Genomic DNA, 230,686 nt, shown 5'->3' on the forward strand with positions numbered 1-230,686 from the left:
CAAATCAAGCAATACTTCTATGTAGAAGAAGCATCTATTTCTCCGTATAAACCAAATGAGCCAAAAACATTTGGCATGTATGTAAACGAGAAGTGGTATAAGCTCACAGTGAAAGAGGAAACGTTTGATGCGAATGATCTTGTGAAAGGTTTAGATGTATCTATTCTGCAAGATCATTTATTAAGCCAAGTACTTGAAATACATGATCCGCGATCTGATTCACGCATTGATTTTGTTGGAGGAATCCGCGGATTAGAAGAACTAGAACGTCTTGTAAATAGCGGTGCATATAAAGCAGCGTTCTCACTATATCCGACATCAATGGAATCTTTATTAGCAATCGCAGACGCTGGAGAAGTTATGCCACCAAAATCAACGTGGTTTGAACCGAAACTGCGCAGTGGGTTGTTTGTACATTCTTTAAAATAAATATAGACTTCATTAGTTTGAAAAACCGAAATGATTTTAGTTTCGGTTTTTCTTATTTTAAAAGAGTTTTTGAGGAGGGGGGGGGACTAATGAAATTGCAAGTAGGCGAAAAAATTACCTTTGAACGAACTTTAAGGACATTCCTAGTATTACAAGAAATGTCCTTTCCACTAAAGTATAGGGTATTTCGCTAAAATTCAAACTCTAAAATTAGTTTACTAGTTTGACCTGCAAACTGATAATGATAGGAACCTCTCAGACTTTCTAAGTTACCGGTAGCTTTAATAATTGTTCCTGGGGAATCTAAATTTCCTTTATCAAATATTCCTTGCTCTATAGCTGTAAATGTCCCATGCTGGCCCTTATAAACTCCTTCAAAGTGTAAAAATCCAGAAATTTTAGCAGTAGCTAAGTGACCATCATTTATACTTGAGTCTAAATAATATAATAAGTATTCAACAAAAGCCTTTCCTTTTAATTCACCATCAATATCATATTCAACATGGGCAATATTAATAGGGAAATCTTTTTTAGTATCATCGATTGGTTTTTCATCCCATTTACTTACTGTAAATGTTACTTCCATACACGTAAATCCCCCTTTATCATTAGATAAGTAATCTCCATATCATTTAAAAGTACCAATTCACAGTTATATCTCGTAGGAGTGTTTTTATTCATTCCACTCCATTTTCCAAAATAGAAAAAGATCCATTTTCACAATCAATTTCTGCCATCGCGCCGTAAGGTAAAATAAACTTCGGTTCAGTATGACCAAAATTCAAATTATAAAGAATTGGCAAATCTTCTAAGTTATGTTCTTTCATAACTTGCAGTATTTCATGTTTATATTCTTCATAATACATTTCGTCTTTCGGTTTACCAAAAATGATGCCCTTGGCTTTTTGGAGAATACCTTGCGCTGCATAATTTCGTAACCAATACTTTATATAACTTGGTTCTGGATGGTCTTCAGAAGTTTCAAAGAAGAGAATGCTATCTTCCCAATGTTTTTTCTCAGGTCAAAGCTCCGTTCCTTTTGCAAATTCCAATACTTCTATACAACCACCAATTAAACGTCCTTGTACAGTGGTAGAGCCTTGGAGTAGCTCATATCCATTGTTTTGCTGCATCGTACGTCTTGTATCTTTATTTATCTCTATCCATTCTAAACGCTCACTCGTCCATTCAGGAGCTGGTTGAATTTCGCCAATCACTTCATTGGAAAAGAGAGTTCGATTTACCATTTCAACCGTATATGGATCCATCTCTACATTTTCAGCAAAGTCGGTCAAAATTGCCGGACCGTATAAAGAGGAAAGACCTGCTTTATGACAAAATAAATGTGAAATAGTAACGTCAGAGTATCCCATAAAAATTTTCGGGTTTTCACGTATTACATTAAAATCTATATAGGGAAGTAGGCGAATGCTATCTTGACCGCCAATATTAGCAATAATTGCTTTCACGCGCGTATCTTGAAATGATGTCATTAAATCTTCCGCACGAGCCTGTGGGTTGTTATAAATGAATTCGCTACCTTTTAAACTATTCGGCATGGGAACAACCGTAAGACCGAAAACTTCTTCTAATCTCTTTACTCCTTGCTCATATCGCCATCTTATTTCAGAATCACCCGCGCCTCCCCATGAAGGACTTACTGTTGCTACAATATCACCTGGCTGTAATCTCTTTGGTTTTATTAACATATGAATTCCGCCTCTACATAATGTAATGAAATACGATTATACAAACCGTAGCATTGAAAAATATGATGCATGTCATTAGTTTCTTCATCATCAATCCGTTTACCTGCTGGGATTCAAGAATTCAATCTTAGTGTTGAATTGCATTTAAAAATTACAGTATGCAACATTGTATGAGAAAGAAAGTTGCTATTTTCTGCAATCTGTAACTGTAATGATTATAAGTTGGTCGTATTCAATCCGAAAAATAAAATCATCATGAATGGAGAGGTTACAGCTTTTTCTGAACAAGAAAGCTATCGCCTTTAGGCAGGGGAGGAAAGGGAGGTTGGATACGGAGTGTCACTAAAAATTGCAACGTTCATGGTACTTTAAGTGACCGAAGTATAGGTAGTTTCTTCGTTTTTTGTTGGGATTTTTTTTGGGTCATTCTTTAATTATTAAATAGAGAGGTAAAATAAAAATACACCTAATTAATAGGTGTATTTTTTAGACTTGAAAACCACATATGTATTGGAGATTTCTCTGGGGTACAGCGTATCATTACAGAAATCATGCGTATACATAATAGGTGCTATATTGAATGGTTTCCGAATAGATATGGAAATTGAAAACTAAATAAATTTCAATTTTGGTAACTTAAATACCTGTACCATGCTCAGAATTAGCAGGGGCGCCACCAGTATTGCCATGAGATTTAACTTTCGGAGCAGGGAAATGTGTATGCCCTTCTTGTTTAGGAGCTCCACCAGTGTCGCCGATGTTTAATGCAGGAGCGCCGCCAGTATGTCCCTCAGAAAAAGAAGGAGCAGGTGGAGAAGGGAAGTGAGCATGTCCAGCTTGATTTGTGAAACCTGCGTTTAAGCCAAATGCAGCAATACCCGTAAAAGCAATACCTATAGCGATTTTACCAATTGTTTTTTTCATTTCTTTAACCCTCTTTCATTTGATTTTTTTGCTACTGTACTATTAAAGAAGTATAAACTTGCTTTCTCATGTTGTTGTTTGTTATAAAACGCAAGAGCTAGTTTTTCAAGATATTCAGAAACGTAACTATATAAGGATTCTCTATTGAAGTATTCAATTCCTTTTAAAACAATCGATTCAATTTGATCTAATTCATTTTGATTTGTGAAAACTTCTAATATAGCAAAGTGATGTTTATACTCTTCATTATCGAGTTCAGAAATAAGTTGTTTCCCTATTTTAATGTAGTGGTTTGCTTTGTCTACAAGTCCTAATTTTTCATGTTCTTGTGCAAGTAAGAATATAGCTTTGTAGTGAGAAGGGAGTTTTTCAATGACTTGTGTCAGATGACGAATTGCTTCTTCAGATAGATTCTGGCTTGCATATAGTAGTCCTAAATTACCACGAACAAAAAGCTGTAAGGATTCTTCATTTAATTTTTGAAGAATATCTAACGCTTTGTTATAACTTTCCTCAGCTTGTTCAAAATGTCCAACATCTGCATAAGAAGCACCAAGTACACTTAAACAGGAAGAAATATTTCTTTCACATCCGTGTTGCATTTCAAAAATTTCTAATGCTTTAGAAGCATTTACAATGGCAAAACTTGGTTGTTGTTGATGGTAATGATAAGTTGCAAATCGGTAATAGAAATCAGCTTGTTCAATTTGGCTGTGTCCAGATAAAAGCGCCTGTGCTTTTAAGAAATATTCGTCTGCTTCCTGATATTTATTGATAGCTGTTAAGTGAATCGCTTTATAATAATGATATAGATAAGATAGGTGTTTATCTTCTGGTTTTTCTTGGTCTTCTATGATTTGAAAACTATCTTTCGAGATTGATAGTCCATCTGTCAGAGCTGTATGTCGGAACTGCAGTAATGCATAATATAACTGATAAAGTGGAATCGTTTCTGTTTCTTTCAAAAGTATTTCTTCATGTTCTTTTTTAGCTTCTTGAAACTGAATTTGTGCTTCCTTAACGTTTTGCGTTAAGATTGCATGGTACCAAGCTTCTAAATGTTTTGTTGTATATGTATGTCCCTTCAATGAAATGTTCATATTAGCCCCCTTGTATATTTTTTTATATAATTGTAACTATAATGGTAACACAATTAAAAGTAATTATATGGAATTTATTGTTGATAAAAAATATTCAGAATTATATAAGTCGGTAAAACCTGTCAGTCCATGTGTTTTTATGAAGAAAAGGACACAATTGACTATAGAATCTTAATAAGATGATGCCACATGTACAATGCTAAAATAAAAGTTGAGAAAGTATGCATGAGGTGTGAATAGGGTAAGAAGGTAAAAATCCTAGCTACAATAGCTAGGATTTTTGTGTTAAATAGTCTCACCGTGAGCTTCTTGTTTAGGCGCAGGAAAATGTTCGTGCCCTTCAAGTTTCGGAGCAGGAAAATCGCCATGCCCTTCAAGCTTCGGAGCAGGAGTATCGCCATGTCCTTCAAGTTTCGGAGCAGGAGTATCGCCATGAGCATCTAATTTAGGAGCAGGAAAATCGCCATGCCCTTCAAGCTTCGGAGCAGGAGTATCGCCATGTCCTTCAAGCTTCGGAGCAGGAGTATCAGCATGGCTCTCAAGTTTCGGAGTCGGCGTATCACCAACATTTAAAGCAGGAGCGCCAGTATTACCATGCGCTTCTAACGTAGGAGCAAAGAAGTCAGCGTGACTCTCTTTTTTAGGAGCCATTCCTTCCCCATGAGTATTTGTATAAGAAGGAGCCCAAATGTCGCCATGTGAATCTAATTTCGAGCTTAAATCAGCATGTGTCTCTAGTTTAGGAGCAGCGAAATCAGCATGGCTTTCTAATTTCGGAGAAAAAGTTTCACCGTGCTCAGCTTTTACAACGCCGCCATCCCCAATATTTACACCAAAAAGACCAAAGCTAAACACTGATAACCCTACAACAGCTGTACTAATTTTTCTTTTCAATCTATCTCTCTCCTTTTTATTGTTTTATTTCATTTTGTCTAAACGTGGTAGATAAAATGAAACGAATCGTAAAAAAATTCCAAATGTATTACGATATACGAATAATTCTGTGTAATATTTTGTAAAACCTCCTTGAAATTTGAATTTTATGAAAATAAAATTCGACATGGTTCATTATTCAACTAGTTGAATAAATTTTGATTGAGTTTTTATAAAGCTATTCGTTAACCTTAGGACCGAAAGTGGTTCTTAATTTCTTTATACCGTGGTCATAAGGTTATTTTAGCTTTGAATTAAATTAAAGCCCTCTTGCTGTATATTTAAAAATTACAGTATGCATCATTGCATAAGAAAGAGAGTTGCTATTTTCTATAACCTGTAACTATAATAGTTACAGGTTGGTCGTATCCAATCAAAAATAAAATCATCATGAATGGAGATGTTTCATAATGGGTATGAAAAAAATAATTTTAGCAGGTGCTTTAGGAATCGCAGCATTATCAGGAACGAATGTACCAGGATTAGAAGTAACAAAAGCGAGTGCAGCTTCTATTGAATCGAATCTCTCGACGTTAGAAGGACGAGTAGTAGAAGTAGATAATGGTGTAATTGTTGTAAAATCTAAGCAATACGAAGAACCCGTTAGTGTATATATAGATTCATTTTCAAATGTGAAAGTAGGAGATGAAGTAAAAGCTACTGGATCTATGATGCGTAATTTTACAGAATATATGGTTGCAACTGCAATTGAAAATACAACAAACAAGTTAGGTATGCACATGAAAGAAGATGGCTCACCTGATTATGTAATTGGGGAAGTATCAAAAGTAGGAACAGACGGTGCTACTAAATATGTTGTAGTTGAGTATCCATCGCTAAACGGGAAGAAAGTTATTATTGATGTTTTCTTAACAAAGGGACAAGTATTTCATACGAGTGAGAAAGTGAAAATTGATATGAATTATGTAGGCTGGGGTGGAAGTTCTATTAATTGGAACACAGTTGATCATATCGAAAAAGTTCATGAGGTAAAGAGCAACGTTGAAAATAATGATGATGTTTGGATTTGGTCTTAATTAGACGCCTGTAAATAATAAATGGATTATGCAGTACCTAGCAAATGGTCATACACATGACTATTTGCTAGGTGCTTTTTTGTTTTGTATTTTTTGAGAATAAGGGATTCCTAACTAGAATATGATGTTTAAATCGGAGCGAATTTAAAAAATACAATAATGAAAGAGGTGTTTACATATGGAGCGAGATGAGAATTATTTACGAGCTAAAAAAAGAGTGGAGAATTTAAAAGCGTTTTACATTCATTTAACGGTCTATATACTAGTGAACTTAATGCTTTTTTTCATAAATATAAGTTCTGATTCAAGTAAATTATGGTTTTTATATCCACTTGCAGGTTGGGGAATCGGAATTGTTATACACGCTTTGACAACTTTTCCAGTTGGCATATTCGGAAAAGAGTGGGAAGAACGAAAGATTAAAGAATATATGGAGAAAGATAAGTAAATTTATGAATATAAACCTCTGTGAGCACACGCTTGATGCGAAGCCTATCCTATAGCTTCGCCTATTTGTTTTGTATTCGAAGTTTGTGCGATTGAGAGTGTTCCTATTCACTTTTCGGCGTAAATAGCATACGAAATCAAAAATTTACTTGTAGTACATAATAAATACAGTTGTTACCCTTTTTAAATTTCATGTAGATATAGAATAAAGTTGATGTATCATCCTATATGAAAATAAAAATAAACTACTGTTCGATTTGAATATTCCACGATATAATGGTGAGAGTTTATATCTGAAGAAATATTTGCATAAGAAGTGAGGTACTATATGAAAAAAAGAACGACAGACATTATTTTTATTATTATTGGTGCATTCCTTTTTGCTTTAGGTGTCAATTTGTTTGTTATCCCGAATGAATTCGGTGAAGGCGGGGTAACAGGGATCACGATTATTACGTACTACTTATTTGAGTGGTCACCAGGTTTAGTCAATTTAATTTTAAATGCGATTTTGTTAATAGTTGGTTATAAATTTTTAAATAAGATTACAACAATTTATACGATTATTGCTGTAGTTACGAACTCGCTATTCCTTCATTTAACAGAAGGATGGACGATTGCTTCTGATGAAATGCTCGTAAATGCCATTTTCGGTGGAATATTTATCGGGTGCGGGATTGGTCTTATCATTCGCGTTGGTGGAACGACAGCAGGTACTACCATCTTAGCGAGGATGACACATAAGTACTTAGGTTGGAGCATTAGCTATGGTCTACTGTTCTTCGATTTAATCGTTGCGTTTTCATCTTATTTCATCATTGGTGCAGAAAAACTGATGCTGACAATTATTATGTTATATGTAGGAACGAAAGTAATGGAATTTGTAATTGAAGGGTTAAATCCAAAAAAGGCCATTACGATTATTTCAGATAAACCGGATGAAATTGCCGGGAAGGTAACTTCTTTAATGGGCAGAGGGGTTACCGTGTATTCAGGTCATGGCTATTACACGAAAACGCCGAAGGACATTCTTTATGTTGTTATTAATAAGCAAGAAGTAGTGAAGCTAAAGCGAATTGTTCAAACTACAGATCCGGCTGCGTTCATTGCTATACATGATGTTCGTGACGTATTTGGAGAAGGATTCGTTGATATTTCGAAGGCTTAAAAATTACTTTTCATTAAAATAATCTTAATACTAAAACGTGAGAATCTATTTTGAATCGTCTGTTTTCAAAATAGATTCTTTTTTATTAAACACCATTCACTTTCAGTTCGAACTTTTACATTTTAAAGAAAACTGCCGATAGAACGTTCCAGTCTGTTCTTTAATTTTGAAATGTGAGAGTTGAATAACAATGGATTATATGTGATTTTTTAATCTACTCCCCATGAGTTCCGCCATTTGTTTTGCATCTGGATTTTCTTCATCGTACAATTTCTCAATAATGTTAATATAATCCGTCTCATTTCGATTTTGGCTTAATTTATATGCAGCCTGAATGTCTTCCACCTTAATTTTAAATCCAATTATACCTTTCAGTTCATTTTCTAAGAGAGTGGGGGAAAGTTTATCCCATAATACTGGATTTTCACGATGCTCTTCATATTTTTTCAGCATTGTTGTTAATTCATCTATTAATTCCTCTTTATCTAAAATACTTGCTTTACCATATATATGGACAGCTTGATAATTCCATGTTGGAACTTCTTCATTTTCATACCAAGAAGAAGAGATATAAGAGTGCGGTCCCTGAAACATTACAAGAACATCCTCACAAGTTTCAAATGTTCTCCACTGGGGGTTCCCATAAGCCATATGTCCAGTAATAAAATAATCATCACCTTGTTTAGTTAACCCAAAAGGTAAATGAGTTGCGATTGGTTTCTCTTTTTTGGTTGTGACGATTGTTCCAAAAGAGTTTTTTTGAACAAACTCCCAAATTTCATCAACATTTGTGACTTTAAAATATTTTGGAATATACATAATAGCCCACCTCTCAAAAAAGTTATATGAGTGTTTTAATCATTATAAGGTCAACTTGTTCGTCATCTCCCATATAAAAGGAGTGAGAGCCAGCTTGTACAAAACCTAACTTCTTATAAAAAGCAATAGCATTTTCATTTTTCTCCCATACGCCTAGCCAAATATTCTTTTTATTATTTGCTATTGCAATTTCCATAGCGTTATTTAGTAGATATTTGCCAAGACCATGTTTTTGAAAGGAGCTCTTTATATAAATTCTCTCGATTTCAAGTGATTCATCGCCCATTTCTTCAGACTGAGCATCATCAGTATTGATCTTCAGATACCCAGCAATTGCATCGTTGAAGTAGACAAAAAAGAATTGAGAAGAGATATTGGATAATTCTTTTTCTAATTGCTTTAAGTTAAATGCCTTTTCCAAATAATGATGCATATTTTCGGGTGAATTCTGATGTTTAAAAGTCTCATTAAATGTTTCATAACTAATTTCTTGAAGTCTGTGTATATCTTTAAGGGTGCACTTTTCTATATGTGTAGTCATTTGAATAGTTAGCTCCTTTATATAATCAATAATTTCTCTTATGTCCCTTTTTTACAAATTCCCAATCTTTTTCTATATTTTTTCTTACTCTTTGAAGAAGATTAGAAATAGTTTCCGCTTCTGTTTCCGAAAATCCTTCTAATGCAACAGTATTGGAATAATCATTTTCTCTTTTAATAAAAGGATAGACGTTTTTTCCTTTTTCTGTTGGAAAAAGTTTTTTGATTTTTTTGTTAGATTCATCTTCTTTCTTTTCGATAAATCCATTGATTTCAAGCTTTTTGATGGCACGGGCTGCGGTTGTACGATCTACTTTTATCATCTCAGATAGCTTTTCTTGAATGATTCCTGGGTTTTCACATATTCGCACAAGGTACAAATACTGACCTTTTGTAAGCTCATATTCTTTAAATTCTATATTACTAATAGAATCTAATGCCCTTGCAATCATGCCAATTTCACGAAGAATTTCTTTCATAATGAACTCCTCATCTTTCTTTTTTATTGCAAATGCAACAATTTGAAGTTACATTTAATATAAAATATTTTTATTGTAAATGCAACAAAAATGACGATGAAGAGGCTGATTAAAATGAAGTATGTTTTTTATGTATTAGGAATTTTAATATTAACCCTTGGTATTTCTTTCACAATACAATCAGATCTTGGTACTTCACCTTTTGATGCACTTTTAGTAGGACTTTCTTTAAATGTGGGGCTTACTGTGGGAAGCTGGGAAATAATAATAGCTTTATTATTAATATGTTGTAATTCGATATTAAAAAGACAAAGACCAGAAGTACTAGGGTTGTTAACAGCATTCATAACGGGCATTGGTATTGATGTGTGGCTATTTTTATTATGCAATCTAATTACACCTGAAATATGGTACAGTAAAATGATTTATTTTGGAATCGGATTAGTTATTACAGGATTAGGAACTGCAATATATTTACAGACAAATTTTGCTCCCATTCCAATTGACCGATTAACTTTAATCATACAAGAATTAACGAGAACGAATATCTTTATATCAAGAACATTTATTTATCTTATATTCTTAATAATGGCAACGATTTTACATGGACCAATTGGTGTTGGAACTATATTAACTGTTTGTTTAGGTGGGCTATTACTGAATTTATTTATGCCACTTACTAAAAAAGTAATAGATCACTTATTCGTACACCAGAGTACTTCATCAAATTATAAGAAAAATAAAGCAGCTGACCACAATGATAAGAAATGTATCTTCTAAGGAATCCTTTTCTTTTTCTTGCAAAAAAACCAATTGTTTCTTAATGTAGTGATGTAGAAGGATGAACGAGAGAGGGTTTAATGAAGATGATACATATTTTATTAGCTGATGATGATAAGCATATTAGAGAATTATTGCATTACCATTTACAAAAAGAGGGGTTTAAAGTTTTTGAAGCGGAAGACGGAAAGGTAGCGCAAGAAGTATTAGAGAAGGAAAATATTCATCTTGCGATCGTGGACATTATGATGCCGTTCGTTGATGGCTATACGTTATGTGAAGAAATTCGGAAGTATCATGATATTCCTGTTATTTTATTAACAGCAAAGGGTCAGTTAGTTGATAAGGAAAAAGGATTCATTTCTGGTACGGACGATTATATCGTAAAACCATTTGAACCAGCTGAAGTCATTTTCCGTATGAAAGCTTTATTACGACGTTATCAAATGCTAAGTGCTGACATAATTACACTCCATGGAACGACAATTGATCGTAAAGGTGTTGAAGTAAAGTGTAACGGGCAGACGATTTTACTTCCATTAAAGGAATTTGAATTATTATCACAACTAGCTAGTTATCCTGGGAGAACATTTTCAAGAGAAGAGTTAATTGAACTAGTATGGGGAATGGATTTTGAAGGGGATGAACGGACAGTTGATGTTCATGTGAAGCGACTAAGAGATCGTTTCTCAAAACGAACGGATGATTTTCAAATTACGACAGTGCGCGGACTCGGTTATAAGTTGGAGCTGAAATAAGATGAAATCACTATATTCTAGATTTGTATTTATGACAGTCGGTATTATGCTACTTAGTAGTATAATCGGCTTTTTATTAACAAACGTATATTATCAAGTGAAGTTAAAGCCATATAATAGCGAAAAGATTTTAAAGTATGCGGAAGAAGTTAAGTCATTATATGAAAAGCAAAGCGAAGAAAATCAAGAGGCGTACTTACAATCTATTGCGAAGTTAGGGTATGAAATTTATATTGTCGATGATCAAAAGAATGGAAAGCGTATCGGCAATGCGTTTCGTAAGACGTCTATTAGTGATGATACCGTTCATAAAGTATTGCAAGGTGAAACGTTTAATGGTGTTTCTACATATCCGACTCGCCTATTTATTACTGGTTTTTTCGATAATGAATTAATAAATAGTGTTGGTGTCCCGGTAAAACACGGTGATAAACAGTACGCTTTATTTATTCGTCCTGACATTCAGAACCAATTTGGCGAAATGCGAATTTTCTTAGCGGTATTACTTGGGTTTATCGTACTATTAAGTATTATCTTTATAGCGATTGCAGCAGGTTACATCGTTCGTCCGATTCGTAAATTTACGAAGGCTACGCAAAAAATTGCGAGTGGTGAATATGAAATCGAATTAGATGTAAAACGAAAAGATGAAATAGGAACGTTATCTACAAGCTTCCAAAAGATGACGAAAAGTATAAAAGAATTAGATGAAATGAGACAAGAATTTGTTTCGAACGTTTCACATGAATTCCAGTCGCCGCTTTCTTCTATACAAGGTTTTTCGAAAACGTTGCAAACAGAAAAGATGAGCGTGGAAGAAAGAAATCATTACTTACAAATTATTGAAGGTGAAAGTAAGCGAATGTCTAGTTTATGTAAACAGTTACTTACGCTCGCTTCATTAGATAAAGAAGAGAAAGTGTTACAAATAAAAGAATTCAATTTGCAGAAGCAAATTAAAGACGTCATTTTTATGCTCGAATGGAAATGGCGTGAAAAAGATATCGCCGTTGAATTTGATGTGCCGGATATCGTCATAAAAGGTGACGAAAACCTTCTTCATCAAGTATGGAGTAACATTTTCACGAATAGTATTAAGTTTTCAAACGATGGTGGGACCGTTGAGTTTTTTGTCGAAGAGTTAGAGTCTAGCGTTATAATCTCTATATCCGATAACGGAATCGGTATGGAACAAGAAGAAATGGATCGTATTTTTGATCGTTTTTACAAGGTGGATACAGCAAGGGCAAGAAATGTAGAAGGTAGCGGTTTAGGATTATCGATCGTGCAAAAGATTGTGGAACTGCATAACGGAAACGTTTCAGTTTATAGCACGAAAGGGGAAGGGACGACCGTTCGGATGGAACTTCCTAAATAGATGGAAGAGGCTGTTTGGAAACGGCCTCTTCTTTTTGTCGTTTTTTGTCGGTAAGTCGATATAATCGAAAAATCGCTGATATAATTCGAGTTGCGCTGATATATTGTGAAAATCGCCGATATAATTCGAGTTGCGCTGATATATTTGAAAAATCGCCGATATAAATTTCACGTACGCCCATTCCTGTTATAAAGCCGCACCTTTCCCGCGCTCTTCCTTAAACTGCACCCCAAAAGTATCCGCTGTAATTTCATCAGCTTTCGGCAAAGCCCGTAATTTCGGATGAAGTAACCATACGAGAGAAATGAAGAAAATCCCGATGCTAGCGAGCGCGAAAATGAGTTGGCTACTCAATACATTTGCGGTGTATCCGCCAATTAAAGAACCGAACGGCATCGCAATTGTGCCCATACTTCGCATGACAGAGTTGATGCGTCCAATATATTGATTTGGAATTACAATTTGACTAATTGTCGCAAATAATATGTTCGTGGCTCCAATCGGAATCCAAGCTAGGCCGAATAAGAAAATAGACAGCCATTGAAACGGTACAATTGTAGAGAGAAACCAAAAGATAGCGCCAGTTGCAAAGCTAATAATGGAGACGCGGCCAACGTTACGTTTGCCAACCCATGAACTGAATAGTGCTCCAATTAAACTGCCGGCGGATATAGCTGCTAAGAAGAAACCATATGATTTCACGCCGCCTAAAGAATCAGCGAAAGAAGGGAGTATTGCCATCGTCATACCGATTGAAAAATTGGCAACAACGGAACCAATTAAGAAAACGCCCATTAATGAACGGAAGACGATTGAAAACCCTTCTTTTAAATCAGAGAAATATTGTTTCGTTGAAAGTGAGGTGCCCGTTTCGGTTTGCTTTGGCATTTTTAATGAAAAGAACAAAAGGGCAGTAATCGCGAATGTGAAAGAGTCGATTACATATAAAGTGATTGCTCCAAATAGTGCTACTAATATGCCAGAAAGCGTCGTGCAAATTAAATCAATGCCTTGATATGCAAATGAAAAGAGTGAATTTCCTTTTAATAATTGTTTTTTATGCAGTAGAAGTGGTAAAGCTTTCGATTGTGCGGGATAGGTGAATTGTTCGATAAAGGCTACGATGGGCATGATGATGAGTAGTAGTTGGACTGTCAATAGATCGAAGTAGTGTGTAATAGGAATGATTAAAATCAGAATGCATTGCAGTACTTGTGTGATGACGAGGGTGTTTTTTATTGGCCATCTATCAACGAATGGACCGGTAAGAAATTGAAGTGCAGAAGGTAATAACGTAAGAAAACCAGCTAATCCAGAATAAAAAGGATTACCACTTAGCTTATATACGAGCCACATCGCGGCTACATAGTATAAGCTATCTCCTATGTTGGTGAAAATTCTTCCTAAAAATAATAAGAGGAAATTCCGGTTTTTCAATATGTCCATTTAATCTACTCCTTTATAAGAAATTTATTCGGTAAAATAAATTTGACCGTTTATCCGACTTTAATGGGCAGTAAGACCCCCACCTCAAAATGCAGCGAAAGCAAAGAAGTTAGGTGGGGGTCGGGCTGCCCATAAAAGTCCGATTGGTTCAACTAATAATCAGTGGGGGATAAAGAAAACCCCCACTGATTAAAGTTTCACTTTATGTAAAAAAATCGTATTACGATTTTTCTTCTTTTTTAATAAATTGCTGCATTGTTCTCTCAGCGATTTGAAGTGCAGTAGTAGAAATATAATAAGATTTACTATTTGGATCTTTATCCGCGTCTTTGGCGATTTCATTTAATTCAGCCATCAATTCATGAAATTTTTTCACCCATACTTGAAATTGTTCTGGCGTAGCATCAAATTCCCAGCAAGATGAAACATAATTCCAATCAGCAGGGTCTTCGCTTTCTTTTCGTAATGTAAAAGCTTCTTCTGGTGCAGCGAGAATATGGCTTTTCGTTCTTTCTGACATTTGTAAAAAGATTTGGCGGCCAGATTCGCTTACCATTTCTAAATGAGGTAATAGGTCTACGGCAGGGGTGAAGCCTCTAGCGACAGATTGATAAAACTTTTGAACGATGCCATTCTTTTCTTCTGTATATACAATTTCTATAAAACCATTCTTTTCTAATTCCTTTAAATGATAATGAATTTTAGCCCTTGGAATGCCGAATTTCTCAGATAGTAGTTGCCCTGTATAAGGACGTTCGCATAGACGCATCATCATTTCGACACGTAGTGGATCGCTCATTGCTTTTAGTTGGCTATAAGTAGTAAGTGTGAACATGGGCTTCAAAATGATCAACTCCTTAAATGAAATTACTCGGTCAAGATTATTTGACTGAATTGTATCAAGGATTTCGATTATTTTCAATACTTTCTGAAAATTAAATCTTACTTTCTGTAATCTTCTGTTCATATTCCGTTCATATTTCTTTTTTATGATAAGTGCATAGAAAGAAAGAGGAAGGAGCGAGCGAAATGTTTTTAGCTCTGCGTGAATTAAAACAATCAAAATTAAGATACGGATTAATCGGATTGATTATGGTGTTATTATCATTTTTAGTTCTTGTTATTTCAGGATTAGCAAATGGATTATCATATGATAATGCTTCATCGATTCAAAATATGGAGGCAAATAAGTTCGTTTTAGCAGATGATGCGGAAAATAAATTACTTCGTTCACAAATTAAGAAAGACGATGTAGATAACGTAGTAAATCAAGTAGGCGAGAAAGAGGCTGTTCCGTTTCGTGTGAAAGTTTCAACGTATGAAAAGAAAGGTAGTTCGAAAAAAGTGGATGTTGCGATTTTCTCAAGTGAACGTGATTCATTTTTAGAACCGAACATTGTAAAAGGTGAGAAATTAGGCACAGCAAACAACGAGATGGTTGCTGATGAATCCATTAAAGAAAAAGGAATCGATATTGGAGATACAATTATTGATCCTGTTTCAAAGAAGGAATTTACAATCGTTGGATTTACGAAAGATCAAATGTTTAGCCATACACCAGTCGTTTATGTAAATGAAGACGTATGGGGCGCTATTTCACAACCAAACCAAAAAGATTATAGTGCAATTGCACTTAATGCAGATAAAGAGATTAAAAATGCACACGTAATTGACAAAAAAGAAGTGCTGCAAAGTATTCCAGGGTTTAAAGAAGAGCAAGGAACATTAACGATGATCATTGCATTCTTACTTGTTATCGCTGCGCTATTAATCGGAGTATTCTTCTACGTTATTACACTGCAAAAAACACAGCAATTAGGCGTATTAAAAGCAATTGGTACGAAGAACTCGTATTTAGCAAATAGTTTAGTCGTACAGGCGTTATTCTTATCAATCGTTGCGATGGTAATTAGTATTGTTCTTGTACAAGGATTAGAAACAATTTTACCAGCAGGTATGCCGTTCTTATTAACAACACCGATGATTGCACAATATGCAGCAATCTTTATCGTCATTAGTATTTTAGGAACACTTATTTCGTTATATCAAGTATTAAAAGTTGATGCGCTAGAAGCAATTGGAGGCGGGATGTAATGACTTCATTATTAAAACTAGACAAAGTAAGTAAAGTGTACGGAGAAGGGGATACGGAAGTAACAGCCCTTCATCCGATATCGCTTGATGTAAAAGCCGGAGAATTTATCGGAATCGTCGGTCCTTCTGGATCAGGGAAAAGTACGTTATTATCAATCGCGGGTGCATTATTATCACCGTCAAAAGGGGATATTTACATTCGTGAGCAAAATATTACACAGTTATCCGAAAAGGAAATGACAGACATTCGTTTGAAAAAAATCGGTTTCATTTTCCAGTTCGCAAATCTTGTTCCATATTTAAATGTAAAAGAACAATTACTTTACATTGCGAAGTTAAAAAAAGAAAGTAAACAAGAATCAGAAAAGCGTGCGGATCATTTATTAGCGGCATTTGGATTAGGAGAAAGAAAAAATCATTATCCAAATCAACTATCTGGTGGGGAAAAACAAAGGGTAGCAATCGCTCGTGCATTCATGAACAACCCAGATTTAATATTAGCAGATGAGCCAACGGCAAGCTTAGACTCAAAACGCGCACGTGAAGTTGTTGAAATGATGAAACGTGAAGTGAAAGAGAGCCAAAAAGCAGCCATTATGATTACACATGATGAAAGAATGCTTGATGTATGTGATCGTATATTGACGCTAAGAGATGGAAAGTTAATATAAAGAAAAGGGCCAACCGTACATGCGGTTGGCCTTTGTATAATTGTTTCTAATAAGTATAATGGCTTTATTTTGAGAATAACGTTTTAATTTTATTGCGAGTTACTAATAAAACGCCGCCTAATACAGATAACATACCTAAAGCCATATTATTTGATTGCTCACTACCAGCGTTAGGAAGTTCTCTAGCGTTATTGTTTGTGTTCGTAGTACCAGTCTTTGTTTCTGTTTGTTTTGATTGAGATACTTCATTAATTTTGTTATCTACATTTTGCTTCGTAGTATGTACCTCAGCTAATTTGTCCTCAATTTTTTTCTCAGTATGTTTAAAGTCGTTGATTTTAATATCTAAGTCTTGTTTTTTCTTTGTTAAATCGTCTGAAACAGTTTGTTTCGTTTGTTTAATTTCGTTAATTTTATTTAGTAAATCTTCTCTAGCTTTTTGTAATTCAGCTAGTTTATTTTTCACATCTTGTTTAGCTAGTTCTAAGTTAGCGGAAAGGCTATCTAAATTGCCTTTAATTTTCTTAAGTTCCTCTAACGTGTTACCAGTATTCGGTTTGTTTTCTTTTAGCTCAGCAAGTTTGTCCTCAGCAGTTTGTTTCGCTTTCTTTAACTCAGCTAATTTGTCATCTACTTGTTTTTTTACTTCTTTAAGTTCATTAACCTTTTGATCGATGTTCTCTTTATGTTGCTTCATTTCATTCACTTTTTCATCGACAGTTTGTTTATGTTCTTTAATCTCATTAACCTTATTATCGATATTTTGCTTATGCTCTTTCACTTCAGCAACTTTATCTTCTACTTGTTTTTTATGCTCTTTTATTTCAGCGATTTTATCTTCGGCGATTTGCTTGTCTTGCTGAAGTTTTGTATCTAATTCTTGTTTATGTTGTTTAATCTCGTTAATTTTTTCATCGGCAACTTGTTTGCGTTCATGTAGTTCATTAACCTTCGTATCAACATTTTCCTTAACTTTGTTAAGTTCATTTAATGTTTGATCCACGTTTTCTTTGTGTTGCTGCAATTTCGCATCTAACTCTTGTTTATGTTGCTTAATTTCAGCTAATCGATCTCCCGTACTTTGCTGAGGAGTAGCATCAGTTACTTCCGCATGAGCAGAGTTTGCGCCAGCAATCATTGCTAAAGCTAGTGTAGACGCAGCGATTGTTTGTTTTGTTTTCATATTTTTGTACCTCTTTTCTTTCATATGCATGAACTGTTTTGTGTAAAAATGAGCATATAGAAGTAGATTATCTTATCATTATATACTATGTTAGGCGCTTAGAGGAAGGATTTGCATAATAATCTATGATTATGTAATTTTTATAATCTTTTATTTTTGGGTAGGGGACAAATCTTTAGCTAGATGAACAATTTCTTCAATAGTAAAGTTTACATCTTTATTATTGCGGATAACAAACAAATAATCAGCCTCGTTTTCTATAGGATCTACAACATCTTCGTGAAGTGACTCAGCCTGTTGGCGATTCAGAACTTCTTTGAAACTAGAATAACTACCTCTAAAAATATTCGTACTTCGTGTGCTTCGAGCCACTCTTTCGTAAAGTACATCATCTGGAATTTCAAAGTGAACGAGTATGCGTACATATTCATTTTGTGGAAATAATTCGTTTAGTAAATATAACCTTCCATTTTTACTGCGATTGGAGTTACTAATAATAAGGTGTAAATTTGTATGTTCTTTCGCATAATCAACAATGAATTTAGAAAGACCGTGCTTAAATGTATTAGCGCCTTCAGCTGGTTGTAATTTTTCATAATGCGTGTTAATAAATTCAGCTTGGTTATCTTGATCCATAACGAAAGAGTGGGGTAACTCTTTTTCTAAAGCTTTTGCAAATGTAGTTTTACCGCTGTGCGTTTTTCCTACTGTAATAATGACGAATCGTTTCATATTGACCTCCATGTGTATTGTTATAATTTGGGGATTCGGTGTAAATTGACAATTTTCCTGCTAGAGAATATACAAAGCGCCGAAGTGATAGTAGGCTGGAAACTTGACAAAAAAACTTATTTATGCTATAATTTACCAATATAAAAATAAAGTGTATAATAGGGTTCTCCTGGCCAGGGGAACCCTATTTTTATTGTGAAAATGAAGGAGTGTATGTGCGTGAAAAAAGGTGAATCAAGTGTAACGTCGTTAGTATCAGCTTTCGGAAGGGCATATCATAGTGAATTTGATAATCCTAAAATCTTTGATGATTATGTAGCTAAAGAGTTCATTTCTCAAAAAGAACGTAACGACATTGAAATGAACATGGTTCAAGGAATACATTTTTTCAATACAGACATTGCAAAGCAGTTTCAAGATAATCCACAAGAAATATTAAAATGGATTACACAAGTTCAATTATCACCAACACCTTTAGCACGTGCGGCATATTGTGAAAGAGTATTACTACACGAGATTACGCTGGGAACGAAACAATACGTTATACTCGGTGCGGGATTAGATACATTTAGTTTTAGACACCGAGAATTAGAAAATAAAATAGAAGTATTTGAAGTGGATCATCCTTCTACGCAAAAGTTTAAGAAGGAAAGAATAAAAGAAGCGGAACTTGAAGTTCCAAATCACCTTCATTTTGTTTCAATGGATTTTACGAAAGGATTTTCCTATGAACAGTTAAGGAATGAAGGATTTGAAAATAAAAAGACTTTCTTTAGCCTTTTAGGTGTTACGTACTATTTAACGAAAGAGGAACTTTCTAGTTTAATAGAATGTCTATTTGAAATGGTTCCAGAAGGGAGCTCTATCGTTTTCGATTATCCCGATGAAAACCTCTTTACGGAAAAAGGACTGTCCAATCGAGTGGAAAATATGGTGAAAATGGCTGCGGTAGGCGGGGAACCGATGAAATCATGTTTTTCTTACACTGAAATGGAAGCACTGTTAGAAAAGGCGGGCTTACTCATTTATGAACATTTATCGCCAGAAGACATAAATAAATTATATTTTGAAGGACGAAACGATTATTTAAAAGCTTTCGAGACGGTGCATTATGTGCATGCGGTGAAGAAGTAGGGGATTAGTAGGCATGGTGAGCGATCTCTGTGTCTTTTTTTGTGGAAAACAAAAGGATGGGATTTATTGAAAAAGATAATGATAGGTATATTGCTACATAAGTTGCTACATCTAAATAAATATCAGGAAGAATGTGGGGTGTATTTATGTAAATGAACAGAATATTCAATAAAAATAACAATTATGTTATATAATGATTTTAATAACGCATATTTTAGAAATTAACCTCGATTGTGGACATGCAATTAAGCATATCCCTTTTTAATGTGATATTGAAAGAAATAAAGAAGCTGCAATTGGATATGTTTTACTTGTAACAATTTGGATAAGGATGTTATAACATTGGAGGAATTTAAAATGGGAAAGAGTGAAATGTTTCAGGATTTTAACTTTAAATTAGTGGTAATTGAAGCTTTATTAGATAAAGAGCCACTATTTCAAAAGGAATTGAAAGACTTAATAGATAAGTATACGAATAATTTCGAATGGTATGCAGGAGCTGGACCAATTGTTGAAATCAGAGATTTTTTAGAAGAGTTAACTTTGGAAATAAGTGATTTGGAAAAGATTGAATCCCTTTGCTTTGATGGTGGGAATGAAATTTATCATATTTTAAAGCCTGATTGGGACGGTGAAGACAGTTTATTTGATGTTATATCTGTTGAAGGATTTCAAAATCTAAAAAATTTAAAAACAGTGGAATATATTTCAATGTGTTACCCAAAAGTATTAGAACCATTTAAACAAGCTGGAATAGAAATTGAGGATTAATGAAGAGAATTTAAAATGGTAAAGTACTTTATTGAAATTGTGTAAAGGAAATTAAAACACAACATATTAAACGAAGTGATTTATCGTATAAATTTACATTCAGTTAATATTAGTAGGTTAATAGAAAAATTAGTGTTAATTGTTGAATGGGGCGTGTGAAAACGACAAAATCTCTTAAAAAACACTTAACTTTTAACTCCATCTATCTTTACAATGCCTCCCTATAATGTGAATTGGACAAGCACCTAAGAGAAAGCAGAACATGTCAGTTTGTACATTCTATTATTAGGGGGAGAATTTGTATGAAAAAGACAGTTGCTTCGTTAGTGGTTATGACGGCATTATTACCGACGTTTTCAGCACATGCGGAAGGGAAAGAGCAAGTTCGAAAGTCAGCTACAACTTTTAACGTTATTAGTGACATTCAAGGTGATTTAGGAGATTTTGATCACGTATTAAAAGATATGAACAAAGTGACGCCACTTTCTAGAGCGCTTATTATGAATGGGGATATAACGCCAACTGGACAACAGTCTCAATATGATGATGTGAAGCGTGTGTTAAATAAAAATAAGCATCCCGAGAATGTATGGTCAACTGTTGGGAATCATGAGTTTTATGCTGGTAAATGGACGGCTGATGGGAAACTTTCTCAAAATACATGGCCAAATGGTGTAACTGAGGAAACTGTATTTAACCGCTATCTGAAATTTAGTGGACAAGAAAAGGTATATCATAAAAAAGAATTAGACGGTTATCCGCTTCTATTTTTAGGAACTGAAAAATATATGAAATACCACGATTCAAAAATGTGGGACGAAGTATATATGAGTGATGAGCAACTAGGTTGGTTAAAACAAAATTTAGAAGAGTACAGTCAAAAAGATAAAAATAAGCCAATCTTCATTTTCTCTCATCACGTTTTACCTGATACAGTATCTGGATCAAGGCAATCGCCGTATTTACAAGATTATTTAAACGTCGATAAGTTGTACGATATATTAAAAGACTATCCACAGGTCGTTTTCTTCACGAGTCATACACATTGGGATTTAAACTTGCCAGACTGGGCTGGTAAAAAGAAAATTGCAGGCGGAGATAAAAAAGGATTTACTGTGGTAAATACGGGTGGGATTGAAACGGGCTGGATGTCGGCTGGACCAAATGGAGGAGAGAAGACTGCTCCTGATGGCTATTCATTTAAACAAGGATTGCAAGTGAAAGCATATGGTAATGATGTGATCGTAACAGCTTACGATTATAAACGTGATAAGGATATAAAGAAGCTATTAATTAGTGATGCGAAAGTCGCACAAATGGCACCAAATGTAACCGCTGATGATAGTAAAAACGTAATCGTCGGTGCAACGGAGTATATGGAGTACTCTGTAGAAGGAACGAACGAGTGGCTGACGTATAATCTAGGGAATCCTCCGAAATTTGATGGGAACAAGGGTGTATATGTACGCCATAAAGGCGAAATGAATTTAGAACCAGGATTAACACAGCTACTTCGATTTTCTGCAAATAAGTGATTGGAAGAGGGCCTACTTTTTAAAGAGTGGGCTCTTTTTTTGTCATTTTTTGTCGATAAGTCGATATCTCATGTCGAATCGTCGATATATTGAAAAAATCGTTGATATATTTCAAGTTATGAACGATATATTTGAAAAATCGTCGATATAAATTTCATGTACCGTATTGAAGATAAAACCTTTAATGCAATTCCATTCGCCAAAACCGAATTCCAACATATTTTTACCCCAGAAAGATGACTTCATCATTTTTACATGTAATAATAGTATCGTTACATACATTGTGAAAGAAGTACAAAAGGAGCGTTATTCATGAATTTAGCTAAATTCCCGAGAAAAAAATATACAGAGTCATATACACCAATTGAAAAATTAAACAATTTTTCTGAGGCACTTGGTGGGCCGACTATTTATTTTAAACGAGATGATTTACTTGGTTTAACAGCTGGTGGTAATAAGACGAGAAAGTTAGAGTTTCTAGTTGCGGATGCGCAGGCAAAGGGTGCAGATACGTTAATTACAGCTGGCGGCATTCAATCAAATCATTGCCGCCTAACACTTGCAGCTGCGGTAAAAGAAAAAATGAAATGTATTCTTGTATTGGAAGAAGGGCTTGAGCCAGAAGAGAAGCCAGACTTTAACGGAAACTATTTCTTATATCATTTATTAGGTGCTGAAAATGTCATTGTTGTACGAAACGGAGCAGATCTTATGGAAGAGATGCATAAAGTCGCGAAAGAAGTTAGTGAAAAAGGTAGTACACCATATGTAATACCAGTTGGTGGATCAAATCCTACTGGCGCAATGGGATACGTTGCTTGTGCGCAAGAAATTATGGCGCAATCATTTGACCAAGGAATTGATTTCAGTTCAGTCGTTTGCGTAAGCGGTAGCGGCGGCATGCACGCTGGTTTAATTACAGGTTTTGCTGGAACACAAAGTAACATCCCAGTAATCGGAATTAACGTAAGTAGAGGAAAAGCAGAGCAAGAAGAGAAAGTAGCAAAACTTGTAGATGAAACTTCAGCTCACGTTGGTATTCCAAACTTTATCCCGCGCGAAGCTGTTACATGCTTTGATGAATATGTAGGACCAGGTTACGCGTTACCAACGCCAGAAATGGTGGAAGCAGTGCAGCTGTTAGCAAAAACTGAAGGTATTTTACTTGATCCAGTGTACACAGGTAAAGCAGTAGCGGGATTAATCGACTTAATTAGAAAAGGTACATTTAAAAAAGAAGACAACATTTTATTCGTACATTCAGGTGGTTCACCAGCTTTATATGCGAATACGTCTTTATTTGCGTAAGTATGAAAAAGCATTGGGTATCCAATGCTTTTTGTTATATACTGGAATTATTACAGTGTGGGAGGGGGAGTATATGAGTTCAAATTTAAAATGGATCATATATACAGTACTCAGCATTTCGATTCTATTCATTTTATTTGTGGCTTATGGAGTTTATTTATACTTCACTTAAGTGAAGTGGTAACCGAACCAAAGGAAAAATACAATAATTGCTGTATTAAATAGAGTAAAGCATAAACCGATAATCGCTAAAATTTTCTTTTCGTTTCGACTGCAAAAAGATATAACCGCTAATAGGATTGCTATTACAGTGGAAGCTAATATGAAGTAGGCAAAAGGCACGACATATTCTACTCCAACTCTGTCTAAAATAGGTGTGAAGAGAAAGAGATTAATAGTAACGAATATACTTACAATAAGAAACATATAACTTTTCCAAGTGTATGTTTTTAACTGCATGGATCATACTCCTTTCCTTATATTCTTTATATTTTTAACTATAAATTAATTACCTTTATTTTACAATCATCTAAATTTTTATGAAATGAGGTAGATGAATATGAAGGATAGAAATGTATCTGTAGTTTTTATTACTATAGTTATATTCATAGTAACGGGCTGTTCGAATATAATAGGAAATGAAGATCAAACAATCAAAGTGCAAAAACGTGTTAATGATACATATGAAGATTTGAAGGTAGTTACAGATAATAAGCAAGTTCGGCAAGTAAAGAAAATATTAAATGATGCTCATTTTGAAAATAAAAAATTGGAAATGTCTCGTCCAGCTGATTATCACTTTATTTTTCAATTTAAAAATCCGAAAATAGAGGCAAAAGCTGTGTTATATCAAATTTGGATAAGTCCTAATAAGGATAAAATAGAAATCATAGCGGGGAATAGTCAGTATGTTCAATTAGAAGGGGAAAATGCAGCCACGTTGTTTCAGATTGTTACAGGGGAGAAGTTAGTTGAATAAATGTATATGGAGTCTACAGTTTTTTGTTTTGGAAGATACTTAGTTTTCAAGAAAAATAGCCATCTTTTATTTTGGAATAAACTCTGAGAGCGAATTAAACAGAAATTGAACCTTGACTTGATGAACGTGAAGTTTTACCCTTATAAATGCAAAAAAAGACCTTAAAGCGTCCATTAATCCGCTAATGAAAATAAAACTAGTAAATATATTGTTTTTACAAAGATTCGATGGTATGTTTAATTTTCTCAATATAATATTTTGCTTATATAGGAGTGGCTATTTGAATAAATTTATATTATTGGTTTTATTGGTTACATGCTGCCTTACTATTGCAGGATGTTCTAATAATAGGGTTATAACAAAGAATGAGTCAAAAACTTCAACACCTGTAAAGGTTGAACGTATCAATAAAGCGTGGTACAAACGTATATAATAGTTTAAAGAATTTTAAAATTGTTGATGATAAAAGGTCATAAGGTGAAATGAGTTAGCCTAATAGTAGATGTTGTGAACTTTGGTGAAAAGCGAAAAGCATAGGGAATTCTATGTTTATAAAAATACGATATTAAAATGTTCACAAAAAAGAGTCTACATGTAGACCCTTTTTTGTGGATATTTTTTATAAATAGAAGACATGCTAAGGTGCTGTTCTCTAACTTGAACCTACTAACATTTATTTCACTAAGTTAAAGTTCATGGAGAGTACCACTCTTCAAAATTCAGGGAATGCTAGGGGCCTGTAATAGCTTGATTGATGTGGTTCCTTTTCCACTTTATCTACCACATTTATATATCTTTCTATAAAAAATCTAACTTTTAACGATTAAATGAGATAAATCCTAGTTAAAAACAATGAAATTTCAGGGAAAATAAGGTACACTATTCAATGGTTTTGGTTTAAAATCAATTGACGTTAATGTATACGGGGGAAAGATTGATGAACAACAATACAGTAAATGAATCTGTTGAAGAAGTTGAGAAAAAACGGGTAAGATCCAAAAAACGTTTTCCAAATTGGAAGCTTATCGCAGCAGGTGGCGGTGTACTTGCACTTCTCCTTGGGGGAATGAGCTATTATCAGGCAACTCACTTCAATTCTAATGTTACGATTAATGATACAAAAGTCGGTGGTTTGAGCGCTGATCAGGCAATACAGAAATTAAAAACATCTGGATTAGCAAACAAAGTCTATATTGATAAAGAACAAATTTTAGATGAAAAAGAGACAAAGACGGAACTGACGGAAAAAGATTTGCCGCAAGTTAAGAAACTATTAAAAAGCCAGTGGACATTTTTCCCTTCTTCAAAGGAAAAAGATTATTCATTGTTACCGAAAGAAGCGGATCAGTATCGTAGTGAAACGATGAAAAAACTTGTAGAAGAAAAGCTTGTTTCCATGAATGAAAAATTAAAAGCACCTCAAGATGCTATGGCGAAGCTTGAACAAGGAAAAGTTGTAATTTCGAAGAGTGTTGATGGAAAACAGTATGACGTTGCGAGTTTACTAAAAGATTACGATAAGCAGAAACATAAAAGCGAAATCCATCTAAAGTCTGCATACATACAGCCTATTAAAGAAGACGATCCGATTATTAAAAAAGAAGAGAAAGCATTACAAAATCTTCTTACGCAGTCTGTTGATTATAAAGTGCAGGATGAAGTGTATTCGTTAAAAGCGAAAGATTTAATTCAAAACGCGTCTATGTCAAAAGATATGAAGGTGACAATCGATGCGAGCGAAATTAAGAATAAGATTGCTGAAATTAATAACGCTAAATCTACATTACATAAAGACTTCGCTTTTAAAACACATTCTGGTTCGGTTATATCAGTAAAAGGTCAAGGATACGGCTGGGCACTAGATGTGGAAAAAGAGACAAAACAAGTTCAACAAGCCTTTGAGAAAGGTGAAAAATCACTTTCTGCTTCTAATATTCACGGAAATGGTTGGGAGAAGGAAGGGATCGGTTATAAAACAACATCGAATAATGGTATTGGAGACACATATGCAGAAGTTTCCATTGCAGATCAACAAATTTGGATTTACAAAGATGGGAAATTAGTCGTCACAACAAATGTAGTAACGGGTAAACATAGCACAGGTGAAGATACATCACCAGGTGTGTGGTACGTTCTATACAAACGAACACCATATACGCTAAGAGGCAGCGCAGTAGGGAAAGCTGATTATGCAGTGAAAGTAGATTACTGGGTTCCATTCACAAATAGCGGTCAAGGATTCCACGATGCCGGCTGGCGAAAAGACTGGGGAAGTAATGCTTATTTAACAGGAGGATCAGGCGGGTGTGTAAATCTTCTTCCTAACGTTGCAAAAACTGTGTATGATAGTTTGAACACGTATGATCCAGTTATCGTGTACTAGAATATAATTGCGCATTAAAAACTTAAACGAGTAAACAAAGCAGGAAATTTTACCTAATGGTCCATGAAAAAACACCTCTTGCATTCGCATACTAAGTGTGCAAATGCAATGGAGGTGTTTTTGTTTGAAGACAAGAGTTCATTGCTTATAAGAAGCAAAGTGGAGAGAGATTCAGATGAAGAAACAGGTTTTCAAATAGTCAATAAAATTGACACTGAATATCATTTTCATTTATGATGGAATCGTCGTATATAAATAGATATGATTTTCGTGAAAAAGTTTACTAATATAATAGATTTTTATTAAGGTGTCACATTCAAAAACTATCACTAATTTTTTCAAGAATTTAAAAGTAGGAAAGGGTAATATAAAATGAACTGGAAAAAAGGCGGATTATGGATTATTATTTTTTTCATTGTAAAAGGAACGATTTCTACACTTTTAATCGTTACAGGTGCTAAATATTTTGATTTATCATGGATGCAACTTGTCGTATTGATACTGACTTTATTAGTGATTTCTCTAATAAGCCGAAAATTGCTGTATAGATATAAACAAAACAAAAAGCAAAAAGAGCTAAATATATAAGGAAGCCCCAGAGATCTTTGGATTTCTGGGGCTTTACTTATTCAATAGTGAGTTTTGGCTCCGTGATACGAATGGTATACCACATCAGTTTTATCGGTTGTAAATCAAAAGAAAGATATATTTACAAGGACTCTTAACAAGTCTTACGAACCCAAAAGTCTCTTTATTCTTTATTGCATTTCTGCCGCAGTTTATAGATACAAGGGCTTCAGGTCCTATACCTTTTATCATTTTAGGAATTACTTTTACAGTAACTGGACTATTGTGGTGTTTATTTGTTGCTTATTTCTCTTCCTATGTCACCAAAAAATTAAGAGGAAATCAAAAGGTAGGAATGATTCTAAATAAAGTAACAGGACTGATTTTTATTAGCATGGGGTTAAAGTTGCTTCAAACGAAGGCTCCTCAATAAACATGAATAATAAAAAAATGCCCCCCTTTTAAGAGATGTTATTTTTAATTTAAGTTAATTTCTATATATTAAAAAGCCCCTTCAAATGAAGTGACCCCCGAAAACGGGACACCAATCAAAACACCTAAACCACTTGTTCCCTAAATTTTTTAGGGGATAGGTGGTTTAATTTTTCTTGAATTCGCACACAATTGTAGTAATGAATGTATTCTAGCACAATCTTTCGCACAGTTGCGTTGGATACTTTTGTTATCTTTTGTGAATAGAAAGCTTCACTTTTTAAATGACCAAAGAAGCTTTCCATGACGGCATTATCATGGCAATTTCCTCTCCGGGACATGCTGGTGATAATGCCGTTTTCTTTGGCATACGCTTGAAATTCTTTTGCTGTATAAATACTTCCTTGATCTGAGTGAAGAAGGACATCTTTTACTTTTCGCCCTCTCATTGCTTGTTTTAATGTCTTCATCGCTAATGTCAGTGTTTGTGATTCGCTGATGACACAACTAATAATTTCACGATTAAAGGCATCCATAATCGTTGATAAATACAAAGTACGCTCTCCAAATAAGAGATACGTCACATCCGTAAACCATTTTTCATTTGGTCTGGATGCATCGAATTGGCGCTCCAATCGATGAGGGGCTACCATTGGCTCCGCACCATTGATATATTTCTTTTTCTTTCGACGTACTTTTGAAAGAATGTGATTTTGTCTCATGATTCGTAATACTTTTTTATGATTGACACACAGTCCCATTTTACGAAGAGTAGCGGTCACTCTTCGATATCCATACCGGAATTTATGCCTAAGACAAACGTCCTTTATTTTCTCTTCTATACCATCTTTCAAATCTTCCGTTCGTTGTAACCAACGATAAAATGTGGAACGGGGTAATTCTAATACGTTACACAATTCTTTTACCGTTATTTTTGTTTTTACATTTTCCCATAAAGTAACTACAGTTTCTGGTTTCAGCCCCTTTCGATTTCCAGATACTTTCCCCATACAAGTAATTTTGTTTTTAGATGTTTATTTTCTAAACGTAGCTGTTCTAATTCACTGAGCTCTTTTGGTCCTTTTCCATAAGAATATTGTTTTCCTACAGGTTGTTGAAAACGATACGTTTGATCTGTACGATACCATTTCATCCATGTCTTAATTTGGGAAACATTTTTAATTCCGAGTTTCTCCATAATTATACGATTTGAATAGCCGTCTTTCTTCATTTCAATCACTTTCCACTTTGTTTCTTCTGGGTAATGAACTCTTGTCTTCAAACGAAAAACACCTCCATTGAATTTGCATACTTAGTATGCGAATTCAGGAGGTGTTTTTTTCATGTACCACTATTCGGGTTCACTTCAAAATTTGAAGGGGCTTTTTGCTTGTTATTTTGGTTTATCTAAAAATTTATCTCATAGGGCTTGATGTATTTTAATCAATTGTCATGTATATATGTGTCCTCCAATAACAAGGTTAAATCCATTCAGTTCGTCATCGTAGCTTCGTTATCTTGCTATTACATTCCAAAATGCGTACAACAGCGTGCCTTCAAGGTTATACTGATGCTGGAGGTGATGCAAAGTGACATACAATCGGAAAATGAATTCGAAACAAACTAATTAATAAACTGATTCTTACAAGCAAATTCAATCCGTATATCAATTGATTTATAAATGAATGCGGAAGTATCTTTCGGAAGGTGAGCTTTTCATTAGCCAGGTAATTTTTAAACATCAAGTTTTCATTTTGAAACTAAACTCGCTTGTATAGCAGGTTTCGAATTTTTATGTGGTACAGATATTAGTTGAAAGATAGGTGTTGCCCGCTCTGACTTATATCGTAAACTTGATAATTTATAAAGATGGATTTAACGGGGGGATATTATGAAAGGTAGCAAACATTTTAATTTTCACAAGCTTTGGCTAGGACAGTCTATAAGTTTGTTAGGTACTCAGTTTACAATAGTAGCTTTGCCACTTTTTGCATTAGAGGTGTTACAAACAAGTGAAGCAAATGCTGCTATGCTTCGTGGGGTTATATTCGTCCCTTACCTAATTTTTGGGTTAGTAGCCGGTGCTTTAATAGACATTTTTCATAGGAAAAATGTTTTGCTAATTTGTAGTATATGTCAAGGCATATTGTTTTTATCAGTATTCATACTTACTGTAACAAATATAATAACGTTCCCTTTATTGGTGTTTATCATGTTTTTAAATGGAATATTCACCACGTTTTACAACATTGCCATTCCTTCTTTCTTACCGGAAATCGTAACAGATAAAGAAAACTTAAAAAAAGGAAATGCTCAACTAGCACTTTCGGAGTCTCTTTCTATAGTAATTGGTCCTATGCTAGCTGGAATCGTCATTACTCTAGTCGGATTAACAGGATCGTTTACTGTTGACGCAGTAACGTATTTTGTTTGTTTTATGTTTGTATTATTTATTTCAAAGTTTAAACCGCATACAGAGGGTTCTTTAAAAGATGTAAATTTAAAATCCATATACGAAAACATATATGAGGGTTTGATATATTTCAAAAAACACCCTGTATTAGAGCCAATTGTGACATGTGGTGCTGTTTACGGTTTTTTTAAATACATACTAAATAGCATTTTAGTAATATTCCTTTATAAGGTAATGGGGCTATCTGAAATTGAAATAGGATTTGTTGTAGGTTCAGCAGCGGTAGGGTTTTTAATAGGTAATACGGTTCTCATGAAAAAGAGTCAACGAATTAATAATACAAAAATGCTTATTTATAGCGCTACTGTATCAGTTACCGGTTTGGCTTTTATACCGATAATGGGATATATGGGAACAGTTTACGGTATAGTAGCCGCAAGTATCATACATGGTATGGGAGAAGGTGTATTTGGCCCTTACGCCGCAACTATACGACAACTTGCCTCACCAAATCACATGCTTGGCCGAGTAAATGCTGTACAGCGCACGCTTAATTGGGGAGCTTGGGCATTGGGAAGTTTTGCTAGTGCATTTTTAATTTCTATATTCGGGCTTCAAACTACGTTATTTATAGGAGGTTTCGGAACAACATTGTGTTTAGTGGCGTTGTTAAGACGAGGTGTATCAAAAGGAACTGACATTGAATATACGAGTTCATTTTAGAGGGGATGATTATGATGCATAAGGTATTAAAAGGAACTGACATAGAAAATAAACCACACATTTTATTTATAGGGGGATGGACAAAACCTATACAAGATGCATTAGACAGTGGGTACACTGTTTCCTATATAGGGTCTTACGCTAGACACATATATTTTGATGGAGTTATCTTAGAAAAATGTTTCTATAAAAAAGAAATAGACACAACAAACATACCCTTGTCTATATACTATGCTGAAGAATTATTTAAAGAGAAACCTTTTGATGTGGTTGTATCTTTCAACGAAACAGCATTAGATACGGCTTGTATAATTGCAAAGATTTTTAATGTTAAAGGACCTTCTTACAATGCTAATATGATAACTCGTAATAAAGACATGATGCGTGAAATTCTAGCAGGTAAAGACTTTTCGATAGATTCGACAGTTTGTAATAATACTGAAGACATTAATGAATTTTTGAATAAAAAAGATAGTGTTATAATAAAGCCGCCGATTGGGGCAGGGGGTAAAGGAGTATGTAAGCTAAACTCGGGAGATGACGTAGGGGTATTTATTGAAGAAAATGGTATTCAACTACCTGTTTTAGTGGAAGAGTATATTGCAGGTGATATAGTTTATACGGTTGAAACCGTTTCTTATAACAAAAAACATTCTATACTTGCTATATCAGCTGAAGTATTTAAAGAAGATACATTTATAATAAACTATACGATTATGCCGGCACCTATAGATGAATCTCAAAAACAATTCATTATGGAGAAAGTAATGTTATTTTTGGACGATATGCAAATGGAAAATGGCATTACTCATACAGAAATAAAGATAGACAAACACAATAAACCAATAATTATAGAGTCTCAAGTTAGAATAGGTGGTGGCAACATCTGGAAGATGGTGGAACTAACAACTGGCATATCTCAATTTGGATACTATTATGATACGCTAGCTACTGAGACTATAGATGAATTTAGATGTCTACCTTCAAAATGTCAAGCTATGTCTTTAAGCTTGATTCCAAAACCAGGTTGCTTAAAAGAAATCAAGTATAAAGGATTAACTAACATATCCGAGGTAGTATTAATTGATCTAGTAGTAAAAGAGGGCGACACCATACCAACTATTGTAGATAGCACGCAACGCAAAGGGTCTATATTATTTACGGCTAATGATATAAAACATATGTACGAAGTTGCAGAGGAAATATGTAACAACATAACGTTTGTTTATAAGGATTTATCAGAATGGAAACCTTCTTTTAAAAAATATATGTAAAAAGAAATGTGGAAAATGACTGGTTTATATAAAAAGGACAATTTAAACGACATGTGTATGTTAATTAACAATTAGGTAAGAGTGAGGCCGATGCATTAGCTAAAGTTATATTTTTCTATGAAAATGGCGAGTTTATATAACGAGTCCTTCAATGGAAATTACAATTAGCCGAATTTTATCCTTAGTGGGATAAAACTCGGCTTTTTTGTATTGAAATGTGCTTAGCGTGTTTTTTTAGAAATACTGGCGGTACCCATACCTATCAAGCTAATATTTTGATATCCCCCAAACAAAAAATTTATCTCTTCACAGTTAGTTGTTTATGAGAAGAGAGTTCATTTTTTGTGTTTGGATATTCGCTTTTTTTAGCTTGATGGCAATATGGCTCTACCCCTTATAAAACGTACAACAATCTTTCAAATAGTTCTAACTTGCACAATGTTTCCCGTTAATATAATACGCTGATTCTGTGAAAACCGTAAATACAACCTCTACTTCTGGAAGTCCAAAATCCATTACATATGTAGTAATGGCCTTGGCAAATCGATCACGAATTTCCTGTCCGCGCTCGAACCATTTCACTTCAATAAGAGGAAACGCTTCTATTTCTTCTCCATTGAATACAAATGTAGAACTTGGTAGTTCCAACGTAAAATTATCCGTACCACACTCACAAATCTCTGCGAGCTCTTCTACTAATGGCTTGCTTATGCGTTTTAATTGTTCAGTAGTAATTCCACGAAATACAACATGCGGCATATGAATCCCTCCGTTAGATAGCTTTATATTTGCTCACATCATAACATAATTTATTTTACTGCACTAACATCTATTGGTATATTTCAATGACATTCTTAAAAATGATTATATGTTATTGAAGCAATACATGTATTGTAACTAGCTAAAACATTTGAGAGCTCGGTAATTGGGTAAATAAAAAAAGCTTTATCATTCTCCCTGTAAGGAGGCATGAGGGAAGGGAGAGTTGCGCTTCGCTTATATATTTTAAAAAGAAAAGACACCTTAAGGTGCCTTCCTCCGACTTGATAACCACTTTAATTTTAATAACATTGGATTTCCATCCGAATACTATTTTACTATGTTAAGTAATGTTGGTCATTGAGAAAGTTCAAATAAGTACTGTTCATATATAGTTACACCTAGGAGGATGCAAGATAGTTTTTTATTTATCTAACAACAAAAAGAATCCTAAAACCGTGCCGGGATAGGAATGTATAAAAAAATACATAGATCGATAGAACAAAGAAAGGAGGTTCCGTTGTAAAGGGAAGAGGCCTTCTTGTCCTTGCTACCGATAATAATGTGTTATGTAGACAATACTTGTATAGATAGGGTATATAACCCATACTCATCAAGTTAAAAGCTCATACTACCCCCAGAACGTTTTGTACAGCACCGAGGATCATTCTGTTTTGCTGATCCAGATGAAAAGCTAAGTTATGCTTATGCAATGAACAAACATAGATTTGGCATGGCCAATGAACGAAGAGAACTTGCACTAAGAAAAGCCCATATACAGTTGCCTCTGGAAAAATGAAAATACGTAAAAATAGTTAGAAATATTTTTGTGTTGTAAGGTTTTTGGCTATGAATAGTGGAATAAATAGTAAGTATTCAACAGTTCAAATAAAACGAGACATCTTTTTATTTTAAGAAAAAAGATGTCTCGTTTTATGATAAAATTCATTTAGTGTATATTTTCGTTAAAATGTGGGTGGGACCCCTTTTAGCAAAACCGGAGTGGAAATGATGAGTATAAACAGTTTTGTGGGATTGATAAAGAACGAATTATTAAAAGAGGTAAGCATTAGAAGTGAGGATGAATTCGAGCCTGTAGTAGTTAAAGATATTCCTAGACTTTGGAAGTGTTTAGGGATAGGTAATTATGCCGCAGTATTCATGCATAAAGAATACAAAGATTGGGTAGTGAAAGTTTACGCACGAGAAGGAGAAGGAATTGAAAAAGAGTCGGAAGTATACCGAAGAATTGGAAACCATCCTTCTTATTCGAAGCTTATATATAAAGGAGAAAATTTCATAGTATTGAAACGTTTAAAAGAAATTACTTTATACGATGCTATTCATAAGGGGATTAAAATTCCTAAGCAGGTAATCCTTGATATTAATGAAGCATTAGAGTATGCAAGAGAACAAGGATTAACTCCTTGTGACGTTCACGGGAAAAATGTGATGATGGAAAACGGAAGAGGGTATGTAGTGGATGTATCTGATTTCTTAAAAACAAAAGAAGATAGTAAGTGGAGAGACCTAGAAAAGGCATATTTTATATTTTATTTGCCTTTCATTTATAAATTGCCTTTCCCTATTAAAATACCGTATTTTATGTTAAACATCGTTAGACATTCGTATAGAAAATATAAGAAGTTTAAAAAGAAATTCAAATGGCAAAAGGACCATACATTTTAGATATGTCTAATATGTATGGTCCTTTTTTTATGAGTTTATGAAGTAATCAGTAAGCTGTACCTTTCTTTTTTCACACAATTACTTATTTTCTTCCTCAAAGCCTTTATTTTTTTCTTGTTTATTTCGCAAGAATTGATGCGTTCTTTGAGTTCTGTTTGGTTATACAGTGTGGTTTTACTAATCAGGATTCTTTTTGTCATACTCGTGAAGTTAATTATATTTTTCGACGTACGAAATAAAAAGCTAAGGATCCCATAATTACAGGTGCAACGAAGTCAAAGAAATGCGAAAAATTAAAAGGAAAAAGAAAAAGGAATGGTATAAGTGTATAGAGAACGGCTTGTCCTATAAATATAGGAATTCCAAATTGAAATTCTCTACATCGCTTGATTTTCCTGTATAGCACTTCTCCAATTAGACAAGCTACAAGAGCCGGTATACTACCATAAGTAATGATCGTTTTAATGAATCCTAATACAACGTTCGGGTGAATAAAGCTAGGATGAGAAATATATGAAATCAAGAACCATCCAAAAATGAAAGCAAACAGACTTGCAGCGTAACAAATTACAAATTTTATCAACGTAATCATCCTCACAGTTTTCTAATAGTAACTCCATTGTATGACATGAACTCCTATTATTGGTAGCGAGAAAAAAGCGAATCCCTACTCTAAAAAGTATCCACTCATCCTTCTATACTTGTTTTATTTTCTTTGCTCTAGCAAACTTCCAAAAAGCTGCAAGTAGTATGAGCAGCGGTATTCCCTGAATAAAGAGAAATCCTCCAAAAAAATAAATTGCATGACTAACTAGAGGAGGGGCTGTTGCCGACTCACCCGCAAAATAAGCTCCATAATTAGCCACCACACCTGCATAGTCAGCTATCCCACCTATAAGAAAAGCCGCTGGACTTATGATTAGATTTATACCTAAACAGATCATTATTGAAGATAGGTTTTTAGCCTTAATTTTTGGTGAAACAGACAAGAAAAATAAGAATATTGCAGTGCCGTTTATAAGAAGTAGTGTTATTACAAAAAAATCCCCATAATATCCCTCCATGATTTTAATTGTACCATCAGCAAGGATAACTTTGTGTAAATTTGGATGGATAGGGTTTTCATGTGGGGTTAACGTAACGTCTCGTTAACAGTAGTCAATGATGCATATAATTTTCGTTTTTGCTTTCTTATCTGAGTTGGATAGCGGTGGGGCTAGTCATAAATTGTGAAACACACTCTTAAGTTATTTAATATGAAAAAATGAAATTCTCCTTCTGTAATTTATTCAAATGACTCAATCTCCGCATCTTTTGACTGCCCTGAAAGTGCTAAACATAAGCAAAATAATTAACTATCCCATGCAAGAAAGTTAGGCTAGTTAATCGCATATGTTTTATGGAAGGGGTGTGATTGAACTATGGAACGGCCGAATTGGGGAATTGGAGGATTAGTATTTGTTGGCTGCATGTTTCTTGGCGGAGGAGTAGGGTCTATGTTAGGGAATGGCCAAACAGGATGGCTAATAGGTATGGGTGTTGGATTTCTTGGGATGGCTTTAACGAGACTGATTAGAAAGTGATATAACTGGATTCAGCTTCCAGTAAATAAGGTAATATGTATGTAATACATGGCATAATAACTTTATAAATTATAATTAGAAACTTCTCTTTTCTAAATTTCTCCATACATAGCTATGATTCTCGAGTTGGAGTATGGCACCTTAGGGTGTTTTTTTATGCTCTTTAAAAATGTCTTAACATATAATAGACTTCGTTAGATTCCGATAACCTTTTATATATAAGATGAAGGTGTTTTCTTGTATTTTATTAATTAAGCTCACTCGGCTAGTAAACGAACGTAATTTCTGTGCACAAATTGATATAATAATTTTCGCTTTTATCCCGCATTAACGGGCAGTAAGACTCCTATCTTAAAATTCGGCTGGAGCAAAGAAGTTAGGTGGGAGATTAATTGCCCGTAAATGCCCGATTGGTTCAACTAATAATCAGTGGGGGATGAACAAAATCCCCATTGATTAAAGTTTCACTTTATTATAGAGACAGTCTTTTAGTAGAAATTACATATATACGACAAATTACGACAAAGAAATACATATACTTTTGTTATGCTATGAAAGTTATTAATTTGTAATGTATATATAGGAGGATTTTTAAATGTCAAAGAAATTATTATTATTTGCACTTATGAGTTTATGTGTAATTGCTTTAAGTGCTTGTAAAGGTAATGAAGAAAAATTAAAGGGCGCACCAGATGAGCAAAAAGTGGATGAAGACAAAAAAGTAGTAGAGGAAGAAAAAGGTAAGCAAGAAGAGCAACAAAGAGCAGAAGAAGAGAAACGTAAACAAGAAGAGCAACAAAGAGCAGAAGAAGAAAAACGTAAACAAGAAGAGCAACAAAGAGTAGAAGAAGAAAAACGTAAGCAAGAAGAGAAGAAAGCTCAGCAACAGCAGTCTACACAACAGGAGAGAACACAAAAACAAGAAAAACCAACACAAGCAACAGGTGGGAAACCAACAAGGTCACAAATTTCAGTTGGTTCACATGTAGTTATTCAATTGGATAATGATTATAGTAAAACTGTAAGTGGCGTTGTGAAAGACATTTTGACACATAGCGAAACACATACATATGGCATTAAAGTTCGACTACAAGATGGACAAATTGGCCGTGTTCAAAGTGTTAAATAATGAAAAAAAGATTTGACTACTTTTCCAACAAAATGCAAAAACCGGTTCTTTCGTAAAGGAACCGGTTTTTGCATTTTGTTAATGCCACCATACCTATATCAAGTTATCACATACAAGGCAATAGATGTTTTTATAATTTGACATAAGAGGAACCGAACTTGGAGGGAGTACTGGAACCATATAATCAATACACTGATGGGCATGTTTGATCTATGGACGTATCCACTCGTTCTAATTCACTAAAAGAAGAACTTCCCCATACCCATTAGACTACTAAGCATTCCAATTCCATTCATAGTGCCTTTGCCTACTGTAAGTAAGTTTCCAAGCATTCCTGTCTGACCGTAACCGCCGTTATTCCCCCATCCCATGGGACTTATCTGTCCTCCCCATCCTGGAGAGTTTCCGAAAATACCCCAGTTATTGCTATTAAATTTAAAAGCCTTAGCTGGCGGTGAGAGTAAAGCGGCAAGATGACCTTGTGCAAACATCCCTGTATGGTTGAATGGTTGAGCCCAGGGTAAGGGAGGTTTTTGAAAATTACCTGCATGGCCTGGGAATGGAGGCCAATTAGCGGGATGACCTTGGGGCATCATCCCTGCATAATGGATTGGCTGATCCAAAGAGAAGGGAGGGGACTGAGGATAGAAAGCTGTATAATTGGCTGGTGAATCCGAACCAATTGGATAGAAGCGACAATTCCAATTCTCAGGAATCTTCAAATCATTCATTCCCTCAGCTTTAGTGATTTGGGGCTGTACATATAATGATGACATTGAAATTTGGTAATTATAATGCTCCTCATTTCCTTTTGAATTCAAATACCGATATTGGTGCATAAGCTTATTCCCCTTACTTTAAAAATGTAATGTTAGACTTAGCCTATGTAATATTCCTTTTGATGGATGGTTACATAACTAGATTTACAAGCCTGTATTTAAAGGAATGGGTGTGGTCTTGTCTTGTTGATTTATCCTGCTATTTGTGGGCGATAAGACAACTTCACCTCAAAATGTAGCCTAATTTAATTTCGGTTAACAAATGCGTTTATAAAGGTTTAAGCAATAAAAAAAATTTAAAAATGTTATGTAGAGCAAGTAGAATTGCGAAAAAGAGAATATCCATTCGAAGAGTATGGCAAAATACTGCAAGGGTAATGTATTTTTGTGCAGATATGTGAATGATTGAAATTAATCAATGGAATTTATAATGAAGGGGCAAATAAATATATGAGTGAAACATTACATAAAAGAAAACCACCATATGTAATGCTTGTAATCCTTTTTATTGGGGCATTTGTTTCATTTCTAAATAACTCGCTTTTAAATGTAGCCTTGCCATCAATAATGAAGGATTTAGACATTAAAGATTATTCAACGATCCAGTGGCTTTCTACAGGATATATGCTTGTAAGTGGTATATTAATTCCGGCATCAGCATTTTTAATAACCCGCTTCTCCAATAGGAGTTTATTTATTACATCCATGTTGATTTTTATCCTTGGTACGGCTTTAGCGGCTGTAGCACCGAACTTCGGTTTATTACTTACTGGCCGGATGGTTCAAGCAGCAGGTTCTTCAGTCATGGGACCTTTGTTAATGAATATTATGCTAGTAAGCTTTCCGAGAGAAAAAAGGGGAACAGCAATGGGGATTTTTGGATTAGTTATGATTACAGCCCCAGCAATTGGACCGACATTATCGGGTTATATTGTAGAGTATTATGACTGGCGCTTGCTTTTTGAAATGATTTTACCGTTAGCAATCATAAGCTTACTGTTAGGGATTTGGAAATCTGAGAATGTCATGAGACAAAACAAAAATGCAAAACTTGATTATCTCTCATTACTATTATCTTCTGTCGGTTTTGGCGGTCTGTTATATGGGTTCAGTTCTGCAAGCTCCGATGGTTGGACGAATAAAGTTGTCTTAACAACCTTAATCGTAGGCGCTATTGCCCTAATTGCTTTCATTATCCGTCAACTAAAAATGAATGAACCGTTATTGGATTTACGTGTTTACAAGTACCCAATGTTTGCACTTGCCTCTGTAATTGCAATTGTCAACGCAGTAGCCATGTTTTCGGGTATGATTTTAACACCAGCTTATGTACAAAATGTCCGCGGTATTTCACCGCTGAGCTCTGGGCTGATGATGCTTCCAGGTGCGGTAATAATGGGAGTTATGTCACCAATTACAGGTAAACTATTCGATAAATATGGCCCTCGGATTCTTGGTATAGTAGGACTTTCCATTACAGCTGTTTCAACTTATATGCTGGCAAACCTGCAAATCGACTCTAGTCACACACATATTATTCTTATTTACACGCTGCGGATGTTTGGGATGGCGATGGTGATGATGCCACTTATGACAAATGGTCTTAATCAATTGCCAACTCGCTTAAATCCGCACGGTACAGCTGTTAATAATACAGCTCAACAAGTGTCCGGTTCAATTGGTACTGCTATTCTTGTTACGATTATGAATTCTGTAACAAAAACAAAAGCTGAAAGTCTAATGTCTGAATTAGATCCAACAACCTTCACAGAAGCTACGAAGGTAATGGTAACGCAGAAGGCTTTATTATCCGGAATCCAATATTCGTTCTATGTAGCGCTTGGCATGAATATTGTTGCACTACTATTAGTTTTTTTCGTTAAACGTGTAGATACAAGCCCGGAAGCAGTCGAGAGGTTAAATCGGTAGAGCAAAATAAAACTCGAGATAATGATGTCTAAAAGTTGTTTTGCTACTAAGAAGCTGATAGTTAAAACGGGAAAAGAACTGAAAGAAACAGTGAAAAAAGGATCTGATCTTCATATCAGATCCTTTTTCATTAGAAACTATTGGCTTTCCAAATACTACAATCTTTAGTTTTCAATTTCTGATAAACATTATACTAATACGTTTCATTTTAATTTCGTCTTTTTTCTGCAAGTTATAAATCTAATATCAACCTTATAAGCAATATCATAATCGTGAATAATTAGGGAAAAGATAAAATAAGGTAATCAATTACATATTTTTATCCCAGGCGCTTCATTGCTATCTTCTTTCTATTGAATGGGATATTTTAGTATTTTTTGAAAGGGTGTTTTTAATGGATAAAAAAGTATCTGCCATTCCTCAGCCGAAAACATATGGACCGCTAGGGAATCTCCCATTAATCGATAAAGATAAACCGACCTTATCCTTTATCAAGATAGCGGAAGAGTATGGTCCCATTTTTCGAATGCAAACTTTAAGTGATACGATCATTGTCGTTTCTGGACATGAACTGGTAGCAGAAGTCTGTGATGAAACAAGATTTGATAAAAGTATAGAGGGTGCTTTAGCGAAGGTTCGTGCCTTTGCTGGAGACGGATTATTTACAAGTGAGACTCAAGAGCCTAACTGGAAAAAAGCTCATAATATTTTGATGCCTACATTCAGCCAACGGGCAATGAAAGATTACCATGCCATGATGGTCGATATTGCTGTACAACTCGTTCAAAAATGGGCAAGACTGAATCCGAATGAAAACGTAGATGTTCCAGAGGATATGACTCGCCTTACATTAGATACAATTGGTCTATGTGGTTTTAATTACCGATTTAATAGCTTTTATCGCGAGACCCCTCATCCTTTTATTACTAGCATGACCCGTGCTCTAGATGAGGCGATGCACCAATTGCAGCGGCTGGATATAGAAGATAAACTCATGTGGAGAACGAAACGTCAATTTCAACATGATATTCAATCCATGTTTTCTTTAGTAGATAATATTATTGCTGAACGTAAAAATAGTGGGAATCAGGAAGAAAATGATTTACTTTCCCGTATGTTACATGTGCAGGATCCGGAAACTGGTGAAAAATTAGATGATGAAAATATTCGTTTTCAAATTATCACCTTTTTAATAGCTGGGCATGAAACAACAAGTGGATTGTTATCTTTTGCAATCTATTTTTTATTAAAGAATCCAGATAAATTGAAAAAAGCTTATGAAGAAGTAGACCGTGTTTTGACAGATCCCACTCCAACATATCAACAAGTTATGAAACTAAAGTATATCCGGATGATTTTAAATGAATCACTACGTCTATGGCCTACTGCTCCAGCATTCAGTCTCTATGCAAAAGAAGATACAGTGATTGGTGGGAAATATCCAATTAAAAAAGGAGAAGATCGTATTTCTGTCCTTATTCCACAGTTACATAGGGATAAAGACGCGTGGGGAGACAACGTGGAAGAGTTCCAACCTGAACGATTTGAAAATCTGGATAAGGTTCCTCATCACGCTTATAAGCCATTTGGAAATGGGCAACGAGCATGTATCGGTATGCAGTTTGCACTTCATGAAGCGACACTCGTAATGGGAATGCTTCTTCAACATTTTGAATTCATTGATTATGAAGACTATCAGCTGGACGTAAAACAAACATTAACGCTTAAGCCTGGTGATTTTAAAATTAGGATTGTACCTCGAAATCAAACTATTAGCCATACTACTGTTCTTGCGCCTACAGAGGAGAAAACGAAAAAACATGAAATTAAGCAGCAAGTTCAGAAGACTCCTTCTATTATTGGAGCCGATAATCTTTCACTTCTTGTTCTATATGGCTCGGATACAGGGGTAGCAGAAGGTATTGCAAGAGAACTAGCAGATACAGCTAGTTTAGAAGGTGTTCAAACAGAAGTGGCAGCTCTTAACGATCGAATTGGAAGTTTGCCAAAAGAAGGAGCGGTTCTTATTGTAACTTCTTCTTATAATGGAAAGCCGCCAAGTAATGCAGGACAGTTTGTGCAGTGGTTGGAAGAATTAAAACCGGATGAGCTAAAAGGTGTTCAATACGCAGTTTTTGGTTGTGGAGACCATAATTGGGCTAGTACCTATCAGCGAATACCAAGATACATTGATGAGCAAATGGCTCAAAAAGGAGCAACAAGATTTTCTAAACGCGGAGAAGCAGATGCAAGTGGCGATTTCGAGGAACAGCTCGAGCAATGGAAAGAAAGTATGTGGTCTGATGCGATGAAGGCATTTGGATTGGAACTTAACAAAAACATGGAGAAAGAACGCAGTACTTTGAGTCTGCAATTTGTCAGCCGTCTTGGAGGATCTCCTCTTGCGCGAACATATGAAGCAGTTTATGCATCTATATTAGAAAATCGTGAACTTCAATCATCTAGCAGTGAAAGAAGCACGCGACATATTGAGATATCCTTGCCAGAAGGCGCTACGTATAAAGAAGGAGACCACCTTGGGGTGCTGCCAATTAATAGTGAGAAAAATGTCAACCGAATTTTAAAACGCTTTGGATTAAACGGGAAGGATCAAGTCATATTAAGCGCAAGTGGGCGCAGTGTAAATCACATACCTTTAGACAGTCCTGTTCGTTTATATGACCTTCTTAGTTATAGTGTAGAAGTGCAAGAAGCAGCCACTCGAGCACAAATACGAGAAATGGTGACATTCACAGCATGTCCTCCTCATAAAAAGGAATTGGAATCATTATTGGAAGACGGAGTTTATCATGAACAAATATTAAAGAAACGTATTTCAATGTTAGATCTTCTTGAAAAGTATGAGGCTTGTGAAATCCGATTTGAACGTTTTTTAGAACTTCTTCCGGCGCTCAAACCGCGTTACTATTCAATTTCAAGCTCTCCACTCATTGCACAGGATCGTCTGAGTATTACGGTTGGTGTTGTGAATGCGCCTGCATGGAGCGGGGAAGGGACATATGAAGGAGTCGCTTCTAACTATTTAGCTCAGCGTCATAATAAAGATGAGATTATCTGTTTCATTCGAACGCCACAATCAAACTTTCAATTACCTGAAAATCCAGAAACACCAATTATTATGGTTGGACCAGGTACTGGAATTGCACCATTCCGTGGATTCTTACAAGCGCGTCGCGTTCAAAAGCAAAAAGGTATGAACTTAGGAGAAGCACATCTATACTTTGGTTGTCGTCATCCTGAAAAGGATTATCTCTATCGTACAGAATTAGAAAATGATGAAAGAGATGGATTAATCTCTTTACACACAGCTTTTTCTCGCTTAGAAGGACATCCTAAAACATATGTACAGCATGTAATAAAAGAAGATAGAATGAATTTAATTTCGTTATTAGATAATGGGGCCCATCTTTATATATGTGGTGATGGAAGTAAAATGGCTCCTGACGTAGAAGACACCCTTTGTCAAGCCTATCAAGAAATTCATGAAGTTAGTGAACAAGAAGCAAGGAATTGGTTAGATCGTTTGCAAGATGAAGGGCGATATGGAAAAGATGTTTGGGCTGGTATATGAATGTTTCTTAATTAAATAAGTAATATGTAACGAATGAACTTCTTTTGAATAAGTGAATAACTCATTTGTAAAAATCCCGTATTTTCATTGAATGCGGGATTTTGTTTTTTTAGTAAGTTGGACTGATACTGTAGAGAAATAGGTAATTCATTTGACAATTAAAATGACCTACTATAATATATATGCTATAGCATATAATAAATAAAATGAATACATTCACTGTGAATAATTGACTGGTATGCTATACTCTTTTATATATTAATTTATAGAGGTGATATATGAACTTACATGATTTAATAGGCTATCTTGTTCATCGTACCGATGTGAAAATGACGAATTATTTTACGAAGAAATTAAAGCCTTTCGGAGTTACGCCAGAGCAGTGGGGGATTATTAGTGTTCTTTGTAGCCAAAGAGCCACTACTCAAAAAGAGTTAGCAGAAGCGATTGATAAAGATCAAACTACTGTCGTAAGAATGATACAGTCAATGGAGAGAAAAGGAATTGTAAAGAAGGCTTTGAATGACCAAGATCGGCGTTCACACAACCTGTTTTTAACTGAAAAAGGCGACGAGTTAAAGAAAACAATTTTGCCTGTCGTGACAGACGCTCACCATTTCGTTACGAGTAATTTGAGCGAAGAAGAGATTAAAGTATTACAATCATTATTAAACAAATTGTATGATACACGCTATTAATACTTGTTCCTTATTGATGCTATGCTATTCATAAGGAACAAACTTTGTTTTACGTATTATATATGCTATAGCATATAGTTTTGTTTTGGAGGAATAGGAAGATAGCTTTATTTTGTATGATATCTGATTCAGGTCACTTTTTTATCTAGTACCAGTCAAATTTTTGTATTATATATGCTATAGCATGTAAATGTATCAAATAAATAAGAAAGATGTGATTGCTATTTTAATATTAATCAATGTAGTAAAAGTTGTATTATTTCTGTTCTTTTTAATGACAGGTACGAAAATTATTTCTGGGAAAATGGCAGACGAGTTCAAGCGATTTGGTTTACCTTCGTTTTTTAATTTCTTAACTGGAGCTTTTGAGATTGTAGGAGCGATTGGAATGTTGATAGGAATTTGGATTCCAACAGTAGCTTTATTAGCAGGATTGTTGTTAGGTGGTACGATGCTTGCAGCTGCATTAACTCTTATTGTATTAGCAAGAGATCCCTTTAAGAAAGCAATACCTGCGCTTGTTTTGTTGGTTCTTAGTTTAGGGATAAGTTTGTATCATATTTTTAAAACATAACCTAAAGCAATTAAACTGTATGCGTTTAAGTTGCTATCATTTTGTAATTATTTTATAAAAGGGGTTTTGAAAATGTAGGTGAAATTTCAAATGAGTGCAGGAATAATAGCAGCACTCATTTAAGATATTATCTGCATTCGAATTGAAAAATATTGAAAATAGGAGTGAGCAAAGATGGCATATTTATTACAAGTTGATTTTCCGTTTGAAGGTCCTTTTGGTGAAGAAATGGAAAAAGGTTTTTGGGATTTAGCAAACAGTATTAACGAAGAAGAAGGATTCCACTGGAAAATATGGACAGAGAATCAAGAAACAAAAGAAGCTGGAGGCATCTATGTATTTGAAGAAAAACAAGATGCTGAAAAATACGCGGAAATGCACAAGAACAGACTTGAAGCAGCTGGTGTAAAAGATATTAGAGTGAAAATTTTTAACATCAATGAAAAGTTAACGGAACTGAATCGTGGGTATACGAAATAATTTTGAAAGTCGGAGCAAGCGTAAAAGGAGGGGGATAATTTTTACTGAAAGGCAAAAATGTTGAAGTTTAAGGCTAAATCTAGCTATGAAGACATGTTGTTAAACAATCATATGATAATAGAAGAGGAGTGGGGGATCCACTCCTTTTATCACGACAATTAGGGGTACCACTAGCATTTCGGAAACAGACAACGCTAAGCAAAAAATAAAATGAGTTTTTTGCTACAAGTTAGCACCAAATTTCGCTCTGGGGCATTTACCTTTCTTAACTTGATAGCAATGTGGTGCTACCCCCAATAGAAAAGACTACATGAAAATAAAAAATAAGTAAAAATGTGGAGAATTATTTGTCTAAAAATATAGAATTTTTAACAAGAATTCATAATTATGTTATATAATGATGTTAACAAACCATATTTTAGGCATTACCCCCGATTGTGTAGAATAAATAATTTTTCGAGGAGCTAAAGTATTTGGCTAAAAGAACTTGTAGCGGGGCCTGCTACAAGTTCTTTTATGTTTTTAGTAAAGCAAAATAAGAAAAAAGGAGGGAATACAAGAATGACAAGAAATTTTAAGAAAGCAGCACTTAACTCGTTAGATGGGAAATGGGGAGTAGGTATAGGAGTATCAGCTTTATTCTATTTTGTACCGACCTTAAGTGCATCAGCAATAGCCACTTTCATGTATTTAATATTTGCACTGTTTATCGGGATAATTGGCCCGGATGCATTATTTATTTATTCAATTGGTGGCGAACCACAAGTAGATCCAACAGCACTTGCTGTACTTATTTTAAGTTATATTGGTTTAGGTGGGGTTTGTTTTCTAATTTATAGTCTCATACAAGGTATCTTCAATTATGGATATTCTGTTTTTACTTTACACTTAGGGAAAAAAGAAGATGCTAAGGTAGACGATGTATTTTCGGGATTTAAAAAGAAGAATGTGTTTAAATCAATGAAATTGGGGCTGCTGCAAGCTATTTTTCTATTTTTATGGAGTCTCTTATTAATTGTTCCAGGTATTATTAAATATTTTTCTTATTCCATGTCGTATTACATATTAGTAGAGAATCCTGATTATACAGCAAGTGAAGCATTGAGAGAAAGTAAAAGAATAATGAAAGGACAAAAGCTAAAGTTATTTGTTCTTTGGTTATCATTTATAGGATGGTTTTTATTAGCCGCATTTATCGGAATGTTTACATTTAATCTATCATTTATTTTTATTTATCCTTATTACAACACAACTGTCTCACATTTTTACTTAGATTTAATTAAAAAGCAGGATATTGGAGAAGCGAAGGTAAGTATATAAATAGGGAAAAAGTATGTTTAAGGTGACAAATATACGTAGTTGAAAGTGGATATGTGTTTAAGAATATCCACTTTTTAATATTATATTAAAAGTCTTAAGCTACTGGTTATTGTGATTTGGGGAAGGATACCGCAAACGTGATTCCCCATGTCTTGATTGCCTGTATACCCTACACTCCGATTACAGTCCACCCATTACTTCGTAACATATTATTCTACCATTTTCACTTCCTTGTAACTTTGATATTTTCTATTTCCTTTTTTATTGTAACGAAAAAGGACTGCATACAACCCACAGTCCTTATCAAATCCCATTTTCTCTTATACAAATAGCAATGAGTTGCAGTGAAGAGGAATATTCCTAGAGAATATAAAAAAGAAAATCAATCTAGAAAGGCTATCTAGTTCGATTTTCTTTTATTGGATTTTTAATTAATGCATTTTTACTCTTAAAATAAAATTCTCAACGATTGGATTATTCTTTACTACCTCAAAATCGGGTCTAATCTTAAAGTCAAATCTTTTATTTTGTAAGAGAAAAAGCATTGCAACTTTTTTATAACAGTTAACCGTTATTTTAAATCCACAAAAAAGAGGTATTACCCCAACGCTATCAACCTAAGAAATCACGATAAATAAAGATGGCTCCTTACTGGAAATTTTTTGATTTAATCAGACTATATTTCAATAGGATATTTGGTATAATTTAGATAATATCTTATTTTATCAAAGGAGATTAATAATGAGTGGTTTAAAGAAAATTTTTTCTTTAATTTTTAATAGTAAAAAGAAAGAAATTAAAAATAGTGATTATAAGGAAGTATCCTCAAAAGTAATGAATTATTTCATTGAACTAGAACATTTTAACTTTATGAATTGTGATAAAGAATCATTAAGCCTTTTTAATTTAAAAAATTATTTTCATAGAGAACCTACTATTGATTACTTTGACTTTATAAGGCCTAATGGTTCACCTCAAAATTATATGCAAATATTTCTACAAAAAAAAAGAGAAAGTGCAAAAGGTAAGTATTTAATGGATGCAAAAGCATCTTTATTCTATTTACCTGTTGCAAAAGAAGAAGTGCTAAGATACTTTTCTAACGAATTTAATAAGAAAATTAGTTTTACTGATTTTCAAGGGTTTCCTAATAGTTTTCTTATTCATATTCAGTTAGATCATATGCTAAAACCAATAAAGGATAAAACGTTAGAATCTAGTGTGGTAGTTAGTCCTATAATTAAATATTTTCTTCGCCCTGGAAAAAGTTTAAAAGATTTAGAGTTGGATTTAATAAGTACAATAACGTCGGTAATTGAAAGTGAAAATTACAGTAAAATTAGTAATGACTTAGAGTTTAATGAGTCAGAAGGACACGTGGAACTGGCTAAGAGTATAAAGTTTATACATGTTAGATATAAAAATTGGTTAGAACTTTCTCGGAACATTCAAAGTATATTAAAATCATACATAAAACATAGCCACTTCGATAAAGAAGGAGTATTTCGATTTTCTAGTGATAAGGATTATGAGAAAAATATTCGACTTACATACAAAGAATATGTAGGAGTAAACAGTTTTTATATTGAAGATTTGGAGGAAGTAAAATATAACATTAAATATGAAAAGATAGGTAAAGCATTAAAAACATATCTTGCCTTAGATAACTGGGAAACATTAAAAAACTCAGGTGAAAGAGTAGACTTTTTTAATAATGAGAGTATTAACGAAATAAAAAGGATTTTACGAGATATTCCAATTACGAGATGGCCTTCAGGTTTTCCGCTAGGTTTAATGCAGCAGGTAGCTTTAAATCTTATTATTGCAAATTCAAAGGAAAAAGAGGGTTTTATTTTTTCTGTAAACGGTCCTCCTGGTACTGGTAAAACTACATTATTAAAAGATGTATTTGCAAATATTATTTTTGAAAAGGTAAAGTTTTTAAAGGAAACACAGGATTTATTTACAAAAATACAATTTTCTGAGGGGCAAGAGGATTATTATTATTATTTTCATTCAAAACTTAAAGAATATCGTATTTTAGTTACATCAAATAATAATGCTGCTGTTGAAAATATAAGTATGGATTTGCCTAAAGATGAGGAATTAATAAAAAACAATTACACTTATTTAGGATATAACAAGAATGAAAGTTGCTGGGGGAAAATATCAGCTGCAATGGGGAAATCAGCAAATATAAAAGAATATTTTCAAAATATTTCAGATGAACTTAATGATCTGTGTAATATACATGCTAGTGCTGAGTATTCCTTTGATAGTTTAGAAAAACAGATATCAAGTATGATTAAAACCGCGCAAGTAAACGATGACTTTGATGATATAGATGACGAAAAATGGCAATCATCACAAAAACAATTTGTTAATATTGATGGTGATAATAAAGAAGATCGAATTAATTGTGTTCGGAGTAAGCTATTCAAAACAATGATGGATGAATATTGTACTTTCCTAATTGAAAACCAGGAAAAAATAGAAAAAAATTTAACTTTAGCAAGGGCTTATTTTTTAGGTGGGAAAGAAAAAGCGAATCTTGATTCCCAAATTAATGAAAAGCAAAGGGATGACTTCATCCAAGCGATGTTTGATACTATATTCCTACTTACACCTATAATTTCTTCAACATTTGCTTCTGTTTCAAGGTTTTTAAGGGATTTGAAAACGGAAGATATTGGTTGGCTGTTTATTGATGAGGCAGGTCAAGCTACACCACAATCTGCAATTGGAGCCATTTGGCGTTCTAGAAATGTTGTAGTGGTAGGTGATCCATTACAAATACCTCCGGTTGTAACGTTGAGTGATGATCAGCTCAAATTAATAGCAAATGAAAGTGCTGGAATTACGAGTGAAAGCTCATTTTTCTATCATTTAACTAGAAGTGAAGTAAGTGTACAAGAATTTGCTGATCTTAATAACAAATTTGGCGGAACAATGAGTGACTCCAAAAATAACACAAAGTGGTTGGGCTCACCGCTTCGTGTACATAGACGTTGTGACAGCCCTATGTTTGAGATATGTAATAAAACAACATATCAAGACAAGATGTTACATGCGACTAAGAACAAAGATATGGTAGAGGATCCAATGTACATGAGTCAATGGTTTAATATTGGAGGGAAAACTACTGGTTCAGGAAATCACTATATTCCTGAGCAAGGAAAAAAAGCAATTGAGATTGCAAATAAATTTACACAAAACAACCCAGGGAAAGATTGCTACATTATTTCACCCTTTGTAAGTGTAGTTCAAAAGTTATTACAGTTAAACAAAAATTCAATAGCAAACAAAAAAATAGAAATTGGAACAGTTCATACTTTCCAAGGAAAAGAAGCCCCATTAGTTATTTTAGTTTTAGGCGTAGACGATCAGAGAACAGGACCTTTAGATTGGGCATCCAGCACTCCAAACTTATTAAACGTCGCTGCAAGTAGAGCAAAAAAATACTTTGTAGTAATTGGGAATTCAGATACTTGGGGGAAAAAGGAATATTTTGATACAGCTTTTAAATATTTATCGAAAGAAACTGTAAAGGTAGAATAAGAGTTGTATCTATTTTTCACATAGCAGGGTTACCGCCAGTATTTTGGAAAAAAACGCTAAGAGCATGCAAGATTTTATACAGTCATTCGGTTCATTCAGTAACAAATGCGAAACCTAAAACCGCGCCATAATAGGAATGCATAAAAAGATGAATAGCTTTATGGAAAATAAAAAAGGGATTACTTTTGTGAGTAAGGAATCCCCTTTTTGATTACTACTGATAATGTTGCGTTATGTTAACTTTACATGTATAGAATATACAGTTATAACTCAAGTCACTACTAGCCTTCTTCCAATGGTATAATAAGGAAAAGTAGACAGGGCGGTGTATCGATTGAGAATATTTCTATTTATAGTAGGACTTCTCTTAATTACATTCGGTTTTTTAACTCTTAGTTCTTTCAGCTTCCAAGGTAATGGTGGATCAGTAGCTGTGGCTGTGATGGCTGACCCTCCTGTATCCTATGGACTTTTGGGAGTTGGGATACTCCTGATAATAGGAGCTGTATTACTGAAGAGAAAGAAGAGACCTCACGTAAAATCATAAGTTACTTCCGACTTCGATAATTATGGTGCGACAAGAAGTCGCATTCCCACAGGGTAGCTTCTGCTACTAGATTAGATGCAAAGTCTATCTCCATCCGAAACTGCGGACTTGGTAACGGGCTCGTGGGTTGCATGAGGAAATGTGGAAACAGAGAGTCTGTACATGACTCGGAATACCGCTAGGAGAAGACAGGTACGGTGAACGAGAGTGAAGGCTCGTAAGCTTCGTAATCGTTAGCTTGGGATAATGTACAGCTCTACCCAGGTCTTGATAAGAGGAAAGGCATTCTCATAATACTGCCGCGTTGCATCCCGCAACTTATCCGGAGTAAAGAGTCCACCTAACCCTGTCGTATCTGTGGAATGTGAAACTTGGTAAGCCCTATGTCATCTGCGCAAGCAGTAGGATGACTGTAAAGTCAAACGATGTGGCAGAGGGTAAAGGATATAAGAGAAAGCAAAAGCCGCTAGCCGAAAGGAAACAGGAAAGCATAGAAATATGTATAACTGAGCGGATATTGTCGTCCTTACGGACAAACCCATGACAAGCCTGAAAGGGAGCCCACTTCTTATAGGTCTTCAACATGGAAATACATTTGTAAGTTATCTTCTGACGAATAGGAGCGTGCAGTTATGAACACCTCAGAACGAGCGTCGGCGCACGTCTCGTATACAAACTGGAAAGCAGTTCAGATGTATGTGACGAAGTTACGACAAAGAATTTACCGTGCCGAACAGTTACAGCAACAAAGAAAGGTAAGAAAACTTCAACGCTTACTCATGAGAAGCGAAGCAAACTTACTGTTATCAATTAGACGAGTAACACAGCAGAATAAAGGAAAGCGAACAGCAGGTGTTGATGAACATACAGCCTTGAGTCGCAGAGAAAGAAATCTTCTCTATGAGCAACTCAAAAAGTTAAATACGCTACAACACCGACCAAAACCAGCAAAACGTATATACATTGTGAAGAAAAACGGAAAATTGCGACCGTTGGGCATCCCAACTATAAAGGATAGGGTATATCAAAATATAGTGCGAAATGCCCTTGAACCACAGTGGGAAGCCAGATTTGAAGCTATTTCTTACGGGTTTCGTCCTAAGCGAAGTACCCATGATGCCATACGAAGCATTTTCAATAGAATCAACGGGGGCACAAAGAAGAAATGGATATTTGAAGGAGATTTTCAGGGCTGTTTTGATCATCTCAACCATGAGTGGATACTCAAACAAACTTCTTACTTCCCAGGAAGAAAACTATTGAAGCGATGGCTCAAGATGGGATACATGGAGCAAAGCTTTTTCGCGGAAACGCAAGAAGGTACTCCGCAAGGAGGAATTATCTCGCCACTTCTCGCTAACATTGCCCTTCATGGAATGGAAGAAACCTTGGGAATTACTTACAAGAAAAACTATAAAGCTAATGATAGTTATATTATGAATCCTGCTTGCAAATTTACCCTTATCCGTTACGCAGATGATTTTGTGGTCTTAACGGAGACAAAAGAACAAGCACTCTCTGTATATATGAGACTTCGTCCCTACTTAAAGGACAGGGGATTGGAATTAAGCCCTGAAAAGACGAAGGTTACACATATTGAGGAAGGATTTGAGTTCCTAGGATTCTTGATTCGGCAGTACCAAACTGAACAGGGGAATAAACTGTTCATCAAACCAAGTAAGGGCAGTAGACAGAAAGCGAAGAAGAAAATTGGAGATACTTTACGTGTCATGAGGGGTCAACCCATCGGAGAAATCATCCGAGTGCTTAATCCTATTATCAGAGGATACGGGCAATACTGGAAACATGTCGTTTCTAAGAAAATCTTTGGTACAATGGATAGCTATATCTATTGGAGAATCGGCAAACATCTTCGACAGCTCCATCCAAAGAAGTCGTGGAAATGGATATATGCAAGATATTACAGGCATCCACATCATGGTGGAAATGCTTGGACACCAACCTGCCCGAAAACAAATATCCAACTCTTACATATGTCATGGATTAAGATTGAGAGACACAACATGGTGAAATTCAAAAATAGTCCTGATGACCCAACATTGAAAGAATACTGGGAAAAAAGAGACCGTAAGGTATTTGATACGGAAAACACGATGGATAGAATGAAGCTGGCTAGAAAACAAGGTTACCGCTGCGCTATCTGCAAAACTCCACTACAAAACGGGGAAAAGGTAGTCGTAAAAGACATGCCTGTTCCGCAACACCTCATATTGTCTAATTTAAACTTAAAATTAGTTCACTTACCTTGCCTATACTAAAGGGACTGAAATCGGATAAAAAGAAGGCTTGAGCCGTATGATGGGAAACTGTCACGTACGGTTCTGAGGGGAGTTGGGGGCAGCGATGCCCCCCGCTTACCCGACTAAATGAGCACAGTCTAAATGGATAGTTTATTTTATTTTTTGCTTAGTGTTTTTTTCTAAATTGCTGGTGGTACCTTGGCTTATAAAAATGTTAGGAGTGAAATTCATGTATTGTAAAAAAGATAGAGATTTTCCACCAATGAAGTTCCAATTAGGCGAAAAAGTTTCATTTAAATTCGGAAATAAGATGCTCATTGGAACAATTGACATTAGAGATTTTGGCGGCTCGATTGAACACGACTATCATTCTTATGATATTCTTGTCAAAGAAGAAAACATGCTATACAAACACATTCCAGAGCGTGATGTTTTCAAATTTACACATTCGGAAAATATCCACTAGGACAATGGATACTATAAATGGAGTTACAGAAATAAAAGGTGTTTTCACATATAGAAAACACCTTTTCAGTCTACAACTATTTTTTAATAGATTAATACTTTTTTCTATAGTCTAAAACATTTTTTAAATCAAACATTAGAATTATAACTTAACTCTGTATTTTTATTAGGAACAGCAAAATGTTGCTTTTCTAAGAGAGCTTATTGGAATATAAACTTTATCGTTTTCAATTTTGTATTCAATATCATTCTCTTTTAGTATTTCAGTGTTAACAGTATGTATACTATCGCCCCATCTAACGAATTCTTCATTTTGATTTTTTTGATAAAAATAATATGCTATTAACATGCTGAAAATTAATAAGCATAAAAGAACAGTAGATTTCTTTTTCAAATTTATCCCCCCTAATTGATTTAAATTATAACATTGTTTGTTAAATTAAACTGCCAGTTAGTGGAAGGAGGGAAACTGACATAATAACATTTTGATTCAACTTTTTTATAAATGGTACGGCTATATTTCAATTTTACATTAAGGAATACCAACGTAAAAACGCGGTTTTTATACGCTAAGATATTTTTATAAGTAAAAACCCTAACATAAAAAAATTATTTTCTACGCCTTCTCTTTGCATTTTTTTGCCGATTTGTTTGACTATATCTTTTTATAGGAGTGCTTTTATTTTTCTTATAATCGGGTAACTTGAGTATAAGAACAGAAATCGCAGTAAAAATGCAAAATATAAGTATTGCAATGATCCAAAGGTTAATGTCATATTCATATAACTTACTAAAATACTTTTTGTGATTAGTAATATAGCTTACATTACTGTCAATTGCTTCAAGGGTGTAGGGAATAACCCAAACGTAACCAATTATCATAACAAATGTTCCAAGTAGGAAACTGAGTATATGTTTTATCATGTTCTGTTCTCCTTTAAGTATGATTAGTATATAGAGTTTTTCTGCAAAGATTGACATTAACATTCCTATTCCGTTGATAGTGCATATGGTGATTTCGTGGAAATGAGTATGGAATTTGAATACTAGAAAAAGCGTAGAAAGATTCAATTTCTACGCTTTTTCTCCTTAATAAATAATTATCGTTGTTCTAAATCTCTTATATAAGATTTTACAGCTTGTAATAAGAATTCTACCTGTCCCATAATTTCAATTGTATTTTTGATAAGTGTTATTGAGAGTCTCTAAGACTAATAATATCAAGGAAAGGGATTACTTCTCAATAGGGTACACTCTATCGAGAATATAAATATGCAATTATGCATATTTATATTTTTTTATTTTAATACAAACGAAATCTAATATATAATTAAAAGGTTTTTTATGAATTAAAAAGGTGACGCGAGTATGAAGAAAATCATAGGACTTATATTATCATTATTTTAATTATTTTCTATCTATGCCCTAATGCTTACAGAGGAAGTCGAAGTTTTAAATCAAATAGGCCGCGTCAAAGAGAAAGGGGATTGGCATCATAATGCGGATTTTACACTAAGGGATTTTTAAATTAAAAAAATTGGTTTTACTATATATTAAGAAGGTTCCATAAACGGGCTACTACATTTAAAAAATGAAACATCTTATGAATTAATTATTGTTTAGACAGAATCACTTATTTTACAATTATATTTTTAACAATTGAATAGGAGCTATTATGAATACAATTAAGAAAATATTTTTAAGTTTTATGGTATGTATTTTGTTATTCAGTACAGTAGGAACAGCGTATGCAGAACAAAATGGTCAAGTGAATTCATTATCTTTTATTGACGTTCCTAAAACCCATTGGGCGTATAAAGAAATGATGTATATGGCGGAAAATAAGATTATAACGGGATACGGAAATGGGTATTTCGGTGCAGCCGATCCTATTACCCGCGAACATCTCGCTGCTTTCTTGTATCGATATTTAAAACCGCAAGATAGTACAAATAATCCATTTGTTGATATTGGCGACAGCAATTTCAAAAAAGAAATTTTATCTCTTACAGCACGTGGTATTTTCAGTGTAAATGCTGAAAAAAAATTCAATCCGAAAAATAATATGACACGTGCCGAAATGGCAACTGTGCTTGTCAAAACATTTGATTTAAAACCGCAAGGAAATGTTGAATTTACTGATATGAAAGGTCACTGGGCCAACGAATATGTCAAAATATTAGCCGGTAACAACATAACAAGTGGTACAGGTGACGGTAATTTTAATCCCAATGGCATTGTTACTAGAGAGCAATTTTCTATGTTCTTATATAGGACGATTATGAAAGTAACAGATATGCAAAATGATGAATCAGTTGGCTGGGTGAAGGAGAAAGAGAATTGGTACTATTACAACAAAGATGGTAGTAAGCAAACAGATAACATTACGTTAGATGGAATAGAGTACTCCTTTTTTAAAGATGGAAGGCTATTCCAAGGGAGTAAGCAGGTAGGGAAAGATACTTTATATTATAGTGAACCTGGTAAACTAAAGACTGGATGGAGTTTCTCTGCAACTTCATGGAGCTATTTAAAAGATGGGAAGTATGTGACAGGAATATTTACCTATCAAGGAAAACCATTTGAAATTAATAAGTACGGAGATATGGAAAAGGGATGGATTACTCTACGTTCTGCTGTTAAAAGAATCTATCCAAAGCCAGAAACCAAATTTCTATTGAAATCTAAACCTGTAAAGGATGGAGATGTTTTAGAAGTCATCTCAAAACAAGGCTTATGGTACCAGGTCAAATATCAAGGGGAAATCGGATATGTCCGGATACTAGAGTCAGTTATAATTGGTGAATCACCAGTTCGTTCATGGGATGTAACAAAAGAAGCAATGAATCTGTCTCATTTTATGATAACTGAGTATCATAAAGATCCAGAAAAATACTTCCCAAAAAATATTGAAAAGAAATTTGATAAACAATTAGATAGTGATTTAACGCTTCTTGCGAATGGATTACAATGGATTGATCAATTAAAAGAAGCACTCTATTTAGACAATAAACAAGGATGGGTACAAGAAGAAGGAAAATGGACGTATTATAAAAAAGATGGGCAAAGAATAACAGGTTTTCAATCGATTGATGGAAAACGTTATTATTTTGGTACTGATGGTTTTATGCAAACTGGATGGGTACATACAAATGGATACGATTATTATTTGGGAACCGATGGAGTAGTACAAACTGGAATCCAACATATTGACGGGAAAATCTATTACTTTGGCCCGTTAGGTCATGTGCAATCAGGATTTACACATGTTGATGGGAAACCGTATTATTTTGATGCTTCTCATGAATCAAGAAATGGTTGGATGAAGCAAGAATTTAATTGGTATTTACTACAGCCCTCAGGTGCATTACAAACAGGAGATTTTACATATAAAGACAAGAAATTCTCTTTTAATCAAGACGGAGAATTGATTAAAGGGTGGGTTACATTAGAATCCCTTGTTAAAAAAGTATATCCGGAGCCAGACTTAAAAAAAGCATTACGTGCAAAAAGTGTGAATAAGGGTGAAGTGATAGAAGTAGTGGGGAAAGTCGGTTCTTGGTATGAGGTTAATTACCAAGGTGAAAAAGGATATGTGCGTATTCATGATGCTATTATCTTTGATCAGGAGGCTAAAAGTCCACTTACTCTGCTTGATGGAAAAGTAAAGATATTTGAAGGTGTATTAAATTACTTAAAAAACGATGAAACATACATAAATAATACGATAAAAATTTTAGAAGAAGAACAACAACATTGGGTAGATCAGGCAGAAAACTTAGAGAATCTTTCCAGAGACATTAATGATGCAAAGCAAGATGTACAGTATAAAATACAAGTGATGAAAGAATCACATGATAAATTGCAAGAACTAGTGAATGCAATGAAGGGTGATATAAAAAATCTAACAGTTACACAAAGAAAAGAACTAGTAAAATTACTTGGGGCTGACGGAAAAGAGTTATTGGATTTTGGTGTAGAAACATACAGTTTTATACTTCAGTACTATGAATCACTTATTGAAGCATATGTTGGATATTATCAAGCATTAGATGTGGTTGCGGCCAAAGCCATTGAATGTCAAAATGAGATTAATAAAGACATTCATCAAATCACATTGAATATGCAAGAGTTATCAAAGGGATTATCTGGTGCTATTACAGACTTAGGACCAGTCGTAAATAGCTCTATTCGCTTGAAACATTCAATAGAAGAGGCGAAGCCTGGAATGGAGGAACTTGTACAGGTAACAAGAAAAAACGTTCCAGTCATTGCGCAAGATTTACAAGTGTTAGATGAGAAAATCCCAGGATTCTTCACAGATTTTAATATGGGAATAGATCTTGCAAATATCTTTATGGACTCGGCTAATAAAATAGCAAGTCATAAAGTTGATGTATCTGCTGCAGCTAGAAATATTGGTAATATTGATTTAAGTAGTGCACTGTATGATTTGGGTGGAGATCCATCTCGCATTTATAATCGTGCAAATGATGGAGATTTATCATTCGTATTGGGTATTACACCAATAATTGGTACAGGAAAAGAAATTGGACAACTTATCAAAGGTGAAGACTTAGTAACAGGTCAAAAATACAGTCCTGACGATTATGCATGGGGCACCTTGGCCGTCGTATCTGGTGGTACAACACGAGTTGTTGGTAAAGTTGTAGGGAAGATTGGCGATCTTGAAAAGAAAGGAAAGGCACTAGAAGCAGCTGCTAAAGGTGGTCGTTCAGGAGAGATTGTTCTTGATAAGGTTCAAACATATGAACAAGCAAGAAATAAAGCAATGAGCTTATTGGGGGATTTTGGGGCAGATTCACAACCATTTATAGGAACAATGGAAAAAAGCGCTGGTTATGGTAAAATTGTTGGCAGAGAGACAGCTGATCATAAAGCAAGATGGCGATTAGATTATGACCCTAGTAAAGGGATGCATATCAATGTAGAAGATTTTAGAAATGGAAAAAAAGATAAAGCAATTAAATATGCAATTCCTTTTGAAGGAGACGAAGAAACCTTTAAATCATTATTAAAATATCTAAATAAATGAGGTAATAAAATGGCAACATTGTTGGAAGAGTGTATTGAAGCATTAGGTGAAGACATTGAAATTTTAGAGAATACTCAAGGAAAAATGGTAGTAAAAAGTTTTGAAAATGCATTCCCTATTACACAATGGGGGAGAGTAGATTGGTCCAACATTGAAAACTATGGTGATTTATATAATGAGGATGAAATAAAATTATATCTACAGAACTGTTTTGGAACATACTCTCAGACCGTATATATTATTTGGGATAATGCCAGAGTACCAGTAATTAAAACAAATTTACATCAAGTTTTAAAAGTAATATATGATGTTACAGCTGTTAGTTTTGACACGTGGATATATTCACCAGATATGGGGTTTGTTATTGAGTATCATCATGATGGTGATATACGTATTGGAGACGTGAAAAATATTATTAAATGAATAGATAAACGATAGAAGAAAATATTTTACTTACGTATAAATATCATAATTAAGCACAGGTTATATACAAATATAGTGGAGGTGCAATTATGAATATTCAAAGACACGAAAGTAATACAAATCAAATTCTTATTTCAGCTGCAGCAAGTGCTATTGAGCAAATGAAGTATGAAATTGTCCGTGAATTAGGAGTCACACTAGGGCCTGATACATCGTCACGTGCAAATGGATCTGTCGGTGGAGAAATTACAAAACGTTTAGTTCGAATGGCTGAAGAGCAGTTAACAGGACAATATAGATTACACTAAGTTAAAATAACAAAAGGAAAAAGGGTCCATAAAATGGATCTTATTTCCTTTTGTTTACACAAAATCTGAAAACTAGTTTTTATAACTTAAGAACGACCTTTCAGATTAATTTATTAGAAGTTTTATTCAATAAGGTAATACGATAAGGGCTAAATTTAAAATAATTCATTACAAGTAGATTAAGAGCTGTTTAACATATTATTATTATATTTTGTTATTTTTTACTAGTTTATTAAAAACTTATAATTAGTGAAGTCATCTTTTTAATTAACCATTGATATTGATCGATAAATAGGGGGTCTCCATTTCCTACACGGTTGCCTTTAGAAAAAAGAAACAACCTCTACTATGATTGATGTTGTATGAGCTTAGCTTGATAGCGATGTGGCGCTACCCCATTAAGAAAAGAAATAGGAGAGAAGAGAGAACAACCTATTATCTCTCCGTCTCAAAAAACTCAATCCATTCTCCATCAGGACCAGCGAAGAATATGTAACGTGTTCCATCTGGTAATGTTTCAATTTCCTCTCCTAGTAGGAAGGTTACGCCGTGTTTTTGTATTCTTTCAATTTCGTCCTCTAATGAATCCACTTTAAAGCAAATGTGATGTACTTTTCCTTCTGCCGGAAGGGAAGAGTTATAGCCCTCAATTAATTCGAGTATCGTCTCTTTTGATTCTTCCACACCTAAAAAAGCGAGTTTTAAGTCTGGATTCGGGTGTCCCATGCGTTTAATGAGTTGTAAGCCAACTACTTCTTCATAAAATACGATAGATGTTTCTAGGTTTGCAACCATAAGTCCAACGTGTTCGATTCTTCTAACTGGCATGTAGATTCCTTCTTTCTGAAAATTATATACAATATATTATTGAAAATTAAGAAAATAAGCAAGATAAAAACCTTACAAATTTTAGCGTGTTATATGGTATAGTGAGAAAGTATGTTTGGGGAGAAGGAAGGAGATTATACGATGAATACAACTACTCAAACTCCTTCATTATCGGAAACGATGAAAGAGTGGCATTATGCATTAGCATATGAAATTAAACATTGGAAAACGATAGGTGGTAGTAAAATTTCTATCATGAATGGTCGTTTTTTATATACAGATTATGAAAGTACAGTATACGTATTTCAGCTTATTTCGGAAGTAAGCTTACCTGAAGGTTCACCAATTCGAATTGAGTTCGATGGTGAAGAAGCGACAGGGGAAGTATTATCTGTACATGGATTAGAAATAGAACTGAAGTTAAATGATTATATACAAGGTGAAATACGGGAAGCTGTTTTATATAGTGAACCGTGGCAGCTTTTAGAGCAACTACAAGAGCGGTTGAAAGAAGCACGTAAAGATAAGCTAAAACGTAATCGTATAAAGCGTATTGTTGATGGGACGAGCAGTCCGAAACATATGGAGAAGATGAAAAATCCGAAAAATGAATTGGCGTATCGCGCTTTTTATAATCCGACAACGTACGTATGGGGACCGCCTGGAACAGGGAAGTCTTACAATTTATCACGTATTATTTCGGCTCATTATCAAAAAGGAAAGTCGGTACTTGTGTTAGCTCATAGTAATGCAGCAGTGGACGTATTAATGAGTGAAGTAACAAAGCAAATTGAAAAGAAAAAGAAATGGACGCCTGGTGAAATTGTTCGTTACGGTTATAGTCAACACGAACATATACGAAATCATGAAACGTTACTTGCGTCGAAGTTAGTTGAAACGACGAACGGGTCTTGGGGTGAGGAGAGACTCTATTTAGAAGAGACACGACAAGAGCTTCGTGAAAAGATTTTATCATATAAAGCGACATCTGCTGATAAGAAGCGTATACAAGAGATTGAAAGTGATCTTCGAAAGCAAAAAGCGAAAATTAAAGAGGTAGAAAAAGAATACATTGAAAATGCGAAAGTAATCGGCGCAACTTTATCGAAATGTGCCATTGATTCACTTATTTATGAGCGTACATTTGATTTAGTTGTTGTAGATGAAGTAAGTATGGCATATGTTCCACAAATCGCATTAGCTGCATCACTTGGAAAACGTATCGTCGTTTGTGGTGACTTTTTACAGTTACCTCCAATTGCGATGGCGAACCATGAACTCGTTCGAAAATGGCTTGGAGAAGATATGTTTTACCATGCCGGGATTGTTGAGTCTGTTAATAAATCAGAAGCACACCCGAACCTATTTATGCTGCAGGAACAAAGACGTATGCATGCGGATATATCTAAGTTTACAAACTCATTCATTTATAAAAATAGAGTATACGATCATCCGTCTGTTTCAGAGCGTAAAGAACTTGCGCAATTGCAGCCGTTCGCAAATGAGGCGAGTGTTTTATTTGATACGAGCTTAATGGGAGCATTTTCGTTAAAAGACGCTGCTTCAGGGTCTCGTTTTAATATTATGTCTGGTTTAGTAGCGATGCAAATGATGTTAATCGGACTGTTAGACGGTGTTCAATCGATCGGTGTTGTTACACCTTACAGGGCGCAATCCCGCTTTTTATCAACGTGTATGAGAGAAATGTTGCAAAAAACGAAGTATCGTCACATACCTGTTTTAGCGGCAACGGTTCATAAGTTCCAAGGTTCTGAAAGAGATATGATGATATTTGATACAGTGGATAGCTATCCGCAAGAACGACCTGGCGTATTATTCTTTGATCACAAAAACCATCGCCTCGTCAATGTAGCAGTGACAAGAGCGAGAGGGAAGTTCATTCAATTATCAGATTGCCATTATATGCGTAAAAATCTTTCTAGAAAACAAGCGTTATCACAATTAACAGCTCATATAGAACGCCACGGAGATGTGTATGATCGCACGACATCAAGACAATTGTGGGAGCGAAAAATATCGAAACGATTACGTTGGTTTATGGAAATGAATCTGGAAGAGCCGAAAGAGCTATTAAAAGATATTTTAGCTGCAAAACGAAAAATCGTGATTTCACTTCCAAGTACAAAACAAGTGGATAAACGAGTATGGCAAGCGTTAATGCGTACAAATGCGCAAATAACGGTGTATAGTGATGGACCAGTTCCATTGAAAAATGTAAAGTTACAAAGACAAAATAAAGCATTCCCGTTTATCGTAATCGATGATGAAATCTTTTGGGCAGGGGCGCCCCTCACATCTCAAATGATGTTTGAAGGCAGTACGGAATTTCCATACGTATGTGCAAGACTGCAAGCACCTGAGACAATTGGTGTATTAAAAGGGTTTTTAGATATCCGGTAAATTCGGATAGGAATTCCTTGACTTTTATTTGAAATGAACTTAGAATGAATGTAATTTAATATAATTTTATGAAAATTCTTATCACGAGAGGTGGAGGGACTGGCCCTATGAAACCTCGGCAGCGGATTCGTTATGAATACTGTGCCAATTCCAGCAAGGTAACTTGAAAGATAAGAAAGAAGCTCATTTTGACTGTATATACAGAAGCCTCTTTCTATCTTTTAGAAAGAGGCTTTTTTACGTGAAAATAAAAGGAGGAAGAAAAATGGGAGCGACAGGAGTAGCGTCACAAAGAAAAACAATTGAAGAGAGTATCGAAAGAAATAAGGAAAAGTACATAGAAACAAGTCATGATATTCATGCGAATCCGGAGATTGGTAATCAAGAATTTTACGCATCTAGAACGTTAAGTTTATTACTAGGTAGTGCAGGATTTCAGTTGCAGCACAATATAGCTGGACACGAAACGGGATTTATCGCGCGAAAAAGCTCTGGAAAACAAGGGCCAGCAATCGCATTTTTAGCGGAGTACGACGCTTTACCAGGACTTGGCCATGCATGTGGTCACAATTTAATCGGCACAATTAGTGTTGCAGCAGCAATTGCATTATCAGAAACGCTTGAAGAAATTGGGGGAGAAGTTGTCGTGTTTGGAACACCAGCTGAAGAAGGAGGACCGAACGGTAGCGCAAAATCGAGTTATGTAAAGGCGGGTTTATTTAAAAACATTGATGCGGCGCTTATGATTCATCCGAGCGGAAAAACAGCAACAACGAGTCCTTCACTAGCAGTCGATCCACTTGATTTTCATTTTTACGGAAAAACAGCTCATGCTGCAGCTTCACCTGAAGAAGGAATTAACGCATTAGATGCGGTGATTCAGCTGTACAACAGTATTAACGCACTTCGCCAACAACTTCCGTCAGATGTGAAGATTCATGGTGTTATTACAGAAGGCGGAAAAGCACCTAACATTATTCCTGACTACGCCGCAGCAAGATTCTTCATCCGTGCAGCGACGCGAAAAAGATGTGCGGAAGTAACAGAAAAAGTAAAAAATATTGCTCAGGGAGCAGCGTTAGCAACAGGCGCAAAAGTGAAAATCCATCAATTCCAAAATGAAATCGATGAACTACTCGTAACAAAAACATTTAATGAAGTCGTAGCCGAAGAACTAGAATTACAAGGTGAAGACGTAAATCGGAAAGAAAGATTTGGCATCGGCTCAACAGATGCAGGAAATGTAAGCCAAGTCGTACCGACCATTCATCCGTACATTAAAATCGGCCCAGATGATTTAATTGCACATACGAATGAATTTAGAGAAGCAGCGCGTTCAGAATTAGGAGACAAAGCATTAATTACATCGGCAAAAGCGTTAGCAAATACGGCGTATCGATTAATTACGGAAGAAGGGCTGTTAGAGAAGGTGAAGGAAGAGTTTAGAGGGGCGCAGAGGAATCAGGGATAAGTGGTTAAAGGGAGTGGATGATCCACTCCCTTTTCTTTTTTGAGAAAATTTGATGCCAATTCGCTTATTCCTTTATCAGAACGACAATTTCTCCTCGAACTCACTCTTTAATACAATTAAAGGAGACGATAATCCAAATTGCATTAAAGAGTCTAAAAATGTAGCGAGAGAATCCATCGAATCGCTCATGACCTTCATCATATAATTAAACTCCCCGCTAATTCGATATAAATCTGTTACTTCAGAAGCGGTATTACAATATTGGATAAAATCAGAGCATTGGCTCGTTTTAAACATAACGAATGCTTGAATGTTTTTATTAATTTTAGAAGGCTCAAATTTCGTTCGGTAAGCCGCTATAACTCCTTGATCTTCAAGTTTATTAATACGCTCTTTTACAGCAGGCTGCGTCATGGATATGATCCGTCCTATTTCTGAAACGGAAATTCTCGCATTTTCATATAACAAGTTCATAATTTTATGATCGATTTCATCCAGTTTTACTGCGTTTTGCATTGTGTAGCCTCCTTGTTGTGTTTTCTAAAGTGAATTACAAATTATAACTATAATATCATAAGTAAACAAACTAAATTACCTATAAATCTGTATTTATAATTATTGGTGTTTACATGAAAATATAAGTATAGGTTTTTATCAAACGGAAATTTAGGAAGGATGGAAAAAAATGAAGAATCTTGATGGGAAAGTAGCGTTAGTAACAGGGGCGAGTCGAGGAATTGGTCGCGCGATTGCGATGAGATTGGCAAACGACGGTGCATTAGTTGCGATTCACTACGGCCGAAATAAGGCAGCTGCAGATGAAACGATTAGTGAGATTGAATCTAATGGAGGAAAGGCATTCTTAATTGAAGCTCAGCTCAATTCAATTGATGGTGTCAAAAAGCTAGTAGAACAATTAAAGAATGAATTACAAATAAGAGTTGGTACAGCAGAGATTGATATTTTAGTAAACAATGCAGGGATAGGTACACAAGGAACAATTGAAAATACGACCGAAGGGATTTTTGATGAAATTATGGCTGTAAATATTAAGGCGCCGTTCTTCTTGATTCAGCAAACATTACCATTACTGCGAGCAGAAGGACGCATTATCAACATTTCATCAGCTGAAGTACGACTTGGTTTTACAGGCTCAATTGCATACGGTTTAAGTAAAGGGGCATTAAATACGATGACACTTCCTCTTGCTAAACATCTCGGAGAAATAGGTATAACAGTGAATACAATTATGCCTGGATATACGAAGACAGATATGAATGCGAAATTGCTAGATGATCCAGAAATACGAAATTTTGCTACGAATTCATCTGTGTTCGGACGAATAGGGCAAGTTGAAGATATTGCAGATGCAGTAGCATTCCTTGCTTCCTCTGATAGTCGCTGGGTAACGGGGCAAATTTTAGATGTTTCTGGAGGGTTTTGCTTATAGGGGCACTACTCCATACCCATCAAGCTAATCAAGTAAATTACTAGTTATGAAACGATCCTTGTTTCATAACTAGTAATTTATAGAAAGGTAGGGATGATAAAGAAGTCTATTAAAACGTGATTTTTTCGCTAGGAAATTTGAATAAGGGGCTATTTTTCATTATTCGTAATCTAACATAATCAAATTTTATTTTACAGTAACAATAAAATAAAATTATTGACCGCATGGTACAAAAAGGGGTATTCTATTCATGTTATCTTTAAAATGAGAGGAGGATACGATTGAATAAACGCGGCAGACCTCGAGAGTTTGATTATTCCTCAATTGTAGATGTTGCAATGAAAACATTTTGGTTAAGAGGATATGAAGGGTGTTCTACACAAGATTTATGCAGTGATACAGGACTTGGAAAAGGAAGTTTATACAATACTTTCGGTAGTAAACATGAACTGTATAAACAAGTATTAGAACGCTACCATGAAATTGGGATTAGGGAACAAAGGAAATTGTTACATACTTCAATTCCAGTTAAAGAACGATTAAGTAATTTTTTTGAATGGGCATTGAAAGAAGACTTTGAGAATATGGATCAAAAAGGATGTTTATTGATTAATGCCAGTATAGAACGTGCTAAAAACGATTTAATGGTACAAGAAATTTTCTCGAAGCATGTTGAACTTCTTAAACAAGCTATTGAAACAGTGATGGAGGAAGGATTGCAAACAGGTGAAATTTCAAAGAAGCAATCAGCTGAGGAATTAGCTAGTCTGCTTTTAAGCAGTTATTACGGATTCCGTGTTCTTAATGTATCGATGCAAAATCGGATGTTGTCTGAACAAGTTATCAAAGGAACAATAGAGTCTATTTGTGGCGCTTAGTGCGCTCTTTTTTCGCACTATTTTTGTACCAATCATTACAATAATGAATAAGGAGTGTTTTTATGCCATCGATTATATATTTATTAGCTTTAGCAATCTTTTGTATGACTACATCAGAATTTATGGTTGCAGGTATGATGAATGAACTTGCTCTTGCATTCCAGGTTCCTGTATCATCTATTGGGTATTTAATTTCAGCTTATGCAGGAGCAATGGTAATAGGAGGCCCCATTTTAACTGCAATCCTCTTACGAATGCGCAGCAAACAAGCATTATTGTTTTTAATGTTCGTATTTTTAATTGGTCAATCGCTTGGAGCTATTGCTTGGAACTATGATATTATGATGATTTCACGTATTATAACTGGTATTGCTTCAGCTTCAGCTTTTGGAGTTGCGATTTCTTTTTCTGCAACATTGGTCCACTCTGATTCAAGGGGAAAGGCTGCATCAATTGTACTTGCAGGTTTAATGTTCGCAACTGTATTAGGCTTACCTATAACGACCGTTATTTCGCAATATTTTGGCTGGCGTATTAGTTTTGGGGGCGTTTCTGTTCTTGTGCTAGTATCAGGGATTATGATTCAACGGTTATTACCATCATCTTCAAATAAAGAGCAATTAAATTGGAAGGATGAACTTCTGCGATTTAAGAATATTCATCTTTGGGCAGCGTACGTAACAAGTATGTTCATTATTGGTGGTACGTTTGCAGCATTTAGTTATTTCACTCCGATCTTTACAAATGTTACAGGATTTTCAAGCACAAGCATTCCATATTTACTTGCTCTCTATGGTAGTGCGACGGTAATTGGGAATATAATAATTGGCAAATTTGCTGATAAATTTACAATGAAAATACTTATGGGTGGATTAATTATATTAATCATAGCGTTGTCTGTATTTGCTTTAAGTGCAGAGAATAAATACATTGCAGTTATTTCTACGATTTTTATTGGTTTAACTGGTGTAGCATTGAATCCAGCTATGGTTGCGAGGGTGATGAAAACAGCTAGTAATGGAATAATGATAAATACCGTTCATAGTTCTTTTATTACGCTAGGTATTGTTATTGGTTCGTCACTAGGTGGTCTTGGGATCAGTAAAGGATATGGTTTTGTATCTCCGCTATGGATTGGAGCTTGTTTAGCTATCCTTGGGGTAATTTCGTTATTCCCATATTTACATAAAGGAAAGGCAGATTAAGATGTTTAAAATTTCTTTTTCTTAAGTTGATGGGTATGTATGGTGATCTCTATTATAGACAATAGTGAATGAACAATTTCTGGGTTCAGTTCAACTTTATTCAAAATAAGATTTTTTTACGGTAAAATCAATGTTAGTGGAACTTTTTTAATCAAACTTTTTTAAAAATTAACATAAATACTTGCAATATTTAAATTAGTACTATATAGTTCTGGTTATGACAAAGGTAAAATTAATGAATCAAAAACGTGTGATTGAAGTAGCTGCAACATTATTTTTAGAAAAAGGATTTGCTTATACAAGTATGGATGAATTAGTACGTGTAAGCAAAGTTTCAAAGTCTAATGTGTATTATCACTTTTCTAATAAGGAAGTATTATTAGAAGCGGTCGTTGATTATTGGATTGAAATGTATCAATCTGCAATTGATGACGTACTTTCTCAGAATCAATTTTTAGTTGAAGATCGTATCCAACTGTTTTTAAAGCAATTATCACAAGGAGTTCAGTCGAGAGAGTATAAGGGGAGCTGTCCATTTATTACTCTTTATATTCAAAGTCCTAAACAGGCCACGCAAATAAAAGAAAAAATAGGTCTTTTTTTTACAGGATTACAAAAGAAAGTTTCTCTATTACTTAAACAAGGGGTAGAGAATGGAGAATTCAGAAATACGATTCATATTGATGAGGTTGCATCACTTTTTATTACAAATCTTGAAGGAGCGTTATTTATTTCAGAAACATTGAAGGATGCAACTGTAATTACGAAAACAGCAGATCATTTTTTAAAATTGCTTCGATAAAAGAAGCATTTTTTTTACATTAAATTAGTACTGATTAGTACTAAAAGGGGGATTTTATATGAGAACAGTATTTTTAACTGGTGGAACAGGCTTTATTGGAAAGCAAGTAGTGAAAGAATTAGCCAAAGAGGATGTTAAAATTCTTCTTTTAGTAAGGTCGAAAAGTAAAGCAATACGCCTTTTTCAAGAAAGAGGCATCTTAAAAAAGACAGTTATGCACTTTATTGAAGGTGATTTGACGAAAATAGATTTAGGTCTAAGTGCTGAAGATAAGGAGAGGGTATTGAAAACGGATGTGATTATTCACGCAGGAGGCCCCATGGATATTCAAGCGACAAGTAAAGAGGCAGCGTCCGTATTTTTAAATGGCGCCAAACACATTAGTGAATTAGCTAAAAGTATTCATCAATTGAAGGGCTTGCAACAATTTATTCATGTTGTAGGTTATATGAGTCCCTTTGATGATAAAAATAGCAAGATTGCAATTGATGTGTTTCAAGAAGGAAACAATTATTTGAAAATAAAAAATCCATATGAGAGAACAAAATTTTTAGCAGATCTTTATATCCGTCAGCACGCATCAGCAGTAGGTTATCCGCTTTCTGTAATTAATCCGCCAACTGTAGTCGGTAGTAGTAAAACAGGGAGTACAGAGCAGATAGCAGGATTAGGTTTGCTTGTGATGAGTATGCGAAGAGGGCTCATGCCATTGATTCCTGGAGGTAAGGGATATAGGTTACCACTTATTTCAAACGATGAGCTTGCGAAGTTTATTGTGCAGGTTTTCAGATTGGAGCAACCGACTATTCAAACATATACACTTGTTGAAGACAAACAGCACGATCAGAACATTGCTGAATTATTAAGTATTATGTCGGAAAGTATGAATATGAGGGCACCAAAAATCTCTGTTCCAATGCCACTTATGAAAGCAATTATGAATAGTGGAGTAAGTAAAATAACAAAAATTCCTTCTGATGGACTGAATTTTATTACAAACCGAAAATTTTCAGATGTTTCAGCGAAAAAAATTATGGGAGGAGATTGGTTTAAGAAGACGAGTGTAATGAAATTTTTCCCTGCCGTAGTAGCTGATCTGGATTATCGAATGATGTATCAAAATGGCCAGCATAATCATGTATTTAAACGAACATTATGCGATAACAATACCCTTTACCAATTACAAGGAGAGGGTCAACCGTTTATATTATTACATGGTTTATTGAGTGATGGAGAGGATTTATTTCCTTTAGCACAAGAGCTTCATGAAAAAACTGGTCAACCTGTATGGATTTTGGATCTTCCAGGTTTGGGACGTTCTCCTTTTAAACGAGAGAAAAATCTTCTAGATATCTATTTGAATGTAGTGAAAAAGTTATTGGAGAAAGCTACGAATGGTGCACATCTAATTGGCCATTCATTCGGTGCGTTTATTCTTCTAGAAGCATTGGTACAAGAGTACATAGATAAGAAGTATGCAATCACTTTACTTCAGCCACCTGTTGCTAAAAAAAATGCTAAATCGCTAAATGTTCCTCAATTTATGAACAAATGGACATTAAAATTGGCAACTACTAATTTGATAGGGCGTTATTTATTAAGTAATGGTTTGTTTGAAAGTATGGAGAGTATCCCTGAACATTATATTGAAAAAATAAGTAACAGTTTTACTTCCCCTAGAATTTTAAATACTACGGTTCAGCTTAACAGTTTACTACTGAAAAACGATCAAGGTGATTTCAATGAAGTAACAAAGTATAATCTTCACATTATTTGGGGGGAGTATGACAGAGGCTATTCTGCTCCATCGCATCTTGGTAAGGTTGATTTTGTTCCATATGGCCATCATTTTCCTCTTAGCCATCCGAGTGAAACGGCAACATTAGTAATAAAAAATAGTAATACTAGCAGATGAGAGTGTGGGATAAATAAAAAGTGTGTAGTAAGATCGTTGTGTCTTTGAAATAAAATCGTACTGTTTGGGGTCCCGCCCCATGCCAATCAATCTAAGAAAAGCAAATACCCCAAAACGAGAAAATGGGCATCTCCAGGTGAAAATGCGTAATTTTTTTGTTTTAGGGGCATTATAAAGCCTTCAAGTTGATGGATGTGGGGTACCGCCACAATACTATCAATATAAGCAGTATACCCCGTTGTATCTGTACTGGATTTATCAAAAGAGGATGCTGAAATGATACCATTGCTTCTGGCTTGTATAGCAGAGGCATTTATTCATTTCAATCCAGATTCTTTTTTAGCTAAGGATGAATTTGATCTCTTATATTGGTGTAGAAAGAACTTCAAAGGATTTCATAGTATCTCTGATGATGGATTCTTACAGGATTTTAAGCAGGTATACGAATGTTATCAAGCATTGCAGAACGTTGGGAAACAAGAGAACAATATAAAAATAAATATGTAATAGCAAGGAGAAGAGCAACGCATGTATAATATACTTAAACGTCAATATAATTACTTTATCCGAGGAGTGATTCGGATTAACGAAGAAGTACAAAGGGAATTGGACCTATTGGTTCAAAAGATTTGTGAAACTGTGTCTTCTGTCCAAAAAATCATCCTTTTTGGCTCTCATGCATATGGCACACCAAATGAAGACAGTGAATTTGATCTCTGTATTGTTGTAGAAGGTGTAGGAGCAAGAAAAAGGGGAGTCATTAATCGTATCAATTGGGGTATTTACGATGTTATGGAAACACCAGTTGATTTTTTAGTGTATGGGCCAGAAGAGTTTCTAGAACGTGCTAGTCGTACCGTAACTATGGAACATAAGATTGCACTAAACGGTAGAACAGTCCCAAAAACTCATAACCTTTTAATGCTGCACAAATCGTGTCGGAAATTAGATGAGGAATCCTCATTGATTTTAGAACAGTGCGTGCAGCTAAATGGTTATGCTACAGATATTCGTTTATCCGTATTTTGAATCACTTACTGTTTAAGATAGATTAATGACTATACAACATGCTCAAAAAGTACTGAGTTTTTATAAAGAAAAGTTAAACATGCTAAATATGCATGAAATCGTAATCGATTAAACATAGAGGATATACATAAAAGAGAGTGCCTATAAAGGGACTCTCTTTTTCTATTAAAAAAAGAGGAGGAATGCTTCATAGTAGAATGAAATGATACTTTGCTATGGGGATAACAATATAATGATGGATAATTATCACACAATTGTTGTTTTGTAGGTACAGTGGCGGTACTTTTAATTAAAGCACAAGGAATCAATCACGATGCATTTCTTTTAGTACCTGTTCGTGAAGCAGAGGAATGCCTTCTTCTCGAAAACAAGCACCTACACGTGAAAAAGTAGAAATATGAGGCACAAATGATAAACCACAAAACTCATGAAAAAAAGGTTATCATACAATCCGTCCCTTCTGTAGATAGTTCAGGTTACTCTTATTCTTTCAGGAGAACGAATTTCTTTATGTATGTATTTTTGAATGTTTGTGAGCTTTATAACACCATTTCTATACTTTAATATCTGAAAAATCTGTCACGAAATATTCCGAATTTTGAAGTTGCTAATTACATATGATTCCATTTATTATAATTATTGATCCGTCTCCAAATAATGGAAGTTTTCTGGTATAGCAAAGTAATTTTCAATGTTTATCAACTTATTTTCATAAAGCTATTTTATATCAGAATCCACTTTCATTTTATTTTATATGAAAACAAAGCAACTATAATAGAGGGGGATTTAAAAATGGAAAAAAAATCTTTTAAAATCCGTTCAGTTAATGACAATGAACAGCTTTGGACAAAGTTAGCTGATCAAATGGAAACACTTGAAAACAGGGATGAAATGAAATGCTTCAACTGCTCAATTTGTTGTGATAATTGCTGCTTTAATTGTTGCTTCCAAATCTAATTTATACTTACAGTAAATAAACACTCGAAATACTTATACCTTTTAATAAACTTAGTTACTAAATTCATTATTTTCTGTTCTTGCCTAGCAAGAACAGAAAATAATTATACAAGGGTGATTTGATGATTATTAACAAGTATCATTTACGATATCCTTTAAACGAGGAAGTTCTAATGATTAATACCTTAACTGGTGCTGTAGATTTTTTTTCTCATGACTTAATTAATTTTATCGATACATTGTCATATAGAGATTATAAAAATTTAACTAACGAAGAGAAAAATGCTACTAAAATTTTAATTGATAGAGGTTACGTATTTAAGAACACAGAGGATCGGGACCATAGACTATGGCAGGCTAAAAATATTGTAGACGCTGGAAATGAAATGCAGTATGTTATTTGCCCTACATATACATGTAACTTTCGTTGCCCATATTGTTTTGAAAGCCATAGCCTTCATGAGAAAATAACAGCTTTAACCGAAGAACAACTCCAAGCAGTTATGCAAGCCATAGACATCTTTCATAAAGAAAGTGGTTATAAAATCGGTATGATTAACCTTTTTGGAGGCGAACCACTCCTTCCTTTTACTAAAAAAATAGTCAAACAAATCTGTGAAGAAGCTGTTAAGCGTAACTTCAAAATTGGTTGCAATACAAATGGCTATCACCTTTCTTCTTTTGTAGAGATTTTCCAAAACTACCGTGATCGACTGAGTATTATGGTTACAGTTGATGGACCGAAGAATATTCATGATCAACGACGTATTATGACGGGAGGTCAAGGTACATTTGATCAAATTCAAAAAGGTATTTGTGATTCACTTAATCATGGCATTCGTACCATTGTAAGAGTCAATATAGACCAAACAAATATTGATTATGTTTCACTTCTTGTAGACTATTACAAAAAAAACAAGTTATTTGAAAATGAAAATTTCTCAATTTCTTTTTCGCCTGTCACAGATCATACATGTAAAGGCTTAGGAGAAGATTTAATGAAGGGTTATGAAATTGCAAAAAAATTACAAAAAAATATTCCTGATTTTGAAAAATTAGAAAAACAAAAATCTCTTAACTTCGGAGCTGATATGTACCGTTTCTTTAAACCAATTATGCAGTTAGATTCAGAATTAAAAAATAAAATTGAAATGGTTGTTCCCAATATAGTCTATTGTGAATCTGCTGAAGGGAAACGAGTTGTATTTGGACCTGATAACCATATATATGCTTGTCCTGATTTAGTTGGAAGATCAGAGTTCAAAATCGGCGATTATTTCCCTAAATTCTCTCGCCAAGATTGGAAGTGGGAAAAGTGGAAACAATTCAATTCCTTTACCATTCCACAATGTAAATCTTGTGCCTCATCACCTATATGTGGAGGAGGGTGTGCTGCTGAAGCTCTTATAGTTCATGGGAACTTGAATCAACCAAACTGTCCACAAACAGATAAACAGGTTTTCGAATATTTAAAAACTATTAAAGAAGAGATTTCAATATAAGGAGAGGAACTAAGCTATGATAGCAAGTACCTATAATTCAACATATAAATTATCTGATGGAAATTACGTTCTAATCAATTCACTAAGTGGCGCACTCGATGTAATTAATACAGACATAAAAAAAGTATTAGATGATATTAAGCGTAATAAAAAATTAACTCTTTATCCTGAATTAGAAGAACTTCTCTCATTTTTAACAAAACGTGGCTATCTTTTTAATGACCGTGATGAAGAATTAAATAAACTTACTATTATTCGTGATCGGATGACTGAATCTTTAGCAAATAGTAATTCCGGAGTTACATTCAACGTATGCACAACATATATGTGTAACCTTAGATGTCCTTATTGTTCCCAAGGTCATGAAATACATAAAATTTCACATGCTTTAACCCCTGCTGAAGTAGACAAAATGTTCCAAGCAGTTGATAACATTTTGTCTATGGAGAATGAACGTGGTCGATTTGAGAATGCAACCCACCGCATGATGTTATATGGTGGTGAACCATTGCTTCCAACAACTCGAAAGACAGTTGAACAAGTTGTTAAACGTGGAATAGAAGAATACGGTTTTCGTATGTACGCCATTACAAATGGTACATTCTTGCATGAATTCTTAGATTTTCTAGAGCCTTACAAAGAGAACTGGGATTATTTTCAAATCTCTATTGATGGACCGAAACATATTCATGATCAACGACGTATTACAGCTGGTGGCACAGGAACATTCGATCGAATTGCTGCTAATATTTCACTGGCATTAGAGCGTGGTTTCGCAGTAGGCTTACGTACTAATGTGAATAAAGATAATCTTGCATATGTAAAAGAATTAGCAACCTTTATCGAAGATCAACATTGGAATACTTATCCTAATTTTGGTTGGCAGGTATCTCCTGTTACTGATCATTACGGAGATAATCTACCAAATCACCTTCCAGAGCATGAATTACTCGCCGAAATTTATAATATTTTCGGAGATTTAGAAGAATTTATGGATAAATTTAACGCAAAACTGGGTACAGACCTTAACATTCGTACTTCTAGAATCCGTCAAGCCATACGAACTTTTGACTGGGAGAAGGTAAGTGAACTTGATTCCTGCTCTTCTGTCATGCATAGTTTACCTTATTTTAAAGAATGTAGTGCGAGAGAACAGCGTTTCTATGCATTTGGTGCAGAAGGTTTAATATACGCTTGTCCTGAGGCCGTAGGTAAGCCAGAAACTGCAGTGGGTTCCTTTTTTCCTGAATACAATTTAGATGCTGATAAGCATGCTATTTGGGATCAAGATATTACTGACTCCGAACAGTGTAGTAGTTGTAGTATCTCACTATTTTGTGGTGGAGGATGTGCTTATGCTAATTTAATGCGAAATGGTGCCATTAATAAACCTTACTGTAATGATTCACATCAAACCATTTCGACTTATATTAAGAAAAATGAAACTGCCTTTTTAGAACTAATTAAATAAAAAGATATAACTCCACAAATACCTTCACCATTGTGGGGTTACTTTCTCTTAAAGGATGTGATCAATTTGACAGCATCGCAAAATATCTTTCCAAAGTTAATTCCATACGAAGTTTATAATATGGATGTTTGGGAGGAGGGGCCTCGTTATTTAATAAAATTTGATAACGGATTACAATTAAAAGTCACTGAATCACTGAGAAATTTATTCAATTATATGGATGGAACCACATCCATAGGAGATATATGTACAATGGTACAAACGAATCACGATGGCAATATTACTATAAATGAGTTAACAGAACTGATAAATGAACATCTATTACCAAAAGGGGTTTTAGTTGGTTCTGAAAAAAAAGCATCTCATCACTCTGCAATTACATTTAGAATAGCAATATTCCACGCTTCTTACTTAAAAAAGGCATCCAAATATTTCGAATTCTTATTCTTTCGGGGCGTATTTGTTTTATTTAGTATTTTCTTCAGTATAAGTCTAATACATTATTTTTTTCAGGCTAATACTGAAAATATATCAAACACATTTGGATCCGTTTATAAATTTACTATTGCAATTTTGCTGCTATTATTTTCCATGATTATCCATGAACTTGGTCATATAGTTGCTGCTTATCGATATAAAATACAACCTAAAGACGTCGGAATGGGTCTTTATATGATGCGGCCTGTTTTATTTGTTGATTTAAGTGATACCTGGCGATTGCCTAGACGACAAAGAGTAGTTATTGACCTGGGCGGAATTTACTTTGAATTATGGATATTTATATTATTTGAGTTGTGTTATTTTATTTCAGGATTCCAGGAATTTTTTGTAGCAAATCAATTCATACTCATTACAGTTCTATATAACTTATATCCATTTTTACAATATGACGGTTTTTGGGTTCTTACTGACATTCTAGGAATTGCAAACTTGCATACTAGAACCTTCCAATTGGTGAAAAGTGGTCTCCTGGGATACTTTTTTTTCAAGCCTGATTATCGAAAGCAATTTAATGATACAATTAAGAGGATGAACAGGCACTATAAAATAGCATTTCTTACATATGCTAGTATATATTTTTGTTCAGTTATCACTGCTATCTGGTTCATTCTTCGATATACCATCTATTTATTCACATCGCTAGATTCGTTCACATGGGGAAATGCAAAAGGTGCCATTATTGTAATAATTATAGTTTTAATTAGAACAATAGTTGTCTTTACATTAAAATTTAAAAGGGCCGGGAGGGAAAAGGATGATAAACAAACAAACCATCCTTCAAGTAGAAAAAATCAAGAAAGCTTATGAAACCGAAGCAGGAACAATTCAAATTTTAAAAGGGCTTAGCACTAAATTTTATTCTGGAGAGATTGTTAGTATTATTGGTCCTAGTGGAAGCGGAAAATCCACACTACTTGGAATACTGGGATCATTGGATACCCCTACCGAAGGACGTATTATTATTGAACAACAAGATATTACCTCCATGTCAGAAGAAAAGCTAGCTGATTTCCGTGCAAAAAAGATTGGTTTTGTTTTTCAATCGTATAATTTAATCACAACAATGACCGCTCAAGAAAATGTTATGATGGCACTTATGTGCGCTGGAGTAAGAAGCCAAAAAGAAATGATAACAAAGTCTAGGGAAATGTTGGACCTTGTTGGGATGAAAGAACGATATCATCATTTACCAAGCCAGCTATCTGGAGGTCAACAACAGCGTGTAGCAATTGCTCGTGCATTAGTAAATAATCCAGCCATTGTTATTGCTGATGAACCAACTGGGAACTTAGATTCCAAAACAGGAAAAAATATTTTGGACTTAATTTTTCAACTACGTGACCAACTCCAGATGACGTTTATTATTGCTACACATGATACGCATGTGGCAAAACTTTCAGATCGTGTTTTAAAAATGGAAGATGGCCTCCTCGTTCAAGAAACCTTTAACGACCATACAAAATCTAGTGAGCAAGAAGGTGGCATAACACCATGCTACTAAAATCTGCACTACGTAGTTTAGCACGTAATCGTTTAAGAACTTTTTTTACTGTGTTCAGTATTTTAATAGGAGTAGCTAGTTTCTTTTCTATGTCTATGTTGGTAGAGCTGGTTCCGCGATCTATTCACGAATCCTCTAAAATTCTTTTAGGAGGGGATGTGTCAGTTCAATCCTATTTAAAACCGATGGATCGCGAAACTCTTATTTCTTCCATTCCTAAAGAAGAACAGAAAGCGCTCACAACTTCTTTATTAGGTCAAAGTATGGTCAAATCTGATCGGAAAACAACAAGTTTAATTGTAAAGGGAATTGAAACGAACCACTATCCTTTCTTTGGTGATAATCTGTTTCCTAATATTCGTACTTTACATAAAGATGAACTACTACTTTCCAAAAATACAGCTGACCGTTTGCAAGTCAAAGTAGGAGATAGAGTTGAGATTCCTAACCGTTCTACTGGGGCAATGACCTCTTATAAAATTAGTGGTTTAGTAGAAGGTGTCCAAGAATCCTATGGCGATGCTTCGATTTTTGGAACTGCCTATTTACATTTAGATCAAGCACAGCAGCTTTTAAATGTACCTGCAGGCACAATTAATGAAGCATTAATCTTATTAAATGAAAATGTTAATATCTCTTCTTTTAAAAAGAATATTCAAAAACAATTACCACAAAGTAGTGTAATAGATGTTCAGGATAAGGAGCTAGAGAAACAGAAAGATTTACGGATGTTGTTACCATTTCTTCAGCTTTTCAGTATATTAGCTCTTGGAATTGCCGCTATTACTACTTCTAATACAATGAAAGTCATTATTGCTTCACGTACGCATGATATCGCTGTTATGAAGTCCGTAGGAATGAAAACTAAATATATTATTCGATATTTTCTATTAGAAGCATTATGGCTAGCGATTCTCGGAACAGTTGGTGGGATTGTACTCGGCTTATTAGCTAGTGTTTGGCTGACGTCCTATCTAGCAGACGTGCTTTCACTACCGCTACATTGGGGAATTTCATGGTCCGTAATTTTTACAACAATTATTGTGGGATTAATTGTAACCTTCTTAGCTTCTTGGATACCAGTAAAAAGTGGAATGTGTGTATCACCACTTCAAATGTTACGTGATACTGAGAACACAAGTGTGAATTATGCTTTACCATTTAAAAAGAAATTTCAACTTTTTATATTTACTTGTGGCATTCTTTCTATTTATGTTTACAATATAGCTTTCACAACAAATACAAATGGCAACGCAGTCTTTAAGTGGTTTCTTGCTCTTTTACTTACAACTGCAGTTCTGTTATTTATTTTTACTTTTGTCCGATTTATAGGGTTTATATATTCTTTATTATTCAGATTAATTGGCGCCATGAAAAGCATAATGCCACAAAGCCTCTTTCTTGCTTTACACAACATGGCTACTACAAGTAAACGAAATGGTTTATTGGCAGTTACCTTAACTATTGGTGTTGTTTCTGTTGTCTCTAGTCATGTATTTGCAGACAATTTAATTGAGTCAGTTCAAGGTCAATTGGAAAGAGAGGCAATGGGAAATATCCTTATTACAAGTTCCATTCATGACGAAGGGAACGTTGAAAAGCAGCTACAATCTATTAAGGACATAAAAGGATCGAAAAAAGGTTATCAATTAGATGGAAGACTCCAAAATATTAACGGAGTGGACGCAGCATCTATATTCATGAAAAATATAAAAGATGATAAATTTTTTAGCTCAACTAAAATTTCAATAGAAGGGGTAGATACCTCTCTTAACTCTAGATCCTATATGATATCTGAAGGGCGTGATTTAGCTCTATCGGATGCAAAGGGGAAAAAAGCAATTCTTTTGGACAGCTATAAGAAATTAGGTGTAAAAGTCGGTGATACAGTTGACATTCAAATTGGAAATGAATTAGTAAACTGCGAAATTATAGGTTTCTTTAAATCTGGTGTAGTTAAAACCGTTGGCATCCGTATTCCAACTGAAACATTAGCTACATATGGGAAACCAAGCCGAATTACTTATTCCTTAGATAGTGATCCTAAAAAAACAAATACTATATTAACAGAATTAAATGAAAAACTTCCTGGTTCAGCAATGGCATATTCAATTGCTGCTACAGCAATCGATAGTCTTCAGTATATTATTCAAATGCAAAGTGCTTTCTTCTCAATTGTAGCGTTGTTCGCATTTTTAACAGCTGTTCTTACAATTGGAAATCAAGTTGTCATTCGCTTAATGCAACAGACACGAGATGTTGCTATTATGAAAACAGTTGGTATGTCTTCTAGTAATTTGATGAAGTCTATCTTATTAGAAAACACGATTATCTCCCTATCGGCTGGATTAGTTGGCGCTGGAATTGCCCTAGCCTTTTCAGGTATCACTTTACGCTTCTTATTCCAAATGCCGATGAAAATAGATATGACTTGGTCCATTTTAGGCATACTTTTATCTGTTATAACAACAATAATTGTTGTATGGATAGCAGCAAAACAATCATTATCGGCTAAACCTATACACCTTTTACAAAATAAATAAAGAAAGAAAAAAGTGTATTTTGATTATCTAGTCAAAATACGCTTTTTCTATTTTCTTTAAAACAACACATATCCTATGTTTATCAGGTTAAAATTAAAGAATACCCCAGAACGAAAATCTGGGGATCCCTCCCTCACATGCTTGTTCCCATTTAAAAACTGGATTAGATTAAACCTAGTTGATTTAAACGTGTTTCTTATCTCTTATCTTTCTAATTTATTGATTAATAAAATGTAGACTGATCATTAGGTTTTATATTATAAATAGTTTTTATTAAAATAAAGTATTAGACTCAATAGTAGCTATGTAATTATTATACAGTTAATAAGAACAATTCTGAGAAGATGTACGTAGTAATAAAATGGGAGAGGAATAATTTGAATCAAAATAAACCGATAGAAACAGAAGAAAAAATATCTATCATACAAAAAATGAAAAAATGGGCTAGAAACTAAAAAAAAACAACTTCTTGTACTTTATTTGGCATATCGAGATGAAAGAGTCCCTTGGTATGCTAAATTATTTACAATGCTTGTTGTTGCGTATGCTTTTAGTCCTATAGATTTAATCCCAGACTTCATTCCAATCTTGGGGTATCTTGATGATTTGATTCTTGTACCATTAGGTGTATACTTGGCATTAAAACTGATTCCTAAAGAAGTGTTGGAGGATTGTAAAAGAAAGGTAGAGGAAAGACAGATAACAAGCAAACCAAAGAATTGGATAACAGGCATTATTATCATTACTCTCTGGATCCTTGTCTTTGTATGGGCTGTAAAAATTGCAAACCTGATTATTTTCAGGATGAAAGAATAAAGAAAGCTACAGAGTATATACAGCTAGATATGGAGGTATTAATGAGCTCTCTCCAAACAGGACAAACATATGGAATATCCGATGCCTATGTAGGTATGACTGATAAAGTACTAACCCGTGTGATTTTTATAAATTAATATATGTATTATCTTATAAAAAAACTCAGCAGGATTTATTCTGATGAGTTTTTTGTTTATATAATTTATCAATAATTATTCTTTTTTCTCCAGCTGATAGGAAAGAATAACGACACCTGAACTGGTCGTTCTTGTTTCTATAAGTTTTAATGCTTTCGTATTGCTCTGGTCTTTAAAGAGACGCTTTCCGCTTCCTACGATAACGGGATTGACCATAAAATGATATTCATCAATGAGGTCGTGTTGCATCAATGTTTGTATAAGCTCACCACTACCATAAATTAAAAGGTTCTGACCGGGCTGTTCCTTCAGTTTCGATATTTCTTCTACAATATTACCCTTGATAAGATTTGCATTCCATTCGGTTTCTTCTAAAGTTGTTGAGGCAACAAATTTAGGCATGCTGTTCATCTTATCAGCAAAACCTTCTTCATCAGTCATAGAAGGCCAGGCAGCTGCAAAACCTTGATAGGTTACTCGCCCTAGTAGAAGCGCTTCACTTTCAAACAGTAAATTGGATTGAAACTTTGCCACTTCTTCATTGAAATATGGAGCAGTCCAAGCTGGTTCCTCCATGACACCATCTAGTGAGAGGTACATCGATACAATGATTTTTCTCATTTTGTTCTCCTTTAGTTTTAAATTGAGATTTTTACATATTGGTAACACAATTATTAATTCTCCAACTAGAGAAATTCTCCCTTTTTAATAGTTTCGACAAAATGTATTTATGTATGTTTTGGAATAATCTAATATATATTAATAACTTTGAAATATTGTATAACTTCTAATTTTTATGCATTATTGTTTAGCGTTGCTTATTGTGCTAACGAATCAGGATAGTGTGGCGACCGACTAAATAGTTGCTTATCCTCAATTATTAGAAGGGAAGTGTTATCATTTCGCGAATTGATTAGACATAGACGAGTGCTATAATTTTCTATATATACATAAAGAGGTGACTACGCATGAATCAAAGACCGTCAGAAGAAGAATACGCTGGGAGCTCCGGCGAATATATCCGTTTGGTGCCAGACGGTAATATCATTGACATTTTGCTCGCCCAAGAAAAGCAAATGACCGAGCTCCTGGCATCGTTGACCGAAAGCCAGGCCGCATATCGGTATGCGGAAGGAAAATGGACACTGAAAGAAGTCGTGGGCCACATTACAGACGCGGAACGCGTTATGACCTACCGCCTGCTCCGGTTCGCAAGAGGGGACCAGACGCCTTTGACCGGTTTCGATCAGGAATTATTCATACCTCCTTTCGGAAGCTGGACAACCGCGCAATTAGCCGAAGATTACCGGGCCGTACGGCAATCAACGATTACATTGCTGTGCGGGCTACCAGCGGAGGCGTGGATCCGCAAGGGCACAGCCAACAACCTAAGCATTACGGCGCGCGCCCTCGCGTACGGCATTGCAGGACACGAACTTCATCACATGGGAGTCATCCGAAACCGATACTTGAGTTAATCGTCGGCTGAGGCCTTTGGAATGGAACTAACACATCTCATGCAACCTTAGATACCGTTTTTATTGGGGTCCCGACCCACAACCATCAACTTAAGGATTTAGACTATTTTTGAAATTAAAAGCACGTTACTATTCTCTTATGTTAATGAGAAAGGGTGACGTGCTTTTTATGAATATGCACCAAAAAACAAGAGTTATCTTTATTTGCCGAAGAGTTATATTGATTTTCCTCATTTGGGGGTATTTGTCTTTCTTAGATTGATGGTGATGGGGGAATACTCTATAATGGTCAAATTAAAATTTAAAACAGTTATAGAGACTCCACCACTGGGGAAGATTATAACTATCAAGTTGTAAAAAGAACTGTAGTTTTTCATTGTTGAAAAAGCTATGGTCTTTTTTTATTGTAACAAAGATAGGATGCGAGGAAGTTTTTTGTAAATCAAAAAAACTTGATGAACTAGTTGCATATAAAACTCATCTGCGTATATACTATATATATCAAAAAAAATTGATGAAGGGAGAGGAAACTACAGTGGCACAGGATTTTAAGTTATATGAGAAAAAGTTTAAAGCGTTGGCGGATCAAAAGCGATTAGAGATTATGTATGAACTTTGCCAGCGAGGCCAGACGTGTGTATGTGATTTAACAGAAGTTTTTGAAATGACACAATCTAAGTTGTCCTATCATTTAAAGATTTTATTAGATGCAGGTTTAATTGTAAAAGAAACAAAAGGTACGTGGAGTTATTATGATTTAAATGATGCGGAAGTAAATAATTTATTATCAGAAGAATTGTGCTGTATTTTTAGAAAAACAGGAAAAGGTAGCTGTTGTTAAAATTTTGCGCTATTAATCAAAAAAAATTGATAAATGACATATAAAGAGGAGGAATAAGGTATGAGATATGTTCACGTTGGTATAAATGTTACGAATTTAGAGAAGTCTATTGAGTTTTACGAAAAGGTATTTGGTGTATCGCCAGTTAAGGTGAAAACGGATTATGCAAAATTTTTATTAGAGACGCCAGGGCTTAATTTTACGCTGAACGTACGAGATGAAGTGAAGGGAAATCAGGTAAATCATTTCGGTTTCCAAGTGGATACAGCTGAAGAAATCACATTACATAAAGAACGATTAGAAAAAGAAGGTTTCTTCGCTCGTGATGAGATGGATACGACTTGTTGCTATGCGGTTCAAGATAAGTTTTGGGTAACGGATCCTGATGGGAATGAGTGGGAATTCTTTTATACGAAAGCACATAGTGATGTTCATAAAATAGAAGAGTCATCTTGTTGCACGACTTCAAATGAGGTAGCTAAAAATTCTTGTTGTTAATAGGAGATGGAAAATAAAATGAAACGTTTATCTTTTCTAGACCGATATTTAACACTATGGATTTTTCTAGCGATGGCTGTTGGGATTGGTTTAGGATTTGTATTCCCTAGTGTAGTAGACGGACTGAATACATTACAGGTTGGAACGACGTCTATTCCGCTTGCTGTTGGTTTAATTGTCATGATGTATCCACCATTAGCAAAAGTTCGCTATGAGGAAATGGGCCGAGTATTTAAAGATGTAAAAGTGTTAGTTTTATCTTTAGTACAAAACTGGATTATTGGTCCGGTACTTATGTTTGTGTTAGCAATTATTTTTCTTCCTGATAAACCAGAATACATGGTTGGTCTCATTATGATTGGGTTAGCACGTTGCATTGCAATGGTCATTGTTTGGAATGATCTAGCTGATGGTGATAAAGAATATGCGGCAGGTTTAGTCGCTTTTAATTCGGTATTCCAAATGCTCTTTTTCTCGGTTTATGCATACGTATTTGTAACAGTCATTCCAGAATGGTTAGGGATTGAAGGGGCTATTGTCGATATTACAATGACAGAAGTAGCGAAATCAGTATGTATCTATTTAGGAATTCCTTTTATAGCAGGTATGTTGACACGCTTTGTACTAGTTAAGTTAAAAGGAAGACAATGGTATGAAAAGGTGTTTATACCGAAGATTAGTCCACTTACATTACTTGCATTATTATTTACAATCATCATTATGTTTTCCTTAAAAGGAGAGATGATTGTTAGTGTGCCACTCGATGTAGTAAGAATAGCGATTCCGTTATTAATCTATTTTATTGTAATGTTTTTCGTTTCTTTCTTTATGGGGAGAAAAATTGGTGCAAACTATCCGGTGACTACAACGTTAGCGTTTACAGCAGGTAGTAATAATTTTGAGTTAGCGATTGCTGTAGCAGTTGGTGTGTTTGGTATTCATTCGGGCGCAGCATTCGCAGCTGTCATTGGACCGTTAGTTGAAGTACCTGTCATGATTGCACTTGTAAATGTTGCTTTTTGGTTTAAACGTAAATATTTTAATGATCAATCAACTTAAAAACAAAGGTGGAAAACAACATGGAAAACAAAAGGATAATCTACTTTTTATGTACAGGAAATTCATGCCGAAGCCAAATGGCAGAAGCATGGGGGAAACAATATTTAGGGGATAAGTGGAATGTGTATTCTGCGGGAATCGAAGCACATGGAGTGAATCCAAATGCTATTAAAGCAATGAACGAAGTAAATATTGACATAACAAATCAAACATCAGATATAATTGATGCAAACATTTTAAATCGTGCTGATTTAGTCGTTACGCTTTGTAGTCACGCAGATTCTGTCTGTCCTTCAACACCTCCGCACGTGAATCGTGTTCACTGGGGATTTGATGATCCAGCAGGAAAAGAGTGGGCTGAGTTTCAGCGAGTTCGTGATGAAATTGGTGAACGTATAAAGCGATTTTCTGAAATAGGGGAGTAAATAAAGGAAAGAGTCAACTCACTCGAGTAGGCTCTTTTTTTATGTGCTATGAAACTTCAAAATAGAACAATATTGCGTTAGCGGAATATGTAATAAACGCTTATCTAATCACGAAAAAAACGAGTCCATTCACGTTTTTCAGGTTATCTGATGAATAGGTGTATTTTTGTGAAAAAAATGTTTGTAAAAAGTATTGAAATGTTCTGAAAATTAAATTATTATTATCCATGTAAACTACTAAGTAATCGTTTACATGGATGAATTAAGGGTTGAAACGAAACTGAAGTAAACGATTTCTTGAAAATTTAGAAAGAGTGATGAAATGGCTAAGTCTACAATTAAAGATGTTGCAATGGAAGCGAATGTGTCTACAGCTACAGTATCTCGGGTGTTAAACGATAGCGGATTTGTAAGTGACGACATTAAAGATCGTGTTCATTTAGCTGTGAAAAAATTGAATTATCAACCAAATGCGATTGCTAGAAGTTTAAAGCAAGATAAAACATACACGATTGGTGTTGTGATTCCAGATATAACAAACCAGTATTACATGACAATTTCAAAGGCGATTGAAGATATTGTACAGCAAAAGGGCTATAACCTTATTTTTTGTAGTAGTCACGAAAATCCTAAGAAAGAGGATAAATTGTTGCAGCTACTGGTGGAACAACGGGTAGATGCGATTGTATTGGCTACTGCTGGAGGTTGTGAAGAAAGAGTAAGAAGTATTCATCAAGCTGGTGTACCAATAGTTTTAGTTGATCGGACTGTTGAGATTGGAGATTCAAAATTAGATTCGGTTGTAGAAAGTAATTTTGAAAGTGCTTATAGATTAACGAGCTATCTCTTACAACAGGGGCATAGATCGATCGGTCTTGTAAATGGATTGTTAAACGTTAGTACAGGTAAAGAGCGCTATGAAGGATTTCAGAAAGCTTTAGAAGAGTTTGGGATTCAAGAAGATGAAAACTATACGTTTAATAGCACTTTCACAAGAGAAGGTGGTATGAAAGCAGTTGATTATTTTCTGAATTTCACTGAGAAACCGTCAGCAATTCTATCTTTGAACAATGAAATGGCATTTGGTGTTCTTCTTGAATTAACGAGGAGGGGTTACTCTGTACCAGAGGACATCGTGATTGCTTCTTTTGGTGATGTGGAAGCAGCACAATTATTACGAGCGCCTGGGATTATATCAGTCGCTCACAAACCATATGAAATGGGAGAAAGGGTAGGTGATATATTATTGAAACGTTTAAATCATGAAGAAGGTCCCTTTCATGAAATATTTACACCAAAGTTATTAATAGATGCACAAAGTATAAGTAGTTGAAACGTATTTTCGTTAAGTTAAAAATCGGAAGGGAGATAGAAATGCTAAAAGGAATACCGAAAATAATGAGTCCAGATTTAATGAAAGTTCTTTTAGAAATGGGGCATGGGGATGAGATTGTTTTAGCGGATGGCAATTTCCCCGCTGCCTCTTGCGGGACGAAGCTAATTCGATGTGAAGGTCATGGGGTTGTTGAAGTATTACAGGCAATTTTGCAATTCTTTCCACTCGATACGTATAGTAATCATTCTGTTTCGTTAATGAAGGTTGTAAAGGGGGATCATGTATCCCCCTCCATTTGGGAAACGTATGATGCGACAATTAAAAAATATGATACTCATTTTGATGGGTTTGAGATGATTGACCGCTTTGCGTTTTATGAGAGGGCAAAGAAGGCGTATGCGATTGTTGCAACGAGTGAGAGTGCTCTTTATGGCAATATCATTTTAAAAAAGGGTGTGGTTACGGATTAACGCATGATGAAACTAATATATTATTTGAATAAAAAATTGATAAGGTAGTAGGTGATAGGATGAGTGAATTGCTACTGAAAATGGATGGAATTAGTAAAGCGTTCCCTGGTGTGCAAGCGCTTTCTAATGTGCGGTTTGAATTGAAAAAAGGCGAAGTTCACGCACTTTTGGGAGAGAATGGAGCCGGAAAATCTACATTAATGAAAATTTTAACAGGGATTTATCAAAGGGATACTGGAACGATTGCATACGAAGGAAGAGAAATCGAGGTTCCCGATACAAAAGCAGCACAAAGACTTGGAATCAGTATAATCCATCAGGAACTTAATTTAGCTCCGCATTTAACGGTTGCCCAAAATATTTTTATTGGAAGAGAACCTAAAGGGCTATTTAATCTTTTTTTGGATGAAAAAGAACTAAATAACAGAGCAAAAAAACTATTTGAAAGGTTAAACATTCATCTAGATCCTAAAGAATTGGTAGGTGATTTGACAGTTGCGAAACAACAAATGGTTGAGATTTCCAAAGCCCTTTCCTTTGATTCGAAAATATTAATTATGGATGAGCCAACCGCAGCTTTAACGGATACGGAAATTGATGCATTGTTTGTTATGATTCGAAAATTACGACAAGATGGTGTGGGAATTGTATATATCTCTCACCGCATGGAGGAGCTTAAGAAAATTACGGACCGTGTATCGATTATGCGAGATGGTACATACGTAGGAACGATGAACACGAAGGATGCAACGATTGAACAAATTATCTCGATGATGGTTGGAAGGAAAATTGATAACAATCAAAAACCAGAAATGAAAGAGAGAACGAGAGAAAAAGTGTTTGAAGTAAAAAATTTAAAGAGAGGGAACACGATAAAGGATGTAAGCTTTGAACTGTATAAAGGGGAAATCGTTGGCTTTGCTGGATTGATGGGAGCTGGAAGAACAGAAGTAGCCCGTGCTATATTTGGGGCAGATCCACTTGATTCAGGGGAGATTTTTATTAAAGGAAAAAGACAGAATATTAAAAATCCTTATGATGCAGTGCAACATGGAATTGGATATTTATCTGAGGATCGAAAGCAGTTTGGACTTCTAGTTGGGATGGATGTCAAAACAAATATTGCAATGGCATCGATGAAAGATTATGTGAAACCTTTTGGCTGGATGCATGTATCTAAAGTGGATCAACAATCTGAGGAATTAATTAAGAGGTTAAAAATAAAAACACCATCAGGTAATCAATTAGTGAAAAATCTTTCAGGAGGGAATCAGCAAAAAGTTGTTATAGGCAAGTGGTTGACTAGAGATTCAGACATTTTAATCTTTGATGAGCCTACTCGTGGTATTGATATTGGGGCAAAAGACGAAATTTATAAGTTACTACACGATTTAGCACAGCAAGGAAAATCTATTATTATGATTTCCTCAGAACTTCCTGAAATTTTAAGAATCAGCCACCGCGTAATTGTTATGTGTGAAGGCAAAATAACAGGAGAATTGAAAAATGATGAAAAAGCATCGCAAGAAGCGATTATGACTCTTGCAACAAAACGCATTATGTAATGGATATTAACGGATGATAAAGGAGTGAACAAGAATGGAAATACAAAAGGTAGTCGAACTTCCAGTTGAAGGGAAGATGAGGAAAGGGATGAATTCAAATGCTCTTCAGCAGCTTCTAGCATTTGCAAGCTTAATTGTACTTGTTGTCATTTTTTCAATTGCTTCAGCTAATTTTCTGCAATTTGATAACATTATAGGCATCTTTTTATCAACAGCTGTTACAGGCATCCTTGCTTTAGGGGCAACGATGATTATCGTTACAAGTGGAATTGATTTATCCTGTGGAACCGTACTAACCTTGTCTTCTGTGATGACAGGTGTATTTGCTGTCAACTTAGGTTTACCAGTTTGGGTAGCTGTACTCGGAGGTATTTTAATAGGTGCCGTAGTAGGTTTAATTTCTGGAGCTGCAATTGCAAAGTTGAAGATTCCCCCATTTATTGCAACGTTAGCGATGATGATGATCGCGAAAGGATTGGCACTTGTTATTTCGAAAGCCACTCCAATTTATTTCACTTCTATACCAAGCTTTAACAAAATTGCGATGGGTTCTATTATTCCTGGCTTTGCTATTCCAAATGCTGTTTTCATCTTTTTTGGAATGGCTATTTTCGCAAGCTTAATTTTAAATAAAACGATTATCGGAAGGTATACATTTGCACTAGGAAGCAATGAAGAAGCGACCAGGCTTTCTGGAGTAAATGTTGATAAGTGGAAAATCATTATCTACATGCTTGCAGGTGTTTTTACTGGTGTTGCAGGGATTATCATGGCATCTCGTCTAAATTCTGCCCAGCCAGCTTTAGGTGCAGGATATGAATTAGAAGCAATCGCAGCAGTCGTTATCGGAGGAACTTCTTTAAGTGGTGGTAAAGGAACAATTCTTGGTACTGTTATCGGTGCATTGATTATGAGTGTGTTAACAAATGGTCTTCAAATCCTTTCCGTACCGCAAGAGTGGCAAACAGTAGTTGTTGGAGCGGTTATCTTATTAGCAGTTTACGCAGATGTGTTACGAAACAAAAAAGCAAAGAATTAACTGGCTACTGTTTTAAAAATAAAACAATATATAGGGGGAGTTTTGGATGAAGAAAGCAAAAAAGGGCATCGTTTTATCATCAATTCTTGCAATTTCAATGTTTATGGGAGCGTGTTCTTCAAACAATGCAAGCACGGGAAGTAAGGATAGTGATGCTCCTGCAAAAGATAACGGGAAACGTTATGTGGCTATCATTTCAAAAGGGTTCCAGCATCAGTTCTGGCAGGCTGTTAAAAAAGGAGCTGAGCAAGCAGCAGATGAGTATAAGGTGAATATTACATTTGTAGGTCCTGAAACGGAAGCGCAAGTTGATAAACAAGTTGAAATGCTCCGTAGCACACTTGATAAAAAACCAGATGCGATTGGTTTCGCGGCATTAGACTCTAAGGCAGCTCTTCCTTTGTTAGAACAAGCAAAAAACAAAAAAATTCCTGTTGTTGCGTTTGACTCAGGTGTTGAGGGAGATATACCTGTAGCAACAGCGGCAACAGATAATAAAGCAGCGGCAGCTCTTGCAGCTGAGAAAATGGCTGGATTAATTGGTGAAAAAGGAGAAGTAGCAGTAGTTGCTCACGACCAGACAAGTAAAACAGGTGTTGAACGCCGAGATGGTTTTGTAAATACAATCAAATCAAAGTATCCAAACATCAAACTTGTTGATATCCAGTATGGTAGCGGCGATCAATTAAAATCGACTGACGCTGCTAAGGCAATTATGCAAGCACACCCAAATGTAAAAGGTATTTTCGGTACAAATGAAGGGTCTGCGATTGGGGTAGTAAATGCTGTTAAAGAATTGAACAAAAAGAGTGTAGTAGTAGTGGGCTTTGACTCTGGAAAACTACAAATTGATGCGATTAAGAGCGGAGTAATGGCAGGTGCGATTACGCAAAATCCAATTGGAATTGGTTATGAAACTGTTAAAGCAGCTGTTGAGAACCTAGATGGGAAACAAGTATCCAAAACAATTGACACTGGTTTTTATTGGTACGATAAAAAGAACATTGATGATCCAAAGATTAAGGAAGTTCTATATCAATAAAATTTAAATCGAAACTAGCGGTGCAAATAAATGAGAAACTGAGGTGCATACCATTGCCGAGTGTAATAAATGATTTGAAAGTATATGCAAATAAGATTGTTCAAACGGGTCTTGTAGTAGGAGCAGGTGGAAATTTAAGTATGAGAGATGGGAATATGATGTATATCTCTCCGAGCGGTTTTGATTTGCAAGAGATAGAAGACCACGAATGGGTACGTGTCAATATTGAAACGGGTGAGATATTGGATGATTTAAAACCATCTTCTGAAATATTAATGCATCTGGAATGTTTTCGTAAACGTCCTGATATAACAGCTGTTTTACATGCTCATCCAAGTTATTCGGTAGGTGTATCATGTACTGGTCATACCATTCCGAGTCTATTCCCAGATTTTCCAGCAATGATCAAAAGCGTATCTTATCTTGAATATATGATTCCGACTACAGAAGTATTGGCTACTGCTGTATCAAATGTGATTGAAGAAAATGATGTAGTCGTAATGAGGAATCACGGGGTACTTACGGTTGGTAAAACAATGAAAGAAGCATATTTTCTCATGCAAATTCTAGAAGAAGCAGCAAAAGTATATACAATCGCATCGACTGTAGGCGTGCCAAGAATTCTTACAGAGGAAGAATGTCACGAATTAAGAAATCTATCTTCTGAGAAATATAGATTACAACTACTAAAAGATGGGGAGTAATTGAAGTGTTTCCGAGGGGTGTGAAGGAATGGAAAAAGTTTGGGCTTTTGATTTAGGTGCATCTAATGGGCGTTTAATGGTAAGTGGATTTGATGGGAAACGCCTTTATCTGGAAGAAGTTCACCGGTTCTCCAATCGCCCTATTTACGCAACAGGTCATTATTATTGGGATATTTTAAGGATCTTCCAAGAAATGAAGAATGGAATAGGAAAAAGTATTCGAAACGGTCATAAGTCGATCGAAAGTTTATCTATCGATACGTGGGGCGTTGATTTCGGACTTCTTTCTGCAACAGGGGAATTGCTTAGCAATCCTTATTCTTATAGAGATCCGCATACAAATGATAGCTTAAAAGAAATTACGGAAGTCATTCCGAGGGATGTTTTGTTCTCTCGAACGGGAGTCACGCCAGCAGCAATTAATACGATTTGCCAGCTTCATGCTATAAAAAAGCATAACCAAAATTTAATGGAAAAGGCAAAAACGCTATTATTAACGCCAAACTTGCTGAGCTATTTATTTTCAGGTGTAAAGGCGAATGAATATACGATTAGTACAACGACATCGTTATTTAACATTCACGAGCGTAATTGGGATAATGCCCTCATGACAAAGTTGAGCTTGCCTACAGAAATGATGGCACATATTGTAATGCCAGGAACAACTCTCGGACCGACGCTTCCTTCCATTCATAACGAATTTGGCATGAAGCCTGTTAAAGTTATTGCTGGTACAGGGCATGATACAGCCTGCGCTCTTGCCGCATTACCTATAAAGTCTGAATATTCTGTGTTTATGAGTTGTGGTACATGGATTTTAATGGGAATCCAAGTAAAGGATCCAGTAATAAATGAACAGGCTTTGGAATGGGGCTTTACAAATGAAGGAACGGCAGATGGCGAGTTTCGGCTACTTAAAAATATTATGGGATTATGGCTCATTCAAGAATGTAGGGGGACTTGGGCAAAAGAAGGCAAGCTTTTTACTTACGAAGAAGAAGCAGCGTTCATTCGAAATACAAAACCATTTGCACATTTCATAGACCCAGATGATCCTTCTTTCTTCAATCCGGAAAATATGCCAAAACAAATCCTTGATTTCTGTATAAAGAGCGGTCAACAGCCGCCTGAAACGGAAGGAAGTTTCCTCCGCTGTATTTTGGAGAGTCTTTCATTCAAGTACAGATGGGTGTTAGAGAAGCTGGAAGTGTTAACTGGAAAGTCAATAGGAGTTATCCACATGGGCGGCGGTGGTATTCAAAATGATCTGTTTTGTCAATTTACCGCAAATGCGACTAACCGCCCTGTTGTAGCGGGGCCGGTTGAAGCGAGTGCAATTGGAAATGCATTATCGCAATGGATTGCGCTAGGAAAAATAAAGGATTTAAAGGAAGGTAGAGAGGTTGTTGAAAACTCGTTTCCTGTTAAACATTATCAACCTCAAAATCAATTAGAATGGCAAGAAGCATACGGCCGTTTTCTTGAAATAATCGATAACAATGTAGTAAGAAGGGAGCTTTAAAATGAAAACAGTTCATAATAGATTTTATAATACATTACCGAAAATTGGAATTAGGCCAACGATTGATGGCAGAAGAAATGGTGTACGTGAATCTCTTGAAGATATGACGATGAATCTTGCAAAATCGGTAGCGAATTTATTAACTGAAAATTTACGTCATTACAATGGCGAGGCAGTAGAATGTGTCATCGCTGATACATGTATTGGCGGTGTGGCTGAAGCGGCCAAAGCGGCTGAAAAATTTGCGATAGAGGGAGTTGGTGTTTCTATTACTGTTACACCATGCTGGTGCTATGGTTCTGAAACGATGGATACGAATCCAGACATTCCAAAAGCAGTATGGGGATTTAATGGAACAGAACGTCCAGGGGCAGTGTATCTTGCAGCTGTCTTAGCTGCCCACAATCAAAAGGGTATTCCGGCTTTCGGCATATACGGGAAAGATGTGCAAGATTTAAGTGATACATCTATTCCTGAAGATGTGCAGGGAAAATTACTTCAATTTGCAAAGTCTGGTCTTGTCGTTGCTACTTTAAAAGGAAAATCGTATCTTTCGATGGGATCTGTATCTATGGGGATTGCCGGTAGTACCGTTAACCCCGAGTTTTTCCAAGATTATTTAGGAATGAGAAATGAATATATTGATATGACCGAATTTGTCAGAAGGATAGATGAAGAGATTTATGATAAGGAAGAATATGAAAGAGCTTTAAACTGGGTGAAGGAGTATTGCCCAGAAGGTCCAGATAATAATGCGGAAGAGATGCAACGATCAAGGGAGCAAAAGAATAAAGACTGGGAAACTAGTGTGAAAATGACGTTAATTGCAAGAGATCTCATGGTTGGAAATCCGAAACTAGAGGAACTTGGTTATGGTGAAGAAGCGCTAGGGCATAACGCTATTTCCGCAGGTTTCCAAGGCCAGCGTCAATGGACGGATCATTTCCCGAATGGTGATTTTATGGAGACGATTTTAAATTCCTCATTTGATTGGAACGGAATTCGCCCGCCATACATTATGGCTACTGAAAATGATAGTTTAAATGGAGTGACGATGTTATTTGGCCATTTATTAACAAATACAGCTCAAGTTTTTGCAGATGTAAGAACGTATTGGAGCCCAGAGGCAGTAGAACGCGTGACAGGGCATAAACCTGAAGGATTGGCGGCAAATGGATTTATTCATATGATTAACTCCGGTTCAGCTGCACTTGACGGGACAGGACAACAAACGAAAGATGGAAAGCCTGCTATAAAACCATTTTGGGACATTACAGAGGAAGAAGCGCAAAAATGTTTGGCAGCTACTTCCTGGCGACCAGCTTCAACAGGATATTTCCGCGGGGGCGGGTTCTCGAGCGATTTCTTAACAAAAGGAAATATGCCTGTAACAGCAGCTCGTCTCAACCTCGTGAAAGGATTAGGACCTGTTTTACAAATTGCAGAAGGCTATACGGTTGAAATACCAGATGAGGTTCACGACGTATTGGATGGGAGAACAGATCCAACTTGGCCAACAACTTGGTTTGTGCCAAATTTAACGGGAGAAGGTGCCTTTCAAGATGTTTACACAGTAATGAATAATTGGGGTGCTAATCACTGTGTAATAAGCTACGGCCACATTGGCAGTGATTTAATTACTCTTGCTTCCATGCTCCGAATTCCTGTGAATATGCATAACGTCAAAGAAGAGGACATCTTCAGACCGAGTGCATGGGGGATGTTCGGAACAAAAGATCCAGAAGCTGCAGATTACCGTGCCTGCCAAAACTTTGGTCCATTATATCAGTAAGTGAAAAATCCCCTAGATCGTACGTCGGGGGGTTACTATAGAGCATATTTTTTCGCATTGGAATGAAAGTGTAACAATTGTAGTGTTTAAAAAAATCGCAAGTAATAGGAAACTCTTGAACAAACGGATACACACTATTTTCGTATCCGAAATAATAGAACAATAAAAAAACAACGGGGGTAAAAAGATGGTTAACAGTTTATGGAATGAAACAAAGGCATCACAATTATCACAAGGAGTAGACGAATTAGTATATCGTTCAAATTTAATTGGAACAGACCGTGCTGTATGTAATTGGGGAGGCGGAAACACATCGGTAAAGACATTTGAAAAAGATTTCCGCGGCCGTGATATAGAAGTGATGTGGGTTAAGGGAAGTGGATCAGATTTAGCAACGATGAAAGCACAAAATTTTACGGGTTTAAGAATGGAAGACATTCGTTTATTAATGGAGCGGGAAGAAATGTCAGATGAAGAAATGGTAGAGTATTTAGCTCATTGTATGATTGACAGTAAGCATCCACGTGCATCTATCGAAACATTATTACATGCTTTTTTACCTTTTAAACATGTGGATCATACACATCCAGATGCCATTATTAGTCTTTGCTGCGCACATAATGGAAGACAAATTGCGGAGGAGATTTACGGCAATCGTTTCGTTTGGGTTCCGTATGTGCGTCCTGGATTTACGTTATCTAAAATGATTGCAGAAGGTGTGAAAAATAATCCAAATGCTGAACTCGTGTTAATGGAAAAACATGGCCTAGTCGTTTGGGGAGATACGGCGAAGGAAAGCTATGAAAGAACAATTGCAGTTATTAATGAGGCAGAACAATACATCAATGAACGAGTGAATGAAAATACTGTATTCGGAGGTGAAAAATACGAAACACTCTCAGTAGAAGAGCGTAGAAGCATTCTTGCAAAAGTAATGCCGATTATTCGCGGGGCAGTTAGCGACGAAAAGAAAATGTTATTATCTTATGATGATACAGATGAAGTACTTCAATTTGTAAACAGCCACGATGCACGAGAGCTTTCGCAAGTTGGAGCAGCTTGTCCGGATCATTTAGTTCATACAAAGCGCAGTCCTCTTTATATTGATTGGGATCCGCAAACAAAAAACGTAGACGGATTAATAGAGAGTATTAAATCTGGTGTTACAAACTTTAAAGATGAGTATAAAGCTTACTTTGAACGTAACAAATACGAAGGAGACAAAATGTTTGAATCTGCACCTCGCGTTATTTTAATTCCTGGTATCGGTATGGTGAATACCGGTAAAAATGTGGCAATGTCAAAAGTAAGTGGTGCGCTGTATCATAGGGCAATTTCGGTAATGAAAGGTGCTACAACGCTCGGACGTTTCGTTTCTTTAAATGAAAATGAATCTTACAATGTGGAGTACTGGCCGCTAGAGCTGTATAAATTATCGTTAGCACCGGCTGAAGCGGAATTTTCTCGCAAAGTTGTTTTTATTACAGGTGGTGCTGGCGGAATTGGAAGCGAAACGGGACGCTGCCTCGTTTCAGAAGGTGCGCATGTCGTGCTTGCTGACTTGAATTTTGAAGGGGCAGAAAAAGTTGCGGCCGAAATTAACGAGAAGTACGGCGAAGGTCGTGCTACTGCTGTGAAAATGGATGTAACAAAAGAAGAAGAAGTAAAGGCGGCATTTGAAAAGGCAGCTCTTACTTACGGAGGCGTTGATAGTATCGTGAATAATGCAGGACTTGCGACGTCTAGTCCATTTGATGAAACGACACTTCAAGAATGGAATTTAAATATGAACGTACTTGGAACAGGCTACTTTTTAGTGGCACGTGAAGCGTTCAAGCAAATGAAACAGCAAGGCATTGGCGGGAATATGGTATTTGTCGGCTCGAAAAATTCTGTGTATGCCGGAAAAAATGCTTCGGCATACAGTTCTGTAAAAGCACTCGAAACGCATTTAGCGAGATGTATTGCAGCTGAAGGCGGTGAGTATGGTATTCGCGTAAATTCAGTTCTTCCCGATGCGGTATTGCAAGGGTCAGCTATTTGGGGTTCAAAGTGGCGTGAAGAACGTGCCGCAGCATATGGTATCGAACCTGATCAATTAGAGGAACATTACCGTAAACGTACAACATTATTAGTTAATATCTATTCGAGAGACATTGCTGAATCAATTGCTTTCTTTGCCTCCTCAAAGGCAGATAAAACAACGGGATGTATGATTACAGTTGATGGTGGGGTAGCTGCTGCATTTACTAGATAATTAGTTCGTTTTTAAAAAGGAAAAAGAGGTGTAATAGGCAAGTTTATATTTGCCTATTATGCTTTTATATAAAAGAACAGCGAATTTCAAGGGGAGAATAAAATAAGTCAATGCGTAGAAGGGGACACTTTACATTCGCTTTTCAAAAGGGGATGGAAACTTGAAACTTAAAAACCTGTTAACAGGAGGATTGCTTTTTAGTACTGTATTATTCTCTTTAGGAAGTACGGGAGAGTTTAATAAGGTAAAAGCAACATCACCTATTACGATTGAAACTCCAAAACCAGAGGGAAAGAAACTATCACTTTGGTACAACGAGCCAGCAAAAGATTGGGAAAAACAAGCATTGCCAATCGGTAATGGCTATATGGGTGGAATGGTCTTTGGTGGAGTCCAGCAAGAACGTATTCAGTTTAATGAAAAAACGCTTTGGACTGGCGGACCAAGCAGTACGAGTGAGTATACGTACGGGAATCGTGATGGGGCAGCGAGTCACTTAGGTAGCATTAGAGAAAAGTTATCAAAAGGTGATAAATCAGGAGCGGAAAGGGAATCTACGCAATTTCTCACAGGTCTCCAAAAAGGTTTTGGTTCCTATCAAAATTTTGGGGACATATACTTAGATTTTAATATGCCAGATGGATCTTCATTTTCCAATTATCGCAGGGAATTAAATTTAAATGAGGGAATTTCTACGGTGTCCTATAACTATAAAGGTGTTCAATATAATAGGGAATATTTTGCAAGTTACCCTGATCGCGTTATGGTCATGCGTTTAACTGCTAGTGAATCGAAACAGCTTTCATTAGATGTTAGACCAACGAGTGCACAGGGAGGGCAAGTAACGTCCAAAGATAACAAAATCACGATAAAAGGACAAATAGCGAATAATGGAATGAAATATGAATCGGAACTTAAAGTACTAAATGAAGGCGGTACATTAACAGCAGAGAATGGAAAAATTAAAGTAGCAAATGCAGATAGTTTAACAATTATTATGACTGCAGCTACTGATTATGAAAATAAGTACCCGAGTTATAAGGGGGAAGATCCACATCAAAAAGTTGAAAAAATTATGTCCGCTATTTCTAACAAGAGTTATGAGGTTTTAAAATATACACATATAAAAGACTATTACTCTTTATTTAATCGTGTTTCTTTAAATTTAGGAGGAGAAAAACCATCCGTTCCAACAAATGAACTACTAGCATCTTACAGTAAAGAAAACAGTAAGTATTTAGAAGAACTATTCTTCCAATATGGAAGATATTTGCTTATTTCTTCTTCAAGACCAGGAACGCTTCCTGCAAATTTACAAGGGGTATGGAATAATTCGAACACACCACCGTGGGAAAGTGATTATCATTTTAATATTAATCTCCAAATGAATTATTGGCCTGCAGAAGTGACAAATCTGTCTGAAACAGCTGAGCCATTAATGGATTATGTTGATTCATTGAGAGAACCGGGAAGGGTTTCAGCAGAAAAACATTTTGGTGTTACAGGCGGCGGGTGGACCGTTAACACGATGAATAATCCATTTGGATTTACTGCGCCTGGATGGGGATTAGGCTGGGGCTGGGCACCTAGTGCGAATGCCTTTATTGGTCAAAACCTTTGGGAGCATTACAAGTTTACGGATGATAAACAATACTTACAAGAAAAGATTTATCCGATACTGAAAGAAGCGGCAGAGTTTCATAGTAAGTTTTTAGTAGAAGATCAAAATAAGAAGTTAGTTGTTTCTCCGTGCTGGTCTCCAGAGCTTGGTGGAATTTCTAATGGATGTGCCTTTGACCAACAGTTAGTATATGAGTTGTTCTCTAATGTAATTGAAGCGAGTGAAGTTTTACAGATTGATAATGTATTTCGGGATGAGTTAAAGGCGAAAAGGGATAAATTATTCCCACCAATTCAAATTGGTAGATATGGTCAGGTGCAAGAGTGGAAGGATGATATAGATGACCCTGGCGAAACGCATAGGCACATATCCCAGTTAGTTGCGCTATATCCAGGAAGTATGATTAATCACAATACACCGGAATGGCTTGAGGCTGCTAAAGTTACTTTAAACCATCGTGGTGACGAGGGGACAGGCTGGAGTAAAGCGAATAAAATTAATTTATGGGCACGTTTGTTAGATGGTGACCATGCGTATAAAATCCTGCAAGGGCAACTTACTGGAAGTACGCTCAGCAACTTATTTGATACCCATCCGCCGTTTCAAATTGATGGGAATTTTGGCGCAACATCAGGAATTGCTGAAATGTTAATTCAAAGCCATACCGACTCCATTCAACTATTGCCTGCACTTCCGAAAGCTTGGAAGGACGGTTCTTATAAAGGATTAAGAGCACGCGGTGCATTTACGATCGATGCGGACTGGAGAAATGGCACGCCTACAGTTATTCAGGTGACTTCTGATCACGGAAACGATGTAAAGTTAAAAAGTCCAATGTTCAATACACCGTTTACTGTGACAAAAGTTGGGACGAATACACCGGTGTCATTTACGAAGGATGGCGATACGATTTCATTTAAAACGGAAGCAGGTAAAAAGTATAAAATTGAGTCTATGCTTAGTTTCGATCTAGAATCTCCGAACGGTGTAACAGCAGGAAATACAGTTAAGGTAAAGGCAAACTTATCAAACTTTGGTACGTTGAAATCTTCATCTGGAGAAGTGGTTGTAAAGGCTCCAGAGAGCTGGAATGTGAAACCGATTCAAGTAGCTTTTGAAGGCGTTGAACCAGGACAATCAAAAACAATTGAGGTGGAGTTACCTGTCCCTATTGATATAGTTGCTAATAAGTATTCCATTGAAGCGGAAGTAAACACAGATAGCGGGACGGTTCGTAAATCGAATCAAATAGAAGTAACGCCAGCAGTAAAGCTAATTTCGGCAAATGTTGACCCATATCCAATTAATAGTGAAGGTGGTTCGACTACATTAAAGGTAAAGGTCCAAAATGAAATAAAGGAAAAAGTGACACCTGGAAAAATTGAATTACAATTACCAGAAGGCTGGAATGCGCAGCCATTAGCGACAGACTTTCAATTACCAGCAGGAGGAGAGGAAACATATTCGTTTGTTATCACGCCACCATCCCAGTTTAAAGGAGTAAAAGAAGTTGGAGTTTCTGTAAAATTGGGGAATGCGGTGGTAACATCAACGAAAGTGCAAGTTGCTTCCGGCGGCATCTACCTTAGTGACATTTCATGGGTAAAAGCAACTGCTGGCTGGGCAACGGTTCAAAAGGATAAAAGTACCGACAAAAATCCAATTTCATTACTCGGAACGATAGGGCCGATTACGTACAAAAAAGGAATCGGAACGCATTCGAAGTCAGAAATTACGTACGACATATCAAATGCAACTTACAAACGATTTCATTCATACGTAGGAATCGACCAGGAGCCTGGTGGTAAAGGCGGTTCGGTCGTATTTAAAGTACTGCTTGATGGGGCAGAAGTATTTAATAGCGGTACAATGTACTATAATACGCCAGCAAAGGTTGTTGATGTTGATCTTACAGGTAAAAAAGAATTAAAACTAGTCGTTGATGATGCAGGTAACGGTAACGGAAATGATCATGCGGACTGGGCGGATGCTTGGTTGAGTTTTAAATAAGGATGATGTAATAATAGTTACTCTTTTTCGTCATACCGATTATATGTTCCCAACTATACCCTCACATGTTTATTTGGGATTTGATGATCTCGTAGGAAAAAGAGTAGTTTGAGCTTCAATGTATGAAACAATTTTTATAAATAAAGGAAAGAGTCAATCTTCTATTGCATAGGAGATTGACTCTTTTTATACATAGACTACATTGATTTACAAAAAACACTAAATTAAATAGAGAATATTCTGACGGAATGATAAAGTTAGAATAGATTGGTTTAGGAAAGGTGGTTTAACTTATGATTTCTGAATTAAGCAAGAATGATTTTTATAAATGTAGTAGTTTAATAAATGAAAGAGGTCAATTAGAAGTCAAAGCTGTAATTGCAGGGGTGAATCCTGGTCGTATATTTGTAGATAACATATCTTCCCCTAATTCGGGGCTTATTTGGTTAGGCAATAATGATGGCTTCTTTTTTATTGGAAATGCTGAAAATGAAGAGTTTAATAAAGAAATGAATCGTTTTATTAATCATGTAATAGTACCTGAGGCGAGGAAAGCAGGACTAGATTGCTTTGAAGGAATCGGGAATCATTCGAAGTGGAACAAAACAATTGAAAGAATATTTCAGCACCGTAACTTAAAGAGTTGGAATCAAAGAGTGTATATGCTAAGAAAAGAGGATTATGAAAATCATCATGAGCCTAAATTTGAACAGGGATATACTGTGCTAAAAATGAGTAAAGCTCTCTATGAAAATAATAATAACACATTTAAGAACATTGATTTTTTACAATCAAAAATTTTAGAGTTTTGGTCTTCACCAGATTGTTTTTTCAATGAAGGAATCGGTTATTGCATTGTTTATGGTGATCTAATTGTGAGTGTTTGTTTTTCAGGATTTGTATTTGAAAATATACACTGTATAGATATTGAAACAATAGAAGAGCACCAGGGGAGAAAATTAGCTCAAACGATAGCTCATAGTTTTGTGAAAGATTGTTTGGAGAATGACATTACTCCATATTGGGACTGTATGGAATTGAACAAGTCTTCTATCGCAGTTGTGGAAAATGTAGGGTTTACAAATGTGTTTAATTACGTAGGATATTATTTTCCTTTTGAGTAAATTAAGTGTATTTTACAAACCTATCATCGAGGATTTTTACATGTAAGGAGAATAGGATGAAACACATAATAAAAGACGTATTAATAAATTATTTTAAAGAAATTCATACATTAGCAGTGGAAGAAGAATTACATAATAATAGTTGGCATACAGATTTACACTATAAAATTATCGTAAATGGAAAGCGATATTCCGCAAGATTTATAAATAGCAAGCGAACAATCAATCCAGCTTTTGGAGCGTTATCAAACGAACAACTGATAGAGCAAGTACGATTTACGTATTATGTACGCGAACATGGAATTCCTTTTATGCAGATAAATAAGAATAGGGCAGGAGAGCCATTTACACTTGTCGCTTGGAATGAGGAACAATACAGATTTGTCTTGTCTAATTGGATTGAGGGAGAACATATTACACATTGTACAGAAGCTATCGCAAAAGCCTTTGGAAAGGAAGCAAGAAAGATTCATGACATATCTTGCGAATTTCAAAGCTCGATTTTTCAAAAGAAATCACATTTGGATGGGTATGCCCAGTTTATTCATATGTTAGAAAGTAAGGCAAACGCATGCAAAGAATTACGGGAGTATATAAAGCTAGCTACATATCATATAGAGTGTGCATATACGAGTGAATTAAAGTTTATCGTACAGACAGATTTAAATCCTTTGAATGTTTTATGGGACTCAAGTGAGCAGGTAAAAGGAATTGTAGATGTCGAATCAATTGGATATGTTGATCGTATTGAAGGACTAGCCTTTTTACTAAAGTGGTATTCTCGAACAGAAGGAATACATTCGCATGAAGTATGTTCAAGTGTTGCTAGTGCATTTTTAGAAGGGTATAAGGCTCATAATATTGTTACATCAAATGATTACAAAAGACTTTCTTCGTTACTATGGTTATCCGGTAGTTTAAATTGGAATTTTGTGAAGAAAACACTAAGTGTAATAAGTGATAAGAGGAAATTAGAAGAACATTTGGAAGTTTATAGAGTGAGGGGAGAAAGACTATCTTCATTATTAATTTGTACATAACATGTATTCTCCTAATTGGGGATTCAAATAAGAAACCATATGAGGTGTTCTAAAAATGAAAATACAAATTGTATTGTTTGATGGATTTGGAGAGCTTGTCTCCTTTGCACCTTTTGAAGTATTAAATAGAGCGATAGAAGAAGGGGCTCCGTTTACAGTTGAATTCGTATCAAGTGAACCAAAACAAGAAGTTACTACCTCGTTCGGAGTTACGGTTCAATTACATGATTTTTTACGAATGGATAATCGTCCAGATTTGTTAATTGTACCTGGTGGTGGCTGGAATCATAAAGCAAAGCACGGGGCACGAAAGCAAGCAGAGCTTGGTACTTTAACCAAAATGATTAGGGAGATGCACAATGAAGGAACGATTGTTGCTGGTGTTTGTACAGGAGGTATGCTACTAGCTGCATCCGGTATATTGAATGATAAAAAGGCAACAATGCATCATTTGGCGCAGAGTGAAATGAATAAATATGGAGCAGAACTTCTTCCTTACAGAATTGTGGATCAAGGGGCTATTATTACTGCAAGGGGAGTTACTTCAGGAATTGATTTAGGACTTTGGATTACGGAAAAGTTCGCAAGTTCTAAAATTGCAGCTGCTGTTGAATATAGAATGGAATATGAGCGACGGGGAGTTGTGTGGGAATAATTTTTTATTCGCTTAATCATATTTTTGTAGATATTGTAAAAGAGAAAGAGCCAATTCATACGAGTAGGCTCTTTCTTTTATATGCTCATTTTCTATGTTTAATAATTTGGCTGAATATAACCTAACTTTATTCCCTTTATGACACCTCCTCAAATCCCATCAGCCTATAAAATAAGGAAAGTTCCACATAATGGACATAAACGATGCTTATAAATATAAAGTAGGATGTTATGAAAATGAATAAAGATTGCAGAGCCTACATAAAAAGGGCCTTAGCTAAACTCAGAATATAAAGTGATTTTTTGAGAATGAGAAAATATGTATAGGAGGAAGGACATGAAAGACAACACTCCTAAGAAAATTTTATTTATTCAATCAGGAATTCCTTTTTATTATCCAATGATCGAAGCAGCAATTTTGAATAGTTTACAAAAGGTAAACAGCGATACAAGTATGGTGAGTCCAGAAAAAGCTATAAAAACCGCGTTAAAAATGAAACCAGATTTTATTTTGGTATTAAGCGGTTTAAGTGAAGAATTTAATCATATTATGCCATTCTTAAAAAAGGCAGGGTTTACTACTGGGCTTTGGCTAACAGACGATCCTTATTATACGGATGTAACACAAAACGTTGTTCCGTTTTATGACTACATATTTACGCAAGATTTAAATTGTATCAAGTTTTATAGGGGGATAGGATGTAAGAATGTATTTCATCTCCCTTTAGCAGCAAATCAAGAGGTATTTAAACCTTCTCCTAAAGAAGATACATATAAGTATGATCTTAGTTTTATAGGTACAGCATTTGAAAATAGAATTCACTTTGTTGATTCGATTGCAGAGTATTTAGTAGGGAAGAACATGAAAATTGTAGGATTCGGTTGGGAGAAGTTAAAGAATTATGAAAGATTAAAGGATAAAATTCAACTCTTGCCACTTGCAAAGTATGAAGATGCGTTACATTTTTACGTATCTACTAAAATCAATATAAATTTGCATCGTTCACTAATTGATCAGGAATTGAATTGTAATTCTGCAAATATTCAAGCGTATTCAGTAAATAATAGGACGTTTGAAATTAATGCCGTAGGTTCTTTTCAATTAACTGATATACGTCCAGATGTAGCAAAACATTACATACCAGGTGTTGAAATAGAAACTTTTAATAGTGCATCGGAGTTTATACAAAAAGCGGAGTATTATTTGGAACATGTACAAGAAAGAAAACAAGTAGCAAAAAATGGACTGGATAGAACTTTGAAACATCACACATATGATAAACGTATATTACAATTATTAAACTATATTCATTTCATAAGCGTGAAGATGTAATCTAACCATTAACTTAAATGATAAGCATTTGGTGCTTTCTAACTCTCGTATTCTATAAAAATTATTTACGAAAAAGGGATTTGGATACATTTGTAGAATTTGTTTATTCTGAAAAAACAATTTTGCATTCAAACTAATTTACATCTAATAATTAGAGGAGATTAAAAATGAATCACTTTTTTGTAGAATTTGGTGAATATAAGGCAAGTGTTTGTGAGTGGGGGGATAAAAGTAACCCTCAAATCATTTGTTTTCATGGTTTAGGAAGTACAAAATTAAGTTTTATAGAAATAGCGGAACTTTTAAAAGATAAATATCATATCGTATCGTTTGATCTACCTGGACATGGGAAAACACCAAATTTTGAGAAGGATGAAGATTATGGTGCATTCCATTTAACAAATTGGGTAGTAGCATTACTTGAGCACATAGGAAAAGAAACCTTTTATATAGTAGCACATTCATGGGGCGCAAGCGTTGCGCTTCACTATGCAGCAGAATGTCCAGAAAAAGTGAATAAAATGGTATTGTTAGATGGTGGTTATCATCATGGCAAAATGAATGCGGATTATTTTGCGAATCTATATAAAGATGAGAAAGAAGGAGAGTGTCCACCGCGATCATTAGAAGAAGAAATTACCCATTACGAAAACGATTTTGATAAATATATTTTTGATAGTAAAGAAGCATTCCTCCAATCAGAAAAAATGGTTTACAGCAGGTGGTCACCATTAATAGAACGTGCGGTTTATGACTTAATGAGGGAAGAAGATAGTAAAGTAAAATGGCATGCTACTGGCGATACCGCTAGAGGTGTAATTAAGTTTCAATATACGGTGTATAAAACATTGAAATCGAATGAAATTAAAAGCGATATTTTATTATTGTATTGCGATCTTCCCGATAATTATTTAGAAATAAGAGAATTGCAGATAGCAGAATTTAAGAAGCGTATTAATATTACGACTAAGCTTTACAAAGATACAGGGCATTTAATGCATTGGGATAGACCGGAAGAGATTGCTGAGGATGTTTTACATTGGTTCAAATAAAAAAGGTCCGTTGTTCGAATGTGAGCAACGGACTTTCTTTTGAAAAACTGAATTCAAGAGTGATAGTGGGATAAGCAAGAGCATTACAGTTCTATTACCAATTCATTTTTTGCTATAATGGATGTGAAGCAGAAAACAGATAGAAAGATACTGCTAGTAATTTATACTTAAATGTAGGGTAACTAACTGTTACGATTTATTTAACCAATTATAACGAAAGTTAATTAAATATATCAGTAAGCCCTGCTAGTCAAGTGATTGGCTAGTAGTGAGGGTTAACTGCGGGCAATCCCTAAAGCTGATTGAACTACAACGTGGCTAGAAATAGCGAGCGTGAATGTCGCGAAAGCAGAAAAAATCAATCAGATTGTGCAAGGTTAAATCCTAAACACTAGAACAATGGGTCTTCCGCCTCGAATCATCTAAGTCAAAAGTGATAAGATGAACGTTCAACGACTATCTCGTATAACTGACGAGAGTACATCACAAGCCTATGGTGGTGGAAAAATCCTCTATCTCTAAGTAGATAAACATATAGTCTGCGCTCATGTGAAAACATGAGAAGTTCATAAGAGAACTGGCTAAGGAATTGCGCCCTTAGTTGAACAAGATAAATTTGATTGAATCTATCAAACTTCATTGATTTTATCGAACGTACGTGCTATGTTTGGTTCAATGAGGTAAGAATAATAATGAAATTTTTACGAGTTAGTCAAGTATCAGAATTAACAGGTTTGCATCCGAGTAGTCTCAGGAGAATGCTGGTGGAACACGCTACGATTCAGAAGAACAAATCTTTCATTAAAGGAGTTACATTCTGATGATATTGGCGAAGAAAGTTAGACTGATTCCAACGCCTGAACAAGAAAAAGTGCTTAGAAACCATGCTGGTGCTGCAAGATTTGCTTATAACTATTGTAAAAGAATGAGTGATAGATACTATAAGCTATTTGGAAAATCTGTTTCACAGTTAGCTTTACAGAAACGATTTACAAAGATCAAGAAGCGAAAGAGGTATGAGTGGTTAAAAGAAATCAATGCACAAGTTCCCAAACAGGCTTCAAAAGATTTTGATACGGCGAGAAAACATTCGTTCAAAAAGTACAAAAATGGTTATCACACTTCTTATAAATCCAAAAAAGATGTAATCCAAGGATTTTATGCCAATTATGAAAGACTGGTTATAGGAAAGAAAGTCGTTCATATTCAGTCTATTGGAGAAGTGAAAACAAGCCAACAACTACCAAGGAATAAAAAACCATCCAATCCAAGAGTTACCTTTGATGGTCGTCATTGGTGGATTAGTGTAGGGTTCCAAGAAGACTTTGAATTACAAGAACTAACGAATGAGTCGATTGGTGTGGATGTTGGTTTAAAAGAGCTTTTTGTAGCTTCTAATGGTATGAAAGAACGAAATATAAACAAAGATGCCAAGGTTAAAAAACTTTTGAAAAGGAAAAAGTCAGCACAAAGAGATATGTCTAGAAGATTTAAAAAAGGTGTGAAAATTCAATCTGCTGGATATGAAAAAGCGAAAGCGGAGCACCTGCGGTTATCTAGAAAAATTACGAATATCCGAAATAACCATATCCATCAAGCAACAGCTAAATTGGTGAAAACCAAACCAATGAGAATTGTTGTGGAAGACTTATCTATCTCAAACCTGTTAAAAAACAAAAAACTATCGAAAGCATTTTCCTTTCAAAAATTACACTTCTTCTTTCAATGTTTATCATACAAGTGCGAGAAGTATGGCATTGAGTATGTAAAAGCTGATAAATGGTTCGCCTCAAGCAAGATTTGTTCATGTTGCGGAGTTCAATACGACCATTCAGTTCAAGCAGAAGGACAGTGGAGTTTAAAGATTCGTGAGTGGCGTTGTGCTTCATGCAATAGCTATCACGATAGGGATGTAAATGCTGCGATAAATTTATCAAGATGGGTAAAATAAATGCTTGATAATAGGAGGTAACGATACTGCCTCGTGTGGAGTGTTATACCCCTCGTCCCTTTGGGGTTGCGAGAACACTTTGAAGCACTAACTTGTGTAAATTTGATTGAATTGTATAGATTTAGTTAAGTTTATCGTATCGGAGATTGAACAGAGTTATGGGGAATGAAAAAGAAATTAGTTCCGCTAAATTAATATGGAAGATGACGCGCCCGCATACGTTAACGGCGACGTTTTCTCCTGTGATTTTAGGAACAGTGGCATCACTTTATGTTGCCAAAATTGATTGGCTTTTATTTATTGCGATGATGGTTGCATGTTTAGCATTGCAAATAGCGACGAACTTATTTAATGAGTACTATGATTTCAAACGTGGATTAGATACGGCTGATTCTGTTGGAATTGGTGGCGGAATTGTCCGTCATGGATTGAAACCAAAAAATGTGTTAACAGTCGCACTTTTATTGTATGTACTAGCTGCACTTATCGGAATTTATATTTGTATGAATAGTAGCTGGTGGTTAGTCGTCATCGGTTTAATCGGAATGGCGGTTGGCTATTTATATACAGGTGGTCCATTACCAATTGCGTACACTCCGTTTGGAGAATTAGTTTCTGGCTTGTTAATGGGGACATGCTTTGTACTTATTGCTTTCTTTATTCAAACGAATACAATAACGACTGAAAGTGTATTGATTTCCATTCCAATTGGAATTTTAGTCGGTGCAATCAACATGTCAAATAACATCCGAGATATTGAAGAAGATATTAAAGGTGGAAGAAAGACATTAGTAATCCTCCTTGGGAGAGAAAAAGCTGTAGTAACACTAGCTGTAGCCTTTTTCGTTGCTTATTTATGGATTGCGGTAATTGTATTAATGGGTTATATAAGCCCTTGGGCATTAGTTATGTTCCTAGGTTTGAGAAAACCAATCTCTGCAATTCAAAGTTTCCAAAAAGGTGCAAAGGATCCAGGGTATATGCGCATCGCCATGAAATCAACAGCGATGACAAATACGATTTTTGGCTTTTTATTATCAGCAGGATTATTAATAAGTTACTGGTTTTAAATAAAAATATTGTTAAGTAACTTAACCCCAATTTCTCAATTTTAATATGGAGAGATTGGGGTTTTTATTTTGACTATGTTTAACGTTAAGAGTCGAAATGTAAATACCAATAAATTGCAACTTCATCACTTGTCATATTTAAGCCTTTATAAACAAGAAAATCAAACCCACCAATTACAAATCCACATTTCTCATAGAACTTACATGCTGCGACATTATTATTTTGTGTTTCAAGCATGATACCTGGCATGTTGCCTTCTTTTGCCCACTGTTTTGCTTGAACAACTAATCTTTTACCAACCCCGAGTGTACGATATTTTTTATCCACCATTATATCTTCTATGTAAGCATAGTGATTCCAATTCTTTTTCAATACTATGAATCCAATGATTTGGTTATGTAACAGTGCTATGTAAATTATTTGATTTGGCTTATTTATATATTCATTGTACGCCAGTTCTTCATTATCATTTTGTAAATAACTTTTTTCATAACTCGGAACGTCTTCTACTGTATATTCTATGCGTCTATTTACTTTTGAAAGAGAAAGCATTAACCGAGCATTCACTATAAAACTGTCATCAATCTCCGGGAAATTGTCTACATCATTTTTTTCTAACTTTCTAATTAAAAGGTTCATCGGAGTACCTCCAAATAATAAAATTTCCTCTGGGTTTTTATGTAATTCAAATGAATTGCAATGACAAAATTATAATAGACTTTCAATAGTAAGGCTATCATTACAACTTCTTCCTGAAATCATTAAATTTTATAAAGAAAAAGGGTATGAATTTAGGGTATACAATGATGAGGGGCATTTTCGTTTAAACTTCTAGAAAAATAAACGTCTATAGTATAAGCTTATTTCTTTTAAAAAGTGTTTTTATTATTAAATCAATAACTAAGACAAAAGTCGATTTAATATTTTATAAAGAAATCGGCTCTTTCGTTTATGTATTACGTTACAAGAGCTTTTTTATTTTCTCCGGAATGTCCTTTTTAGAAATGTATGCAACAGAGTCTTTATAGTAAGATTATCTTATTGGGGATAATCAAAAAACGTATATCGCAATATAAAAACTTAATTTAATCCTAAAGGATACTTTACAACGATTCCTATAAATCTTTCTCAATAATTGAAAATAAAATCAATCCAGATTATTATATTGTTATTGTAAATTTATTTTATTTAAGGAGGATACATAAATGAAAAACTCAAAAGGCTCTATTGAATCAGAGATAAGTAAAGCAATTACGCACTGGGAGAAGGACTACCTAGGACGCGGATCTATATCTGTTAAGACAGATATATTACGAGATATGATTATCGTAAATTTACAAGGTATTTTAACACCGGCTGAATATACTGTTTGCGAAACGAAAGATGGTATGCTAACGATAAAGAAGAATCGTTCGGAGCTAGTTGAATCTGGAATTGACGATTTGAAAGAGATCATACTAGAATTAACTGGAGAGAAAGTGAAAAGTTTTCATACGGATATAAGCTCTCGTACAGGTGAACGAGTAATGATTTTTAAATTGTTTCATAATCTTGAGGAAAAGTTTTAAAAATTAAAACCACCGTAGAGTTAGAGGGAGATAATTAAGAAACCTAAAAATTTCGCACTTTATTTATATTTATTAACATGATAATAATTAAAAATTTGAAGTTATTTACGTATAATAAATCTTAAAAACTGATAAAAAAATTGACAAAATGCTTAATATGGTTTATCTTATAATTGTTTTAAAAATGAATAGATGCTTATTTTAACTGTTTGCTATAATTAAGGCTTTAGCATTTTTTTAATATGTAATATTGACTAAATGAAAAAGTTTCTTAATGAAAAGATGGCGCATAGCATAAATTGATATATTGATTGTATAATCTAGGAGATCAGAAATATACTTTTCTTTTTAATAGGAGTAATACATACATTCTTTTATAAAATGGGAGCTCTTCAAAAAACTTTATTGAAGTTAGTTGAAGGGAAACCGACAATCTCCATAATTCAATGATGATATAAAATCATTGAATTATGGAAGTTGTCGGTTTTTTTTATGGGAAAAAACGATGTACTAAAAAGAGGGAATGAAAATTTAAAAAATTATCGTAATGAAAAGGAATTCTTATAGTTTATTTTCGTTTAGAAGGGAGTATTTACATGTTAATTTCGCTAAGTTCATCAACATTGTTAACATTATTTTTTATGGCGCTTAGTGCTTCTTGGCTAAGTGGATTATTGTTTTTACATGCAAGGATACCTTTACGTTTTGTTCATATCCATATTGGTATCGCTGCTTTGCCTTCATTGGTTTCTTTACTCGCACTTGTTAATCACAATGGAGATAGCGTTGTAGGGCCTTGGCATTTAGATACTTTAGCTTGGTTCATGGCTTTCTTTGTTCTTACAATTGGTTTAATCATTCAACGTTTTTCTATACGTTACTTACTGGGGGATCGCTCATATAGAAAATACTTTGCACTTTTTACATTTACTACAGGTGTATCTTCAGTTGCATGGTTAAGTAATGATCTTCGTTTCATGATTATTTGTTGGGGAGCAACTCTTATAGGATTGGTTTTACTCATAGGGCTAAATAAAGGGTGGAAAGTAGTTAGCGAAGCAACAAAAATTTCTAGTTATTTATTTACAATAAGCTGGATCGCCTTGCTAGCAGCTATCATTTGGCTTTTTCAAATCACTGGACAGTGGCAGTTAACATCAGTTGTAACGAATGAAAATGTAGCTCAATTTGGAACGTTGGAGAAAACAGGAATTAACTTATTCATTATAGTAGCTGTGATGATTCCAGCAGCACAATGGCCTTTCCAAAGATGGTTAATTGAGTCGGCTGTTGCTCCAACTCCTGTTTCTGCTATTATGCATGCGGGGTTAGTAAATGCTGGCGGTATCATGTTAACTAGATTTTCGCCACTGTTTCATGATGATATTGCACAAATCATTTTACTAATTTTCTCTAGTATTTCTGTCTTAATCGGAACAGGAATTAGCCTAGTTCAAGTTGATTATAAACGTCAGCTAGTGGGATCAACTATTGCACAAATGGGATTTATGCTGATTCAATGCGCATTAGGAGCTTATTTAGCGGCTGTTATTCATTTAATTTTACATGGCTTGTTTAAAGCTACACTGTTTTTACAAGCTGGTTCTTCAGTAGAACGTTTTGGGGCAGTGAAGCAGTCTAATGAAAAGATGTCTAATTTATGGATTATGGTCGGACGTGTTTTCGGATTATTTATAGCGATTGCTTTTTGGTTTACGACTTCTGGAGAAGGGTATGAATTAGTTAGTGCGTTTATTTTAGGGTGGTCATTATATTTTTCATGGAAACAACTTGTTGTTTTTGGAGAGGGAAGAATGGGACGAATTGTTGGCGTATTTCTTTTAGCTGGATTTTCTCTCATTTACTTTACCGTTCATAACTCTCTTTATAAATGGTTGCATACTGACATGTATCAAAATGTTCAACCTTCAGATCCAGCCGTTATTTTTGTTATATGTCTCTTATTATTTGGTAGTGCTATTAGTACTCTCGTTACTCGTAATCAATCTTCTACTATATTTGCTGTAATGTATCTTTGGTTCGTTCGAGTAGGTGAGGCGCGACAAAAGTCAGTAGAAAGTCATCCAAGCTATCTGAAACATTATGTATCAAAGGGAGGTAATTCGTGATGAGCATACCGTCAATAGCAATGAAAGAAACTTTAAAAAAGAAAGATACAAACATTGAAATACAAGAAAATAATATAAATGATTTAGTTGAATCTGCTAGCCGAGTGATTGCACCACTTTGGCCAATCGCTACATTTGCAGCTCATCACCCTTGGATGGGACTTGAAAAACAATCATTTGAACAAATTGCAGATTGGTTAAAAGAAATTCGTAATGTGGATATATATCCGAGTGCTTCAATGATTCATTCAGCAAAGGCAAAAGGGGAGATTGAGGAATCATTTTTACAAAGTGGTTTGTCTCGTTGGCTTGATTCACAATCTTTTCATATCCCGCGAAAGAAAGCGGAGCAGTTTTGCCAAGCAGCTTTAAAATTAGAGGAATTACCTTCTAGCCTAGTATCATCGCCACAATTAAATAAACTGGCAGAAGAATTAAGCTATATAAATACAGGAAGTATGAAAGACTCTTCTTTGCAACCTGTAAGTTCACTTATAGAGAATCAAAAGGGTGAAAACCTATCTGATATTCTTAATTATCACATTATTAAATGGTGTAAATTATATTTGGATGACTCCGGGTCAAGTTGGACGATGCCAAATCGAGAGAAAGGTTTGTATCGTGCATGGCACCACCTTATTACATTTGATCCAGCGCTCAGTAAAAATGAGCGTAAAGTTTTAAAAGATTGGCCACAAGATGCCCAGGGAGCTTTAACAAAAGCATTATCTGAACTAGGAATTTCTGAATCTAACAAGCAAGCTTACCTTGAAGGGCACTTGCTTGCTTTGCCTGGATGGGCAGGAATGATACGATGGCGTTCCCAACAATCAATTCAGGAACAGGAACTTATGATTGAATATTTAGCAGTTCGAATTTCTATGGAGCTAGCCATTGTAAAACCTTATTTACCTATAAAAAATCAAAAGATTGAGAAAAAAGTTGAGGTTGTCCCACTTATAGCTTCTTGGATCTATTGGGGGGATATTTCAATAGAGGAATGGTTACAAATGTCTGCCACTGAACAAAGTGAATTATTAGCATTTTCCTATCGTTTTGATGAAAATATTCGCAGGAAACTTTGGCTGGAAGCTTGGGAACAGACGCATGCTGAGCAATTAAGGGAGAAGATCGCTTCTAAACAACGTGCAACGAATGATAAAAAACATGTATTAGCTCAATTAGCATTCTGTATTGATGTACGTTCAGAACCTTTTCGTCGCCACCTAGAAAAATTAGGTCCGTTCGAAACGTTTGGAATAGCCGGTTTCTTCGGGTTACCAATTGCGACTAGTGAATTAGGTAGTAATGACAGTCATCCTTCTTTGCCAGTTATATTAAAACCGAAACATCAAATAAAAGAACTCACGGATGAAAAGGAATTTAAAAATTATAAACAACGCAAGAAGATAGACAGCTCAGTAAGTTATACGTTTAAGACGATGAAACAAAATGTATTGACAAGTATGTTACTACCTGAGGTAAGTGGCCCTTTACTTGGCTTACAAATGGTGACAAGAAGTTTTGTGCCAAGAAGAGTAGGCAGTTTCATTCGTAACCTTCGTAAAACGATGTTACAAAAACCGGATACAACATTCTCACTTAATCATGTTCATGATACAAAATGTGAGATACCGATCGGTTTTACGAAGGAAGAAAAAGTGAACTATGTGCGTCAAGCTTTAAAAATGGTGGGATTGACAGAAAAATTCGCGCCTTTAGTTGTAATGTGCGGACATAGTAGTCAAAGTACGAACAACCCTTATGCTGCAGCGCTTGAGTGTGGTGCTTGTGGCGGAGCAGCAGGAGGATTCAATGCAAGAGTTTTTGCTACTTTATGTAATCTTCCAGAAGTAAGAGAGGCGTTGTCTGCTGAAGGTATTAAAATTCCTGAGGACACCATTTTTGTAGCAGCTGAACATAAAACAACAGTGGACGAATTGGAATGGATTTACGTCCCAAAACTTTCGGAAGCTGCGCAAGAAGCATTTGATCGTATTGAGTCGGTTATGCCAAATGTGAGCCAACATGCAAACAGAGAGCGTTTAACACAATTACCTAATTTTAAAACGAAAATAAAAAATCCGAGTAAAGAGGCACATCGATTTGCAGAAGATTGGAGTGAAATACGTCCAGAATGGGGATTAGCCCGTAATGCATCTTTTATCATCGGACAGCGAGAATTAACGCAGGATTGTGACTTAGAAGGTAGGGCTTTCCTTCATAATTATGATTGGAAACAGGATGAAAGTGGCGATATATTAGCTAGCATCATAGCGGGACCAGGAACAGTAGCGCAATGGATCAATCTACAATATTACGCTTCAACTGTAGCCCCTCATTATTATGGTAGTGGGAATAAAACAACACAAACTGTAACGGCAGGTCTCGGTGTCATGCAAGGAAATGCAAGTGATTTGTTATCAGGCTTACCTTGGCAATCCGTTATGCAGTCAGATAGTGAGACGTATCACTCACCACTTCGTTTACTCATCGTAATTCAAGCGCCTATTGAATATATAGAACGCTTGCTAAATAAGGATTTCACATTTAGAGAAAAAGTTCAAAATGGATGGGTTAGACTGGCGAGTGTTGATCCAGAAGGACAATGGAAAAATTGGTAACAATCATGTCATGAATAATCAACTATCGTTACTAGTTTAAAAGTTTCATAAATACAATCATGAAGAAGGAGTGCTATATATGAATGCAAAGAATAAAAAGGTTTTATTGTTAACAGACATTGAACACGGAATAGAGCCTATTGTCCAACAAGTAACTAACATTAAACGAGAAAATATGTTGACTATACACAGCTGCGATTCTGTAATTGTACATCCTTTTGGAGATATAATGAGGTCTATTATTATTGCTATTTATGAAGAAAATGTGGAAGAAATTTTTGTTGTCGGAATAGAGGATAAAGAAACTAATGTAGTTAATCTACAAATTCAACGTGATTCCATAAAAAATAACAAGGAACTAGACTATCTCTTTAAAAATTGCATGCCTGAATTTTCAAGTGGTAGTCTTGAGGAATGGCTAAGTGGAAAAGAAAATGTTAGTGAAAATATTGAGAAGAGTATAGATATGATTCGTCATCATCCGTTAGTGCCTTCTAATGTTAAAGTTCATGGTTTCAAGATTGATAGAACAGGTGGAAAAGAAACAGTTGTTGAAGTTTCTGCTAATCAAGTAGTAAAACAAATACATTCTTATGTGTAAATTATCGATAGATAAGCAACTTTTATTTGGACTTATGTCTTTTACAAAGAGCAAAAGAAATCTTCTATAAATGGGGATCTTTTGCTCTTTTTGTTTGAATTTTTAATGTGTTTTATAGGAGATATCTAATATGTACATAATAAAAATATATAACCTTTTGGATGAAATTTTAAGGACGGATTAGCAGGTGGGAAATAAAAGTTTATGTTGTGATTTATCCCGCTTTAATGGGCAGTAAGACCCCCACCTCAAAATTCAGCGAAAGCAAAGAAGTTAGGCGGGGGATCAACTGCCCATAAAAGTCCGATTGGTTCAACTAATAATCAGTGGGGGATGAAGAAAACCCCCACTGATTAAAGTTTCACTTTATTTTAAGATTATTATTAAAAATAATGGAGATTCTTTAATTATGACAATAAAACAGTTAAAACCTAAAATAATATGGAAAAAAAGAATGTTGCTAATTATTTGTATTGTTTTCGGATTGATTATTGCGGGAGTTGTTTTTTGGAATGTTTCACCTATTCCAAAAGCGCTTCTCATAAAAAAAGCATTTGAAGGTGGAATGTTTGTTCAATCTAACAATTATAAAAATGCTCTAAAAGAGACACGAATTGTTAAAGATATCAATTATAATTCTAAATTTCCTGATGGTACATTAGATATTATTTATCCCAAAAACCTTACGGGAAAAAAATCTGTTATTTTTTGGGTGCACGGGGGTGGGTTTGTAGGTGGAGATAAATCAGACATTACTGGTTATGCAGTAGAATTAGCTGCTCGTGGTTATACAGTAATAAATATAAATTATGCTCTTGCTCCTAAAAGAAAGTATCCTACACCAGTACTACAACTTGGTGAGGCTTACGAATATATAAAAGAAAATGCAAAGAAATATAATGTGAAACTAGATGACCTGTATTTTGCCGGAGATTCTGCTGGAGCGCAAATATCTGGACAATTCGTTACTATTCAAACATCTCCAGATTATGCGAAATTAACTGGAATCGACGCTATTGTTGCTCCTTCTACAATTAAAGGTATACTGCTATTTTGCGGTCCGTATAATATGCCTGCATTAGCTAAAATGGAAACATCCAAAGAAGTGCAAGACTTTATGCGTACTACTGGCTGGGCTTACTTTGGGAAAAAGAAGTTTGAAACATTACCTGAAATGGAAATCGCCTCTATTTATCAACACGTTACAAAAGATTATCCACCAACGTTCATTACAGATGGAAATACTGCATCATTTGAAGAGCAAGCTAAAGCATTAGCTTCTACTTTACAAAATAAAGGAGTACCTGTAGATACACTTTTCTTCGATAAAAATATCTCTGGGAAGTTAGCGCATGAATTTCAATTTAAAATGAACACTCCAGCAGGTCAAGAAGCTTTTAACCAAGTTCTTAAATTTCTAAATGAAAATAAATAATATATATACTATTAACTTTTTATAAGCTTAGTTTAATACCAAATATGAGTGGACAAACATATTGTACTAATAATTTAATGATAGCAAGAATAATTTTGATAAGAAGTATATAGTAAGAATGATTTGGAGATACAGATGGGGATATAACTATTTTATTTAGGACGGTGCACTTTAAATGGATTTACAGACAGGGAAATTATATTGGAACACAACTTTTTCTAATACACCTTCTTATCCTCAATTGGAAGAAGATATAAAATGTGACGTACTAATAATAGGAGCAGGGAGTTCCGGTGCTCAATCCGCATACTATTTAAGTGAATCAGATTTAAAGATTGTTGTCGTTGATAAAAGAAAGGTAGGACACGGAAGTAACCTTACAAATACAGCACTTATTCAATATTTAGGTGACAAGATGTTTTTTGAACTTGTAAATACATTTGGAGAAGAGTATGCAGTTAAGCATATGAAATTATGTGAACAAGCTATTAATGATATTGAATATGCTGATCAAAATTCACCTTATTGCTCTGACTTTAAACGACGTGACAGTTTATATTATGCAAGTTATGAAGAGGATATAAAGAAATTAGAGAAAGAACTGTATTATTTACATAAGCATGATTTTAAAGCGACTTGGCTATCAGAGGAACAAATTGGACAGAGATATCCATTTAAAAAACGTGCAGCTATTTATACGTATAACGATGGTGAAATAAATCCGTATAAATTTACACATAGTTTATTAAAACAAGCTTCTAATAAAGGAGTCCACATTTATGAAGATACAGAGATTGTTGGCAAAAAGTTAGAGAAAGAACGTGCTGTTTTTTATACAAAAGGGGGCAATTCTATTACTGCCGATAAAGTAATTGTGGCTGCAGGATATGAAGGTTTGGAATTTAAAAAGGAAAAGAACGCTACACTAATTAGCTCGTATGCAATTGTTACTAATCCTGTAGAAGATTTATCTTCTTGGTATAAACGTACTCTCATTTGGGAAACTGCGAGACCATATATTTATATGAGAACTACTGCAGATAACAGGATTATTATAGGTGGGTTAGATGAAGATACAAACATTGCTCAAGAAAGAGATTCAAAATTAATCCATAAAAAAGAGAAATTAGTGAATGAATTTAATAAGCTCTTTCCAAATATTACGGTTGAACCTGAATTTTATTTAAGCGCTTTTTATGGTGGTACTCATGATGGTTTACCTATAATTGGAATGTATGAAGAGTTTCCAAATTGTCACTTTATCTATGCGTATGGAGATAATGGATTAGTATATAGTATGGCACTTTCTAAAATGGTTCGAGATGTAATTATTAGCGGTTCAAGTCCAGATTTGAATTTATATTTACAAACTAGACCAAAACTAAATGAATAAGCTATATGTACGCAAAATCACAGTAGTATAAAGAAGTGATCGTTTTAACGGTTTTAATTATTTTATATAAGAAGCAATTCTACATTTGTAATCTCTCCAATATATTTTGGGGGGATTTATTTTTTTATTGAAAAATAGTCTAATTAAACTATAATGAGTATATAGTTTAATTAGACTATTTATTCTGTTGGGTGTGAAAAAAGGAGGAAAGAGGTATGGTTGCAAAAGAGACCAACTTACGCTTAGTAATAGCTGGTTTAATGCTAGGCATTTTAATGGCTGCAATGGATAATACAATTGTTGCTACTTCAATTGGTACAATTGTCTCAGATTTGGGTGGATTGGATAAATTCGTCTGGGTTACTTCTGCTTATATGGTTGCAGTTATGGCTGGTATGCCTATTTTTGGGAAATTATCTGATATGTATGGTAGAAAGAGGTTCTATATTTTTGGTTTATTAATCTTCTTAATTGGTTCTGCATTATGTGGTACTGCGCAAAGCATTGTTCAGCTAAGTATTTATCGTGCAATTCAAGGTATAGGTGGGGGTGCACTTATGCCAATCGCCTTTACCATTGTATTTGATATTTTTCCTATTGAAAAAAGAGGAAAAATGACTGGATTATTAGGGGCCGTATTTGGTTCTTCAAGTGTATTAGGACCTTTATTAGGCGCGTATATAACAGAAAATATTAGTTGGCATTGGATTTTTTACGTCAATATTCCAATTGGTTTAATGTCATTAATTTTTATTTTAAAAGCTTATAAAGAAAATAATCCACCTACTAAGCAAAATATTGATTGGTGGGGGGCGATAACGCTCGTAATAGCAGTAATTAGCTTAATGTTCGCTTTAGAATTAGGAGGAAAAAAGTTTAAGTGGGATTCGATACAAATCATTGGGTTATTTACATCGTTTATTGTATTTTTTATTGGCTTCCTATTGGTAGAAAGAAAAGTGAAAGATCCGATCATATCATTTTGGATGTTTAAGCGTAAGGAGTTTGCAATATCTCAAATTATTACATTTTTCTATGGAGCAACATTTGTTATTTTAACAGTATTCATTCCTATTTTTGTTCAGGCTGTATATGGTGGAACAGCAACTAATGCTGGATTAATTTTAACACCAATGATGTTAGGTTCTGTCGTAGGTAGTGCCATTGGCGGAATATTTCAAACGAAAATTAGTTACCGCAACTTAATGTTATTATCTGTAATATCCTTTGGGATAGGTATGTATTTATTAGGAACGATGGATCCGCAAACAAGCCGTGCACTTTTAACGATATACATGATTATAACGGGATTTGGGGTTGGATTTTCGTTTTCTTTACTTCCTACAGTTTCTATTCATAATATGGAACCGAGATTCCGTGGCTCAGCTACTTCAACAAATTCATTCTTTCGTTCACTAGGTATGACAATTGGGGTAACGATTTTTGGCTCCATTCAAAATAGTACCTTTACAGCTAATTTAAAGGATGCTTTTAAGGGAATAGAACACGGTTCCAACATGTTAAATAATTTAGGTGATCCAAGTGCAATATTTCGCTCAGATATAAGGGCCAGTATCCCTACTTTTATTCTTGAAAAAATTATAGCCGCTATGTCATCTTCAATTACTACTGTATTTCTATTAGCTTTAATTCCAATTATCGTTTCATTTATGGCAATATTATTTATGGGGAATGTCAAAGCTGGTACAAAGGATAATAAAGTGAATTCGAATTCATAAATTTTATAAAACAAAAAGATTCTTTGCTTATTTTTAGCTTATACTATTGGTATAGGTTATTAAGGAGTGGAGAATTATGAATACAAAGCTTTTTATGCTGGGTCTTCTTATGGAGAAGAATAGACATCCGTATGAAGTCCAGCAACTTTTAAAAAATAGTGAAATGAAATATTATATAAAAATTACAAAAGGCTCTTTATATTATACATTTGAGCAACTTGAAAAGAAGGGCTTTATAGAAGTTGTTGATATTATTCGTAATGAACAACGCCCTGAACGAACTATTTACGGTATTACTCAAAGTGGTAAACAAGAATTTGAGCATTTATTATTAGAGCAAATGATAAAGAAAGAGGATATGCATCGTCCTATATATGAAGCGTTACTTTTTGCACAATATGGGGAGGAACAATTAATTCTAGAACAGCTAAAAATTAAAATCTCTCAACTGACGTTATATCTTACTACTCTTCAAAAAGTATATGAAGAGAAGTGTGGAAAAGAGAGTTTAGCTAAGCTATATATATTATCTAGTGTCATTTTACATTTAAGAACAGAGTTAAAGATTTTACAGAGTTTATATAATAACGTAAAAAATGAAAAGATAGATAATATAGGAAATGATGTACTTAGAGAGATAGAAAATCAATGTTTATAATGAAGAAGATTATAAAATAAAAAGAACGATTGTTATAATCATTTAAAAATAACAGAAGTACTTGTTCTAATAAAAAATGAATTGTGCTTTAAGAATCAGAAGGGATAGCCATGCAAAATAAAATTATTGTTATGTTTCAAAAAGATTTTCGCTTATATGATAACCCAGCTCTATTTGAAGCTACTCAGTCCGGTGAGGTTGTTCCGGTATATGTACATGATGAAACTTTTTCAATGGGAAGTGCGTCAAAGTGGTGGTTACACCATGCAATAATAGATGCAAAGAAGCAACTTGAGGCATTGGGCTCTACTTTAATCATTCGTAAAGGAAGTACGGAGGAAGAAATACTTTCTCTCATAGAACAGTTAGGTATAACGGCTGTATATTGGAATATTTGTTATGATCCGGACAGATTACAATTTAATCAAAACATGAAAATGATGTTAGAAGATAAAGGTATTACATGTAAGGAATTTAATTCACATTTATTATTAGAACCGTGGATGATTAAAAAGAAAGATAACACTGAATATAAGGTGTTTACGCCTTTTTATAATGCATTTCAAAAGCAGGTAATATCTAAACCTATTAGTAAAGTGCAGCGTATAAAATGGGGAAGTTCTTTACCAGAAAGCTTATCTGTTACAGAATTACACTTGCTGCCGACTATACCGTGGACATCTCATATAGAATCAATATGGGATCCTACAGAAGAAGGGGCATACAAAACATGTAAGAAATTTTTCTCTAGCAAATTAGCCTCTTATAGTGAAGGAAGAGATTTTCCAAATCAAAATGCTCATTCGATGTTGGCACCTTATCTTTCATTTGGTCAAATATCAGTGAGGTGGATGTATCATTACTTAATCAATAAAAGTACCGAAAGACAATGTAGTCTTTTTGAAAAACAAGTGAATAGCTTTATCCGTCAATTAATTTGGCGAGAGTTTTCTTATTATTTACTATATCATTACCCATTTACAGTATATAAACCTCTTAATAAGAATTTTGAACATTTTCCGTGGAATAATGAAGAGGAGTTATTAACAGTATGGCAGAAGGGTGAAACTGGTTATCCGTTTATTGATGCGGGAATGCGGGAACTATGGCAAACAGGTTTTATGCATAATCGAGCAAGAATGGCTGTAGCCTCTTTTCTTGTAAAGCATTTATTAATTCCGTGGCAAGAAGGAGCAAAATGGTTTATGGATACACTACTAGATGCTGATATTGCAAATAATACCATGGGGTGGCAATGGGTTGCTGGAAGTGGAGCGGATGCATCACCGTACTTTCGTATTTTTAACCCGATTACACAAGGAGAAAAGTTTGATAAAGATGGAGAATATATAAGAAAATGGGTACCAGAATTAAAAGATATGCCTAATAAATATATACATAAACCGTGGGAAGCACCTGAGCATATTTTACAAAAGGCTAATATAAAGCTAGGAGATACATACCCTTTGCCAGTTGTTGATCATAAGGCAGCGCGGGAGAGAGCACTTTGTGCATATAAAAGTATGAAAGAATTCGTATGAAATAGGTTAAACAATATGTATTTGGAACTTGAATATTAGAATTTCATCCATTACAAGGACATACTAATCATATAAAGTTTTTATAACCTTCGAGTAAAAAGGAGAATGTTTATGAAAAAATCTAGTATTCTAGTATTTTTACTAACATATGGTTTGTTTTATGTTTCTAGTATTTTATTTCCAATTGATCGTATGTGGTACGATGCGCTGGAAAAGCCGTCTTGGACGCCTTCTGGCATGACAATCGGAATAGTTTGGACGGTATTATATGGACTTATTGCATTATCAGTTGCAATTATTTACAACAAATATGGATGTAAGCCAAAAACATTTTGGTTTATATTCCTTTTAAATTATATGTGCAATCAAGCGTTCAGCTACTTTCAATTCAGTCAAAAAGATTTATTTTTAGCAACAATAGATTGTTTACTAGTCGCTGTTACTACGTTACTTCTCATAGCGGTTTCTTCCAGTTTGTCTAAAGTATCGACATGGTTGCTCATTCCATATTTTTTATGGGCTACATTTGCTACATATTTATCTTGGAGCATTTATAGTATAAATTAAAGGCGTAAATAAAAACTTGAGCATAATAAAAATGCTCGAGTTTTTATGTGTGCTAATGAAAATCTGAAATATAGAATATATACATCTTAGGGAGGTCATCTTTGTGAAGAAATGGATAAAAATTACGCTGTACTCTTTACTCGGTATTTTACTTATAGGAAGTATTACGTTTTTGACTTGGTCTCAGTTTACTTATAAACCAACGAAAGAGGCTTTGTTGTTAGTAGATGATAAAAAAGGTGAAGATCATATCGTTTTTGGAGAGAAAGATGCTAAAATAGGGGTTATTTTTTATCAAGGTGCTAAAGTAGAAGCGGAGGCTTATAGTTACTTGGGAGAAGCTCTTGCAAAAGATGGACACTTTGTAGTAATGCCTAAGTTACCATTAAACTTAGCGATACTTGGAATCAATGCAGTAGACAGTGTAATGGCACAGTATCCTGAAGTTCAAAAATGGTATGTTGCGGGCCATTCAATGGGGGGAGCTATGATTTCTAAGTATGCCTTTCAACATGAGGACAAGGTAGATGGGATCATTTTCTTAGGTTCTTATCCTGCAGATGACTTCTCTACGAAAGCGATTCCGATGTTATCAATTTATGGGGAAGTAGATGCTTTAGCAACTGTAGAAAAAATAGAGGACAATAAAAAGTTTATGTCAAAGAATACAACTATGCACATGATAAAAGGTGGAAACCATGCTCATTTTGGCATGTATGGTGAGCAAAAAGGTGATAATGCTAGCTTAATTACGCCAAAAGCACAACGAGATGAAACAGTGAAAGTAATTGAAGAATGGTTGTTGAAACAATGATAGACGGGAGAGCCAACTCATACGAGACGGCTCTTTTATTTAACTTCTATCTTCAATTTCCCTCTTATTTTCTCCGGAATATCCTCTTCAGCGATAATATCGTAAGAATACACATACTTTCCTTTTACATGAATTTTTAAGTAAGTTTTTCTTATAAAATCATTAGGTGTGTTCGTTCCAACTTTATATTCTGTTTCATTGCTTAATTCATCAACACCTTTTAGTGAGTACACAGCTCTTCCTTTATGATGATAATCTGGAATGCCATATCCCTTCGCAACGGCGTATACATTTTTTTCTTCAGCAATTGGATTAAATCTGTCTAAATCCCCGCGTAATATGAAAGGTAGTAAGTATATAGGAATGCCTATTGCTATTATACAAATTATAAATTTCTTCATGATCGTTTCTCCTTTTATCTATTTACATTTTTCAGTATAGATAAAAGTTCTTATGAATATAGAGGGGAATTCTTTAAGTTTTTCTTAAGAGTTATTTTATTACGGTAAAAGGAGCGAATCTCACATCGTTAGAGTCGTAACTTTGTATGATGATTCTTTTTTACATAACGAACGGATTTAGCTCTACGATATAATGCATTAGAAAAGTTTCATCCATATAGCATTTGGAATGTTACTGGGCAATCGATTTAAAATAGTTAAATATTACTTCTTGAAAGCACACTTTATTACCCATACGATTGTTTAGGATAGTATGTATCTTTATATAATCTTGATATAGATTTCTCTTTATCTTTCTATGAACATGAGATTATCTAAATATGAACAAGCTACACTCTCCTTAGAAAGAAGTGAGGAGAGGGATTTATGGAATATAGTAGAAAAAAACATTTTGTTTATTAACTATCGCAGGACTAGGTATATGTATCGGTATGTCAAATAGTGAAAGTCCTATAAGTGAAAAGAAACCACCTGTCATTGTGCAAGAAGTAGAACAAAAACCAGAAGTAGTTGAAAAAGAGAATATATCAATAGAACAAGAAAAAGAGGTAATAAAGCCATTAGATGTTCCGCTTATCTTACAAAAACCAGAATTGATGCGCGGTTGTGAAGTAACAAGTCTCGCTATGGTATTACAATTTTCAGGAGTGAAAGTAGATAAAATGGAATTGGCTTCAAAGATACACTATGTCCCATTTCAAAGTAATGGTTTGAAGGGAAATATGCATAAAGGGTTTATCGGGGATATGGCTACTTTTGATAAACCAGGATTAGGTGTTTTTGTGGAGCCGATTTTAGAATTGGCAAAGTTGTATGTTCCGGATGAAAAAGTGATGAATCTAAGTTATAAAGAACCTGAACACATTTATGAAGCGATAGATCGAGGCCTCCCTGTATGGGTATTAACAAATGCTCGTTTTAAACGATTACCTGATAATCAATTTTATACATGGAGAACAGATACAGGGGAAATGAAAGTGACATATCATCAACATAGTGTTGTTGTGACAGATTATGATGAACAATATGTATATATTAACGATCCACTAAAGAAGGACAAACATAGAGCGATTAATCGAAATAATTTTGAACAGTCTTGGATTCAGATGGGAAGACAAGCGATGACCATTTCGATTTAAAGAGAACGTAGATTGGATGAGAATAGAAATGAAAAAAGTTTTAATTATAGAAGATGAAAAAATTATAAGAGAGACGGTAGCGCATTATTTCTCGCATGATGGATATGATGTGATAACAGCAGAAGATGGCCAGATGGGATTAGAGTTATTTGCTGCACATGATCATGATGTCAGTTTAATCATACTAGATATTATGCTTCCAGTAATGGATGGGTGGTCAATTTGTAGACGTATTCGCAAGAGCTCTAACGTTCCCATTATTTTATTAACAGCTCGAAGTGATGAGGATGATACATTACTTGGATTTGAACTAGGGGCAGATGATTATGTAACGAAACCATTTAAACCTGCAATTTTATTGGCGAGAGCAAAGCGTTTGTTCAAAGATACAAATCAAAATTTACAATTTCAGGACTGCATTCATTTATGCGGTATTCGCTTAGATAAATCAGCACGTTCTGTTTCAATAGATGGACAAAAGATAGATTTTACACATACAGAGTATGAAATTTTACAATCTTTAATGGAGCATAAGGAACAAGTATTAACGCGAGAGCAATTAATCACAAATATTTGGGGATATGATTATGACGGAGATGATAAAACACTAACTGCACATATGCGTAATGTACGTTTGAAACTAGGTGAGAAAGCAAAGCACATTACTACAGTTGTTCGTACGGGATATAAGTTTGAGGTAGAGAAATGATGAGAAAGAAAATTGTATTTCAGTTATTTTCTCTTACCTTTTTACTATGCTGCATGATCATCGCAACTATCTTTTTTGGACAAATGTATGTGATGAAGTATATGTATGTAGATAAGGAAAAAGAAAATGTTCAGAAACAATTAAAACAATATTATACATTTTACGAAGAACATAAACAGGATGAAAATAAACTCCAGAGTAAAGAACGATCATATGCTAACCAGCAAGGTATTATGATTGCTAGGCTTGATGAAGTAGCAAACATTAAGAAATTACCATCAGGAGATTACTATATAAAAGCGACTGATAAAAATGATCCAAGTCGAACATCTAAAGTCGTATTTAATAATTTAATTAACGCAAAGAGAGATATGGATTCTAACTTCAGCATTTTAATTACGAGTTTAATCGATAAGACGACCAAAACAGCTATCATGGATACAGTGAGTAAAGGGCCAAATAAGGATATCGTCGTTCCTACAACACTAAGGATAAAAGGATACGATGGAAACTTTGTAGCTCCTACATATCATCAGACAATGAAATGCATGATGTCAGGCGCTAAAAATGGAATTAAAATTTTTTCAAAAGAAGAAAGTGATAAATATTATTACTTAGAAGGACTTGTAACAGAAATTAGCTTCCCGAATTATAGCAACCCAGAAATTGATAACGCGTTGTACAGTAATGAAGTATTTGCAAATCGTATTTTGCAATTTCAATCAGATTGGATTAGCGATAAAGTAAAATTACGCGGAGAAGAATGGGTGCAGAATGAAATTAGTATAGATGGAATCAAGTATCTAGAAACGATAAAACCACTCATGAAAGATAGCCAAGTAAAGGAATTTATTTATACGCTATCTTCGTTACAACCAATTACAAAAGCAACAGATGTAATGAGTGATTATTACATATATATTATAGTATTTGTGCTGGTTCTATCGCTTATTGTATGTTTTTATTACTCGAGAATTATTACTAATCCATTATTAAAGGTGAATGAAGCAACGAAAAAAATAATGGAATTCCAGTTTCAAGACAAGCTTTCTATCAAGTCGAAAAATGAAATTGGAGAGCTTTCCTCTAACATTAATCAGCTCTCAGAAAGAATGGAAGGGTATATCAATCAGTTAAAAAAGGACTTAGAGAAAGAAAAGAAACTAGAACAGACAAGAAAAGATTTCATTGCAGGCGTTTCACATGAATTAAAAACACCACTTAGTGTAATGCAAATATCTGCTTCCATGCTGCAAGATGGTATTGCACCTGAAATGAATCAATACTATTGGGACGCATTAGAAAAAGAAATAGAGAAAATGAATGTACTAATTGATGAAATGTTAAACTTAGCTAAATATGAATCAGGAACATATCAAATACAGATGGAGCAAGTTAATATAGTTGACTTAATTCAAAAGGCAGAACAAGATTTACAAGTTCAAATTGATGAAAAATCCCTACAAATCAAATTAAATATAGATGATGTGTGTGTCAAGGGGAAAACGAATTTATTGGAACAGGTTATAACAAACTTGTTTACAAATGCGATTCGTTATACAGATGCAAAACAAATCATTGTGATTGATGTAAAAGAGAAACAACATGACGTATATATAGGGTTTGAAAATAAAGGTTCACATATAGCAGAAGAAAATATAGATAAAATATGGGATCAGTTCTATAGGGGCGATAAATCAAGAAAACGAGTATGTGGTGGAACGGGTCTTGGGCTGTCCATTGTAAAAAATATATTTGATTTACATGATGCGAAATACGGTGTGACCAACACTGAAGACGGTGTATTATTCTACTTCCATTTAGAAAAGTGGGATGGAAAACAGTAGTATAAAATAGTTGGAGTAAACAGTAAAGGTGCAAAATCTAAGGGAGAGAAGTGGCTGAAAGAAAATACGCATCGTGCAGGGTATATCATTCGTTATCCAAAGGAAAAGAAAAATATAACTGGTTATACGTATGAACCGTGGCATATTAGTTATATAGGAGATATTTCAAAAAATATATAAGGAAAAACTAACTTTAGAAGAATATATGAGATAAGAAAACTAAAGTGAATTGAAAATCTGTATTTTTTAGGGAATAGTATTTTATTTTAATAGATTCAAAAACTGCCTATTTAAAAATTTGATAGGCAGTTTTTTACTTTCGGGTACAAAATGAAATGATTTTATTTTGTTCATATATATAGAAAAAAACATATAAATACATCCAAAACACTAATCATTGCCCCTCGTTATTAGCAATAGGATAGCTACTTAAGGACAAAAAAGAATTCGCTAGTTTTTGTGCGAAATGTAAAGGGGGTTCTACCGATTGGATATGAATATACATAATTAATTCATTTTTTTACCAATAAAGTATTGCATCAAAATGCAAAGTTTTTCGAAAATAACTATTTTCGATGTGAGATGAAAATGGGGGAATATCTATTTAGAATCTAATAAAAAAGATAAGATTACGGAGTGTAATCTTATCTTCGCACTAATAATAATAATAAATTGTATTTTCAAGGTTTCAAAATGACTTTTATACAATCATCTTCACGATTATTGAAAATTTGATAACCGTAGCTCGCTTCTTCAAGGGGGATTTTGTGTGTAATAATCTCTTTTGGATCAAATTCTTTATTTGTTATTTTTTCAAATAGTTCCGGCATAAAATGAATGACAGGTGCTTGTCCCATTTTCAGATTAATATTTCTAACCCAAAATGCACCGAGTGGGAAGGCATTATAGTTGCCGCCATAAACGCCGGTCATTTGAACCGTTCCATATTTTCTTACGGCCTTCGTAGCAATTTGAATAGGGCCGAGAGTTCCACCTTGTAATTTCAATTTTTGTTCTAGAAATTCTAGGGGTGATTTTTTTCCATCCATGCCCACGCAATCAACGACTACATCCGCACCACCATGTGTGATTTCTTTTAAATGTTCTCCCATATCAGGAAATTTTGTAAACTCAAATACCTCAACATTGTTAATCTTTTTTGCATAATTTATCCGATAATCTAAGTAATCGACTGCAATTACGCGTTTAGCACCTTGCATCCAAGCGAATTTTTGTGTCATTAATCCAACAGGTCCACAACCAAGGACGATAACAGTATCACCTCGCTTAACGCCTGCGTTTATTACACTCCAATAAGCTGTTGGCAAAACATCGGATAAAAACAGTAGAGATTCATCTTCCAGTTCGCATGATTCTGGTATAACAAATGGAGTGAAATTTCCAAAAGGAACTTTTAAATATTCAGCTTGTCCGCCCGGATGATTACCAAATTTCTCTGTATAACCAAAGTATCCGCCAGAATCGTAATGGGGGTTGGAGTTGTCACATTGACTTTCCATTTCATGTTGGCAATAAAAACAATGTCCACAAGCAACGTTAAAGGGGATTACAACACGGTCGCCTTTTTTCACTTTCGTAACATCTGGACCTACTTCTTCAACAATGCCCATTGGCTCATGGCCAATAATATATCCTTGCGGTAAAGGCATGTTCCCTTGATATAAATGTAAATCAGAACCGCAAATAGCGGTTGAAGTAATTTTTACAATAATATCATCTTTTTTCTCTAATTTTGCATCATCCACCTGTTTAACTTGTACTTGGTTTGGGCCTTGATAGGTTACAGCTTTCATCTCATATCTCCTTTTTGATTATTTCTCAAAATATACTTTCTATTTAATCGATTGGTGAAATAGAAATCTGTCTTTTATTTACTGAAGAGAATTAGGAAGTATATATAGTGTTGTTATGAAAGTATGTTATACCAGTTATTCTTTCTTATATGTTTTGCCCTACTTTAAGAAAAAAATCAATATTTATTCATATGCTAATTCCCATAAAAAGGATAACTATTATTTCATGATTCGTAGCATATTAAAAGCATTGGAGGTGAAACGATATGGCAAACAATAATAGTGGAAATCGTAATGAATTGTTAGTTCGAGGTGCTGAACAGGCTCTTGATCAAATGAAATATGAAATTGCACAAGAGTTTGGTGTACAACTTGGTGCAGATACAACAGCTCGTTCAAATGGATCTGTTGGTGGTGAAATTACAAAACGTTTAGTAGCAATGGCTGAACAACAACTTGGTGGTAGAGCTAACCGCTAAGTAAATTGACATACAATATAGTAGATATGTAAATCAATTTCTTTTGTATATGTGTAAAAATAAAAACCCTTATAGTAAATGGATTCTCACTCAAAGATTATTGATAATCTTCTTTCATAATCTTTGAGTATTTTATTTGTAAACTACTTTCCTAAACAATAAACACGCAGTGTTGGAAAGGTGTTTTCCATGCATAGTAGAAAATCTTTTGCAGGAAAAAGCATACTTAAAAATTTGATTTCAATATTGAAATCAATATTTATTATGATATTTTCGAAAGGGAGGAATTTAAAAATGGGTATATTAAGTGGAAATCCTCAAAACGAACCGTTACATTACGGAGAAGTATTTGATATTTGGAGTTATCTTTTAGCTGCACAAGGTGCAATTGCAAGCCATCAAGTGTTTATGAATCACACAGGTGACGAAGATTTGAAAAAGTTTTTAGAAAGCTTAATTGAAAATGATATGAATTCGGAAATAGAAGAGTTAAAAACTCTTTTAAAGGTTAATGGCGTAGCTTTACCGCCTGCTCCTCCAGAACGACCAGTTGCATCTATTGAAGATATTCCTCCAGGAGCACGTATTAATGATGTTGAAATAGCAGCAGCTGTTTCTGCAGGATTAGCAGCTGGACTTGTGACATGTAGTCAAGTGATGGGAAAATGTCTTCGAGAAGATGTAGGGATGCTATTCGGACAATTTCATATGAAAAAAGCGCAAGCAGGTGTAACTTTGCTGCGTTTAAGTAAGAAAAAAGGGTGGGTAGTTCCACCTCCATTACATGTAAGAAATTCTGATCAAGCTTAATAAACAAAAATAAAAAAGTGGCATTGGCCACTTTTTTATTTTTTAGATGTATCCCCACTTCGGATTTGTTTATTTAGTTTCTTAAATATAAAAAGTATTTTCATGCTTAATGTATCTTTTTGTCTACATATTTTCCATAATCAGGTACAGCAATTTTATCAAATTCTTGAACGAGTGTGTTGAGGCTTGTTGATAGCAAATCACCTGACATCGGTATCCCATGCCCAGTAACAGCAACTAGAGGCTTTAATTTTTCAAGCTTAATAACTGACTCTTTAGCGGCTTTCCAGTCTGTTGTTAAATAACGAGGTGGTCCGCTTATTTCCTGTTCCTGAGTAATTACTTTATATAAATATTCCTGTTTCACTGTAACAAAAGCGTCCCCAGCAATTAAAGTTCGGTCTTTTTCTCGGAATAATGAAATATGCCCTGGAGTATGTCCTGGTGTATGAACCCATCTAAACTCAGGCATATGAGGAACGGTTCCATCTGCAGGTAATACTTTTACGCTATTTTCTAAATCAATCGGTTCGTTAGGGAACAGAGGCGACATTTTCGCTACTATACCACCTTCAACTGTTGGATCTGGTTCAGGATAGCTTTGTTTTCCAGTCAGGAAAGGTATTTCCATTTGATGTGCATAGACTGGAACATCCCAATACTTGATGAGTTCAATTATTCCTCCAACATGATCAAAATGCCCATGAGTTAAAATAATTGCTTTTGGGCGGCTATTTGTACCAAATCGCTTCTCAGTAACAGATATAATTTCATTTGCACATTTAGGCATTCCAGCATCAACTAAAACAAAATTATCGGTATGCGGATTTCCAACAAAACATATGTTGACGATTTGAATCGTGTAGCAAAATAAATCAGGCAATACTTCGAGGCCATGACCACTCTCAATTGAAGTTGCTGGAATAAACTTGTAATCACTTCCATAATTCATTTCATTGTCCACTTTTTCTCCCCCTTAACTTATTCCAATATGACATTATAGTTCCCTAATTTTGAAAATCCATTTTTGGGGATGTCGTTTTCTCCCGCTTTAATGGGCAGTAAGACCCCACTGATTAAAGTTTCACTTTACAGTATACTGACTTTGTTTCTTACTCGTTTATTACATTTACTATCACAAGTGCCCTTATTAAAATGAGGAGAGAAACGTACTTGATTATAGGAAGTTTTTATTTAAGAGGAGGAACTATCATATGGCAAAGGTACTAATGTTTAATTTTCCAGGGGAAGGACATGTGAACCCAACTCTTGCACTTATTGAAGAATTAGTAAAAAGAGGGGAAGAGGTTGTTTATTATTGTGTAGAGGAGTATAAGGAGAAAATTGAAAAAACAGGAGCTTTGTTTCGTCCATATGAAAATTTTTTAGCAAAAGTAGACATGTTGAAAAGGATGAATGGAGAAATAGATCCCTCTGAACTATTATTACATATGGTAAAATCCATGGATAAAATAATAAAGATTGTTATAGAAGAGTTGAAAGAAGAAAAGTATGATTACGTAATATATGATAACAATTTTGCAGTAGGATGGATCATAGCTGAAGCATTACATTTACCTAAAATCTCTTCATGCACAACATTTGCAGTTACGAAAAAGTTATTTAACGCATTGATGAACAATCATAATGAAGGAGACAAAAAATCACCTCTTTATCAAGAAGTTACGCATATTTTAGAAGAGTGGCAAAAGGTATATGGCTTTTCTATGAATGAAAAGAAAAATGTAATGACTTGTGCTGGAAATATTACTATCGTATATACGTCTGAATTTTTCCAACCTGATGTGGAGGAATTGGATGATTCTTATATCTTTGTTGGACCCTCTATTACATCACGGAAAGATATGCAAGAAATTACTTTTAAACAGAAGGAAGAAGAGAAACTCATTTATATTTCTATGGGAACTGTATTTAATCAACAGATGGATTTTTATTACATATGTTTTGAAGCATTTAAAAATTTTCCTGCTACCATCATATTGTCCGTAGGAAAACATATTGACATCAACCAATTGAAAAATATCCCATCTAATTTCAAAGTTTATAATTATGTGCCTCAGTTAGAGGTATTGAAACAAGCTAATCTTTTTATTACACATGGGGGAATGAATAGTTCTAGTGAAAGCTTATATTTTGGCGTTCCTATGATCGTTATCCCAGTTATGGGAGATCAACCGATAGTGGCCCAAAGAATAGAAGATTTAAAAGCTGGCATACAATTAAATCTAAAAAAGCTTACTCCAGTGACATTATATAATGCAGTAATGGAAGTATTATCGAATGATGTATACTTAGAAAATAGTCATAAAATCAAATGTACTTTAAAAAATGCTGGTGGATATATTAAAGCCGCTGAAACAATAGAACTATTTAAGTTGAAGACGGGTATTAAATAAGATGCCCCAGTTGCCAAACACAGCAGCTGGGGCATCTTATTATTTCTTCCTAACTTAATTATACCACGTAAATCAAGTTCGAAATAGACTGTTTATTCGTATTTACTCCTGCTACAATCAAGAACACATGCAAAGTAAGGAGAGATGTTATATGAGTTCTTTCGTTCTCGATTTTCAGGAAATAGAAAAAACGCAGCTTTCACTTGTCGGTGGAAAAGGATTGAATTTAGGGGAGTTATCTAATATTCAAGGGATACAAGTGCCAGAAGGATTTTGTGTGACAACAGTAGGATATGAAAAGGTCATCGAGCAAAATGAAGATTTTCGCACTTTGTTGCAGCAGCTAACCAAGTTGAAAAAGGAAGACCGAGCTCAAATTGGTGAAATTAGTAAGAAAATTAGAGAAGTTATTATGGCAGTACAAATCCCTTCAGATGTAGTGGAAGCGGTAACTCATTATCTCTCGCGTTTTGGAAATGAACATGCGTATGCCGTGCGCTCTAGTGCGACGGCTGAAGATTTACCGTATGCTTCATTTGCAGGTCAACAAGATACGTATTTAAATATTATTGGAAAAGAAGCGATTTTGCAGCATGTAAGAAAGTGCTGGGCGTCTTTATTTACAGAGCGAGCAATTATGTACCGCATGCAAAATGGTTTTGAACATAATCAAGTTTCTATATGTGTTGTCGTTCAAAAAATGGTTTTCCCTGAGGCTTCGGGAATTTTATTTACGGCTGATCCGGTTACTTCTAACCGAAAGGTGCTATCAATTGATGCCAGTTTTGGACTTGGTGAGGCGTTAGTATCAGGACTGGTCTCTGCCGATAATTATAAAGTAAAAGAAGGCAAAATTACCGAAACGATGATAGCGACTAAAAAATTAGCTATTTATGCTGTAAAAGAGGGCGGAACAGAGACGAAACAAATTGATCCGGCTCAGCAAAAACTTCAAACATTGTCGGAACAACAAATATTACAACTAGAACAGATTGGAAGACAAATTGAAGCTTATTTTGGCTGTCCACAAGATATAGAATGGTGTTTAGTCGATAACGTATTTTATATTGTCCAAAGTCGCCCCATTACGACTGTATATCCAATTCCTGAAGAAAATGATGGGGGAAATCATGTGTATATATCAGTTGGTCACCAACAAATGATGACCGATGCGATGAAACCGCTTGGGTTATCTTTTTTCCTGTTAACGACTAATGCTCCTATGCGTAAAGCTGGAGGACGGCTGTTTGTTGATGCTACACAACAATTAGCTTCACCTGCTAGCAGAGATTATTTAATAAATACTTTAGGAAAATCAGATCCACTCGTAAGAGATGCATTAACGACTATAATCGAGCGAGATCATTTTATTACATTGTTGCCGGATGATGAAAAAGAAAAGATTGTTAGTAAAAGTAAGCAACCTGTAAATTCGCAATCAGAAATCGAAAATGATCCGGCAATCGTTACGAATTTAATACAGAATAGTGAAGCATCAATCGAAGAGTTAAAACGAAACATGCAAACGAAATCAGGAACGGATGTACTTGATTTTATTTTGGAAGACATCCAGCAATTAAAGAAAGTATTATTTAACCCGCAAAGTACGGCTGTCATTATGGCAGGCATGAATGCTTCGGCTTGGATCAATGAAAAAATGGAGCAATGGCTAGGCGAAAAAAATGCAGCAGATACGCTTTCTCAATCGGTACAAAATAATATTACATCTGAAATGGGTTTAGCATTAATGGATGTTGCGGATGTGATTCGGCCGTATCCAGAAGTTATTGCGCATTTACAACATGTAGAAAATGATAACTTTTTAGATGAAATAGTTCAGTTTAAAGGTGGAGAAGAAGCCCGAGATGCGATTCGAACTTTTCTAAATAAATACGGAATGAGATGTAGCGGAGAAATTGATATTACGAAAACGCGCTGGAGTGAAAAGCCAACTACAATTATCCCAATGATTTTAAATAATATAAGAGACTTTGAAGCGGGTGCGAGTAAACGGAAATTTGAAGAAGGACTGCAAGAAGCTTTGAAAAAGGAAGAAGAATTATTAGAGCGATTGCAGCAATTGCCGGATGGAGAACAAAAGGTAGAAGAAACGAAGCGAATGATTCGTAATATACGTAATTTTATCGGTTATCGTGAATATCCGAAATACGGTATGATTAATCGCTATTTCATATATAAGCAGGCGTTGCTGAAAGAAGCTGAGCAACTTGTGCAGAGCGGTGTCATTCATGAAGTTAATGATATATACTATCTAACTTTTGAAGAGCTTCACGAAGTTGTTCGCACGAATAAACTAGATTACGAGCTGATACAAAAACAAAAAAATGATTACAAATTATATGAAAAACTAACGCCTCCTCGCATCATGACGTCTGAGGGAGAAATTATTACAGGTAAATATAAACGAGAAAACCTCCCAGCTGATGCGATTGTAGGCCTGCCTGTTTCTTCAGGAGTGATTGAGGGAAGAGCTCGCGTGATTTTAAACATGGAAGAAGCGAATTTAGAAGAAGGAGATATATTAGTTACTGCGTTTACTGACCCCGGCTGGACACCGTTGTTTGTGTCTATAAAAGGATTAGTCACTGAAGTTGGCGGACTTATGACGCACGGAGCAGTAATTGCACGTGAATACGGATTACCAGCAGTCGTTGGAGTAGAGAATGCTACGAAATTAATAAAAGACGGACAACGAATTCGGGTACATGGGACTGAAGGGTATATTGAAGTGTTGTAATGAAATAAAAGATCATCCGCTATTATAGTGGATGATCTTTTCATATATACTTGACTTATTTCTTTAAACCAGCCGCATAAAAAGGTCCATGAACTGCGATTGTTGATAAAATACGAGCAATTTCCTCTGGTGTTTCTTTTTGTCCGTTATTTAACCATTGCTGAATGACACCAATATGAGCAGATGCCATATAAGAGGTTAAGTATTGGCTTGGGACAAGTAAATTCTCTTTATTAATGAGAGCGCCATTCGTATCTTCAAATATTGTTTTCCACATAAAGTCTTTCAGTTTTGTTTGGAAAGATAAATCTCCTTTTGGGCTTAATACAGCTTTCATAAAATCACTATTTTCATTTAGAAATTCAAGAATAGAAGTGATAAGTAGAAACGGCATTGTTGGGGAAGGGCTTGAGCCGAGATCAGCAATAACTTCCGGAAGTTTCTGTTTAGCAATGCTAGAAAACTTATACATAATTTCTTCTTGGCATTTCGTCATTAAATCAAACTTATCTTGGTAATGTGCATAAAACGTACCGCGATTTATGTTTGCTTTTGTTGTAATATCTTTTACTGTAATGGCGTCAAAACCTTTTTCTTCAATTAATGCCACAAATGCATTTCGTATGGCAGTTTTCGTGCGAACAACACGTAAATCTAAATTACTCTCACGCAAAATAGGTTCCTCCTTAATTTTAGCCAACACATTTTAAGAATGTGTCTTATAACCGACACATTCACGATTTTTGATTATTGTATAAGGTTCAACTCAAACATATAATTCAAATATAAATAAACAACACGTTGTTGGTTATTATAAATCAAATGATAGGAGGAGAAAAGAAAATGTTTAAAAATAAACTTTTATGGTTATCACCAGTTATTGCACTACTTGTTGTTTTTATTTTTTCATTAACGTTATTTCCAACCGTTCAGCCTCAGCCGAAAAACTTGCCAATCGCAATTGTAAATGAGGATCAAGGAGTAGAAATTCCGAATCAACCGAAGATGAATATGGGGCAAACGATTGTTGATAATATGAAAAAAACATCAAAATCAGAGGAAGAACCCGCAGTGAAGTGGGTAGAAGTGAAAAATAAAGAAGTAGTTCAAAAAGGCTTAAATAATCAAGAGTATTACGCAGCATTAGTTATTCCAAAAGACTTTAGTACAAAACAAGCATCATTACGAACACCGCAGCCATCTTCGCCAGAGGTAGAAATATTCATCAATCAAGGAATGAATACAGCAGCATCATCTATGGCAGGACAAATGTTAAATGGGATCGTTGATAATATGAACAATACTGTTCGTACTCAGCTCCTAGATGGATTAAAAGCAAAAGGAGCTACATTAACAGCAGATCAAGTTTCAAATGTAGTAACACCGATTACAAAGAAAGTGACAAATGTAAATGAAACCGGCAAAAATAGTGCGAACGGTAACTCGCCAATGTCTTTATTCCAACCGTTATGGATTGCAAGTTTAGCGAGCGCAGCAATTATCTTTATGGCGATAAGTAAAATGCCGATTCGTACAAGAAACGAAAACTTCGTATTAAAACTAAAGCAAATCGTAACAGGCGCAATTGCTGCATTTGTTATTGGATTCGGTCTTACAGGGATTGCGGATGGAATGGTAGGATTAAATATTTCAAATTTCACTGATACAGCACTATTTTTATCTATTACATCCTTTAGTTTCTTCTTAATGATATCGGCCGTACTTTCATTAGTTGGACTAAAAGGAATTGGTGTATTCGCACTCTTACTATTCTTTGGGGCACCGTTATTATCATTAGCACCGGAAATGTTGTCGCCATTTTATCAAGACTGGGTGTACGCATGGTTGCCAATGCGATTTATGATTGAAGGACTGAGAGAAATATTCTTCTTCGGAAAAGGGTTAAGCTGGAGTACACCTCTTACTGTACTCGTTTGGATTGGTGCGGTAAGTATGGCTATTATTCTATTGACTGCTTTCAAACGTAGTGCAATAAAGGAACATAAAACAGAATTAAACGCTTAGAAAAAAGAACGTTTCACTCGTAGTGAAGCGTTCTTTTTGTGATGAAATAATTATTAGTCTATAGGGAAATGAAGAGTTCGCATTTGTGGTTCTTTTTGTATACATGCTCCTGCTATTACAAATTGCATAAAATGTTATGCGGAATAATGGAGGGGATACAGTGTATAATTGGAATTATTATGATTCGTATAGGCAAAATGATAAGCTGATTCGCGATATTGAGAAAGCAATTAATGGAGAGTTTAGTGCAATAAGTTGCTATGCGAAATTAGCCAACATGGCTCCAAATGCGGCGGAACGAAATCAAATTCTTGAAATTCGTAACGATGAAATAAAGCATTTCCATCATTTTGTACAAATCTATACAAATTTAACTGGTCAGCAGCCGAAACCACAAATTACGGAAGATTGTCCAAATACGTACTTACAAGGATTAGAATTCGCTATACAAGATGAACAGAAGACAGTAGATTTTTACTTAGAAATTTCAGATGAAACATCGGATGCACATTTGAAAGAGTTAATGCGCAGAATAGCTGCCGATGAACAAAATCATGCGGTGTGGTTTTTATATTATTTTGTGAAGACGAAGTGAATGAAAAATAAATAGAAGAAAAAGCACCTTAGTTGAATGTAACAACTAAGGTGCTTTTATATATTTAATTTAAAGCAGGAGCGAACCATTGGGAGTTAAATTTCATATTGTCTCCAACTCGTTCAAGATTTGCTTTTGCTAAATTATTATTTTTTTGGTGATATGGAACTTCCCAGAAAATCGTTAATTCTTGTACATTCTTTTCTGATTTACCCACTTTAGCTCCGATGTCATTATTATACATTTCAATCATATCTTTAGATGTTTTCGCGCTATTTTTTGCATCGAATGATAAGTGGACTAAAGCGATATAATCATCAGGAGTATCAGTACCAAGATTTTCGTTTATTTTAATCTCTTTAATAGATACGCCGTGTAATTCTTTTACGATAGATGTAATATTGTTTTTAATCTTATCTTGCGGTGTAGCAGCCTCTTTAGATTGCTCTTGTTTCTGTGTAGTAGCAGTTTTTTTAGGGGCAGTTTCTTCTTTTTTACTACCGTTGTTACCCGCGATAAAAAATACTATAATGACTGCAACAGTCCAAAACCACCATTTTTTATAAAAAGGTTTTTTCATATGTATTCCTCCTAATAGATATGTAGCAGTGCTCATTATATCAGTGTTTAAAGGATTTACGTTTTTTTAGAAAAGTACTATTGTTTAATCAAATATTAAAAACCTTGATAATACTTGCTTTTCAATGATTCATATGCCCGATTAGGTAATAATTACCGCTTTTTATTCGGGGAAGAAAGAGAATTGATTATGATTTATAAGGGAGGTACAAACAAATGAAAAGAGGAATTACAGTAGATATTCCAAATGAATATGATAATTTACTTTGGAAAGTGTTAAAGCCAATTGATATTTCTTCATATGATTGGTGGGTAGGGAGTGAAGAGTCATGCTTAGTAGCACGTGGTGGATTGGATGAGGCATTATTTCCAGAAGAACCAAGTATAGTGGAAGGATCAGATTTGAAAACTTTATTTAAAGACAACATATATTATGTTATTTTTGCAGATTTAAAAGCGTATTCAAAAGGAGAGGAAGTAGTAGATATTGAGACATATGAAGAATTTAAAGAGAGTAAGTGTGAATTAGTTTTACTAGTTGCGGATTGTACATACGTCACGATTTACGCTAAAGATCAAAAAAAGATTGAACTGATGTATGAAAACGCAAGGAATCAAGGTTATTATGTTGAATACGTTACAGACGAAAATGACGGTAGAACGCGATTATCAGTATGATAGTCATTTGAAAGGGGAACGGCAATATGGAGAGAACTACAGTTAAAGAATATACAATTCGAATTGCTACGGAAGAGGAAAGTGATAGCATTATCACGCTATTAAAAGAAGTGGCACAGTGGCTACAACATAAAGAAGTGGATCAGTGGCAGTATCTGTTAGGAGAAGAAGCTACGGCTGAAATACTAGAAAGTATAAAAGAGAAATATACATATGTGGTTACGAAAGGAGATGAAATTGTCGGTACGGTTACAGTATCTCCTAAACAAAATGAATGGGATGAATATATTTTTGGGAAAGAGGAAGTTTCTAATTCATTATATATTCATAGATTTGCGGTGAAACGGAAGTATAAGGGGAACGGAATAGGAGAATGGATGTTACAGTGGATAGAAGAGAATATACAACATGATAAAGAGTTTTTAAAACTAGATTGTGTAGGGCATAATCGCATATTAAATGATTTTTATAAGAGAAATGGTTTTGAATATGTTGGCAGTACAGATGGACTTAGTAAGTTTCAAAAGAAAAGGGGATAGTGAATGAATCAAATTGATACTGGTTTAGTAGAAAGGTATTTCAAGAAGTATTGCAAATAGATGAAGAAACATGGAATAGAGCAAGAGGATGGGCACTTTGGAAAGCGTTAATTACATATGATGCGAATAAGACTAGTAATAAGATAGTAGTAGACGAATCATATCGTGTGATTCAAGTGATTGCGAATGATTATAAGAGGTAGTAGAAAAAGCCTATTTCAAAATAGGCTTTTTCATATGGTGAAATATTAGAAATTGAAAGAAGGAATCTAACATAATTATACAGAATATTTAGATAATAGGAGGTGTCGAATTTTGAGTGAAATTGAATTAAAAAGGAATGTAATTAAGACTGGGAGTGAGAAGGGGGTTATTCTTCGGTTTATACTCGCTAGTCTAGTTGGGGTGTTTATGTTTTTCGTACCAGTTACGATAAATGGTGCTTCTTCTATTATGATTGATCATATCGTATCCTGGATAAGGGCTTCTGTCCCGAGCGTAGTACCTTATTACGCTCTACTCGTTATGGCAATAGGTGCAATTTATCCGTTTTATACGAAAAAATGGAATACATCTATCGTAGATATTTGTTTTTCTATTTTAAAAGTAGTTGGCGTCGTTTTTGGTGTATTATATTGTTTGAAAGTAGGGCCAGCTTGGTTCTTTGCACCAGATGTAGGGCCGTTTTTATATGAGAAATTAGTCATATCGGTAAGCTTACTCGTTCCAATTGGTTCGGCTTTTTTAGCGTTATTAGTCGGGTACGGATTACTTGAATTTATCGGTACGTTTTGCCGTCCCATTATGAGACCGTTATGGAAAACACCAGGCCGGTCAGCAATCGATGCGGTTGCCTCCTTTGTGGGGAGTTATTCGTTGGCCTTATTAATTACAAATCGCGTGTATAAAGAAGGAAAGTATACGACAAAAGAAGCAGCGATCATCGCTACAGGTTTTTCTACAGTATCCGCAACATTTATGATTATCATCGCAAAAACATTAGACATTATGCATTTATGGAATGTTTATTTTTGGACGACTCTCGTTGTAACATTCATCGTAACTGCTATCACCGTAAGAATCCCGCCTCTTAGTAGAAAACCAGATACATATGTAACGGAAGAAGGGTTCCCAGAGCCCGTTTATAAAGAGAAAATGCTAGAACGTGCTTGGGAAGATGCGCTAGAGGTATCAAAGTCTGCACCGAGCATGATGAAAAATATTGCAGTGAACTTAAAAGATGGTTTTATTATGACGATGGGAATTTTACCATCGATTATGTCTGTAGGGTTAATTGGTATTGTCTTAGCGAAGTTCACGCCAATATTTGATTGGGTCAGCTACATTTTCTATCCTTTTACATGGCTATTACAATTACCAGAAGCAGACTTAGCTGCTAAAGCGGCATCCGTTGGTATTGCAGAAATGTTTTTACCATCATTATTAGTAGTTAGTGCACCACTTGTGACAAAGTTTGTCATTGCGGTCGTTTCAGTATCATCTATATTGTTCTTCTCAGCTTCCATCCCTTGCATTTTATCGACAGATATTCCGTTAAAAGTATCAGAACTTATCATTCTCTATGTACAAAGAACGATATTAACGTTGCTTATCATTACACCGATTGCTTATTTGTTGCTTTAAAAAGGGGAAAGGTATAAAAAAAGAATCCTTCTATAAAAGGAAGGATTCTTTTGTTTAGTGTTTTTATCAATTAAATACCTTAAAATGTATACTTTTTTGATGTTTTATTTGTTTTTCGAATATGACGTAATACTTCTTAAGAAAATTCCTAATCCTGCAAAAAAGAATCCTAAGCATAATAAGCTGCCTGGCGTTCCCCAAGTAATTTGATCTAGCATTTTTATATCCTCCCATTTACCCCATATTAATTAACTGTAAAATTTTCACTTTATTATTATATAGTATTTTTTGGGTTTAATCCAGAATTATCCATACTATTAAGCTGAAAAATTGATTCATAAATGAAAAAAAGAATCTTTTTGTAGAAAGAATAGCGTTTTTGGTATGCAAATTTTTAAAGAACGTATATAGACCTTTAGAAAAAGAAAAACCTTACATGAAATGAAACCAATATAAATGTAGCTTGCTATAATGGGATGTACACAGTATTTGTTAGAGGTTTTTGCCGATTATTATGTAAGAAGGTATTAAAACTTTAATTTTAATATCCATATAATAAAATGTATATTTCTATGATATAGTAAGAAAAAGGGGGCTTACAAATGGAAATCATTCACGAAAGAGTAAAGCTACGGTTAATGGATAGTGATGATGTCGAAACTTTGTTTTCGATTGTAGAAGGAAATCGGGAAATTTGGGCGTATTTAATCTCTAAAATGGATAGTGTGCAAGATATGCAGCAATATGTGCAAAAAGCGATACAAGGTTATGGAAAAGGTACGCAAATCCCTTTCGTTGTAGTGGATTTACAGACAAATGCCATTGTAGGAAGTACACGTCTATATAATATTTCAGTAGAAGATAAAACAGTTGAGTTAGGACAAACGTGGTATCATCCAAGTGTGCAACGTACGAGTATAAATACAGAGTGTAAGTATATGCTTCTCCAGTATGCTTTTGAAAAACTGCATATGCTGAGGGTACAAATTAAGACGGATGCAAGAAATGAAAAAGCACAACGAGCAATTGAAAGGTTAGGAGCAGTAAAAGAGGGCGTGCTTAGAAATGAAAGAAAATTACCGAATGGACATGTGAGAGATGCGGTTGTGTATAGTATTATCGCAAGCGAATGGCCAGTTGTGAAAACACGTCTGTTAGAAAAATTAGAATTGTATAAAGAAAAGCTATAATTCGTGTTTTGAAAGGTATATTGTTTGTAATACATAAAAAATATACCTTTTTTCTTACAAAATGCTACTTTATTTTAATTCCTTTTGTTTCATCGTTCCCTTCTGAGAAAAAATTCGTTACAATGTAGTTGTATGGTAATAAACTTATGAATTTAAAACATGTAATGAAAACCGCAAATGAAAATGAATTGATAATCCTCAATTTTAAATGAAAACCCTTTTATACATAAATAACAAGTAAAGTTCCTTCTTTTAAATAAACTCAAACAAAACGATTTGATATAAATGTTTTTTTATAGAAGTATGGATGATGTACGGAGGCAATTACAAATGAAAGAAAATAAGAAGAGTAAGAAAAGACGAATCTTTCAAGTATTTTTACTAATGATTTGTTCTGCTATTTTATATGTAAGTTATGCAGCTTACGATATTTGGAGTTATCGTTTTAAAACAGATGATAGCGTGAAAACGGATGCTGGTATCGTACTAGGAGCAGCTTCTTGGAACGGAAAACCATCTCCTGTATTTAAAGAAAGAATTAATCATGCGATTTCTTTATATAAGAACGGAAATATTAAAAAGATTATTTTTACAGGTGGTACAAAGTTTGAGGCAGAGCTTGAGGAAGCGCGTACTGCAAGAGTATATGCAATGAAACAAGGTGTAAAAGATGAAGATATTTTAATTGAAACAAAATCCCTTTTCACTGAAGAAAATTTAAAGAATGCGAAGGAAGTTGGAATAGAGAACGGAATACGCACATACACGATTGTAAGTGATCCACTTCATATGAAACGCGCAATGAGAATCGCAAAACATATTAATATTGAAGCGTATGCTTCACCAACGCCGACATCAGCATATAAAACGTTAGATACAGAAATACCATTCTTCTTTAAAGAATTATTCTCGTATATTGGATATGTAACCTCGTTACCATTAAAGGCATTGAAGGGAGATTAATAAGAAAAGAACCTATCTTTAAATAGGAACTTTTCTTATTAGTCAAAAACATTGTATTTTTATCGGAATAGTGAAACAATAGAGAGGTAGCTTCATATAATCATAATGACAAAATGAACGGTTGATGAATCGAGCATAAAGGAGATTATAGTATGGCACTCTCATTTGTTGAAACAGAAAAACAATTTTTTATTATTGAACAACTAAATAAATTGATTCCGAAGTTCATGGAAAGGGAGCATCAACTAAGTGAATTAGGATCATTTCCGCATGAAAATATAAATGATTTGAAGAATATCGGATATACGAAATTAACGTTACCGAAGGAATTTGGTGGCAGTACGATTTCTTTATATGACTTCGTTTTATTTCAAGAAAAAATTGCAGAAGGCTGCGGAGCAACTGCCTTATCGATTGGCTGGCATCTTGGCATTGTAAAAGAGCTAGCGGAAAATCGCTCTTGGAATGATGAGATGTTCAAATGGTTTTGCGAAGAAGTGCGTAACGGTGCGCTCTTTAATAGGGCAGCAACAGAACCGAAAACAGGAAGCCCGACGCGTGGCGGTAAACCAGAAACAATAGCGGTTCAAAAAGGCGAGAAGTGGATTATAAATGGAAGGAAAACTTTTACAACGATGGCGCCAATACTTGATTATTTTATTATTTCAGCAAGTATGGAAAGCCGAGAAGAAGTTGGAGAATTTGTCATTCCAAGAAATACACTCGGTGTATCCATTGAAGAAACGTGGGATAGCGTCGCGATGCGAGGGACTGCTAGTCATGACCTTGTCTTACAAAATGTAGAGATAGAAAGTCGCTTTTTTACGAATGTAAAGGACGGAAAAGTAAAACAAAAGGGTATTGGCTGGTTGCTACATATACCAGCATGTTATTTAGGAATTGCACAATCAGCAAGAAATTATGCAGTTCAGTTTGCGGGATCATACAAACCAAATAGTTTAAACCATTCTATTAGTTTATTACCGAATGTTAGAAGATTAGTTGGAGAATTAGAACTCGAGCTTATGCAAGCTCGCGTCTTTTTATATCAAATTGCGAAAAAATACGATGAGGCAGAAGATAAACTATCACTACAAGTAGAGCTGGCAGCAGTGAAATACGCCGTAACAAATGCGGCGATATCCATAGTGGATAAATCAATGCGCATCGTAGGAGCAAAAAGTTTATCAGAAAAAAATCCGCTCCATCGTTATTATTTAAACGTTAGAGCAGGACTACACAATCCGCCGATGGATGATGCAACACTATCTATGTTGGCGGATGCGGCGTTTCGGTCGTAGGTTTAAAAACATACTAGCAAGAGAAAGAAGATCCTATTGTTGGATCTTCTTTTTTTATAAAAATTAATAGAAAGGCAATTCTATTAAATTAGTAATCATATTACTTAAAAATTAAGCGTAAGAATAGAGTAAATGAAGGGAGATATAAAATGAATAAAGTGAAACTGAAAGTATTTCATATAAAGTATGTAATGATATGTATTTTATTCACGATTATATGTATTCTCACTTCATTCTTCATTTCTAGTAATTCAAACGTATTTAAATCGTATTATGTTAATCAATTATTAGGAACGAATTCTACGAAAGGCCTCATGTATATGATAGGTAGTGAAAATCGTTATTTTGCAGAAGAATTTCATAAAGAAAAAGGACGAGCGTCTTTGGAATCTTTTTTACTTTCACTTTCTACAAATATTAATGTAAATGACCTCCGAAGCTTATTAACTCGAGAACTTCCAAATATGAATCAATTTTATTCAGAAATATTAATTGCCGGGGAAGGAACAGATTATACGAACATTCCTGAAGAATCTAGTATTCCTTTAGAGAATATTAAGAATGAAGGTACTGCTGTTAAACACCCAAAGAGTGAGAAAGAAAACAATTCAAATACACAAAATAACGGTGAAAATAAAGTTTTTATTTATCATACACATAGTTGGGAGTCGTTTATTCCTCTCATCCCAGGTGCTACTATACCTGATCATGCCTCTAGTACAAATAATGAAGTGAACATTACGTTTGTTGGAAACTATTTAAAACAAAAGCTAGAAGAAAAAGGAATAGGTGTTTCGCATGATACGACAAATATGAGAGATTTTCTGCGAAATAAAAATTTAAATTGGGCGCAATCCTACAAAGGATCTCGTCAAATATTACAAGATAAATTGGCACAAGATAAAAATATTATGTTTCCAATGGACCTTCATAGAGATGATGCAAGAAAAAATATTACAACCAAAAATATTAAAGGGAAGAATTATGCTCGGCTCTATTTTATTTTAGGACGGGATAATCCTAACTTTGAAAAAAATAAAAAAATAGTAACGGCAATTAATTCGTATTTAGATGAGAAGTATTACGGTTTAAGCCGAGGTATTTTTATTAAAGATCGTAAAAGCGGGAACAACGGAGTATATAATCAAGACCTTTCTCCCAATGCATTATTGATTGAAATGGGAGGGGTAGATAATACACCAGAAGAATTGTATGCTTCCGTTGATGCATTAGTAGAAGCATTTAGCCACTATTATAATGAAGTAACTAAGAAAAATAATTAAAATAAAAAGGAGTGACATCTAGTCAGAAGTGCTAGGGGGTTACTCCTTTTTTGTAGAATATAAAATCACCAATAGATGTTAGTAGTTAAAAAATCTTTCTTTTCATTCTTCTTTTTCTAGTTTTATAGGAGAATGCTATGCTTCTTATTTCACCTACTGTATAATAAGGAAAAAGCACGAAAAGAGGTCATCTCATGCTAGAGGTTATTGCAACATGTTTAGAAGATGTAAAACGAATTGAACGAGCTGGCGGGAAGCGAATTGAATTAATTTCATCTTATACAGAAGGCGGTTTAACGCCGAGTTATGCATTTATTAAAAAAGCGGTAGAAGCAGTACATATACCGATTCACGTTATGATTCGCCCGCATGCGAAGTCTTTTACATATACGGAAGAAGAAATTGAAATGATGAAAGAAGATATTGTAGTTGCTCAGAAATTAGGAGTAGCTGGTGTTGTATTAGGTGTATTAAATGAAAAGAATGAAGTGGATGAAGAGAAACTAGCGAATTTATTATCTGTGGTAGATGGGATAAATGTTACATATCACCGTGCAATAGACGACATAGAAAATCCAGTAGAAGCGATGAGAACTTTAAAGAAGTTTCATAAAGTGACTCACGTTTTAACTTCAGGTGGACAAGGAAATATAGTGGAGAATATCCCGGTGCTTACAGAAATGCAAAAGGTAAGCGATGGTCAAATTCAGCTTGTAGTTGGAGCTGGCGTGACGAAAGAAAATATAAAGCAATTGCTAGATGAAACTGGCATTTCGCAAGCTCATGTCGGTACAGCCGTAAGAGAAGGGAAATCATGTTTTGCTGAAATTGATCTTAATTTCGTAAAAGAATTAGTTCAAATCATAAAATAAATGCGTAAGAAAGAGGAGAAATGATGAAGGAAAATACGAAGAAAGAATTATTCTCATGGGCTAAAACGATAGGATTTACCCTTGTATTAATTGCAATTATTCGCGGTGTATTATTTACACCGTCATTAGTACAAGGCGAATCGATGATGCCTACACTAGAAAATAATGAACGAGTTCTCGTAAATAAGATTGGTTATAGTATAAGTGGATTAGAACGCTTTGATATTATCGTCTTCCACGGAAAAGAAGGATACGATTTAGTAAAACGAGTAATTGGTTTACCAGGCGATACAGTTGAGTATAAAAATGATGTATTATATGTAAACGGAAAAGCGATGGAAGAACCATATTTAAAAGAGTTTAAAGAAAAAGCAGCAGGCCGTGTATTAACTCCAGACTTTACGTTAGAACAAATCACAGGAAAAACGAAAGTGCCAGAAGGCCAAGTGTTTGTTTTAGGAGATAATCGTGAAGTTTCTAAAGACGGTCGTATGTTTGGATTTATTTCAGAAGATGAAATTGTCGGGAAAGGACAAGCTGTTTTCTGGCCGTTGAAACAAGTGAGAGCGTTATAAAGAAAAAGTATGGGAGAAATATTCTTCCATACTTTTTTTATGCCTATTTATTTAAATGTTTGGTTTTGCCATAACTTGAGCTTTTGAAAGAGAACCATCATTATTTCTAAATTTCATTTTGTATTCACTTTACATAAAGGTTAAGTAGCTGAAAAATATATTGTTAAAATTGAAAGAATATTTTATAATTTTAAATTATATGTTTGTTTCAGAAAATGGAATTTAAGTTCCGGAATTCGGAACAAGAAGGAGATAGAATGATTATAAATAAAACGGCAGTTAAGACAATGGATATTTTAGAGTTGTTTTATGAGCATGAAGAGCTAAGTTTAACAGAGATGGTTCAGCTTACAAGTATGCCAAAAACATCTGTTTATCGTTTAATTGGCTCATTAGAAGAAATGGAGTTTTTACAAAAAAACGAAAAGGGGAAATATCGTTTAGGAGTCGTTTTTTTACGGTTCGGTCAACTTGTTTCACAAAGATTATCCGTAAGAAATATTGCGATTCCATATATGAAAGAGCTTAGAGATAGTTTAGGGCAGGCAGTTAATTTAATTATTCAAGATGGTAATGACGCGATTTATGTGGAAAAGATGGAAGGTGCTCAACCTGTACGTGTGTATACGGCGGTTGGAAGAAGAGCGCCACTTTATGCGGGTGCATGTCCGAGAATTTTATTATCGTATTTCTCTGAGGAAGAAAAACGAAAATACATAGAGGAAACGGATTTAAAGCAATTTGCAGATGGAACAATTGTAGATAAGAAACAATTGCTAGAAGTGTTACAAATGGCAAAAAAGGAAGGACATACAATTAGCTACTCTGAGTTAGAAAATCATACAGCGGCTATAGCAGCGCCCATTTTCGCAAGCGATGGAACGGTTGTAGCAGGCATTAGTATTTCGGGATTAGCAATTGAGTACAGCGAAAGTAACATTCCATATTTTATCGCGAAGGTAAAAGAGACAGCGAATCGCATTTCGAAAGAACTCGGCTTTTTGGCATAGAAAGAGGGAGTAGGATGAAATTTTCTGCGTTAGGGGATCAAGCAATTATTGTTACATTTGGTGAAGGAATTGGGATGGATACTTATGAAAAAGTGCAGCGATTATTTCAAGTGCTGCAGCAACATCCGTTTGTAGGGATGGTTGAATGTGTTCCGTCGTTTACTTCATTAGCTGTTTACTATAATTTGTATGAAGTATGGAAGGAAAATGATAGAAAGATAAGACCGTATGATTACGTATGCCAATACATAACTGGAATGTTACATACGTATAAGGAAGAGCTGAAACGAGATGTGAAACATATTTCTATACCTGTTTGTTACGGGGGAGAATATGGACCTGATTTAGAAGAGGTCGCACATTATCACGGTTTACAAGTAGAAGATGTTATTCGAATACATAGTGAAACAACGTATTTTGTGTATATGTTAGGTTTTACACCAGGGTTCCCGTATTTAGGAGGACTATCAAAAGAACTAGAAACGCCTAGAAAAGAAACACCGCGGTTACAAATCTCTCCTGGTTCGGTAGGAATCGGCGGAAATCAAACAGGTATTTATCCGCTTGAAACACCGGGTGGATGGAATATTATTGGACGAACACCAATCTCCTTATTTAATCCGGAAGAAAAAACACCAACCTTTATTCAAAGCGGCATGTATTTACGATTTATCCCAATAACGAAGGAAGAGTACGTATCACTTGAGGGGGCTAAAGAATGGATGTAGAAGTTTTGCATGCGGGAATGTTTACAACAGTCCAAGATTTAGGACGATCTCATTACCAACGATACGGCGTACCCGTTGGCGGGGCGATGGATCAAAGTGCACTTCGGATGATCAATATGTTAGTTGGTAATGAAGAAAATGAAGCGGCGCTTGAAATGACGATTATGGGACCGAAATTGTTAATAAAGAAAACGACGTTACTTGCGATTGGCGGTGCGGATATGGAACCGTTATTGAATGGGGAGCGTATACCATTATGGCGTCCCATTTTAGCGGAAGAAGGTAGTATGCTTTGCTTTGGAAAAGTGAATAGTGGTTGCAGAGCGTATGTGACTTTTGCAGGTGGTATACATATTAATCGCATAATGGGAAGCAAAAGTACTTACATACGTGCTGCGATTGGTGGTACGGAAGGAAGAATGCTGAAAAAAGGAGACTATTTTCAACTTGGGGAAAGATCAGAAATGGCTCATCGTTTCATGCAAGGCTTACAAAAGGGTGAGCGCATAAAAACAAAATGGGCAATTAGCAGTAGCGTACTACCAAAATATAAGAAGTATCCTAAACTTCGCGTCATAACTGGTTTTGAATATGATCAATTTACAGAAGAAAGCAAAAAGGCATTTTTTACGAAAGAGTATAAAGTATCTAATTACGCTGACCGTATGGGTTATAGGGTTGAAGGAGAAATTTTAAATAGAGCCGTTGAAAAAGAGATTTTATCGAGTCCTGTTACATTTGGAACCATTCAAGTTCCTAATGGTGGACAGCCGATTATATTAATGGCAGATAGGCAAACGACAGGTGGCTATCCGAGAATGGGAAATATCATTTCAGTAGATTTACCTCTTCTTGCCCAGTTAAAACCAGGGGACTATGTATCGTTTGAGAATATTACGCTTGAAGAAGCGGAACAATTGTACATAGAAAAAGAAGTAAATATGAATCTATTAAAAAAGTTCATCGCTTTACGAAGCTGAAATTAGGAGGGAAACAGTGTGGCTACAATTGATTTGAATTGTGATTTAGGAGAAAGTTTTGGCGCTTATAAAATGGGGAATGATGACGAGATTCTTCCGTTCGTTTCCTCTATAAATGTTGCTTGCGGTTTTCATGCGGGTGATCCGTCCGTTATGCGTCAAACAGTTGAAAAGGCAATGCAACATAACGTTGCGATAGGGGCACACCCCGGATTTCCAGATTTAATTGGATTTGGTAGAAGGAATATGAACGTTCCAGCAAGTGAAGTATACGATTATGTTCTATATCAAATTGGTGCATTAGACGGTTTTGTAAAAGCAGCTGGCGGGAAGATGCATCATGTGAAACCACACGGTGCTCTATATAATATGGCGGCAACTAATCCGGAAATTGCAGATGGAATTGCAAAGGCAATATATCATATAAATCCAAGTCTATTACTTTACGGATTAGCAAATAGCGAGGCGTTTATACAGGCTGCAGAAAAATACAATATAACTCTCGTACAAGAAGCTTTCGCAGATCGTACGTATAAGCAAGATGGAACATTAACGAGTCGTACGGAAGAAAATGCGCTTATAAAAAATGAAGAAGAAGCGATAAAGCAAGTGCTTCAAATGGTGAAAGAAGGCTATGTAAATTCGGTGAATGGAGAGAAGGTAGCAGTTCAAGCGCAAACGATTTGTTTACACGGTGATGGAGAGAAAGCTGTACAATTTGCGAGAAGAATATACAGAACATTCGAAAATAATGAGATTTCTATATGCACACCGAAATAAAATAATGAGGGGAAGTGTTGGAATTGGTGAAATTAATCGGGATATTACTTGTTGCAGTGGGCTTTTTATTTAGATTAAATACACTATTAGTCGTTATGGTTGCAGGTATTGTTACTGGTATGGTTTCAGGATTAAGTTTTTATGATGTGATTAGCATGTTCGGTAAATTTTTCATAGAAAATAGATATATGTCTATGCCTATCATACTAACTTTACCGGTAATCGGAATTTTAGAGCGTTACGGTTTGAAAGAAAGAGCAGAAGCACTTATAACGAAATCAAAAGGTGCAACAACTGGAAGAGTATTAATGTCATATTTTACGATAAGAGAATCATCAGCAGCACTAGGGCTTAATATTGGTGGTCATGCACAAACAGTAAGACCACTCGTTGCACCGATGGCAGAAGGGGCTGCGCAAGGTAAATACGGTAAGCTCCCTGAAAAATTAAGAGAAAAGATTAAAGCAAATGCAGCGGCTGTGGAAAATACAGCTTGGTTTTTCGGAGAAGATATTTTTATCGCAACTGGTGCGATTCTATTAATGAAAGGATTCTTCGATTCAGTAGGTATGCATGTCGGAGTATGGGATATGGCGCTTTGGGGTATCCCAACTGCAATATCTGCACTTATCGTAAGCTGGATTAGATTTAGAAGGTTTGATAAATATATAGCAAAAACGATGACATCAAAAGAAAAAGAAGAGAAGGAGGCAATATAAGATGAATATCATTACAATGGATACAATTTATTACGTATTAGGTATAATCGTTGCCTTTATCGCTGTTCGTATCGCGTTTGATCGTGAGCATCCAAATCGATTTGGTTCTAGTTTATTTTGGGCATTGTTTGCCGTTACATTTTTATTCGGAAATGTAATTCCTTCGTTTTACGTTGGCTGTATCGTGCTCGCTATGGTCGTGTTAGCGTCAATGAATAAAGTAACAAAATCAGAGGAGAAAGAAGTTCCAGTACAACAACGTGTAAAACATGCGGATAAATTAAAAAATAAAATCTTTATGCCTGCACTATTAATTCCTATTTTTACAATTATCGGTACGTTAACGTTAGGGAAAATGAAATGGGGAAATGTCTCCCTTGTTGATCCAGACAAAGTAACGCTAGTAGCATTAGCACTAGGAGCATTACTTGCATTCGTTGCGGCGATGCGTATTACAAAATCGAAGATAACAACTCCTGTACAAGAAGGAAGTAGACTATTACAAGCTGTCGGCTGGGCTGTCATTTTACCACAAATGTTAGCGGCACTTGGCGGTATTTTCGCAAAATCTGGCGTTGGACAAGTCGTTTCTGATTTAGTCGGCCAAGTGTTACCGACAGAGTATCCGTTCGTTGCTGTTATGGCGTACTGTTTAGGGATGATGCTTTTCACAGTCGTAATGGGAAATGCTTTCGCAGCGTTTGCTGTTATTACTGGTGGAATTGGTTTACCTTTAATTGTACAAATGCACGGCGGAAACCCAGCGATTATGGCAGCGCTCGGTATGTTTGCTGGATATTGCGGAACGTTACTTACACCAATGGCAGCAAACTTTAATATCGTTCCTGCGATGCTATTAGAGCTAAAAGATAAAAATGCTGTTATTAAAGCGCAAGTACCAATCGCTCTTTCCATCTTTATCATAAATATGTTTATTATGTACGGTCTTGTATATCGTTTCTAATTAGGAGGGGAAAACTATGAAAACAGTATTATTAACAGGGTTCGATCCGTTTGGCGGAGAAAACATCAATCCAGCTTGGGAAGTTGCAAAAAATTTGCATGAAAAAACAATCGGAGAATACAAGATTATTAGTAAACAAGTCCCAACTGTATTTCATAAATCAATCAGCGTATTAAAAGAGTATATAGAAGAATTAGCACCGGAATTTATTATATGTATTGGACAAGCAGGGGGTAGACCAGATATTACGATAGAGCGTGTCGCAATTAATATTGATGATGCAAGAATTGCTGACAATGAAGGGAACCAGCCGGTAGATGTACCAGTCGTAGAAGAAGGACCAGCTGCTTACTGGTCTACACTTCCGATGAAAGCAATTGTAAAAAGACTTCAAGAAGAAGGCATACCAGCTTCCGTTTCACAAACAGCAGGTACATTCGTTTGTAATCACTTATTCTATGGTCTCATGCATGAACTAGAGAAGCGTGATAAGAAAATAAAAGGCGGATTTATTCATATTCCGTTTTTACCAGAGCAAGCGAGTAATTATCCAGGGCAACCGAGTATGTCACTTTCTACTATTCGTAAAGGGATAGAGTTGGCAGTTGAAGTAACGACGACAGTTGAGGTAGATATAGTGGAAATTGGGGGCTCGACGCATTAAGTAGAATGAATTGTACGACACCTCCTGTAAACAACTGGTATAATAAGTATAGCAATATACATAGAGGTGATTTTTGTGCAACAATTTGAAGAAGTACGTTCAATTTTAGAAAAGGCGAAGAAAATTACAGTATTAACAGGCGCTGGTGCAAGTACGGAAAGTGGTATCCCAGATTTTCGTTCAGCAAATGGATTGTATGCTGATGAGAATGTGGAGATGTATTTATCAAGAGGATATTATAATAGAAGTCCGAAAGAATTTTGGAAGCATTATAAAGAAATCTTTCAAATTAATACGTTTCATCAATATAAGCCAAATCGTGGCCATCGCTTTTTAGCTGAATTAGAAGAACAAGGGAAAGATATTACGATTTTAACGCAAAATATTGACGGTTTACATCAAGTAGGTGGTAGTAAACATGTTATTGATTTACATGGAACACTGCAAACTGCACATTGTCCGAAGTGTAAAACGGGGTATGATTTGCAGTATATGATAGATCATGAAGTGCCGCGCTGCGAGAAGTGTAATTTCATTTTAAATCCAGACGTTGTTTTATACGGAGATACATTGCCGCAATATCAAAATGCGATAAAACGTTTATATGAAACAGATGTGCTTATCGTTATGGGAACGTCATTAAAAGTACAACCTGTCGCTTCATTCCCGCAAATCGCAAAGAGAGAAGTAGGAGCAACAACCATCTTAGTAAATGAAGAGTTAACAGGACAAGAATATAACTTTGATTATGTTTTTCAAAATAAGATTGGTGAATTTGTTGAAGGATTGTCTTCAAGGAAATAAGTTATCGAAAAAACTGAGGTATCCACCTCAGTTTTTTATTTGAGTAATCATTATATTAAGCAATATGAAAACATGTCGATAATGTAGTAACCACATCCCTATAACTCATAAAAAAGTGTTTCGTAGGTAAAATGGCAGAGTAAGAAGTAGTATTATTTTTAACGAATACACAGTCGTCATAAAGTAAGTTAATATGTAGCTGTTGTAAAGGTTCTATTTCGTTTTAAGTATACAACCTTTCTTTTAGAATAACATTCATGTTATTCCTTAATAAGGGAATGGTAATAAATAGGGTATAAAATTAAAAAACTGAAAATTAAATCTTTTATTTCTTTTGTAATTAATATAAAATTCTATATATATCATATAAATAAATTTGATACATAATGATTTTCCGTAGAAATGTTAATAGAATGAAGCGAGGGAGCGAAATGAGACAGAAAAAGGAGCAGAAGAAACAATCGAAAAAGAAAAAGACTCATATTCCTTTTCGGTTAAATGTACTATTTTTTATCGTCTTTCTTTTATTTTCAGCTATTATAATTCAATTAGGTAAAGTACAGATCATTGATGGAGAAACGTATAGAAATGAAGTGAACAAAAAGGAAGATGTAACGGTAAGTACACCTGTTCCTAGAGGGAAAATGTTTGATCGACAAGGTCAGGTGATTGTAAATAACAAACCACTACGAACCGTTACATATACAAAAATGAAAGGAGTAGACTCGAAAGAAGTTTTACAAGTAGCAAGACAATTAGCACAGTTAATTGAAATGTCGCCAGAGGATATAGACAAGTTAACAGAAACAGACAAAAAGGATTTTTGGATGCAGTTAAATGAAAAGCGGGCAGCAGAAAAAGTAACGAAAGAAGATGAGAGTAAATTTAGGAAGCAGGAGATAGAAGGGAAAGAATTAGATAAAAAAGTTGAAGAGTTACGTAGGGAAAGAATTACACAAGAAGAATTAAGCGAACTTTCAAAAGAGGATCTAGAAGTATTAGCAATTAAAAGCAAAATGAATGCGGGATATAAAATGACGCCGCAAATCGTTAAAAAAGATGTAAGTCAAAATGAATATGCAGTCGTAAGTGAAAGATTGGCAAGCTTGCCTGGAGTAGATACGACAGTAGACTGGGAACGTGAATACCCAAATGATAAAATACTTCGTTCTATCCTTGGTAGCGTTTCTACTGAAAATGAAGGATTGCCAAGAGAACAATTAGATTATTACTTAGTACGTGATTATAACAGAAATGATCGTATTGGTAAGAGTTACATTGAAAAACAATATGAAGATGCACTCCATGGAACGAAAGAACAGACTAGAAGTATTACAGATAAAACAGGAAATGTGATTCGAAATGAAAAAGTAACCGAAGGAAAAAGTGGAAATAATTTAATGTTAACAGTAGATATGGAGTTACAGAAAAAAGTAGAGCAAAGTCTTGAAAAGAATTTACGAGCATTTCATTCTGCAGAGCCGATGATGGATCGTGCATTCGTTGTAATGATGAACCCGAAAAACGGTCAAATTTTATCGATGGCAGGAAAGAAAATTGTAAATAAAGATGGCGGGATGCAAATAGAAGACTACGCTTTAGGAACGATGACAAGTTCGTATGAGTTAGGGTCAACTGTGAAAGGGGCTACATTATTAGCCGGTTATCAAACTGACACAATTAAGCCATATACGCATTTCTTTGATGCACCAATGTATTTTAAAGGAAGCTCCAAGCCGAAGAAATCGTGGAAAGAATTTGGTGATATTGATGATTTAAGAGCTTTACAAGTTTCATCAAACGTTTATATGTTTAACACGGCTTTAAAAATGGCAGGTATAAATTATGTGCCAAACAATCCATTAGACATTAAACAAGAGACATTTAATAAAATGCGTTACTATTTTAGACAGTTTGGCTTAGGTGTACCGACTGGTATTGATTTGCCGAATGAATCGATTGGTCAAATGGGTAGAACAGATAACATACCTGGTTTTTTACTCGATTATGCGATTGGACAATACGATACATATACGCCGCTGCAGCTTGCTCAATATATTTCAACAATTGCAAACGGTGGTTACCGAATGAAACCGCAAATTGTGCAAGAAGTGAGAGAGCAACCACATAGACCAGAGGATGTTGGAAAAGTTATTCGGTCTATTGAGCCAGTTATTTTAAATCGAGTGGATATGAACACCTCATACATTAATCATGTAAAAGAAGGATTTAGAAGAGTTTTTCAAGAGAATGATGGAACTGGTACTGCAACGTTTAAAGGATTACCATATAAACCAGCTGGAAAAACGGGAACAGCTGAAACCGTGTATGGTGGAGAAAGTGAAATTGGAAGAGATGAAAACAATAATAGAAAAAAATGTTATAATTTAACTCTTGCCGGTTATGCACCATATGATGCTGATCCAGAAGTAGCTTTTTCAGTTGTTGTACCATGGGTAAATGATGACAAATCAGGAATTAATTCCGCGATTGGTAAAGAGATTTTGGATGCGTATTTTGAATTGAAAACGAAAAGATCGGGTGGAAATCCAGTCCCAGTAGAGCAGCCGAACAAGGCCCAGTAAAAATAATATCACTGCATTGAGACTTATGGTGCAGTGATATATTTTTTGATTTAAAAAGTGTTTGAATAAGGTGGGAATGGATATGAAACAGGAGATTAAGAGAGGTTGGGGGAAATACATACTCTTCGTGTTTGTTTTGGTCGTAGCCTATCATTCTTTTACTTTATGTAAAGTGGAAGGGAAATCGATGCAACCGACTTTATATGAAGAAGACTACGTATTTGTAAATAAAGCAGCGGTACACTTTTCCGATTTAGAGCATGGAGAAATTGTCATTATAAAGGAAGAGGATGAATCAAAATATTATGTGAAACGAGTAATAGGACTTCCTGGTGACGTAATTAACATAACGAATGGATCTGTATATGTGAATGATAAAAAACAAGAAGAACCGTATACAAATAAAGATTTGTTTAATAATACGCAAGTGTTTTATAACTTTCAAAAGACAAAAATCCCGCCAAATAAGTTATTTGTAATGGGCGATAATCGTGAAATTAGTAGAGATAGTCGAAACGGCTTAGGATATATTGAAGAAGATAATATAATAGGAAAAGTGGAATTTGTATATTATCCTTTTTCAAAAATGAAGATCATAGAATAAGTGGGGGTTTACAAAACCCCACTTATTAACGTTTCACTTTATCTTCTTTAAAAAACCTTTTGGGTTAAAGGATATGAAAAACTTATGCTTAGATTCATCGATTATGAAATTGTTATTTTTAGCTAAAAACTCTTCAACTGCTTCCATTGGACCAGGTCCCCAATCGGGAGAAACAGGATTTCCATTAATAGATGTATCTTCTACGATAATATAACTGCCTGTAGTAACGATAGATTTATAAAGCAACAATTCTTTTGCTACATGCTCTTTACTATGATCAGAATCTAAAATAACTAAAATTACATCATTAGGTTTGCGCATACTTAATATTGTTTGCACAGCGGTTACTGAAACAGAGGAAGCTGTTAAATACGTAATGCGATCATGGGATGGACGATTTGGTTGTGGAAATATATCGATAGTAAGAACGTGACCTTTTCCAATTAAATCTAATATAGAAGCTAAATATAGTGCACTACCACCATAACAAGTGCCACATTCAATAATTAAGTCGGGTTTTAATTCGTAAATCATTTCTTGATACAAAAATAGATCAGAAGGAAGTTTGAGAATGGGGACTCCAAGCCAATGTGTATCATATAACCAGACTCGACTATCGTAAAATTGTTTTAAAAATTCGCTGCTTATGTTATCGATTTTGAACACTCCTTTCTGAAACGAAAGTTGTACAATATATTATGTGAAATATAATTGTAAGGAGAATGTTTTTTAATAAAAATGAGAAAAATACCTCATTAAAAACCAATTGTTTGTATAATAAAAAACTTTTTGCAGGAAGTTACAGTTTAAATCTGTAAATGAGGGGAAAAGGAAAGGAGATGAACGTATGTATAAGTACACAATTTGTTTCATTAAAAAGGGAAAGAAAATACTCTTATTGAATAGAAACAAAAAGCCGAATATGGGAATGTGGAATGGTGTTGGTGGAAAAATTGAAGACAATGAAACGCCATATGAAGGGATAATTAGAGAAACGCTTGAGGAAACAGGTATAGATCTTCTAAGTGTAACGTATAAAGGGAATGTAGTTTTTAAAAGCAAGGACGAGCCTCAGGGGCGTGAAGGAATGTACGTATTCCTTGCTGACCTGCCAGATGGAGTACATATGGACACACCAGTAAGTACGGCGGAAGGATTATTAGAATGGAAAGAAATTGATTGGATATTAAATAAGGATAATAGAGGTGTAGTTAGCAATTTACCAAAATACTTACCGATAGTATTAACAGAAGAAAATAAGTTAGAGCATATATTCACATATGATAACCGGAATATTATTCATTACACAACTTCATTTTTGACAGAAGATGATGTAAACAAACAGTATATAAAAAGATCACTTTCATACTCTAATTGATAAAATATTTTAAAGAGCAATCAGTATTTTTATGCTGATTGCTTTCATTATATATGTGAGGTGATGATATGTTCCAGAAATACAATTCATTGGCCATAATCGTTATATGTACGATGTTCCTTTTTGTAGCTTGTTCTAAAAGTGATACAGAACTTAAAAACATTCAAAAAGTAGATTACCTCGTATCCTATTCAAATGCAATGAAAGCCGGTGGTTACATATATGCATATGATAAGAAAGGAAATGAGATTAGTAAAATAGAAGTGGATGGCCAAAGTATAATGAGTAATGCAAAAGATGGGGAGGGGTACTACTTCTCATCAAATAGAAATAACAATCATTATGCAATTGATAAGACTGGTAAGATGCAAGAAATCAGTAGACCGAAACAATTACAAGATGTAAACGCAGGGGCATATTTCATCCATGCAGAGCAAGGATATGTATATTATGATGTGAATATTGGGCTGGTAGACGAAAAGAAAGGATATACAAGTGAACTTGTATATTGGAAAGATAGTGACAAAAGACAAGAAAGTGTAGAACTAAAGGGAACGATTCAAGGTGCGCATATTATTGAGAGTCATATATACGCCTTTTCACAAACGCTAGACAAAGTATATATTTCAGAAATAGATTTGATCACAAATAAAAAAACAAACGAATTTGAAATTCCTAATGAAAATGTGTATTTTGCACCAACTGCTCAAAAAATAATTTTTCAAAAGTATAAAGATAAATTATTATTCGTACTAAGTGATAATGTAAATCAAAAGTTACCACCTAAATTAATTATGGTAAATAGGAAGACTAGAGTAGTAGAAAAAGAAACGATATTAGACGAAAAACAATTCATACCTGTTCTATTGCAGGTGATTGATAATAAGGTGTATGTTTTAAATAATGATGAGAAAATGAAAGAGTTAGATGAGAACTTGAACATCATACGTACATATTCATTACAAAGTGACAAAAATACAAAAATCAATAGAGAGGACAAAGGGATTTCTGATATACAGGTACATGGTAATAAGGTGTATATCTTATACAAAGATATGAATCCAAAGAGTAAAACGAAACAATTGATAGCTGAAATTGAAGGGTATGATTTGTTAACAGGAGTAAGTATTGAAAAGACTACTTTACAATTAGAGAGGAAATGGGATGATATTACCTTTCTTGTATTAAAAGAGTAAAAAAATGATTTGAAGGGGGTAACTCAAATTATGACATTTAAAAACGAGGAAGAACTAAATAAAGCTTTCGAGGCGGCCAAAGCGAGTCTAGAAATAGAAGGTATGACTGTTACAAAGGAAATGGAAAAAATTATAAAAGAAAAGGTATCCGGAAAGATAACGCAAGAGCAACTTATTACATTAGCTGATGTGATTGCAAGACGTGGACGTACTTAACAATCTAGAAACCACCACAAAATTTTTAAAAATAAACGGGGAAAAAGAGATGGTAGACCCATCTCTCAGGCTGTAGACAAACATTTTTGGAGAGTTTAGATGCTAAAAAATAGTTTGTCTTTTGCTTTATGGAGAATTTATCCAACAATATATATATGTAGTACGTTCTATGCTACAATTTACTATAAGGGAGGAAGGTGTCTTATGAAAATATCCGTTTATGTTGCAAGTGCATTTAGCAAGGATCATAAAGGTGGAAATAAAGCAGGAGTGGTATTTATGGAGAATATATTGACCACTACTCAAAAAATGGCAATAGCCAAACAACTGGGCTATGCGGAAACCGCATTTATATCAGAATCTGAAATTGCGGATTATAAAATTGAGTATTTTACACCAAAAGAGGAAGTTGATTTATGTGGGCATGCCACAATTGGCTCTTTCGCGATACTGATGCATGTAAATAAACTTTTTAAGAATCGCTATACGATTGAAACGAACAGCGGTGTTCTTACTATTACTATAAAAGATGACATCATATTCATGGAACAAAACGAACCGATATTCTATGATGTTATATCTCCAAACGAGTTCATTGACTGTTTTGATAGTAAAGCTATAGACAATACATACCCAATTCAAATTGTCTCCACGGGCTTAAAAGATATTTTAATTCCTATAAAAAGCGAAACACAATTACATACATTGCAACCTAATTTTGAAAAAATTAAAGAAATCAGCAAGTATTATAATGTTGTCGGGATGCACCTATATACTTTTAATGACAATCGAATCATATGCAGAAACTTTGCTCCACTATATGATATCAATGAAGAAGCAGCCACTGGAACTTCAAACAGTGCATTAGCTTGCTACCTTTATGAACAGCACTACTTACAAAAAGAAGTCTATGTATTTGAACAAGGTTATTCTTTACACTCGCCTTCTGAAATATTAGTTAAATTAGCAACGGATAGCAAGAATAAAATAGAAAAGGTTTATGTTGGTGGCAAAGGCTATTACTGTGAAACGAAGTATTTAACTGTAGAAAATATTGAGTGAAAATAAAAAAGAGATGGTAGATCCATCTCTTTTTCATATGCTCCATGATTAACTGCGAATCGCCTTAATCAGAAAACGATGTTGCGTCACATCAAAATACCCTTTTTGTAAGATGACTTTATGTATACGATATATTTCCTCATAATACCTTTCGACAGTAAAATCAGGAATTTGCCACGGAATCGCTTTTAAATAATAGAGGATAGCGCCAACATCATAAAAGCGTTGGAAAGGGAATGCTTCTTTTGCTTCTAAGATAGTAAATCCATTTTCCTGTAGTTCATTACATGCCGCTTCAAGAGACCAACTTGCAAATTCGTTATTTAGCGGTGCGTTAAACTGCTCATTTAGTTCCGCGCAATCGAGACCACCGACTTGTTGTGTAAGAAATGTTCCATTAGGAGAAAGTATTCTATTTACCTCAGAAGCAGAATAGGATTCATGTTGATTCATAATGAAATCAAACTGCCCATCTTGAAATGGTAATGCAGTATCATCAATTACTGCCACAACTGTAACCCCTAAAGGCTCTAATTTCTTCCGAGCAATTGGCAAGTTTGGAGCATAACCCTCAGTCGCATAAATAGTTGGCGGGAATGGTTGTAACATAGATAAAAACTCTCCGCCACCAGTACCCATATCGAGCATTGATTTAGCACGCTGCATAAGCTGATAAGCAGTGCTACCATACGACCATGATAAAGGCTCGCTCTTCATTCGGCCCGTTTCTGAAATGAAAGAAAAATCCCAACCGCTAAAATGTGTATTAGCACTTTCTAATAAAGTTAAAAATAATGGATCACGTTTCATAATTGTATCCTCCTATTTTGTAAGTAAATGATATGGTGAGAAAAGAAAAAAGGAGGACCTCTTATGAAAGGGGAACGGTTTTACGTTTCGTGCTCGAATAGATTCATATACATTCGCTCCTTGTGAGAATGATAATTTATATATTCGGGATAAGTAAGTGAAAGTCCTTTGAATTTGTGAGGGAAGGTTATGCTTTTCAATAATTGGGCCATTAAATGAAATAGTGCAATACGTATTGATTACATGCATTTTAACGTTTTTGAATTTTCTTGAATTATCCTCTTGAACCTCTAGTTACTTTAGGTTTTATAATGAATTTATAATTTTAATAGGGGGATTTAGATGAAAAAGGATAAAAAGTTTTCTATAGGAGAATTCTCAGAAAAAACGGGAATACCAATTCCTACTTTGCATTATTATGATGGAATCGGGTTATTACAACCTGAAAAGAATCCTTCTTCAGGGCACCGCATTTATAAGTATCAAGATATTATAACCTTACAAAAAATTATAAGTTTAAAATTTCTAGGCTATAGTCTAGATAAAGTCGCTAATTTGTTACACGAATCAAGTTTTGGTGTTGATTTGAATGAAAGTTTGTCTCTCCATTTGCAAGTGTTAGAAAGAGAAAAAGAACAAATTGGGCAATCAATACAAGCAATTAAAAGAGTAATGAAGTTAGTCGAAGCGGAAGAAGAGGTAGATAGTAGGGTATTATTTAGTCTTATTTACGGTATGAATACAGAACATACACATAAAGAATGGATGGAACGTCATGAGTTAACGGATATCGTGGAAGAATTATCAAAGAAACGAGAAGAAGATAAAATTGCTTTGGATAAAACGTTTATTCAATTGTCTAAAAAGGTTAAACAATTATATGGTAAACCAGTCGAGGACTTGAAAGTACAAGAGATGGTAAAGGAATATATAGAAGAGTCTTTTTCATTTCTTAGTGAAGATTTGATACAAAAGTTAGCTAATACTAGTGTGGGAGAACTGGATATGCAAGAACTTGAAAATATGATACCTTCGCCTTTCGCAGAAGATGAACAAAAATGGCTTAATGAAGCGATGGAATATTATATGAAGCAAGTAGAAATGGAAGAGGGATAGATTTTATGAATGTTTAGCTTCATCGAAATAATGCTGTAGACCTTTCATTGAATAAGGGTAGAATTGCGTTTATTATTGGTTCATTCAAAAGAAAGAACCGCTTATACTTCATTTTTGAAGCATAAGCGGTTTTGTTTAAAATACTCAAAAACAAAAATCCTTTGGTAAAGTATCATTTTTTATTACCGTTCTCAACTCGTTTTTTTACCCCGGCGGTCAAATAAAAACAATCTTTATTTTTTAATCGACAACCCATAAACTAACGTCTCACTCGGAGTCGTAATACTAAAACCTGTTGTTTTATAATCAAGCTTCACCGTATCACCAGTGTAGTCTTTCGTGAATGAATCCATTTGTACAATAAAGTCAGCATCTTCATATACAACATCATCTGCAACATATGTATCCCAAATTAAATCGACATCAACGAATATACTACAAGAGTTTGTCATTGTCCCTCTAATGCGAATGATCTTTTTGTCTTCCCGTTCTAATCTATGTATAGCTGCTTTTGCTTCATCAGTAATGCGAATGTTCATGATATCCCAACCTTTATTTATATTTCCTTTATTATTGCAAAAACAGAAGAAATAGGGAAGTAAATAAAAAACGAGCAAACAAATTTGTTTGCTCGTTTCACTTTATCCGACTTTAATGGGCAGTAAGACCCCCACCTCAAAATGCAGCGAAAGAAAAGAAATTAGGTGGGGGATCAACTGCCCATAAAAGTCCGATTGGTTCAACTAATAATCCGTGGGGGATGAAGAAAACCCCCACGGATTAAAGTTTCACTTTATTTCAGTTCACATTTATCAAGCGGAATCACTTTCGTTTTTTTCGTAAATTTATATCCTAACCATAGTACTAAGAAGAGTGGTAAACCGATGTAAGAAACGAGTACGCCGTTCCAATCGATTGATTCGCCCATAAATGCGCCGTAGTTTTGTCCTAAAATTACGATAATACAAAGCGTAAATGCGAAGAGTGGACCGAATGGGAACCATTTTGCTCTATAAGGTAAGTCTTTTAAATCTTTTCCTTGTGCGATATATGCTTTACGGAAACGGTAATGACTAATTGCAATGCCGACCCATGCGATAAAGCCAGACATTCCAGATGCGTTTAATAACCAAATGTATACAACACCATCACCGAATAAAGAAGCAATGAAAGCGATACTACCGACAATTGTTGTTACGATTAATGCGTTAACAGGTACGCCGCGGCTATCTAATTTACTAAGAAACTTTGGTGCTTTCCCTTGGCGAGCTAAATCCCAAAGCATACGAGTTGATGCATACATACCAGAGTTACCAGCAGATAGTACTGCTGTTAAAATAACAGCATTCATAACAGAAGCAGCGAAGGCAACGCCCGCTTTTTCAAAAATAAGTGTAAATGGACTTACTGTTACATCACTTGCAGCAAGGCTTTCAGTTGTATAAGGAATTAATAAACCGATAACGAGAATCGCAAGGATATAGAATAAGAGAATACGCCAAAAGATCGAACGAATTGCTTTCGGAATATTGCGTTCTGGATCAGAAGTTTCACCAGCAGCTACACCTAATAATTCTGTTCCTTGGAATGAGAAACCAGCTGCCATAAATACACCAATAATTGCCATGATACCACCGTTAAATGGTGCATCTGCAACAGTGAAGTTTTTGAAGCCAACAGTTTCGCCGCCCATAATTCCGAAAATCATCATGAAACCGACAATTAAAAAGATAATAATAGTAACGACTTTAATAAGTGCGAACCAATATTCAGATTCACCAAATCCTTTAACAGATAAGTAGTTTAAAAGGAAAATAATAGCTAAACATAATCCGCTCCAAATAAGAGAAGGGGTATTTGGGAACCAAAATTTCATAATTAATGTTACAGCCGCTAGTTCAGCAGCGATAGTAATTGCCCAGTTATACCAATAGTTCCATCCAAGTGCAAAGCCAAGTGATGGATCAACAAATTTTGTTGCGTACGTGCTAAAAGATCCAGTAACAGGCATGTAAGCTGCTAGTTCAGCTAAGCTTGTCATTAAAAAGTAAACCATAATTCCAATTGCGGCGTATGCAATTAATGCGCCACCAGGCCCAGCTGAATGGATGACACCACCGCTGGCAAGAAATAGTCCGGTACCAATTGTACCGCCGAGAGAAATCATCGTAAGGTGCCTTGATTTTAGACCGCGTCTTAATTCACCTTTTCCTTTTGTAGTTTCTGTTTTAGAGGTAGCTTGATTCGTTGCGCTATTCATGTTCAACACTCCTTTTCTTGTAAGATAGGAAGGAGCGGGGAAGAAAAATACAAAAAACCGCCAAAGGAATTTGGCGGAACGTTTCACAAATAACCACCCCATCATACCCTTCCGTTAAGATAGCACCCCACGTTTACACGGTAATTTTGTAAACGTGACAGTTCTGTTCCTTTCGGAGACAGCCCCAGCTCATATTTCCAGAGAAGAAATATAAACTTCGGCAACTTTTCCTTTCAAACGGAGTCTAAGACATTCTCTGTGTCTCGTCCGTTTTACTATTAAAAGTCGCAACCTCTACCTCATCGGATTGATGAGGATTTATATATTGCTAAGATTTTTAATATATGGCAATTGTAATGAGTTTCTGAATATATTGCAAGATATTTTGTTAGGAAAAGTCAAAAAATATCGGTTATTGTATAGGAAACGCTTGCAAAACTCCACCCGAACCTACTATTATGTAACAATAAGCAAAGAAAAAATTGTTATACAAATGTTTCGCAAAAAATATTGAAAAACCCTTCAAAAATTAAAAGAAAATTCAGAAAATATAATTCGACATTTATAATAAAGTCATATTTTTTGTTATAATTAGAGTAACGTTTAAGTGAAAAGGGGAAATCAAAATGAAATTAGAAACAGAAAGGCTCTATATAGTGCCTTGTACAGAGGAGAGTATACACGTTGCTAACGAGCAAGGATATAATAGTGGTCCGCATATTGTAGGGCATGTAGAAAGTGTAAAACAGGATAAGGATTTATTACCTTGGGGCGCCTGGTATGTCATTCGAAAAGAAGATGACATCGTTCTAGGCGATATAGGGTTTAAAGGGAAACCAAATGAGGAACATACAGTAGAAGTTGGTTACGGTTTTATTGAGAAATATTGGAATAAAGGGTATGCGACAGAAGCTGTAAGAGAACTAATAAATTGGGCTTTTCAAACTGGAGAGGTAGAAATGATTATTGCGGAGACACTTCTGGAAAACGAAAGCTCCATTCGTGTATTAGAGAAATTACATATGAAGAGAATAGGTACTACAGAAACAATGATGAATTGGAAAATAGAAAAATAAAAAATACCGCTCGAAGTATATCGGGCGGTATTTTTATTGTTATGGAAGCATTTGTTTTTGATCATTCGGATATCCAGTTGTCGGTGTGTTAGAACGATTGGAATGATTGCGAACAGCAATGAAAATAGAAATAATAACGACAAGACCAATTGCCACGTAAGAAAGTGAAATAATAGTTGGATCCACTTTAAATGTAGTAAGTAGTGTACGAATGTTTGTAAAGATAATAAGGCCACCAACTAATACGCCAAGTAAATGAGAAGGAACGATGCGCACTAACCATGCAGCGATTGGAGCTGCGACAATACCGCCAAGCATTAACGAAAATACCCAAACCCAACTTACTTGTTCCCAGCCGAGTGAGATGAAGAAACCAATTGTTGCAGCGAGTGAGACAGGAAACTCACTCGTATCTACAGATCCGATAACTTTTCTAGCTTCATTTCCTCTTGCTAAAAGTACAGGTGTCGTAATCGGCCCCCAGCCACCACCACCAGTTGAATCAACGAATCCAGCAAATAAGCCAAGTGGAACAAGTTGTTTAGCCGACATACGTTTATTTGAAGTAATAACTTGTTTTTGAATAATGAATCGTAATAAAATATAAACCCCTAAAGTAAATAAAAATACAGAAATGTACGGTTTAATGACATCCCCAGGTAAATTGCTTAAAAAACATGCCCCCACAAATGCGCCAATTGCTCCTGGTAATGTAAGCCTCGAAACGGTATATTTATCAACATTTCCAAATTTGATGTGAGATGCACCAGAAGCTGCGGTTGTAACGACTTCAGCTAAATGAACAGAAGCGGAAGCGACAGCCGGTGCGATACCAAACATTAGTAAAAGTGAGGTAGACGTTACCCCGTACGCCATTCCAAGCGCTCCATCGATTAATTGAGCGAAAAATCCAATAATAGCAAATACAATTAATTTCTGCATAAATAATCCCCCTGTAATAGTAAATGAAAAAGGCACTTTTCCCGTATGAGAAAAGTGCCTTTGGTTTTTCCAATCAGCAATAATTAAATTTGTTTCATTATAATACATATTAATCGTATAAATCAACTAGGCTTTAAAGTTTTTTAAATTGAATGAAATAAAAATAAAATATACAATAAAAGGATGGAGAGAAAGGGGAGAAAGACATGTTACGATTTGATCATCTCGTTCACGCAGTACATTGTACACCGGAGGAAGCGGCAAAACAAATGCAGGAGCGTGGATTTCATACTGTACTAGGCGGAGAGCATACAAATTGGGGTACTTGGAATAGTTTATGTTATTTTGATTTATCATATATAGAATTTTTGGCAGTTCAGCATGAAGAAAAAGCGAAGAAAGCAGACAATCCATTAGTACAAGAAACGGTAGTGAAATTACAAGATGGAGAAGGAATGTTACAAATCGCAATTCGAACAGATGCAATTGAAGAACTAGCAGTTAAGTTTAATAAACATGGATTACATACGATAGGACCATTTGAAGGGAAACGAATGAGAAAAGATGGTCGCCTTTTAGAGTGGAAAATGTTATTTGTAAAGCAAGAAGAGAACGGACCGAAATTGCCTTTCTTTATACAGTGGAATGAAACGGATGAAGAAAGAAGAAACGATTTACGTAACATTGGCACAATCACGGAACATAAAAACAAAGTGCAACAAATTGAAACGATTCATTACGCAGTGAAAAATGTTCGAGAAACTGTGCGAAAATGGGAAGAAGTAATGGGACTAACTGCAAGCCAAATCGTTAAAAATGAAGAATGGAATGTGGAATGTCAAAGTGTATCGCTTGGCGACATTCAAGTGCAGTTTTGTGAACCAATTGGAGAAGGGCTAGTACTAGAACGATTGAATCATCATGGCGAATATCCATTTGCAGTAGAGTTTAAAGGGGAAAATAAACGAGGGCATGAAGTGTTAGGTAGTTTGTACATATATTGATAGAGGTGAACGTTGTGGAAGAAATGCTTAGAGAGATAGAGAGAAAACTAGAATGGCCTCGTATTGTAAAGTGTACAGCTATTTCAAAAGGTTTTTCACATGAAGAGAAATATAAAATAAAATTAGAAAACAGAGTAACATATTTTGTGAAAGTATGTGATGCTGTAAACTTTGAACGTAAACAAGAAGAATATACATATATGAAACAATTAGAGTCATTACATATTCCAACGCCTAAGTTAATTCACTTCATAAAACTTGAGGAATTAAATAAATGTGTTCAAGTATTTGAATGGGCCCAAGGTGTAAATGGTGAAGAGGGCTTAAGTAAGCTATCGGCGGAAGAACAGTATCATGCAGGAAGAAAAGCTGGAGAAGTATTAAAGCGAATTCACTCAATTGAAAGAGAAAGTGCAAGTGATAAATGGGAAACATCTAGATGGAATAAATACGAAAGATACATAGAGGCATTAGCAGATTACGAAGTGGATTTTCTAGATTTGAAGTCAGTATTAACTTTTGTAGAAAATCATAAAGACTTATTAAAAAACCGTCCAATGACATTTTTACACGATGACTTCCATCCAGCAAATAGTATGATTCATAATAAGGAATTTATCGTTATTGATTTTGGTGGATATGATTTTGGAGATCCGATACACGATTTTTATAACGTAGCGATTTTTACTACAAGAATAAGCAAACCATTTGCGGTTGGACAAGTTCACGGTTATTGCGGAGGTGAACCGTCGCTTCATTTTTGGAAACTGTACTCATTATATGCAGCAATGACATTCCCAGCTGATATCGTATGGACAAACCGAAGCACACCGCATTTAGTAGAAGATATGAAGGAAAGATTAAACGGAATTTTAGATGATCATAATCATTTTTCATCCTATATTCCAAAATGGTATCAATCAAGTGAATGTAATAAATAAAGGAGGAATACATATGGAAAAAATTGCGGTAATTTCAGATATACATGGTAATATTCCAGCTTTAGAATCGGTACTGCAAGATATTAAATTGAGAGGAATCGAACGCATAATTTGTCTTGGAGATTTAGTTGGAAAAGGCCCTCATTCTAGTGAAGCAATTGAAATCATTCGTAAAGAATGTGAAGTAGTTGTAATGGGAAACTGGGATGATTTTATTACAAAACCGACTGAATTTGAAGCATTAAAATGGCATCAAAAACAATTATCGGAAGAACAAAATGACTATTTAAGAAGGTTACCATTTTCAATCGAGTTTTATATGAGTGGAAAACTCATTCGTATGTTTCACGCTTCACCGAGAAGTTTATATGAAAGAATTCAACCACACGCTTCAAGAGAAGAGCGAATTAGTATGTTCGAAAACAGTGAGCTCACAGAGAATATAGAAGGGGAAAGAAAACCAGATGTCGTTTGCTACGGTGACGTTCATCAAGCGTTCGTTCAAAATTTCAGAGGGAAAACGTTATGTAATGCTGGTAGCGTTGGAAACCCACTTGAAATTACACAAGCTTCCTATTTAATATTCGAAGGAACTTACAATGAAAAAGAAGCAGCAAGCTTTTCCATTCAACTCGTACGTGTACCGTATGATATTGAATTAGCTATCAGACTAGCAGAAGAACTCGATATGCCAGAAATAGAGGAATACAAGCAAGAATTACGGACTGCATTGTATCGAGGGTTTAAGGGAAAGTAAACCAATCATAATATATCTATCGTAACTTAAAATATATCAACGATTTTTTCGATATATCGACTTACCGACAAATAGTGACATAAAAGTTAATTATAATTTTGTTATGTAAACTAAATGAAGGTGGGAAATATCATGAACCGAAAACAACGTATAAATGAAATTGCTAATCATATTTTAAAATTAAACTTAACTCACCCAACAAGAGTTGGAGTAAGCGGTATTACAGCATCAGGAAAAACAACATTTGCAAACGAATTCGCGGAAGAAATACACAATCAAAAGTATATGTATAGCCTTTTATTAATAGTTATAATTCTCGTATAATTATATTAGCTTTAGAAAGTGAAAAACGGGGGATAAGGCAATAAGAAACGCAAAAAGGGGAGAAAAAATATAATGAATGAAGTATTAGAATTAAAAGAAGAACTACTACAAATTAAAAATAATAATTATGCTGTACCAGAAGACGTAGATGCATATCCATATGCGCAGTGGATGTTAGATTATATCGGATCACCTGATGCTGAATTACGCGATGATTTAATTTATAGTACGCTTCACACATGGATTACAACTGATGTATTTAGACAAAAAGAATTACGAGGGTTAATGTTACAAGCAATTAGTCCTGATTATTTATTTTATAAAATTGGTGAAAAGGGAACAGATTCTGTTTTTAAACGTGCGTTCTCTGTATTAATTCCGCCACTTATTTTATCTGTTCATGAAAGAGAACCGTTGTTATCCGAAGAACAACTGTACAGCGTAGCAGAACAAGTGCTGGAATATGTATATTTAGAAGAAGATGTAAGAGGTTACGTAGAAGGAAAAGGCTGGGCACACTCTACTGCACATGCAGCGGATGCGCTCGATGCGTTAGCTCGTACAATACAAAATCGTGAGTTTTCATATGCGATTCTTGCAGCTGTTCGTCAGAAAGTTCGCCTAAATGACTATGTTTACATACACTTTGAGGATGAGAGATTAGTAACGCCAATTATGTCATTACGTAATCAAAATCTTTTAACAGAAGAAGAGTGGAGCAACTGGTTACATAGTATAGCAATCGTTGAAGACATCCCGCATCCTCAGCATGATATTTTAGTACAAAATATTAGAGCTTTTTTAAGAAGTTTATACTTTAGAGTTTTAGAGACAGAGGGTAGTACAGCCTTTACAGATGATATTTTGGAAACTTTGAAGGATTTGCGTAGGTATTAAAAATCCATTTTGCTAAAATGAAATTACATAAAACCACCATCTCCCAACCATACTAATAAAATGTGTTGGAGGTGAGTTTAATGGACAAAAAAGATTTTGAAAAAGTGTATAATGATTATTTACATCAAGGAGAAGAACAAGCTCAATTTGAAGTAGACCATGAAGTTAATACAGGAGCAGAACAAATTGTTGCCGTTCGTAAAAATGATGATGGGGATTTAATAGCGTTTAAAACAAGTAGCGGAAGAGAGTTAGATTATATGACTGCTCTTAGCGAAGCAAAATCAGGGAAATTAGCTCATGTGGACGTATTTCATAAGTATGGTAGAGATATTATACGTAGCGAACCGGATGGAATAAAAGAAAATAACTTAGATAATTTACCTTCATTTTAAACGGGTAAACCTGAAGAAGAGAATGTTCATTTGGATATTCTCTTCTTTTCTTTCTCTACAAATAGACGGTTCATTTCTACAGTGCGATCATACTTTTAAAGAGCGCTCTAAATTTCTCTTTATCTTCTGCTGTAAATGGTTTCGGTCCTTTTGTACGCTTACCGCTTTTTCGAACCATTGCACTTAAATAACGTGTTTGTAATAGTTGGTCAATGTTTTCATTCGTATACTTGTACCCTTTATGATGAAGAACGATACAGCCTTTTGCTAAAGCAAGTGAAGCAAGACCGTAATCTTGTGTTACGATTAAATCTTCTTTTTGGGCTAACTGCATAATTCGGTAATCCGCAGCATCTGCTCCAGAATCAACATAAATTGTTTCCACGCCTTTTGGCTGCTCTGCATTAGAATAATGAGAAAAGCTTGTAACGAGGGTAACAGGAATTTCTGCCTTCGTAGCTTCAAAAATAATTACATCTTTTACAGGGCAAGCATCTGCATCAACATAGATTTTCATTGGTATCACTCCTATAACTAGGTTCGTGTTGATGATAATGGTAGATTTAGGTTTTGTCAAACGAGGATTTTGTATTTTAACTTACAAAAATTGTATATATTTAAAAATATATGCTAACATATAATTGGTTTAATAATAATAATTTTCAGAAAGTGGGAATGGAATGATTTATAAAGCAGATAACAATGTAAGGCAAAAGTTAGTTGAGATGTTTGATGATTTCGATAGTACGATTGTACTTTCCTATCTCCAAGGACATATGGGAAGTGCGTGGGTAGACAATCTCGAAAATCCAACTGTTGCTCAAATAACTGTAGGAATTTTTGTGTTTTACGCCGGGAATCCAAACGCAGAAGAGGCGGAAGAATTATTATATAATCTACCTGATTTTACTCTTGCCATTGTAGATTCGGATGAATGGAAAAAACGGATAGAGACTGTTCACAAAGGATCAATTGAGAAGTTTCAAAGATTTAGATTTAATAAGAACCCCGGCGATTTAGATAAAGAATACATACGGGATATATTGTCTACATTACCCCAAAATTACGAAATGAAAAAAATTGATAAAGATATAGCAAAGGCATCTTCATTTCATGCACTCTCAGAAGATTTTACTAGTCAGTTTGATTCAATTGATGATTTTATTGATAGGGGCGTAGGATACGCCATTTTAAATAAAGGGCAAGTTGTTTCTGCTGCAACATCATTTAGTATATTTGATGATGGAATCGAGATTGAAATTGCAAGCCATCCTGAACATAGAAGAAAAGGCTTAGCTAAGATTGTAGCATCTGCACTTATATTAGATTGTTTAGATAGAGAGAAATATCCTAGTTGGGATGGAGCAAATGCTGAATCTGTTGAACTAGCAAAAAAGCTAGGCTACACTTTTAAAGAACCTTATGATACATATTTTATTCAAATAAAAAAATGAACCAATACAAGTACATAAACTAAAGTGGTTTTTAGTTTATGTACTTATTTAAAAATTAATGAAATTCTATTGACGATATGTAAGGATGCTACTTATTTTCCACAAACCAAAATAGCCTCACGTAAACGAGAAACCCCTTCCTCAATTTGATCAATATTCACTTTTCCATAAGATAAACGTATATAACCATCTTTCGCGCCAAAAATACTACCTGGCATAAAGGCGATTTCTTGTTTTAAGCTTTGCATAATGAGTTGTTTTTCGTTTATCGGTTCTTTTAATTTTCCCCATATGTAAATACCACCAGTAGGATTGGAAAAAGAGATTTTATCATGAAGTTGCTCGTTTAGGGAACGGACGATAACGTCTCTTTTTTCTGCTAATTGTTTTCGTAACGGTACGATATGAGACTGAAATGGTACGGTTTCAAAAAATTGCTGCATAAGCCACTGCGGGAAAATGCTCATACCTAATTCCATTTGATGTCGTGCGTCAGATAACCTTTCTACTACCGATTGTGGGGCGACAAGCCAACCGACTCGTAATCCCGGTGCAATCATTTTTGATAAAGAATGGACATAGATGACTGTTCCATTTTCATCTATTGATTTTAAAGTAGGGCAAGGTTGTTTCTTTTCTAACGTAAGTAAACTAGACGGATCATCTTCAACAATCGCAATTCGTAAGTCTGCACAAAGTGATAATAGTTTTTTTCTACGGCTTGGATGCAGCATTGTGCCCGTAGGGTTTTGGAAGTTTGGATTTAAAAAGATCATTTTAATACGATGCTTCCGATATAGCTCTTGCACATCATCTGGATTAATACCGTGTTCATCGACAGGTAACGGGAAAATACGAATACCTGCTGATTGGAATAACGGTAAGGAATAACAGTGTGAAGGACTTTCAAAAGCAACAGCATCACCTGGATTTAATAAACATTGTACGATAAGGTGCAAGGCTTGCTGTGCGCCAGAAGTAATCATAATGGACTGTTCAGTCGCTTCAACTTTTAAATATTCCTTCATATATTTTACGACCGCTTGTCTTAGCGGGAGATAGCCTTGCGGGTGATCATAACTTAATGAATGCGTTAACGGTTGTTCTCGTAAAATCATTTGTAGTTGATCGTGAGGATAGAGGTTACAACCGAGCTCTCCGTTTGCAAAATCTATAATATTTTCATTTTGTTGTATTTCTGCCCGAATATGGCGAAGTAACGGTAAGTTTGGTAAAAATGTACCGCCTTCTACGAAATTTCTCCAGTTCGGCGTTAATGTTGGAGAAACGCCCCACATATGTGTACTCACTCGTGTTCCTTTACCAGTTGTACTTTCTACAATTCCCATAGCACGAAGTTCATTATAAGCAGTCGTTACTGTACTTCGGTTTACATTTAACTGTGTAGCTAATTTCCGTTCGGAAGGGAGGAAGCTACCTGGAGGAAGTTCTCCATATGTAATACGTTTCTCAATAAAGTCAACAACTTGCTGATAAATAGGGATTTTACTGTCGCTATCTAGCTTCCATTCCATAAAAAACGCCTCCGTAACTCTTATATACATTCAGTATAACAAATTGGCTGGGTAAAAAAACAGCCAATTGGACGGTGTTATATCCAGCCAATTTTACTATGCTAAATATGGAAGGGGAGATTCGGATGAAAAGATGGCAAATGGAATGGCTCCTAGTATCAGTAGCATTAGTATGGGGAGCAAATTATACAATTGGAAAGTATGGTGTGGCATTTATGTCATCCATTCAATTTAATAGCTTACGATTTTTAGTAGCATCACCGGTATTATTACTTATTACATTTTTAATGGAACGCTCATTACGTATTGAAAGAAAAGATTGGTTACGATTAGTAGCAGTCGGTATCGTTGGTACGACAATGTATCAAACGATGTTTATGCTATCTGTGAAATATACTTCAGCAACGAACGCCTCATTATTAATTGCGATGTCACCTATATTTACAGGGATATTAGCGGTATTGCACAAACAAGAACGCTTTTCGATGAAAGTACAAATTGGTTCAATAGTAGCGTTTATTGGTGCAGCATTCGTTTTATTAACAGGACATACAGGAGGAGCTACTTACGAGTATGCATGGCTCGGAAATATAATTGGATTAGTCGCAGCAATTGCGTGGGGATGGTATCCGATATTAGCACAACCTCTTATTACAAAATATTCCGCAATGAGAGTCACATCATGGTCTACTTTAATTGGAATTGTACCTCTCGTTATATACTGTTTATTCAACGTAAACACATTAACGTGGCCAGTAGATACGCCAAGCTGGGGATCACTAGCATATTCAATCGTCTTTGCGACCATCTTTGGGCTAGCAATGTGGTATGTCGGCATTAGTCAAATCGGTTCAACGAAAGTAATGGTTTATATGTATCTCGTGCCATTGTTCGCAGTTATCTTTGCGGCAGTAACAATCGGAGAGCAGATCAATATGATGCAACTCGTTGGTGGACTTATCATCTTTATCGGCTTATACGTTGTAAAAAAAGGCGGAATGAAAAAGCCAGCTCTCAATTTGAAAAAAGTAAGCTAACAGTAAAAAGGATCTCTTTCATATAGAAGGAGATCCTTTTTTATTTCGTAATAAAAGCGCTTGTTCAACCGCCCATTTTTGATGATCGTGAAGTAGAAGTTCTACAGCATGTAATGGAGACAGCCACTTTAAAATATGATCCTCTTCACACTTATCGGTTTGTTTCCGTACCATGTTCACAATATAAAAGAACCCATCGTTTAAATAATATGTATCTTCCTTTTCCGCATAAAAATATCGCATTGCATTACCGATATACTGCTCAATTTCAATTATCCATCCTAATTCCTCTAGTAATTCACGATGTAAGCATTCATCTTTTGTTTCGGTACCTTCCATACCGCCGCCAGGTAAAAAATAGCGTTCTCCTTTTTGGATAATAGCAATCTTTGAAGAGGTTGAGTTAAAAATAATTGCATAACAACTAGGTCGTAATACATATTGCTCAGTAGGCTTTTTATAACCAAAAGTAAGTTTAGATATCATAAAACACGTCACCTTTCTATAAAATACATAAAAGGGATAATAAGGTAAAAACGGGATTGTATAAGTATAATCTTACGAGATTGGAGTGATAACAAAATGATAAATCGAAAGTGTTCGCGCTGTAAAGAAATTACAGGTGCATTGCATGGTGGTAAAAAAATTAAGGAAGAATTTTTATGTGAAGACTGTTTGCAAAAAGGAATTGAGAGTGGGGAAATCGAATTATCACAAGTGGAGCAAGAACAAACTTCGTATCTTTCTATAAAAATATTAAAAATAATGAGTGTGATTTATTTAATAGCATCTATTTTTATGGCTTTTTCAACCGGTCCATTTATACATAATCTTGGGTTTGATGAAATATCCATTTCAGGATCAGAATTAGGTTTAATAAGTATTGTTATGCTAGGTTCTTTATTCCAGTCTGTACTTGTATTTTGCGGAATATGGGTATTCATCCTATTAGTAGAAACGGTCATTAAAATTTATGAAAAAATGAAGTGAGTGAGAGGGAGAAACATATGCGAGTAAGAAACATTCAAGGGGAAGATTATGTAAAGATTCATTCTGTTTTAAATGATTGGTGGGGCGGGAGAGACATGGCTGCCATGTTGCCAAAATTGTTTTTCGTTCACTTTCAAGAAACGAGTTTTATCATTGAAGAAGAAGGAGAAACGTTAGGTTTCTTATGCGGATTCTTTTCGCAAACGTATAAAGAGGAAGCATACGTTCATTTTATCGGTGTAAATCCGAAATATAGAAGAAGAGGAATCGCATCGACATTGTATTCTTATTTCTTTGATGTCGCTCGTGCAAATAACCGTAAAGTTGTGAAAGCAATCACATCACCAGTTAATAAAAAATCGATACAGTTTCATAAGGAGATTGGCTTTCAAATTGAGGCTGGGGATGATGAGATAGAGGGTGTATCGGTACATACAAATTATGACGGGAATGGCGGTAGTAGAGTTTTATTTTTGAAAAATGTGTAAAAGTAGGCTAGCACAAAGTTAGCCTTTTTGTTGTGAGGAGCTAGAAGTATGGAGAGTAAACAAAGTAGAAATGAGTATTTACAGTGCATATACAAAGTACAAAATTATATAGAATTACACATAAATGATTCACTTTCAATTGAAGAGTTAGCGGATATAGCAGGATTTTCAAAGTATCATTTTCATAGAATTTTTAAAGGGATAGTAGATGAACCATTATCTCGGTATGTAAACCGATTGAAACTGGAAAGGGCAACAAACCTTCTTACATACCGTTCGGATATGACGATTACTGATATCGCTTACCATTTTGGTTTCACAGATTCAGCAGTTTTCTCCCGTACATTTAAAAATTATTATGGAGTAAGTCCGTCTCAATATCGAAACGACAATAGCAAGAATTGCAAAGACGTAAGAAGAACTTCTCAATACAATGAATGTAAGAAGGTTCGAGGGAATGTTGAAATTGTAACAGCGGACGATATAAACGTCGCATACATAAGACATATCGGTACATATGAAGAGTTAACTGTAGCTTTTCCGAAAATGATAGAGAAATTATTTCATTACGCAGCGTTGCAAAACTATCATGTATTTGAGGATACGAAAGTATTAACCATTTACCACGATCATCATGAATTTACAGAGGACTATCATTTAAGAACAAGTTTATGTATAACAATTCCAAATGAGTCCGCAGTAGAAACGAGCGACATAGGAATAATGGTAATACCTTATGGAAAGTATGCGGTAGGTCATTTTGAAATATTCCAAGATGAATATAAAGGAGCATGGGATTTTTTATACGGTGAGTGGCTTCCAAATAGCGGATATAAACCGAGAGATTCGTATCCTTTTGAAGTATATAGAAATGATCCAAAGCAGCATCCCGAACATACACATATAGTTGATATATATGTACCTATCGAACCTTTTTAATGATAGGTTAAAGGGGAAGGAATAATGAAAACTGCTGAAAAGTTAGATCAGATTATACAAGAAGAATATGGAAATGTGAATGGTATGTTAGTAGTGCAGAAAGGTAATGTTATTTTTGAAAAATATTATAAGGGACACGGTCCAGATGATGCGTTTCATGTAGCGTCAGTCACAAAAACGATAATCTCTGCGCTAATTGGGATATGTATAGATAAGGGATATATAAAAAGCGTTGATCAAAGAGTAATAGAGTTTTTCCCGGAATATAAACTTAAGGCATCTGAAGTAACAGTACGCCATCTTCTAACAATGACAGCGCCATATCCTTTTGTAGACTGGCAGGAACCGTTAGAAGAACTATGTACACAACAAGATTGGATACAATATACGTTAAATAGGATAGGAAACGGCGGAGAAATTGGATTTTTTAAATATTCATCTGCAGGAGCTCACATACTATCAGCAATTATAACGAACGCAACAGGAAAAAGTGCACGTGAATTTGCGAATGAATACGTATTTCAGCCACTCGGCATGAGAGAAATTCCAAACTACAATATGAAAGCATTTAGATTCGATGACTTATTCGGAAAAGATGTGAAAGGATGGGTTCACGATCCAAATGGAATTTCGACAGGCGGCTGGGGACTAACGTTAACAGTTAAAGATATGGCTAAGTTTGGACAGCTGTATTTGAATGAAGGTATTCATAATGGAAAACAAATACTATCAAAATCATGGATAAAAGAATCGACAGAAATGAACCAAAATCAATATGGTTACTTATGGTGGTTACGAGAAGAGGATGGAATCTTTTCATACTGTGCAATGGGCGATGGTGGGAATGTGATTTGTTGTATTCCTAAGAAGGATTTGGTTGTAGTAATTGCTTCTGAAGTTATGTCTAATGCACGGGATAGATGGGAATTAATTGTGAAATATATTCTTCCTTACATACAAAACAATTAAATTTAAGATATAAGGCGGTATGAGATTTCATACCGCCTTTATATATGGCATTTTACATCGAAAGGGAGATGGGAAAATATTTTAATGTCATTAAGTTAACTGGAAAATAAATATAGCGTAAAAAATTGTTAAGATTTCGAAGTCTTGATTTTAACCTTTATTTTTCTATGTATAATGAATCCGCATACTAAAAATCTTTTAAAGAAAGGGGGATGAAATAAACGAATTAAAAGTTAATGTGCGTTTCTTGATGGTTTAAGGAAATAGAATAATATTTTAAGTTTTTTTGATAAGTACAGCGTTCATCCCGCTTTAATGGGCAGTAAGACCCCACCTCAAAATTCGGCGAAAGCAAAGAAGTCCAATTGGTGAGGGCTGATTAAAGTTTCATTTTATATGGAATTTGTCAAAAAGGATATTTACCTTTTGACGTTTGGAGGGTATATGAATCTAATATTAAAAGAAATAGCAGTGAACAGAAAAATATTCATTATGTTATTTATCGGATTTACTTTAACAATTCTGCCCATACTTATAGCGATGTCGATTCGAGATTATTACGATGAAAAATTTTATGAGTACAAAAATGGTTATTTTAAATATTACTATACTGTTCAGCTTACTAGCTTTGGAGAATTGGATTTCAAAGCAATTCAAGAGGTAACAGGAACTAGTTTTAAGAACTCAAGTGTTATTACAAATAATATGAGAATGGGAATTCCCGGCATAGGTGAAGTAACGATGGTTGGTCTTATAAATAAAAATTGGTCTCCGCCTTTAATAAAAGGTTCTCGTATGGAAGATGGGGAAGAAAATAGTGTAATTGCCGGAAAGAGAATTTATAAAGAATCTGAAACAATAAAACTGTTTAGTAGAGAATATAGAGTTAAAGGCGTGAGCGCTGCGAATACTGGATACGCATATAATTCCAATGTTTTTGTCGGCTTAAGTGACATGCCTGATGAGATAAAACGACGTATGCAAAATGAAAATACATTTGAAATGATAGTAAGGTCTAACGAAAATCCTAAACAAGAAATAGATACATTTATTCGGTATATTAAGCAAAATAGAATTGATACGAATGTGAAAGTGATAAATGAAAAGGAGAATTATGAGAACGAAAAAAGCTCGAATAAAGCTATGAGAGCACAACTTACTCTTCCGTACAATCTACTTTTTATTGCTGTAATGAACTGTATAATTGCGAGTTATTTTTGGATTTACACGAAGAAGAAGAGTATTTCCTTAAGGAAAACGTTGGGAGCAAGCAATTTGAATTTAATTGTATTCATATTTAGCCAATTATTCATATGCGCAATCGTTGCAGCTATTTGTGCGATATGTATGCAATGGATTTTAAGTACAATGAATAAAAGCATAGTGCATGTAATGGGTTTTACTATTCATATAGATGTTTTTAAAGTTGTGATGAGTGTAGTAATTTCCTTGTTTATTTCGTTCATCACCGCTGTAATACCATTTTTCAAAATACTTAAAATTGAACCTGCTAAAGCGTTAAAGGAGTAAATAAGATGAGACTAAAAAGTGCTCTTATGGCCCTGAAAAATAGATTGCTCATTTCTATTTTTCTCTTAATACAATTCACGTTTGGATTAGCAGCAATAACCCTTTCCATTAATATGCTTTGTAATTTTCACTATCTTGAAAACAGTTCCAACTCGTTGCTAGATTTAGAAAGTACATATTTCATCACTTATGATGGGATGACTACTGATAGGTTGAAGGCAGATCAATTTAATAAAGGACAAGTCGAAGAAATTTATAAAAAAATGCAGCAAAATAAAGATGTGATTTCGTATGGTACATACGAAGAGAGCATAATCGAACTAGAATCCAGCAATCGACCGCTCCAAGAAAGTATGTTAGAAGAATTGAAAAACAAAACTTTTCGCGATAAAAACCCTACTATTCGTATAATTACAATAGATGAAGATTATTATAAATTACTGAATATACCTATAAAAACTGGAGTAGGCTTTTCGTATCGAGACTTCCACAAAAATAGTGAAGAGAAAACGAATGTTTTGGTAGGTCCTTACTTTAAGAAATATTTTCAAATAGGGATACAATCAATAATCAATATATGATTATTGGATTTTTACCGGAAAATAAATTTATTATAGATGGTAACGGAGTGAGTATATACCAGAAATTAGACAAGGCTATGTTATCACCCATGCCAATTGATAGATATGAAAACTATGAAATAATGTTTTCAAGATTACATCAAAGTACAATTATGAATTTAAAAAGAGACGCAGATGTAAACAAACTCCAAGAAATGATTCAACTGAAGGGAAGCGACGTTACGTTATACTTAAAAAATTTAGGAGAAGAAATAAATGAAGCCGTTACTAGTAGTATGGATACGGAAAATATCGATCTTATAGTAGGAAGTCTATTTATTTTATTTATAATAGCGGGAATGGTCGTAACGACAATTGTTTCCATCATAATGAGAAAGAGGGAATTTGGTATTAAGATGGTCCTTGGAGAAAGTAAGTTTGGGATGTTCATTCAAATTGTATTAGAAAACATATGTATTACGATAGTTGGTATGTTTTTATCGATAGTTTACTTTTTATGGAGATACGAGAATCATCTACAAGTTTCGAAGGACTTTGATACGGCGTCTGTACGCGAAATAAATTTAAATATGCCTATTTTATTATTTGTATTCCTATTCTTACTAGTGATCATCATTATTTCAAATCTCATTGTCTTCTTGTTTATTAGAAAGCTCGAACCGAAAACATTAATAGGTGGGATGGAATAATGGGGTTAATTGAACTAAAAGATATTAAGAAGGTGTATAGTAATAAGAATTACAATACGTTCGCGTTAAACGGTATAAATTTAACGATAAATAAGGGCGAAATTATAGCGGTAATGGGGCGGCGATCAGGCTCAGGGAAGAGTACATTACTAAATGTTATCGGGCTAATTGATATACCAAATGCGGGTGAATATACGTTAAATGGAAAATCATTAACTGAAATTAGAGCAAATAAAGTTCATAAAACAAGAAATGAAATGATCGGATTTATTTTTCAATATTTTGCATTGTTAAAAGAACATACTGTACTGGATAATGTAGTGCTACCACTCACGTATAGAAAGCTAAAGCAACGGGAAAGAGAAAATAAGGCGAAGTTCTATTTAGAAAAAGTAGGATTAAAAGAACATATGTATAAAACACCGGACGAGCTATCAGGTGGACAACAGCAGCGCGTCGCAATTGCAAGAGCGTTAGTGGGCGAACCAGAATTAATATTGGCAGATGAACCGACCGGAAATTTAGATAGAAAAACAGGAGAAGAAATTATGAACCTACTGTTACAACTGAATGAGGAAGGTAGAACGATTATTATCGTAACACATGATATGGAAGTAGCGAATAAGTGTAATAGAATTATTGAGTTAGTTGATGGGGAAGTTGTGCGGAGTTAAATGATAGTAATAAGGGAATATATACTGTTCTTATTATAACAAAGCAGGGTTAATAATCATGGTAGAACGTCGGTTACTCCTTCTTTAGGCATGTTTATGAAGTGGAAAGATAACAAATTAAACATAGTATGAAGAAAAAACGCCTTGTTAAATTGAAGTGAACCTTTAAAACTGGACACCTATCAAAACACCTAAACCATCTATTCCCTAAATTCTTTAGGGAATAGATGGTTGGATTTTTCTAGAATTCGCACACTAGTGTAGTAATGAATGTATTCTAGCACAATCTTTCGCACAGTTGTGTTGGATACTTTTGTTATTTCTTATGAGTAGAAGCTTCAATTTTCAAATGACTTTCCACTTTATTTCTTCTGGGTAATGAACTCCTGTCTTCAAACGAAAAACCCCTCCGTTGAATTCGCATACTTAGTATACGAATTCAGGAGGTGTTTTTTTCATGTACCACTATTCGGGTTCACTTCATAACTACAGAAGGCTTTTTAGAACAGGGTATATTATTGGGATATTAATGATTAGTAAGTTGCTCATCTGAATGTACAGGGGGAAATAAAACAGGATTAGGAAAAATCTTAGTGTATGAAAATCAACAGTCAATTTTAAAAATAGCGTAACTTAGATTTTATGTCATTTTGTTAGAAGGAATGTAAAGGATATGTAAAAAATGTTAATTCGAGGAATATTCTCACTTCTCTGCTATTTTATCTTATATAATGAGGGCACGGCCTGAAAATACTTAAATATTTAAGTGAATATTTTAAACAAGGGGGATTAGTGATATATGAAAAGCTTAATTAAAAAGACATTGGCTACTCTAGGTATAACAGCTTGTGTAGTAGGTACGATTTCTCCAGTTTCATTTGCCACAATTAACTGGGATTCAAGTGCAGCATGGGTGGGTTCTGGAGCTAAAGCTTCTGCATCTGCTTATACAGCAAAAACAAATGAACCTCATTATTACAAGATGACTGTAAGTGCTCGTTTTAATGATGGATCCTCTGGTTTTAGACAATTGCCTAATGCTTCAAGTTCTGATCGTGTAAGTGTCAATTTTACATCAAATGGGGCGGTAAGCAGCGGTAATTCATCCCATGAATGGATAATGGTCGGCGATAGTGCGTACACATCAAAGGCTATGACAATTAAATAAGAACTATATAAATAATAATAAAAACCGTGAAAAAAATTTATACCTTTTCACGGTTTTTAAAATTCGGAGGATATATGAATCTAATATTAAAAGAAATAGCGGTGAACAAGAAACTATTCAGTATGTTATTTATTGGATTTGTATTGACGATATTACCAATACTTATAGCTATATCAACTCGAGATTATTATGATGAGAAATTTTATGATAGTAAAAATGGTTATTTCAATTATTACTACTCTATTGAGCTAACTGGTATGGGAGAATTGAATTTTAAAGAATTTCAAAAATTAACAGAATCTAAATTTAAAAATGCTAGCGTTATTACAAATGATATTCGCACCACTATTCCCAATATCGGTCAAGTGACTATCATTGGTCTTATTAATATGAATTGGTCTCCACCGCTGCTAAAAGGTTCTCCCATGAAACAAGGTGAAGAAAATAATGTAATTATAGGAAAGAAAATTTATAAAGATTCTGCAACAATAAAATTATTTAATAAGGAATATACAGTTAAAGGTGTGGGTGGAGCAAATACTGGAGATGAATATAATTATAAAATTTACGTCTCGCTAAATGATATGCCAGATGAGGTGAAACGAAGTATACAGAATGAAAATACATTTCAAATGATAGTTAGGTCTAACGGGGATCCTAAAAAGGAGATAGACAATTTCATTCAGCATGTTAAGCAGAAGAAAAAAGATACAAATGTCAAAGTGATAAATGAAAAAGAGAATTATGAGAAAGAAAAAAACTCAAGTCAAGCAGTGGAAGAATTGCTAAGTTTTCCATATAGACTCCTTTTCATAGCTTTAATTAATTGCATAATTGTAAGTTATTTTTGGATTTACACGAAGAAAAAAAGTCTATCACTCAGGAAAGCCTTGGGAGCAAGTAGCTTGAATCTTTTTATATTTATATTTAGTCAACTATTCATATGTGCAATCACAGCAGCAGCCTGTGCAATAGGTATACAATGGATTTTAAGCATTTTGAGTACAAGGATTTTAGAATATACAAGTTATAGCATTAGTTTCGGTTTTTTCCATATTGTAATGAGTATATTTAGCGCTTTTTCTATATCTTTCATTACCGCTTTCATACCATTCATCTATGTGTTAAAAAGTGAACCTGCTAAAACTTTGAAGGAGTCAAAAATATGATGAGAATAAAAAGCGCTGTAATAGCTTTAAAAAAGAGATTTTTATTTTCACTGCTGCTCCTCATACAATTTACATTTGGATTATCAACTATAACGAGTTCTATTAATGTATTTTCGAATTTATACTATCTCAATGACAATTCCAGTTCGGTATTAGATTTGAACAACACATACTTAATTTCTTTCGATATGACTACAGATAGGTTAAGAAGTGATCAATTCAATAAAGAACAAATTCAACAGATTTATAATAAAATTCAACAAAATAAAGATGTGATTTCATTTGGAACATACGAAGAGCGAATAATAGAATTAGAATCGAGTAATAGATTACTTAAAAATAGTATGCTTGCTGATTTGAAAAATAAAACTTTTCATGATGAAAGACCTACTATTAATTCGATCCTAGTAGATGAAAACTATTATAGGTTACTTGATTTTTCTTTCGAAAATGGTAAAGGGTTTTCACGCCAAGATTTTCAAAAAAAAGGTGAAGAGAAAATGAATGTGTTAGCTGGTTCTTACTTTAAAGAATATTTTCAAGTAGGGGATACAATTAATAATCGATATACAATTATCGGTTTTTTACCAGAAAATAAATTCATTGTAAATAATAATTCAACAAATACATATTTAAAGTTGGATAAAGCGATGATATTGCCTATGTCATCTGAAATGTATGGAGAATACGAATCAATGTTTTTAAGGTTGCATCAAAGTACCGTATTAACTTTACGAAAAGGTGCAGATGTAAAGGAATTACAAGAAACAATTCAACTTAAAGGAAACAGCGTTACGTTACATTTAAAAAAATTGGGAGAAGAAATAAGTAAAGATATTACGGTTAATAGCTACTCTGAAATCCCGCAGCTTATAGTAGGAATACTATTTATTCTATTTTCAATAGCAGGAATTGTTGTAACCACTATCGTCTCTATTATGATGAGGAAAAGGGAATTCGGAATAAAAATGGTTCTTGGAGAAAGTAAGATTGGAGTTTTCATTCAAATTGTTTTAGAAAATACTATAGTAGGAATAGTTGGTTTCGGAATGGCACTATCGTACTTTTCATTGAGATATGGAGCTCTTCTCCAAACAGCAAAAGATCTAAACGTGGCGTCTGTATTAGATTTTAAATTAAATCTACCTATATTATTGTTAGTATTCCTATTCTTATTATTGATTATCATTGTATCAAATGTAATTGTCTTCTTATTTATTAGAAAGCTCGAACCGAAAACATTAATAGGAGGGATGGAATAATGAGTTTGATTGTGCTAAAAGATATTAAAAAGGTGTATAGTAACAAGAATCATAAAACATTTGCGTTAAATGGTATAAATTTAACGATAAACAAAGGTGAAATCATCGCTGTAATGGGTCGGTCAGGCTCAGGGAAAAGTACCCTATTAAATGTTATAGGGTTAATTGATATGCCAAATGAGGGTGAATATAAGTTAAATGGAAAATCATTAACTGAAATTAGAGCAAATAAAGTTCATAAAACAAGAAATGAAATGATCGGATTTATTTTTCAATATTTTGCATTGTTAAAAGAACATACTGTACTGGATAATGTAGTGCTACCACTCACGTATAGAAAGCTAAAGCAACGGGAAAGAGAAAATAAGGCGAAGTTCTATTTAGAAAAAGTAGGATTAAAAGAACATATGTATAAAACACCGGACGAGCTATCAGGTGGACAACAGCAGCGCGTCGCAATTGCAAGAGCGTTAGTAGGTGAACCAGAATTAATTTTGGCGGATGAACCAACTGGAAATTTAGATAGAAAAACAGGAGAAGAAATTATGAACCTACTGTTACAACTGAATGAGGAAGGACGAACAATTATTATTGTAACGCATGATATGGAAGTGGCGAATCAGTGTAATAGAATCATTGAGTTAGTTGATGGGGAAATTGTGCGGAGTTAACAATTAAACTAAGATACATCAAAAAATTGTTTTTTATTTAAGAATCCATGTTGATTTATTTTTCAAAATGGATTCTATTTTTGTTTCTAGAATTAAAGTAAAATAACAAATCCCCCGTAACTTTTTATGATAGCAATTCGTTTAACAAAAGAAAGGATTTTTAATGATGAATGGGGGAGAACCATGAAAATTCTAATACTAGGTGGTACACGATTTTTAGGCAGAGCATTTGTAGAAGAGGCTTTGAACAGAGGGCATGAAGTTACATTATTTAACCGCGGAACAAACCAAGAAATCTTTCCTGAAGTGGAGCAGCTTATCGGTGACAGAAATGGTGATGTATCAAGTTTAGAAAATCGAAAATGGGATGTTGTCGTAGATACATGTGGGTTTTCTCCACATCACATTAGAAATGTTGGAGAAGTGCTTAAAGATAATATTGAACACTATATATTCATCTCAAGCCTTTCCGTATATAAAGATTGGATTCCGCATCATATAAAAGAAGACTATATATTACAACCTGAACCGACGGCTGAGCAAATAAAGGCTGTAGAAAATGGTGAAATATCTCCTTATGAGCATTATGGTGCGCTGAAAGTATTATGCGAAAAAGAAGCAGAGAAGTATTGGCCGGGGCGTGTTTTACACGTAAGAGCAGGACTTCTTTCAGGAATGTTTGATTATACAGATCGGCTTCCATATTGGATTCAGCGTATAGCAAAAGGAGGTAAGGTGTTAGTTCCAGGAAGAAAAGACCGTCCAGTGCAGATAGTTGATATAAAAGACGTCGCAAACTGGGGACTAAACATGGCAGAAAATAATAAAGTAGGTACATTCAATGTTACAGGTCCGAATTATGAATTGACGATGGAAGAGCTATTGAATACGTGTAAAAAGGTTCCGAATAGTGATGCTACATTCGTTTGGGTAGATGAATCATTTATGAATGAACATAAAGTACAGCCTTGGACAGAGATGCCACTATGGCTTCCTGAAACTTTTTCATTAGAAGGTGAGCCAAAGCCGTGGAAAGGTGGTTTTTCTATTAATATTGAAAGTGCTGTTAAAGAAGGACTTACTTTTAGAAGGTTAGAAGATACAATTGCAGATGTGTATGTGTGGATGAAGGGTATGGACGAATGGGAATTAAAAGCAGGTATTTCAGGCAAGAGGGAGAAGTGTTTGTTAGAAAAGTGGTATCAATAAATTCAGAGTAGCCTTATATATAATTGATTGAATATTAGGAGGAGAAAAGGTGATGTGGAAAGACACCATTCATAGTATCTCATCAAACTTAAATTTGAAAAATCCAGCTACGAATGATGAACTTACTGATATACAAAGATGTTTACATGTGGAGTTACCGAATGATCTATATCAATTATTACAGGAAACAAACGGTATAGAAGGTGAGTACGGGGACTTTATATGGCCTGCTTCAAAAATTAAAACTGAAAATATGAATATGAGAAATATAGTTGATTTTAAAGATTTATACATGCCTTTGGATTGTTTATTATTTTTTGCTGATGGCGGAAATGGTGATTTGTTTGGTTATTCTGTTTTGAATGGGATGGTACAAAGAGATGATATATATGTATGGAATCATGAAAATGATAGTAGAACGTGGGTTGCGCCTTCTTTAAAAACTTTCATGGAGTGGTGGGAGAGTGGGAAGATAACAATTTAAATATAGTATCACGAAAAAGCGCCTTGTTATTAAAGAAACAAGGCGCTTTTTCGTGTGTATTGTTATTGTAATAGATGCATATGTATAATTGATAGAAAAAATTCTGAAAATTAAAAAACTATTGAATGAACTAGAAAAATTTAGTAATCTTATTTATACGATACATACATAATAGTTTTATAGCGATTTTTAAATGAAGTATAGGAGGCAATCGTTGTGGATCTTACGTTCAAAGTTGAGGAAACATGTTTTAATTACCGAGTCGGAGCCATTTGTAAACACGGTAATAAAATCCTTATATTGCAAGGTAATGGTGAAGATTTTTGGTACGTACCAGGCGGTAGAGTGAAAATGCTAGAAAATAGTGAAGACGCATTAAAACGTGAGCTTGCGGAAGAACTAGCTGTTCCTATTAAAGTAAAGAGATTACTATGGTCAGTAGAAAATTTCTTCACACTTTCTGAGCGAAAGTTTCATGAGATTAGTTTTTATTACGAAGTAGAATTGCATGAATTACCCGCGAATGGAGCGAATCAATATATTTTGGAAGAAGAGGGTAGAACATATTTGTTTAAGTGGGTGTCGGTAGAAGAGTTACATGCATATAACTTACAACCAGCATTTATAAAAGAAAAAGTAAAGGATATAGTAGCTCACACAGAACATATTGTATTACAAAAGTAAATGTATTCGGAGGGGAAAACGGTGAAGAGGACTAAAAAAAAGATACATATAAATGACAAAGTAATTTATTACACACATATCGAAAAAGGTTCTAGTACGGTTTGCTTTATGTTTTCAGGTTCAGGATACAATTATGATAAGCCGTTATTTTATTACGCGACGATGCTTATGCTTGAACATAAAATAGATGTTGTACATATTCATTATTCTTACGACGAACAAGTAATGAATAAACCAATAGAAGAAGTAACGAAAGTAATGATGGGTGATATTCATCCTATAATGAATGAAGTATTAAAAGGTGAGCAATACAACGAGACGATGTTTTTAGGAAAATCACTCGGAACAATTCCAATTGCAAATGATTTAATGAAGAGAGAAGATTTTTTACAGTCAAAAATGATAGTACTTACACCTTTACTAAATTTTGAATCTATTTTCGAATCTATTTTACAAAGTAATCACGAAGGACTTTTAGTTATTGGGGATAAAGATCATCATTATAATGCAAATAAAATTGATCAGTTATATAAAACGAATTTAACGATCGATGTTGTCAAAAATGCAAATCATTCTGTAAATGTTGGAGAATTTGAAACAGGGAATTCAATTGAAGCAATAGCGAAAATAATAGAAAAGCTTAAAGAAATTGTTAGGGAAAACTAACTTATCAATACATGCAAAAAGAGGTGCGAACTGCACCTCTTTTACTTTAATAAGCCCTCAACACATGAAGCAAATAATCTTTCCGATTCAGCGGATTATAATCAACACGTTTTCGAGTAGGGAAGGGAGGTTTCAGCTTTGTGAAACCAGCTGGCTTCGTTGAAAATATGCCTTCTCCTTCTGTAAATGAATGGAGCATGCGTTTAAAATTCTCTGTTTTCGCAACAGGTAATGATCCTGTTAACTGATAAGAATCATTATTGAATATAGGCTCTGCAAAAGTTGCTGAAATAGCAGCGAGCTTATACATTGCGGTACTAATTGCCTGCTCCGGTACAGTGAATTCAAACGCATTAACTGGTTCATATACATATGTTTCAGCTTTCTTTAAAGCATCCATTAAAACGAGTGGCGTTAAGTTTCTAAAGTCACTAGCTGTTGTAACAGGACTAGCATAGCCAGTATGGGTTAACGTAACGATAATATCCGTAACTTCCCACCCGTACAAACCTTGTTTTAACGTTTGAAATACAGTATCTTCAATCGCTTTATGAAAGGCTAAAGGTAGTGAGCCAAGTTCAACGCCTAATTTATATGTTATGCCAGAATTCAGTTCACCACGTTCGACTTTGAATCCAACTGTTGCGTAAAATGGATTCGTTTTTTCGCCCATTACTTCAACGGAAATCCCAATGCCAATTGGCTTCTCAATACATACAACTCGCGTATTTGAAAAAGTAACTTGCAAATTATATTTCTCAAAAAGAGTTGTTTCAATTACTTCTTTTTGTACTTGACCGAAAAGGCGAATATATAGTTCATTATGAACATCATCTTTCCACACTTTAATGAGTGGATCTTCTTCACATAGTTCCATAAGTGCAGCGTATAAATCATGAATTCGTTCTTTAGGTACTGCATCGATGGCAGCTTCCATTTGTGGTTCGGCAAAGTGAATATCTTTTATATAATCAGTCCGTGCACCGATAATATCACCAATTTTAATATCACTTAGTCCCCACACTTTGCAAAATTCTCCGCTAGGAACGGTAGAAGTTTGAACAGCATCTCCATTATGAAACATGCACATTTTTTTAATCTTTTCCTTATGTGGTAGAGACTCATCGCGCTGTATATCAACATGTTTTCTAACGTGTAAGTTGCCAGAAAAAACTCTTACATATGCAATCTTTTCTCCAGAAGGTTCACGTTCAATTTTAAAAACAATACCGGACAATTCTTCATCTTGAGACAGATTATGAGCTGGAAGTAAGGCTGAAATATTTTCAAGTAGTTCAGATACTCCTATACCCGTCATTGCGGAACCGAAGAAAATCGGATACACATTTGCTTGCGCTATTTGTTTAATGAGTTCTTTTCTTAACATTGTGTCCGTTACGATTTCGTTATTTACATATGACTCAAGTAACGATTCATTATATGGTGCTAATCGTTCTATACAATCATCATATGATTTATATTCAATAATACGAGCTTCCTTTGTTCCTTCGTTTAGGACAGAGTAAAAGGGGAATGCTTCATTTGAAAGAATCGTTTTTATTTGCTTTACAACTTTTTCACTATTTGCACCACGACGATCAATTTTATTTACAAATAAAATAGTCGGTATGTTTAGTTTCTGTAACGTTCGCATTAAAATCTTCGTTTGTGCTTGCACACCTTCAACGGCAGAAATAACTAAGATTGCACCGTCTAAAACGCGGAATGATCGCTCCACTTCAGCGATAAAATCAGCGTGTCCCGGTGTATCGATGACATTTACTTTTAAGTCATCAATAAAGAAAGAAACGACGGATGCTTTAATCGTAATTCCGCGCTGCCTTTCTAATTCCATTGAGTCTGTTTGCGTACTTCCGCCATCAACTCGGCCAATTTCTTTAATCACATTCGTTTCATAAAGAATACGTTCAGTCAAACTCGTCTTGCCAGCGTCTACATGCGCGACAATCCCTATATTTATTGTTGTCATATATCAATATCCTCATTTCATTTTCCATTTTCATTTCCTCATTTCTATTTGTGTATTGCCGCATTACAATCACTCTCCAGTCATTTAAATTATTACTATTATAATGTAATTTACATTTTTTGTAACGCTACAAAGCGCCTTAATTTGGAAAAAATAAAATGAAAACAAAATGCTTGCATTCTTAATCGATATAGATTATATTAATTGACGTATCAACTATTGATATATCAAATGATTTTTTAAATTGGATGTAAAGGAGGGGTAATTTGACAAGTTCATGCTCAAAAGAAGCGATTATTTTATATAAATTACACTTTCTAAATAAAGAAGTAAGTTCGAAATTTGAAGGGTGTACGGGTATGAGCCAGTCTCGATTAGAGCTTATACTTCAGTTATTTGAAGTAGGTGAAATTAGTCAAAAAGCACTTCAGCAAGAAGTGAATATTGATAATGCGGCGATAACGAGGCATTTAAAGCAGCTTGAGGCCAATGAAATGATTGTAAGACGTAAAAATCCAGATGATAACAGAATTACGTTAGTTTCTCTAACTGAAGAGGGACGAAATAAAATCCAGGCGTTTCAAGAGGAAAAAGAACGTTTTGCAGCATCTGCATTTAAAGGATTAAGTGAGGAAGAACGCGATAATCTTTTAAATATGTTAATTCACATTCAAGAAAATATAAAAGAACTTTAAAAAAGGGAGAATACAACTATGACTAACTCAGTAAAAACAAATGACTTTAACGAAATTTTAACAGGACGTCGTTCCATTCGTAAATACGACTCATCAGTGAAAATTAGCAAAGAAGAAATGACAGAAATTCTTACAGAAGCAACACTTGCACCATCATCAGTAAACATGCAACCATGGAGATTCGTAGTGATTGAAAGTGATGAAGCGAAAGCAACACTTGCGCCACTTGCGAAATTCAATCAATCTCAAGTAGAAACATCTTCAGCAATGATTGCTTTATTTGGTGATTTAAACAACTTTGATAACGCAGAAGAAATTTACGGTACAGCAGTAGAGCGTGGTTTCATGCCAGCAGAAGTAAAAGAAGACCAAATGAAAAAACTTTCAGCTTACTTCTCAATGGTTACACCAGAAGTAATGAAAGATACTGTACTTATTGACGGCGGTCTTGTAGCAATGCAATTTATGCTAGCAGCTCGTGCTCACGGTTATGATACTTGTCCAATTGGTGGATTTGAAAAAGACCAAATTGCTGAAGCGTTCGGATTAGATAAAGAACGTTACGTACCAGTTATGTTAATTTCAATCGGAAAAGCTGCTGACAGTGGTTACCAATCAGTACGTCTTCCAATTGAAAAAGTTGCTGAGTGGAAGTAATTTCAAAAGAAATAAGTGAAATATGAGAGGGGAAACACCATGATTATTATTCACGCAACATTTCAAGTAGATCCAGCGAAACAACAAACATTTTTAGAAGAAGTTCAACCATTACTTCATGGTTCAAGAGAAGAAAGTGGAAATGTATCTTATGATCTTTATAAAGATGTAGAAAAAGAAAATGTGTATACGATGGTAGAAGTATGGAAAGATGAAGTAGCAGTTGCGAGTCATAATACGAGTGAACACTTCACATCTTTCGTTAGCAAAGTAAAACAGTTTTTAACTGCTCCTCTTGATATAAAAGCTTATAATGGAGAGTTAGTGAAATAATAAGGTAGAAAAAGATGACTTTAGCGAATGGCTGAGGTCATCTTTTTTTGTATAAGTAGAATCCACTTTGGATCCAGTTATATTGATAGGTAAGTGTTGCTCGTATCCTCAGGAACAGTGGTTAATTATTTATTGAATTCGAACATTCGGTTTATTAGAATATTTTTCCATGGTATAATTTTCTTGAAAATATAAGGTAGAGGGGAGTAAGTGATGGGAGAATTTCAAAGTAATTTGCATAGAGCAACGCAACTTGCAACGAAAATGAGAAATGCTTCAGATAGAATGCAAAGTGCTACTAGTCGCTCTATAAATAAGGCAACGCGTACGACACTATCTGTGAACTTCAAAGCACAAGAAGCAAATCAACAAAATTTACAGATCACGAAACAATTTTGCGTTGCTTTTCAACAAACAATTGATAATATCCATTCCGTAGCAAATGAATTTGAGAAAATGGATACCGGACTTCAAAAGACTTTTCAATAATGTAACAACCTACGTAAAGGGGAAAAGGTAGGAGAAAAGATGAGTCAAGAAATTGAAACGAGAATCAGTCAATGTAATCAAAAATTACGAATTATATTTGAAGAACAAAATGAAAACCGAATCGCGCTGCAAAATCAAGAAAGAGCTGAGGCTAGTTTTCATGAATGGAAAAATAGAAATAATCGTTTATTTAACCGAATACTAGAAACTTGGTATGGTGACAGAGAAGCATTTCACCTTTTTACGAATATGCGGCAAGAGATCGGGCAGTATGAAAGAAAACTTACATTCGAATTAGAAAACGAAAAAGAGACGTTGCTTAAAGAAAAACGGCATCTCAGTGAGAAAGAAAACGACCTTTCCTATGAACAGCAGCAACTACAAAGGGAGGTCAATACATGAGTTTAAACATGTATTTGGGAGAAGTACAAAGTCAAACGCAAAGTATGAACGCTATATGTAATGCTACGATTCAAAGTATGGAACAAGCCATTCAATCTATTGATGCCTTTGCGATAGACACAGTATTACAAGGACAAACATACAGTAGTGCAAAAGCCTACCTTGTCCAAACATTTCGGCCATTAGCGCAAGGAATCATATGCTTATGTGAAGAATTAATTCGCCAAAACGAAGCATTTCCAAATGATTTTCAAGCAAAAGTTGCTTCAACAGATGTTATCGAACATGAAATAAGACAACAAATACAGGAAATCAATCAATCGATCGCTAGTATAGAAGCAATAGAAGTACTTACACCGATGCCTGGAGTAGACGCAATTGTTGCAGTCTTAATTGCGATGAGGAAAAAACTTGAAGAAAAACTAGAGCATTTATATGAATTCAATCATTCATCCAGCAACAACTACAGTACCGCCCTCCAATTAGCCGCTAGCATCACAGCCGGACTCACTGAAGTGCAAAGCGGGAAAGGATTTAGTCCTGTGAGTGGTACGTTTAGTACACAAGGGTTGAATATGGATTGGGTGAGTTCGATTCAGGGGATTATAGAAGAAACAGCTCGAAAAAACGAGATGAAAGAAATTACTTTGCAAAAACAAGAAATGAACTTACAAGAGCAGGAAGACAATAGATCATGGCATGAAAAAACAGCCCTTTATGCGCAATCATTTTTGCATGGAGTTATCGAATTTTTTCAAGGTGCTGGTGATGCAGCCCTAGAAAACTTTGTTGGACTACAACCGCATGAGAATGATAAATTAGAAAGTAAGACAACTTACCAAGCTGGAAGGTTGGCTGGAAATGTTATATCAATAGCCGGGTCCATTGTAGAAATATTTGAAGGTATTTCGCTCATAGGCGGATCTAATTTCTTAACTATCGTCGCAGAAGTAGGAACTGGTGGGTTAGCATCACCAATTGTTATTCCATTAGATATAGCAGCAACAGCTGCTGGGGCTAGTCTTTTTGCACATGGTGGATTTGTTTGGAATAAATCGATTCAAAATACTAAGGATACTCTTCAAAAAATCCAGTCTTCTGGTGGAGGTGCGGCTAACGGTAAACCTAGCAGTAACAAAAATACAACTGTAGATAATTTTGATCCAAAAACAGCTACAAATAAGCAAAAAGGTAATTATGGTGAAATAAAATCTAGTGACAATTTATTGAATAATCAAAGTTTAAAAGAAGCTGGATTTGATTTAAATCCAGTCGGAAAAAGTGCACCATCAGGCATAAATGATAAAATAGTAAAAGGAATTGATGGATTATACGAAAATGCAAATCCAAATTCAAATATTAAATATGTTATTGATGAAGCTAAGTTTGGTAGTTCACAATTGGGGAAAACTAAAGATGGACGACAAATGTCAAATGATTGGTTGAATGGTGCGAAGACGCGAAAAAGTAGGATATTGAAGGCTGTTGATGGAGATGCAAAATTAGCATCAAAGATTACGAAGGCATTACAAGATCAGGAAGTTGAGAGAGTGTTATCAAAGGTTGATAGTAGTGGAAATGTGAAAACATTTAGAATAGATGCAAAGGGAGACATAATTGGAGAATGGCCATAATTTAAGGCACTAGGAGGAATTGAATAGTATGAGAGATCCTTTATGTATAGAAGAAAAATGTAGAGAAGGAATAGAATATAATAAAGAGTTTATTGAGGAAAATAGAGAGGAGATTAAAAGTTTTGAAGAAGATGAAAGGAATGGTATTCAAAGAAAGGCTAAAGATAATAAAAGTCTTATAGAAGGAAGGTATCTATTAAATTTTAATTATGAGTTAGAGGATATTAACGCAAAATATTCCTTAGGAGAAGCTATCCATACAATAGAAGGAGATTTTGACAACGCTCTTATTGATTTGAGGCATATAGGGGAAAATGAAGTTGGATATTTAAATCTAATTTGGATGATATCTCTAGGAATTTTATTAGAGACGGAGAAAAAGAATCTTGTAAGTTTAGCTAAGCTAGTTGAGAAGGAAAATATGAACGACGCAGTAATTGATTTTCTCTTATGCGCTAGTGATATCGGATACACAAACATGACGAACAGATATTATAAAGAAAATCCATATGCAAAAACGAAAGAGATTATAGAACTTGCACAAACAGATAAAAAAGAAGCGTCTAAAAGATTACAAGTGTATATGGAGAAAGAATGGTTTAAAGGCCATTATGATTATGAATGGAAAAATGCGCATAAAGAACCTGGATATGTAGGGTATTGGAGCTTTGAGACAGCTGCAATAGTAAAGATACTCGGACTTGATGATACAAGTTTAAAAGGCAATAACCATTATCCATATGATTTGGCACATTATAAAAATGAAATGAAATTCAAGCATATAGACCTAAGTGAATATCACTATGAAGATGAGACAGAAGAAATCGAGGATATAGTAGAAGGAATTGAACATAATCCTGCATTGGAAAATATTATTCCGCCAAAATGGCATTCATTGGTCAATGAATTGATCCATGACTATGAGAATATGGAGGATAGTAGTTTTTATGAAAAATACAAAAAAACGATAGGAATAGGTCAAGTGTGGTTCTTACCACAAGAGTATGAAGAAGAAAATGAACAAAAAAATCTATTAGGAAGTTTAATTGTGTTTGCCCTGACGGTAAGAGATTATATATTACAATTGGACTATAAAGAGGATTTAGAGGACTACATCGATAATCTTAAAAATTTCTGGAATGTTTCAGAAACAAAGTTAGTTCAATTTATTTTAGAGAATGATCAAAATTATTATGCATGGGTACCAAAAGAAGCAAACATCCCAAATATGTATGAAGTGAAGATAGAGAGTGTCGATGTAGAGGAAGTTCTATAATAAGCAAATTAAAACATTGTGTATCATGAGTAACGTTGAAAAACTAATTTATACGGAATTTAATGAATTAAGAGGTTAAAAATAGTGGTAGTTTGGAGAATCCAACTGCCACTATTTTTGTGTTTACGAATGGTTTTGTAAAGTAAGTAGCGTGTTTAATGAATTTAATCATTCATCCAGCAACAACTACAGCACCGCCCTCCAATTAGCCGCTAGCATCACAGCCGGACTCGCTGAAGTGCAAAGTGGGAAAGGATTTAGTCCTGTGAGTGGTACGTTTAGTACACAAGGATTGAATATGGATTGGGTGAGTTCGATTCAGGGGATTATAGAAGAACAAGCTCGTCAAACCGAGATGAAACAAATTACTTTGCAAAAACAACAATTTAACTTGCAAGAGTAGGAAGACAATAGATCATGGCATGAAAAAACAGCCATTTATGCGCAAACATTTTTGCATGGAGTTATCGAATTTTTTCAAGGTGCTGGTGATGCAGCACTAGAAAACTTTTTTGGACTACAACCACATGAGAATGATAAATTAGAAAGTAAGACAACTTACCAAGCTGGAAGGTTGGCTGGAAATATTATATCAATAGCCGGGTCCATTGTAGAAATGTTTGAAGGTATCTCGCTCATAGGCGGATCTAATTTCTTAACTATCGTGGCAGAAGTAGGAACTGGTGGGTTAGCATCACCAATTGTTATTCCATTAGATATAGCAGCAACAGCTGTTGGGGCTAGTCTTTTTGCACATGGTGGATTTGTTTGGAATAAATCGATTCAAAATACTAAGGATACTATTCAAAAAATCCAGTCTTCTGGTGGAGGTACGGGTGCGAGTAATCGAATACCTTCTTATGGAAAAGATTCTGTACCTAAAGGTCCATACCGTGAAGTAAATGGTTATCCAATAAAAGTGAAAGCAGGAGCTCAAGAAAAGCATATTCCTGATACACCGAACTATAAACAAGAATTAGCAAATGGAAAAAATAAGAGCATTTTCTATGGCGATAATAAAATAGCACAAGAATTGCTTGATAAGTTCGCCGGGAAAGGTCAACTACTACCAAACGGTAAAAAAGAAAGAGTAGACTTTGGTAAAACAATTGGAAAATACTATGATCGTGATACTGGTGAATACCTTGAAACTACTAGAGGAATGATTCATTATGGAAAAGACGGAGCACATATAGTGCCTTCAGAACCACTAAAGAAGTAATAAGAGGGGGATATACATGAGATATGATCCTTTAATAAAAACGTTAAAAGAGTATAAAGATAGGGACTTGATAATAGAGTGGGAAAGTGGATTGAAAATTATTGGTGAACCAGACACACTTTTTGAAACAGACAATGGGTTAGATAACGATGATGTGAATTATACCGAATACTATGCCGTTACATTTCAAGTGAATGATATTTTAGCGCATCCTACTAGGGAAGAAAATAGTTTATATAATTGGTTAATACAAAAGAAAGGCTCGTTAGTTGAAATTTCTCTCTATGATGATCCGCCAAGTGCAGTGTTTTTAACTGACGGAAAAAAAGTATGGGAAAGTGGAATATGTAAATAATAGGTGGTATATAAACTGAGATCTTGATTGGCATATATGCTTTTCAAGGTTTTTCTATGTTTTTAACACCTGTAAAGGGTGTTCATCAGTGGCACGAAATTGGTTGCAAGAATAAGAGGCAGATGAGAGCATGAGTGTACTTAGGATATCTAATAGAAATCAATGTCGACTCTTTAAAGAAACAATGAGACGAACTCAGGAGATTATAGAAGTACAAGCTGGCAAACCAAGATGAAACAATTTACTTTGCAAGAACAACAATTGAACTTACAAGAGCAGGAAGACAATATTGCTGCAGCTAGAGAGGTTGGGATAGAAGTTCAAGCAACTATTAGAAACTATAATGATCCGCTTCCAGCTAATCTGATTGATAGATTTATAACTAAAAAGGGAGTACCTAAAAATTGGGGGGAAGCTCTAGACTTAAGAATTCTAAAGCAAAAGACTAGTTTTAGAATTCATAATCCAATGGGTTCATTTGAGTTAGAAAAAATGAAATAGAAAGAAGTGCTATAGCTATGGAAAAGTATTACGTTGATAAAGATATATATGTATATCCTGAATCTTACCAAAAATTCGTGGAATTGAATTTAGTTGATTTTGATGTATGGTATTTAATTGAATCTGAACAGGCTACTAGAAGGTATCATGATTTAAAGGAAAGATATCCAAAAAGAAATTTAATTCCTTTTGCCAGAAGAGATGACAACGATGATATTGCGTGTTTTGAAATTGGCAAAGGAAGTAAAGTTCAACTTATTCATGATTTTGCTTCTGAAGGTTTTGAACAAAGAAAAGAGTTTGATGATTTTTGGGAGTGGGTCGAAGTTGCTATGAAAGAAATGATTGATTACAATCGGAGTGAAGAAATTGAATAAACAAAAATTCTATACAAATTTAAGTAAAGAAGTATCTTATGCTTTACGTCATGCTCCGTGGGAATACGAATTGGAGTTAGATGAGAATGGCTGGGTGTCTGTTGAGCAGCTTTTACACGCACTTCATCAATCCATTGAATGGAGCGATGTGAAGATAGAAGATTTAAAAATAATGATTGAGAAATCTGAGAAAAAAAGGCATGAGCTAAAAGAAAATAAAATTCGTACGTTGTATGGACATTCTATTCCCATGAAAATAGTAAAGGAAGAAGGCGTTCCACCTAAATTTCTTTATCATGGTACATCTCCTCGCTTTTTAAATTCTATTGAATCAAATGGTCTATCACCTATGTCTAGACAATATGTCCATCTTTCTGAAGATATTATAACTGCTGAATTAGTGGGGAAAAGAAAAGATAAGCATCCTATTATTTTAGAAGTTAATACTGAAAAAGCTAGAGAAGAAGGCGTTAAATTTTATTTAGGAAATGAAAAAGTTTGGTTAGCAGATAAGATTCCTAGTGAGTTTATCGCAATTAATAAGAATTAATTGAATCTATTCTACTAGATTATGACGGCAGGGAAATTTTTTCTTTAGGATATATATTTGAATGAACCATGTTATCTGTCTTAAAATAAACAAATAAATGGCGAGTTACTTATGGAAAATAATCAACAAGAGAGACTTCACATTTGAGGTCTCTTTTGTTGATTTAAATTGAAAATTATTATTTAAGCGAATTCTTTTTTGTACCTCATATTTCACATACACATAGGCTTTATTTGCTGCTACATAGTATGTTTTTCAACGTTAAGAAACATTAGAAAAAGCAGGACAATATTATTAAATAGCCGGGTCCATTGTGGAAATATTTGAAGGTATTTCGCTCATAGGCGGATCTAATTTCTTAACTATCGTGGCAGAAGTAGGAACTGGTGGGTTAGCATCACCAATTGTTATTCCATTAGATATAGCAGCAACAGCTGCTGGGGCTAGTCTTTTTGCGCATGGTGGATTTGTTTGGAATAAATCGATTCAAAATACTAAGGATACTCTTCAAAAAATCCAGTCTTCTGGTGGAGGTAAGGGTGCAGGTGATTTTGTTAAAGTTAATAATGAAACTATAATAAATACTGCAACTTCTCCTAAAAAGGGTGGAGAGACTGTTGTAGGTCATGCTTTACAAAAACATGCAGGAAGAAATCCAGATATTTGGGGGAAAGTTAAAGGTGGCCCTGACCAAATAAACCAAACTGCATTGAAACACCTTAAAGAAATAATGGATGGACCAGGAGGATTTATAAAAATTAAAAGTCCTAAAGGAATAGAGTTTTTGGAGAAAAAACTACCAGATGGACGTGGAGTTCGATTGAACCTTGATGGAACTTTTAAAGGGTTTATTGATCAGTGAAAGAGGGGATTGTAAGTGGAGAATTTAGAGATTATATTAAGAGATTTTAATAAGAGAAGTATTGATAAGTTAATTTACGACGAACTCAAATTAAATATATTAAAAATTAAATCATCACATTTTTATGATAATATTTTAGAAAAAGATTTGGATTTTTCTCAAGTGAAAAAAATGGAAGAGATTTTAACACCGAAAGGTACAGGAAATGTATGTTTAGAAGAATTACAACTAGGTATTTCATTAAAAAATGTAGTAATAGTATTTTCATTTGATGAACAGGATGGTGATATTGTAATTAACTTTCCCGAAAATGAAATATTAAAGGATGAGAGGAATGATAATAAGTTAAGGTTAAAAAAGTTAGTGCATTATCTAGTTAATTTGAAAAAAGAGTATGATATTCCAAACGTAATAATTGGTTATGAACCTGCAACTGATGAGGATACTTTGCTAATAGAAATTAATGATAAAGTAAAAAATTATGATAAAAAAATAGAGGGAATATTTTCTTGATTTATGAGCCTTAAGGTATATGCCTTGGGGTTTTTTAGTAACTTTGAATAAATTAGAAAATAAAGGTTTAAATGTACTGGAAGATAATAAACTCGTATGATGAAGTGCTTCCACAATTCTCTTTCATGATATGAAGAAGTTTTTAATGCCTGGGATTATCGCAAAAGGAGCAAAAGCATCAAGTGGAGTAAGTACATTTGCTAATGCAGTAAAATTAGCAAAAGAATTGAAGCCTACGCTTGAAATGTTACAATCATTTAAGAGAAATGCTTCCTATGCATTCTCTAGTGTTGGTGGAACTATCGTAACCAAAATACCTCAAGGCGAATTGATAGAAGCTTATTATAAGTTTGCGAAGTCTAAAGATGGTAAGACTACAGAACCATACGATATAGTACCGTATAGGCCAAGCAATTCACCACTAGAAAATCATCATGGCGTTAGGGATGTATGGGCTAAACATAATGTCCCCGATTATGTTAGTAGAGGGGCGAATGCTCCAACTATAGCTTTAACTAAAGAGCAACACAATGATACTAAAGCTGTTTATAGACAATGGCTCTTTGAAAAAACAGGGAAAAAGGTTGGAGGTAAAGTAGATTGGAAATCTGTTTCACCAAAAGAAATACAAGAATTGACGGAAAAAATGTTTGATGCTGCGAATGTACCACGTTTAGCTAGACAAGAGTATTATAGGGCCTTTAATCAATATAATTTTAGGGAGTAATTTAGATGGAAAATATTAATCAGTTGATTAAAAAAGTAAAATCATTACCTAATTGTCGAGTTCAGGAGCCTACAGAATTACCGATAATTGATAAGAATAAGAATATGCTACCAGGTGATTTAAAAGAATTTTATAGTCTTTGTGGTGGTCTAACTTTATTTGAAAATGAGGAATATCCTATTCATATTGTTACCCCAGAGGAGTTTATTTTGGCTAATCCCGTAATTGTAGGAGAGTTATGTGAAGAAGATATTTCATCAAATTGGTATATTATATGCAATGATGGTAAGGATGAATATTTAACAATAGATCTTAGTGAAGAAAGACTAGGTAGATGTTATGATAGTTTTTTTGATCGACATGGAATAGTTGGGGAGTCGCAAATTATCGCAACTTCATTCACTGACTTACTTGAAAAACTTATTAAGAATAATGGACAATATTGGTATTGGCTAAAGAGTGAATTTGAATCACTTGGAGATGCTTATGATGATCAAGAGTGAAAAAGAGGGCCTTTAAGTGGGATAAGAAAGTGAAAGGGTTTTTGAAAGTATGTACTCTATGATGGTTGTACCATCATGAAGTACTATGTGCAATGATAGAATAAGAAAACGAGGTACGAGCTTAGGCGAAATGACATTTTATTGGGCGATGAATATAAACACATGGAATGGGCATGAAACTAACGAACTCGTACAAACTCGTAAGTTGTAACGTAGTAGTTGGCCCGACATAGAAAAGGTGTCATACTGTTACTACAAAACTTACAAATTTATGCTACTTAAAAACAGATGAATTTAAAGCACTTGGTTGTCTATTTGAGGCAATAAGTGCTTTTTTAATTGAAAGGTAAGCTATAAATTTATAGAAATTATTTTTATGAATTAAAGCTAACAGAATATGCACATAGGCTTCAATTGCAGTTATATAGTATGCTTTTCAATGCCAAAAAACATCAGAAAAAGCAGGGTAATATTATTAAATAGCTGGGTCCATTGTAAAAATATTTGAAGGTATTTCGCTCATAGGCGGATCTAATTTCTTAACTATCGTGGCAGAAGTAGGAACTGGTGGGTTAGCATCACCAATTGTTATTCCATTAGATATAGCAGCAACAGCTGCTGGGGCTAGTCTTTTTGCACATGGTGGATTTGTTTGGAATAAATCGATTCAAAATACTAAGGATACTATTCAAAAAATCCAGTCTTCTGGTGGAGGTAAGGGTGCGAGTAATCGAATACCTTCTCATGGAAAAGATTCTATACCTAAAGGTCCATACCGTGAAGTAAATGGTTATCCAATAAAAGTGAAAGCAGGAGCTCAAGAAAAGCATATTCCCGATACACCGAACTATAAACAAGAATTAGCAAATGGAAAAAATAAGAGCATTTTCTATGGCGATAATAAAATAGCGCAAGAATTGCTTGATAAGTTCGCCGGGAAAGGTGAACTATTAAAAAACGGTAGAGAAAGAGTAGACTTTGGTGAGCCAATAGGAAAATATTATGACCGCAATACTGGTGAATACCATGAGACTACTAAAGGGTTGATCCATTATGGAAAAGATGGCGCTCATATAGTACCATCAAGACCATAAAAATCATAAGAAAAGAGGATGCAAATGGGGTACGATTCTTTAATTGGAACATTAATAAATTATGAACATAGTGACATGATACTAGAATGGAAAAGTGGATTGAGAATTATTGGAGAACTAGATACAGTTTTTGAAACAGACAATGGACTAGATGAGGATGATATAAATTATACAGAATATGATGCAGCTGTATTTAGAGTAAATAATATTTTATCTCGACCTAATACAAACGAAGGTACTGTATATAATTGGTTAAAACAAGAAAAAAGTTCATTGGTTGAAATTTCTCTCTATGATGATCCACCAATTGCAGTATTTTTAACTGACGGAAAAAGAGTATGGGAAAGAGAAATATGTAAATAATAGGTGGTATTTAAAATGAGACCTTGATTGGCATATATACCAATCAAGGTTTTTTTCTATGTTTTTACACCTGTAAAGGGTGTTCATCAGTGGTACGAAATTGGTTACAAGAAAAAGAGACGGATGAGAGTATGAGTGTACTTAGGATATCTAATAAGAAATCTCAATGCCGATTTTGTGAAAAAACATGGATTGAATGCAATGAAAGAAATATTCTTGAATATGGCAAGGCAGAAGGACCTACACCTGAACAACTTTATAAAAAGTATGGTTCATGGGAAAATGTGATATATGGCAGTTTAAAAACAAATCCAGCAATGGATGTCATAGTATGGGAGGAAAATAATTATGAAAGAAGAAAAAATACAAGGTAATATAAAGTGGATTACATACAATAATTTAAGATTTAGAATAGAGAAGGTTAATGATGATTCATCCGTAATTTGGGTTTCTGATAATTTTGTGAATTTACGTTTTACCTTAGTAATGAATGACTTTTTAAGTAAATGTGAGGATGGGTTGAATATAAATATCGAAATTGATTTTACTTGGAATAATCATAGAGGTTTGATTATAAAAAATCATGATATAAATCTAATTTTAGGAGAAATAATTAATTTTATTAGTGAATGGGAGTTAGAAGGAAATTCAAATGCTGATAATTTTTCTACGGAAGAGTGGTATTCAGCATAAGCTTACAGGGGATGCTAGCTTTCCATCATTCTTAGGAATTTAAAAATATGGAGGGAGATTTAATGTATGTTTAGGGGAGATTGAATGTGAATTAAACCTAAAGAGTTAGATAAATATTTTAAGCAACTAGTGAGGAATGAATTCTGTATAGTAAAGAATTCATTCTTTTTAAGTTTGTTTTAATTTACTTGTAATTATAGTAGTTAATATTTGAAGAGGCAATCACCTTAAGTCATAAAGAGACGAAAGCCTATACTCAAAGTAAGATTTCAAAGCTTTAGGAAGAAATTGGTTGAGTTAAAGGGGCTAAGGATGATATTTAGGGTGCGGCTAACGGTAAACCTAGCAGTAAAAAAACACAACTGTAGATAAATTTGATGCAAAAACAGCTACAAATAAGCAAAAAGGTAATTATGGTGAAATAAAATCTAGTGACAATTTATTGAATAATCAAAGTTTAAAAGAAGCTGGATTTGATTTAAAGCCAGTCGGAAAAAGTGCACCATCAGGCATAAATGATAAAATAGTAAAAGGAATTGATGGATTATACGAAAATGCAAATGCAGAATCAAAGATCAAATATGTTATTGATGAAGCAAAGTTTGGTAGTTCACAATTAGGAAAAACTAAAGATGGACCACAAATGTCAGATGGTTGGTTGACAGGTGTGAATACTGAAAAAAGTAGAATATTGAAAGCTGTTGATGGAGATAACAAATATAAAGCTGGTAAGAGCCTGAGTAAACTTTAAGACAATAAATAATGTACAACAAGTTAAAATAAAGCAAAAAGAAATTATAAACGAAGTAGAAAATGGTAACGTTAAACTTAAAACTAATAAACAAAAAGGTAATTATGGAGAAATGAAAATGGATGTTCATTTCGAAAGTAAAGGTTTTGATAGAATTAGTAACGATAGAGTAACGAGTTTAGATGATAAAATAGTTAAAGGAATAGCCGGGGTTTATTATAATCAGGGCCCACCTCCGAAATATATAATCGGCGAAGCTAAATATGGTGGTGCTAAACTAAGTAAAACTAAAGATGGAAGACAGATGAGCGATACTTGGGTAGAGGGAAAGATTAGGCTAGAGAAAGCAGTAGGAAAGGATGCTGCTGATGATATTTTGTTAGAGGGATATGATAAGATACTAGTTAATATTAAAGAAGACGGCTCTATTATAACCAAAAAGTTAGATGATGCAAGAACTATAAAAAAATAAGAAGGGTTGTTTAGAAATGCTAAGGGATACACTTAAAGACAAAGAATATTTTTTGGAGTATATTTCTGAAGAAGAAGATAGAATAAATAAATTTGAAACAAAATTACGCAATAATGAAGTGCGAGAAGATAGGATTTTAAATGTGAGAAAGAAGGTATATGATTTAGAATATCAAATTTTAATAGCCAAATATTCTATGGGGGAACCAATAGAATCCTTGATAGACGACTATAAATTAATAGCCGGAAAAATGGAGGGATTTTGGGATATTAATCTTTATGAAGATATGTTGTGGATGCTTTCTATAGGTATTATGCTGGAGATTGATAAAAATACATTTGATATTCTTGCAAAATTAGTAGAAAAGCATAAGGTGAATGATTTTTTATATAATTTTATCATTCATTATAGAAATGAAGAAGTGAACTATCAAAACAGTAATTGGTTATTTGAAAAGCCATTTAAAAGTCTAATTAATGTCATGATGTGTAATGATAATACAAAATCTTGTGAATTCATGAAAGAATACTTGTTAGAGCGATGGTATGTGGGGCATAATGATATGGGATGGTATGAATGCCATAAACACCAGGAAAAATTATATTTTGGTTATTGGAGTTTTGAAAGTGGAGCAATCGCAAAGATTTTAAAATTAGATGATTCAAGTTTAAGAAATACTTTATATTACCCTTATGATATGGTGCATTATCAAGAAAAATAAATGTAAGAATCCACAGTGATAAATTTTTTACACTGTGGATTTTTAAGTTTGTGTTAAAGTATCTATTAAGGGTACGGCTAACGGTAAACCTAGCAGTAAAAAAACACAACTGTAGATAATTTTGATGCAAAAACAGCTACAAATAAGCAAAAAGGTAATTATGGTGAAATAAAATCTAGTGGCAATTTACTGAATAATCAAAGTTTAAAAGAAGCTGGATTTGATTTAAAGCCAGTCGGAAAAAGTGCACCAACAGGTATAAATGATAAAATAGTAAAAGGAATTGATGGATTATACGAAAATGCAAATACAGAATCAAAGATCAAATATGTTATAGATGAAGCTAAGTTTGGTAGTTCACAATTGGGGAAAACTAAAGATGGACGACAAATGTCAAATGATTGGTTGAATGGTGCGAAGACCAAAAAAAGTAGAATATTTAAAGCTGTTGATGGAGATAAGAAATTGGCAGATAAGATTAAAAGAGCGCTGGAAAGAAATCAAGTAGAAAGAGTACTATCACAAGTCGATAGTACCGGAAAAGTAAAAACATATAGATTAGATGCAAAGGGAAATATTATTGGAGAATGGCCATAATTTAGAAGCTAGGAGGAATCAAATAGTATGAGAGATTATTTAATTATAGAAGAAAAATGTAGAGAAGGAATTGAATATAATAAAGAGTTTATTCAAGAAAATAAAGAGGATATTAAAAGTTTAGAAGAAGATGAGAAAAAGGGAATTCAAAGATATTCTAAGGATAATAATAGTATTATAGAAGGAACCTACTTATCAAGCTTTAATTATGAGTTAGAGGATATTATTGCAAAATATTCCCTAGGAGAAGCTATCCATACAATAGAAGGAGATTTTGACAACGCTCTTATTGATTTGAGGCATATAGGGGAAAATGAAGTTGGATATTTAAATCTAATTTGGATGATATCTCTAGGAATTTTATTAGAGACGGAGAAAAAGAATCTTGTAAGTTTAGCTAAGCTAGTTGAGAAGGAAAATATGAACGACGCAGTAATTGATTTCCTCTTATGCGCTAGTGATATCGGATACACAAACATGACGAACAGATATTATAAAGAAAATCCATATGCAAAAACGAAAGAGATTATAGAACTTGCACAAACAGATAAAAAAGAAGCGTCTAAAAGATTACAAGCGTATATGGAGAAAGAATGGTTTAAAGGCCATTATGATTATGAATGGAAAAATGCGCATAAAGAACCTGGATATGTGGGGTATTGGAGCTTTGAGACAGCTGCAATAGTAAAGATACTCGGACTTGATGATACAAGTTTAAAAGGTAATAACCATTATCCATATGATTTGGCACATTATAAAAATGAAATGAAATTTAAACATATAGACCTAAGTGAATATCACTATGAAGATGAGACAGAAGAAATCGAGGATATAGTAGAAGGAATTGAAAATAATCCTGCATTGGAAAACATTATTCCGCCAAAATGGCATTCATTGGTTAATGAATTGGTCCATGACTATGAGAATATGGATGATAGTAATTTTTATGAAAAATACAAAAAAACAATAGGAATAGGTCAAGTGTGGTTCTTACCACAAGAGTATGAAGAAGCAAATGAGCAAAAAAATCTATTAGGAAGTTTAATTGTGTTTGCCCTGACGGTAAGAGAGTATATATTACAATTGGACTATAAAGAAGATTTAGAAGACTACATTGATAATCTTAAAAATTTCTGGAATGTTTCAGAAACAAAGTTAGTTCAATTTATATTAGAAAATGATCAAAATTATTATGCATGGGTACCAAAAGAAGTAAATATCCCAAATATGTATGAAGTGAAGATAGAGAGTGTTGATGTAGAGGAAGTTCTATAACGAACATATCGAAATATTACGCATCATGAGTAACGTTAAAAAATTAATTTATACGGAATTTAATGAATGAAAAATTAAAAAATAGTGGTAGTTTGGAGAATCCAACTACCACTATTTTTGTATTTACGAATGGTTCTGTAAAGTAAGTAGCGTGTTTAATGAATTCAATCAATCATTCATTCATCCAGCAACAACTACAGCACCGCCCTCCAATTAGCGGCTAGCATCACAGCCGGACTCGCTGAAGTGCAAAGCGGGAAAGGATTTAGTCCTGTGAGTGGGATGTTTAGTACACAAGGGTTGAATATGGATTGGGTGAGTTCTATTCAGGGGATTATAGAAGAACAAGCTCGTCAAACCGAGATGAAACAAATTACTTTGCAAAAACAACAATTTAACTTACAAGAGCAGGAAGACAATAGATCATGGCATGAAAAAACAGCCATTTATGCGCAAACATTTTTGCATGGAGTTATCGAATTTTTTCAAGGTGCTGGTGATGCAGCACTAGAAAACTTTTTTGGACTACAACCACATGAGAATGATAAATTAGAAAGTAAGACAACTTACCAAGCTGGAAGGTTGGCTGGAAATGTTATATCAATAGCCGGGTCCATTGTAGAAATGTTTGAAGGTATTTCGCTCATAGGTGGATCTAATTTCTTAACTATCGTCGCAGAAGTAGGAACTGGTGGGTTAGCATCACCAATTGTTATTCCATTAGATATAGCAGCAACAGCTGCTGGGGCTAGTCTTTTTGCACATGGTGGATTTGTATGGGATAAATCGATTCAAAATGCTAAGGATACTCTTCAAAGAATCCAGTCTTCTGGTGGAGGTAAGGGTACTGGTGATGGTGGCCAGGGAGCCAGTGTAGCAGGGAACATTGGAAAAAATGATAAACTAGCAAGTCAAGGACATGTTGATGCTGGCGTTTCAGGGGCTCCAAAAGTTGATGCAGGAAAACAAGGTAAACATGTTCCTGGTCATGGGAATAATGTCTCAACCAAATCGCAGTGGGGAGCAGGGAAGAATGGAGTAGTAGAGACACAAGAAGCATGGGTGAAAGGAACACCAGTAAAGCCAGATGGAAGTGTTAGAGTACATGATTTTGGAAAACCAATAGGTCCAAATGGAGAAACGAGGGTAAAGGTTCATATGGATGGTAAAGGAAATATACATGGATACCCTGTACAATAAAGGAGAATAATTATGAGTGATGAGATACTAAAAGTTGTTAATAAATTATATAAACAAGGTGATTTCCAATATGTTTTGGGGAAATTTGTTGATAAACATTTCTGGGATGGAGAAATTAATAAAATATCAAATATAAACGTTGATAATATTACTGATTTTAGTTATTCATCATGTTTTTCTTACATTCTTCTACCACTAGATGTGAAATTTCGTTTTGGTAGTGTAGAATTCAGTGAGTATGTTCGGAAGCAATCAGAAATTAATTGTGTAATGCTAATGATTTCGGCAATCGCGCCATATGCAGTGGTTAAATATTTAAGATATAGATACACTAATGGTACAATCGAGCTAGTTGAAGAGTCCTCGCCATACAATGATGAATCTAAGAAAATAGGAAGTAGTATTTTAAAATTATTAGATAGTAACGGAATAAAGAATCTTGATAAAGAAACGTTAAGTATTGAAGTGGAGGATGTTTCGTTAGAGTTAAAGGAAACAGGTGTTACTATATATAATTGTTTATTTGAAGATGAGTATTAAAAAGAAGCATTAATGATTGTCCAGAAACCAAAGAAGGGATACAAATAATAGAGGTAGATTAGTAGTTTTTAAGAAGTGATTACAGTTCGAAAATATAGCTGGTTATTTGAAAAGCCATTTAAAAGTCTGATTAATGTTATTTTGTGTAATGATAATACAAAATCTTGTGAATTCATGAAAAAATACTTGTTAGGGCAATGGTATGTTGGGCATAATAATATGGTATGGTATGGTATGGTATGGTATGGTATGAATGCCATAAACATTAAGAAAAATTATATTTTGGTTATTGGAGTTTTGAAAGTGGAGCAATTATGAAAATTTTAGGATTAGATGATAGTATATTAAAAGATATTTCTTATTATCCTTATGACATGGTTCATTTTAAAAATGAATAAATTCTCTATGCGAAAAAATAATATTAGTACAAAGAGATAATTATTATTAAAATAATCAAAAAATATTTAATTACGCTTGTAACAGAAATATGTACTTATAGCACTTGATTGTCGACTAAAGGCAACAAGTGCTTTTTATTTAGGGTATCGTTCAAGTTGATAAAGTAGCAGAGAGCATTATGTTGCTAGAAACTTAAATGAACATCAATTAAAAGTTGTAGAAGCCAAGAAAAATATTATGAAAAAAAGCAAAAAAAGGTAATTATGGTGAAATAAAATCTAATGACAATTTATTGAATAATCAAAGTTTAAAAGAAGCTGGATTTGATTTAAAGCCAGTCGGAAAAAGTGCACCGTCAGGTATAAATGATAAAATAGTAAAAGGAATTGATGGATTATACGAAAATACAAATACAGAGTCAAAGATCAAATACGTTATAGATGAAGCTAAATTTGGTAGTTCACAATTAGGAAAAACTAAAGATGGACGACAAATGTCAAATGATTGGTTGAAAGGTTCTGAAACTGGAAAAAGTAGAATATTAAAAGCTGTTGAGGGAGATGAAGTATTAGCTGAACAGATTACGAAAGCCTTGAAAAGAGGTAAAGTTGAAAGAGTATTATCAAAAGTTGATAGTAGTGGAAAGGTTAAAACATTTAAGATAGATGCAAAGGGTAACATCGTTGGAGAATGGCCATAATTTAGAAGCTAGGAGGAATTGAATGGTATGAGAGATTATTTATGTATAGAAGAAAAGTGTAGAGAAGGAATTGAATATCATAAAGAGTTTATAGAGGAAAATAGAGAAGATATTAAAAGTTTAGAAGAAGATACTAAAAATGGAATTCAAAGATATTCTAAAGATAATAAGAGTATTATAGAAGGGACATATCTAGCCAATTTTAGATATGAGATGGAGGATATTAGGGCAAAGTATTCTTTAGGGGAAGATGTTAGTGTAATAGAAGAAGATTTTCATAATGCAATTCATGATTTAGAGAATACAGGAAGTAGGGAAATTGGATATTTAAGTCTGATTTGGATGATTTCCTTAGGGATTTTGCTAGAAACGGATAAAAGGAATTTAGAAAGATTAAAAAAGATAGTTGAGAAGGAAAATATGAATGACGCAGTAATTGATTTCCTCTTATGCGCTAGTGATATCGGATACACAAAAGTGACGAATAGATATTATAAAGAAAATCCATATGCAAAAACGAGAGAGATTATAGAACTTGCACAAACAGATAAAAAAGAAGCATCTAAAAGATTACAAACGTACATGGAGAAAGAATGGTTTAAAGGCCATTATGATTATGAATGGAAAAATGCGCATAAAGAACCTGGATATGTGGGGTATTGGAGCTTTGAGACAGCTGCAATAGTAAAGATACTCGAACTTGATGATACAAGTTTAAAAGGTAATAACCATTATCCATATGATTTGGCACATTATAAAAATGAAATGAAATTTAAGCATATAGATCTAAGTGAATATCACTATGAAGATGAGACAGAAGAAATAGAGGATATAGTAGAAGGAATTGAAAATAATCCTGCATTGGAAAATATTATTCCGCCAAAATGGCATTCATTGGTCAATGAATTGATCCATGACTATGAGAATATGGAGGATAGTAGTTTTTATGAAAAATACAAAAAAACGATAGGAATAGGTCAAGTGTGGTTCTTACCACAAGAGTATGAAGAAGAAAATGAGCAAAAAAATCTATTAGGAAGTTTAATTGTGTTTGCCCTGACGGTAAGAGATTATATATTACAATTGGACTATAAAGAGGATTTAGAGGACTACATCGATAATCTTAAAAATTTCTGGAATGTTTCAGAAACAAAGTTAGTTCAATTTATGTTAGAGAATGATCAAAATTATTATGCATGGGTACCAAAAGAAGTAAATATCCCAAATATGTATGAAGTGAAGATAGAGAGTGTCGATGTAGAGGAAGTTCTATAACGAACAAATTGAAATGGTTGTCATCATATGTAATGTTAGAATACATTTTACTAGTTAATTGAAAACAATGCAGGCGTTGAAAAAAAGGCGTATAGTTACTAAAAAGTAGAGGGAAAGAAGGCTGTTGAATTGAGATTGGCGGATTTTATTGAATTAGATAAAAATGAAGTAATTTACTTTGATTTTAAAAATATTTCACCATCATTTGAAGTGCAAAAAGAATTACATCCTGTAAAAAAAATATTTTGTACAAAAAAGATTATCAAGAAAGAATTTTATACGGAGTAAAAGAAAAATTTGACTGTGATAGATGTGATCTTGTTTTAGAGATATATTCTAAAATATATGCAAATAAAAACTTGAACAATTTAGATTTAGATACTATGAATTCTTTTTATCAAACGTACCGGCTTTTATTGCTATCAAGTGATAAGTCATTTTGGAAAAGTGATTTTAATGTATTCTGTAATAATCGTGGTGTTGGTGTGAAGCCTAAATCAATTAAAAAAAATGCCTTAAAGCTGTTAAGGTATGAATGGTTATTGTCTGAAAAAGTGTTTAATCATTATGAAAATATCAATAATCATCCCGATGTTATGCGTTTTGCTACAGTGACACATACAATAGGAAACATGACATTATTGCCTAAAGGATTTAACGTTGGGCGTGCTATTGCAACTAGAGATTATTGGGATTTAACATTAATGTCACTACAAAGTTTTTTAGGTCGTTCTTTCGATACTTTCGTAACAGATTATTATATGCAAGACTTTATTGATGATAAATTAGAGTTATGGAAGGGGCATTGTTTTGAATACCCATTGCCAAATTCGTTTAATAAAGTGGAGGCTCACGAACTATCGGAAATTAAAAAAAATCAAATTGTTCAAAGCCGAATTTTTGAATTTATGGGAAATGCCAATAATAAGATCGAGAAACGTTCTGAACGATTATATAAAGCGTTACTAGTTAAATGGAAGGAGAATATAAATAGAGGGACAATTAATAAAATTTAACGATAAGATTGTGATAGCGAAAAATGTGTTGCAACAAGAAGAGGTGTATTTACAAAGATCTAGTGGTTGTGATGAAGGTGATTCAGGTTGGTATATAGGTCCTATCAATGAAGAAGTATCAGGAAAATTGGAAATCATATACGCCTACCAATTATTAAAAATGAAACCTGCAATTATTCAAGTGCTAACCTTACCGTATAATTATTTAGTAGTATTTGAGAAGGACAAAATTAAAGCGGTTTTAAATGAATGTGATGTTGATATTTGGGGTGAAATAGTAAAATAATGAATGTATATAAGGTGTCAAATGCCCAATATGAAAATCACGTGAGATAAGCACTTTATTGTCAACAGAGGACAATAGGTGCTTTTTTACGTGGAGTAAAGAAAAAATATAAGTTTGCTTGTTGTTCTGTTTCAACTTAGTTTCATATGTTATAATTTGGAAAGTATATATTCTTAATTTTTAGAAAATTTAAAGGTGGTAGGTTGATATATGAGTACATTAAAGAAAATTACGAACAATATTTCGAAGGTTATTATAGGAAAAGATGAAGCGATTGAACTTGCAGCTATAGCTCTTATAGCAAGAGGGCATATTTTATTAGAGGATGTACCGGGGACAGGAAAAACAACATTAGCGAAAAGTTTGGCTAAAAGTGTGGACGCTAAATTTCAAAGAATTCAATTCACAGCGGATACTTTGCCTGGAGATGTTATTGGCCTTGAATATTTTAATGTGAAGGAATCGGAGTTTAAAACGAGGTTAGGTCCTATTTTTGCAAATATAGTATTGGTGGATGAAATTAATCGGGCTGTACCGAGAACGCAATCTTCGTTACTCGAAGTTATGGAAGAGCGTACTGTTACAATTGCGAAACAGACGCATTCCTTACCAGAACCTTTTTTAGTTATAGCTACGCAAAATCCACTCGAATCAGCGGGCACATTTCCGTTGCCAGATGCTCAGTTAGACCGGTTTTTACTCACAATACGCCAAGGTTATCCTACGAGAGAAGCTGAAAAGGAAATGATGAATCGGTTTCAAATGAATGATCCATTAGAAACGTTACATTCTATTATTTCAAGTGAAGAAATTATTAAGATGCAAAAACGAGCAAGAGAAGTGTTAGTAGGGAATGATGTGCAAGATTATCTACTTGAAATTATTGAGGCAACGCGTAAACATGAGTTAATTGAAATTGGAGTAAGCCCGCGGGGGACATTGGCATTTATGAGAGCGATTCAAGCAAGGGCAATATTAAATGAAAGAGATTATTGTACGCCAGATGATATTAAGACACTCGCTGCATCGGTTTGCGCTCATCGTTTAACGTTAACGATTGAAGGGGAGATGAAAACGACGAAAGAACAAATCATGAAAGAAATTCTTCATACAATTAATGTGCCAGTGGAGAATGTACGATGAATCAACAACGTGTGTATACACCTTTAGCGGAGCCTTTCGTAATGGGAGTTATGTCAGTTCTAGCCGTTATTTTATGTATATTTTCAAGTAATCTACTTTTTTTATCTCTCGTATTTTTGTATGTAATTTTAATAGGTGCGATGCATGTGTACATACGTAAAGTATCTCGTGTTGAATGGGAATACAGTCAAGGGAATTCAAACGTTTTTATAGGTGAAGCGAATGTGTGCAAAGTAAAAATTTCAAACAAGTCGTTATTCCCTATTTTCAATATCGTATTTCGATTTAAATGTGAAAATAAGCTAACTTGGAATCATGATGAAATAAACAAAAATACGAATACAGGTTCAAATTATTATATGAATTTTAATTTAAAAGGAAGAGAGTCAGTTTCATTTGATTTGCAAGCTGTAGCTGTAAAAAGAGGAATTGCGAAATGGGAAGAAGTAGAAATTGTCATTACGGATCCTTTTGGATTCACAACGAACCATATTACATATAAACAAGTTGAAACGCCGTCCTATTTAGTTTTACCAGCTGTTCCGAAAATGCAAGTTCCTGAATTACAAGAATGGTCACGAGGATTTCGAAAAGCGATGTCATCACCCTTATATGATGAAACGAAAGTAATGGGAGTGAAGTCGTATGAAAATGAAGATTTTCGTTCTATCCACTGGAGTGCAACAGCGAAAACAGGGACGATAATCGCGAAAAAGTACGAGCGAACACAATCAGATAAATATGCGATATATCTCAACTTGCAAAATAAAAGCGGTATTTCTTTGAGAAATGATACAGAGGAATTAATTGAATTAACAGCAGGCATATGTAAACAACTGCTCATGCAAAACTGTTCATTTGAAGTTTGGATCAATAGTGTAAAAGATAATGGATTGTTGCATATAAAGAACGGTCATAACCGGAAACATTTGCAAAATGTATTAAAAGTACTTGCCTCAATATCGGACCAAGATACTCCTGTATCTTCCACTTATTTTTACACAGCAGGCTTTCGTCGAAAAGAATTGGATGCAGTTCCTTTAATTCTTGGTACTTCCCCAAGGAAATACACCAGAACGAATAGATGGGTTGTAATTAAAGAATAAGAAGGGGTTTATGTCATGGTTAATAAAGAGAGACATATGAAAGTAAAGTTGTGGAGTGTTAGAGTATTAATACTACTTTTCTTTACGGTTAGTGCGATAACGTTTTCACAAGGTGTTGTGCATGTACAAGACATAGTAAAAGGCCTTTTTTCTAGTAAGACGGAGACAATATCAGAAAGAAATTATGATTTTACTAGTGTAGACTCACAGTTTGATGAACCTGAAAGAATTATAGATGAAGAAACAGGAGTTGTAGATACAAAAACAAAAATAGATAGGAAAATTCCACTTTTTGTACGAAAAAATTCATGGACTGATGTGTTTTCTGTTCTTTCAAATTCATGGATTAGTGTCGTTTTTTGTGTAATTATTGCAGTGGTCATTTTATATGTTTTTTATAAATTAATGAGGAAAAAGGTAAAGAAATCAGAAATAGAACAGGATAAACAATCGATAACAAAAGAAAATACGGATAGAACCGAAAAGAATAAGAAAGTGATGCATCAGTTTGAACAGCCGTTGCCTAAAGATACGATAAGGAAAACGTTAGTTGAATGGGAAAGAACTTTACCATTTCACGAACAGCGAAGGTCCTATGAAACGATGCAACAATGGTTAAGCAGAATTTGTAGAACGCGAGATATTATTCCGATATATGAGTCTGTCCGTTATGGAGAAAAGACGTATACAGAGTTAGATGTGGAAAAGACTGTGCAATGGATAGAGCGAGACGGGAAGGTTTGAAGTTAATATAAGTAAATGAAATTAACTGTAAATTAATTTTATTTACTTATATTTAATTACGTGGTAATGTATACTTACTTTTTTATATCGCTACCAATGGAAAAAGGTAGCCTTAGTAGAGTATTGTTCGTTACATTTTTTGTGAGTTTATCTTCGCATCATCAGTATAGAATGAAAAAGAGATAAACCAATTACGGGTATCATGTAAATAAAAAAATATAATTTATATTTAAATTTTTGTAAGGGTGTGAAAATAGAATGAAACCGGTATTGAAAAACATACTCCTTTCCTTTATTTTTTCTGCAGCAGGGATGTGTTGGTTTCTGTTTATATTAGTTAGAGGAGGTGGAGACTGGTTATTGTCTTGGGTAGGTGTATTAATGGCATTTTTATCTTTATACACGTTAATAGATTTATATTGTAAGTATACATACGATAAAAAATTAAGTAAATTGTTTATTAAAACCACAGTTACTATCTTTAGTTTTGCAGTATTGGGAATTACCTTTGGTATTGTACACGAGCTATTACAGCCATGGAGTCTCAGTCTAATGGTTTGGTATTGGTTGTTAGTATTACTTTTACTTGTAATGACGATAATATTATTAGTGATTTTAGTATTTGTTAATCGTAAAAATCACCATATTCCTAGGAGATATAGAATACTTATATTGCTAAATTTATTTCTTACGTTAGCACCAGTATTATGGCCACTATTACTTTCTATTATCGGAAATGGCATGAACGCTAGTGCAGGATGGTAAAAGTGAATAAACTAAAAAAATGATATAGGGTTTTAAATATAAAAGAGAACGTGTTTTCATAAATTGAAAACACGTTCTCTTTTATTTTCATACATTACTTTTTTCTTGTTGTTAAATTTTAAGAGTAAGTATTTCGTAAGGAATGGATAAGAAAAAAGAGAGTTTTATCATATAGGATAAAAGTATAGCTTGAATCAATACGATAGGAATAGGGGAGAGAATTTTATGAAAAAACGTAATTCAATGAAGTTAGCGAGTTTGACAGTTTTATTAGCGGGTACTACTCTATTTACACCTGGTTTTACTGTGAAGGCAGAGTCTACTCAAAGTATTTCGAATTCGTCAAAAGTACATGATCAAAAGAATCGGAATGGCTGGAAACAAGTAATGCAGGAAACTATACAAATTGGGGCGCCAGGGGTATTAGCTAAGACGTCTAATAAAGGGAAAATTAATAGTTATACTGCTGGCGTGGCGGATTTAAGTACAAAGAAACCGGTGAAATCGGATTATCGCTTTCGGATTGGTAGTGTGACAAAAACTTTTACCGCCACGACTGTCCTTCAATTAGTAGGAGAAAATCGCGTACAACTTGACGAACCAATTGAGAAGTGGCTACCAGGTCTTATTCAAGGGAATGGGTATGATGGTAATCAAATTACGATACGTCAACTATTGAACCATACGAGTGGTATCGCTGAATATTTAAAATCAAAAGACGCTGACGTAATGAATTCGAAAAAAACGTATACAGCAGAAGAAATAGTGAAAATAGGCCTTTCTCTGCCTCCAGATTTCTCGCCGGGCAAAGATTGGTTGTATTCAAACACAGGATATGTAATATTGGGAATGCTAATTGAAAAAATAACTGGTAATAGTTATGCGGAAGAAATTGAAAATCGAATTATTGAACCTTTGGATTTGTCAAATACGTTTTTACCAGGAAATTCACCCGTCATCCCAGGAAAGAATCATGCTCGTGGATATGTGAAAATGGAAGAAACAGGCGAGTTGAAAGACATTACGTATTATAATCCGAGTTTAGCTAATGCAGCTGGAGATATGATTTCTAATGCTGATGATTTAAACAAGTTCTTTTCATCTTTACTCGGTGGTAAGTTACTGAAGGAACGCGAGCTAAAAGAAATGATTACTACAGTTCCTGTAGAAGGAAAAGGGGTTGGTGATGGATATGGTCTTGGAATCTATGAGACTAAACTTCCAAATGGTGTCTCAGTATGGGGGCACGGAGGATCAATTCCTGGATTTATGACTTTTGCTGGTGGAGTAATTGGAGGCAAGCATACATTTGCTGTCAATGTTAACTCTTTAGGTCCAGTTGATATTCTTACACAGTTTGATAAAATGATGCAAGTTGAATTTAATAAATAGATGAAGAGAAAGCGAATGGCAATTAACTATAGTTGGATCGTATAGGGAGCTATTAACGAGGCGGAATATTTCGGTATTAATTGCTAGTGTTCGTATTATTTTAAACGACCATAATATCATTAGTTCGTCTCGTATTTGTTAATCATAAAAATCATAATTTTGCCGGAGGATACAGTATACTCATACTTCTAAATATACTGCTGACGTAAGAACCAGTATTATGGCCGCTATTCATTTAAATGGTAAGAATGCTAGTGCAGATTGGTAAAGTGAATATAAGTTATAAAATATTTGACAGAACGTGTTTAGTAATAAACACGTTCTGTTTTGATATAAATAAGAATTTAATTTCAATCGTTCTGAATGACTTTCACAACTTTTGCAGGTACTCCTGCAACGACAGTATTTTCAGGCACATCTTTCGTAACAACTGCACCTGCAGCGACAACTGAGTTGTTTCCTATAGTCACACCAGGTAGTATGGTTGCACTAGACCCAATCCATACATTTTCACCAATTGTAACAGGGGAAGCGTATGTCGTGTTTCTAGTTTCTAAAGTTAGCCCGTGATTAAGTGTGGCAATTGTCACATTCATACCGATCATACTATTATCTCCTATATGAATTCCGCCCCTATCTTGAAAAGAACATCCAGTATTAAAAAATACATTTTTTCCAATCGTAATATTTTTACCAAAGTCTGTATGAAACGGTGGAAAGCACATAAAAGATGGATCAATGTTGTTACCTGTTAATTCACTAAATATCGCTACAATCTCTTTTTTAGAATAATAAGATGTATTTAATTTCATTGTTATCTTTTGAGCTTCATAGCTACTTTGAACTAGTAAATCATGTAATTCTTTATTCTCGCCTGAAATAGGATTGCCTGCCTTACAAAAATTTATAAAATTTTTCATATCCATTGTTATACTCTCCCTCTAAAACGCTAATCTTTTCAATGCAATCATAAAATGATACGATTCCAATATCAAATACCTATATTAAATACATTCATATGCTTATTAGCTATATGTAAAAGGAGGATATCGTGGAAATTCGAGTGTTACGCTATTTTATTGCTGTAGCAAATGAAGAGAGTATTTCAGCAGCTGCAAAACAATTACATTTGTCGCAACCTACATTATCAAGGCAATTGAAAGATTTAGAAATGGAATTAGGAACAGATTTATTTATAAGAGGAAATAGAAAAATCTCTTTAACAGAAGAGGGGAAATACTTATTTAAAAAAGCGAAGGAAATTGTCGATTTAGCAGATAAAACGGAAGCGAACTTAAAAGATTCAAAAGAAATGATAAGCGGGGAAGTTTATATTGGTGCTGGTGAAACTGAAGCGATGCATCTTATTGCAAAAACATTAAAAGGATTAATAAAAGACTATCCAAGTATTCGATTTCATTTGTACAGTGGAAATGCTGATGACATTAAGAGTAAATTAGATAGTGGATTATTAGATTTTGGTGTCGTTATAGAGCCAACAGATAAGCAAAAATATGAATATGTACAATTGCCAGCAAAAGACACTTGGGGGGTATTAATGTGTAAAGATAGTCCTTTAGCTGATAAACAAGTTATTAGCCCAGTGGATTTAATAGATAAACCACTATTCATTTCACGACAAGCTACTGTTAGTAATGAATTAACAGGATGGTTTGGACAAAGTATAGATAATTTAAATATCATCGCAACATATAATTTGCTTTATAACGCAGCACTTATGGTTGAAGAAGGTATTGGATATGCATTATGTATAGATAAAATAATCAACACGTCAGGAAACAGTAAACTTTGTTTTAAACCATTACAGCCTAAATTAGAAGCAAACTTAAATATTATTTGGAAAAAGAATCAAGTGTTTTCAAAAGCGGCCAATGTATTTTTAAATCAGCTTCGACATAGTATAAACTTATCAGAAATATAAGTTAAAAAGGACATGCCATCCTATTAAGATGGATGTCTTTTTTAGCTTATAAAATACTCATCAGTCTATCAAAAGTGAAAGTAAAACACTTTCATAATAATAATCATGTTTCAATAGGGGGTAGAAATGAACTGACACAAAAAGAAAATTATGAAAATTGTTGTTTTTAAAACTATTCAATATAAAATACTTAATAGGGGGAAATGTAAGGGGATATAAAATGAATGATACTTTAGTTAATTAATTATTTCCAATCTTAACTAATATAAAAATGGAGTTGAATACAATGGAAAAAACTCATTTTAAATGGAGTAACAAGCAATTACGAGAACATGTTGAAATAATAGACGGTATACGAAGTCCACACAAATTATTAAAGAATGCAACATACTTAAATTCCTATATACGTGAATGGATGCAAGCAAATATTTGGATTTATGATGACCGTATTATATATGTAGGAGAAAAGTTGCCAGAGCAACTATATGGATGTGAAATCATTGATTGTGATGAAAAGTATATAGTTCCTAGTTACATAGAACCGCATGCACATCCATATCAATTATATAATCCAGAGACGTTAGCGAATCATGCGATGCAATTTGGAACAACAACTTTTATTAATGATAATTTAACTTTATTTTTCACATTAAAGCGTAAAGAATCGTTTCATTTATTAGATGAATTTAAAAAGATTCCAGCTAGCATGTATTGGTGGTGCCGTTTTGATGGACAAACTGAATTGCAAAATGGGGAATCTTTATTTAATCGTGAAGAAATAATAGAGTGGCTACAGCATGAAGCAGTTCTTCAAGGAGGAGAGCTAACAGCATGGCCAAAATTATTACATGGCGATGATGAAATGCTAACTTGGGTGCAGGAAACAAAGCGATTACAGAAAAAAGTAGAAGGACATTTCCCAGGAGCATCAGAAGCAACGTTAGCAAAATTAAAACTGTTAGGTACAGACTGTGATCATGAAGCGATGACAGGACAAGAGGCGTTAACTCGTCTTATGCAAGGTTACACTGTTTCTCTTCGAAACTCTTCGATCCGACCAGATTTAGAAGTTTTACTGAAAGAATTACTAGAATTAGGTGTGAAGCAATTTGATAGATTCATTTTCACAACAGACGGTTCCCATCCGTCCTTTTATGAAAACGGAATGACGAATGTAATGATTACTATTGCTATAAAGCAAGGTGTTCCAGTAATAGATGCGTATCATATGGCAAGTTATAATATTGCTCGTTATTATAATATGGAGCATATACATGGTTCGATTGCAACAGGGAGAATTGCCAATATCAATATTTTAGAAAATAAAGAAAACCCAGTACCAACAAGCGTTATTGCAAAGGGGAAATGGGTGAAGCGTGACGGTGTAAATACACATGAAGCATTACGTATAGACTGGAGTAAATGTAAAGTAACTCCATTATCCTTAGATTGGTCCATAGAAAAAGAGGATATGACTTTCTCTAATAAAACGGGGATACACTTATTAAATAACGTTATAACAAAGCCATATGCTAGTGAAATCAACATAGACTGTGATGAATTGTCCACAGATCATGATGAATGTTTCCTTATGATGATTGCTCGTGATGGCAGTTGGCGAGTGAATACAGTTGTGAAAGGTTTTGCGAAAGAACTAGGTGGGCTTGCTAGCTCTTATTCTGGTACAGGTGACATCATTCTTATTGGAAAGAGTAAAGGAGATATGCTTACAGCTTTTCATAGGATAAAAGAGCTTGGCGGGGGAATGGCCATAGCTGAAAAGAATGAAGTAATACATGAAATAGCATTACCATTGCTCGGGATTATGTCTAATTTAAAAATGAGTGAATTAATACAAGAAGAGAAACAGATGGTGAAATTATTGCAAGAGCGTGGCTACGCGTATGATGATCCAGCATTTACAATTTTATTCTTTTCTGCGACGCACTTGCCTTTTATACGGGTAACGCCTATAGGGCTATATGACGTAAAAAGTGGAAGGGTAGTTGCTTCGCCGGTGAATGTAATAAATCAATATTAGACGGAAAGATCCTATGAAAGATTTATTTTATAGGATCTTTCTCATTTCTAGCATAAGAATATTGTAAGCCTCAAATGATACAGTATATAAATCATTTGAGGTGATATGTAAATATGAAAAAAACATTATACATTTTAAGCATATTTATTCTGTGTGTATCAATACAACACGTTGTACATTCCCAATCAGATGCACCAAGGTTATCTTCGGATTGTCTTGAAGAAAGGAAAATTCGAGATGAAAAGTATGTGAAGAATATAATACAGGACATTAAATCCACATTTAATTTAAATATTGATGAACATAGTTTTTGGGAAGTAAGTAAAAGAGATCTGGAGGCTGCCCATTTGATGTATGGTGGAAGGGAAAATGATTCTTATTATAATTCGCTAACTAAAATTTATGATAGTGGTGGATTTAGCGAGCAGCCCAGCTTATTTGTGAGGGCGCAAGAAGCATTTTTACTTTATAAAGAAAAAGATAATATAAATGTAATGAAACACTTAAACCTAGATGTTGAAAAAGGGGAATGGCTCGTTATAAAAACGAAAAAGAAGAAAGGGAAAAAAGTGAAATTTAAGCCGTTACAATGTGAAAAAGATTATATGAAAAAGAGAAATGAGTACCAAAATATAAAATAATACAACGATAATTTTAAAGGAAAGAGTTTTTGTTAATAAATGATAAGAAGCAAGCAATCATATTATTTTATGTAAATATGGTTGCTTATTTTTAGTTTGAATAGAATTCCTTTGTAATTTACTGAATTTTCAGAATTAATTTTATCAATTAATTCTATAGGACGTGTATGATTTAATTGAGATAAAATATAATTATTAAGCATGAAAGAGGGGGAAGAGTTTGATTACAAACACAAATGAGGAAATTAATAGTTTATTAAAGAAATGGTATGAAAATATTATAAGATGTAACAGAAACGAAGCATTACAAATCAAAACAGAATTAAATAAAAGAATTAATGAAAATGAATTAAATTTGGATCAAAAATATTATTTAGAATTATTTAACTTTAGATATCAAGTGCTTACAGATGGGCTTTCAATTAATAAGAGATCATTTGATCATATTGATTTAATGAATTTATCTGAAGCTAATTCAATTCAATTTTATTATCACTTCTTTAAGGGAATACATAGAACGATAGTAAGTGACTATAATGTTGCAAAAATACATTTTGAACAAGCTGAAGAATTCATGCCGAGTGATTTAAATGAATTTGAGAAAGCTGAGTTTATGTATAGACAAGCAACTTACTTGTATCAAACTTATCAACCCCTACTTGCGATCGAGAGAGTAACTGAGGCTAAAAATATTTTTTTAAAACATAAAGAATATAATGTACTTGTTGCGTTGTGTAAAAACGTTTACGGATTATCGTGTATAGATTTAAAACAATATAATTTAGCAGAAGAAAGTTTTGACGCTGCTATTGATATATTACGAAGAGAATCTCAAGAAGAGTTATTACTGCGTGTACGGAGCAACATAGGCTGGTTATATGAAAATCAAAATCTATTACCATCTGCAATTCGCCATTTGTCAGAAGTAAACAGTAAAATAGCTAATCATGCACGTGCGCTTTTTTCAGAGGCTGAAGCACACTTTAAGTTGGGAGAAGCAGTGCGTGCAGAAGAACTTATTAATCGGGGAATAAATGTGAGTAAGGAAATGGGGAATAAAGAATACCTCCATAGATTTTTAATCCTTGAACAAATGAACAAATTATCAAATACAAATGACCTAGAGAGGGTTGTAATTGAAGGTATTCAATATTTTGAACAGAATAATCTATCAGATGCTGTTTGTGAATATACTGAAAAACTAGCAATAAAATTTCATGAGGAAAATAATTATCAAAAAGCTAGTGAATATTTTTATCAAAGTACAGTGTCGCAAAAAAAATCAATGGAAAAAGGGGCGTTAATATGATAAAAGAAATCAAAATATTTTTGGTGGGCATTGCATTTATTGGTACAATCGCTTTTGGCGGATCCCAATTTATTCAATATGCAAATAGAGGAGATACACCAGCGCCAGCAAGGGACTTTATTCAATATGCAAATCGTGGGGATACTCCTGCACCGGTAATTCCTACTTATACAAAAACTACAAATGATAGCTTGAAGTTATCATAGAAATCATAAAAAATGGTTATAAAAAAACGTCATTTTAATTATTAAAAATGACGTTTTTTATATACTTAAAGCTTTTGCATCGCACTTTCAATCCTCTTCACCAAATCAACAGACACGTTATGAAAATACTCTAAAACGACCTTCCTAATATCATCGGATATAACTTTCAAATCACCAGCTAAGTTTTCAGCAAGATGTTCTTTTTCTATCGGTTTTAACATCGCATAAAATTCGCCAGCCTGCGTAAAGTCATCTTGTTTTGATATAGAAGTTCTCTCAAGTTTACCATCAACGTACCTTCCGTCACCGCTCGTTATTTGATTAGCAGGTGTCCAATTTTGTTGCTTATTAATCGTTAATTTGCGGAATTCAGGTCCAATTCGTCTTCTTTGGGAATCACTATAAATGTTAGCTCGCCCTTGCAACATTTTATCATCTGATAATTCTGCACCGTCTAGTAAATTAGAAGGGGAGAAAGCGACTTTTTCTACTTGTTCCATATAATTTTCAGGGTTTTTATTTAATACCATTTTGCCGACTGGTATAAGAGGATACGCTTTTTCATCCCATATTTTTGTATCATCTAAAGGATCGTAAGAAAGATGCGCTTCATCTTTCGGGTCCATGAGCTGGACATATAAACCATATTCCACTGGTTTACCGTTTGCAATTGCATCATATAAATCTTTCCCGCTATAATCAGGGTTTTCGGCAGCCAGTTTATTTGCTTCCTCGCTAGTAATGAATTGTACACCTTCAAATGGGTACCAATGATACTTTACATACTTTCGATTACCTTCTGCATTTCTCCAAACATATGTATTTACACTATGTCCTGGAATGTGGCGAAGGCTTTTGGCCGTACCATTATCAGAGTACAAACGGACAACGAAATGTATGGATTCAGGTGCTCTAGCGACAAAGCTCCAAAATCTATTAGGGTCTATTAAGTTATTTTTAGGTGAAGGTGACAACGCTTGAATTGTTTCAGGGAAACGCATCGGATCGCGTACAGAAAAGACAGGAATGTGATTACATAATAGATCGAAAATACCTTCTTTTGTATAAAATTTTGTAGAAAAACCGCGTACATTTCTAGAAGTATCAGGTGTTCCTTTCGTACTAACAGCTAGTGAAAATCGTACCATAACAGGAACTTTCTCATTAGAATGTTGTAGAAAACTTAGTTTCGTATGTTCAGACATTGGATAGATCGTTTGAAAATAACCGAATGCACCAAATCCTTTTACATGAACAGGTCTTTCTAAAATTTTTTCGTGAATAAATTGTTGTAACGCCTCGTGAAGCACACTATCTTGCTCTAGAACAGGTCCACGTGAACCAACTGTTTGAGAGTGAAGTATAGCTTGTTCATTACGTTCTTCATTATCATTAAAGTCTTTCCCTAGTAAAGATTGCCTCTGTTTATCATAGTTTTCATCCATCAATATAGCCTCCAAATCTTTTTTGTCCATTGTTACTAAATATGATTTTATAGCCTTGATTATGTATAACACGCTAAGTTCAAACTAGTTACAGACCGCTAGATGAGAAAAACGCGTATGTAGTGGACCTGTTGAAATAGAAGAAATTATGGAAAAATGAATATCGGGAAGAACATTACTATTAAAATTTCAATCTTAAAAATGAATTTATACATGACTTTATAGAAAATGAACAGAAATAAAACAGGGAGAATAACTAGGAGGAATGTAACATGTCGGATTGGTTTCAATTAGATAAAGAGTATATGATGTCAACGTACTGTCGTACAAAGCTTGCGATAGAAAGAGGAGAAGGGTGTAAGCTGTATGATGTGGATGGTAAAGAGTATTTAGATTTATTTTCTGGTGTAGGCGTAAATGTATTAGGATACAATCATCCGAAAATTGTGCAAACGACAATGGATCAAGCTACGAAGTCGTTGCATCTACCGTTTCATTTTTTAAACCCAGTTGCAATTGAGTATGCAAAGAAATTAGTTGATTGCTCTTTAAAAAACGGAAAGGTCTTTTTTACAAACTCTGGTACGGAAGCGACAGAAACAACGTTGAAATTAATTGATAAATATAGAGCTATTACGCATGAAGAACGTGAAGGAATTGTAGTGCTGAAGAATAGTTTCCACGGGCGTACGTTAGGAGCACTTCATTTTACGAGACAAGAAAGTGTATATCAAAATTTCCCTAAAACATCGATCCCGGTATATGAAGTTGAGCGCGAGAATATAGAGCAATTAGAAGAAACAATTATTCATGAAAATCCAATTGCAATTATGTTAGAACCTGTATTAGGAAGCGGGGGTATTTATCCTTTATCGCGTGAATATTTACATGGTGTTCAAAAAATATGTGATAAATATAATATCATTCTTATCGTTGATGAAGTGCAAAGTGGTATGGGGAGAACAGGAAAACTATTCGCGTATCAAAATTTCAATATTACACCACATATTATTCAAATTGGTAAAGGAGCAGGAGGCGGGATACCACTTGGCGGAATTATTGTAGGTGAAAGGTTATGTGATGTATTTGCGCCAGGAGATCACGGCACAACATTTGCTCATTCATCAATGGGGACGGCTTTAGGATTAACTGTATTAAATACATTACTTGATGACGGGTTAATGCAAGAAGCTTATGAAACGTCACTATATTTGAATGACAAACTGCAAGACATTCAGAAAGAAAATTCTTATTATATTCAGGAAGTGCGTCATGCGGGGATGATGTTTGGGATAAGTGTGAATGACACGAATGAAAATGTGAAGAAATTACAGATTGAGTTAATGAATAAAGGAATGTTAGTCGATGTAACACAAGGGAATATTATTCGATTACTTCCGCCGTATATTATTACGAAAGAGGAAATTGACGCATTCACTTATGAGTTTATTTCCTGTATTCATAACATAGCTGCTACAGCAAGTATTTAAAAAAATATAAAAAAATATAAAAAGCTGAAGAAGTCGCTATTTTAGCGGCTTCTTCAGCTTTTTAAAATAGTAAATTACTTAACCTAGAGAGCATCTCATTGGACAAATAATTAATTATGTGAAACAATAATAACAGATAAGGAGACGTTAATTTTCCTTAAGTGCTTCGAATTAATTTTATTCAATAAGAGAAGGTGTGCTTAAAGAAGTTAAATTAAATAAGGAGCTGTTTTATTATATGCAACAAAATAATGATTTAAATTTTGAACCTCAAGACGTTAATATTGTCAATCCTAAACAAGCCAGGAAAGCAGTAGTTGCTACTGGTATAGGGAATGCAATGGAGTGGTTTGACTTCGGATTATACGCGTATTTAGCGGTAATTTTAAGTCAATTATTCTTCTCAGGTGTTGATAATAGTGGATTGCAACTTGTACTTACATTCGGTACATTTGCAGCAGCCTTTCTCGTTCGACCAATCGGAGGTGTATTCTTTGGTAGAATAGGAGATAAGTACGGCCGAAAAATCGTGTTAAGTACTACTATTATTTTAATGGCACTTTCTACATTATTCATCGCATTACTACCAACCTATGAACAAATTGGTGTATGGGCACCAATACTACTTTTAGTTGCCCGAATGATTCAAGGCTTCTCTACAGGCGGCGAATATTCAGGAGCAATGGTTTATATCGCAGAATCTTCTCCAGATAAAAAGCGTGGTATACTCGGTAGTGGTCTTGAAATTGGAACACTCTCAGGTTACATTGCTGCATCGGTAATTGTTACCATTTTGACGTTATTGTTAACAGATGAACAAATGCTCAGCTGGGGCTGGCGTATTCCTTTCTTAATAGCTGCACCAATTGGTTTGGTCGGTTTATACTTACGCCGTCATTTAGATGAATCTCCCATCTTTGAAGAAATGGAAAAAGCACAAGAGGAATCTGAAGACAATGAACAATTTTCATTTATGGATATTATGAAATATCACAAAAAAGACTTCTTATTAAGCACAGTAATTGTCGCCTTCTTTAATATCACGAATTATATGATTCTTTCGTATATTCCTTCTTATCTAACTCAAGTACTTAAAGTCAAAGAAACAACTGGCTTATTAATTATTTCGATTACGATGGCACTTATGATTCCACTAGCACTATATTTCGGTAAATTAAGTGATAAAATTGGTAATAAACGCGTCGTGCAAATTGGCTTACTTGGTTTAA

At 34.5% G+C, this 230,686-nt stretch carries 212 protein-coding genes, 23 pseudogenes and 2 riboswitches (2 of these 237 running past the window's edge); of the genes and pseudogenes, 192 read left to right on the forward strand and 43 right to left on the reverse strand.

The features are described from left to right. Nucleotides 1-429, forward strand: partial view of a DUF1015 domain-containing protein gene (locus tag LMD38_RS10855; RefSeq protein ID WP_062822219.1) — the 3' portion only. 819 nt of this gene lie to the left of the window's left edge; 429 of the gene's 1,248 nt are visible here — the last part of the coding sequence; its start codon lies off the left edge, out of view; it ends in the stop codon at nucleotides 427-429. A 190-nt stretch (nucleotides 430-619) separates the two neighbouring features. Here LMD38_RS10855 and LMD38_RS10860 read toward each other — a convergent pair whose 3' ends face one another. The 5 genes and pseudogenes from LMD38_RS10860 to LMD38_RS10880 form a co-directional block, all read right to left on the reverse strand. Next, complete coding sequence (locus tag LMD38_RS10860; RefSeq protein WP_062822218.1) at nucleotides 620-1,015, reverse strand: DUF3224 domain-containing protein; 396 nt, start codon at nucleotides 1,013-1,015, stop codon at nucleotides 620-622. A gap of 91 nt (nucleotides 1,016-1,106) precedes the next feature. After that, a pseudogene (locus tag LMD38_RS10865) lies at nucleotides 1,107-2,138 on the reverse strand (S66 family peptidase). Nucleotides 2,139-2,774: 636 nt separating this feature from the next. Then, entirely contained in the window at nucleotides 2,775-3,062 is a 288-nt protein-coding gene (locus LMD38_RS10870; RefSeq protein WP_016717998.1) for a hypothetical protein, read from the reverse strand. Further along, entirely contained in the window at nucleotides 3,059-4,162 is a 1,104-nt protein-coding gene (locus LMD38_RS10875) for a tetratricopeptide repeat protein (RefSeq protein ID WP_062822217.1), read from the reverse strand. Before LMD38_RS10875 ends, LMD38_RS10870 begins: the two co-directional genes overlap by 4 nt. A 285-nt stretch (nucleotides 4,163-4,447) precedes the next feature. Further along, nucleotides 4,448-5,056, reverse strand: a complete 609-nt coding sequence (locus LMD38_RS10880; protein ID WP_228920286.1) for a hypothetical protein — start codon at nucleotides 5,054-5,056, stop codon at nucleotides 4,448-4,450. A gap of 449 nt (nucleotides 5,057-5,505) precedes the next feature. Here LMD38_RS10880 and LMD38_RS10885 point away from each other — a divergent pair, with 449 nt between their 5' ends. From LMD38_RS10885 to LMD38_RS10895, 3 genes are all read left to right on the forward strand, one after another. Then, on the forward strand, nucleotides 5,506-6,132 hold the full coding sequence (locus LMD38_RS10885) for an ATP F0F1 synthase subunit alpha (RefSeq protein WP_062822215.1): 627 nt from the start codon (nucleotides 5,506-5,508) through the stop codon (nucleotides 6,130-6,132). 178 nt (nucleotides 6,133-6,310) lie between these two features. Then, the gene (locus tag LMD38_RS10890) at nucleotides 6,311-6,580 is read left to right on the forward strand and encodes a 2TM domain-containing protein (RefSeq protein WP_000438993.1); all 270 of its coding nucleotides are present in this window, start codon (nucleotides 6,311-6,313) and stop codon (nucleotides 6,578-6,580) included. 327 nt (nucleotides 6,581-6,907) lie between these two features. Then, nucleotides 6,908-7,747: a YitT family protein gene (locus LMD38_RS10895; RefSeq protein WP_000747495.1), complete on the forward strand. Its 840-nt coding sequence runs from the start codon at nucleotides 6,908-6,910 to the stop codon at nucleotides 7,745-7,747. A gap of 195 nt (nucleotides 7,748-7,942) precedes the next feature. On the opposite strand, the gene paiB is transcribed toward LMD38_RS10895, so the two are convergent. Genes paiB through LMD38_RS10910 form a run of 3 tightly spaced genes read right to left on the reverse strand, consistent with a single transcriptional unit; the run spans nucleotide 7,943 to nucleotide 9,585 of the window. Beyond that, nucleotides 7,943-8,566 carry a protease synthase/sporulation negative transcriptional regulator PaiB gene (gene paiB / locus LMD38_RS10900; RefSeq protein WP_000275832.1) on the reverse strand — a complete coding sequence of 208 codons (624 nt, stop codon included), beginning with the start codon at nucleotides 8,564-8,566 and terminating at the stop codon, nucleotides 7,943-7,945. A 22-nt stretch (nucleotides 8,567-8,588) separates the two neighbouring features. Beyond that, nucleotides 8,589-9,107 carry a spermidine/spermine N(1)-acetyltransferase gene (locus LMD38_RS10905; protein ID WP_061182978.1) on the reverse strand — a complete coding sequence of 173 codons (519 nt, stop codon included), beginning with the start codon at nucleotides 9,105-9,107 and terminating at the stop codon, nucleotides 8,589-8,591. A gap of 25 nt (nucleotides 9,108-9,132) precedes the next feature. Further along, complete coding sequence (locus LMD38_RS10910; RefSeq protein WP_016717991.1) at nucleotides 9,133-9,585, reverse strand: MarR family winged helix-turn-helix transcriptional regulator; 453 nt, start codon at nucleotides 9,583-9,585, stop codon at nucleotides 9,133-9,135. Between the two features lie 114 nt (nucleotides 9,586-9,699). Between LMD38_RS10910 and LMD38_RS10915 the strand changes: the two genes are divergently transcribed. The 3 genes from LMD38_RS10915 (at nucleotide 9,700) to LMD38_RS10925 (ending at nucleotide 12,501) form a co-directional block, all read left to right on the forward strand. Then, nucleotides 9,700-10,365: a YczE/YyaS/YitT family protein gene (locus LMD38_RS10915; RefSeq protein ID WP_062822214.1), complete on the forward strand. Its 666-nt coding sequence runs from the start codon at nucleotides 9,700-9,702 to the stop codon at nucleotides 10,363-10,365. Nucleotides 10,366-10,445: 80 nt separating this feature from the next. Continuing rightward, complete coding sequence (locus LMD38_RS10920) at nucleotides 10,446-11,123, forward strand: response regulator transcription factor (protein WP_016717989.1); 678 nt, start codon at nucleotides 10,446-10,448, stop codon at nucleotides 11,121-11,123. Between the two features lies 1 nt (nucleotide 11,124). Further along, nucleotides 11,125-12,501: a sensor histidine kinase gene (locus LMD38_RS10925; RefSeq protein WP_062822213.1), complete on the forward strand. Its 1,377-nt coding sequence runs from the start codon at nucleotides 11,125-11,127 to the stop codon at nucleotides 12,499-12,501. A gap of 186 nt (nucleotides 12,502-12,687) precedes the next feature. Here LMD38_RS10925 and LMD38_RS10930 read toward each other — a convergent pair whose 3' ends face one another. After that, nucleotides 12,688-13,947 (reverse strand): MFS transporter, encoded by a 1,260-nt coding sequence (locus LMD38_RS10930; RefSeq protein WP_062822211.1) that lies wholly within the window; start codon nucleotides 13,945-13,947, stop codon nucleotides 12,688-12,690. Between the two features lie 220 nt (nucleotides 13,948-14,167). Next, on the reverse strand, nucleotides 14,168-14,791 hold the full coding sequence (locus tag LMD38_RS10935; protein WP_062822210.1) for an ArsR/SmtB family transcription factor: 624 nt from the start codon (nucleotides 14,789-14,791) through the stop codon (nucleotides 14,168-14,170). A 185-nt stretch (nucleotides 14,792-14,976) separates the two neighbouring features. Between LMD38_RS10935 and LMD38_RS10940 the strand changes: the two genes are divergently transcribed. Continuing rightward, on the forward strand, nucleotides 14,977-16,041 hold the full coding sequence (locus LMD38_RS10940) for an ABC transporter permease (protein WP_062822209.1): 1,065 nt from the start codon (nucleotides 14,977-14,979) through the stop codon (nucleotides 16,039-16,041). Further along, nucleotides 16,041-16,712, forward strand: coding sequence for an ABC transporter ATP-binding protein (locus LMD38_RS10945; protein WP_061182971.1), 672 nt, complete (start codon nucleotides 16,041-16,043; stop codon nucleotides 16,710-16,712). The genes LMD38_RS10940 and LMD38_RS10945 overlap by 1 nt, the downstream gene beginning before the upstream one ends. Before the next feature lie 64 nt (nucleotides 16,713-16,776). On the opposite strand, the gene LMD38_RS10950 is transcribed toward LMD38_RS10945, so the two are convergent. Further along, entirely contained in the window at nucleotides 16,777-17,895 is a 1,119-nt protein-coding gene (locus LMD38_RS10950; protein ID WP_016717984.1) for an LPXTG cell wall anchor domain-containing protein, read from the reverse strand. A gap of 150 nt (nucleotides 17,896-18,045) precedes the next feature. Then, entirely contained in the window at nucleotides 18,046-18,639 is a 594-nt protein-coding gene (locus LMD38_RS10955; RefSeq protein ID WP_141114915.1) for an ATP-binding protein, read from the reverse strand. 201 nt (nucleotides 18,640-18,840) lie between these two features. Here LMD38_RS10955 and LMD38_RS10960 point away from each other — a divergent pair, with 201 nt between their 5' ends. From LMD38_RS10960 to cuyA, 4 genes are all read left to right on the forward strand, one after another. Further along, on the forward strand, nucleotides 18,841-19,761 hold the full coding sequence (locus tag LMD38_RS10960) for a class I SAM-dependent methyltransferase (RefSeq protein ID WP_062822208.1): 921 nt from the start codon (nucleotides 18,841-18,843) through the stop codon (nucleotides 19,759-19,761). 357 nt (nucleotides 19,762-20,118) lie between these two features. After that, complete coding sequence (locus tag LMD38_RS10965) at nucleotides 20,119-20,532, forward strand: DUF6892 domain-containing protein (RefSeq protein ID WP_062822207.1); 414 nt, start codon at nucleotides 20,119-20,121, stop codon at nucleotides 20,530-20,532. 302 nt (nucleotides 20,533-20,834) lie between these two features. Next, a complete protein-coding gene (locus LMD38_RS10970; RefSeq protein WP_062822206.1) occupies nucleotides 20,835-22,067 on the forward strand; it encodes a DUF4073 domain-containing protein in 1,233 nt (410 codons plus the stop codon). A 312-nt stretch (nucleotides 22,068-22,379) separates the two neighbouring features. Continuing rightward, nucleotides 22,380-23,375: a D-cysteate sulfo-lyase gene (gene cuyA / locus LMD38_RS10975; protein WP_062822204.1), complete on the forward strand. Its 996-nt coding sequence runs from the start codon at nucleotides 22,380-22,382 to the stop codon at nucleotides 23,373-23,375. 168 nt (nucleotides 23,376-23,543) lie between these two features. On the opposite strand, the gene LMD38_RS10980 is transcribed toward cuyA, so the two are convergent. After that, complete coding sequence (locus LMD38_RS10980) at nucleotides 23,544-23,834, reverse strand: hypothetical protein (protein ID WP_062822203.1); 291 nt, start codon at nucleotides 23,832-23,834, stop codon at nucleotides 23,544-23,546. A gap of 100 nt (nucleotides 23,835-23,934) precedes the next feature. Here LMD38_RS10980 and LMD38_RS10985 point away from each other — a divergent pair, with 100 nt between their 5' ends. From LMD38_RS10985 to LMD38_RS11000, 4 genes and pseudogenes are all read left to right on the forward strand, one after another. After that, a complete protein-coding gene (locus tag LMD38_RS10985) occupies nucleotides 23,935-24,354 on the forward strand; it encodes a YhfM domain-containing protein (protein WP_062822202.1) in 420 nt (139 codons plus the stop codon). 937 nt (nucleotides 24,355-25,291) lie between these two features. Further along, nucleotides 25,292-26,737, forward strand: coding sequence for a L,D-transpeptidase family protein (locus LMD38_RS10990; RefSeq protein WP_062822201.1), 1,446 nt, complete (start codon nucleotides 25,292-25,294; stop codon nucleotides 26,735-26,737). Between the two features lie 372 nt (nucleotides 26,738-27,109). Further along, on the forward strand, nucleotides 27,110-27,325 hold the full coding sequence (locus tag LMD38_RS10995; RefSeq protein ID WP_016717976.1) for a hypothetical protein: 216 nt from the start codon (nucleotides 27,110-27,112) through the stop codon (nucleotides 27,323-27,325). A gap of 109 nt (nucleotides 27,326-27,434) precedes the next feature. Then, nucleotides 27,435-27,737 (forward strand): annotated as a pseudogene (locus LMD38_RS11000) (LysE family translocator); the annotation flags it as partial. A gap of 124 nt (nucleotides 27,738-27,861) precedes the next feature. Here LMD38_RS11000 and LMD38_RS11005 read toward each other — a convergent pair. Next, nucleotides 27,862-29,018 (reverse strand): IS3 family transposase gene (locus LMD38_RS11005; protein ID WP_228920289.1). Its coding sequence is split into 2 segments (ribosomal slippage): nucleotides 27,862-28,766 and nucleotides 28,766-29,018, totalling 1,158 coding nucleotides; the frame shifts between segments, so codons are not numbered across the junction. A gap of 609 nt (nucleotides 29,019-29,627) precedes the next feature. On the opposite strand from LMD38_RS11005, the gene LMD38_RS11010 reads away from it, so the two are divergent. Continuing rightward, a complete protein-coding gene (locus LMD38_RS11010; RefSeq protein WP_062822200.1) occupies nucleotides 29,628-30,872 on the forward strand; it encodes an MFS transporter in 1,245 nt (414 codons plus the stop codon). A gap of 14 nt (nucleotides 30,873-30,886) precedes the next feature. Continuing rightward, nucleotides 30,887-32,146 (forward strand): ATP-grasp domain-containing protein, encoded by a 1,260-nt coding sequence (locus LMD38_RS11015; RefSeq protein ID WP_062822199.1) that lies wholly within the window; start codon nucleotides 30,887-30,889, stop codon nucleotides 32,144-32,146. Nucleotides 32,147-32,572: 426 nt separating this feature from the next. Here the strand turns inward: LMD38_RS11015 and LMD38_RS11020 are convergent, their stop codons facing one another. Then, a complete protein-coding gene (locus LMD38_RS11020) occupies nucleotides 32,573-32,905 on the reverse strand; it encodes a DUF1904 family protein (RefSeq protein ID WP_001120967.1) in 333 nt (110 codons plus the stop codon). A 1,011-nt stretch (nucleotides 32,906-33,916) separates the two neighbouring features. Between LMD38_RS11020 and LMD38_RS11025 the strand changes: the two genes are divergently transcribed. Further along, nucleotides 33,917-34,594 carry a protein kinase family protein gene (locus tag LMD38_RS11025; protein ID WP_029141148.1) on the forward strand — a complete coding sequence of 226 codons (678 nt, stop codon included), beginning with the start codon at nucleotides 33,917-33,919 and terminating at the stop codon, nucleotides 34,592-34,594. 214 nt (nucleotides 34,595-34,808) lie between these two features. On the opposite strand, the gene LMD38_RS11030 is transcribed toward LMD38_RS11025, so the two are convergent. After that, the gene (locus tag LMD38_RS11030) at nucleotides 34,809-35,186 is read right to left on the reverse strand and encodes a hypothetical protein (protein ID WP_029141147.1); all 378 of its coding nucleotides are present in this window, start codon (nucleotides 35,184-35,186) and stop codon (nucleotides 34,809-34,811) included. A gap of 103 nt (nucleotides 35,187-35,289) precedes the next feature. After that, nucleotides 35,290-35,658, reverse strand: a complete 369-nt coding sequence (locus tag LMD38_RS11035; RefSeq protein WP_016717971.1) for a hypothetical protein — start codon at nucleotides 35,656-35,658, stop codon at nucleotides 35,290-35,292. 357 nt (nucleotides 35,659-36,015) lie between these two features. Between LMD38_RS11035 and LMD38_RS11040 the strand changes: the two genes are divergently transcribed. Beyond that, nucleotides 36,016-36,177 (forward strand): hypothetical protein, encoded by a 162-nt coding sequence (locus LMD38_RS11040; RefSeq protein WP_016717970.1) that lies wholly within the window; start codon nucleotides 36,016-36,018, stop codon nucleotides 36,175-36,177. 595 nt (nucleotides 36,178-36,772) lie between these two features. Then, nucleotides 36,773-37,306, forward strand: a complete 534-nt coding sequence (locus LMD38_RS11045) for a YwbE family protein (protein WP_228920291.1) — start codon at nucleotides 36,773-36,775, stop codon at nucleotides 37,304-37,306. A 239-nt stretch (nucleotides 37,307-37,545) separates the two neighbouring features. Here LMD38_RS11045 and LMD38_RS11050 read toward each other — a convergent pair whose 3' ends face one another. After that, on the reverse strand, nucleotides 37,546-38,145 hold the full coding sequence (locus LMD38_RS11050; protein WP_016717968.1) for a hypothetical protein: 600 nt from the start codon (nucleotides 38,143-38,145) through the stop codon (nucleotides 37,546-37,548). Nucleotides 38,146-38,535: 390 nt separating this feature from the next. Between LMD38_RS11050 and LMD38_RS11055 the strand changes: the two genes are divergently transcribed. From LMD38_RS11055 to LMD38_RS11095, 9 genes are all read left to right on the forward strand, one after another. After that, complete coding sequence (locus LMD38_RS11055; protein WP_029141146.1) at nucleotides 38,536-40,014, forward strand: DHA2 family efflux MFS transporter permease subunit; 1,479 nt, start codon at nucleotides 38,536-38,538, stop codon at nucleotides 40,012-40,014. 394 nt (nucleotides 40,015-40,408) lie between these two features. After that, nucleotides 40,409-43,606 (forward strand): bifunctional P-450/NADPH--P450 reductase, encoded by a 3,198-nt coding sequence (gene cypD / locus LMD38_RS11060; protein WP_062821656.1) that lies wholly within the window; start codon nucleotides 40,409-40,411, stop codon nucleotides 43,604-43,606. 278 nt (nucleotides 43,607-43,884) lie between these two features. Continuing rightward, the gene (locus LMD38_RS11065; RefSeq protein ID WP_001048550.1) at nucleotides 43,885-44,304 is read left to right on the forward strand and encodes a MarR family winged helix-turn-helix transcriptional regulator; all 420 of its coding nucleotides are present in this window, start codon (nucleotides 43,885-43,887) and stop codon (nucleotides 44,302-44,304) included. 190 nt (nucleotides 44,305-44,494) lie between these two features. Continuing rightward, nucleotides 44,495-44,878, forward strand: coding sequence for a DoxX family protein (locus tag LMD38_RS11070; protein ID WP_061182548.1), 384 nt, complete (start codon nucleotides 44,495-44,497; stop codon nucleotides 44,876-44,878). A 174-nt stretch (nucleotides 44,879-45,052) separates the two neighbouring features. Beyond that, entirely contained in the window at nucleotides 45,053-45,358 is a 306-nt protein-coding gene (locus LMD38_RS11075) for a monooxygenase (RefSeq protein ID WP_000323770.1), read from the forward strand. A gap of 561 nt (nucleotides 45,359-45,919) precedes the next feature. Next, nucleotides 45,920-46,678, forward strand: coding sequence for a DUF975 family protein (locus LMD38_RS11080; RefSeq protein WP_016717964.1), 759 nt, complete (start codon nucleotides 45,920-45,922; stop codon nucleotides 46,676-46,678). Nucleotides 46,679-47,419: 741 nt separating this feature from the next. Beyond that, nucleotides 47,420-50,236: an AAA domain-containing protein gene (locus LMD38_RS11085; RefSeq protein ID WP_062821657.1), complete on the forward strand. Its 2,817-nt coding sequence runs from the start codon at nucleotides 47,420-47,422 to the stop codon at nucleotides 50,234-50,236. Between the two features lie 1,179 nt (nucleotides 50,237-51,415). Further along, the gene (ltrA, locus tag LMD38_RS11090; protein ID WP_001097732.1) at nucleotides 51,416-53,062 is read left to right on the forward strand and encodes a group II intron reverse transcriptase/maturase; all 1,647 of its coding nucleotides are present in this window, start codon (nucleotides 51,416-51,418) and stop codon (nucleotides 53,060-53,062) included. A 211-nt stretch (nucleotides 53,063-53,273) separates the two neighbouring features. After that, on the forward strand, nucleotides 53,274-53,510 hold the full coding sequence (locus LMD38_RS11095; RefSeq protein WP_016717961.1) for a hypothetical protein: 237 nt from the start codon (nucleotides 53,274-53,276) through the stop codon (nucleotides 53,508-53,510). Between the two features lie 165 nt (nucleotides 53,511-53,675). On the opposite strand, the gene LMD38_RS11100 is transcribed toward LMD38_RS11095, so the two are convergent. Next, entirely contained in the window at nucleotides 53,676-53,903 is a 228-nt protein-coding gene (locus tag LMD38_RS11100) for a hypothetical protein (RefSeq protein WP_016717960.1), read from the reverse strand. A 215-nt stretch (nucleotides 53,904-54,118) separates the two neighbouring features. Further along, nucleotides 54,119-54,433: a hypothetical protein gene (locus LMD38_RS11105; protein ID WP_016717959.1), complete on the reverse strand. Its 315-nt coding sequence runs from the start codon at nucleotides 54,431-54,433 to the stop codon at nucleotides 54,119-54,121. A 751-nt stretch (nucleotides 54,434-55,184) separates the two neighbouring features. Between LMD38_RS11105 and LMD38_RS11110 the strand changes: the two genes are divergently transcribed. The 3 genes from LMD38_RS11110 to LMD38_RS11120 all read left to right on the forward strand — a co-directional run bounded on the left by LMD38_RS11110 (nucleotide 55,185) and on the right by LMD38_RS11120 (nucleotide 59,296). Then, nucleotides 55,185-58,565 carry an S-layer homology domain-containing protein gene (locus LMD38_RS11110; RefSeq protein WP_062821359.1) on the forward strand — a complete coding sequence of 1,127 codons (3,381 nt, stop codon included), beginning with the start codon at nucleotides 55,185-55,187 and terminating at the stop codon, nucleotides 58,563-58,565. Between the two features lie 9 nt (nucleotides 58,566-58,574). After that, complete coding sequence (locus tag LMD38_RS11115) at nucleotides 58,575-58,988, forward strand: CDI toxin immunity protein (protein ID WP_061182640.1); 414 nt, start codon at nucleotides 58,575-58,577, stop codon at nucleotides 58,986-58,988. An 89-nt stretch (nucleotides 58,989-59,077) separates the two neighbouring features. Then, a complete protein-coding gene (locus tag LMD38_RS11120; protein ID WP_016717956.1) occupies nucleotides 59,078-59,296 on the forward strand; it encodes an alpha/beta-type small acid-soluble spore protein in 219 nt (72 codons plus the stop codon). A 435-nt stretch (nucleotides 59,297-59,731) separates the two neighbouring features. On the opposite strand, the gene LMD38_RS11125 is transcribed toward LMD38_RS11120, so the two are convergent. Beyond that, complete coding sequence (locus LMD38_RS11125) at nucleotides 59,732-60,124, reverse strand: VOC family protein (RefSeq protein ID WP_062821358.1); 393 nt, start codon at nucleotides 60,122-60,124, stop codon at nucleotides 59,732-59,734. 111 nt (nucleotides 60,125-60,235) lie between these two features. Here LMD38_RS11125 and LMD38_RS11130 point away from each other — a divergent pair, with 111 nt between their 5' ends. Both LMD38_RS11130 and LMD38_RS11135 read left to right on the forward strand, forming a co-directional pair. Further along, nucleotides 60,236-62,545 (forward strand): AAA domain-containing protein, encoded by a 2,310-nt coding sequence (locus LMD38_RS11130; protein WP_062821357.1) that lies wholly within the window; start codon nucleotides 60,236-60,238, stop codon nucleotides 62,543-62,545. A gap of 75 nt (nucleotides 62,546-62,620) precedes the next feature. Further along, nucleotides 62,621-62,722: riboswitch (SAM riboswitch) on the forward strand. An 88-nt stretch (nucleotides 62,723-62,810) separates the two neighbouring features. After that, nucleotides 62,811-64,016: a M20 family metallopeptidase gene (locus LMD38_RS11135; RefSeq protein WP_062821356.1), complete on the forward strand. Its 1,206-nt coding sequence runs from the start codon at nucleotides 62,811-62,813 to the stop codon at nucleotides 64,014-64,016. Nucleotides 64,017-64,091: 75 nt separating this feature from the next. Here the strand turns inward: LMD38_RS11135 and LMD38_RS11140 are convergent, their stop codons facing one another. Further along, a complete protein-coding gene (locus tag LMD38_RS11140) occupies nucleotides 64,092-64,532 on the reverse strand; it encodes an Lrp/AsnC family transcriptional regulator (RefSeq protein ID WP_016717953.1) in 441 nt (146 codons plus the stop codon). Between the two features lie 169 nt (nucleotides 64,533-64,701). On the opposite strand from LMD38_RS11140, the gene LMD38_RS11145 reads away from it, so the two are divergent. The 8 genes and pseudogenes from LMD38_RS11145 to LMD38_RS28820 all read left to right on the forward strand — a co-directional run. Continuing rightward, nucleotides 64,702-65,466 (forward strand): SDR family oxidoreductase, encoded by a 765-nt coding sequence (locus LMD38_RS11145; protein WP_061182638.1) that lies wholly within the window; start codon nucleotides 64,702-64,704, stop codon nucleotides 65,464-65,466. 281 nt (nucleotides 65,467-65,747) lie between these two features. Further along, nucleotides 65,748-66,344: a TetR/AcrR family transcriptional regulator gene (locus LMD38_RS11150; protein ID WP_001042196.1), complete on the forward strand. Its 597-nt coding sequence runs from the start codon at nucleotides 65,748-65,750 to the stop codon at nucleotides 66,342-66,344. 62 nt (nucleotides 66,345-66,406) lie between these two features. After that, on the forward strand, nucleotides 66,407-67,549 hold the full coding sequence (locus LMD38_RS11155; protein WP_062821355.1) for an MFS transporter: 1,143 nt from the start codon (nucleotides 66,407-66,409) through the stop codon (nucleotides 67,547-67,549). 235 nt (nucleotides 67,550-67,784) lie between these two features. Beyond that, nucleotides 67,785-68,351, forward strand: coding sequence for a TetR/AcrR family transcriptional regulator (locus LMD38_RS11160; RefSeq protein ID WP_001072309.1), 567 nt, complete (start codon nucleotides 67,785-67,787; stop codon nucleotides 68,349-68,351). 58 nt (nucleotides 68,352-68,409) lie between these two features. Then, on the forward strand, nucleotides 68,410-70,266 hold the full coding sequence (locus LMD38_RS11165) for an alpha/beta fold hydrolase (protein WP_062821354.1): 1,857 nt from the start codon (nucleotides 68,410-68,412) through the stop codon (nucleotides 70,264-70,266). Between the two features lie 193 nt (nucleotides 70,267-70,459). Next, a pseudogene (locus tag LMD38_RS11170) lies at nucleotides 70,460-70,773 on the forward strand (hypothetical protein); the annotation flags it as partial. A 21-nt stretch (nucleotides 70,774-70,794) separates the two neighbouring features. Continuing rightward, nucleotides 70,795-71,166 (forward strand): annotated as a pseudogene (locus LMD38_RS11175) (nucleotidyltransferase domain-containing protein); the annotation flags it as partial. Continuing rightward, nucleotides 71,143-71,407, forward strand: a pseudogene (locus LMD38_RS28820) (HEPN domain-containing protein); the annotation flags it as partial. The pseudogenes LMD38_RS11175 and LMD38_RS28820, both read left to right, overlap by 24 nt. 163 nt (nucleotides 71,408-71,570) lie before the next feature. Here the strand turns inward: LMD38_RS28820 and LMD38_RS11185 are convergent. After that, nucleotides 71,571-71,734 (reverse strand): annotated as a pseudogene (locus LMD38_RS11185) (ISNCY family transposase); the annotation flags it as partial. 353 nt (nucleotides 71,735-72,087) lie between these two features. Here LMD38_RS11185 and LMD38_RS11190 point away from each other — a divergent pair. The 8 genes and pseudogenes from LMD38_RS11190 to LMD38_RS11225 form a co-directional block, all read left to right on the forward strand. Further along, nucleotides 72,088-72,252, forward strand: coding sequence for a hypothetical protein (locus tag LMD38_RS11190; RefSeq protein WP_000412664.1), 165 nt, complete (start codon nucleotides 72,088-72,090; stop codon nucleotides 72,250-72,252). A 173-nt stretch (nucleotides 72,253-72,425) separates the two neighbouring features. Beyond that, entirely contained in the window at nucleotides 72,426-73,754 is a 1,329-nt protein-coding gene (locus LMD38_RS11195) for a radical SAM/SPASM domain-containing protein (protein ID WP_228920294.1), read from the forward strand. Nucleotides 73,755-73,770: 16 nt separating this feature from the next. Continuing rightward, nucleotides 73,771-75,225: a radical SAM/SPASM domain-containing protein gene (locus tag LMD38_RS11200; RefSeq protein ID WP_062821353.1), complete on the forward strand. Its 1,455-nt coding sequence runs from the start codon at nucleotides 73,771-73,773 to the stop codon at nucleotides 75,223-75,225. Between the two features lie 66 nt (nucleotides 75,226-75,291). Next, nucleotides 75,292-76,533 (forward strand): zinc metalloprotease, encoded by a 1,242-nt coding sequence (locus LMD38_RS11205; RefSeq protein WP_016717946.1) that lies wholly within the window; start codon nucleotides 75,292-75,294, stop codon nucleotides 76,531-76,533. Further along, nucleotides 76,481-77,227, forward strand: coding sequence for an ABC transporter ATP-binding protein (locus LMD38_RS11210; RefSeq protein ID WP_000608860.1), 747 nt, complete (start codon nucleotides 76,481-76,483; stop codon nucleotides 77,225-77,227). Before LMD38_RS11205 ends, LMD38_RS11210 begins: the two co-directional genes overlap by 53 nt. After that, nucleotides 77,218-79,770, forward strand: coding sequence for an ABC transporter permease (locus LMD38_RS11215; RefSeq protein ID WP_000925105.1), 2,553 nt, complete (start codon nucleotides 77,218-77,220; stop codon nucleotides 79,768-79,770). The genes LMD38_RS11210 and LMD38_RS11215 overlap by 10 nt, the downstream gene beginning before the upstream one ends. A 480-nt stretch (nucleotides 79,771-80,250) precedes the next feature. Further along, nucleotides 80,251-80,586, forward strand: coding sequence for a YkvA family protein (locus LMD38_RS11220; protein WP_048555286.1), 336 nt, complete (start codon nucleotides 80,251-80,253; stop codon nucleotides 80,584-80,586). Continuing rightward, nucleotides 80,547-80,711: pseudogene (locus tag LMD38_RS11225) on the forward strand (IS4 family transposase); the annotation flags it as partial. The gene LMD38_RS11220 and the pseudogene LMD38_RS11225, both read left to right, overlap by 40 nt. Nucleotides 80,712-80,798: 87 nt before the next feature. Here LMD38_RS11225 and LMD38_RS11230 read toward each other — a convergent pair. After that, a complete protein-coding gene (locus LMD38_RS11230; RefSeq protein ID WP_062821352.1) occupies nucleotides 80,799-81,344 on the reverse strand; it encodes a dihydrofolate reductase family protein in 546 nt (181 codons plus the stop codon). A gap of 347 nt (nucleotides 81,345-81,691) precedes the next feature. On the opposite strand from LMD38_RS11230, the gene LMD38_RS11235 reads away from it, so the two are divergent. From LMD38_RS11235 to menA, 22 genes are all read left to right on the forward strand, one after another. Further along, a complete protein-coding gene (locus LMD38_RS11235; RefSeq protein ID WP_016717942.1) occupies nucleotides 81,692-82,201 on the forward strand; it encodes a DinB family protein in 510 nt (169 codons plus the stop codon). Nucleotides 82,202-82,715: 514 nt separating this feature from the next. After that, nucleotides 82,716-83,042 carry an arsenical resistance operon transcriptional regulator ArsR gene (arsR, locus tag LMD38_RS11240; protein WP_161939634.1) on the forward strand — a complete coding sequence of 109 codons (327 nt, stop codon included), beginning with the start codon at nucleotides 82,716-82,718 and terminating at the stop codon, nucleotides 83,040-83,042. Between the two features lie 60 nt (nucleotides 83,043-83,102). Further along, entirely contained in the window at nucleotides 83,103-83,540 is a 438-nt protein-coding gene (locus LMD38_RS11245; protein WP_001271015.1) for an ArsI/CadI family heavy metal resistance metalloenzyme, read from the forward strand. 18 nt (nucleotides 83,541-83,558) lie between these two features. Beyond that, nucleotides 83,559-84,599 (forward strand): ACR3 family arsenite efflux transporter, encoded by a 1,041-nt coding sequence (gene arsB / locus LMD38_RS11250; RefSeq protein WP_062821351.1) that lies wholly within the window; start codon nucleotides 83,559-83,561, stop codon nucleotides 84,597-84,599. Nucleotides 84,600-84,619: 20 nt separating this feature from the next. Next, nucleotides 84,620-85,024: an arsenate reductase (thioredoxin) gene (gene arsC, locus LMD38_RS11255; RefSeq protein WP_062821350.1), complete on the forward strand. Its 405-nt coding sequence runs from the start codon at nucleotides 84,620-84,622 to the stop codon at nucleotides 85,022-85,024. 322 nt (nucleotides 85,025-85,346) lie between these two features. Beyond that, nucleotides 85,347-86,357: a LacI family DNA-binding transcriptional regulator gene (locus LMD38_RS11260; protein ID WP_016717939.1), complete on the forward strand. Its 1,011-nt coding sequence runs from the start codon at nucleotides 85,347-85,349 to the stop codon at nucleotides 86,355-86,357. 41 nt (nucleotides 86,358-86,398) lie between these two features. Continuing rightward, nucleotides 86,399-86,830 (forward strand): L-fucose mutarotase, encoded by a 432-nt coding sequence (gene fucU, locus LMD38_RS11265; protein WP_062821349.1) that lies wholly within the window; start codon nucleotides 86,399-86,401, stop codon nucleotides 86,828-86,830. A 59-nt stretch (nucleotides 86,831-86,889) separates the two neighbouring features. Next, the gene (locus LMD38_RS11270; protein ID WP_061182916.1) at nucleotides 86,890-88,395 is read left to right on the forward strand and encodes a sugar ABC transporter ATP-binding protein; all 1,506 of its coding nucleotides are present in this window, start codon (nucleotides 86,890-86,892) and stop codon (nucleotides 88,393-88,395) included. Nucleotides 88,396-88,429: 34 nt separating this feature from the next. Continuing rightward, a complete protein-coding gene (locus tag LMD38_RS11275) occupies nucleotides 88,430-89,434 on the forward strand; it encodes an ABC transporter permease (RefSeq protein WP_080444099.1) in 1,005 nt (334 codons plus the stop codon). 46 nt (nucleotides 89,435-89,480) lie between these two features. Then, nucleotides 89,481-90,476, forward strand: a complete 996-nt coding sequence (locus LMD38_RS11280) for an ABC transporter substrate-binding protein (protein WP_062821348.1) — start codon at nucleotides 89,481-89,483, stop codon at nucleotides 90,474-90,476. A gap of 53 nt (nucleotides 90,477-90,529) precedes the next feature. Continuing rightward, nucleotides 90,530-91,180, forward strand: a complete 651-nt coding sequence (locus tag LMD38_RS11285) for a class II aldolase/adducin family protein (protein ID WP_062821347.1) — start codon at nucleotides 90,530-90,532, stop codon at nucleotides 91,178-91,180. 28 nt (nucleotides 91,181-91,208) lie between these two features. After that, nucleotides 91,209-92,702: a rhamnulokinase gene (locus LMD38_RS11290; RefSeq protein ID WP_062821346.1), complete on the forward strand. Its 1,494-nt coding sequence runs from the start codon at nucleotides 91,209-91,211 to the stop codon at nucleotides 92,700-92,702. A 1-nt stretch (nucleotide 92,703) separates the two neighbouring features. Next, entirely contained in the window at nucleotides 92,704-94,494 is a 1,791-nt protein-coding gene (locus LMD38_RS11295) for an L-fucose isomerase (protein WP_062821345.1), read from the forward strand. A 187-nt stretch (nucleotides 94,495-94,681) separates the two neighbouring features. Continuing rightward, nucleotides 94,682-96,751, forward strand: a complete 2,070-nt coding sequence (locus LMD38_RS11300; protein WP_062821344.1) for a bifunctional aldolase/short-chain dehydrogenase — start codon at nucleotides 94,682-94,684, stop codon at nucleotides 96,749-96,751. Nucleotides 96,752-96,911: 160 nt separating this feature from the next. Further along, the gene (locus LMD38_RS11305) at nucleotides 96,912-100,382 is read left to right on the forward strand and encodes a glycosyl hydrolase family 95 catalytic domain-containing protein (protein ID WP_227585586.1); all 3,471 of its coding nucleotides are present in this window, start codon (nucleotides 96,912-96,914) and stop codon (nucleotides 100,380-100,382) included. Nucleotides 100,383-100,675: 293 nt separating this feature from the next. Further along, the gene (locus LMD38_RS11310) at nucleotides 100,676-101,506 is read left to right on the forward strand and encodes a GNAT family N-acetyltransferase (protein WP_227585585.1); all 831 of its coding nucleotides are present in this window, start codon (nucleotides 100,676-100,678) and stop codon (nucleotides 101,504-101,506) included. Nucleotides 101,507-101,562: 56 nt separating this feature from the next. After that, a complete protein-coding gene (locus LMD38_RS11315; RefSeq protein ID WP_227585584.1) occupies nucleotides 101,563-102,546 on the forward strand; it encodes a phosphotransferase in 984 nt (327 codons plus the stop codon). A 55-nt stretch (nucleotides 102,547-102,601) separates the two neighbouring features. Continuing rightward, nucleotides 102,602-103,201, forward strand: coding sequence for a DJ-1/PfpI family protein (locus LMD38_RS11320; protein ID WP_227585583.1), 600 nt, complete (start codon nucleotides 102,602-102,604; stop codon nucleotides 103,199-103,201). A 336-nt stretch (nucleotides 103,202-103,537) separates the two neighbouring features. After that, on the forward strand, nucleotides 103,538-104,533 hold the full coding sequence (locus LMD38_RS11325) for a CgeB family protein (protein ID WP_227585582.1): 996 nt from the start codon (nucleotides 103,538-103,540) through the stop codon (nucleotides 104,531-104,533). 167 nt (nucleotides 104,534-104,700) lie between these two features. After that, on the forward strand, nucleotides 104,701-105,585 hold the full coding sequence (locus LMD38_RS11330) for an alpha/beta fold hydrolase (RefSeq protein WP_227585581.1): 885 nt from the start codon (nucleotides 104,701-104,703) through the stop codon (nucleotides 105,583-105,585). An 820-nt stretch (nucleotides 105,586-106,405) separates the two neighbouring features. Beyond that, the gene (locus tag LMD38_RS11335; protein ID WP_228920296.1) at nucleotides 106,406-107,536 is read left to right on the forward strand and encodes an RNA-guided endonuclease InsQ/TnpB family protein; all 1,131 of its coding nucleotides are present in this window, start codon (nucleotides 106,406-106,408) and stop codon (nucleotides 107,534-107,536) included. A gap of 158 nt (nucleotides 107,537-107,694) precedes the next feature. Then, nucleotides 107,695-108,606, forward strand: coding sequence for a 1,4-dihydroxy-2-naphthoate polyprenyltransferase (menA, locus tag LMD38_RS11340; RefSeq protein ID WP_227585537.1), 912 nt, complete (start codon nucleotides 107,695-107,697; stop codon nucleotides 108,604-108,606). Nucleotides 108,607-108,691: 85 nt separating this feature from the next. On the opposite strand, the gene satA is transcribed toward menA, so the two are convergent. After that, nucleotides 108,692-109,246: a streptothricin N-acetyltransferase SatA gene (gene satA / locus LMD38_RS11345; protein ID WP_062821128.1), complete on the reverse strand. Its 555-nt coding sequence runs from the start codon at nucleotides 109,244-109,246 to the stop codon at nucleotides 108,692-108,694. Nucleotides 109,247-109,343: 97 nt separating this feature from the next. Here satA and LMD38_RS11350 point away from each other — a divergent pair. The 12 genes and pseudogenes from LMD38_RS11350 to LMD38_RS11405 form a co-directional block, all read left to right on the forward strand. After that, a pseudogene (locus LMD38_RS11350) lies at nucleotides 109,344-109,442 on the forward strand (peptidoglycan N-acetylglucosamine deacetylase); the annotation flags it as partial. 370 nt (nucleotides 109,443-109,812) lie between these two features. After that, nucleotides 109,813-110,175 (forward strand): Na-translocating system protein MpsC family protein, encoded by a 363-nt coding sequence (locus tag LMD38_RS11355; protein WP_000798158.1) that lies wholly within the window; start codon nucleotides 109,813-109,815, stop codon nucleotides 110,173-110,175. A gap of 596 nt (nucleotides 110,176-110,771) precedes the next feature. After that, on the forward strand, nucleotides 110,772-112,304 hold the full coding sequence (locus LMD38_RS11360) for an NADH dehydrogenase subunit 5 (RefSeq protein WP_062821129.1): 1,533 nt from the start codon (nucleotides 110,772-110,774) through the stop codon (nucleotides 112,302-112,304). Next, the gene (locus LMD38_RS11365) at nucleotides 112,304-114,928 is read left to right on the forward strand and encodes a DUF2309 domain-containing protein (protein WP_062821130.1); all 2,625 of its coding nucleotides are present in this window, start codon (nucleotides 112,304-112,306) and stop codon (nucleotides 114,926-114,928) included. Before LMD38_RS11360 ends, LMD38_RS11365 begins: the two co-directional genes overlap by 1 nt. Nucleotides 114,929-115,007: 79 nt before the next feature. Next, nucleotides 115,008-115,529 carry a carbonic anhydrase gene (locus tag LMD38_RS11370; protein WP_062821131.1) on the forward strand — a complete coding sequence of 174 codons (522 nt, stop codon included), beginning with the start codon at nucleotides 115,008-115,010 and terminating at the stop codon, nucleotides 115,527-115,529. A 409-nt stretch (nucleotides 115,530-115,938) separates the two neighbouring features. Further along, nucleotides 115,939-116,964 (forward strand): alpha/beta hydrolase, encoded by a 1,026-nt coding sequence (locus tag LMD38_RS11375; protein WP_062821132.1) that lies wholly within the window; start codon nucleotides 115,939-115,941, stop codon nucleotides 116,962-116,964. Between the two features lie 175 nt (nucleotides 116,965-117,139). Further along, nucleotides 117,140-118,357, forward strand: coding sequence for an NAD(P)/FAD-dependent oxidoreductase (locus tag LMD38_RS11380; protein ID WP_000365728.1), 1,218 nt, complete (start codon nucleotides 117,140-117,142; stop codon nucleotides 118,355-118,357). A gap of 215 nt (nucleotides 118,358-118,572) precedes the next feature. Further along, entirely contained in the window at nucleotides 118,573-120,096 is a 1,524-nt protein-coding gene (locus tag LMD38_RS11385) for an MDR family MFS transporter (protein ID WP_016717916.1), read from the forward strand. Between the two features lie 76 nt (nucleotides 120,097-120,172). Then, nucleotides 120,173-120,754, forward strand: a complete 582-nt coding sequence (locus LMD38_RS11390; protein ID WP_001093178.1) for a PadR family transcriptional regulator — start codon at nucleotides 120,173-120,175, stop codon at nucleotides 120,752-120,754. Nucleotides 120,755-120,864: 110 nt separating this feature from the next. Then, nucleotides 120,865-122,295: a cryptochrome/photolyase family protein gene (locus tag LMD38_RS11395; RefSeq protein WP_062821133.1), complete on the forward strand. Its 1,431-nt coding sequence runs from the start codon at nucleotides 120,865-120,867 to the stop codon at nucleotides 122,293-122,295. A gap of 111 nt (nucleotides 122,296-122,406) precedes the next feature. Beyond that, on the forward strand, nucleotides 122,407-122,862 hold the full coding sequence (locus LMD38_RS11400) for a TspO/MBR family protein (RefSeq protein WP_000749772.1): 456 nt from the start codon (nucleotides 122,407-122,409) through the stop codon (nucleotides 122,860-122,862). A gap of 103 nt (nucleotides 122,863-122,965) precedes the next feature. Continuing rightward, a complete protein-coding gene (locus tag LMD38_RS11405; protein WP_016717913.1) occupies nucleotides 122,966-123,676 on the forward strand; it encodes an alpha/beta hydrolase in 711 nt (236 codons plus the stop codon). A gap of 35 nt (nucleotides 123,677-123,711) precedes the next feature. On the opposite strand, the gene LMD38_RS11410 is transcribed toward LMD38_RS11405, so the two are convergent. Next, complete coding sequence (locus LMD38_RS11410; RefSeq protein WP_016717912.1) at nucleotides 123,712-124,077, reverse strand: YxeA family protein; 366 nt, start codon at nucleotides 124,075-124,077, stop codon at nucleotides 123,712-123,714. Between the two features lie 491 nt (nucleotides 124,078-124,568). On the opposite strand from LMD38_RS11410, the gene LMD38_RS11415 reads away from it, so the two are divergent. From LMD38_RS11415 to LMD38_RS11430, 4 genes and pseudogenes are all read left to right on the forward strand, one after another. Beyond that, nucleotides 124,569-125,276 (forward strand): C39 family peptidase, encoded by a 708-nt coding sequence (locus LMD38_RS11415; protein ID WP_227585536.1) that lies wholly within the window; start codon nucleotides 124,569-124,571, stop codon nucleotides 125,274-125,276. Nucleotides 125,277-125,304: 28 nt separating this feature from the next. Next, nucleotides 125,305-125,985: a response regulator transcription factor gene (locus tag LMD38_RS11420; RefSeq protein ID WP_029141142.1), complete on the forward strand. Its 681-nt coding sequence runs from the start codon at nucleotides 125,305-125,307 to the stop codon at nucleotides 125,983-125,985. Further along, on the forward strand, nucleotides 125,985-127,832 hold the full coding sequence (locus LMD38_RS11425) for a HAMP domain-containing sensor histidine kinase (protein WP_062821154.1): 1,848 nt from the start codon (nucleotides 125,985-125,987) through the stop codon (nucleotides 127,830-127,832). Before LMD38_RS11420 ends, LMD38_RS11425 begins: the two co-directional genes overlap by 1 nt. A gap of 30 nt (nucleotides 127,833-127,862) precedes the next feature. Then, nucleotides 127,863-128,046 (forward strand): annotated as a pseudogene (locus LMD38_RS11430) (D-alanyl-D-alanine carboxypeptidase family protein); the annotation flags it as partial. Nucleotides 128,047-128,226: 180 nt separating this feature from the next. Here the strand turns inward: LMD38_RS11430 and LMD38_RS28905 are convergent. Together LMD38_RS28905 and LMD38_RS11435 are read right to left on the reverse strand one after the other, a co-directional pair. Beyond that, nucleotides 128,227-128,349 (reverse strand): annotated as a pseudogene (locus LMD38_RS28905) (DUF1259 domain-containing protein); the annotation flags it as partial. Nucleotides 128,350-128,512: 163 nt separating this feature from the next. Then, nucleotides 128,513-129,646, reverse strand: coding sequence for a zinc-dependent alcohol dehydrogenase (locus tag LMD38_RS11435; RefSeq protein WP_016717908.1), 1,134 nt, complete (start codon nucleotides 129,644-129,646; stop codon nucleotides 128,513-128,515). A 266-nt stretch (nucleotides 129,647-129,912) separates the two neighbouring features. Between LMD38_RS11435 and sasP the strand changes: the two genes are divergently transcribed. Beyond that, nucleotides 129,913-130,125, forward strand: a complete 213-nt coding sequence (sasP, locus tag LMD38_RS11440) for a small acid-soluble spore protein, SasP family (RefSeq protein WP_000002833.1) — start codon at nucleotides 129,913-129,915, stop codon at nucleotides 130,123-130,125. 294 nt (nucleotides 130,126-130,419) lie between these two features. Further along, nucleotides 130,420-130,935, forward strand: coding sequence for a DUF3231 family protein (locus tag LMD38_RS11445; RefSeq protein ID WP_062821135.1), 516 nt, complete (start codon nucleotides 130,420-130,422; stop codon nucleotides 130,933-130,935). Nucleotides 130,936-131,041: 106 nt separating this feature from the next. Here the strand turns inward: LMD38_RS11445 and LMD38_RS11450 are convergent, their stop codons facing one another. Further along, on the reverse strand, nucleotides 131,042-131,899 hold the full coding sequence (locus LMD38_RS11450; RefSeq protein WP_016717906.1) for an MBL fold metallo-hydrolase: 858 nt from the start codon (nucleotides 131,897-131,899) through the stop codon (nucleotides 131,042-131,044). Nucleotides 131,900-132,149: 250 nt separating this feature from the next. Between LMD38_RS11450 and LMD38_RS11455 the strand changes: the two genes are divergently transcribed. Beyond that, entirely contained in the window at nucleotides 132,150-133,352 is a 1,203-nt protein-coding gene (locus LMD38_RS11455; RefSeq protein WP_001151406.1) for a macrolide family glycosyltransferase, read from the forward strand. A 151-nt stretch (nucleotides 133,353-133,503) separates the two neighbouring features. Further along, complete coding sequence (ppsA, locus tag LMD38_RS11460; RefSeq protein ID WP_062821136.1) at nucleotides 133,504-136,110, forward strand: phosphoenolpyruvate synthase; 2,607 nt, start codon at nucleotides 133,504-133,506, stop codon at nucleotides 136,108-136,110. 55 nt (nucleotides 136,111-136,165) lie between these two features. Here the strand turns inward: ppsA and LMD38_RS11465 are convergent, their stop codons facing one another. After that, nucleotides 136,166-136,783: a TetR/AcrR family transcriptional regulator gene (locus LMD38_RS11465; RefSeq protein WP_062821137.1), complete on the reverse strand. Its 618-nt coding sequence runs from the start codon at nucleotides 136,781-136,783 to the stop codon at nucleotides 136,166-136,168. Nucleotides 136,784-136,953: 170 nt separating this feature from the next. Between LMD38_RS11465 and LMD38_RS11470 the strand changes: the two genes are divergently transcribed. Together LMD38_RS11470 and LMD38_RS11475 are read left to right on the forward strand one after the other, a co-directional pair. Continuing rightward, complete coding sequence (locus tag LMD38_RS11470; RefSeq protein ID WP_062821138.1) at nucleotides 136,954-138,135, forward strand: YhgE/Pip domain-containing protein; 1,182 nt, start codon at nucleotides 136,954-136,956, stop codon at nucleotides 138,133-138,135. Between the two features lie 160 nt (nucleotides 138,136-138,295). Continuing rightward, on the forward strand, nucleotides 138,296-138,730 hold the full coding sequence (locus tag LMD38_RS11475) for a ferritin-like domain-containing protein (RefSeq protein WP_016717901.1): 435 nt from the start codon (nucleotides 138,296-138,298) through the stop codon (nucleotides 138,728-138,730). A gap of 64 nt (nucleotides 138,731-138,794) precedes the next feature. Here the strand turns inward: LMD38_RS11475 and LMD38_RS11480 are convergent, their stop codons facing one another. Further along, nucleotides 138,795-139,310, reverse strand: coding sequence for a hypothetical protein (locus LMD38_RS11480; protein ID WP_016717900.1), 516 nt, complete (start codon nucleotides 139,308-139,310; stop codon nucleotides 138,795-138,797). A 215-nt stretch (nucleotides 139,311-139,525) separates the two neighbouring features. Between LMD38_RS11480 and LMD38_RS11485 the strand changes: the two genes are divergently transcribed. The 20 genes and pseudogenes from LMD38_RS11485 to lepB (LMD38_RS11585) all read left to right on the forward strand — a co-directional run bounded on the left by LMD38_RS11485 (nucleotide 139,526) and on the right by lepB (LMD38_RS11585) (nucleotide 158,192). Then, nucleotides 139,526-139,987, forward strand: a complete 462-nt coding sequence (locus LMD38_RS11485) for a DUF2691 family protein (RefSeq protein ID WP_016717899.1) — start codon at nucleotides 139,526-139,528, stop codon at nucleotides 139,985-139,987. Nucleotides 139,988-140,013: 26 nt separating this feature from the next. Next, nucleotides 140,014-140,526 (forward strand): GNAT family N-acetyltransferase, encoded by a 513-nt coding sequence (locus tag LMD38_RS11490; protein ID WP_000442625.1) that lies wholly within the window; start codon nucleotides 140,014-140,016, stop codon nucleotides 140,524-140,526. 26 nt (nucleotides 140,527-140,552) lie between these two features. After that, nucleotides 140,553-140,729 (forward strand): annotated as a pseudogene (locus LMD38_RS11495) (aminoglycoside phosphotransferase); the annotation flags it as partial. A gap of 112 nt (nucleotides 140,730-140,841) precedes the next feature. Further along, nucleotides 140,842-142,170 (forward strand): YjiH family protein, encoded by a 1,329-nt coding sequence (locus tag LMD38_RS11500; RefSeq protein ID WP_061182606.1) that lies wholly within the window; start codon nucleotides 140,842-140,844, stop codon nucleotides 142,168-142,170. Between the two features lie 602 nt (nucleotides 142,171-142,772). Then, nucleotides 142,773-143,360, forward strand: a complete 588-nt coding sequence (locus LMD38_RS11505) for a GNAT family N-acetyltransferase (RefSeq protein WP_062821139.1) — start codon at nucleotides 142,773-142,775, stop codon at nucleotides 143,358-143,360. Between the two features lie 330 nt (nucleotides 143,361-143,690). Further along, the gene (locus tag LMD38_RS11510; protein ID WP_016717896.1) at nucleotides 143,691-144,323 is read left to right on the forward strand and encodes a YdcF family protein; all 633 of its coding nucleotides are present in this window, start codon (nucleotides 143,691-143,693) and stop codon (nucleotides 144,321-144,323) included. Between the two features lie 152 nt (nucleotides 144,324-144,475). Further along, a complete protein-coding gene (locus tag LMD38_RS11515; RefSeq protein ID WP_062821140.1) occupies nucleotides 144,476-145,624 on the forward strand; it encodes an acyl-CoA dehydrogenase family protein in 1,149 nt (382 codons plus the stop codon). A 149-nt stretch (nucleotides 145,625-145,773) separates the two neighbouring features. Then, on the forward strand, nucleotides 145,774-146,907 hold the full coding sequence (gene spoIIP, locus LMD38_RS11520; protein WP_062821141.1) for a stage II sporulation protein P: 1,134 nt from the start codon (nucleotides 145,774-145,776) through the stop codon (nucleotides 146,905-146,907). Nucleotides 146,908-147,101: 194 nt separating this feature from the next. Beyond that, a complete protein-coding gene (locus LMD38_RS11525) occupies nucleotides 147,102-147,779 on the forward strand; it encodes a copper homeostasis protein CutC (RefSeq protein WP_062821142.1) in 678 nt (225 codons plus the stop codon). Between the two features lie 23 nt (nucleotides 147,780-147,802). Further along, nucleotides 147,803-148,354: a signal peptidase I gene (gene lepB / locus LMD38_RS11530; RefSeq protein ID WP_000662493.1), complete on the forward strand. Its 552-nt coding sequence runs from the start codon at nucleotides 147,803-147,805 to the stop codon at nucleotides 148,352-148,354. 257 nt (nucleotides 148,355-148,611) lie between these two features. After that, nucleotides 148,612-149,364 carry an IclR family transcriptional regulator gene (locus tag LMD38_RS11535; protein ID WP_000586222.1) on the forward strand — a complete coding sequence of 251 codons (753 nt, stop codon included), beginning with the start codon at nucleotides 148,612-148,614 and terminating at the stop codon, nucleotides 149,362-149,364. Nucleotides 149,365-149,378: 14 nt separating this feature from the next. Continuing rightward, entirely contained in the window at nucleotides 149,379-150,092 is a 714-nt protein-coding gene (gene pxpB, locus LMD38_RS11540; RefSeq protein ID WP_062821143.1) for a 5-oxoprolinase subunit PxpB, read from the forward strand. Then, on the forward strand, nucleotides 150,083-151,072 hold the full coding sequence (locus LMD38_RS11545) for a 5-oxoprolinase subunit C family protein (RefSeq protein ID WP_228920298.1): 990 nt from the start codon (nucleotides 150,083-150,085) through the stop codon (nucleotides 151,070-151,072). The genes pxpB and LMD38_RS11545 overlap by 10 nt, the downstream gene beginning before the upstream one ends. A gap of 18 nt (nucleotides 151,073-151,090) precedes the next feature. Then, nucleotides 151,091-151,852: a 5-oxoprolinase subunit PxpA gene (gene pxpA, locus LMD38_RS11550; RefSeq protein ID WP_062821145.1), complete on the forward strand. Its 762-nt coding sequence runs from the start codon at nucleotides 151,091-151,093 to the stop codon at nucleotides 151,850-151,852. 23 nt (nucleotides 151,853-151,875) lie between these two features. Next, a complete protein-coding gene (locus tag LMD38_RS11555; protein ID WP_062821146.1) occupies nucleotides 151,876-152,571 on the forward strand; it encodes a DUF969 domain-containing protein in 696 nt (231 codons plus the stop codon). 1 nt (nucleotide 152,572) lies between these two features. After that, nucleotides 152,573-153,535, forward strand: coding sequence for a DUF979 domain-containing protein (locus LMD38_RS11560; RefSeq protein ID WP_062821147.1), 963 nt, complete (start codon nucleotides 152,573-152,575; stop codon nucleotides 153,533-153,535). A gap of 16 nt (nucleotides 153,536-153,551) precedes the next feature. Beyond that, nucleotides 153,552-154,199: a pyroglutamyl-peptidase I gene (gene pcp / locus LMD38_RS11565; RefSeq protein ID WP_061182535.1), complete on the forward strand. Its 648-nt coding sequence runs from the start codon at nucleotides 153,552-153,554 to the stop codon at nucleotides 154,197-154,199. A gap of 75 nt (nucleotides 154,200-154,274) precedes the next feature. Continuing rightward, nucleotides 154,275-155,003, forward strand: a complete 729-nt coding sequence (locus LMD38_RS11570) for an NAD-dependent protein deacylase (RefSeq protein ID WP_061182536.1) — start codon at nucleotides 154,275-154,277, stop codon at nucleotides 155,001-155,003. 431 nt (nucleotides 155,004-155,434) lie between these two features. Continuing rightward, nucleotides 155,435-157,588, forward strand: coding sequence for a peptidoglycan D,D-transpeptidase FtsI family protein (locus tag LMD38_RS11580; protein ID WP_001249214.1), 2,154 nt, complete (start codon nucleotides 155,435-155,437; stop codon nucleotides 157,586-157,588). Nucleotides 157,589-157,670: 82 nt separating this feature from the next. Continuing rightward, on the forward strand, nucleotides 157,671-158,192 hold the full coding sequence (lepB, locus tag LMD38_RS11585) for a signal peptidase I (RefSeq protein ID WP_000806882.1): 522 nt from the start codon (nucleotides 157,671-157,673) through the stop codon (nucleotides 158,190-158,192). Nucleotides 158,193-158,225: 33 nt separating this feature from the next. Here the strand turns inward: lepB (LMD38_RS11585) and LMD38_RS11590 are convergent, their stop codons facing one another. Then, entirely contained in the window at nucleotides 158,226-158,858 is a 633-nt protein-coding gene (locus tag LMD38_RS11590) for a CmcI family methyltransferase (RefSeq protein WP_073530858.1), read from the reverse strand. A 181-nt stretch (nucleotides 158,859-159,039) separates the two neighbouring features. On the opposite strand from LMD38_RS11590, the gene LMD38_RS11595 reads away from it, so the two are divergent. The 4 genes from LMD38_RS11595 (at nucleotide 159,040) to LMD38_RS11610 (ending at nucleotide 162,044) form a co-directional block, all read left to right on the forward strand. Beyond that, nucleotides 159,040-159,570 (forward strand): NUDIX hydrolase, encoded by a 531-nt coding sequence (locus LMD38_RS11595; protein ID WP_016717878.1) that lies wholly within the window; start codon nucleotides 159,040-159,042, stop codon nucleotides 159,568-159,570. A gap of 68 nt (nucleotides 159,571-159,638) precedes the next feature. Beyond that, on the forward strand, nucleotides 159,639-160,766 hold the full coding sequence (locus LMD38_RS11600) for a hypothetical protein (RefSeq protein WP_062821149.1): 1,128 nt from the start codon (nucleotides 159,639-159,641) through the stop codon (nucleotides 160,764-160,766). Nucleotides 160,767-160,796: 30 nt separating this feature from the next. Continuing rightward, nucleotides 160,797-160,982, forward strand: coding sequence for an antitoxin VbhA family protein (locus tag LMD38_RS11605; protein WP_016717876.1), 186 nt, complete (start codon nucleotides 160,797-160,799; stop codon nucleotides 160,980-160,982). Nucleotides 160,983-161,186: 204 nt separating this feature from the next. Then, entirely contained in the window at nucleotides 161,187-162,044 is an 858-nt protein-coding gene (locus LMD38_RS11610; protein ID WP_016717875.1) for a PhzF family phenazine biosynthesis protein, read from the forward strand. Between the two features lie 48 nt (nucleotides 162,045-162,092). On the opposite strand, the gene LMD38_RS11615 is transcribed toward LMD38_RS11610, so the two are convergent. Continuing rightward, nucleotides 162,093-162,854 (reverse strand): class I SAM-dependent methyltransferase, encoded by a 762-nt coding sequence (locus LMD38_RS11615; RefSeq protein ID WP_062821150.1) that lies wholly within the window; start codon nucleotides 162,852-162,854, stop codon nucleotides 162,093-162,095. Between the two features lie 342 nt (nucleotides 162,855-163,196). On the opposite strand from LMD38_RS11615, the gene LMD38_RS11620 reads away from it, so the two are divergent. Continuing rightward, entirely contained in the window at nucleotides 163,197-163,970 is a 774-nt protein-coding gene (locus tag LMD38_RS11620; RefSeq protein WP_000710820.1) for a MerR family transcriptional regulator, read from the forward strand. A 233-nt stretch (nucleotides 163,971-164,203) separates the two neighbouring features. Here LMD38_RS11620 and LMD38_RS11625 read toward each other — a convergent pair whose 3' ends face one another. Beyond that, complete coding sequence (locus tag LMD38_RS11625) at nucleotides 164,204-164,509, reverse strand: iron-sulfur cluster biosynthesis family protein (protein ID WP_001026179.1); 306 nt, start codon at nucleotides 164,507-164,509, stop codon at nucleotides 164,204-164,206. Nucleotides 164,510-164,763: 254 nt separating this feature from the next. Beyond that, entirely contained in the window at nucleotides 164,764-166,230 is a 1,467-nt protein-coding gene (locus LMD38_RS11630; RefSeq protein ID WP_062821151.1) for an amino acid permease, read from the reverse strand. A gap of 112 nt (nucleotides 166,231-166,342) precedes the next feature. After that, a riboswitch (Lysine riboswitch) is annotated at nucleotides 166,343-166,535 on the reverse strand. Nucleotides 166,536-166,856: 321 nt separating this feature from the next. Between LMD38_RS11630 and LMD38_RS11635 the strand changes: the two genes are divergently transcribed. Further along, nucleotides 166,857-167,306: a GNAT family N-acetyltransferase gene (locus tag LMD38_RS11635; RefSeq protein ID WP_016717873.1), complete on the forward strand. Its 450-nt coding sequence runs from the start codon at nucleotides 166,857-166,859 to the stop codon at nucleotides 167,304-167,306. A gap of 39 nt (nucleotides 167,307-167,345) precedes the next feature. Here the strand turns inward: LMD38_RS11635 and LMD38_RS11640 are convergent, their stop codons facing one another. After that, on the reverse strand, nucleotides 167,346-168,356 hold the full coding sequence (locus LMD38_RS11640) for a sulfite exporter TauE/SafE family protein (RefSeq protein WP_029141140.1): 1,011 nt from the start codon (nucleotides 168,354-168,356) through the stop codon (nucleotides 167,346-167,348). Between the two features lie 98 nt (nucleotides 168,357-168,454). On the opposite strand from LMD38_RS11640, the gene LMD38_RS11645 reads away from it, so the two are divergent. The 6 genes and pseudogenes from LMD38_RS11645 (at nucleotide 168,455) to LMD38_RS11670 (ending at nucleotide 172,566) form a co-directional block, all read left to right on the forward strand. After that, the gene (locus LMD38_RS11645; RefSeq protein WP_062821152.1) at nucleotides 168,455-169,252 is read left to right on the forward strand and encodes a VOC family protein; all 798 of its coding nucleotides are present in this window, start codon (nucleotides 168,455-168,457) and stop codon (nucleotides 169,250-169,252) included. A 14-nt stretch (nucleotides 169,253-169,266) separates the two neighbouring features. Further along, nucleotides 169,267-170,193, forward strand: coding sequence for an aminoglycoside phosphotransferase family protein (locus LMD38_RS11650; RefSeq protein WP_061182586.1), 927 nt, complete (start codon nucleotides 169,267-169,269; stop codon nucleotides 170,191-170,193). Between the two features lie 13 nt (nucleotides 170,194-170,206). Next, on the forward strand, nucleotides 170,207-170,950 hold the full coding sequence (locus LMD38_RS11655; protein WP_061182585.1) for a metallophosphoesterase family protein: 744 nt from the start codon (nucleotides 170,207-170,209) through the stop codon (nucleotides 170,948-170,950). Between the two features lie 132 nt (nucleotides 170,951-171,082). Further along, nucleotides 171,083-171,220: pseudogene (locus tag LMD38_RS11660) on the forward strand (uridine kinase); the annotation flags it as partial. 126 nt (nucleotides 171,221-171,346) lie between these two features. Continuing rightward, nucleotides 171,347-172,171, forward strand: coding sequence for a DUF2785 domain-containing protein (locus LMD38_RS11665; RefSeq protein ID WP_001006692.1), 825 nt, complete (start codon nucleotides 171,347-171,349; stop codon nucleotides 172,169-172,171). Nucleotides 172,172-172,251: 80 nt separating this feature from the next. Next, entirely contained in the window at nucleotides 172,252-172,566 is a 315-nt protein-coding gene (locus LMD38_RS11670; RefSeq protein ID WP_000358171.1) for a DUF3892 domain-containing protein, read from the forward strand. 76 nt (nucleotides 172,567-172,642) lie between these two features. On the opposite strand, the gene LMD38_RS11675 is transcribed toward LMD38_RS11670, so the two are convergent. Continuing rightward, entirely contained in the window at nucleotides 172,643-173,083 is a 441-nt protein-coding gene (locus tag LMD38_RS11675; RefSeq protein ID WP_000708754.1) for a YaiI/YqxD family protein, read from the reverse strand. Nucleotides 173,084-173,246: 163 nt separating this feature from the next. Between LMD38_RS11675 and LMD38_RS11680 the strand changes: the two genes are divergently transcribed. Next, entirely contained in the window at nucleotides 173,247-174,020 is a 774-nt protein-coding gene (locus tag LMD38_RS11680; protein ID WP_016717865.1) for a GNAT family N-acetyltransferase, read from the forward strand. A 92-nt stretch (nucleotides 174,021-174,112) separates the two neighbouring features. On the opposite strand, the gene pdxR is transcribed toward LMD38_RS11680, so the two are convergent. Continuing rightward, nucleotides 174,113-175,555: a MocR-like pyridoxine biosynthesis transcription factor PdxR gene (gene pdxR, locus LMD38_RS11685; protein WP_062821153.1), complete on the reverse strand. Its 1,443-nt coding sequence runs from the start codon at nucleotides 175,553-175,555 to the stop codon at nucleotides 174,113-174,115. A gap of 125 nt (nucleotides 175,556-175,680) precedes the next feature. On the opposite strand from pdxR, the gene LMD38_RS11690 reads away from it, so the two are divergent. Then, a complete protein-coding gene (locus LMD38_RS11690; protein WP_000832948.1) occupies nucleotides 175,681-176,592 on the forward strand; it encodes a DMT family transporter in 912 nt (303 codons plus the stop codon). An 18-nt stretch (nucleotides 176,593-176,610) separates the two neighbouring features. On the opposite strand, the gene LMD38_RS11695 is transcribed toward LMD38_RS11690, so the two are convergent. Beyond that, nucleotides 176,611-177,078 carry an NUDIX hydrolase gene (locus LMD38_RS11695; RefSeq protein WP_016717862.1) on the reverse strand — a complete coding sequence of 156 codons (468 nt, stop codon included), beginning with the start codon at nucleotides 177,076-177,078 and terminating at the stop codon, nucleotides 176,611-176,613. Nucleotides 177,079-177,174: 96 nt separating this feature from the next. Here LMD38_RS11695 and LMD38_RS11700 point away from each other — a divergent pair, with 96 nt between their 5' ends. The 7 genes and pseudogenes from LMD38_RS11700 (at nucleotide 177,175) to LMD38_RS11730 (ending at nucleotide 183,452) form a co-directional block, all read left to right on the forward strand. Continuing rightward, the gene (locus tag LMD38_RS11700) at nucleotides 177,175-177,582 is read left to right on the forward strand and encodes a DUF3980 domain-containing protein (RefSeq protein WP_061182867.1); all 408 of its coding nucleotides are present in this window, start codon (nucleotides 177,175-177,177) and stop codon (nucleotides 177,580-177,582) included. 17 nt (nucleotides 177,583-177,599) lie between these two features. Beyond that, a complete protein-coding gene (locus LMD38_RS11705) occupies nucleotides 177,600-178,070 on the forward strand; it encodes a GNAT family N-acetyltransferase (protein WP_061182868.1) in 471 nt (156 codons plus the stop codon). Nucleotides 178,071-178,118: 48 nt separating this feature from the next. Then, complete coding sequence (locus LMD38_RS11710) at nucleotides 178,119-179,009, forward strand: AraC family transcriptional regulator (protein WP_016717859.1); 891 nt, start codon at nucleotides 178,119-178,121, stop codon at nucleotides 179,007-179,009. A gap of 24 nt (nucleotides 179,010-179,033) precedes the next feature. Then, nucleotides 179,034-179,978 carry a serine hydrolase domain-containing protein gene (locus LMD38_RS11715; RefSeq protein ID WP_061182869.1) on the forward strand — a complete coding sequence of 315 codons (945 nt, stop codon included), beginning with the start codon at nucleotides 179,034-179,036 and terminating at the stop codon, nucleotides 179,976-179,978. Nucleotides 179,979-180,422: 444 nt separating this feature from the next. Beyond that, a complete protein-coding gene (locus LMD38_RS11720) occupies nucleotides 180,423-181,508 on the forward strand; it encodes an ABC transporter permease (protein ID WP_016717857.1) in 1,086 nt (361 codons plus the stop codon). Between the two features lie 5 nt (nucleotides 181,509-181,513). Continuing rightward, a pseudogene (locus LMD38_RS11725) lies at nucleotides 181,514-182,778 on the forward strand (ABC transporter permease). Next, the gene (locus LMD38_RS11730) at nucleotides 182,778-183,452 is read left to right on the forward strand and encodes an ABC transporter ATP-binding protein (RefSeq protein ID WP_227585535.1); all 675 of its coding nucleotides are present in this window, start codon (nucleotides 182,778-182,780) and stop codon (nucleotides 183,450-183,452) included. The pseudogene LMD38_RS11725 and the gene LMD38_RS11730 overlap by 1 nt, the downstream one beginning before the upstream one ends. 200 nt (nucleotides 183,453-183,652) lie before the next feature. Here LMD38_RS11730 and LMD38_RS11735 read toward each other — a convergent pair. Continuing rightward, nucleotides 183,653-183,775 (reverse strand): annotated as a pseudogene (locus LMD38_RS11735) (IS3-like element ISBt2 family transposase); the annotation flags it as partial. A 476-nt stretch (nucleotides 183,776-184,251) separates the two neighbouring features. On the opposite strand from LMD38_RS11735, the gene LMD38_RS11740 reads away from it, so the two are divergent. The 8 genes from LMD38_RS11740 (at nucleotide 184,252) to LMD38_RS11775 (ending at nucleotide 190,765) form a co-directional block, all read left to right on the forward strand. After that, entirely contained in the window at nucleotides 184,252-184,620 is a 369-nt protein-coding gene (locus LMD38_RS11740) for a hypothetical protein (RefSeq protein WP_000838457.1), read from the forward strand. Between the two features lie 74 nt (nucleotides 184,621-184,694). Beyond that, nucleotides 184,695-185,789 carry an FtsX-like permease family protein gene (locus LMD38_RS11745; protein ID WP_062822536.1) on the forward strand — a complete coding sequence of 365 codons (1,095 nt, stop codon included), beginning with the start codon at nucleotides 184,695-184,697 and terminating at the stop codon, nucleotides 185,787-185,789. After that, nucleotides 185,786-187,051, forward strand: coding sequence for an ABC transporter permease (locus LMD38_RS11750; RefSeq protein ID WP_201099532.1), 1,266 nt, complete (start codon nucleotides 185,786-185,788; stop codon nucleotides 187,049-187,051). Before LMD38_RS11745 ends, LMD38_RS11750 begins: the two co-directional genes overlap by 4 nt. Further along, nucleotides 187,051-187,722 carry an ABC transporter ATP-binding protein gene (locus LMD38_RS11755; protein ID WP_080491852.1) on the forward strand — a complete coding sequence of 224 codons (672 nt, stop codon included), beginning with the start codon at nucleotides 187,051-187,053 and terminating at the stop codon, nucleotides 187,720-187,722. The genes LMD38_RS11750 and LMD38_RS11755 overlap by 1 nt, the downstream gene beginning before the upstream one ends. Before the next feature lie 183 nt (nucleotides 187,723-187,905). Then, nucleotides 187,906-188,931 carry an SDR family oxidoreductase gene (locus tag LMD38_RS11760; protein WP_062821706.1) on the forward strand — a complete coding sequence of 342 codons (1,026 nt, stop codon included), beginning with the start codon at nucleotides 187,906-187,908 and terminating at the stop codon, nucleotides 188,929-188,931. Nucleotides 188,932-188,983: 52 nt separating this feature from the next. Then, on the forward strand, nucleotides 188,984-189,415 hold the full coding sequence (locus LMD38_RS11765; protein WP_061182882.1) for an SMI1/KNR4 family protein: 432 nt from the start codon (nucleotides 188,984-188,986) through the stop codon (nucleotides 189,413-189,415). A gap of 216 nt (nucleotides 189,416-189,631) precedes the next feature. Next, complete coding sequence (locus LMD38_RS11770; RefSeq protein WP_016717853.1) at nucleotides 189,632-190,099, forward strand: NUDIX hydrolase; 468 nt, start codon at nucleotides 189,632-189,634, stop codon at nucleotides 190,097-190,099. Next, complete coding sequence (locus LMD38_RS11775; RefSeq protein WP_153016928.1) at nucleotides 190,100-190,765, forward strand: alpha/beta hydrolase; 666 nt, start codon at nucleotides 190,100-190,102, stop codon at nucleotides 190,763-190,765. Nucleotides 190,766-190,811: 46 nt separating this feature from the next. Here the strand turns inward: LMD38_RS11775 and LMD38_RS11780 are convergent, their stop codons facing one another. Beyond that, nucleotides 190,812-192,755 carry a GTP-binding protein gene (locus LMD38_RS11780; RefSeq protein ID WP_062821705.1) on the reverse strand — a complete coding sequence of 648 codons (1,944 nt, stop codon included), beginning with the start codon at nucleotides 192,753-192,755 and terminating at the stop codon, nucleotides 190,812-190,814. A 266-nt stretch (nucleotides 192,756-193,021) separates the two neighbouring features. Between LMD38_RS11780 and LMD38_RS11785 the strand changes: the two genes are divergently transcribed. The 40 genes and pseudogenes from LMD38_RS11785 to LMD38_RS11975 form a co-directional block, all read left to right on the forward strand. Next, nucleotides 193,022-193,450 (forward strand): MarR family winged helix-turn-helix transcriptional regulator, encoded by a 429-nt coding sequence (locus LMD38_RS11785; RefSeq protein WP_000204161.1) that lies wholly within the window; start codon nucleotides 193,022-193,024, stop codon nucleotides 193,448-193,450. A gap of 18 nt (nucleotides 193,451-193,468) precedes the next feature. Continuing rightward, on the forward strand, nucleotides 193,469-194,107 hold the full coding sequence (locus LMD38_RS11790) for a nitroreductase family protein (RefSeq protein ID WP_000185399.1): 639 nt from the start codon (nucleotides 193,469-193,471) through the stop codon (nucleotides 194,105-194,107). A 39-nt stretch (nucleotides 194,108-194,146) separates the two neighbouring features. Next, on the forward strand, nucleotides 194,147-194,440 hold the full coding sequence (locus LMD38_RS11795; protein ID WP_062821704.1) for a putative quinol monooxygenase: 294 nt from the start codon (nucleotides 194,147-194,149) through the stop codon (nucleotides 194,438-194,440). 213 nt (nucleotides 194,441-194,653) lie between these two features. Beyond that, complete coding sequence (locus LMD38_RS11800; protein ID WP_000503628.1) at nucleotides 194,654-194,929, forward strand: TIGR04197 family type VII secretion effector; 276 nt, start codon at nucleotides 194,654-194,656, stop codon at nucleotides 194,927-194,929. Between the two features lie 39 nt (nucleotides 194,930-194,968). Then, nucleotides 194,969-195,331 carry a DUF3958 family protein gene (locus LMD38_RS11805; protein ID WP_062821703.1) on the forward strand — a complete coding sequence of 121 codons (363 nt, stop codon included), beginning with the start codon at nucleotides 194,969-194,971 and terminating at the stop codon, nucleotides 195,329-195,331. Next, nucleotides 195,328-196,965, forward strand: coding sequence for a T7SS effector LXG polymorphic toxin (locus LMD38_RS11810; protein WP_228920300.1), 1,638 nt, complete (start codon nucleotides 195,328-195,330; stop codon nucleotides 196,963-196,965). Before LMD38_RS11805 ends, LMD38_RS11810 begins: the two co-directional genes overlap by 4 nt. Nucleotides 196,966-196,993: 28 nt before the next feature. Continuing rightward, on the forward strand, nucleotides 196,994-198,241 hold the full coding sequence (locus LMD38_RS11815) for a PoNi-like cognate immunity protein (protein WP_228920302.1): 1,248 nt from the start codon (nucleotides 196,994-196,996) through the stop codon (nucleotides 198,239-198,241). A 160-nt stretch (nucleotides 198,242-198,401) separates the two neighbouring features. Beyond that, nucleotides 198,402-199,463, forward strand: a pseudogene (locus tag LMD38_RS11820) (polymorphic toxin type 50 domain-containing protein); the annotation flags it as partial. 16 nt (nucleotides 199,464-199,479) lie between these two features. Beyond that, on the forward strand, nucleotides 199,480-199,818 hold the full coding sequence (locus LMD38_RS11825; protein WP_228920311.1) for a hypothetical protein: 339 nt from the start codon (nucleotides 199,480-199,482) through the stop codon (nucleotides 199,816-199,818). 231 nt (nucleotides 199,819-200,049) lie between these two features. Further along, nucleotides 200,050-200,319, forward strand: a complete 270-nt coding sequence (locus LMD38_RS11830; RefSeq protein WP_011181730.1) for a hypothetical protein — start codon at nucleotides 200,050-200,052, stop codon at nucleotides 200,317-200,319. A gap of 17 nt (nucleotides 200,320-200,336) precedes the next feature. Further along, entirely contained in the window at nucleotides 200,337-200,696 is a 360-nt protein-coding gene (locus LMD38_RS11835; RefSeq protein ID WP_000417647.1) for an SMI1/KNR4 family protein, read from the forward strand. Then, nucleotides 200,689-201,246: an RNA 2'-phosphotransferase gene (locus LMD38_RS11840; protein WP_100634301.1), complete on the forward strand. Its 558-nt coding sequence runs from the start codon at nucleotides 200,689-200,691 to the stop codon at nucleotides 201,244-201,246. Before LMD38_RS11835 ends, LMD38_RS11840 begins: the two co-directional genes overlap by 8 nt. Nucleotides 201,247-201,544: 298 nt before the next feature. Beyond that, nucleotides 201,545-202,108: pseudogene (locus tag LMD38_RS11845) on the forward strand (hypothetical protein); the annotation flags it as partial. 15 nt (nucleotides 202,109-202,123) lie between these two features. Next, nucleotides 202,124-202,621, forward strand: coding sequence for a hypothetical protein (locus LMD38_RS11850; RefSeq protein ID WP_100633539.1), 498 nt, complete (start codon nucleotides 202,124-202,126; stop codon nucleotides 202,619-202,621). A gap of 346 nt (nucleotides 202,622-202,967) precedes the next feature. Continuing rightward, nucleotides 202,968-203,348: pseudogene (locus LMD38_RS11855) on the forward strand (sugar-binding protein); the annotation flags it as partial. A 5-nt stretch (nucleotides 203,349-203,353) separates the two neighbouring features. Next, nucleotides 203,354-203,851 carry an SMI1/KNR4 family protein gene (locus LMD38_RS11860; RefSeq protein WP_073531276.1) on the forward strand — a complete coding sequence of 166 codons (498 nt, stop codon included), beginning with the start codon at nucleotides 203,354-203,356 and terminating at the stop codon, nucleotides 203,849-203,851. A 479-nt stretch (nucleotides 203,852-204,330) separates the two neighbouring features. Continuing rightward, nucleotides 204,331-204,945: pseudogene (locus LMD38_RS28825) on the forward strand (polymorphic toxin type 50 domain-containing protein); the annotation flags it as partial. 24 nt (nucleotides 204,946-204,969) lie between these two features. Then, complete coding sequence (locus LMD38_RS11870; protein ID WP_228920317.1) at nucleotides 204,970-205,308, forward strand: hypothetical protein; 339 nt, start codon at nucleotides 204,970-204,972, stop codon at nucleotides 205,306-205,308. An 89-nt stretch (nucleotides 205,309-205,397) separates the two neighbouring features. Next, a complete protein-coding gene (locus tag LMD38_RS11875; protein ID WP_002025991.1) occupies nucleotides 205,398-205,682 on the forward strand; it encodes a hypothetical protein in 285 nt (94 codons plus the stop codon). Continuing rightward, a complete protein-coding gene (locus tag LMD38_RS11880) occupies nucleotides 205,657-206,001 on the forward strand; it encodes a hypothetical protein (RefSeq protein ID WP_073531279.1) in 345 nt (114 codons plus the stop codon). The genes LMD38_RS11875 and LMD38_RS11880 overlap by 26 nt, the downstream gene beginning before the upstream one ends. A 332-nt stretch (nucleotides 206,002-206,333) precedes the next feature. Then, nucleotides 206,334-206,713: pseudogene (locus tag LMD38_RS11885) on the forward strand (cytoplasmic protein); the annotation flags it as partial. A 157-nt stretch (nucleotides 206,714-206,870) separates the two neighbouring features. Then, nucleotides 206,871-207,224: a cytosolic protein gene (locus LMD38_RS11890; protein ID WP_228920321.1), complete on the forward strand. Its 354-nt coding sequence runs from the start codon at nucleotides 206,871-206,873 to the stop codon at nucleotides 207,222-207,224. A 16-nt stretch (nucleotides 207,225-207,240) separates the two neighbouring features. Beyond that, on the forward strand, nucleotides 207,241-207,945 hold the full coding sequence (locus tag LMD38_RS11895) for a PoNe immunity protein domain-containing protein (RefSeq protein ID WP_228920322.1): 705 nt from the start codon (nucleotides 207,241-207,243) through the stop codon (nucleotides 207,943-207,945). Nucleotides 207,946-208,012: 67 nt separating this feature from the next. After that, a pseudogene (locus tag LMD38_RS28705) lies at nucleotides 208,013-208,542 on the forward strand (hypothetical protein); the annotation flags it as partial. Between the two features lie 27 nt (nucleotides 208,543-208,569). Next, a complete protein-coding gene (locus tag LMD38_RS11905; RefSeq protein ID WP_062821701.1) occupies nucleotides 208,570-209,817 on the forward strand; it encodes a PoNi-like cognate immunity protein in 1,248 nt (415 codons plus the stop codon). Nucleotides 209,818-209,994: 177 nt separating this feature from the next. Beyond that, nucleotides 209,995-211,017 (forward strand): annotated as a pseudogene (locus LMD38_RS11910) (hypothetical protein); the annotation flags it as partial. Nucleotides 211,018-211,029: 12 nt separating this feature from the next. Next, nucleotides 211,030-211,557, forward strand: a complete 528-nt coding sequence (locus tag LMD38_RS11915; RefSeq protein ID WP_001278747.1) for a hypothetical protein — start codon at nucleotides 211,030-211,032, stop codon at nucleotides 211,555-211,557. 75 nt (nucleotides 211,558-211,632) lie between these two features. After that, on the forward strand, nucleotides 211,633-211,875 hold the full coding sequence (locus LMD38_RS11920) for a PoNe immunity protein domain-containing protein (RefSeq protein ID WP_267479039.1): 243 nt from the start codon (nucleotides 211,633-211,635) through the stop codon (nucleotides 211,873-211,875). After that, on the forward strand, nucleotides 211,872-211,955 hold the full coding sequence (locus LMD38_RS28615) for a hypothetical protein (RefSeq protein ID WP_021728820.1): 84 nt from the start codon (nucleotides 211,872-211,874) through the stop codon (nucleotides 211,953-211,955). The genes LMD38_RS11920 and LMD38_RS28615 overlap by 4 nt, the downstream gene beginning before the upstream one ends. A 293-nt stretch (nucleotides 211,956-212,248) precedes the next feature. Continuing rightward, nucleotides 212,249-212,656 (forward strand): hypothetical protein, encoded by a 408-nt coding sequence (locus tag LMD38_RS11925; RefSeq protein WP_033678444.1) that lies wholly within the window; start codon nucleotides 212,249-212,251, stop codon nucleotides 212,654-212,656. A gap of 27 nt (nucleotides 212,657-212,683) precedes the next feature. After that, complete coding sequence (locus tag LMD38_RS11930) at nucleotides 212,684-213,931, forward strand: PoNi-like cognate immunity protein (protein WP_228920326.1); 1,248 nt, start codon at nucleotides 212,684-212,686, stop codon at nucleotides 213,929-213,931. 129 nt (nucleotides 213,932-214,060) lie between these two features. Further along, nucleotides 214,061-214,219: a hypothetical protein gene (locus LMD38_RS11935; RefSeq protein WP_227585642.1), complete on the forward strand. Its 159-nt coding sequence runs from the start codon at nucleotides 214,061-214,063 to the stop codon at nucleotides 214,217-214,219. Beyond that, nucleotides 214,177-214,947: a hypothetical protein gene (locus tag LMD38_RS11940; RefSeq protein WP_227585643.1), complete on the forward strand. Its 771-nt coding sequence runs from the start codon at nucleotides 214,177-214,179 to the stop codon at nucleotides 214,945-214,947. Before LMD38_RS11935 ends, LMD38_RS11940 begins: the two co-directional genes overlap by 43 nt. Next, a pseudogene (locus LMD38_RS11945) lies at nucleotides 214,922-215,233 on the forward strand (immunity protein Imm33 domain-containing protein); the annotation flags it as partial. The gene LMD38_RS11940 and the pseudogene LMD38_RS11945, both read left to right, overlap by 26 nt. 210 nt (nucleotides 215,234-215,443) lie before the next feature. After that, entirely contained in the window at nucleotides 215,444-216,376 is a 933-nt protein-coding gene (locus tag LMD38_RS11950) for an AAA family ATPase (RefSeq protein WP_061182879.1), read from the forward strand. Further along, nucleotides 216,373-217,482 carry a DUF58 domain-containing protein gene (locus LMD38_RS11955; protein WP_061182880.1) on the forward strand — a complete coding sequence of 370 codons (1,110 nt, stop codon included), beginning with the start codon at nucleotides 216,373-216,375 and terminating at the stop codon, nucleotides 217,480-217,482. The genes LMD38_RS11950 and LMD38_RS11955 overlap by 4 nt, the downstream gene beginning before the upstream one ends. Before the next feature lie 15 nt (nucleotides 217,483-217,497). Next, the gene (locus tag LMD38_RS11960; RefSeq protein ID WP_062821700.1) at nucleotides 217,498-218,226 is read left to right on the forward strand and encodes a hypothetical protein; all 729 of its coding nucleotides are present in this window, start codon (nucleotides 217,498-217,500) and stop codon (nucleotides 218,224-218,226) included. 258 nt (nucleotides 218,227-218,484) lie between these two features. Beyond that, nucleotides 218,485-218,991, forward strand: coding sequence for a DUF3902 family protein (locus LMD38_RS11965; protein ID WP_062821699.1), 507 nt, complete (start codon nucleotides 218,485-218,487; stop codon nucleotides 218,989-218,991). Between the two features lie 225 nt (nucleotides 218,992-219,216). Beyond that, entirely contained in the window at nucleotides 219,217-220,383 is a 1,167-nt protein-coding gene (locus LMD38_RS11970; protein ID WP_061184284.1) for a serine hydrolase domain-containing protein, read from the forward strand. A 104-nt stretch (nucleotides 220,384-220,487) separates the two neighbouring features. After that, nucleotides 220,488-220,589 (forward strand): annotated as a pseudogene (locus tag LMD38_RS11975) (DUF3902 family protein); the annotation flags it as partial. Between the two features lie 144 nt (nucleotides 220,590-220,733). Here the strand turns inward: LMD38_RS11975 and LMD38_RS11980 are convergent. Next, a complete protein-coding gene (locus LMD38_RS11980) occupies nucleotides 220,734-221,309 on the reverse strand; it encodes a sugar O-acetyltransferase (protein ID WP_062821698.1) in 576 nt (191 codons plus the stop codon). Nucleotides 221,310-221,434: 125 nt separating this feature from the next. Here LMD38_RS11980 and LMD38_RS11985 point away from each other — a divergent pair, with 125 nt between their 5' ends. The 5 genes from LMD38_RS11985 (at nucleotide 221,435) to LMD38_RS12005 (ending at nucleotide 226,522) form a co-directional block, all read left to right on the forward strand. Beyond that, nucleotides 221,435-222,325 (forward strand): LysR family transcriptional regulator, encoded by an 891-nt coding sequence (locus LMD38_RS11985; protein WP_062821697.1) that lies wholly within the window; start codon nucleotides 221,435-221,437, stop codon nucleotides 222,323-222,325. 286 nt (nucleotides 222,326-222,611) lie between these two features. Beyond that, on the forward strand, nucleotides 222,612-224,366 hold the full coding sequence (locus tag LMD38_RS11990; RefSeq protein WP_062821696.1) for an adenine deaminase C-terminal domain-containing protein: 1,755 nt from the start codon (nucleotides 222,612-222,614) through the stop codon (nucleotides 224,364-224,366). A gap of 113 nt (nucleotides 224,367-224,479) precedes the next feature. Further along, entirely contained in the window at nucleotides 224,480-225,007 is a 528-nt protein-coding gene (locus LMD38_RS11995; protein WP_062821695.1) for a hypothetical protein, read from the forward strand. Between the two features lie 220 nt (nucleotides 225,008-225,227). Beyond that, nucleotides 225,228-226,316, forward strand: a complete 1,089-nt coding sequence (locus LMD38_RS12000) for a response regulator aspartate phosphatase (RefSeq protein ID WP_073530519.1) — start codon at nucleotides 225,228-225,230, stop codon at nucleotides 226,314-226,316. Continuing rightward, complete coding sequence (locus tag LMD38_RS12005; protein WP_062821694.1) at nucleotides 226,313-226,522, forward strand: hypothetical protein; 210 nt, start codon at nucleotides 226,313-226,315, stop codon at nucleotides 226,520-226,522. Before LMD38_RS12000 ends, LMD38_RS12005 begins: the two co-directional genes overlap by 4 nt. Nucleotides 226,523-226,587: 65 nt before the next feature. Here the strand turns inward: LMD38_RS12005 and LMD38_RS12010 are convergent, their stop codons facing one another. Next, nucleotides 226,588-227,967 (reverse strand): catalase, encoded by a 1,380-nt coding sequence (locus tag LMD38_RS12010; protein ID WP_062821693.1) that lies wholly within the window; start codon nucleotides 227,965-227,967, stop codon nucleotides 226,588-226,590. 272 nt (nucleotides 227,968-228,239) lie between these two features. Between LMD38_RS12010 and LMD38_RS12015 the strand changes: the two genes are divergently transcribed. Together LMD38_RS12015 and LMD38_RS12020 are read left to right on the forward strand one after the other, a co-directional pair. Further along, nucleotides 228,240-229,457 (forward strand): aspartate aminotransferase family protein, encoded by a 1,218-nt coding sequence (locus LMD38_RS12015; protein ID WP_062821692.1) that lies wholly within the window; start codon nucleotides 228,240-228,242, stop codon nucleotides 229,455-229,457. 238 nt (nucleotides 229,458-229,695) lie between these two features. Then, a protein-coding gene (locus LMD38_RS12020) for an MFS transporter (protein WP_001186945.1) crosses the window boundary here: on the forward strand, nucleotides 229,696-230,686 show its 5' portion. It continues 467 nt past the right edge of the window; only the first 991 of its 1,458 coding nucleotides appear in the window; the start codon lies at nucleotides 229,696-229,698; the stop codon falls past the right edge of the window.

Source organism: Bacillus pacificus, from assembly GCF_020861345.1.
Classification (GTDB): Bacteria; Bacillota; Bacilli; order Bacillales; family Bacillaceae_G; genus Bacillus_A; species Bacillus_A pacificus.

What these genes read in the sequence shown, in the direction of transcription:
- LMD38_RS11535 (WP_000586222.1), top strand. Translation starts at nt 148,612, where the DNA reads ATGATTATAAATAAAACGGCAGTTAAGACAATGGATATTTTAGAGTTG.
- LMD38_RS10860 (WP_062822218.1), bottom strand. Translation starts at nt 1,015, where the DNA reads ATGGAAGTAACATTTACAGTAAGTAAATGGGATGAAAAACCAATCGAT.
- LMD38_RS11670 (WP_000358171.1), top strand. Translation starts at nt 172,252, where the DNA reads ATGGACAAAAAAGATTTTGAAAAAGTGTATAATGATTATTTACATCAA.
- LMD38_RS11545 (WP_228920298.1), top strand. Translation starts at nt 150,083, where the DNA reads ATGGATGTAGAAGTTTTGCATGCGGGAATGTTTACAACAGTCCAAGAT.
- LMD38_RS11905 (WP_062821701.1), top strand. Translation starts at nt 208,570, where the DNA reads ATGAGAGATTATTTAATTATAGAAGAAAAATGTAGAGAAGGAATTGAA.
- LMD38_RS11410 (WP_016717912.1), bottom strand. Translation starts at nt 124,077, where the DNA reads ATGAAGAAATTTATAATTTGTATAATAGCAATAGGCATTCCTATATAC.
- LMD38_RS11730 (WP_227585535.1), top strand. Translation starts at nt 182,778, where the DNA reads ATGGGGTTAATTGAACTAAAAGATATTAAGAAGGTGTATAGTAATAAG.
- LMD38_RS10925 (WP_062822213.1), top strand. Translation starts at nt 11,125, where the DNA reads ATGAAATCACTATATTCTAGATTTGTATTTATGACAGTCGGTATTATG.
- LMD38_RS11640 (WP_029141140.1), bottom strand. Translation starts at nt 168,356, where the DNA reads ATGTATTATAATGAAACAAATTTAATTATTGCTGATTGGAAAAACCAA.
- LMD38_RS11515 (WP_062821140.1), top strand. Translation starts at nt 144,476, where the DNA reads ATGGCACTCTCATTTGTTGAAACAGAAAAACAATTTTTTATTATTGAA.
- LMD38_RS28615 (WP_021728820.1), top strand. Translation starts at nt 211,872, where the DNA reads ATGAAAATTTTAGGATTAGATGATAGTATATTAAAAGATATTTCTTAT.
- LMD38_RS11095 (WP_016717961.1), top strand. Translation starts at nt 53,274, where the DNA reads ATGTATTGTAAAAAAGATAGAGATTTTCCACCAATGAAGTTCCAATTA.
- LMD38_RS11600 (WP_062821149.1), top strand. Translation starts at nt 159,639, where the DNA reads ATGTTCCAGAAATACAATTCATTGGCCATAATCGTTATATGTACGATG.
- LMD38_RS11210 (WP_000608860.1), top strand. Translation starts at nt 76,481, where the DNA reads ATGATAAACAAACAAACCATCCTTCAAGTAGAAAAAATCAAGAAAGCT.
- LMD38_RS11525 (WP_062821142.1), top strand. Translation starts at nt 147,102, where the DNA reads ATGCTAGAGGTTATTGCAACATGTTTAGAAGATGTAAAACGAATTGAA.
- LMD38_RS11745 (WP_062822536.1), top strand. Translation starts at nt 184,695, where the DNA reads ATGAATCTAATATTAAAAGAAATAGCGGTGAACAAGAAACTATTCAGT.
- LMD38_RS11415 (WP_227585536.1), top strand. Translation starts at nt 124,569, where the DNA reads ATGTCAAATAGTGAAAGTCCTATAAGTGAAAAGAAACCACCTGTCATT.
- LMD38_RS11330 (WP_227585581.1), top strand. Translation starts at nt 104,701, where the DNA reads ATGAATCACTTTTTTGTAGAATTTGGTGAATATAAGGCAAGTGTTTGT.
- LMD38_RS11130 (WP_062821357.1), top strand. Translation starts at nt 60,236, where the DNA reads ATGTTTGGGGAGAAGGAAGGAGATTATACGATGAATACAACTACTCAA.
- LMD38_RS11990 (WP_062821696.1), top strand. Translation starts at nt 222,612, where the DNA reads ATGGAAAAAACTCATTTTAAATGGAGTAACAAGCAATTACGAGAACAT.
- LMD38_RS10990 (WP_062822201.1), top strand. Translation starts at nt 25,292, where the DNA reads ATGAACAACAATACAGTAAATGAATCTGTTGAAGAAGTTGAGAAAAAA.
- LMD38_RS11325 (WP_227585582.1), top strand. Translation starts at nt 103,538, where the DNA reads ATGAAAGACAACACTCCTAAGAAAATTTTATTTATTCAATCAGGAATT.
- LMD38_RS11715 (WP_061182869.1), top strand. Translation starts at nt 179,034, where the DNA reads ATGAAAACTGCTGAAAAGTTAGATCAGATTATACAAGAAGAATATGGA.
- LMD38_RS11245 (WP_001271015.1), top strand. Translation starts at nt 83,103, where the DNA reads ATGAGATATGTTCACGTTGGTATAAATGTTACGAATTTAGAGAAGTCT.
- LMD38_RS11755 (WP_080491852.1), top strand. Translation starts at nt 187,051, where the DNA reads ATGAGTTTGATTGTGCTAAAAGATATTAAAAAGGTGTATAGTAACAAG.
- LMD38_RS11680 (WP_016717865.1), top strand. Translation starts at nt 173,247, where the DNA reads ATGATTTATAAAGCAGATAACAATGTAAGGCAAAAGTTAGTTGAGATG.
- LMD38_RS11080 (WP_016717964.1), top strand. Translation starts at nt 45,920, where the DNA reads ATGACAAGAAATTTTAAGAAAGCAGCACTTAACTCGTTAGATGGGAAA.
- LMD38_RS11675 (WP_000708754.1), bottom strand. Translation starts at nt 173,083, where the DNA reads ATGAAAATCTATGTTGATGCAGATGCTTGCCCTGTAAAAGATGTAATT.
- LMD38_RS11825 (WP_228920311.1), top strand. Translation starts at nt 199,480, where the DNA reads ATGAGATATGATCCTTTAATAAAAACGTTAAAAGAGTATAAAGATAGG.
- ltrA (WP_001097732.1), top strand. Translation starts at nt 51,416, where the DNA reads ATGAACACCTCAGAACGAGCGTCGGCGCACGTCTCGTATACAAACTGG.
- LMD38_RS11625 (WP_001026179.1), bottom strand. Translation starts at nt 164,509, where the DNA reads ATGAACATTCGCATTACTGATGAAGCAAAAGCAGCTATACATAGATTA.
- LMD38_RS11810 (WP_228920300.1), top strand. Translation starts at nt 195,328, where the DNA reads ATGAGTTTAAACATGTATTTGGGAGAAGTACAAAGTCAAACGCAAAGT.
- LMD38_RS10895 (WP_000747495.1), top strand. Translation starts at nt 6,908, where the DNA reads ATGAAAAAAAGAACGACAGACATTATTTTTATTATTATTGGTGCATTC.
- LMD38_RS11260 (WP_016717939.1), top strand. Translation starts at nt 85,347, where the DNA reads ATGGCTAAGTCTACAATTAAAGATGTTGCAATGGAAGCGAATGTGTCT.
- LMD38_RS11630 (WP_062821151.1), bottom strand. Translation starts at nt 166,230, where the DNA reads ATGAATAGCGCAACGAATCAAGCTACCTCTAAAACAGAAACTACAAAA.
- satA (WP_062821128.1), bottom strand. Translation starts at nt 109,246, where the DNA reads ATGAACCTTTTAATTAGAAAGTTAGAAAAAAATGATGTAGACAATTTC.
- LMD38_RS11655 (WP_061182585.1), top strand. Translation starts at nt 170,207, where the DNA reads ATGGAAAAAATTGCGGTAATTTCAGATATACATGGTAATATTCCAGCT.
- LMD38_RS11275 (WP_080444099.1), top strand. Translation starts at nt 88,430, where the DNA reads ATGGAAATACAAAAGGTAGTCGAACTTCCAGTTGAAGGGAAGATGAGG.
- LMD38_RS11950 (WP_061182879.1), top strand. Translation starts at nt 215,444, where the DNA reads ATGAGTACATTAAAGAAAATTACGAACAATATTTCGAAGGTTATTATA.
- lepB (WP_000806882.1), top strand. Translation starts at nt 157,671, where the DNA reads ATGAAACAGGAGATTAAGAGAGGTTGGGGGAAATACATACTCTTCGTG.
- LMD38_RS11025 (WP_029141148.1), top strand. Translation starts at nt 33,917, where the DNA reads ATGAGTATAAACAGTTTTGTGGGATTGATAAAGAACGAATTATTAAAA.
- LMD38_RS11390 (WP_001093178.1), top strand. Translation starts at nt 120,173, where the DNA reads ATGAATACAAAGCTTTTTATGCTGGGTCTTCTTATGGAGAAGAATAGA.
- LMD38_RS11085 (WP_062821657.1), top strand. Translation starts at nt 47,420, where the DNA reads ATGAGTGGTTTAAAGAAAATTTTTTCTTTAATTTTTAATAGTAAAAAG.
- LMD38_RS11665 (WP_001006692.1), top strand. Translation starts at nt 171,347, where the DNA reads ATGAATGAAGTATTAGAATTAAAAGAAGAACTACTACAAATTAAAAAT.
- LMD38_RS11365 (WP_062821130.1), top strand. Translation starts at nt 112,304, where the DNA reads ATGAGCATACCGTCAATAGCAATGAAAGAAACTTTAAAAAAGAAAGAT.
- sasP (WP_000002833.1), top strand. Translation starts at nt 129,913, where the DNA reads ATGGCAAACAATAATAGTGGAAATCGTAATGAATTGTTAGTTCGAGGT.
- LMD38_RS10965 (WP_062822207.1), top strand. Translation starts at nt 20,119, where the DNA reads ATGGGAAAGAGTGAAATGTTTCAGGATTTTAACTTTAAATTAGTGGTA.
- LMD38_RS11480 (WP_016717900.1), bottom strand. Translation starts at nt 139,310, where the DNA reads ATGAAAAAACCTTTTTATAAAAAATGGTGGTTTTGGACTGTTGCAGTC.
- LMD38_RS11200 (WP_062821353.1), top strand. Translation starts at nt 73,771, where the DNA reads ATGATAGCAAGTACCTATAATTCAACATATAAATTATCTGATGGAAAT.
- LMD38_RS11235 (WP_016717942.1), top strand. Translation starts at nt 81,692, where the DNA reads ATGAATCAAAGACCGTCAGAAGAAGAATACGCTGGGAGCTCCGGCGAA.
- LMD38_RS11355 (WP_000798158.1), top strand. Translation starts at nt 109,813, where the DNA reads ATGAAAAACTCAAAAGGCTCTATTGAATCAGAGATAAGTAAAGCAATT.
- LMD38_RS11040 (WP_016717970.1), top strand. Translation starts at nt 36,016, where the DNA reads ATGGAACGGCCGAATTGGGGAATTGGAGGATTAGTATTTGTTGGCTGC.
- LMD38_RS11140 (WP_016717953.1), bottom strand. Translation starts at nt 64,532, where the DNA reads ATGCAAAACGCAGTAAAACTGGATGAAATCGATCATAAAATTATGAAC.
- LMD38_RS11215 (WP_000925105.1), top strand. Translation starts at nt 77,218, where the DNA reads ATGCTACTAAAATCTGCACTACGTAGTTTAGCACGTAATCGTTTAAGA.
- LMD38_RS11300 (WP_062821344.1), top strand. Translation starts at nt 94,682, where the DNA reads ATGGTTAACAGTTTATGGAATGAAACAAAGGCATCACAATTATCACAA.
- LMD38_RS11830 (WP_011181730.1), top strand. Translation starts at nt 200,050, where the DNA reads ATGAAACAATTTACTTTGCAAGAACAACAATTGAACTTACAAGAGCAG.
- LMD38_RS10890 (WP_000438993.1), top strand. Translation starts at nt 6,311, where the DNA reads ATGGAGCGAGATGAGAATTATTTACGAGCTAAAAAAAGAGTGGAGAAT.
- pcp (WP_061182535.1), top strand. Translation starts at nt 153,552, where the DNA reads ATGAAAACAGTATTATTAACAGGGTTCGATCCGTTTGGCGGAGAAAAC.
- LMD38_RS11510 (WP_016717896.1), top strand. Translation starts at nt 143,691, where the DNA reads ATGAAAGAAAATAAGAAGAGTAAGAAAAGACGAATCTTTCAAGTATTT.
- LMD38_RS11505 (WP_062821139.1), top strand. Translation starts at nt 142,773, where the DNA reads ATGGAAATCATTCACGAAAGAGTAAAGCTACGGTTAATGGATAGTGAT.
- arsR (WP_161939634.1), top strand. Translation starts at nt 82,716, where the DNA reads ATGAAGGGAGAGGAAACTACAGTGGCACAGGATTTTAAGTTATATGAG.
- LMD38_RS11870 (WP_228920317.1), top strand. Translation starts at nt 204,970, where the DNA reads ATGGGGTACGATTCTTTAATTGGAACATTAATAAATTATGAACATAGT.
- LMD38_RS11075 (WP_000323770.1), top strand. Translation starts at nt 45,053, where the DNA reads ATGGCATATTTATTACAAGTTGATTTTCCGTTTGAAGGTCCTTTTGGT.
- LMD38_RS11160 (WP_001072309.1), top strand. Translation starts at nt 67,785, where the DNA reads ATGAATCAAAAACGTGTGATTGAAGTAGCTGCAACATTATTTTTAGAA.
- spoIIP (WP_062821141.1), top strand. Translation starts at nt 145,774, where the DNA reads ATGAATAAAGTGAAACTGAAAGTATTTCATATAAAGTATGTAATGATA.
- LMD38_RS11055 (WP_029141146.1), top strand. Translation starts at nt 38,536, where the DNA reads ATGAGTGAAACATTACATAAAAGAAAACCACCATATGTAATGCTTGTA.
- LMD38_RS11165 (WP_062821354.1), top strand. Translation starts at nt 68,410, where the DNA reads ATGAGAACAGTATTTTTAACTGGTGGAACAGGCTTTATTGGAAAGCAA.
- LMD38_RS11890 (WP_228920321.1), top strand. Translation starts at nt 206,871, where the DNA reads ATGGATGTTCATTTCGAAAGTAAAGGTTTTGATAGAATTAGTAACGAT.
- LMD38_RS11015 (WP_062822199.1), top strand. Translation starts at nt 30,887, where the DNA reads ATGCATAAGGTATTAAAAGGAACTGACATAGAAAATAAACCACACATT.
- LMD38_RS10885 (WP_062822215.1), top strand. Translation starts at nt 5,506, where the DNA reads ATGGGTATGAAAAAAATAATTTTAGCAGGTGCTTTAGGAATCGCAGCA.
- cypD (WP_062821656.1), top strand. Translation starts at nt 40,409, where the DNA reads ATGGATAAAAAAGTATCTGCCATTCCTCAGCCGAAAACATATGGACCG.
- LMD38_RS11135 (WP_062821356.1), top strand. Translation starts at nt 62,811, where the DNA reads ATGGGAGCGACAGGAGTAGCGTCACAAAGAAAAACAATTGAAGAGAGT.
- LMD38_RS11750 (WP_201099532.1), top strand. Translation starts at nt 185,786, where the DNA reads ATGATGAGAATAAAAAGCGCTGTAATAGCTTTAAAAAAGAGATTTTTA.
- LMD38_RS10915 (WP_062822214.1), top strand. Translation starts at nt 9,700, where the DNA reads ATGAAGTATGTTTTTTATGTATTAGGAATTTTAATATTAACCCTTGGT.
- LMD38_RS11320 (WP_227585583.1), top strand. Translation starts at nt 102,602, where the DNA reads ATGAAAATACAAATTGTATTGTTTGATGGATTTGGAGAGCTTGTCTCC.
- LMD38_RS11815 (WP_228920302.1), top strand. Translation starts at nt 196,994, where the DNA reads ATGAGAGATCCTTTATGTATAGAAGAAAAATGTAGAGAAGGAATAGAA.
- LMD38_RS11335 (WP_228920296.1), top strand. Translation starts at nt 106,406, where the DNA reads ATGATATTGGCGAAGAAAGTTAGACTGATTCCAACGCCTGAACAAGAA.
- LMD38_RS11385 (WP_016717916.1), top strand. Translation starts at nt 118,573, where the DNA reads ATGGTTGCAAAAGAGACCAACTTACGCTTAGTAATAGCTGGTTTAATG.
- cuyA (WP_062822204.1), top strand. Translation starts at nt 22,380, where the DNA reads ATGAATTTAGCTAAATTCCCGAGAAAAAAATATACAGAGTCATATACA.
- LMD38_RS11125 (WP_062821358.1), bottom strand. Translation starts at nt 60,124, where the DNA reads ATGCCAGTTAGAAGAATCGAACACGTTGGACTTATGGTTGCAAACCTA.
- LMD38_RS10985 (WP_062822202.1), top strand. Translation starts at nt 23,935, where the DNA reads ATGAAGGATAGAAATGTATCTGTAGTTTTTATTACTATAGTTATATTC.
- LMD38_RS12015 (WP_062821692.1), top strand. Translation starts at nt 228,240, where the DNA reads ATGTCGGATTGGTTTCAATTAGATAAAGAGTATATGATGTCAACGTAC.
- LMD38_RS11620 (WP_000710820.1), top strand. Translation starts at nt 163,197, where the DNA reads ATGAAAAAGGATAAAAAGTTTTCTATAGGAGAATTCTCAGAAAAAACG.
- LMD38_RS11065 (WP_001048550.1), top strand. Translation starts at nt 43,885, where the DNA reads ATGAACTTACATGATTTAATAGGCTATCTTGTTCATCGTACCGATGTG.
- LMD38_RS11915 (WP_001278747.1), top strand. Translation starts at nt 211,030, where the DNA reads ATGAGTGATGAGATACTAAAAGTTGTTAATAAATTATATAAACAAGGT.
- LMD38_RS11035 (WP_016717971.1), bottom strand. Translation starts at nt 35,658, where the DNA reads ATGGAGGGATATTATGGGGATTTTTTTGTAATAACACTACTTCTTATA.
- arsC (WP_062821350.1), top strand. Translation starts at nt 84,620, where the DNA reads ATGGAAAACAAAAGGATAATCTACTTTTTATGTACAGGAAATTCATGC.
- LMD38_RS11700 (WP_061182867.1), top strand. Translation starts at nt 177,175, where the DNA reads ATGATAAATCGAAAGTGTTCGCGCTGTAAAGAAATTACAGGTGCATTG.
- LMD38_RS11635 (WP_016717873.1), top strand. Translation starts at nt 166,857, where the DNA reads ATGAAATTAGAAACAGAAAGGCTCTATATAGTGCCTTGTACAGAGGAG.
- LMD38_RS10870 (WP_016717998.1), bottom strand. Translation starts at nt 3,062, where the DNA reads ATGAAAAAAACAATTGGTAAAATCGCTATAGGTATTGCTTTTACGGGT.
- LMD38_RS10950 (WP_016717984.1), bottom strand. Translation starts at nt 17,895, where the DNA reads ATGAAAACAAAACAAACAATCGCTGCGTCTACACTAGCTTTAGCAATG.
- LMD38_RS11695 (WP_016717862.1), bottom strand. Translation starts at nt 177,078, where the DNA reads ATGATATCTAAACTTACTTTTGGTTATAAAAAGCCTACTGAGCAATAT.
- LMD38_RS11955 (WP_061182880.1), top strand. Translation starts at nt 216,373, where the DNA reads ATGAATCAACAACGTGTGTATACACCTTTAGCGGAGCCTTTCGTAATG.
- LMD38_RS11115 (WP_061182640.1), top strand. Translation starts at nt 58,575, where the DNA reads ATGGCAACATTGTTGGAAGAGTGTATTGAAGCATTAGGTGAAGACATT.
- LMD38_RS10995 (WP_016717976.1), top strand. Translation starts at nt 27,110, where the DNA reads ATGAACTGGAAAAAAGGCGGATTATGGATTATTATTTTTTTCATTGTA.
- LMD38_RS11070 (WP_061182548.1), top strand. Translation starts at nt 44,495, where the DNA reads ATGTATCAAATAAATAAGAAAGATGTGATTGCTATTTTAATATTAATC.
- LMD38_RS10945 (WP_061182971.1), top strand. Translation starts at nt 16,041, where the DNA reads ATGACTTCATTATTAAAACTAGACAAAGTAAGTAAAGTGTACGGAGAA.
- LMD38_RS11720 (WP_016717857.1), top strand. Translation starts at nt 180,423, where the DNA reads ATGAATCTAATATTAAAAGAAATAGCAGTGAACAGAAAAATATTCATT.
- LMD38_RS11605 (WP_016717876.1), top strand. Translation starts at nt 160,797, where the DNA reads ATGACATTTAAAAACGAGGAAGAACTAAATAAAGCTTTCGAGGCGGCC.
- LMD38_RS11800 (WP_000503628.1), top strand. Translation starts at nt 194,654, where the DNA reads ATGGGAGAATTTCAAAGTAATTTGCATAGAGCAACGCAACTTGCAACG.
- LMD38_RS11380 (WP_000365728.1), top strand. Translation starts at nt 117,140, where the DNA reads ATGGATTTACAGACAGGGAAATTATATTGGAACACAACTTTTTCTAAT.
- LMD38_RS11270 (WP_061182916.1), top strand. Translation starts at nt 86,890, where the DNA reads ATGAGTGAATTGCTACTGAAAATGGATGGAATTAGTAAAGCGTTCCCT.
- LMD38_RS11110 (WP_062821359.1), top strand. Translation starts at nt 55,185, where the DNA reads ATGAATACAATTAAGAAAATATTTTTAAGTTTTATGGTATGTATTTTG.
- LMD38_RS11445 (WP_062821135.1), top strand. Translation starts at nt 130,420, where the DNA reads ATGGGTATATTAAGTGGAAATCCTCAAAACGAACCGTTACATTACGGA.
- LMD38_RS11595 (WP_016717878.1), top strand. Translation starts at nt 159,040, where the DNA reads ATGTATAAGTACACAATTTGTTTCATTAAAAAGGGAAAGAAAATACTC.
- LMD38_RS11580 (WP_001249214.1), top strand. Translation starts at nt 155,435, where the DNA reads ATGAGACAGAAAAAGGAGCAGAAGAAACAATCGAAAAAGAAAAAGACT.
- LMD38_RS11710 (WP_016717859.1), top strand. Translation starts at nt 178,119, where the DNA reads ATGGAGAGTAAACAAAGTAGAAATGAGTATTTACAGTGCATATACAAA.
- LMD38_RS11775 (WP_153016928.1), top strand. Translation starts at nt 190,100, where the DNA reads ATGTATTCGGAGGGGAAAACGGTGAAGAGGACTAAAAAAAAGATACAT.
- LMD38_RS11290 (WP_062821346.1), top strand. Translation starts at nt 91,209, where the DNA reads ATGGAAAAAGTTTGGGCTTTTGATTTAGGTGCATCTAATGGGCGTTTA.
- LMD38_RS11195 (WP_228920294.1), top strand. Translation starts at nt 72,426, where the DNA reads ATGATTAATACCTTAACTGGTGCTGTAGATTTTTTTTCTCATGACTTA.
- LMD38_RS11930 (WP_228920326.1), top strand. Translation starts at nt 212,684, where the DNA reads ATGAGAGATTATTTATGTATAGAAGAAAAGTGTAGAGAAGGAATTGAA.
- LMD38_RS11765 (WP_061182882.1), top strand. Translation starts at nt 188,984, where the DNA reads ATGTGGAAAGACACCATTCATAGTATCTCATCAAACTTAAATTTGAAA.
- LMD38_RS10940 (WP_062822209.1), top strand. Translation starts at nt 14,977, where the DNA reads ATGTTTTTAGCTCTGCGTGAATTAAAACAATCAAAATTAAGATACGGA.
- LMD38_RS11455 (WP_001151406.1), top strand. Translation starts at nt 132,150, where the DNA reads ATGGCAAAGGTACTAATGTTTAATTTTCCAGGGGAAGGACATGTGAAC.
- LMD38_RS11470 (WP_062821138.1), top strand. Translation starts at nt 136,954, where the DNA reads ATGTTTAAAAATAAACTTTTATGGTTATCACCAGTTATTGCACTACTT.
- pxpB (WP_062821143.1), top strand. Translation starts at nt 149,379, where the DNA reads ATGAAATTTTCTGCGTTAGGGGATCAAGCAATTATTGTTACATTTGGT.
- LMD38_RS11010 (WP_062822200.1), top strand. Translation starts at nt 29,628, where the DNA reads ATGAAAGGTAGCAAACATTTTAATTTTCACAAGCTTTGGCTAGGACAG.
- LMD38_RS11420 (WP_029141142.1), top strand. Translation starts at nt 125,305, where the DNA reads ATGAAAAAAGTTTTAATTATAGAAGATGAAAAAATTATAAGAGAGACG.
- LMD38_RS11400 (WP_000749772.1), top strand. Translation starts at nt 122,407, where the DNA reads ATGAAAAAATCTAGTATTCTAGTATTTTTACTAACATATGGTTTGTTT.
- LMD38_RS11615 (WP_062821150.1), bottom strand. Translation starts at nt 162,854, where the DNA reads ATGAAACGTGATCCATTATTTTTAACTTTATTAGAAAGTGCTAATACA.
- LMD38_RS11645 (WP_062821152.1), top strand. Translation starts at nt 168,455, where the DNA reads ATGTTACGATTTGATCATCTCGTTCACGCAGTACATTGTACACCGGAG.
- pdxR (WP_062821153.1), bottom strand. Translation starts at nt 175,555, where the DNA reads ATGGAATGGAAGCTAGATAGCGACAGTAAAATCCCTATTTATCAGCAA.
- arsB (WP_062821351.1), top strand. Translation starts at nt 83,559, where the DNA reads ATGAAACGTTTATCTTTTCTAGACCGATATTTAACACTATGGATTTTT.
- LMD38_RS11435 (WP_016717908.1), bottom strand. Translation starts at nt 129,646, where the DNA reads ATGAAAGCTGTAACCTATCAAGGCCCAAACCAAGTACAAGTTAAACAG.
- ppsA (WP_062821136.1), top strand. Translation starts at nt 133,504, where the DNA reads ATGAGTTCTTTCGTTCTCGATTTTCAGGAAATAGAAAAAACGCAGCTT.
- LMD38_RS11805 (WP_062821703.1), top strand. Translation starts at nt 194,969, where the DNA reads ATGAGTCAAGAAATTGAAACGAGAATCAGTCAATGTAATCAAAAATTA.
- LMD38_RS11050 (WP_016717968.1), bottom strand. Translation starts at nt 38,145, where the DNA reads ATGCACCAATATCGGTATTTGAATTCAAAAGGAAATGAGGAGCATTAT.
- LMD38_RS11995 (WP_062821695.1), top strand. Translation starts at nt 224,480, where the DNA reads ATGAAAAAAACATTATACATTTTAAGCATATTTATTCTGTGTGTATCA.
- LMD38_RS11145 (WP_061182638.1), top strand. Translation starts at nt 64,702, where the DNA reads ATGAAGAATCTTGATGGGAAAGTAGCGTTAGTAACAGGGGCGAGTCGA.
- LMD38_RS12010 (WP_062821693.1), bottom strand. Translation starts at nt 227,967, where the DNA reads ATGGATGAAAACTATGATAAACAGAGGCAATCTTTACTAGGGAAAGAC.
- LMD38_RS11965 (WP_062821699.1), top strand. Translation starts at nt 218,485, where the DNA reads ATGAAACCGGTATTGAAAAACATACTCCTTTCCTTTATTTTTTCTGCA.
- LMD38_RS11375 (WP_062821132.1), top strand. Translation starts at nt 115,939, where the DNA reads ATGACAATAAAACAGTTAAAACCTAAAATAATATGGAAAAAAAGAATG.
- LMD38_RS11295 (WP_062821345.1), top strand. Translation starts at nt 92,704, where the DNA reads ATGAAAACAGTTCATAATAGATTTTATAATACATTACCGAAAATTGGA.
- LMD38_RS10960 (WP_062822208.1), top strand. Translation starts at nt 18,841, where the DNA reads ATGTGCGTGAAAAAAGGTGAATCAAGTGTAACGTCGTTAGTATCAGCT.
- LMD38_RS11370 (WP_062821131.1), top strand. Translation starts at nt 115,008, where the DNA reads ATGAATGCAAAGAATAAAAAGGTTTTATTGTTAACAGACATTGAACAC.
- LMD38_RS11155 (WP_062821355.1), top strand. Translation starts at nt 66,407, where the DNA reads ATGCCATCGATTATATATTTATTAGCTTTAGCAATCTTTTGTATGACT.
- LMD38_RS11980 (WP_062821698.1), bottom strand. Translation starts at nt 221,309, where the DNA reads ATGGATATGAAAAATTTTATAAATTTTTGTAAGGCAGGCAATCCTATT.
- LMD38_RS10970 (WP_062822206.1), top strand. Translation starts at nt 20,835, where the DNA reads ATGAAAAAGACAGTTGCTTCGTTAGTGGTTATGACGGCATTATTACCG.
- LMD38_RS11560 (WP_062821147.1), top strand. Translation starts at nt 152,573, where the DNA reads ATGAATATCATTACAATGGATACAATTTATTACGTATTAGGTATAATC.
- LMD38_RS11760 (WP_062821706.1), top strand. Translation starts at nt 187,906, where the DNA reads ATGAAAATTCTAATACTAGGTGGTACACGATTTTTAGGCAGAGCATTT.
- LMD38_RS11045 (WP_228920291.1), top strand. Translation starts at nt 36,773, where the DNA reads ATGTCAAAGAAATTATTATTATTTGCACTTATGAGTTTATGTGTAATT.
- LMD38_RS11795 (WP_062821704.1), top strand. Translation starts at nt 194,147, where the DNA reads ATGATTATTATTCACGCAACATTTCAAGTAGATCCAGCGAAACAACAA.
- LMD38_RS11740 (WP_000838457.1), top strand. Translation starts at nt 184,252, where the DNA reads ATGAAAAGCTTAATTAAAAAGACATTGGCTACTCTAGGTATAACAGCT.
- LMD38_RS11310 (WP_227585585.1), top strand. Translation starts at nt 100,676, where the DNA reads ATGATTTCTGAATTAAGCAAGAATGATTTTTATAAATGTAGTAGTTTA.
- LMD38_RS11280 (WP_062821348.1), top strand. Translation starts at nt 89,481, where the DNA reads ATGAAGAAAGCAAAAAAGGGCATCGTTTTATCATCAATTCTTGCAATT.
- LMD38_RS11780 (WP_062821705.1), bottom strand. Translation starts at nt 192,755, where the DNA reads ATGACAACAATAAATATAGGGATTGTCGCGCATGTAGACGCTGGCAAG.
- LMD38_RS10910 (WP_016717991.1), bottom strand. Translation starts at nt 9,585, where the DNA reads ATGAAAGAAATTCTTCGTGAAATTGGCATGATTGCAAGGGCATTAGAT.
- LMD38_RS10930 (WP_062822211.1), bottom strand. Translation starts at nt 13,947, where the DNA reads ATGGACATATTGAAAAACCGGAATTTCCTCTTATTATTTTTAGGAAGA.
- LMD38_RS10980 (WP_062822203.1), bottom strand. Translation starts at nt 23,834, where the DNA reads ATGCAGTTAAAAACATACACTTGGAAAAGTTATATGTTTCTTATTGTA.
- lepB (WP_000662493.1), top strand. Translation starts at nt 147,803, where the DNA reads ATGAAGGAAAATACGAAGAAAGAATTATTCTCATGGGCTAAAACGATA.
- LMD38_RS11690 (WP_000832948.1), top strand. Translation starts at nt 175,681, where the DNA reads ATGAAAAGATGGCAAATGGAATGGCTCCTAGTATCAGTAGCATTAGTA.
- LMD38_RS11490 (WP_000442625.1), top strand. Translation starts at nt 140,014, where the DNA reads ATGGAGAGAACTACAGTTAAAGAATATACAATTCGAATTGCTACGGAA.
- LMD38_RS10905 (WP_061182978.1), bottom strand. Translation starts at nt 9,107, where the DNA reads ATGACTACACATATAGAAAAGTGCACCCTTAAAGATATACACAGACTT.
- LMD38_RS11315 (WP_227585584.1), top strand. Translation starts at nt 101,563, where the DNA reads ATGAAACACATAATAAAAGACGTATTAATAAATTATTTTAAAGAAATT.
- LMD38_RS11880 (WP_073531279.1), top strand. Translation starts at nt 205,657, where the DNA reads ATGAAAGAAGAAAAAATACAAGGTAATATAAAGTGGATTACATACAAT.
- LMD38_RS11960 (WP_062821700.1), top strand. Translation starts at nt 217,498, where the DNA reads ATGGTTAATAAAGAGAGACATATGAAAGTAAAGTTGTGGAGTGTTAGA.
- LMD38_RS11425 (WP_062821154.1), top strand. Translation starts at nt 125,985, where the DNA reads ATGAGAAAGAAAATTGTATTTCAGTTATTTTCTCTTACCTTTTTACTA.
- LMD38_RS11230 (WP_062821352.1), bottom strand. Translation starts at nt 81,344, where the DNA reads ATGAGAAAAATCATTGTATCGATGTACCTCTCACTAGATGGTGTCATG.
- LMD38_RS12005 (WP_062821694.1), top strand. Translation starts at nt 226,313, where the DNA reads ATGATAAAAGAAATCAAAATATTTTTGGTGGGCATTGCATTTATTGGT.
- fucU (WP_062821349.1), top strand. Translation starts at nt 86,399, where the DNA reads ATGCTAAAAGGAATACCGAAAATAATGAGTCCAGATTTAATGAAAGTT.
- LMD38_RS11835 (WP_000417647.1), top strand. Translation starts at nt 200,337, where the DNA reads ATGGAAAAGTATTACGTTGATAAAGATATATATGTATATCCTGAATCT.
- LMD38_RS11105 (WP_016717959.1), bottom strand. Translation starts at nt 54,433, where the DNA reads ATGATAAAACATATACTCAGTTTCCTACTTGGAACATTTGTTATGATA.
- LMD38_RS10875 (WP_062822217.1), bottom strand. Translation starts at nt 4,162, where the DNA reads ATGAACATTTCATTGAAGGGACATACATATACAACAAAACATTTAGAA.
- LMD38_RS11360 (WP_062821129.1), top strand. Translation starts at nt 110,772, where the DNA reads ATGTTAATTTCGCTAAGTTCATCAACATTGTTAACATTATTTTTTATG.
- LMD38_RS10955 (WP_141114915.1), bottom strand. Translation starts at nt 18,639, where the DNA reads ATGGAGGTCAATATGAAACGATTCGTCATTATTACAGTAGGAAAAACG.
- paiB (WP_000275832.1), bottom strand. Translation starts at nt 8,566, where the DNA reads ATGTATATTCCAAAATATTTTAAAGTCACAAATGTTGATGAAATTTGG.
- LMD38_RS11395 (WP_062821133.1), top strand. Translation starts at nt 120,865, where the DNA reads ATGCAAAATAAAATTATTGTTATGTTTCAAAAAGATTTTCGCTTATAT.
- LMD38_RS11970 (WP_061184284.1), top strand. Translation starts at nt 219,217, where the DNA reads ATGAAAAAACGTAATTCAATGAAGTTAGCGAGTTTGACAGTTTTATTA.
- LMD38_RS11120 (WP_016717956.1), top strand. Translation starts at nt 59,078, where the DNA reads ATGAATATTCAAAGACACGAAAGTAATACAAATCAAATTCTTATTTCA.
- LMD38_RS11705 (WP_061182868.1), top strand. Translation starts at nt 177,600, where the DNA reads ATGCGAGTAAGAAACATTCAAGGGGAAGATTATGTAAAGATTCATTCT.
- LMD38_RS11610 (WP_016717875.1), top strand. Translation starts at nt 161,187, where the DNA reads ATGAAAATATCCGTTTATGTTGCAAGTGCATTTAGCAAGGATCATAAA.
- LMD38_RS11790 (WP_000185399.1), top strand. Translation starts at nt 193,469, where the DNA reads ATGACTAACTCAGTAAAAACAAATGACTTTAACGAAATTTTAACAGGA.
- LMD38_RS11190 (WP_000412664.1), top strand. Translation starts at nt 72,088, where the DNA reads ATGGAAAAAAAATCTTTTAAAATCCGTTCAGTTAATGACAATGAACAG.
- menA (WP_227585537.1), top strand. Translation starts at nt 107,695, where the DNA reads ATGGGGAATGAAAAAGAAATTAGTTCCGCTAAATTAATATGGAAGATG.
- LMD38_RS11020 (WP_001120967.1), bottom strand. Translation starts at nt 32,905, where the DNA reads ATGCCGCATGTTGTATTTCGTGGAATTACTACTGAACAATTAAAACGC.
- LMD38_RS10920 (WP_016717989.1), top strand. Translation starts at nt 10,446, where the DNA reads ATGAAGATGATACATATTTTATTAGCTGATGATGATAAGCATATTAGA.
- LMD38_RS11860 (WP_073531276.1), top strand. Translation starts at nt 203,354, where the DNA reads ATGGAAAATATTAATCAGTTGATTAAAAAAGTAAAATCATTACCTAAT.
- LMD38_RS11895 (WP_228920322.1), top strand. Translation starts at nt 207,241, where the DNA reads ATGCTAAGGGATACACTTAAAGACAAAGAATATTTTTTGGAGTATATT.
- LMD38_RS11030 (WP_029141147.1), bottom strand. Translation starts at nt 35,186, where the DNA reads ATGATTACGTTGATAAAATTTGTAATTTGTTACGCTGCAAGTCTGTTT.
- LMD38_RS11485 (WP_016717899.1), top strand. Translation starts at nt 139,526, where the DNA reads ATGAAAAGAGGAATTACAGTAGATATTCCAAATGAATATGATAATTTA.